The following is a 230,686-nucleotide window of genomic DNA, read 5'->3' on the forward strand; positions in this document are numbered from 1 at the left end:
TCATTATCGGCCTGAGCGGGTTTAACACCGCCTATGTGATCCAGGGCGCGGCGGTTGTGGCGTTGTTGGCTATTATCACCGATATGCTGTTCGAACGTTGGGTGCGTTATCTCACCGCCTGGCGTCAGCAGACGCTGGCGGCCACTCCGGCGGGGTAAGGGGGAAATGATGCAGGTGTCTCTACCGATGTACGGCGTTGGCCGGGAGCAGGCCGAATCCTTCTGGCAGGTGTTGCGCGACAAGCTGCTGCGGCTGGGGCTGCCGGCGGCGCCGGAACGGCTCAGCTGGCCGGACGATTTGGCGCAGCACTGGCGACGCGAGGATCTCTTGCTCAGCCAAACCTGCGGTTATCCGTTGGTCAGCAGCCTGCCGCAGGTGCAGCTGATCGGAACCTATCATTATCGGGTGGAAGGGTGCGACGGGCCGAATTACCGCAGCTGGCTGGTGGTGCGCGCGGACGATCCCGGCGAGCGGCTGGCGGATTTTCGCGGCCGGACGGCGGCGTATAACAGCACCGATTCCCAGTCCGGCTACAACGGCCTGCGCGCGCTGATCGCGCCGCTGGCGCAGGACGGGAAATTCTTCGGTGCGGCTATCGCCTCCGGCGCGCATTACCAGTCGCTGAAACTGATCCGCAGCGGGCAGGCGGATATCGCCGCCATCGATTCGATCAGCATGGAACTGCTGCGCCGCGCGCAACCGCAGGCGCTGGAGGGGTTAAAAATCATCGGCCGCACGGCGGCGGTGCCGGGCCTGCCGTTGATCACCGCAGCCGGCACGCCGCCGGAACAGGTGGAAATCCTGCGCGCCGGCGCCCGAGCGATGCTGGATGAGGCGGTCAGCGACCGCCTGCTGATCGGCGATTTTAGCCTGGTGCCGCGTTCGGCCTACCAGATTATCACCGTGCTGGAACAGCAGGCCGCCGCGCAGGGCGTGACGGCGCTCTAGCCGCCGTTACAGCAGGCCGCCGCCGTCGATGTCGATCACGCTGCCGGTGACGAAGCCGTTCTCCATCGCCAGCAGATAACCCGCCGCGACGTCGGCCGCCTGCCCGACCCTGCCGACCGGCAGGCTGACGCTAACCCGTTCGAACAGCGCCTGACGCTGTGCGGCGCTCATGCCGTCGTAGGCTTCGGTGGCGGTGATACCGGGGCTGACCACGTTCACCCGCCGCGGCGCCAGCTCCTTCGCCAGCTGTTTGCCGACCGCTTCCAGCGCGGCGTTGATGGCGGTTTTGACCAACTGACCGTTGAGGTATTTACGCGACAGCTGGCCGGAGGTCAGGGTGATCGAGCCCTGCGGCGCCAGCGTCGGCAGTGCTGCCTGCACCGCGCGCAAACTTCCCCAGAATTTGACGTTGAAGTCGGCCTGCGCCTGTTCAAGGGCGGTCTCCGCCAGCGGCTTCGCGTCCACCAACGGCCCGGCGGTGATCACCAAATGGTCGAAAGCGCCGACGGCGGCGAACAGCGCGCGCAGCGACGCGTCATCGGTCAGATCGGCCTGCATCAGGCGCAGCGCGTCGTTTTTCTCCCCGGCGTGGGGAAGGCGGCGCGAAGCCAGCACCACTTCAGCGCCGCGCGCCGCCGCTGCGTAGGCCACCGCGGCGCCAATGCCGCTGGTGCCGCCCAGGATCACCAGCTTTTGTCGTTTCAGGGGGGAGTCAGGAATCGTCATGTTAAGGCCTCTTTTTAGGTAAGTTTCAACGGGATCTATCTTTCCTGATTGAAAATGAGGAAAAAAGCCCGCCTAATAGCAAACACTTGTAAATTAATATTAATAATTGATTGGGCTAAAAAGAGAGGGAGCAGATGACCTCATTTGTCGATCTCGAGGTGTTTGTCCGCACGGTGGACGGCGGCAGTTTTTCCGCCGCGGCGCGCGCGCTGGATATCACTCCGGCGGCGGCCAGCATTGCGGTGAAAAGGCTGGAGCAGCAGTTGGGCGCGCGGCTGCTGGTGCGCTCCACCCGCAGCCTGAGGTTAACGGAGGAGGGGGCGCGCTATCTCGACAGCGCGCGCCTGGCGCTGGGGGCGTTGGCCGAAGGAGAGCAGGCGATCCGCGAGAAGCATCAGGGGCTGTCCGGAGTGCTGCAGATTTCCGCGCCGTCGGATTTCGGCCGCAATCTGCTGCTCGGCTGGCTGGATGAGTTCCGCCTGCAGCATCCCCACATTCAGCTGCAGCTTCTGATCAACGATCGGCAGGCGGATCTGTTCCGCGAACCGGTGGATGTGGCGTTGCGCTTCGGGCCGCTGGCCGACTCTTCGCTGGTGGCGCTGCCGATCCTGCCGCAGCATCGGCGGCTGATCTGCGCCAGCCCGGATTATCTGCGGCGGCATGGCGCGCCGCAAGCGCCGGCCGATCTGGTTCGGCACAGCATTCTGGTGTATCAGCCCAGCGGCAAACGGCAGGTGGAATGGCGGCTGTGGCGCGGTGAGGAGCTGGTCGAGCTGCCGCTGAACGGCAGCTATTTTACCGATGACGGTGAGGTCGCGCGGCGCTGGGCGCTGGCCGGGCACGGCGTGGTGCGCAAGTCGGCGATCGACGTGGCGGCGGATATTCGCGCCGGGCGGTTGGTGCAGCTGTTGCCGGAATGGCGCAGCGACGCGGTGCCGATCAATTTGGTCTGCCCGCATCGTTCGCAGGTGTCGGAGCGCGTCAGGCAACTGCAGCGCTTTTTACAGCAGCGCTGCCAGCGCTGGATGGACGATCACTTGGCCTGAAGGGTTTCGGTTTGCGCCGGCGTAGCGGCGGTATCCCCGGCAGGCGCGCTTTCTTCGTGCGGGGTGGTGGAACGGGTGTAGATGTTCAGCCCGGCGAGGAATACGCCGCCCAGAGAACCGAAGGCGCACAGGGCGATGACGATGACGAACGCTTTTTTCAGCATAGGAATAATTTCGCAGGTTGCTTGGAACAGCGGGAATTATAGCCCCTTCGCCGGGTGAAACAAGAATCGTTTTTAACGGCGGCCCGCAGACCGCCCTTTGTGATCATCGCCGTTCGCAGTCGATGGCCTGCACGTTGGCCGGGCGGGCGAACAGGTATTTTCCCAGCGTCACCAGCACCACCGCCGCCACGATGATCACCAGCGCCAGCCACTCGCGCGGCGCCAGCGATTCGCCGGCAAAACCGATGCCGAGCAGCACCGCCACCACCGGATTGACGTAGGCGTAACTGGTGGCGACCGCCGGGCGCACGTTCTTCAACAAGAACATATAGGCGCTGATCGCCAGCATCGAACCGAAGACGATCAGATAGCCCAGCGCCAGAAAGCCGCCGGTGCTCGGCATCTGAGTGAGGCGCTCGCCGCTCAGCTGGCTGGCTGCCAATAACACCACGCCGGCGACCAGCATCTCCGCCGCGCCGGCCATCGGCCCGGCCGGCAGCGAGATGCGCGATCCCAACACCGATCCGAAGGCCCAGCTGGCCGAAGCCAGCAAAATCAGCAGCGCGCCGGTCGGGTTGCCCACCAGGTTGTTGCCGGTGTTGAGCAGCACGATGCCCACCAACCCGAGCGCGATGCCGGCCCATTCCAGTTTGGTGTTGCGCATGCCCCACAGCAGGCTGAAGCAGAGGGTGAACAGCGGCACCGTCGCCACCATCACCGCGGCAATGCCGGAGGGCACATGTTGGTGTTCCGCCACCGTCACCAGGCCGTTGCCCACCGCCAGCAGCAGAATGCCGATGGCGCCGGCGGCCAGCCACTGCTTCAGCGTCGGCAGGGCGTGGCCGCGCCAGGCCAGGAAACTGAACAGCACGATACCGGCTGTCAGAAAGCGAATGCCGGCCATCATCAGCGGCGGCCACTGCGCGACGCCGAGGCGAATGACGAAATAGGTGGAACCCCAAACGATATATAACGTGAACAACGCCCCGATCAACGGCAGGACGCTACGGCTTTGTTGGCTAAGCATAGGATTGTATTTTGCGGGAATGATTATTATTAGAACGCTCAGTAAACCCGATCGGGCAACCGATAAGCAATGGCCTGCGGCATTATTTTTCCGGCGGCTGAAAGCCGTTCAATGGCCTTGCTGTTTCCACTGCAGCCAGCTGACGGCCGGCAGGTAAATCGACCAGCCGACGGCCAGCAGCAGCAGCATGAACTCGGGCGGCACGCCGGGCAGCAGGGCGTCCAGCTTCCAGGACACGGCGTAGGCGAAGGGGCCGACGGCGGCGCCCAACACCGCCAGCGGCCAGGGGGCCGCTCTGACCACGTCCAGCAACCAATACCACCAGCAGCCGAAGCCGATCCACAGCGCGATGGTCCAGAGCGGCAGGCCGTGTTGCCCGCTGTAGTGCAGCACGCCGCTGTAGCTCCACAGCCCATCCATGCCGATACCGCCCAGGGCGGCCAGGGCCGCGCCTTTGCGGCGGGCTGCAGGGGTAAAGATCAGCGCCAGCGCCGCGCCGGCCAGCAGTATGCCGTTGAGCCGATCGCGAGTCAGCAGCGCCAGCAGCCAGCAAACGCCCAGTCCCAGCGTCGCCAGCCAGAATCCGGCATGCGGCTTCTTCATCGTTCAACTCCCGTGGGGTTACTCTGCCGCTGCGCCAAGCGCCGACGGATTTGCCAGAGCGGGCGCGAGGCCCGCTGTTTGCCTGAATGTTCGTTAGTTCAACCTTAGAAGGGAAGGTGCGGGGTGCACAAGCAGAATAATCTGTACCGGTTGAAAACGTGGGCAAAAACCGGTGTTACAGGCGGGAAATCCGGTAGGCGCAGCGGCGCGAGCCGGCCAGAATGTGTTCGGCGCGCTCCACCTGCGCCTGCAGCACTTCGGTGAAGATGCTTAATTCCGCCCGGCAGAAGCCCTGGCAGACGGTGGCGGCGGCGCAGATCGGGCAGTGGTTTTCCACCAGCAGATAGGAACCGTCCTCCTCCTGGCGCCATTCGGCCATATACCCTTCGCGGCAGCGGATCTCGGTCAGGCGCGCCACGCGTTCGCGCAGCTCGGTGGCGCCGATCATCGCCTGCTTGTAGTTGATGCGGTTTTCCTGCTCGCGGGTCTCGATCAGCACGTCGATCGCTTGTTCGCCCAACTTGTCGCGCACGGTGCGCAGCAGCTGCACCGTCAGATCCGCATGGGTATCGGGAAAGCGCGCGTTCCCGGCAGAGGTCAAATGCCACAGCTGCACCGGGCGGCCCACGCCGCGCGTTTCCGCCACCGCTTCGACTAACCCCTCTTTCGCCAGCTTGACGAACTGCTGGCGGGCCGCCTCACCGGTGGTGCCGAGCACTTTTCCTGCGTCAGAAGCTAGCTGCGGGCCGCGGGTTTTCAATAACGTCAGCAAGCGGTCACTGACCGATTGTGCGGTGCCGCCGCTATTTTCCAAGTTTATTCTTGACATATTTCTCCGCCTCGCCCTAACTTATTCCAAGATAACTCTTGTTAAATTTAACGCAATCTTATGACCAACTCAATGCCATTCCTCTGAAAACAGGACGACAACCGTGATAACCCATGACGACAGCCGCTGGAGCGACCTTTTCTCCGGCAAAAATGCGGCCAGTGCGATCGCGCTTTCGCTCGGCGTGGCGCTGCATGCCATCAATATTCTGGTCGCCACCACCATTCTGCCCTCGGTGGTGCAGGATATCGGCGGGCTGGATCTCTATGCCTGGAACACTACGCTGTTCGTGGTGGCGTCGATCCTCGGCTCCGCGTTGTCTGCCCGCTTGCTCAGCGGTTACGGCGCGCGTAGCGCCTATCTGGTGGCTTCGCTGTTCTTTATCGTCGGGGCGGCGCTGTGCGCGCTGGCGCCGAGCATGCCGGTGATGCTGATCGGCCGCACGGTGCAGGGCTTCGGCGGCGGGCTGATCTTTGCGCTCTCCTACGCGATGATCAACCTGGTGTTCGAGCAGCGATTGTGGCCGCGCGCCATGGCGCTTATCTCGGCGATGTGGGGCATCGCCACCCTGGTGGGGCCGGCAGTGGGCGGCATTTTTGCCGAGCTGCACGCCTGGCGTTGGGCCTTCGGCATTCTGCTGCCGATCATGGCGCTGTACGCTGCGTTTACCTTCCTGATCCTGCCCAAAGGCAAGGCGCAGCAGGCGGCCGCGCCGTTGCCGACTGCGCAACTGCTGTTGCTGACCGTGGCGGTGCTGGTGGTGTCCGCCGGCAGCCTGGCGCACAGCGTCTGGATCAATCTGGCGGGCATCGCGCTTTCGCTGGTGCTGATGGCCTGGCTGATGAAGCGCGAGGCGCACGCACGCGCGCGCCTGTTGCCGCATGGCTCGCTGCGGCGCGGCTCATCGCTGGCGGCGCTCTATATTACGGTCTCGTTGCTGGTGATCGGCATGACCAGCGAAATCTTCGTGCCCTATTTCCTGCAGCTGTTGCACGGCCAGTCGCCGCTGATCTCCGGCTATATCGCCGCCACCATGGCCGCCGGTTGGACGTTGTCCGAAATCCTCAGCTCCGGCTGGCGCGGGGCGGGCATTCGCCGGGCGATCGTCAGCGGGCCGCTGTTCGTGCTGGTGGGCCTGCTGGCGCTGGCGATCCTGATGCCGACGCCCTCCGGCGGTGACTGGCAGGCGCTGACGCCGATCGTTATCGCATTGTCGCTGGTAGGGTTCGGCATCGGCTTCGGTTGGCCGCATCTGCTGACGCGCATTTTGCAGGTGGCGCCTGAAGCGGACAAAGATATCGCCGGCGCTTCAATTACCACGGTGCAGCTGTTCGCCACCGCATTCGGCGCGGCGCTGGCCGGGATGATCGCCAATCTGGCGGGGCTGAACGATCCGGGCGGCGCGGCGGGCGCGGCATCGGCGGCGCGTTGGCTGTTCCTGGCGTTCGCGCTGGCGCCGCTGCTGGCGGTATTCAGCGCCTGGCGCTGCGCCGCGATCGCGCCGCCGGTCGCAGAGACGGGCAATTTTGTACAAACTCCGCCCTCGCGCGAGTGCTAGAACGCTTCTCCTCATTCGGCGATGTTTGCGGTGATCCTGGCGTTCTTCCTGCGCGATATTTTTTAAAATCCGCTTGCTATATCTCTAATTTGAGATTATTTCTCTTATATGGGATTTTCAAGCGGAGTGTGAGCGGTGGATAACGGTTTGGAGACTGCCGACCTGAGGTTGGCGCAGCGGCTGGCGGATTTGCGCCAGCAGCGGGCGTGGTCGCTGGAGGAATTGGCGCAGCGCACCGGTCTTAGCCGGGCGACGCTCTCGCGGGTGGAGCGTGCCGAGACCAGCCCGACGGCGTCGTTGCTGAACCGGCTGTGCGCCGCCTACGGGTTGACCATGTCGCGCCTGTTGAGCGAAATCGAAGACGAGCCGCCGGAGCTGCTGCGGCCGCAGCAGCAACCGGTTTGGGTCGATCGCGCCAGCGGTTTTCACCGTCGCTCCGTTTCCCCACCCGCCGCGCTGTATAAGGCCGAGTTTATCGAAGCCCGGCTTGATGCCGGCGCGCAGATCGATTACGACCTGCCGTCGATTCCGGCGCTGGAACATCACCTCTGGTTGCTGTCCGGGCAGTTGGAATTGACCCTGGAAGGGCGCGTTTTCCGGCTGTCGGCCGGCGACTGCCTGCGCTACCGCCTGTTCGGCGCCTCCCGTTTCCATGTCCCCGGCGATGAGCCGGCTCATTACACGCTCGTTATCTGTAGGCCATAGCCATGATTGAATTGCAACAGTGGGATGCCGCTGCGGCGCAAAGCGCCATTGCCGACTTGGCCGAGATGCTGCACGCCAGCGTGGCGCACGGCGCCAGCATCGGTTTTGTCATGCCCTTTACGCAGGAACAGGCGCAGGCATTTTGGCAGGGGGTGCTGCCGGCTCTGGCGCGGGGAGAGCGTGCGATGCTGGTGGCGCTCGCGAACGGCCGACCGGTCGGCACCGTGCAACTGCTGCTGGCGATGCCGGACAACGGCCGCCACCGCGCGGAAGTGGTCAAGCTGATGGTGCACCCGCAGGCGCGGCGGCAGGGCGTTGCCCGGCTGTTGATGCAGGAAGTGCAGGCGCTGGCGGCGCGTCATCGCCGCAGCCTGTTGGTGCTGGACACCCTGAGCGGCAGCGCGGCGCAGGGGCTGTACCGCCAATTGGGGTTCGAGGCGGCGGGCGACATCCCGCAATACGCCCGCGCCAGCGACGGCGGGGCGTTGGAGGCCACCTGCTATATGTACAAACTGCTGTGAGGCTTAGCGCCCGCGCCAGGCCTTGAGCGCCTGTTGGCGCACCTGCAGCTTCTGTTGCGGCGTCAGCTTGTTGTAGTCGCGAGCCAGGCCGCTCTCCCAATCGCCGTACAGCGGGTTGGGCAGCACGATGAATTCGGTGCCGAATTTGTTCTGGTTCTCGCTGACAAACGCTCGGCGCTGCGCATTATCCTGGTGGTAGGTCGCGGCGCCGAAGTCGTTCAGGTTGTCGCCCGCGTACACCACGATGTCATAGCCGGCTTGTTTGATGGCGTCGAAGCGCGCCTGCTTATTGGACGTGTCGGTACTGAGCAAGACGGTTTTTTCCGACATGCCGGTGAAACCGAGCTTCTGCATGTTGGCCACCGTGGCGGCGTATTCGCTCTGCTTGCGGTTCGAGACGTAGAACATCGTCCCCTGGTGGGCGTTAACGTAGCGGGCGAACGACACTGCCCCCGGCACCGCGCCGGCCTGTTCGGCCTGCGTCCATTGGGCCCAGGTGGCGCTATCATACGGCTGGCCCTGCTGCGCCTGCCAGGCGGAGTAGGCACTGTTGTCCAGCATGGTTTCATCCAGATCGACCACCACCGCCTTTTTGCGGCCCGGCGCGGCCCTGGCCCGATCGAAGGCGCGTTGCGCGCTGTTGAACGCTTGGTGGGCCAGCGCCTGGTATTCACCGGACTGTTGGAACCAGTTCACCGCCAGCACCGACTGATCCGCCAGCCGCTGCTGGGCCTGGGCGTCGGTGTGCGGCGGCTGCGCGCAACCGGCCAACGCCAGCAGCGCGACGCCAACCGCCGCGCCGAGGGTGAGTTTCCTTGCCTGTTTTCCTGCCATCGTTATCTCTCTCGGTTTTATTTTTGTGGGCTGTCCAGCAGCATATCCATCTCGAACTGGCGCAGGGGATCCTGCCGCCAGCCAAGATGCGTAAAGAAGGGGGCGGCCACCTCGGGCACAAAAACGTTGGCGGTCAGCGGCAAAGGGGCGAACTGCGCTTGCAGGGCGGCCAGCAAGGCGCGGGCATGCCCCTGGCCGCGGTGCTGCGGCGGCACGTAGATCAGGCGCAGCCAGCAGTGCTCGGCGCCGGGCATCACCACGGCGTAGGCCTGACGATTGAGCGTATAGGCTTGCGGTGTGCCTGGCAGCTTGAACAGCGATTCGGGAGCGATCAACCAGGGCAGATCGGTGGCGCCTTCCGCCGTCAGGCGATGGCTGACGGTCAGCGGATCGACCGCCTGCAGCGCCGCCGTGCCTGGCGGCACTTCCGCCGGCGCCTGATGGCCGGTCAGGGTGCGCACGATGCGCAGCCCGGCGCGGTGGTACAGCGCCAGCGCGGCGTCGTTGCCTTCGATCACCTCCAGCGACAGCCGCCGATCGCCGCGCTGGCGGGCATCCGCCACCAGCCGCTGCATCAGCGCCTTGCCCAGCCCCTGGCCGCGCATCTCCGGGCGCACGGAAAAGGCCGCCACCCGGCTGTGCCGGCCGCGGCGGGCGATCAGCGCCACCGCCACCGGTTCATGGCGGTGGGTGACGATCAGGCTGTCGTTCAGGCTGAGGTCTTCGGCGCTGAAGCGGGCGGCGAAGGTCGGCCCGTCGAGCACGAAACGCACGATGTAGTTTTCAAAACAGTGGTTGAGGATGTTGGCCAGTTCGTCGCTGCTGTAGCGCAAGGCGTTGTGGTAGTCGAAGCGTCCGTCGTTATGCATGGCTGATTCCGCTCGGGGGAAAGCTATACATGTAGACCCGTTTGTTTTGCAAGGCAAGCGGAGGGATTCGCCGGCGGGGAAAATAAAAACAAAAAAGCCGGACGCAGCCGCCCGGCGAAATAAAACTCTGGGTATCAAGTGACGCTAAAGTTTGCAGTGGTGGTTATTCATTCATCACATCAGAACTGGTAGGTCAGGGCGACAACAACGACGTCGTCGTTTTTCAGACCCAGCTTGTTGTCGTCATCAAGCTGGTTGATTTTATATTCGACATAAGTGGACATGTTTTTGTTGAAGTAATAGGTCGCCGCTACGTCGAAATATTTCACCAGATCGACGTCGCCGATGCCTTCAATATCTTTGCCTTTCTGCTGAACGTAACCCAGCGATGGGCGCAGACCGAAGTCGAATTGATATTGCGCGACCAATTCAATCCCTTCCGCTTTATTGGCGAAGCCGCTAACGGAGGTCGAGTTATTATTGATGGTAGCGGTGCCGGAAATAGGCGCGATATTGCGGCTCTGCGAATAAGTCGCGGCCAGGTAGACATTGTTGTTGTCGTATTTCAGACCGCCGGCCCAGATATCGGCCTTGTCGCCTTTACCGAAGGTGCCCGCCTTTTGCGTGGCGGTGCGGTTGGAAGAGGCATAGGCGGCGCCCACGCTCAGGCCGTCGATGATTTCATAGCTGGAGGAAAGACCCCAGCCGTCGCCGTTCGCCTTGCTGGCGGAGCGGCCGTCGTTTTCGTTCTTGCCCTGGTACTGCACGGCAAATTTCAGGCCGTCAACCAGACCGAAGAAGTTGTTATTACGGTAGGTGGCGACGCCATTGGTACGGCCGTTCATAAAGTTGTCGGTCTTGATATAAGCATCGTCGCCGAATTCAGGGATCATATCCGTCCAGGCGCCAACGTCGTAAATGATACCGTAGTTGCGACCGTAGTCGAAGGAGCCGAGGTCCTTATATTTCAGACCGGCGAAGCCCAGACGCGTTTTGGTGTCTTTGGTGCCGTCGGATTCAGAATGGTTGGCGGCGATCTGATATTCCCACTGGCCATAGCCGGTCAGCATATCGTTAATCTGAGTCGCGCCTTTAAAGCCGATACGGACGTAAGTTTTATCACCATCATTGCCGGCATCATCAGAGAAATAATGCAGGGCTTTCACACGGCCGTAAAAATCGAGTTTGTTGCCGTCTTTATTGTAGATTTCTGCTGCCTGTGCCGCTTGCGCAAGTAAAAGTGCCGGAATAATAACGGCCAGAAGATTACGTTTCATGGGTTACCCTGCTTTATTCGATTGAAAGACGCTTATCATCAGTTGCATTGCTGTTTTACTGTGCCGCCTGATTGTTGGCGGCGGAGAATTTTTACCGTAGTAATGTGATCTATTTATGACAAAAAATTCATTTTCATGTCGAACGATTAAAAAAGTCGCGCAAAGGGTGAATTTTTTCTTCAGCCGATGGTCTGCGGCTGGTCTACAGTTACCGATACCTTGTTCCGCTGCGGGAGGAATCATGCACGATACTTATACTTTGTTCGGTACGCAGGGCTGCGGTTCGACCATCGTGGCCGCCGCGTTGGCGTTGACTGCTTTCCCCTGGGGCTATGAGGAGGTGGATTACACGCAGGACGGCCCGGAACGCGATCGCCTGTTGGCGCTGAACCCGCTGGGTCAGGTGCCCACCTTAGTGCTGCCCAATGACGAAGTGATGACGGAGAGTGCGGCGATTATCCTGCTGCTGCACGATCGCGCGCCGCATGCCGAGCTGGCGCCGCCCGGCGGTTCGCCGCTGTTGCCGCGTTTTCTGCGCTGGCTGCTGTTCATCAACGCGGAGATTTACCCCACCTTCACCTATGCCGACCATCCGCAGCGCTGGCAGCCGCAGGCGGCAGGGGCGGAACAGCTGAAAAACGCGGTAATGGATTATCGTGAGCGTTTATTGCGGCAGTTGAACGCCGCCGCAGGGGCGTCTGGCCCGTGGTTTCTCGGCAAGAGCTTCAGCGCGTTGGATCTGTACGTGGCGGTAATGTGCAACTGGCGGCCGGGCCGCGCGTGGTTCCGGCAACACTGCCCGCGGCTTTACGCCATTGCCGAACGGGTGGAGCGGCGGCCGGAGCTGAATGCGCTGCTGAGCGCCCATTTCGACGGCGTTGCCTCGCTGGAACCGTGAAATCGCCCCGCCGCCTGGCGGGGAACCCTCCCGTTTTTCTGAACCGAGAGTGCCGAAAATCCCGATTTTCACTCGCCTCGGCGGCGGGTAGCGTAAGGCTATCCGCAACTGACAGGAGAGTGTGATGCCATCAAAATCCCAGGCCGGGCAACAGGCGTTCGGCGAGATCGCCCCCAAGCTGGCGCAGCTCAGCGACAGCGTCTTGTTTGACGATGTCTGGCAGCGGCCAGAGCTGAGCCCGCGCGAGCGCAGCCTGATCACCGTCGCCGCGCTGGTGGCGCTCAACCGCCTGGAGCAACTGCCGTTTCATCTGCAGCTGGCGCAGCGCAACGGTGTCGATCGCCCGCAATTGGCGGAGCTCATCACCCACCTGGCGTTTTACGCCGGCTGGCCCGCGGCGGCGTCGGCCGTGGCGCGCCTGCGCGAGCTGGAACCGGAGGCGCCCCATGCCGTTTAGCCGCATCGCCCTGCATCAGGGCAAGTCCGCCGACTATCTGCAAACCTTGTCCGACAGCCTGCATCAGGCGCTGGTGGAGGCCTTCGAGGTGCCGCCGGCGGACAGGTTTCAGGCGATCGATCAATACCGCCCCGGTGAGCTTATCTACGATCGCGACTATCTCGGCGGGCCGCGCAGCGCGGATTTCGTGCTGTTTTACATCACCGCCGGGCGGCCGCGCGACAGCGACACCAAGCGGCGCTTCTACGGGCGGCTGGCGGCGCTGCTGGCGGAAAACCTGCGGCTGAACCCCGAGGATGTGATGGTGGTGATCGCCACCACCCAGTTGGACGAGTGGTCATTCGGCGGCGGGCGCGCCTCAATGATCGATCCGCAGACGTAACTCGGGCTGACGTCGTCGGCGGTCTGTGGGACAATAGCGCCATCATTTCGTTTAGATAAGAGTTGAATGGCGCTCTCCTCCGCAGTTAAAGATCAGATTGGCCAGTGGTACAAAGCCCTGCAGCAGCAAATACCGGATTTTATTTCCCGCGCGCCCCAGCGCCAGATGATCGCCGAGGTGGCCAAGACGCTGGCCGGCGACTACCCGCGCCATCTGGCGATCGAGGCGCCGACCGGCGTCGGCAAAACGCTGTCTTACCTGATCCCGGGCATCGCCGTCGGGCGGGCGGAGAGCAAGCCGCTGGTGGTGAGCACCGCCAACGTGGCGCTGCAGGATCAGATTTACAGCAAGGATTTGCCGCTGCTGAAGAAGATTATCCCCGATCTGAAATTTACCGGCGCCTTTGGCCGCGGGCGTTACGTCTGCCCGCGCAACCTGGCGGCGATGAGCACCGACGTCAGTCAACAGGGCGATCTGACGCTGTTCCTCGACGACGAGCTGGCGCCGTCCAGCGGCGAAGAGCAGGCGCTGTGCCAGAAACTGACCAAGGCGCTGGCCCGCTTTGAGTGGGATGGGCTGCGCGATCACTATCAGCAGAGCATCGACGATCCGCTGTGGGCCAAGCTGAGCACCGACAAGGCCAACTGCCTGGGGCGCAACTGTCACTACATTCGCGAATGCCCGTTCTATATCGCCCGCAAAGAGATCGAGAGCGCCGACGTGGTGGTGGCCAACCACGCGCTGGTGATGGCGGCGCTGGAGACGGAATCGGTGCTGCCGAACCCGAAAGAGTTGCTGCTGGTGCTGGACGAAGGCCACCATTTGCCGGAGGTGGCGCGCGACGCGCTGGAGATCGACGGCGAAATCACTGCGCTGTCGACCAACCTGCAGCTGGACATGATCGTGCGCCAGGTCGAACAGTGCATGACGCAGTACCGGCCGAAGAATCCGCCGGGGCTGGCCAACAGCGAACGGCTGAAAAACCATTGCGAGGAGCTGCGCGAACTGGTGCAGATCTTCGAGCATCAGGTCAGCGCCTACCTGCCCGGCGACAGCGTGGCCGCCGAGCACCGTTTTGAAATGGGCGAGCTGCCGGCGGAGATGGTGGAGAGCTGCGCGCGGCTGTTTAAACTGACCGATGCATTGCGCGGGCTGGCGGAGTTCGTGCTTAACGATCTTACTGAGCAGACCGGCAAGCACGACATCATGCGCCTGCACCGCGCCATCCTGCAGATGAGCCGCACGCTGGGCTATCTGGAAGCGATGAGCAAGCTGTGGCGGCTGGCGGCGCTCGACAAGTCGTCCAACGCGCCGATCTCCAAATGGGTCACGCGCGAACTGCGCGATAACGTCACCCATCTGTATTTGCACTGCGTCGGCATCCGCGTCAGCGATCAGCTGGAGAAGCTGCTGTGGCGCAAGGTGCCGCACGTGGTGGTCACCTCGGCCACGCTGCGTTCACTGAACAGCTTCGCGCGTTTGCAGGAGATGAGCGGGCTGAGCGAGAAGGCCGGCGATCGCTTCGAAACGCTCTCTTCGCCGTTCAATCACGTCGAACAGGGCAAGATTGTTATTCCGCAGATGCGCTATGAACCGGCGCTCGCCAATGAGGCGGAGCACCTCGAGGAGATGGCGCGGTTTTTCCGCGCCGAGCAGGCGAGCGGCAAGCACAAAGGCATGCTGATCCTGTTCAGCAGCCATCGGGCGATGCAGACTTTCCTCAGCTACGTGACCGATCTGCGGCTGATGCTGCTGGTGCAGGGTGACCAGCCGCGCTACCGGCTGGTGGAAGAGCACCGCAAGCGGGTGGAGAAGGGCGTCGCCAGCGTGCTGGTGGGGCTGCAATCGTTCGCCGAAGGGCTGGATTTGAAAGGCGAACTGTTGACCCAGGTGCATATTCACAAAATCGCGTTCCCGCCGATCGACAGCCCGGTGATCATCACCGAAGGCGAGTGGCTGAAATCGCTGAAGCGCTATCCGTTCGAAGTGCAGAGCCTGCCGAGCGCCTCGTTCAATCTGATCCAGCAGGTCGGCCGTCTGATCCGCAGCAACCAATGCTACGGCGAGATCGTGATCTACGATCGCCGGTTGCTGACCAAAAATTACGGTTCGCGGCTGTTGGCGTCGCTGCCGGTGTTCCCGATCGAGCAGCGCACGGTGCCGGAGGCCGACAAGGCGCATCTGGCGGCGCTGAAATCCGCCGCCGACGCGGCCAAAAAAGAGAAGAAGCGCGGCAACCCGTTCGCCCGCAAGCGGCGGCGTTAATCAGAGCAGCGGCGGCAGGCGGCGCTTGACCGGCGTGGTTTTCACGATCGAGGTGTTGCTCTGCGCATGCTCGGCCAGCCGATCGAGGGTGTGGTCGAGCTGTTCCATCGAGTGCGCCACCAGCCGCACGATAAAGCAGTCTTCGCCGGTCACCTTATCGCATTCGACCACTTCCGGGATCGCCTGAATCAGCTGCTCGACCTTCTTCAGCATGCCCGGCAGCGGCTTGATGCGCACCAGCGACTCGAAGGCGTAGCCCACCGCCTGCAGATTGACGTTCAGGGTATAGCCCTGGATCACGCCGCTTTCCTCCAGCCGCCGCAGTCTTTCCGACGTGCTCGGCGACGACAGGCCCACCTGCGCGCTCAGCGTCTTCAACGATGCGCGCGCATCGTCCGCCAGAATGGTCAGGATTTGGCGATCGATATCATCCATAACGCCTCCGTTAGGTATTTTATTTATTATAGCTGCGAGAAAAAGGCAGTTAAGCATATCTGCCTTTTTTATGCTATGGAAAGCCGCCCAGCGAAGCCGCAAGCTATGTCTCTGGGCAAGCTTCGAGGAACGCAGAATGAATGCAGAGATAAAACGCGGATCGCTGGAGATGGCGGCGGCGATGTTGATTTCCGGCTCCATCGGCTGGTTTGTGTTGATGTCCGGCCAGCCGGTTATCAACGTGGTGTTTTGGCGCTGCGCGGTAGGCGCGCTGGTGCTGCTGGCGGTGTGCGGCGTATTGGGGCAGCTGCGGCGCGATGCGCTGACGCGCGCCACGCTGCTGCTGGCGATCGCCGGCGGCGTCGCGCTGGTGATCAACTGGCTGCTGCTGTTCGCCGCCTATTCCTATGCGTCTATCTCCATCGCCACCGCGGTGTACAATACCCAGCCGTTTATGCTGGTGGGGCTGGGGGCGCTGTTTCTGGGGGAACGGCTGACCGCCCGCAAGCTGCTGTGGCTGGGGCTGGCGTTCGGCGGCATGATGCTGGTGGTGCTGGCGCAGCCGCGGCAGGCGGGGGAGCAGAGTCATTATCTGGCGGGCATCGCGCTGGCGCTCGGCGCGGCGTTTTTCTACGCCCTGATGGCGCTGGCGGCCAAGCGGCTGAAGGGCACGCCGCCGCATCTTATTGCGCTGATCCAGGTGACGGTGGGGGCGGTGATGCTGTTGCCGCTGGTGGATTTCCACGTTTCGGCCAGCGTGGGGCAGTGGGGGATGCTGGCGACGCTCGGCGTGCTGCACACCGGCCTGATGTACGTGTTGATGTACGGCGCCCTGCAGAAGCTGCCCACCAATCTGATCGGCTCGCTGTCGTTCATCTACCCGATCGCCGCTATGCTGGTGGATCGCCTGGCGTTTGGCCACCGGCTGTCTGTGTGGCAGCTGCTGGGCGCGGCGATCATCCTGCTGGCGGCGGCGGGCATGAACCTGCTGGGCGAGCGGCGAGCGCGGCTGCTGCCGGCCTCGGACGGCCGGCGCGCCGGCTGATGCTCAGCGCGGTTTTTTCAGCCGGCGCCATAAAGTGGTGCGGCTGATCCCGAGCAACCGGGCGGCAGCGGCGTGGTCGCCTCCGCACCGCGCCAGGGCTTCGTGGGCGGAGACGGGCGCCGCCGGCGTCTCGGGCGGCGGCGCCACCGCCAGCTCCGGCAGCAGCCACTGCAGGGTCTCGCCGCTCGGCGCAGCGCCGGTGCTCAGCATCAGCGCCACCCGCTCCATCATGTTGCGCAGCTCGCGCAGGTTGCCGGGCCAGGCGTAATGACTCAGCGCGGCGTAACAGCCGGCCAGGGTGGCGCGCAGCGGCTCCGTCAGCGGCACGTCGAGCGCCGCCAGCGACTGTTTCAGAAAGTGTTCCGCCAGCATCGCAATATCGTCGCCGCGCGCCCGCAACGGCGGCAGCTGCAGCCGCAGGGCGCTCAGGCGGTAGAACAGATCGGCGCGAAAATCGCCCTGTTGAATCGCCTGCTCCAGGCGATTGTGGGTGGCGCTGATAACGCGAAAATCGACCGCCACCGGCTGTTGCCCGCCGACCCGGGTGATGGTTTTCTCTTCCAGCGCCCGCAGCAGCCGGGTTTGCAGGTGCAGCGGCATTTCGCCTATCTCATCCAGAAACAGGGTGCCGCCGTTGGCGGTTTCCAGCAGCCCGCGTCGGCCGCCGCGCCGTGAACCGGTGAAGGCGCCTTCCTCATAACCGAACAGTTCCGCCTCCAGCAGCGATTCGGCGATGGCGCCGCAGTTGATGGCGACGAACGGCGGTGTCGCGCCCCTGGACGGCGCGCCGCGCCGGGAAAAGTATTCGCGGTGGATCGCCTGCGCCGCCAGCTCTTTGCCGGTGCCGGTTTCGCCTTCGATCAACACCGCCGCCGGCGATCGGGCGTACAGCATGATGGTGCGCCGCGTCTGCTCCATCTGCGGGGAATCGCCCTGTAAATCGCTCAGCCCATAGCGCGGCTGCAGGGTATTGCGCGCGGCGTAGTCACCGCCACGTTTGGCGCCGCCCAGCATCAGGCGCGTCACGTCCAGCGCGTCGCTGAAGGCGGCGCGCAGGGTGGCGGCGGAATAGAGAAAAATGGCGGTGAGCCCGGCCTCTTCCGCCAGATCGCTGATGAGGCCGGCGCCGACCACCGCCTGAATGCCGGCGGCTTTCAGCTCGGCGATCTGGCCGCGCGCGTCCTCTTCGGTGACGTAGCTGCGCTGCTCCAGCGGCAGATCGAAGGTTTGCTGGAACTCCAGCAGCGCGGGCAGCGGCGTTTTGTAGGTGATGACGCCGATTCGATCGGCGGTTCTGCGCGCCTTGCTCAGCGCCTGCAGCAGGTCGAAGCCGCCGGGTTTGACCAAAATGACCGGCACCGACAGGCGGCTTTTCAGGTAGGCGCCGTTGGAGCCGGCGGCGATGATGGCGTCGCAAGGCTCGGTCGCCAGGCGATCGCGAATATGCTGCACCGCCTCCTCGAAGCCGAGACGGATCGGGGTGATGGTCGCCAGATGGTCGAACTCGAGACTGATATCCCGGAACAAATCGAACAGGCGGGTGATGGAGACGGTCCAGATCACCGGTTTGTCCGGCGTGCGGGACGGCGTGATGTGATCGCTCATGGTGGGTTACCGAATGAAAGTGGCTGCATTAGGTGTAGCCTTGTTTCAGTCATGTTTCAAATATGCCGAATGAAACCGCGATTGAAACGTTAACTGAAACGTTTTTTATCGCTTGGTTTGCCCAATGGCGACGCGAATTTTATAACTCACTTATTTTTATCGCTTTTAATTTTTTCCTCGCCAAAGTGCAACCTGGCCCGCCCCTTGCTCTGTCTGTTCCATCTAGCTAATCGGAGAGAACGTCATGACGCTGCGCTCACCCGGGCTCGCCTTTCGTCAGGCCCTGAGTAAAGAGAAACCCCTGCAAATCGCCGGCGCGATCAACGCCAACCATGCCCTGCTGGCCCAGCGGGCGGGGTTCCAGGCCATCTATCTTTCCGGCGGCGGCGTGGCGGCCGGTTCGCTGGGGCTGCCGGATCTGGGCATTTCGACGCTGGACGATGTGTTGACCGATATTCGCCGCATCACCGACGTCTGCCCGCTGCCGCTGCTGGTGGATGTCGACAGCGGTTTCGGCGCATCGGCGTTCAACGTCGCCCGCACGGTGCGCGCGGTGAGCAAGGCCGGGGCGGCGGCGCTGCATATCGAAGATCAGGTTGGCGCCAAGCGCTGCGGCCATCGGCCCAATAAGGCCATCGTCTCCACCGAAGAGATGGTGGATCGCATCAAGGCGGCGGTGGATGCGCGCAGCGATCCGGACTTCGTGATCATGGCGCGCACCGATGCGCTGGCGGTGGAGGGGCTGGAGGCGGCCATCGAGCGCGCTCAGGCTTACGTGGCGGCCGGGGCCGACATGCTGTTTCCGGAGGCGATCACCGAGCTGGGCATGTACCGCCGCTTCGCCGAAGCGACGCAGGTGCCGATCCTCGCCAACATCACCGAATTCGGCGCGACGCCGCTGTTCACCACCGACGAGCTGCGCAGCGCCCGGGTGGATATGGCGCTGTATCCGCTGTCGGCCTTTCGGGCGATGAACCGGGCGGCGGAGCGGGTGTACCGCGCCCTGCGCGAGGAGGGCACGCAGAAAAGCGTCATCGACACCATGCAGACCCGCAACGAGCTGTACGAAAGCATCAACTACTATTTGTTCGAAGAGAAACTCGACGCTCTGTTCGCTCGCCAGCGCGACGAATAAGCGCCATTCACGCAGAAGCCAAATGAGGACAGTATGAGCCAAGCGATCCCCCCGCAAAGCCCGACTGGCGTTAAGCCGAAAAAATCCGTGGCGTTATCCGGCGTGCCCGCCGGGAATACCGCGCTGTGTTCCGTAGGACGCAGCGGCAACGATCTGCACTATCGCGGTTACGACATTCTCGATCTCGCGCGCCACTGCGAGTTTGAAGAGGTCGCCCATCTGCTGATCCACGGCAAGTTGCCCAACCGCGACGAGCTGCAGGCCTATAAACACCGTCTCAAAGCGCTGCGCGGCCTGCCCGCCAGCGTGCGCACGGTGCTGGAGGCGCTGCCGGCGGCGTCTCACCCGATGGACGTGATGCGCACCGGCGTTTCGGCCCTCGGCTGCACCCTGCCGGAAAAAGAACAGCACGGCGCAGCCGGCGCGCGCGACATCGCCGATCGGCTGCTGGCGTCGTTGGGATCGATGCTGCTCTATTGGTATCACTACAGCCACAACGGCGAGCGCATTCAGCCGGAGACCGACGACGATTCCATCGGCGGCCACTTCCTGCACCTGCTGCACGGCGCAGCGCCTTCCGCCAGCTGGGAGCAGGCCATGCATGCGTCACTGATCCTGTACGCCGAGCATGAGTTCAACGCCTCGACCTTCGCCGGCCGGGTGATCGCCGGCACCGGATCCGACGTCTATTCGGCGATCGTCGGCGCCATTGGCGCGCTGCGCGGGCCGAAGCACGGCGGCGCCAACGAGGTGTCGCTGGAGATCCAGCAACGCTATGAAACGCCGGACGAAGCGGAAGCCGACATTCGCCGCCGCATCGACAACAAAGAGGTGGTGATCGGCTTCGGGCACCCGGTGTACACCGTCTCCGATCCGCGCCATCAGGTGATCAAAGAGATCGCGCTGCGCCTGTCGCAGGAAGCGGGCGCGATGAAGCTGTATGACATCGCCGACCGGCTGGAAAGCGTGATGCGCGACACCAAAAACATGTTCCCCAACCTCGACTGGTTCTCGGCGGTGTCTTACCACCAGCTGGGGGTGCCTACCGAAATGTTCACGCCGCTGTTTGTCATGGCGCGGGTGAGCGGCTGGTCGGCGCACATCATCGAGCAACGGCAGGACAACAAAATCATTCGCCCGTCCGCCAACTATACCGGGCCGGAAGCGCGGGCGTTCGTACCGCTGGATCAGCGCTGAGCGCCGATCGTTATCGTGTCGTTTTCACTATGGAGCCTTTGGGGATCATGATGCTTGAGTCTGCCAACACCGGCCGTCCGCCGTTCGATCGCGAGATGGTCGATATCGTCGATTATGTGATGAAAGAGGCCGTCGATACCCCGGCGGCGTACCGCACCGCCCACTATTGCCTGCTCGATACCCTCGGCTGCGGGCTGGAGGCGCTGAGCTACCCGGCCTGCAAGAAACTGATGGGGCCGGTGGTGCCGGGCGCCGAGGTGCTGAACGGCAGTCGGGTGCCGGGCACCCGTTTCCAGCTGGATCCGGTTCAGGCGGCGTTCAATATCGGCGCCATGATCCGCTGGCTCGATTTCAACGACACCTGGCTGGCGGCGGAGTGGGGCCACCCGTCGGACAACCTGGGCGGGATCCTGGCGGTGGCCGACTGGCTCTCGCGTCAGGCGGTGGCGGCGGGCAAAGCGCCGCTGACCATGCGGCAGGTGCTGATCGCCATGATTAAGGCGCACGAGATCCAGGGCTGCCTGGCGCTGGAAAACGCCTTCAACCGGGTGGGGTTGGATCACGTGCTGCTGGTTAAGGTGGCGTCCACCGCGGTGGTGGCGCAGCTGCTCGGCCTGAGCCGCGAGGCGATCCTGAACGCGGTGTCGCTGGCGTGGGTGGACGGGCAGTCGCTGCGCACTTATCGCCATGCGCCGAACGCCGGCACCCGCAAATCCTGGGCGGCGGGGGATGCGACCGCGCGCGCAGTGCGGCTGGCGCTGATGGCCGCCACCGGCGAGATGGGCTATCCCTCGGCGCTCACGGCGCCGACCTGGGGGTTCTACGACGTCTCGTTCAACGGCGAACCTTTCCGCTTCCAGCGGCCGTACGGCGCGTATGTGATGGAGAATGTGCTGTTTAAAATTTCGTTCCCGGCGGAGTTCCATGCCCAGACCGCCGTGGAGGCGGCCATGACGCTGCACCGCCAGATGCAGGCCGCCGGCAAAACCGCCTCCGATATCGCCAGGGTGAGCATCCGCACCCACGAGGCCTGCCTGCGCATTATCGACAAGCAAGGGCCGCTGGATAACCCGGCGGATCGCGATCACTGCATTCAGTATATGGTGGCGATCCCGCTGCTGTTCGGCCGGCTGACGGCGGCCGATTACGAGGATCGGGTGGCCGAGGATCCGCGCATCGACGCATTGCGCGGCAAGATCCACTGCCATGAAGATCCCGCCTTCACGCGCGATTATCACGATCCGGAAAAACGCTCGATCGCCAATGCGCTGACGGTGGAGTTCGCCGACGGCAGCCGTCTGGATGAGGTGGCGGTGGAGTATCCTATCGGCCATGCGCGGCGGCGCGAAGAGGGCATCCCGCTGCTGATCGAGAAGTTCAAAACCAACCTGGCGCGCCAGTTCCCGGCCCTGCAGCAGCAGCGCATTCTCGAGGTGTCGCTGGATCGGCAGCGGCTGGCGCAGATGCCGGTCAATGAGTACCTCGATTTGTGGGTGATCTGACGCGAGCGGCGCTGACAAGCCACGTCGGCGTCGCTATGATGGAGGCTCCATCCCCGTCCGTCTTCTTATCAGGTGATTCATGATTGATGCCGCAACGCTGTTGTTGTTTTCCGGCGCCTGCGTGGCGCTGGCGCTGACCCCCGGCCCGGATATGCTGCTGATCGCTTCGCGCAGCGTCAGCCAGGGGCGGCGCGCCGGTTTCGCTTCGCTGGCGGGCATCCAGCTCGGCACGTACTGCCACGCGCTGGCGGCGGCGCTGGGGTTGTCGCAACTGTTCGTCGCCGTACCCCTGGCTTACGACGCGGTGAGAATGTTGGGCGCGGCCTATCTGCTCTATCTGGCGTGGAAAACGCTGCGATCCGGCAGCAGTCTGCAGGCTTCCGCCGGGTTGCAGGCGGTGCCGACGGCGCGCATTTTCCGTCAGGGATTGTTCACCAACATCCTCAACCCGAAGATGGCGCTGTTCGTGCTGGCGCTGTTCCCGCAGTTTATCGATCCGCGCGCCGGCTCGGTGGTGGTGCAGATGCTGGCGCTGGCGACGGTGCTGAATCTGGTCGGCTTGCTGATTAACGGCGGGGTGATCCTGGCGGTCAGCGGCATGAAAAGCCGTTTTGTCGGCCGTCGCTTCAGCGCCCGCTGGCCGAACTATCTGCTGAGCGGCGTGTTCGCCGGGCTGGCCTGCAAACTCATTTTCGACAGCCGTCGTTAATCTTCGCGCAGCAGCGCTTCAAACGCCGCGCTGGCCGGTTCGTCCGGCAGCGCGCTGTACATCACCAGCCGCAGGTGGTTCTCTTCGTCGACGATGAAAGAGGCGTGGTCAAAGGTGACCGGGCCGATCTCCGGGAGGGTGAAGCTGCGCCGCCCCTGGCAACGTCCGTGAATATCATGCTGCCGCCAGAGCTGGCGGAACTGCGGCGATACCTGCTCCAGCGCCTGTACCCGTTGGCGCATCACCTCATCCTCCGGCGCACGGGCGTAGTCGCGGCGGAAGCTGGCCAGGATTTGCGGCGCCTGCGCCCGCCACTCCAGCAGGCGCGCATTGAGCTGCGGATCGGCAAACAGCATCCACAACATGTTGCGCTCTTGCGCCGGGCGCTCGCCGATGGCGAACAGCCGCTGCGCCGCCGGATTCCAGGCGATGATGTCCCAACTGAGGTTCATGACGTAGGCCGGCCGCAGCGTCAGGTCGTCCAGCAGGCGCCGCACCAACGGCGAAACCTGGCACCACTGATGGCCGACCGGCACCGGCGGGCGCTGATGCGCCAATAAAAACAGGTGGTAGCGGCCGGCGGCATCGAGCTGCAGCACCCGCGCCAGATTTTCCAAAAACGTCACCGACGCATTGATTTCCCTGCCTTGCTCCAGCCAGGTGTACCAGGTGAGGCCGACGCCGGCCAGCGCCGCCACCTCCTCGCGCCGCAAGCCCGGCGTGCGGCGGCGGCTGCCGCTCGGCAAGCCGACTGCCTCCGGCGACAGTTGTTCTCGCTTTTGCCGCAGAAAATCCCCCAGTTCGTGGCGGGTGCGTTCGAGGGTGCGTGGGGGCATGTCGGCCGTCCTGTTGCTGTCAGTAATAGTATAAATGGCTATATAGTAACAGTTTAAACTCTATTCCATACTGCGACCATCATAATCTCTGGAGGTGGTATGGAACATTCATTATCTGTTGAACGGCGAGGATTGCCCGGCCTGCCGGTGCTGCTGTTGGGCGGTTTCGTCACGGTGTTCGATCTGTTTGTGGTCAACGTGGCGGCGCCGGTGATCCAGCAACAGTTCGCCGCCGATTTCGCCGGGGTCGGTTTGATCGTCGCCGGTTATGAACTGGCGTTTGGGGTGCTGTTGATCGCCGGTGGGCGTCTGGGCGATCGCTTCGGGCGTCGGCGTCTGTTCAGCCTCGGCATGCTGGGATTCACGCTGAGTTCCCTGTTGTGCGGACTGGCGGGATCGCTCAGCCTGCTGATCGCCGCGCGTATCCTGCAGGGGGCGGCGGCGGCGCTGTTGTTCCCGCAAATTTACGCCTTGATGCGGGTGCTGTACGCGCCGCAACAGCGGCGGCGCGCTTTCGCCTGGCTGGGCATGACACTGGGGTTGGCGGCAATCTTCGGCCAGATCCTCGGCGGATTTATCATTGAGGCCAACCTGTTCGGCAGCGGCTGGCGCATGATCTTTTTGATCAATTTGCCTATCGGCGCGCTGGCGCTGTGGGCGGCGCGGCGCATTCCCGAATCGCGGGTGGCGCAGGCGCAGCGGCTGGACGGCGTCGGCCTGTGGCTGGCGGCGGCTGGCCTGTCGCTGTTGCTGCTGCCGTTGCTGGAAGGCCCGGCGCGCGGTTGGCCGTGGTGGATCGCGCCGATGTTGGCATTGGCGCTGCTGACGCTGTGGGGCTTCCTGCGTTGGGAACGCCGCCTGGCGCAGCGCGGTGATGATGCGGTGCTCGATCCGGCGCTGTTCCGCCAGGCGGGCTTCGCGCCGGGTATGGCGGTGGTGCTGGCGATTTATGCCACCGCTTCCTCGTTTTTCTTGTGCTTCGCGCTGCTGCTGCAGGCGGGGGCGGGGCTGACGCCTTTTCAGGCGGGCAGCCTGTTCGCCCCGGCCAGCGCGGCCTTTATGCTGGCCTCGATGCTGGCGCCCCGGCTGACGCTGCGTTGGGGCAACGGCGTGCTGAGCGTGGGCGTGGCGATTTACGCCGCCGGGTTGGCGCTATTGATGGCGCAGGCGCTGTGGGGGGAGGCGCTGGCGCATCCGCTGCGGCTGCTGCCGGGGTTGGTGGTGTTGGGATTCGGCCAGGCGCTGAGCATGACGCCGCTGCTGAATCTGGTGCTGGGTTTGGCGCAGGAGCGGCAGGCGGGCATGGCGGCGGGTCTGGTGGCCACCGTGCAGCAGGTGGGGGGCGCGCTGGGTATCGTGGTCAGCGGCGTCGGTTTTGTGCCGCTGTTGGCGAGCGGCGGCGCGGCGGAACGCTATGCCCAGACCTTTGCCGGTGCGATGCTCTGTAATTTGGTGGCGATGGGCGTCGCCCTGATCTTGTTAAACCGGATCACTCGAAATACTCAGAAAGCGGATCTTAAGTAGGCCGCCGGCGGGTGCTTTACTGTCGTCATCATGAGAGCGCGATAAGGAGCCACACTGATGTTTCAACCCGCCGCATTTCGCGAAGACGATCTGGATGCCCAACTGGCGTTGGTGCGCGCCCACCCGCTGGGGCTGTTGGTCAGCCACGGCGAGCAGGGATTGACGGCCGATCCGTTGCCGTTTCTGGCCGATGTCGAACAGGGGCAGATCCGGCTGCGGGCGCACCTGTCGCGCGCCAACGAGCACTGGCGACGTTTGCAACAGGCGGCGGAATGTCTGGTGATTTTTCAGGGCCAGGAGGGCTATGTGTCGCCCGGCTGGTACCCGAGCAAGCGCCAGACCGGCAAGGTGGTGCCGACCTGGAATTACAGCGTGGTGCAACTGCATGGCGTGCCGACGGTGACGGACGACCCGGCCTGGCTGCGCCGCCAACTGATCGATCTCACCGCGCAGCAGGAAGGGCGGCGTCCTGAACCCTGGCGGCTCGAGGATGCGCCGGCCAACTACATCGCCGCACAGCTTAAAGGCATCGTCGGTATTGAGATCGCCGTCACCCGGCGCGAAGGCAAATGGAAAATGAGCCAAAACCGCAGCGTCGAGGATGCCGGCGGGGTGATCGCCGGGCTGCGCGATGGCGATGAAGCGCAGCGGCGACTGGCGGCGGAGGTTGAGCGGCGGCGCGGATAGGGTATGCTAACCGAAGAGTGGGCTGAGGGAACCTTCGGATGGATTACACCAAAATTATCAAAGAAATAGGCCGCGGCAAAAACCATGCGCGCGATCTGGATCGACAGACCGCCTTTGAGCTGTATCAGGCGATGCTGGCCGGGGAGGTCCCCGAACTTGAGCTGGGCGGCATTCTGATCGCGCTGCGCATCAAGGGCGAAGCCGAAGAGGAGATGCTGGGGTTCTACCAGGCGATGCAGCAGCAGGTATTGTCGCTGCAGGCGCCGCAGGGGAGGCCATTGCCGGTGGTGCTGCCGAGCTACAACGGCGCGCGCAAGCAGGCCAACCTGACGCCGCTGCTGGCGCTGCTGCTGGCGAAAGTGGGCCTGCCGGTGGTGGTGCACGGCGTGCTGGACGACAGCACCCGCGTGACCAGCGCCGAGATTTTCCGCGCGCTTGGGCTGCCGTGGTCGGAACAGGCAGCTCACGCCCAACAGCGTCTCGATAACGGCGAGGCGGTATTCATGCCGGTTTCCACGCTGTCGGCGCCGCTGGCGCGGCAGCTCGGGTTGCGTTGGCGCATGGGGGTGCGCAACAGCGCCCATACGCTGGCCAAGCTGGCGACGCCGTTCGGCGAACAGGATGCGCTGCGCCTCGCCAGCGTTTCACACCCGGAGTATGTCGGCCGGGTGGCGTCGTTTTTCCGCCAGATCGGCGCCCGCGGGCTGCTGATGCACGGCACGGAAGGCGAAGCTTACGCCAACCCGCTGCGCTGCCCGCAAATTCACCACATCGTCGGCGGCGAACAGCGCATCTTGCTGGAGCGCACCTTGCCGGATGAAACGCCGGCATTGCCGGCGGCGAAAGACGCGGAAACCACCGCGCGCTGGACTGAACGCTGTCTGGCGGGCGAGGTGGCGATACCGCAGGCCATCCAGCGGCAGGTTGCCTGTTGCCTGGTGGCCGCCGGCGAGAGCGAGACGCTGGAGCAGGGGCTGAAACGCCTGCATCAGGCCTAAGCGCGACTATACTGGGATATTTCCTCATCGGCTGAGAAGGACGGTTATGCAACAGGCTCTCGATTACTTCAATCAATTGAACCAGGATTACCTCGACGTACACCGCGCCAAAGAAGAGCTGTTCTGGCAAAACTACATGGGCACCGGCGGTGAAGACGTCTCGGCGCGCTTTTCCGCCGCGGAAAGCGCCTATAAGCGCTTTATCGCCGAACCGCGCCGGCTGGCGGAGATCCGCACTCTGCTGGCCGGATTGGAAGCGTTGCCGCAGGAGGCGCAGCGCGATGCGCTGATCCACGGCCTGCAGGGTTGGCTGCGCTTTTTCGACTGCAACGCCATCGAAGATCCGCAGGCGCAGGCGCTGTTGGATCAGATCATCCACGCCGAATCCGATCTCTACTCGCGCCGCAAGGGCTATCAGGTCACCCATCTGAACGCCGACGGCCAGCGCGTGGCGGCTTCGCTCGGCGAGCTGTTGACCAACCAGGCGACCAACCCGAACGAAGACTACCGCCGCAGCTCGCAGCAGGCGCTGCGCGATCTGGAGCAATGGCTGCTGCATAACGGCCTGCCGGAGCTGATCGGCCTGCGCAACCGCTTTGCGCGCCAGATGGGCTATCGCAACTATTTCGACTACAAGGTGAACAAAACCGAGCGCATGACGCCGGAGCAGCTGTTCGCCATTCTGGATCGCTTCGAGCGGGAAACCCGCGAGGCCAACGCGCGCAGCCTGCAGCAGCTGGCGGCCGACAAGGGCGACCAGGCGCTGGAGCCATGGAACGTGCGCTTCGCCAGCGCCGGCGACGTCACCCGCCAACTGGATCCTTATTTCCCGTTTTCCCGTTCGCTGGAACGCTGGGTCGACAGCTTCAAACGCCTGCACATCGGTTTTGGCGGCGCGGAGATGAACCTCGATCTGCTGGTGCGTAAAGGCAAGTATGAGAACGGCTTCATGCACGGCCCGGTGCCGCCGTTTGTGCGCCAGGGGGAATGGGTGCCGGCGCGCATCAACTTCACCAGCCTGGCGCAGCCGGGGCAGGTGGGCAGCGGCGCTTACGGGCTCAACACCCTGTTCCACGAGGGCGGCCACGCGGCGCACTTCGCCAATATTCGCCAGAATGCGCCGTGCTTCTCGCAGGAGTTCCCGCCGACCTCGATGGCCTATGCCGAAACCCAGTCGATGTTCTGCGATAGCCTGCTGGACGATGCCGACTGGTTGAAGCGCTATGCGAAAAACGCCGCCGGCGAAGCGGTGCCCGATGCGCTGATTGAGGCCGGCATCGCGGCGCGCCAGCCGATGCGCGCGTTCAACGAACGCCATATCCTGCTGGTGCCGTACTTCGAGTGGGCGTTGTATCAGTGGGATGACGAGCAGCGCACGCCGGAAGCCATCACCGCGCTGGCGCGCGAGGTCGAGCAGAAGATCCTCGGCATCAGCGGCAGCCCGCGCCCGACGCTGGCGATCCCGCATCTGCTGTCGCTGGAGTCCGCCTGTTCTTATCAGGGCTACCTGCTGGCGATGATGGCGGTGGAACAAACCCGCCACTTCTTCCTGCAGCGCGACGGTTACCTGACGGACAACCCGGCCATCGGCCCGGATCTGGCGCAACACTACTGGTTGCCGGGCAACAGCGTCAGCCATGACGACACGCTGCGCAGCCTGACCGGCGAAGGGTTTAATCCGGACTATCTGGCGCAGGCCTGCAACCAGACGGTGGCGCAGGCGTGGCATGAGGCGCAGCAGACGATGGCCGCCGCCGCCGCCCGCCCGCAGCCGCCGGCGGATTTCGATTTGCAGGCGCATATTCGGGTGGTGGATGGCGAGACGGTATTGGCAGACAATGCCGACGGTGACGAACGGATGTGCCGCGACTTCGCTGCGGCGATAGAGGCGCGTTTGGTTTAAGGCTGACAATAAAATCCACGCGGAAGCGTGGATTTTATTTAATGGTTAAAACCAGGCGTGATTTTATTCGAAATAGACGTCGGGATTATCGGCCAGAGACACGAAGCTCTTGGTGTTTCTATCCAGCGTGCGAATTTCGCCGCTTTCGATGTCGTACACCCAGCCGTGCAGGCGCAGCCCGCTGTTGCGCAGACCCACCGCCACAGAAGGATGGGTTTTGATATTATTTAGCTGAGCAATAACGTTCTCTTCCACCATAGCGTTAACTTTGTCTGTTTCGCTATTCCAGGTTTTCTTCTCGACCACCGCTTTTGCCGCATCGGCATAGTGCAGCCAGTGAGCTACCGCAGGCATAGGGTCGAGGCACTGGCAAGACGCGATAGCCTTCATGGCGCCGCAGTTCGAGTGGCCACAAATCACGATATCGGTAACTCCCAACGCCACCACTGCATACTCGATGGTCGCAGAAACCCCGCCCGGCTCCGGGCCGAAGGAAGGGACGATGTTGCCGGCGTTACGGATAACGAAAAGCTGCCCAGGTTCTTGCTGTGTGACCAGCTCAGGCACTAAACGGCTGTCAGAGCATGAGATAAACAGCGCTTTGGGATTTTGGCTGGAGGCAAGGCTGCGGAACAGTTCCTTGCGCTGCGGGAAAATCTCTTTCTGGAAACTGAGGAAACCTTCAATGATATGTTGCATACAACGCTCTCTGCATCTGTAGTCTGCGTAACATGATAATCATCCTCTCCCGTTAGTCCAGCCATGGGCAGGTAAAAAAATGTGTGTGCAAGCCCCCCGCAAACCCCATTGAATACAGGGCTTCTGCCTGTTGGCGACAGAATTTTCCGGCTTGTTGGCGCGTGGATTGCTGACAAAGCGGACGGCAAGAAATTCGCTGTTATGCCCATTCAGCGCTGACGTACGCGAACATAAAAAAAGCCCGCCGGGGTGATAGCCGGCGGGCTTTTTGACGTCTGGGGCGGCGATTATTTGTAGATAACCGCGGTGGCGTGCATCAGGTTATTGCCGCTGGTGGAGGTGATGGTGAAAGCCTTGGCGCCCGCCGCATCGGCTTTGGCGGCCAGCTGAGACTTCAGGCTGCTCAGGTCGGTTGCGCCGCTGGCGACGATCACGCCGGCTTTTTCGAATTGGGCGGCATCCTGCGCGCTGACGTGTTCAGCGGCGAAAGTGGTGAAAGAAACGGTAGCCAGGGCGATAGCGGCAGCAAAAGTTTTGATGGTTTTCATGTGGGTCATTCCTGTCAAAGTGAATTAGGGAGAAAGGGGTTTGCCTTTCGATGGGAGGATTATTGCGCAGTGACAGGCGGGATGAAATCGGAGAGTGTTGACAGTTTTGTTCAGATTTTTTGATTTTTAATTCCCCCGTTCATCTTCTGCATAAACAGGGGGAGACGATCAGCGCGTTGGGCGCGCCAGATCGAAACGGTGCTGTTCGGAAATGCCATAGTAGGCGGTTGGGCCGCCGGCGCGCAGGATAGGTTCGGCAGCGGCGGTCTGGTAGACGCCGTGTTCGTCCAGCAGCGCCGGATCGAGGTGCACCGCCACCACTTCGCCCAATATCAGCCAGGTCTCCACCTGTTCGCCGGCGGCGGTTTGCAGCTGAATGCACTGGGTCAGGCGGCATTCGAAGTTCACCGGGCTTTCGGCCACGCGCTCGGCTTTGACCCGGCGTCCGGGCAGCGGCGTGACGCCGGCGAAGGCGAATTCATCTTCGCCGCGCGGCAGGTTGATTGCACTGTGGTTCATCGCTTCCGCCAGCGGGCGTGTCGCCAGGTTCCAGACGAACTCACCGGTTTCCACGATATTCGCCACGCTGTCTTTCCAACCGGTGCTGGCGAAACCGATGATCGGCGGGCGATAGTTGAAGCAGTTGAAAAAGCTGTAGGGCGCCAGATTACGCAAGCCGGCGGCGCTGCGGGAAGAGATCCAGCCGATGGGGCGCGGGCCGACGATGGCGTTCAGCGGATCGTGCGGCAGGCCGTGGCCGGCGGCGGGTTCATAATAATAACGAGATTCACGGTTCATGGGAGACCCTGCGGCAATCGATGAAGCTTTCATTGTGCCGGGTTTCCCGCCGCTGCGCCATTGCGGGCCGGATGTGTTATCTTACGCGCCGGAAATCCCTTCAAGAGAGCCCGTCACGGTGGAAAAAAAGAAAACCTTCCCGCAGCAGAAAAGCGGCCTGCATCCGCGCAACCGTCATCGTTCGCGCTACGACTTCCCGGCGCTGATCGCCAGTTGCCCGGCGCTGGCGCCGTTCGTAAAACCGAACGCCTGGGGCGATGTCTCGGTGGACTTCGCCGATCCGGTGGCGGTGAAAATGCTCAACCGTGCGTTGCTGCAACACTTTTACGGCATCGAACACTGGGATATTCCGGCTGATTATCTGTGCCCGCCGATCCCCGGCCGCGCCGACTATCTGCATCACCTGGCGGATCTGCTGGCGACCAGCAACGGCGGCGAGATCCCGCGCGGCAAGGGCGTGGCGATCCTCGACGTCGGCGTCGGCGCCAACTGCATTTACCCGATCGTCGGCCTGCGCGAATACGGTTGGCGTTTCACCGGCTCCGAAATCGATCCGGTGTCGCTCAACTCGGCCAAGATGATCGTCGAGATGAACCCGACGCTGCGCAACAGCGTGCGCCTGCGGCTGCAAAAACAGCCTGAGCTGATTTTCAGCGGCATTATCGGCGCGGCCGAGAAATTCGACGCCACCCTGTGCAACCCGCCGTTCCACGCGTCCGAGCAGGAAGCGCGCGCCAGCACCCGGCGCAAGCTGCATAAACTGGGCAAAGGGGAAGTGGCCGACAAGCCGGTGCAAAACTTCGGCGGCAAGAACAACGAGCTGTGGTGCGAAGGCGGCGAAGAAGCCTTTGTGCGCAAGATGGTGGCAGAGAGCGTCGGCAAGGCCAACAACTGCCTGTGGTTCACCTCGCTCATCTCGAAAAACACCACGTTGCCGGCCATCTACCATGCGTTGAAAGTGGCGGGGGCGGCCGAGGTGCGCACCATCGAGATGGCGCAAGGGCAGAAGATCAGCCGCTTCGTCGCCTGGACCTTCCATAACGCCGAGCAACAGGCCGCCTGGGCAGCCGAACGCTGGCGCTAATCTCCCCGGCGCCGGTTATCCTGCCGGCGCCGACAAAAATCCGCATTTTACCTTTCAATTTTCATCACTTACGTTATTCTCATTACGCATTTAATAATAAAAATCTTAGGTTGTTGGTTTATTTAAATTCGAATAATTACTTTACTGAATAAATAAATTTAATCCGGTTAATAGCAATAACCAGAAGGTTCGGCGCTGCCCGTTCCTTCCGCGATGGCACGTCTGCGTGTGGGCGCGGCATGTGGCCAGACAAAATAAGAAAAGCGCCATCATCTGCCACAAGGACTACACCTTATGCTGTTACGATTCAGTCAGTTAACTACCCACAAAGGCGCCGAGCTGGGCGCGATAGAACACGCCGTTCCCATGATCGTATTCTCGCCCGACGGCACGGTCTTGCGCGCCAACGATCTCTTCCTCAACACGCTGGGATTTCAACGCGATGACGTGATTGGCCGGCATCACCGTATTTTCTGCGATCCGAACTATGTCGCCAGCCCGTTGTACCGCAAGCATTGGGAGACGCTGAATAAGGGGCAACCCATCACGGACACCCTAAAACGCATCGCGAAAAACGGCGAGACGGTATGGCTGCAGGGCACCTACGCGCCGGTGCTGAATAAACAGGGTAAGGTGGTGGAAATCGTCAAGATCGCCAGCGAAGTGACCGAGCGAGTGACCCAGGCGCAGGAACACCGCAGCCTGCTGGCGGCGCTGAATCGATCGATGGCGATGATTTCTTTCACGCCGCAGGGCACCATTGTCAGCGCCAACGACAATATGCTGGCGCTGATGGGCTATCGGCTGGATGAGGCGTGCGGGCAGTCGCATGCGGTGCTGTGCCCGCCGGCGTTCGCCGCTTCCGACGACTATCGGCGGCACTGGCAGCGCCTGGCGCGCGGCGAGTTTATCACCGGGCGTTTTGAGCGCGTCAACCGGCGCGGCGAACGGGTATGGCTGGAGGCCAGTTACAACCCGATCCTCGACAATGAAGGCCAGGTGGTGAAAGTGGTGAAAATTGCCCAGGACATCACCCGATTGATGCAACAGCAGCAGCACGAAGAAGAGATGGTGCGCAACGCGCATCATCTGTCGCTGGATACTGACCGGCAGGCGGCGCAGGGCGCGGTCATCGTGCAGCAGGCGGTGAAGGGCATGCAGCAGGTCGAAGCGGCGGCGCGCGAAACCTCGGACGTGGTCACCGAGCTCGGCAAGTGCTCTCAGCAGATCGGCACCATCGTCGAAGCCATTCGTAAAATCGCCTCCCAAACCAACCTGCTGGCGATTAACGCCTCCATCGAAGCTGCCCACGCCGGTGAGCACGGGCGCGGTTTTGCGGTGGTGGCCAACGAGGTGCGCACGCTGGCGGAACAGTCGCGCAAGGCGGCGACCGAGATCGAACGCATGACCAAGTCTATCCAGCAAGGCGTGGCGGCGGCGATCGCCGGCATGGCGACCTGCGTGGAACAGGCCGGCGGCGGTGTGGCATTGACCCATGACGCCGGAGAAGTGATTAACCAGGTCAATATCGGCATGCATGACGTCGTGAAGCTGATGCAGGCCTTTACCTCGGTGAAGCAGGGCGATGCGCTGCACTGAGTCTGCCGGACGCCGCCTCTGAAAACGAGGCGGCGTTTGCCTCCCCTCACCGATTCCTGCGCCGTTGAGCTGCGGTTCAATTTTACCGGTCTATGCTAGACTTGATGTGAACGAACGTTCGTTCATTAATATCAATTTATGGCGCCAGGCGCCCCCTTCACCGTTTCGGGAACTGACGATGGGAAACCGAGAAAAGATTGTCGAGGCCGCGCTGCACAGCTTTACCCATCAGGGATTTCACCAGACCAGCATGCGGGATATCGCGCAGGCGGCGGGCGTCAGCGTGGGCAACCTCTATAACCATTTTTCCGGCAAGGAGGCGCTGATCGGCGAGATCGCGCTGCTGGAAAACGGCGTATTCGCCGAGTTCGCCGCCGGATTATTGGCCGACAGAAAGCGGCCGAAACAGGCGCTGTCGATTTTTTTCACCGCCTATCATGCCTTTGTCGCCGAACCGGCCAATGTTCAGCTGTCGGCGGAGATCGTGGCGGAGGTGGCGCGCAACCCGGCGTTGGCCGAGCCGTTCAGCGCCAACCAGCGGCAGTTGATTGAGGCGCTGGCGACGGTGATCGCCGAGGCTCAGCAAACCGGTGAAATCGCGGCGGCGATAGCGCCGTTACCGCTCGCGCAGCTGGTGCTGGACGTGATCGAAAGCCAGGCCTGGCGGCAGGCGATCTTTGCGTCGCCTGCACCGGAGGAGACCACGCCGGTGCGGCTGTTGGAACAACTGCTCTACCGGCATCCCTAATCGAGGTGGATATGCTGCACATTGAGCCTTATCGCGACGCTGACCGCCTGCAAACGGCGGCGCTGATCTACGCCGCGTTCTGCGACAAGTTCCAGCGCGCGCGCCGTTTGAGCGCCCGCCGGCAGTGGCGTCTGTTTTATCGGCTGTGGAGTTGGCAGCAAAGCGGCAGCCGGGAGCGTAGCTTCGTGGTGAAACAGGATGAGCAGGTGGTGGCGGCTTTTGCCCTCAATGCGGCCGAGGCAGAGGGCGACGGCGGGCTGCGCCCGCGCGCCTTGCCGATTTGGCGGCTATGCCGCCGCTACGGTTGGCTGAACGTTTGGCGCATGTATCTGCAAATTGTGGTATTGCAGCATACTCCGGCGGCCGATGAGCTGTATCTTTCCTACCTGGCGGTGGCGGAGAGTCAGCGCGGTAAAGGGGTAGGCAGGCGGCTGTTGCAGTGGATGAACGACTACGCCGCCGAACAGGGCGCAGGCCGGCGCCTGAGTCTGCACGTCAGCCGGCGCAACGTCGATGCGCAGCGCCTGTACCGGCGCTGCGGTTTTCTGGTACGGCGCGAAGAGCACTACGCCTTGCTGGGGGTGCTGTTCGGCCAGGCCGATTGGGTATTGATGGAGAAACGCAACGGGGAGGCGATGTGCGCAAAATAGGGCTGTGCCTCGTGGCGCTGGTTTTGGCGGCGCTTGGCTGGGTGATTTACGTCAACGACTTTCGCTTTGTCACCGAACCGGTCACGGTGACCGCCGGCGGCAACCGGCTGAGCGGCACGCTGGTGCTGCCGGAGCATGCGCCGGTCAAACCCGGCGTGGTGGTGTTCATACACGGCGATGGGCCGGCCAACGCCAGCCGCGACGAAGGCTATTACGGCATTTGGGAGGCGATAGCGCAGCAGGGCTATGCGGTTTTATCCTTCGACAAGCCGGGCGTAGGCGGTTCCAGCGGCAACTGGCTGCATCAGACCATGGCGGATCGCGCGCGGGAAACCGCTGATATCATCGACTGGGCCAGACGGGACGGGCGCTTCGATGCGCGCTGCGTGGGGCTGTGGGGCGCTAGCCAGGCGGGATGGGTGATGCCGGAGGTGGCGCGTTTACGGCCTGACATTGCTTTCACTCTTGCACTCTCGCCGGCGATCAACTGGCTGCGGCAAGGGCGCTATAACACCCGGGCGGCGATGGCGGCGGCAGGGGACGATGAAGCGCAGATCCTGGCGCGCGAGGCGCATTGGCGCCATATCCAGACCCTGCTCGAGCAACCGGACGGCTACGCGCAGTACCGTCGCGAGTCTGGCGCCGCCGCATTGAGCGCCGACCGCTGGCGTTTTATCCGCGCCAACATGGCCAGCGACGCGACGGCGGGATTGCGGCATTTCGCCACGCCGGTGCACCTGATCCTGGGCGGGCGCGACGTCAACGTGGACGCGGACGAAACCGAGCGCGTGTATCGGCAAACGATCCCGGCCTCGCTGCTGACGGTGACGCGCATCGACGAGGCCGATCATGTGATGGTCAAGCCGCTGTTCGCCCGCCATCCGTGGCTGATCAACGTGGTGGGCCTGTTTGCCCCGCGCTCGGTGCAATACGACGCCTACCGGCGGGACGTGGCGGCCTTCCTGGCCGCCCATCCTTGCGGCCAGGGGCGTTAGCCTCAGCTCGCGGCAGGCGGCGGCTCTTCATGCGGCTGCGGCGCGCGGGAGATCTGCATCGCCTGCTGCGGCATGCCGATGCCGGCCCGATCGAAATGGATTTTCACCAGCCGATCGAGGGCGTATTGCACCACCCACTGTTTCAGCGCCTGTGTGCGCACCGTCACGCGGGTGGTGAACGAGCGGTCTCCCAGCGCCACCACGCCGTTGAAGACCGGCTCGCCAATCAGGAAATGCTTCACCTGTTCATCTTGCTTCAGCGCCGCGACGGCCTGATGCAGCACCTCATTGACCCGATCGATGTCCTCGTCGCGGCTGACGGTGTAGTTGGCGCGGTATACCCCGAACTCACGCGCATAGTTGGCCAGCGTGGTGATCGAGGAGTACGGCACGATGTGGTAGACGCCGTAGTCGTCGCGCAGGCCGATCGATCGGATGGTCATGCGCTCCACGGTGCCGGTGATGCCGCTGACGGTGACGTACTCGCCGGTGTTCATGCCGTTTTCGAACTGGATGAACACGCCGGTAATCACGTCTTTCACCAGCGTCTGGGCGCCGAAGCTGATGGCCAGCCCCAGCGCGCCGGCGCCCGCCAGCAGCGGCGCGATGTTCAATCCCACCTGCGACAGCACGATCATCACGGTAATGGTGCTGATAACGATAGCCAGCACGTTGCGAAACAGCGTCAGCAGCGTGCGTTCGCGCGCGCTCGGCCGCACGCCGTTGCTCAGCTCCAGCGCCAGACGGTGCTCGATGATGCTGGCCATCAGCGTCCAGCTGAACACGGCGATCAACAGGATCAGCAGGATATGCACCAGCCCGCCGAGCGTCCGCTGGCCATTTTCGCTGCCCGCCCACTGGTACAGGTTGATCAGGTGCCAGGCATCGAGCAGGAACAGCGTCACCGCCAGCACCACCATCACCCGCAGTATCTTCAGCCCGTTGGGGATGTAGGAGTTGATGCGCCGCTCGAGCATCGGGTAGCGCAGATTGACGTCGGTCGGCAGTGAAATGCGGCGGAAAATCCAGCGGGTCAGCATGCCGGACAGCAGCGCGCCGACGCCGACCACCAACAGGCTTTTCACCGTGGCGCTCATCATAAAGCGCAGGCTGTTGCCGATGTCGAACTGGGACAGCACGAACAACACCAGAAAATAGGCGATCGCCAACAGATGCCAGATATGCCCCAGGCCGCGCAGGATCACGCTGAAAAACGCCATCGACCGTTCGGCCAGCAGGTTGATCTGTTGCTGTATCGGCTTGCGGTTGTGCAGGATCAGCCAAATGGCGTACAGCGTCAGCGCCAGCATCACCACCAGGTTGACGGTGGCGGCGGCCGGGTAGCTTATCTGGACCGCCACCACCGGCACCACCACCATCAGGCCGTAGCCGATCAGGCCGCTGAGCCAGGCGAGGCGCGTGTTCCAGTAGTGCGCGCTCCGGTCGCTGAAGGGGAAGGGGCGCAGATAGTCGAAGCGGGGGGCGAAAATCAGCCGCAGCACCGCCTTGAAAAATTCAATCACCGCGAAGGCGCTGAGAAACAGGGTCTGCAGCCGCAGAATGGTGGCGCTGTCGGCGTGGACGTGGCGGGCGAACAGATTGCCCGCCGCCAGCGCCAGCAGCAGTACCAGCAGATCGATGGCGAAAGCGCCGAGAATGGCGGCGGGGCGTTTATACCACGGGCCGCGCTGTAGCCGCGCATTGTGTCCCCAACTGCCCATGCGTTTGTACAGCGGCGCGATCAGCCGCCGGATCAGGTGGAACAGCGCAAAGGTGACCGCCACCGTCAGCAGAAAGTAGCCCAGCGCGCGGAAAAAGCCGGCAGGATTGAAAACGCGCTTCGGGCCGGAGTCGATCAGCTTTTGCAGCGCGCCGAGCTTTTGGTTAAAGGTGCCGATGCCTTCCTGCGCCAGCGAGTTCAGGCTGTCGCTCAGCGTAGCGGGCGTCGATTCCTCCGGCGTTGCCGGCGCGGCGGCGGGGGCGTCGCCGGCGGTCTGTTTCAGGTGGTTGATGAGTTCCGCGCGCGCTTTGTCGTCTTGCAGCAGCTCAGCCAGCGCGGCGTAGGCGGCTTTCTGCTGCTCGCTCTTGTCGGCGGGCGCGGGCGGCGCATTTTGCGCCAGGGCCGGTGGTGCGAAGACGTTCAGGGTCAGCAACAGCAGCAGGAAAAGCAGGTGTTCTCGCAGATGAGAACCTCGTCGGGAGTCTGCGTTTGGCGGCATGGTTCCTCTCTTTGGCGTTCTGTGATCGGCGGATGTAAAAGCAATACGATGAAAAACAATGAATATAGTAGGAAAGGTGGCGCGACGGGGCGTGGGAGAGCGTGCGGAATGAAAGCGGCGGGCGCGTGGTGCGCCCGCCGTTAAACCGCCAGGATCAGGACACGTGCTGCAGGAACTCCTGCAGACGCGGGCTTGGCGGATGATTGATCAGATCGTGCGGGTTGCCGTCTTCGGCAATCCGGCCCTTGTCGATAAAGATCAGGCGCGACGCCACTTTTTCGGCAAAGCCGACTTCATGGGTAACGATGACCATCGTCATGCCTTCCTCGGCCAGATCCTGCATCACCTTCAGCACTTCATGGCGCAGCTCCGGATCGAGCGCGGAGGTCGGCTCGTCGAACAGCATCATTTTCGGCTTCACCGCCAGCGCGCGCGCGATCGCCACGCGCTGCTGCTGGCCGCCCGACAGTTCGGACGGGTAATGGTGGGCGCGCTCCGCCAGACCGACCTTGGCCAGCAGTTCGCGCGCCAGCTTTTCCGCATCGGACTTCTTCGCGCCGCGCACGCGGATCGGGCCGAAGGCGACGTTTTCCAGCGCCGTCAGGTGCGGGAACAGATAGAACTGCTGGAACACCATGCCGGCTTCCTGGCGGATCAGCCGATCGTCCACTTTCGGATCGTTGGCTTTCAGGCCGTCGACGATCAGATCGCCGCTGGTGACTTCTTCCAGCTTGTTGATGCAGCGCAGCAGGGTGGATTTGCCGGAGCCGGACGGCCCAATGATCACCACCACTTCGCCTTTGTCGATCTTCAAATCGATGTTGTGCAGCACCTGGGTTTGGCCAAAATGCTTGGAGACGTTTTTAAATTCAATCACAGGATTTTCATCCTTCTTTCCAGACGACGCAGCACGAAGCTCAGCACCAGGGTAATAATCAGATAGATAACCGCCACGGCGCTCCAGATTTCCAGCGCGCGGAAGTTACCGGCAATAATTTCCTGACCCTGACGGGTCAGCTCCGCCACGCCGATCACGATGAACAGCGAGGTGTCTTTGATGCTGATGATCCACTGGTTGCCCAGCGGCGGCAGCATGCGGCGCAGCGCCAGCGGCATAATGACGTAGCGGATGGTTTCGCGGCGCGACAGGCCGAGCGCCAGGCCGGCCTCGCGGAAACCGTTATGGATAGACAGCACCGCGCCGCGGGTGATTTCCGCGATGTAGGCGCCGGAGTTGATCATGATGGTCACCACCGCCGCGGTGAAAGGATCGATGCGCAAATCGGTGAACGCCATCGGCAAGGCGAAGTAGATGAACATCACCTGCACCACGATCGGCGTGCCGCGGATCACTTCGATAAACACCAACGCGATGTGGTTGGCGATCCAACCGCCGTAGGTGCGGGCAAAGCCGGCGACGAGGCCGATGATCAGGCCGCCAATCAGACCGAGGACCGAAATCCACAGGGTCATTTTGGCGCCCTCTAACAAGATAGGAATGGCGGGCCAGATGGCGCTCCAGTCGAACTGCATGATATTTCTCCCGGTGATCCCAAACGTGGGTATCAGATACAACAAAGCGCAGGGGGTTAAGCGCCCCCTGTGCTTAAGTTAATCGCTTGCCAAATTCACAGCTTACTTAGGTTCGGTGCCGAACCACTTCTTGTAAATCTCGTTATAGGTGCCGTTCTCGCGCAGCGTTTTCAGCGCGCCGTTCACCTTCTCGCGCAGCTCGTCGCTGCCTTTAGGGAAGGCGATGCCATACTGCTGCGCTTCCAGCGAATCGCCGACGGTTTTGAACTTGCCGGCGCCGGCCGTCTTAATGAAGTATAGGATGTTTGGCGTGTCGTGCAGCACCGCGTCGGCGCGCTTGGTGCCCAGTTCCATGTAGGCGTTGTCGATGTTAGGGAACTGACGCAGATCCTTGGTTTTGATGTGCTGCTTGGCGTAATCCACCGAGCCGGTGCCGCTCTTCACCGCCACCACTTTGCCGTTCAGATCGTCGATGCTTTTCACGCTGTTGTTGTCGGCGTTGACCATCACCAGCAGGCCGCTCTTGTAGTAGCCGTCGGAGAAATCGATGGCTTTCTTGCGCTCATCGGTGATGGTGATGCCGGCCAGCGCCAGATCGACGTTTTTGGTCTGCAGCGCCGGAATGATGCCGCCGAAGTCCATCGGTTTCAGGGTGTAGTCCAACTTCAGCTCTTTGGCGACCGCGGCCCACAGGTCGATGTCGAAGCCGACGTATTTGTCGCCTTGCTTGAACTCAAAAGGAACGAAAGCGGTGTCGGTGGCGACCACCAGTTTGTCTGCTGCGTGGGAACTTACGGCAAAGGCCAGAGAGAGTGCGGCCAGGGAGACTTTAAAAATCGACTTCATGAGAGGAATTCCTGTACAGGTTGCGGATTACCCATTTTTTATATTGCAGTTGGTGCCATGAAAAAATCGTGCCATGTTTTCAACTAATATAAAAACAAAGAGTTACTGCGTGATGTTGTGCCGTGACGGCGAATAGTTATGGTTATGCACCACAATGAGGCACCGAAATGGTGCGTAAGAATTATCTTGGTGCACGGGGCTATCATTAACCAAATTTTGGCTGTGAAACAACCGTTCTTTAACGTTTTTGCTTCAATATTGATAACTAACTCTAACTTTCATGATCCATTGACGGTGCAAGGGTGACTGCGAGAGGGGCAAAAGGGGAGCAGATAATGCTAACGCAACTGGCTGTCTTTGCTGCCGCGCCGGTTGTACAGGCTGGTGGCCGCGTGTTTTTTGTCTTGTTCGGCCTGGCAGGCGACGCAAAAACGCACGCCCTTCAGCGCCTTGCGGCGCGCCTCGGGGATCGGTTCTCCGCATTCCTGGCAATAGCGTTCGCTCTCGCCGTGCCCGAGCGCTTCACGCGCGCGCTGCACCGCATCGTCGACGGTGGAATCAATCTGATCTTGTACGGCGCCGTCCGCCGCCCAGCCGCTGGCCATCATCACCTCCTGACAAGGAAACCCTACCGTTTAATATGGGCCGTTTTTTGTACAATGCAACGGTCGCGCAAAAGAAAACAGGCCGGGCAAAGCCCAGCCTGCGCTGCCCGGAACGACGGGCGATCTGCAACGCTTTCGTGTTATTCGATATTGGATTCGATGAACCACAGGAATTTGTCCAGATCGCGCGAGGCGGCGGTGAACATATCGGCGGTGTCTTCGTCTTCCACTTCGGTAATGGCTTTGCGGATGTCATTCGCGACCGCGCCGTAGCGATCGGCCAGCGCTTTCAGGTGCTCTTGCACGCTGTGGATATTGGTCGGGTAGCTTTTCAGCGGCGTGCGATCGTTGACCACCTGTACGGTGCCCAGCGCCACGCCTCCCAGCTGCACCACGCGCTCGGCGAAGGTGTCCTGATGCTCGATGATGGCGGTGCGGAAGCCGTCCAGCATTTCATGCACCGCGATGAAGTTCGCGCCGCGCATGTTCCAGTGCGCCTGTTTGGTGATCAACGAAAGATCGATGAATTGCACGACCTGATGGTTCAGCGCCTTGATGGCGGCCAGTTTAACTTTTTCGTCCAGATCGTTACGGGTATACAGCAGATCAGAAGATTTCGTTTTCACCAGTTTAGCGGTACTCATATCAGATATCCTCTTGATTAGTCGTTGTCCTATTTCGTTACGGGATTAATTATAGCAGGGATGTTTATTTTTGCCGCACGAAAATGGCTATTGCACAAATAGGGGTGGCCTAATGACAATATTTTTATTTGGTTTTTGTCTATTGTGTAATTTTATGAATTTTATTGTTATTTTGTTTTTTATTATTATTTTTTTCAGTGACAATTTATCCCCGTTATCTTATTTTCTGCGGGCGCGCAGGTTTGGTTAAATATCCACTTTGTTATCGTGGTGTTAATGCCAAGCCTATTCAGATTGATAGGCGTAATTGATACGGCTAAAGTATGGAAATTATCCCAGTCTTTATTGGCGAGTGATGAAAATTAACGTCGTCGGCACCAGCGGCAGCGGTAAAAGCACCCTGGCGCGTCAACTGGCGGAACGTCTTGACGTTCCCTATATCGAGATGGACAGACTCTATTGGCGGCCCGAGTGGCAGGGGACGCCCGATGGCGCGTTTCTGGCGCGGCTTGAGCAGACGCTGGCCGAAGCGGGAGGAGGCTGGGTGCTGGACGGCAACTACAGCCGCACGCAACCGATCAAGTGGCGCGAGGTCGATTATATCCTGTGGCTGGACTACGGTTTCTGCCGCACGCTGTGGCAGGCCGTGCGCCGCGCGTGCCGACGCGCGGCCGGCAAAAGCGAGCTGTGGCCGGGCACCGGCAATCGGGAAAGTTTCCGCCGTTCTTTCTTTAGCCGCGAGTCGATCGTGCTGTGGACGATCCGCACTTACTCGAAGAACCGGCGAAAATACCTGGCGGAGATGGCCCGTACCGATATAGGGGGCCGTTTCAAGCGCTTGCGCTCTCCCCGCCAGGCCGCCGATTTTCTACGGACGCTGCCGCAGGCTCACAGCAGCAGGCGGTGATGGATCCTCACCACCGCTTTCTTGATGTGCTGCGGCCGCTGCCACAGGCAGCCGGTCTTATGCGGTTCCATCTGGAAAAAGATCGCGAACATGCCGTGCGTCATGTGAAGGGTTTGCGGGTGGCGTTTGATGTCCAGCAGCAGCAGATCGCTATTTTCTGCATGCGGATGTTCGCGATGCCCGTCGCCCGCCAGGCCGTATTCGATGCGTTCTTCGCCGCTGATCAGCAGATGCAGCGCGATGTACTCCTGATGCATTTCGGCGCGCTTCTCCGCCGCCGGCGCGGTGGTCAGCGTCATCACGTCCATAAAGATGTTGTCGCCGTCGATCGGGTGATGGCCCAGCGCCAGTTCGGGCAGGTCGCATCGGCGCAACTCGGTCAGGGTTGAAACCAGCGCCGGCGCGAGTCCGCGGCCGAAGCGTGGGTTGAACAGGCTGTTGTGAATCACTGTTATTCTCCATGTGAGCGAAAGTCCAAAGAGCCTGCGATACAGGCTAAGGGGAAGTATGCCGATTTGTCACGAGGAAAACAGTTAACCCGCCTGCATTCCGGCGTTGCGGACGGCAGGCGAGTCAGGCGATCAAGAAAGGCTTTCGAGGCGCGGTTTGGGGCGAATGGTCAGGGCGGAACCCATGGAGGCGGCGATAATCGCCGCCAGCGCCAACCATTGCACGCCGCTCAGGTGTTCGCCGAGGAACAGCATGCCGGACAGCGCCGCCATCGCCGGCTCCAGGCTCATTAAGGTGCCGAAAGTGCGCGCCGGAATTTTGGGCAGCGCGATGATCTCCAGCGAATAAGGCAGTGCGGTGGAGAGGATCGCCACCGCCAGCGCCACCGGCAGAATATCGAGGTTGAACAGCACGCTGCCGGTTTGCCAGGCGCCGATCGGGCAGAACACCAGCGCAGCGATCAACGAACCGAGCGCCACCGTGCCGGGGCCGTGATCGCCGCCGGCCTTTTGGCCGAAAATGATATAGACCGCCCAGCAGGCGCCGGCGCCGAGCGCACAGGCGGCGCCGAACGGATCGATCCCGCCTACGCCGTGGCCGAGCGGCAACAGGAACCACAACCCGGCGATCGCCAGCGCCACCCAGAGAAAGTCGATCGGCCGCCGCGACGAGAACATGGCCACCGCCAACGGGCCGGTAAACTCCAGCGCCACGGCGATGCCGAGCGGCACGGTGCGCAGCGAAAGGTAGAACAGGTAGTTCATCGCGCCGAGCGACAGGCCGTAAATCAGCAGTGGCAAGCGGCTGCCGGCGACGATGCGCATACGCCACGGGCGGAAGATAATGAACAGAATCAGGGTGCCGATGAAAAGACGCAGCGTCGTAATGCCTTCCGCGCCCACGATCGGGAACAGGCTTTTGGCCAACGAGGCACCGCTTTGGATAGACACCATGGCGATGATTAACAGACAGATGGGCAGCAGCGCGGAGGGCGCTCTGCCGGAAGTAGATAACGACATCCTTAACGGGCCTTTTTTGCGCCGTTCCTCAGCCTTGAGAAAACGGTCGAAACGGGGATGCGAGCAGTGTAAATGAAATGGCGAAAATCTGTCTGAGAAAAGCGCGCATCGCGGTGAAATCCGCCGATCCTCGGATGAGATGTGGCGGATTTGGTCAAAAAGTGCGCTTTTTCTTAAGAATTATCTGGATATTAAATTGGTGATTTTTGTCACAGAAAGCCGTAGAATACGGCCGAAAATAGAGCGAAAAGAAGCAGATACACTGTTCTTGAAATCTTCTGTTACACGATATAAAGCATTAGACACTCATTTCAAGGCAGAGTTTCACGCTAATTTTTGTTATATTTTCAAAGCATGAACAAATGGATGTACTTAATAATAAAACGCGTTTGAGGTGGTTATGAAAAAAATTGCATGTCTTTCCGCAGTAGCAGCTTGCGTATTAGCAGTTAGCGCAGGTACCGCATTCGCTGGTCAGAGCACCGTATCCGCTGGCTATGCGCAGGGTGATCTCCAAGGCGTTGCTAACAAGGCCAACGGTTTCAACCTGAAATACCGTTACGAGTTCGACAACAACCCACTGGGTGTGATCGGCTCCTTCACCCACCTGGAAAAAAATCGTTCTGAAAGCGGTTTCTACAAGAAATCTCAGTACGATTCCATCACCGCAGGTCCAGCTTACCGCTTCAACGACTGGGCGAGCATCTACGGTGTGATCGGTGTTGGCTACGGCAAAAACATCGACAACGCCCAGGCTGGCGGTAACAAAGGTGGCAACAGCGACTACGGCTTCACCTACGGTGCAGGTCTGCAGTTCAACCCAATCGAAAACGTTGCCCTGGACGTTGGCTACGAGCAGAGCCGCATCCGCAGCGTGGACGTTGGCAGCTGGAACGTTGGCGTAGGCTACCGCTTCTAAGATTTCTTCATGCCTGCGGGCGTGAATGCGCGGCACAGGTTGCCGCGCGGATAAAAAATCCGCCTTCGGGCGGATTTTTTTTATCTGTCATTAGCCGCTGCGCCCCGTAGGCTGCGTCGAAAAGCGCGCGCTGCGGGCATCGCGCTCATAGCCTTGCGGTTCGGTCAGTAAACCGTACAGCTCGGGGCGGCGTCCGTAAATCCAGCGGCGTCCGGTACTGAGCGGGATCAGCGTCAGATCGAGATCGGCACTGACCAGCCGGTCTTCCGCCGCCCAGGTCTCCGCTACGATGCGGCCGTAGGGATCGAGGATCATCGCATTGCCGGTGCGTACCTCATCGTCATCGCGGCCCACGCCGTTGCTGAATAACAAAAACAGCCCGTTGTCATGAGCGCGCGAGGGCAGCCAGCGCATCAGCCAGCCGCGGCCGTGTTCGCCGCGAAAGGCGGCCTCTATCGCCTGCGGATCTTCCGCTCGCCGCTGCCACAGCGCCTGTGGGATCGGCTTCATGCCGTGCGGGCTGCGCGAATGGGTGCCGCCGGTCTGGTGCGGGGCCATCAACACCTCCGCGCCCAGCAGCGCCGTCGCGCGCACATTCTCCACCAGATTGTTGTCCCAACAGATCAATACGCCCACGCGCACGCCCCAGGGAGTGTCGAACACCGTATAGCGATCGCCGCTGGCGATAGCCGGGTGTTCGAAGGCGTGCAGTTTACGGTGCACATGCAGCGCGCCGTCCGGCAGGCATACGGCGTAGGCGTTGTAGCAACGGCCGTCGTCGCCCAGTTCGATCAGCCCGACGCCGATCGCCATATTGTAACGCTCAGCCAGCGGGCGAATGCGCGCCAGCGAAGGGCTGGACGCGATCGGTTCCGCCAGCGCCCGCACTTCGGCGGCGGACAGATGGCGCACGTGCCAATAGCCGGTGATACACATTTCCGGGAAGGCCAGCAGCTGTACCTGCTGCTCGGCCGCCTGAGCGATAAAGCGCTCGATAGTCGACAGGTTGTAATTCTTATCGTTGGCGCGATGCTGGAATTGCACCGTGGCGGCGCGTAATGAGATGGTCATGGTGTCTCTCCGATTAGGGTCTGCGTTGATTACAGCAGGTGGTTTGATTACTGTATAATCAATTAAATTCCCTATTCGATAACCTAATGGAATGGATATAAAACAACTGCGCGCCCTGGTGGCGCTGGCTGAACAGGGCAACTATCGGCAGGCGGCGAGCCGGCTATGCATCAGCCAACCGGCGCTGAGCAAGCAAATTCAGGCGCTGGAAACCCAGCTCGGCGTTCGAGTGTTCGAGCGTGGCCGACAGGGGGCGGTGCTCACCGCCGGCGGGCAGCGGCTCTACCCGGAAGCGCAGGCGCTGGTGGAGCAGTACCAGCAGTTTCAGCGGCGCGCGCGGCGGGTGGCGCTCGGGGAAGCGGGGCGGCTGGCGCTGGGGTTTGGCCTTTCCAGCTTTCATCTGGCGCCGCAGCTGGTGGCAGCCTTTCGCCAACGGTTTCCCGAGGTGGCGATCGGCCTGGAGGACTTGCCGTCGGAACGCCAGTATCAGCTGTTGCTGCAGGGAGAGTTGCAGGCGGGGTTCGTGCGCTTGCCGGTCAATACGCCGCTGTGCGGCGTGGCATTGCTGAGCGATCGGTTGGTGCTGGCCGCGCCGGGCGCGCTGGCGCTGCGCGCCGACGATCTGATGGCGCGTTTCAATCAGCTGCCGCTGTTGCAGTTGACTCCTAAACGCGGGCGCGGGCTCAGCGATCAGTCGCTGCGGTTTATCGCCGCCCACCGGTTGACGCCGAACGTGGTGCAGCAGGCCGGCGATATCCAGACGTTGCTGGCGCTGGTTGCCGCCGGCGTCGGTGTCGCGCTGCTGCCGCACAGCATCACGCATATCGCGCCGGCCGGCATCGACATTTTACCGCTGAGCGGCGAGGAGACGGAGTGGCAGGTCGGTATCGCCTGGGATCCGCAGCGCGCCGATGCGCTGCGGGACAACTTCATTCAGACGGCGTTGGCGGCGCAACGCACTTAGGCATTCAAAGCGGGCAATGCATCACGACGATCGGGCTCTGGTGATACTCGCTGCGGTGGCTTTCGCTAAAGCCGACTTTTTTCGCCAGCGCCAGCGAAGCCTGGTTTTCCGGTGAGATGATGCAGACGGTTTGCTTGCCAGGCAGGTGCGTTTTACCCCAGGCCAGCGCCGCCCGCAGCGCCTCGGTGGCGTAGCCTTTGCCGTGCGCCGAGCTCACCAGCGTCCAGCCCATTTCCGGCGCGTCGAGCGCCGGGGTGATGTCGCGCAGGAAGTTGGAGAAGCCGATGCTGCCGAGATACTCGCCGCTCTGTTTGTCACGCACCGCCCAATACCCGTATCCCAACAGCGCCCAGTGGCCGACGTAGCGCATCAGGCGCCCCCAGGAGTCTTCCCGGTCGCGCGGCGTGCCGCCGATATAGCGCACCACCAGCGGATCGGCCCACAGAGCGGCCAGCGAGTCGAAGTCGTCCAGCGTGTGCGCGTCCAGCCGCAGGCGTTCGGTGATAAGCGTTGGCGCGGTGTTGATTACGGTCATGTTGCTGCTCCTGCACAGGGTGAAAGGCGATGAAAAACAACGGCGTTCAGTATGCCAGAGAAATCACACCACCAGCCACAACAGCCAGGTGAACAGAAAGCCGCTCAGGCCGAGCAGGGTGGTCAGCACCGTCCAGGTCTTCAGGCCGTCGGCCACCGACAGCCCCAGATAGCGCGTGACGATCCAAAAACCGGAGTCGTTGACGTGGGAAAGCCCCAGCCCGCCAAAACAGGTCGCCAGCGTCACCAGCACCAGCTGCAGCTGATTCAACCCGCTGACCGCTTCCGACAACAGGCCGCCGGTGGTCAGGATCGCCACGGTGGCGGAACCCTGCGAAGCGCGCAGCGCCAGCGAAATGATAAACGCGGCGGGCACCAGCGGCAGGCCGATGGCCGTCAGCACTTCGGCCAGCGCCTTGCCGACGCCGGATTCCACCAGCACCTTGCCGAACACGCCGCCCGCGCCGGTCACCAGGATCACCACCGCGGCGGTTGGCAGCGCGGCGCCCATCACGTCACCGGCGTGTTGCAGGCTCCAGCCGCGGCGCAGCGCCAGGAAGTAGAAGGCCAGCAGCAGGGCTATCATCAGCGCCACCGCTGGCGACCCCAGCAACGACAGCGCATCGCGCAGCGCCGAGCCTGCCGGCAACAGCGTGGCGGAGACGGTGCCGAGCATGATGATGGCGATCGGGATGACGATCAGCGCCGCCACCAGGCCAGCGCCGGGCGGGTTGATGCGATCGCTGAGCGGCGCTCGCCCTTCCGGCCGCGGCTCCGGCGCCGCCAGCTGCAGCTGTTCCAGCACCTCTATCGATAACGGATAGGTTTTGCGGTTGAGGTAGTTGGCGGCGAAATAGCCGATCGCGCCGACCGGAATACAGATCGCGAGGCCGATGATGGTCAGCCAACCGATGTCGGCGTTGAGCAGGCCGGCGGCGGCGACCGGGCCGGGGTGCGGCGGCAGCGCGACGTGTACCGTTAACATCACGCCGGCCATCGGCAGGCCGAACTTCAGCGGCGACACTTTGGCGACCTTGGCGAAGCCGTAAATAATCGGCGCCAGAATGATAAAGCCGACATCGAAGAATACCGGAATGCCGAGGATAAATGCGGCGAGGGTCAGCGCGGCGACGGTATGTTTCGGCCCCAGCCCCTGGCTGAAACGTTGCGCCAGCGACTCGGCGCCGCCCGAGTGTTCGATCATGCGCCCGAGCATCGCCCCCAGACCGATGATGATGGTTACCGAGCCGAGCACGCCGCCCATCCCGGCAGTCATCACTTTCATCACTTCACCGGTCGGAATGCCGCTGGCCAACGCCACCAGCAGACTGACCACCAACAGCGCGACAAAGGGTTGCACCTTCGCCTTAATCACCATCAATAACAGCAGCACCACGCCGAGTACGGCAATCAGCAACAGCAGAGAGGTAGACATGAAAAAAGCCTTTCGTTGGGTAAGCGTTGGGCACCGCGATCGCCGCGTGGCGATACGGGTGCGTTTCATTGTTATAAAATCGTTTTCCTGGTGTCGGCGTGCGACGTTAGCGGTAAGGCTTCAGCCAGCCGAGCCCGGCGGCGGTGTCGCCGCGCGGCCGATATTCGCAACCGATCCAGCCCTGATAGCCGAGCGCATCCAGCCTGTCGAACAGCCATGGGTAATTCAGTTCGCCCTCGTCCGGTTCGTGACGATCCGGCACTGAGGCTATCTGGATATGCGCGTAGCGCCCGGCCAGCGTCTCCAGCAGCCCGCTGATATTGCCGTCCACTAACTGCGCGTGGAAAAAGTCGAACTGAATGAACACGTTCGGTCTCTCGATCGCCGTCACCACCTCCGCCGCCTGATGTTGACTGGCGAACAGGTAGTCGGGCTTGACCGGTGGGCTGAGCGCTTCGATCAGCACCTTGACGCCGTGCGGGGCGAAGGCGTCGGCGGCATAGCGCGCATTGGCGATAAAGGTGTCGAGATAACGTTGCCGATCCGCGCCCGCGGGCACCACGCCGGCCATCAGGTGCACGCAGGGACAGGAAAGGGCGATGGCGTAGGCCAGCGCGCGATCGATATCAGCGCGCGCATCTTGCTCGCGGCCCGGCAGCGCCGCCAGCCCCCATTCGCCGGCGGCGACATCGCCGGGCGCGGTATTGAACAGCACCTGTTGCAGGCCGTGTTCGCGCAGCTTTTCGGCCAACAGCTCGGCGGGATGCTCGTAAGGGAACAGGAATTCCACCGCGCTGAAGCCCTGTGCGGCAGCGGCAGCGAAGCGCTCTAGGAACGGCACTTCGTTAAACATCATCGATAAATTGGCGGCAAATTTAGGCATGGGTCAGCTCCGTAATTCGGCAATTTCATCATCGGTCAAATAGCGGATCGGACGATCGCCGAGGGTGAAGATCAGCCGCGCCGCATCTTCCATCTCTTCGGTATTGTCCGCCGCCGCTCGCAGGTCTTTACCGGTCACCACCGGCCCGTGGTTGGCCAGTAAAAAGGCGCGGTGGGCCGGCGCCAGGCGCGCCAGATCCTGCGCCAGCCTTTCGTCGCCAGGGCGATAGTAGGGCACCACCGGCACCTTGCCGACGCGCATCACCACATAGGGGGTGAACGGTTTGATGGCGTTGTCGACGTCCAGCCCTTGCAGGCAAGAGAGCGCCGTGAGGTAGGTGCAATGCAGGTGCACCACCGCTTTGCATTCCGGATTGTTCAGATACAGCGCTCGGTGAAAGCTGATCTCTTTCGACGGCTTGTCGCCGGACAGCCAATCGCCGTTCAGGCTCACTTTAGACAGGCGATCGGCCTGCAGCTCGCCCAGGCAAGAGCCGGTCGGCGTCGCCAGCAGCGCGCCGTCCGGCAGCAACAGCGAGAGGTTGCCGGCGGAACCGGTGGCGTAGCCGCGTTGGAAAAACGAGGCGCCGAGACGCACCATCTCTTCGCGCGCTTGCTGTTCGGTCGTCATGCTCATACTGGAAACTCCGTTTGCGCGCGTGAGAAGAAGGCTTCATCGCCAAAATTGCCTGATTTCAGCGCCAGGGAAATCGCCCGATCGCTGGCGCGCACCCAGGGAACGCCGGGAGAAATGCTGGGGCCAATATGGAAGCCGCGAATGCCCAGCGCCTGCGTGACCACGCCGGAGGTTTCGCCGCCGGCGACGATAAAGCGGCTGAATCCCAACTGGCGCAGTTGCACCACCAATTCGGCGAACAGCGCTTCCACCGCTTCGCTGGCGGCGGCGCCGTGCTGCCGTTGCGTTTGCTGCAGCGCTTCCGGCGGCGCAGTGGCGTAGATCAGCGGGGCAAGCGCCTCCCCGGCGTGATGCTGCGCCCAGTGCGCCAACTCGGCGGCGTAGGCGGCGCGTGCCTGTGGTTCGAGGCAACGGCCGATATCGATGGCCTGCGCCGAAGCGCGCTCGCGGTAGTGCGCCACCTGCCGGTTAGTCATCACAGAACACGAGCCCGACAGCACTGCTGCCTTTTCCCCCTGCGGCGCGCCGGCTGCCTCTGCCGCACGATCGCCGCTTTGCGCCCATTGCCGCGCCAGGCCGATCGCCAGACCCGAACCGCCGGTCACCAGCTTCATCGTTTTCAACGCTTCACCCTGAATGAGCAGATGCCGCTCGTTGAGCGTATCCAGCACCGCGTAGCGCACGCCTTCCTGCGCCAGTTGGCGCAGCTTCTCGCTGACCGCCTCGGCGCCGCGATCCATTTCCGCCGCCGTCACCAGCCCGCAACGCCCGGCGGCCTGGGATTCCATCAGGCGCAGCAGGTTGCTGTCGGTCATCGGCGTGACCGGGTGATGACGCATGCCGGACTCAGACAGCAGCTGTTCCCCGACGAACAGGTGGCCCTGATAGACCGTGCGGCCGTTTACCGGCAGCGCCGGTGAGACAACCGTGAAATTTTCCCCCAGCGCGGTGAGCAGGGCGTCGGTCACCGGGCCGATATTGCCCTGTGCGGTGCTGTCGAAAGTGGAGCAGTATTTGAAGTAGAACTGGCGGCAGCCCTGTTTTTGCAACCAGGCCAGCGCCTGCAACGACAGTTCGACCGCCTGTTCTGCCGGGCAGGAACGCGATTTCAGGCTGATGACCGCCGCCTGTGCGTTTACCTGCGTTTCGTCCTGCGGCACGCCGTTCAGCTGCACCGTCGGCAGGCCGTTTTGCACCAGAAAACTGGCGATGTCGGTCGCGCCGGTAAAGTCATCCGCGATTACGCCAAGCAGCATCAGAGCGCCTCCTTTTTTTGCGGCAGATCGATGCCGGCAAAGATTTTGATTACCGCACTGTCGTCTTCTTTACCGTAACCGGCGTTGCTGGCGGCGGTAAACATGGTGAAAGCGGTGGAGGCCAGCGGCAGCGGGAAGTGCAGCGCCCTGGCGGTATCCGCCACCAGCCCCAGATCCTTGACGAAGATATCCACCGCCGATTTGGGCGTATAGTCGCCGTCGACCACGTGGCGCATGCGATTTTCGAACATCCAGGAGTTGCCGGCGGCGTGGGTGACCACGTCGTACATCACGTCCAGCGGGATGCCGGCGCGGGCGGCCAGCGCCATGGCTTCCGCTCCGGCGGCGATGTGCACGCCGGCCAACAGCTGGTGGATGATTTTTACCGTCGCGCCCAGACCGATGGTCTCGCCGATGCGGTAAACCTTGCCGGCGATGGCGTTCAGCACGGGTTGCAGACGCTCGAAGGTGGCGTCGGCGCCGGCGGCCATCACCGTCATCTGGCCTTCCTCCGCCTTGGCCGCCCCGCCGGAAACCGGCGCGTCCAGCATCGCCAGGCCGTAGTCCAGCAGCCGTTGCTCGATCTGTTTGGCGTCATCGGCGGAAATGGTCGAAGACACCATCACCGCCGTGCCCGGCTTGAGCTGTGGCGCCAGGCCTTGCTCGCCGAACAGGATTTGCTTCACCTGCGCGGCGTTCACCACCAGCAGCAGCACGGCGTCCAGCTCGGCGGCGAAGTCGCGCGCGCTGGTAGACGCTTGTTGCGCGCCGGCCTGTTGCAGCGCCGCCAGCGCCTGCGGATTGAGATCGGCGCCGTAGGTGGTCAATCCGGCGCGGAGGCATGAACGCGCGGCGCCCATGCCCATCGCCCCCAGCCCGATGACGCAAACGGCATAATTCCCTGGGTGTGTCATACTGCACTCCTGTTAATTTTAGTGATAATTTGTTTTGTTGTGTTAAATGTAAGCGCTTGTCGGCCGATTATCCGCGATCGTTATCACAATAATTAACAATGTGTGAAACGGATTTTTCGTCTGATTTCTGGCCTGAATCAACATTACTATTATGTTTTTAAATAAGTTTATGTTTACCTGGCCTAACTGCGTGCGCCGTCACGCCGCGAAAATTTAGGGCTATCGGCGAACGAAAATTGACGTAAAATCACAATTATTATCACCGCAGCAACGAGAGGGAACCGTGATACCTGTAGAACGCCATCAACAAATTCTTGCGCTGGTATCCGAACGCGGCGTCGTCAGCATTGCCGAGCTGACCGAACGGCTGGGGGTGTCGCACATGACGATCCGCCGTGATTTGCAAAAACTGGAGGAACAGGGCGCGGTGCAGTCGGTCTCGGGCGGCGTACAGGCGCCCGAGCGGGTGGCGAGCGAACCTTCGCACCAGGCCAAAGAGGGGATGTTCAGCCGGCAGAAAATCGCCATTGGCCGGCTGGCGGCGCGACAAATTCCCGCCAACAGCTGTATCTATCTGGATGCTGGCACCACCACGCTGGCGCTGGCGAAACAGATCGGTGAACGTGACGATTTGACGGTGGTGACCAACGACTTTGTCATCGCCGGCTTCCTGATCGAACACAGCCAGTGCCGAATCATCCACACCGGCGGCACCGTGTGCCGGGAAAACCGCTCCTGCGTCGGCGAAGCGGCGGCGCAGGCGCTGCGCGGTCTGTTTATCGATCTGGCGTTCATCTCCGCCTCTTCGTGGAGCATGCGCGGCCTGTCGACGCCGAACGAAGACAAGGTGATGGTGAAGAAGGCCATCGTCGAGGCCAGCCGCCGCCGCATTCTGCTCAGCGATACGTCCAAATACGGCAAAGTCGCCACCTATCTGGCGCTGCCGATCGCCGCCTTTGACGCCATCATTACCGATGAGGGGTTGCCCGCCGCCGCGCGGGAGGCCATTGAGCAAGCGGGGATTGCTTTGCTGACGGCGGAAGAAGAAGAATAAGAATAAGAACGAACCTGCATTAGGATGACAGTTCGGTATCGATACCAAGTGCGGGCGGTTCACTGGCTTCAACGCCGCCGCGTTCACGCCATTCGCGGCGCCTTTGTTCCCACCACTCTTCGTGGAAAGCTTGCATCTCTTTCAGGCGCTGTTCCTTAACGTGCTGCTGGTAAGTGTGGGATGCTATGGGGGTTACGCGGGATTTCGATGACATAGAGGCCGTCCTTTATAAACTCTATTTTGTATAAATAATGCCCTTTGTGGGCGTATTTTTTCAACAATAAATCATAAATTTTAGCTAATGCTGGCCTTAACGGTGCGCTTAAGATGAGCCTGGCATGATACTGATAGGCAAACTTGAGAAGGGTTTCCCCGATGCCAACTACGAATAAGCGTTCGCGTTGGAAAAGGGTATAACGCATTGCGGTATAGGTATCGAAAGCTGAGCGCCGATGCCTGTTTGCGTCGCTCAACGCCTTAACATCATAAAACTCCAGAGAGAAAGCATTATTGAGGAGAGCAGTGTCCACATACACTGGGGCAAACCAATGGTGCATGTTTTGCCCAATTTTCTTGAAATCCAAATGATAGATGGCCGTTTTACCATCATCTTTACTTACTGCAATCTGATACCTGTATGTGTCTGCTACCCCTGTGTGTGACTCCCTCACATCAATCTCCATGATAAAATCCTTTTTACTATTATTTTTCCTATAGTTATCCCCTTTGTGACAAACAGATTATTAACCGCGACGGAGAGGCTCCTCCAGCCGCCGATGAGGCTTATGCGCAGCGCCGCGCAAAACTAAATGCCGCTGAACCAGTTGTAGCCCTGATCTTCCCAGTAGCCGCCCGGATTGACGTCACTGACGAAGATCGCGGCGATATGTTTGGCGTTTTTGAACCCCAACTTGGTTGGCACGCGCAGCCGCAGCGGGTAGCCATAGTCCGCCGGCAGCGCCTTGCCGCCGAAGTCCAGCGCCAGGATGGTCTGCGGGTGCAGCGCGGTGGCCATGTCGAGGCTGGAGTAGTAACGATCGGCGCATTTGAAGCCGACATAACCGGCATTCAGATCCGCGCCGACATGCTGCAGAAAGGTGCGCAGCGGCACGCCGCCCCATTGGCCAATGGCGCTCCACCCCTCAATGCAGATCAGGCGCGTGATTTGGCTTTGCTGCGGCAGCCGCTGCAGCTGTTCCAGCGTCCAGGGTGCTTTTTTCTCCACTTTCCCCGCGACCTCAAGCCGATAGCCGGCGAGATCGATCTCGGGGACGTTATATTCCGGGTAAAACGCGTTGAAGGGGAAAGGGTGGGTAATCTGATCCGGCCGGTAAGTTTGCGCCAACCGCTGGCCGCTGAACAGCCAGGCCTGCACCCGGTCGTTCCAGCGCGACATGGCCCACAGCACCTTATCCACCCGATCGCCGTCTTGCAGGTTGCAACCGGTAAGCATGGCGATGCCGCCCAGCGTCAGGCCGGAACGCAGCATCAGGCGGCGCTGCAGATTGACCAGCTGCTTTTTTTGGTCCGGTTCCAGCGTCGGCGCGGTTGCCCGCTGTTTTTTCTCATTCATGTTTGCCACCCGTTATCATCGCCCACAGGGTTTTGGGCACGACAGCCACCATAAAGACGTGGATCGCCACAAACAGGCCGATGCCGGCCATGGCGAAGAAATGCACGTAGCGCGCGAAGTCGAAGCCGCCAAACAGCGCGACCAATCCCTGCAGCTGAACCGGCTTCCAAATCGCCAGGCCGGACAGCACCAGTAATAGCCCCAGCGCCAGTACGCCGAGGTACATCAGTTTCTGAATGGCGTTATAGTGGCCATGCCGGTGGCGCAGGCGCAGCGTCAACGCCAGCCAGATATCCTGCCGCAGCGCGCCGATGCGAAGCGGCAACAGATCGCGGCGAAAATGACCGCTGAACAGGCTCCACAGCAGATAGCAGACGGCGTTGAGCGCCAATAGCCACATCACCGCCAAATGCCAACCAATCGCGCCGCCCAGCCAACCGCCCAGCGTCATCTGCGGCGGAAAGCGGAAATCGAACAGCGGCGAGGCGTTGTAGATTTCCCAACCGCTCATGAACATGCACACCATGGCGAACAGGTTGATCCAATGAGTGATGCGAACCGGCCAGCGATGCACCGGCGGCGACGCGTTGGTCTTCATGGCATTCCTCCGGTTACATCGGCGGCACGGTGCCGTCTTTGCCGGCGGAAATGCGGGTGGCGACGCGCTCGCCCTTTTCGTTGGCGGCGGAGAACAGCACGATGTGCACGCCCGGTTTCAGCAGGCTCAGATCGCCCGGATCCAGCGTCACGATCGGCACGTCTTCCGGCACGACGACGGTTTTCTGCTGGTTGCCGTAGGTGACGGTCAGGGTACGGCCGTTGGATTTCACCAGTTTGCCGACGGTGCCGTTGGTCATGGTGTCCACTTTGCCGTCGGCGGATTCCCAGGCCGAGTGCCCTTCGCCGGTGCCGCGCAGGCTGGCGGCGAACACATGCACCTCCAACGCTTTGAGCGTGCCGTCCGGCTGCGGCACGGCGGCGGTGCCGATAAAGCTGTCCGGTTTGATGTCGTCCAGCGTGGCTTTGGAGACGCTGAGCACTTTGGTCTGATCGTTCAGCTTGACGCTGAGGGTCTCGCCCTTGCGATCGGTCAGCTGCAGATTGCCGTCGGCAACCTGGCTGATGGTGCCGCGCAGCGGCGCAATCACCTTGCCCGGCGGTTGGGCGGCGGCGGCCAAGCCGCTGGACAGCAGCAAGGTGGATAACAGTAAACCGGCTATACGATGACGGGTAATCATAACGTTCTCCTGAAATGAGTTTGCCGGTTAAGCATGGTTGACCTACTGGGTCAGCGCCATGGCCGTTTGATGACATTAATGTCATCAAGTTTGTCCGCCGAAGCTGCTAGTATTTTTGCAGACGTAACGAGGTGGCGAGCATGCGAATACTGGTAGTTGAAGACGATATCGGCACAGGGGATTACCTGAAGAAAGGGCTGGGGGAAGCGGGCTACGGCGTCGATTTGGCGCGCACCGGCACCGACGGGCTGTTTCGCGCGTTGGAGCAGGATTATGATGCGATCGTGCTCGACGTGATGCTGCCGGGGCTGGACGGCTGGCAGATCATCGAGGTGTTGCGCAAGAAAAGCGACGTGCCGATCCTGTTTCTCACCGCCCGCGACGGCGTACAGGATCGCATCCACGGTCTGGAGCTGGGCGCGGACGACTATCTTATCAAACCCTTTTCCTTTACCGAGCTGGTGCTGCGTTTGCGCACCTTGCTGCGCCGCGGGCCGGCGCGCGAAGCCGATCATTACGCCATCGCCGATCTGCAGTTGGACGTGCTGCGCCGCCGGGCGGTGCGCCAGGATCAGGTGATCCCGTTGACCAATAAAGAATTCATGTTGCTGCATCTGCTGGTGCGGCGCGAAGGTGAAGTGCTGTCGCGCACGCAGATCGCCTCCCAGGTGTGGGACATGAATTTCGACAGCGACACCAATGTGGTTGACGTGGCGATCAAACGCCTGCGCGCCAAAATCGACCGGCCGTTCGACGTCAAGCTGATCCACAGCGTGCGCGGCATCGGCTATGTTTGCGAGCCGCGCTCGTGAACGCCCGCGCTTCACGTCGGCCGGTGTCGCTGACGCTGCGCACCGCCATGCTGTTCGCGCTGGTGGCCGCCTGCGTGGTGAGCGGGGCGGGCTGGTATCTGTTCGGCGCCATGCGTCAGGAAATGACGCTCCGCAGCGATCTGCAGGTGACCGGGCGCGTAGAGTATTTCCGCCATTTACTGGGGCAGCGCTTTCCTTTGGCGCGCCTGACGGCTAATAACGGCCTGTTCGAAAATATGCTGGGCAATGAACAGGATGTGTTGATTTTCCAAATTCCGGGGCAAAAACCGCTCATCAATGTGAATCCGGCCAGGGTGGCCCTGCCGCCGATCGCGCCGACGCTGCCCGAACAGGCGCAGACGCTGGCCGCCGTGCGCGGCGGGGAAACGGCGCAGGGGGTGCCGCTGCGCGCGGCGTCGGCAATGGTGCGCCTGGAAGACGGCAGTTTGCTGCAGATTTCCGCCGCGCACGTGATGGTCAACGAACAGAAAATGCTGGCGCGCTACCTGTGGCGCATTGTCGCGGCGGTCGTTGTGGCTTTCCTGCTGATTGCGCTGCTGGGCTATGGGGTCATGCGCCGCGGATTGCGGCCGCTATGGCGCATGGCGGCGCAGGCGTCGGAGATCGCGCCCAATACATTGTCGACGCGCCTCAGTGAACAGGGGGCGCCGAAGGAGTTACAGCAATTGACCCGGGCGTTTAATGCGATGCTCGATCGGTTGAATGAAGGCTATCAGCGGCTGACGCAGTTTTCCGCCGATCTGGCCCATGAGATCCGCACCCCGGTGGGCGCGTTGATGGGCCAGTGTCAGGTGGCGCTGTATCAACCCCGCAGCGTGGAGGAGTACGAAACCCTATTGTCGAACAATATGGATGAGCTGGAGCGTATTTCGCGCATGGTGGAAAACATCCTGTTTCTGGCGCGCGCCGGTGAGGCGCAGTCCGCGCTGAACTACAGTCGTCTGGATGTGGCGGCCGAGCTGCGGCGGGTGGCGGATTACTTCGAAGGGCTGGCGGAAGAACGCGGCATCGCGCTGAACTGCGAAGGGGAAGGCGAGCTGAAGGCGGACGCGATGTTGTTCCAGCGGGCGCTGAGCAATCTGGTGGCCAACGCGGTGCGCTATGCCGATGAAAACAGCCTGATCGTATTGCGGGCTGAACGGCGCGCCGATGCCTGGTGGGTGCAGGTCATCAATCAGGGGCCGCCGATCGCGCCGGCACAGCTGGAAAAACTGTTCGATCGTTTCTACCGCGCCGATCCCGCGCGCAGCGCCGGCAGCCATGCCAGCGGTCTCGGGCTGTCTATCGTACGCGCCATCATGACGCTGCACGGCGGTGAGGCGCGCGCCGAATGTACCGGGCGCGCGTCTGCCGCCAGCCTCATTTTCAGCCTGCGGTTCCCGTTAGCGCAATAACCGTTAAGCCGGATTAACGCGGCGGAATGGCAAAGCGGAAGCAGGCGCCGCTTTGCGGTTGTTCGATCAGCTGAATATCGCTGTCGTGCAGCTGCAGAATGCGCCGCACGATCATTAACCCCAGCCCGCCCGCAGGGCGCCGGGCGCCGCTCAGGACAGACGGCCGCACGAACAGATCGGCGCGCAGCGTCTGCGGAATGCCGGGGCCGCTGTCGCTGACCTGCACCATCACCCGATCTTCCTGCCGCCACAGCCGCACGCCGATGTCGCCGCCGGGCGGCGTATGGCGAATGGCGTTGTCCAGCAGGTTGGTCAGCACCCGCTCAATCATGCTGAGATCGGCGAACACCGGCGGTACGCCGGGGGCGATGTCGGCATGCAGCCGCTGATTACGCGCCTCCGCCGCCAGCTCGAACTTTTGGAACACGTCCTGCAACAGCTCGCTGAGGGAGAAGGGCTCTTTCTGCGGTTTCACCACGCCGTACTCCAGCCGCGCCAGCTCGAACAGCTCCTGCGCCAGCTTGCCCACTTTGCGGCTCTGCGCCAGGGCGATCTCCAGATAGCGCCGCCGATCGGCGTCGCTCAGGGTGGCGGCCTTGACCGACAGCGTTTCCAGATAGCCGTGCAGCGAGGTGAGCGGGGTGCGCAGATCGTGCGAGACGTTGGCGATGAATTCGCGCCGCAGCCGATCCTGCTGCGCCAGCGTTTGCCACTGTTCGGCGAGGCGCTGCGCCATGCGGTGAAAGGCCTGTTGCAGCTGGCTGACCTCGTCGCGCCCGGCCGGCGCCGCCGGCCGCGCCGCGTAGGCCTGCACCGCCTCGATGCCGCCGCTGTCCAGCGCATTGACCTGACGGGTCAGGCGCCGGATGGGGCGAGTGACCCAGTAGAACGCGAAACCGCCGGCCAGCAGGCTGAACAGCACCATCACCCCGGAGGTCCACAGCGCCATCCTGGCCGCCGAGTTGAACTGGGCGTTGCTGGCCAGCGCCGTGTACTCTTCACCGAGCAAGACCACATACAGATAGCCCTCGACCCGGCCGTCGACCTTCAGCGGCGCAACGCTGAACACCTTGCGCCCGTCCGCGCTGCGCGGATCGTCGCCGTACACCGGCATCTGCGCACCATCGAGCAGCGCCTGCAGCGGCGCCAGCGCGACCCGCTGCCGCTTCAGATGCCCGGCCGGCGCGGCGTTGCCGATAATCGTGCCCTGTTTGTCGAGCAGGTAAACCTCAACGCTGGGATTCACCGCCATCAGTTGGTCGAACAGGGTATGCACCGCCTGCGGCTCCGGCCCGTTCACCCCCAGCAGCGGATTGCTGTCGGCGATATGCTGCGCCAGGTTGCCGGACAGGCGCTGGATCACCGCCTGGCTGTACTGAGTATTGCTGCGCACCTGCATCCAACCGGAAAAGGCGCAGCCGATGACGATCAGCAGCGCGAAGATAATCGTGAGGCGTTGCGCTAACGTAAGGTTTTTCATGGCTCACTCTTGCGGCGCGGCCGCGAATTTATAGCCCATGCCCCACACCGTGAGGATGCGCTCGGGTTCCGCCGGATTGCGCTCAATCTTGATGCGCAGCCGGTTGATATGGGTGTTGACGGTGTGCTCATACCCTTCGTGCTGATAGCCCCAGACCTGATTCAACAGGCTGAGGCGCGAGAATACCTGGCCCGGGTGGCGGGCGAAAAAGTACAGCAGGTCGAATTCGCGCGGCGTCAGCTCGATCGGCTGTTGGTGCAGGCGCACCTCGCGGGCGATAGGATCGATGGTCAGATCGTTGAAGCTGAGCGCGCCGGCGTCCAGACGCAGGTTGCGGCTCATCGCCTCCTGGCGGCGAAACAGCGCCTTGACCCGCGCCACCAGCTCCAGCATGGAAAAAGGTTTGGCCAGATAGTCGTCAGCGCCCAGCTCCAGCCCCAGCACGCGGTGCACCTCGCTGGAGCGCGCGCTGGTGATGATGATCGGCGTGTAGCGCGTCATGGTGCGCGCCCGGCGGCAAATCTCCAATCCGTCGACGCCCGGCAACATCAGATCGAGGATGAGGGCGTCCCAGCCGCCCTGTTCCAGCATCGCCATGCCCTGATTGCCGTCGGCGGCGTGGCTGATGGCGTAACCCTCGTCACGCAGATGCAGCTGCAGCAGATCGGCGATGTCGCCGTCGTCCTCGACGATCAAAATTCGTTTTGGCTTGTCCATTCTCATTACCGCTGATTGCCCGATTCTCTCTGAAGTCTACACAACCGCCACCGGCGGAGTTATCACATTTTATTTAACTTTGCGTGAGGTCTTGGGGAACAAATCCGGGGAATACTGGGCTCATCGCATCGTTAGCTGGCAGGAATCGCTATGAGCTTCACCCTCACCCCGGAACAACGACAGACGGTACATCCTCTCTGGCTGCGGTTGACGCATTGGCTGAATGCGCTGGCGATGCTGATCATGGTCACCAGCGGCTGGCGCATCTATAACGCCTCGCCGCTGTTCAACTTCAGTTTTCTCAACGAGCTGACGCTTGGCGGCTGGCTGGGCGGCGCGCTGCAGTGGCACTTCGCCGGCATGTGGCTGTTTGGCGTCAACGGGTTGTGTTACCTGCTGCTGAACCTCGCCAGCGGGCGCTTCAAACGCAAATATTGGCCGCTCAGCCCGAAGCAGTTTCTCGCCGATGTCGGCGCGGCGCTGCGCGGCAGGCTGCAGCACGCCGACCTGCGCCACTACAACATGGTGCAGCGCGTGGCCTATCTGTCGGTGATGCTCCTCGGCGTGATAAGCGCGCTGTCCGGACTGGTGCTGTGGAAATCGGTGCAGTTTCCGCTGCTGCGCACGCTGCTTGGCGGCTATGAGGCGGCGCGATATATCCACTTTTTCGCCATGTCGGCGCTGGTGGCCTTCGTCGCGATCCATCTGGTGATGGTGGCGCTGGTGCCCCGCACGCTGCTGGCCATGCTGCGCGGACGTTAAGGAGTTCACGATGAAAAAGGATAAACCGATCATGACGATCGTTGAAGGGCAGGCGATCGTCAAAGAAGCGCAGCGCTTGTTGACCGCGTCGTCCCGCCGCCGCTTTCTGCGCAACGGCCTGACGCTGGGCGGCATCGCCATGCTCACCGGCTGCGATCTCAGCGGCAACGCCAACGTTGAACAGGCGCTGAGCCGCATTTCGCGCCTCAACGATCGGGTGCAGGGCTGGCTGTTCAACGGCGATCGCCTGGCGCCGGTCTACCCGGAATCGATGATCACCCGGCCATTCCCGTTCAACGCCTTTTACGCCGAGGAGGACGCGCCCGACATCAACGGCGACGACTATCGGCTGGAGGTGGCGGGGCTGGTGCAGGACAAGCGCGCCTGGAGCCTGCCGCAGCTGCATCGGATGGCGCAGGTCAGCCAGGTGACGCGTCATATTTGCGTCGAGGGTTGGAGCGCCATCGGCAAGTGGGGCGGCGTGCCGTTCGCCACCTTTCTTAAGGTAATCGGCGCGGATCTGAGCGCCCGCTACGTCAGCTTCAAATGCGCCGACGACTACTACACCAGCATCGATATGGCCACCGCGCTGCATCCGCAGACGATTATCGCGCTGACCTACGACGGCCAGATCTTGCCGCGCAAGTACGGCTACCCGATGAAGCTGCGCATGCCGACCAAGCTGGGCTACAAGAATCCGAAACACATTCAGGTGATCGAGGTCACCAACCGCTTCCCGGGCGGTTACTGGGAAGACCAGGGCTACAACTGGTTTGGCGGCAGCTGAGGCGGCCGCCGGCCATTCTCCGGCACTCCGGTGCCTTTGACATGACGGAAGGAAATACCATGAAAAAGTTATTCGCAATGATGATGTGCAGCGCGCTGATGCTGGGCGTGGCCGGCGCCAACGCCGCGGACGGCATGAGTAAAGACGCGATGAAAAAGGACGGCATGAGCCAGATGTCGCACGACGGCATGGCGAAAGATGGGATGAAGAAAGAGTGCATGGGCAAGGACTGCATGAAGAAAGACAAAATGGGCAAAGACGCCATGAAAAAGGATGGCATGGCGAAAGACAGTATGGCCAAAGACGGCATGAAGAAAGACGAGATGAAAAAGGATGCGATGGGGCACTAAGCCGCCTCACCCCGCGGCCGCAAGCGGCAAACCGCGGCGGCTGCGGGCAGCATAAGGAGAGAGGATGATGTTGGCGACATGGCTGCGGCGCTTTCAGCGCTCGAACGGGGACGTTATCTTTATGCGCGCGGCGTTGGTGGTGATTTTCGCCGCCTTCGGCTACGCCAAATGGTTTGATTACGAGGCGCAGGGGCTGGTGCCGCTGATCGGCAACAGCCCGCTGCTGAGCTGGATGCATCAGGCGTTCGGCATTCGCGGCGCCAGTTATGCATTAGGCGTCGCTGAATGGAGCTTCGGTTTGCTGCTGCTGGCGGGATTCTGGTCGCGGCGGTTGGGGTTGCTGGGGGCGATCGGATCGACGGTGACCTACCTGACCACGCTGACGCTGATCTTTTCCACGCCGGGCGCCTGGGAGCCCTCCGCCGGCGGTTTTCCCGCCATGGCCGGGGCCACCAGCTTTTTAATCAAGGATCTGGTGTTGCTGGCCGGCTCCCTGGTGCTGCTGAAAGCCGACTTGCCGGCCGAGCAGTGACCAATACTAATATGGTTGACACAATTTAGCCCTAAAAAGCCCGATGTACTCATCGGGCTTTTACATTTTAGCGACAGAATGGTTACTGCATGTTTGTATTTTAACTAATCCCTTTTTTTATTAATAATATAGTTGTGATGCAAGGAGTTCAGTATCTGGCTGTCCGGATATTTTTATTAATGCATCTGAGTTATCAAATATTTTGTTATTATTAAGATCCACCACGATATACGTATCTTTTTTCAAATTACTGTCCAGAGTGGAAACGACACCAGCCTTCCCTTTAAATTGCAATGGGTTTTCTGGGTCTGAAATGAACTCTATATATCCATAGTTGTCCAAGCTACTCCCTCCACTAACGTTATCTACGAAAGGTATTTTCTCCCCTTTTTTTCTTCCTGAAATATAAAAATTATCATCACTGAGAGCGATAATATCTTCTCGTGCATTAAAATCATAAAGAGTACTGGTGTTTTTAGCGATTGACATAATATTAAACATGTCCGCCCCTTTTCCTCCAATGGCCGTTACGATATCACTCACGTCAAAATAATCGTCCCCATCGCCGCCGATGAGTTTTATAGTGCTTGATACCTCTCGGTATATTGAATTCGAGAGTGCAAATTTATTGCCTTGCGAACCGCCAAAAATGACGATGTTCTTACTTATTGTTGTAAATAAATCAGGTTCAATCGAAAGATCTACACCAGAGTTTTTTGAAGCATCAATAGTAAATTCAGTAGTATTGTTATCTCCTCCAAGAATAGTATTCAATTTTATTTTGTGTGTGCCTTCAATAGTTATTTTTTCAACATGTGACTTGGTTAATTTTAACGTCAAACCATTTTTGTCATTTGATTCCCCTACGGTTTTTATATTAACATTCCTCAGGTTTTCCCCTATTAACTCAAATGCTCCTGCATAAATAACGCTTTTAGTGCCAGATGATTCTACCGATTTGGTTAATGTGTCTTCACCATTTTTTTGATTGGTAAGGAAGTTTAATTCTGTTACATCATTCTTAAATTTCAGTGAGTAATTTACATTACTCACAGAGTAAGGTCCGTCACTGCGGTTTCCAATATAAAAATTTGCCGCCTCTTTAGGTATGTTGATGACGGAAACTATATCTGCAGTGGCAGGTTTTGATTGATTCGCTGTGTTTATAAATGAGAACCCTGCTTTGCCAATTTGATTAATATTCCCTCCACTAATGATGTTGGTGTTTTCAATAAATATATCATAATCTAAAGTGTTGCTGATTACTGATGATGTTCTGGATATAGTACCATCTACATTTTTTGTATAAGTTAATGTTGATATTTGACCTGTATATTTATATAAGTCGATAAGCGAGAAGTTTTTAAACTGGTCGAGATTGCTTGTATATTGGATGCTCTTTGTGTCTGGAGCACCATTAATACCTTTGGTGATTGTTATTTCAGATCGAGTATTGATAAAGTTCGCAGATATTGAGTTGACTCCGTTACCGCCATCTGCCGTAAACAAAGTGTTTATTTTATTTCCGGATTTGTTACTATTATTTCCTGTCCATCCAAGAAAATCGTTACCGATACCAAAATTAAAATGAGTTGGCGCTGTGGTGATATCAGCTGACTGTGTTAACATTAATAATGTGTTTGCTTTTTTAGACGTTAACTCTGAAATGCTTCCGTTCATATAAGCGAAAATGAAATCATTAACACTATTATCGGGCAAAGATATTTTCACAGGTTGGTTTCCGCTAATGCTTATTTGCTTAATGTTTGCTGCCTGATTAAGGTTAATATTGCTTTTTGTTGCAAGATTGATATCTATTTTTTCTAATTTTGACATTTCTATTTTACTGATATTATGTAGCAACCCAGAATTAACACTACTAGAAAGATAGTTATCTGAATTGTTTGTCAATGTTGCATAGGTTTTATAATTCAGGCTGTCTGCAACTCTAAATATGAATTGGAACTTCTCATGAAATTCATTTGTTGTGCCCGCGGTTGTATTTAGTGCGCTGTTTATTACACTTTTAATTATCTCACCTTTATCGGATAGGGTAACAAGTTGCTGTATTGTGGCGCTATCTGCATCATGCCCATAAACAAAATTATACACTTTTTGCGCGTATGCGGTAATTTCTAAATATGTTGATATGCGAGTGAACTCAGAAGTATTGAGTAAAATATCTACCATTTTGTCGTAGCTGGTACCTGAGGCCATTTTTTGGCTCCAGCCAAATAGTGCTTCAGAGTTTAGATTTCTTCCCGCGCCAGCTAAATAAAGTTCGGCGATAAACTCCTGATACTCTAAAGGAGGCAGTTCTCCTGCTTTATAAACATATGAAGCGCCTTTTAAATGTTCCCTTGCAACGTGATCTTGTTCATTGTTACTTTCTTTTAATGTATTCATTAATTTTATTGCAATCTCTCCACGAGATATTCCCGTTGATAATAGATTGACATAAAAGTTCAATTCATTATCAGATGCTGAACGCTCATAACCATTCTCGAATAACTTTTGTATAAATGTCTTATTAGTTACTTTACTTAGATATGGACGATCATTAATAAATTTTTCTGTGGCTTGAAGTAATGTTCTTTCATGGTTATTGATTAATGGAGCCCAATACTCAATCACATCACGGGTGATTCCTGCCCCTAAGATATGAAAAACGCCTTGAATATCAGCTGTGCTATCAGTTTCATTCGTTGATGATGGGGAGGGAGAGCCAGGATAAAGAGCCTGATTTCCGTTGTCTACAAAATGCTCCCTATCTATCTGACGTTGTACCGGGTAATTATATTCATAACTATTATTTATACTCCAGTCGTCGTTCAATTGAGGCCATGGTGCCGTATTAGTTACAAGTTCCTTAGTAATTTTGAAGAGATTATTATTGAGATTAGGGTTGATATATGACTCGTTTGACCAGAGCTTAAACTCTATTTCTCCCATGGTTCTACCGTGAATGGTGTTAAAAAAGAAAAACATGATCTCAAAGTTATTATGATATCCACCATATATTTCTTTTGCTTCAGGCGTCTTCATTAGCCTTGTGATTAAATCCTCTAAACCCGCAGGTCCATTTTTCTGTAAATTTTCACTAAGTGATTTTAAATCTTTTTCAGGTGGGCTTTTCCGAGTGATTGCATAATAAATGCTGGCAATCTGTTTTTCGTATTTTATCTCAGCCATAATTTAATTCCTCATTGTGATAATGTTTTTTACTAATGACTTGCAGTTCTCTTTTAAAGGCTAAGTAATTATAGGAAAGAATTGAAAGTCTGGCTGAGGAAATTTCTGATATTGGATGCATGGTCATCATTTTATCGATGCTGGAAAGGTATAAATGATGTTTTTTGTTTATGTAAAATAAAGTAACTATTTGTAGTTTATAGGGTTTTAATTGTCTTGGAGTGTCTTTTAATCTTCAAAAAAGATACTTATGATGTTTTTTGATGAGGTTTAGAATAAATATGTATTGAATTTTTGGGGGGGATATTCCCACCAACTAATAGGCTGGTGGGAATGGCATTATTTTAATCAGGATAGGTCAGGGTGCCCCCCGGCGCTTCGCGATGAATGTGCAGGAAGTTCAGGTGCTTCTCGTACTGGTCGAGAATATCGCCAATCACCTGTTCCTTGCTGTAGTCCATCAGGTCGTTGCCCTGGGTGCCTTCCATCAGGAAGGTTTCCAGCCGGTAGTAGTGCGACTTGCCGGAGCGGGCGCGGTAGGTGAAGCCCGGCACCGAGTAGCGCATCGGCCAGATCTGATAGATGAAGTTCTGTTCCTCGCCCAGGTGTACCAGCAGCTCCAGGTGGTTCAGGCGTTCGTCTTCGGTCGGCGGCACTTCGCTGAACTCCACTTTCGCGCCGCGCAACTCCAGCTCGCGCGCCACGTCCTGCATCGCCGGGCGGCAAACCTTATCCAACATTTTCTGCGTGTACTGCGTGCCCGGGTAGTTCATCACCCGCGACAGGCGCTGTTTCCAGTTGAGCACGTCGTGGCTGGAGACCGGCACCGGCGCCAGGGTGCTGAGCGCGCTGGCCTTGCGGTAGTCTTCTACCCGCAGCGATTTATACAGCCCGGCCATCACGAAGAAGATCACGAAGCTGAACGGCAGGCCCATGATCACCGTGGTTTTCTGCAGCGCCGGCACGCCGTCGGTCATCAGCATGCCGATGGTCAGCAGGCCGATGGCCACCGACCAGAAAATCCGCAGCCAGTTCGGCGCATCATTATTGATGTCGGCCAGGCGCGAGGTGAAGTTACCCAGCACCAGCGAGCCGGAGTCCGCCGAGGTGACGTAGAACAGCAGGCCGGTGATGGTGGCCACCGAGGCGCTGAAGGTGAAGCCGGGGTATTGCGCCAGCAGGCTGTAGAAGCCGCGCTCCGGGAACTGCATCACTTCCTGAGCAAACTCGGCGTTGCCGTGAATGATCTGATACAGCGCGCTGTTGCCGAAGATAGACAGCCACAGCAGGGTGAACACGAACGGTATGATCAGCGTGCCGACCACGAACTGACGAATGGTGCGCCCGCGCGAGATGCGCGCCAGGAACAGGCCGACGAACGGCGACCAAGCCACCCACCAGGCCCAGAAGAACAGCGTCCAGTTGTTCATCCACTCCACCGGCCGATCGAAGGCGAAGCTGTTGAGCGTCATGCCCATAAAGCGGTTGACGTAATCGCCGACGTTAAGCACCAGCGCGTTGAGCAGGAACTCGGTGTCGCCGAAGAACAGCACGAACAGGATCAGGCCCAGCGCCAGCAGCACGTTCAGCTCGGACAGGATGCGGATGCCCTTGTTGACCCCCGAGGTGACCGAGATGGTGGCCATGATCACCGACAGCAGGATCAGCGAGCCCTGCACCGTCAGGTTTTCCGGGATCTCGAACAGCACCTTGAGGCCGTAGTTGAGCTGCACCACGCCGATGCCCAGCGTGGTGGCGATGCCGAAGATGGTGCCGAGCACCGCGGCGATGTCCACGCTGTGGCCGATCGGGCCGTTGATGCGTTTACCGAAGATTGGGTACAGCGCCGAGCGGATGGTCAGCGGCAGATTGTAGCGATAGCTGAAGTAGCCGAGGGCGATGCCCATCAGCGCATACATTGACCAGCCGGTCAGGCCGTAGTGGAACAGCGTCCAGACCATTGCCTGGCGCGCGGCCTCCAGCGTTTGCGCGTCGCCTTCCGGCGGCATCATGTACTGGGTCACCGGCTCGGCGACCGAAAAGAACATCAGGTCGATGCCGATGCCGGCGGCGAACAGCATCGCCGCCCAGCTCATCAGGCTGAACTCCGGCTTGGACTGCTCTGGCCCGAGCTTGATGGAACCGAAGCGCGAGGCGGCGATAAACACCACGAACACGATGTACAGCGTCGCCGCCAGCAGGTAGTACCAACCGAAGGTGGTCGACACCCAATTCAGCGTGCGGGTGATCCACTGCCCGGAGAAGTCGGTGAAAAAGATGGTCATCAGCGAGAAGGCCAGGATCAGCCCCGCCGAGGTGAAGAAAACCACAGGGTTGAGGCGGTCCTGCTGCGGTTTGGAGGAGGTTTCGCGTGTTGTCATCGTCATCCTCTGAACTGAGTAAAATCGTGCCGCTCCGCATTTCGGGGCGCGTTGGCGCCGCCGGAAAACGGGCGAATGAAGGCGGCGACCATCCCCATGGGAATGGCCTGAGTAACGCCGCTTTCGCCTGTTGCCGAAGCACCGGAGCGCTTCGCGGTGGGAACCGCTTACAGCCACTGATTTTGGTCAGATTCGTTAATTACCTCACAAAAATCAGCCAGTTCCACAACCAGATAGTACAAATTTTTAACCAGGCGGCAATAAAATATATGCAATTTTTATTGAACGTTCAATCAAAAAAAAGTTTAATAGTCCGCATGATGACCTGAATCACGGGCGAAACGGCAGTGAAATTTGCCCGCTGAGATAAGGCCGAAGTCGGTTTTGTGAGAGTCGAAATATGCCAAAGGTAGGAATGCAGCCAATCAGAAGGCAGCAGTTGATTGATGCCACGCTCGCCGCGGTAAACGAAGTGGGAATGCATGACGCCACCATCGCGCAGATCGCGCGGCGCGCCGGCGTTTCCAACGGCATCATCAGCCATTATTTCAAGGACAAGAACGGCCTGCTGGAAGCCACGATGCGCTATCTGATCAGCCACCTGGGCGAGGCGGTGAAGCTGCGGCTGCAGGCGCTGACCGATAACAGCCCGGCGGCGCGGCTGCAGGCGATCGTCGCCGGCAACTTCGACGACAGCCAGATCAACAGCGCGGCGATGAAGACCTGGCTGGCCTTTTGGGCCAGCAGCCTGCACCAGCCGCAGCTCAACCGGCTGCAACAGGTGAACGGCCGCCGGCTTTATTCCAACCTGTGCGCCGAGTTTCGCCGCGTCATGCCGCAGCCGCAGGCGCGGTTGGCGGCCAAGGGGCTGGCGGCGCTGATCGATGGGCTGTGGCTGCGCAGCGCGCTGCGCGGCTCCGCGTTCAATCAGGCGCAGGCGCTGGCGCTCACGACCGAATACATCACGTTCCAACTCCGGGGGCAGACGCCGCCCGGAGGATAACTCAAGGAGATCCTATGTCCCGTTTTGGCTTGCAGAAGCTCTATATTCATGGCGCCTATGTAGACAGCACCGCTGGAAAAACCTTCAACGCCATTAACCCGGCGAACGGCGAAATTCTGGCTGAAGTCCAGTCCGCCGGCGCTGAAGACGTCGATCGTGCGGTGGCCAGCGCGGCCAGCGGGCAGAAGGTGTGGGCGGCGATGACGGCGATGGCACGTTCGCGCATCCTGCGTCGCGCGGTGGATATTCTGCGCGAGCGCAACGATGAGCTGGCGGCGCTGGAAACGCTGGATACTGGCAAAGCGATGTCGGAAACCACCGCGGTGGACATCGTCACCGGCGCCGACGTGCTGGAGTATTACGCCGGCCTGATCCCGGCCATTGAAGGCGAACAGATCCCGCTGCGCGATACCTCGTTCGTCTACACCCGCCGCGAACCGCTGGGCGTGGTGGCCGGCATCGGCGCCTGGAACTACCCGATTCAGATCGCGCTGTGGAAGTCCGCGCCGGCGCTGGCGGCGGGCAACGCGATGATCTTCAAGCCAAGCGAAGTCACGTCATTGACGGCGCTGAAGCTGGCGGAAATCTACACCGAAGCCGGCCTGCCGGACGGCGTGTTCAACGTGGTGACCGGCAGCGGGGCGGAAGTGGGGCAATACCTGACCGACCATCCGGGCATTGCCAAAGTCTCTTTCACCGGCGGGGTGAAAACCGGCAAGAAGGTGATGGCCAACGCGTCGGGTTCGACGCTGAAGGAAGTCACCATGGAACTGGGCGGCAAGTCGCCGCTGATTATCTTCGACGACGCCGATCTGGATCGCGCCGCCGATATCGCCATGATGGCCAACTTCTACAGTTCCGGCCAGGTGTGCACCAACGGCACCCGCGTCTTTGTGCCGGCGGCGCTGCAGGCGCAGTTTGAGGCGAAAATTCTCGAGCGCGTGAAGCGCATTCGCCTCGGCGATCCGACCGATCCGCAAACCAACTTCGGGCCGCTGGTCAGCTTTGCGCACATGGAATCGGTGCTGCGCTTTATCGAGAGCGGCAAGAACAGCGGCGCGCGCCTGCTGTGCGGCGGCGAACGCGTCACCCACGGTGAGTTCGGCAAGGGCGCTTACGTGGCGCCGACGGTATTCAGCGACTGCCGCGACGACATGGAAATCGTGCGCGAAGAGATCTTCGGGCCGGTGATGAGCATTCTCAGCTACCAGAGCGAAGAGGAAGTGGTGCGCCGTGCCAACGACACCACCTTCGGCCTGGCCGCGGGCGTGGTGACCCACGATCTGGCCCGCGCGCACCGCGTGATCCACCAGCTGGAAGCTGGCATTTGCTGGATCAACACCTGGGGCGAGTCGGCGGCGGAAATGCCGGTCGGTGGCTACAAGCAGTCCGGCGTCGGCCGCGAAAACGGCCTGACCACGCTGGAGCACTACACCCAGATCAAATCGGTGCAGGTTGAGCTGGGCGATTACGCCTCGGTATTTTAACTATCCCCGTCGTCTTTCGAGCCGCAGCCGGGTTGGCTGCGGCCGACACTCCCCGAGAGCCAAATACACCGCCTGTTGCGGATCCGCGTTTCGCGTTTTCGTCTCATGCAGGCCAATAAAGTAAGGAGATAATGAATGGAATTTGACTACATCATTATCGGTGCCGGTTCCGCCGGCAACGTGTTAGCCACCCGATTGACCGAAGACGCCGACGTCAGCGTCCTGCTGCTGGAAGCCGGCGGCCCGGATTACCGGATGGATTTCCGTACCCAGATGCCGGCCGCGCTGGCGTTTCCGCTGCAGGGCCGCCGCTATAACTGGGCGTATGAAACCGATCCTGAGCCGCACATGAACAACCGCCGGATGGAATGCGGCCGCGGCAAAGGGCTGGGCGGTTCATCCCTGATCAACGGCATGTGTTACATTCGCGGCAACGCGATGGATTTCGACAACTGGGCCAAGGCGCCGGGTCTGGAAGACTGGACCTATCTGGACTGCCTGCCGTATTTCCGTAAGGCGGAAACGCGCGATATCGGCCCGAACGATTACCACGGTGGTGAGGGCCCGGTGAGCGTCACCACGCCGAAGGCCGGTAACAACGAACTGTTCCACGCCATGGTGGAAGCCGGCGTGCAGGCGGGTTACCCGCGCACTGACGATCTGAACGGTTACCAACAAGAAGGCTTCGGCCCGATGGATCGCACCGTGACGCCGAAGGGACGCCGCGCCAGCACCGCCCGCGGTTATCTGGATCAGGCGCGTTCCCGGCCGAACCTGAAGATCGTCACCCATGCGCTGACCGACCATATCGTGTTCGACGGCAAGCGCGCAGTGGGCGTCAACTATCTGCAGGGCGACAGCAATCAGCTGACCCATGCCAAAGCGCGCCGCGAAGTGCTGCTGTGCGCCGGCGCCATCGCCTCGCCGCAAATTCTGCAGCGTTCGGGCGTCGGCCCGGCGGCGCTGCTGAAAAGTCTGGACATCAACGTGGTGCACGATCTGCCGGGGGTAGGGGAAAACCTGCAGGACCACCTGGAGATGTACCTGCAGTACGCCTGCAAGAAACCGGTGTCGCTGTACCCGGCGTTGCAATGGTTCAATCAGCCGAAGATCGGCGCGGAATGGCTGTTCAACGGCACCGGCGTCGGCGCCAGCAACCAGTTCGAGGCCGGCGGTTTCATCCGCAGCCGCGCAGAGTTCGCCTGGCCGAACATTCAGTATCACTTCCTGCCGGTGGCGATTAACTATAACGGCAGCAACGCGGTGAAAGAGCATGGCTTCCAGGCCCACGTCGGTTCGATGCGTTCGCCGAGCCGCGGCCGGGTGCAGGTGAAGTCGAAGGATCCGCGCCAGCACCCGAGCATTCTGTTCAACTACATGTCGACCGAACAGGATTGGCAGGAGTTCCGCGACGCTATCCGCATCACGCGCGAAATCATGGCGCAGCCGGCCCTGGACGAATACCGCGGCCGCGAGATCAGCCCAGGGCCGGAGGTGCAGACCGACGAGCAGCTGGACGCCTTCGTGCGCGAGCACGCCGAAACCGCCTTCCACCCGTCCTGCTCGTGCAAGATGGGCGAAGACGAGATGGCGGTGGTTGACGGCCAGGGCCGGGTGCACGGCATGGAAGGATTGCGGGTGGTGGATGCGTCGATTATGCCGCTGATCATCACCGGCAACCTGAACGCCACCACCATCATGATCGCCGAAAAGATCGCCGACCGCATTCGCCAGCGCGCGCCGCTGCCGCGCAGCACCGCCGACTACTACGTCGCCGGCGATGCGCCGGTGCGCAAGCAGTAACCGACACGCCCTCTCGCCGTTGAGGGGGAGGGCCGCCGTAGCAAGCAACCCCTCTCCATATGCTCTTCCCCAAGGCGAGGGGGCAACTCTCTTTTATCCCTTATCCCATCATGCCGCCGGCAGCGAGATCGCCTGATCGAAACTGGTGGGCGTCGCCATGCGCCACATGCGGGCGTAGAACTCGCTTTTGATCTCCGGCTGCAGCAGCGCGCCCGGCTCCAGATAGTAATAGATATCGGCGTACACCTTGATCTCGGTCGGCGTGATGCGGCGCAGCATATGGTGCGAGGTCAGCTGCTCCGGGCGGCTGACGCCGGCCGCCGCCAGCATGTCTGCCAGCGCTTTCACCGTATTCTGATGGAAGTGGTAGACGCGTTCCGCCTTGTTCGGTACCACCAGCGCCTTTTGCCGCAGCGGATCTTGCGTCGCTACGCCGGTCGGGCAGTGGTTGGTGTGGCAGCTTTGCGACTGGATGCAGCCGACGGCGAACATAAAGCCGCGCGCCGAATTCACCCAGTCGGCGCCGAGCACCAGCACGCTGGCGATGTCAAAGGCGCTGATGATCTTGCCGCTGGCGCCAATCTTGATTTGGTCGCGCAGGCCGCAGCCCACCAGCGTGTTATGCACGAACAGCAGCCCTTCGCGCAGCGGCATGCCCATATAGTTGGAGAGTTCGAGCGGCGCGGCGCCGGTGCCGCCCTCCTTGCCGTCCACCACGATGAAGTCCGGCAGAATGCGGGTGTGCAGCATCGCCTTGACGATGGCGACGAACTCCCACGGGTGGCCGATGCACAGCTTGAAACCGACCGGTTTGCCGCCTGACAGCTCGCGCAGCTGTTGGATGAACTGCATCATTTCCAGCGGGGTGGTGAAGGCGCTGTGCGAGGCCGGCGAGATGCAATCCACGCCTTCCGGCACGCCGCGGGTGGCGGCGATTTCCGCATCTACCTTCTTCGCCGGCAGAATGCCGCCGTGGCCCGGCTTGGCGCCCTGGCTGAGCTTGATTTCAATCATTTTCACCTGCGGGCTTTGCGCCTGTTCGGCAAAGCGGCGCGGATCGAAATGGCCGTCGGCGGTGCGACAGCCGAAATAGCCGCTGCCCAGCTCCCACACCAGGTCGCCGTTGTTTTCGCGGTGATAGCGGCTGATGCTGCCCTCACCGGTGTCGTGGTAGAAGTTACCCTTGGCCGCGCCGAGGTTGAGCGCGCGGATGGCGTTGGCGGAGAGTGCGCCGAAGCTCATGGCCGAAATGTTGAAGATCGACGCGGAGTAGGGCTGGCGGCAGTCGGCGCCGCCGATGGTGATGCGGAAACTGGTTGGGTCGGCGGCTTCCACCGGCCGCATGGAGTGGCCGATGCACTCATAGCCGGTTTGATACACGTCCAGCAGGGTGCCGAACGGTTTGTCACCCATCTCGTTTTTCGCCCGGCGATACACCAGCGTGCGCTGGGTGCGCGAAAACGGGATCTCTTCATTATCCTGCTCGAGGAAATACTGGCGCAGTTCCGGACGGATGAACTCGAAGAAGAAGCGCAGGCGGCCGATGATCGGGTAGTTGCGGCAGATGGCGTGGCGCTGCTGCGTGAGATCGTAGATACCCAGCACCATCAGGCAACCGCAGGCCAGGGCCGGCAGCCAGAACCAGGGATGGTTGTGCATCATGATCAAGAAAACCAGGGTGAGCAAGATGCTCAGCACAAAGCAGGTATAGCGGCTGAATAAGGACGACTTCATAACATCTCCTGATGTTTATTTTAATCCACACGACATGACTCACGGATAATCCGTGTGCAAATCGTAACCAACAGGAGAGGATGTTGTGTGTCTGTTGCTGCTTTGTCGCCGGTTGTTACATTAATTTAACCTGGCGGAAGGGAGGGGTTGCCGCGCGGCGTGCCGCGCAACAAGCCAAGATGTTTATTTGCCGGCGACGAAGATGGTGCTCATGCTGCGCAGCCGCAGCTTTTTCATCGCGCTGTATTTTTGCGAGAAGATGGTTTTCGGGTGCGTGCCGCGTTTTTCCGCGATATGCAGCAGGCTGTCGCCGCGCAGCAGATTGAAGATCACGTCGCTTTCCGCCGGGCTGAGCTCGCGGGTTTTCTGCACCCGGATACCGCCCGGTTCTTTGCTTTCCAGCAGCCGCTGGATTTTTTCCTGCAGCGAATAAAGCGGAATGCGGGTAGAGACCAATTCAACGGAAATCCCCAGGATCGACAGCAGTTTCACTACGCGCTCGTCGTCATAGAACACCAGCAGGCGCGTCTTGCTGTTGTACTGCTGGTGCAGGGACACCAGGCTTTCGATCACGTTGACGCTCTGTTCCAGGTTTTGCGAGGTGAAAATCAGCGCGATATCGTGCTTGGTGATCTTTTCCGCTTTGGCGCCGCCGTGCATGAAATCGGAAAACAGGCGGATATCGTACGCGCCGTAATGTTTCTTCAGCAGCACCGACAGGCCAACATAGCTGTACTTACACTCACTAATCACAAGAACGTTGTTTTTAGACATAGGGCAAACACCAATACCGAGTTAAAAGTATTCAGCTGTAAGAAGCGAGTTCAAATCCTTGATGCTGGATTCCTTCCACAGCTTTCCCTGCAGTGCGTAATATGGCATTTCATCCAGCCATTTCTTGTGTTCGGGAGTTTCAACTCCTTCGATAATTACCTTGTAATGATTAAGGTAAAAGAAGCGCAGTAACGCGCGCATCAAGCCCTCGCCGCCGGACTTTTTCATAAAGTCCCAGAGCAGAAAACGATCGAGCTTAACGAAGCGGAACTGGCTGTTGTACAACGCGGAAAAACCCGCATAGCCAGAACCAAAATCATCGAGCCAAAATGAATAACTATTCAATGACGGATCGCCGTGCACGCGATCTTTCACCAGCCGGGTTGAATTCTCGCTGATCTCAAAATGAATACAGCGCAGGGCATTAATTCTCTCGGCAAAGTGACTATTCGCCAGCGATTGCAGGGAATAATCGTCAACATTCAAAGTGGCTATCACTTGGTTTTCATGAAACCAGTGTTTGTATTTATCGATCAGATTGATCTGATCCATCAAAATCTCAATCCGGGTGGCGCTGTCGGCGTGACGAAAGAACTGTTCAGGAGAAAAATGGGCATATTCGCTATTAAACGTAAAGCGAGACAGACATTCAACGGCCAGCAATTGTCCCGACTTCGCGAACATTGGCTGAAAAACATAATTAATGCCGTTATTTTTCTCTCTGAAAGAACCGCTCATTTCCCAATCCTTGGATTGATATTTAACTTGTTGATTTTAAATGATTAAAAAGAAAGTTACTCCAGGTTTATTGGTAAATTTCTTATTTAAAGCGTCAGGATGGCCGAAACGTGTCGACAGACCATTAAACGCGTAATTCGTGCCAAAGTCCAAACGTCGCAATCTGTTACTAAATGTAAATATTCGGGATAATATTCTGATTTTCAGGCCTTAACGCAAAATCTTGAACTCTGCAGCTTTCCCAAACACAGATTATTCCTATTCATATGAATCGTCAACATCGATCGATAGGTATCCGCCGATAGTTTATTCCTATCAAGAGGGGGCTTATGAATGTTTTAAACGATTTAACATTAAGAATATGCTTAGTCTATATTTCGTCCGGCAATGAGTTCATCGAGGCAACGCTCCTTTTCAGCAAGGGAGTGCTATCGCTGAGTGTATGCTCAGTGGCGGCAATATATATATAAGCCCGCCACTGAATCGATTATTTTATTGTTCTATGGAGCTGGAAATGAAAAAAGTATTATTGCCTTTGGCTGCCCTGGTATTGTCTGCAACTGCTTCCAACGCAATGGCAGCAAACGGCAACGTTAAATTCACCGGTGAAATTGTACAGTCCACCTGTAAAGTTGTTGATAAAGACCAGAATAAAGAAGTTTACCTGGGTAAATATCCTACCACCGCTTTCCCAACTGCCGGTTCTACCAGCGGTGCTAAAGCTTTCGATATCAGCCTGGAGAAATGTGAAGCGGGTAACTACACCCTGCGTTTCGACGGTAACACCCCAGCTGGCCACCCAGAGCTGTTGGCTGTAACTGGCGGCGCGACTGGCGTTGGCGTTGAAATTCTGGATAACAACGGTTCTACTCTGCCAATCTCTCAGGAAGTGGCTACCCCAGCTACCGTAACTGTTGCTGCTGATGGCGATAACCCAGGTGCTGCGACTTTCAACCTGCGCGCTCGTTACAAATCCTTCCAGGATCTGGTAACTGCCGGTCAGGCAAACTCTAACGCTACCTTCACCATCGAATACAAATAATTCGCTGGCAGGATAGATAGAGTTATTGGCCAAGGATGGCTAAATTTTGAGAGTTGAGACATTCCGATGAAAAAAATTCTGACTGGTATTTTATTCGCATTCTCTGTTAATGCCTTTGCCGGCATTCAGGTTGATGCGACGCGTGTCATCTATAACAGCGCAAGTAAATCCGCATCGCTCTCAATCAGCAATGACAGCGACGATACCTACATGGTGCAAACCTGGCTGGATACTGGCGATGCAAGCCAGATGCCTAAGAATTTGCCGATCGTGGTGACGCCACCCATTTTGAAGCTGGCTGCCAAGAAAGACGCCATTTTGCGTTTTATCTATTCCGGCAGCGGTTTGCCGCAGGACAGAGAATCTCTGCTCTGGGTCAACGTACAGGAAATTCCGCCAACGCCTAAGCAAGATAACGTGCTGCAGGTGGCGATCCGTACTCGTATCAAACTGTTCTATCGCCCGGATTCGTTGAAAACCAACCTGCAACAGCAGGCGGAAGCGCTGAAGTGGAAGCGCCAGGGCGGCAATTTAGTCGTGACTAACGATGGCCCGCTGTTTGTCACGCTGGGCGTGTTGAACCTGAAGAGCGGCGGCAAGAGCTGGAAAGTGAACGCCGACATGGTCAAGCCACACGACAGCCTGCGTATTTCCCTGCCTCAGGGGGCGCAATCAGCCAACAATATGTCGTTTACCTATATCAACGACTATGGCGGTCACACCGAGATTAAAAACGTCGCACTGAATTGATTTGAAGCACTTCAAGGAATGAAAGAAATGGCACACAAAAGAATAACAACCCTCGCGCCAAAACGTTTGGTGAAGCTGATTAATGGTGTAATTTATTTTTCTGCTGTGCCTTTTTCATTCTCACATATGGCCATGGCGGAGGAGCAGTTCAACACCTCCTTCATCCATGGCGATGACAATATCGCCCAGGTGGCGTCGTTGGCCAGCGGGGATGACATTCTGCCGGGTAAATATCCGTTTGATATCTATCTCAACGGGCAGCGTATCGATCACCGCGAAATCGAGTTCAAGAAAGAATCCAAAGACTCTCCGGTAGCGCCGTGCCTGACGGCCGCGGACTATCAGGATTACGGCGTAAAGCTGCCCGGCGATCTGACCACCGCCGGTGCCGCGCAATGCTACGCATTGCCACAACAGATCTCCGGCGCCAAGCTGAGCTATGACGCCGCCGTACAGCGTATGGATCTGGAAGTGCCGCAGGTGTTTCTGATCCCACGCCCGCAAGGTGCCATTTCGCCGAAAGTTTACGATCGCGGCATCAATGCCGGCTTTGTTAACTATAACTTTAGCGGCACTCATAACCGCTACGGCAACAATCAGAACGACAAGACTTCCGACTATTACTTCCTGAGCCTTAACAATGGCCTCAATATTGGCGATTGGCGCCTGCGCAACAACTCGACGTTGAACCAACAGTCGGGCGCCGGTACGCATTGGAAGAACATTTCCAGCTGGGCGGAAACGGACATCGTTTCTCTGCGCAGCCGTCTGGTGATCGGCCAGACCAACACCAATAACAATGTTTTCGACAGCATTCAGTTCCGCGGTGTGCAGATGTCCAGCGCCGACGACATGCTGCCGGAAAGCCAGCGCGGCTATGCGCCGGTGGTGCGCGGTGTGGCGACGACCAACGCGCGCGTTGAAGTGCGTCAGAACGGCTATACCATTTACAGCACCAACGTGCCGCCAGGGCCGTTTGCACTGACGGACATTTTCCCAAGCACCCTGAGTGGTAACCTGGACGTGACGGTGATCGAAGCCAACGGTTCGAGAACCTCTTTCGTCGTGCCGTTCTCCTCGGTGCCGAACATGCTGCGCGAAGGGATTTGGAACTATCAGCTGACCGCCGGTAAATACCACGACGGCACCAGCCGCTATCAGCCCAAGTTTGTCCAAGGCACCTTGTCGCACGGTATGGCGTATGACATCACTCCTTACGGTGGCGTGCTGGTGGCGGAAAACTACCGTTCAGCGGTCGTAGGCCTCGGTAAAAACCTGGGGAACTGGGGGGCTGTCTCTTTTGATATGTCCTATTCCGACACCAACCTGGTGAACGGCGATGACAAGCAGGGGGAGAGTTTCCGTTTCCTGTATTCCAAGTCGCTCAACGATTGGGGGACGGAATTCCGCATTGCCGGTTACCGTTACTCGACCTCCGGCTATTATGATTTCTCCGATGCGGTTGCCGAGCGCGAACGCTATGAGAACGGTTATTACCGTAACGATTACTACGATCAAAACGATCGCAACCTGGGCGTGCCGGACTGGGCGGAATCTCGCCGTCGCAGCTATTACACCAGCCGTTTCAACAACAAACGCCAGCGCGTTGAGCTGTCTGTCAACCAGCGCATCGCCGGTAATTCGACGCTGTACGCCAACCTCAGCAACCAGTCTTACTGGGGCGGATCCGGTGAAGACCGTACCGTACAAACCGGTTTTAACAGCAGCTATAAAAATATCAGCTATGGCGTCTTTTATCAGGACAGCCGCAGCAACTACGGCTATAAAGACCGCAGCGTCAACCTGACCGTATCGATTCCGTTCAGCTTCTTCAGCAAGGATTCGTCGGACATGACCGCCAGCTTCAACGCCGGCCACAGCAAGCAGAGCGGCAACACCTACAGCGCCGGCCTGAGTGGCACCGCGCTGGATGACAACCGCTTGAACTATGCGGTGCAAAGCGGTCATGATCGTTATTCGGGCCAAACCAGCTCGGCCAACGTCGGTTATCAGGGCAGCATGGGGACCATCAATGCCGGTTATAGCTACAGCAAAGATTATCAGCAGTCTTCGTTGGGCGTGGCGGGTGGTATCGTCGCACACTCCGGCGGCGTGACGTTGACCCAGCCGCTGCAGAATACGTTTGTGCTGGTGGAAGCCAAAGACGCCAAGGGCGTTCGTATCGAAAACCAACCGGGCGTCGCCATCGACCGCTTCGGTTACGCGGTGATGACCTCTGCGTCGCCATACCGCCATAACCGTGTGGCGCTGCGCACCGAAGATATCGGCAACGGCCTGGATATCCCGATGGCGGCAAGAGACGTGGTGCCGACTTACGGCGCAATCACCCGCGTGAAGTTTGAAACGCACACGGGCCAAAGCCTGTTGGTACACAGCAAGATGGCCGACGGCAGCGTACCGCCGATTGGCGCCAACGTCTTCAGTGCGGACGGCAAGAACAACGGTACTGTCGGTACCAACGGCGATATTTATATCTCAGGTGCCTCCGCAGGGGATCGTCTGCTGGTGAAATGGGGCAACGACGCGGGCGAAAGCTGCTCACTGGTGGTGCCGGAATTGAAAGCGGCGACCGAACAGTTGATGGGTTATCAGGAACTTTCGCTGACCTGCGGAAAACCGTAAAAGGAAAGGATATGTCTTCTTTGTTAAAGCATAAGAATCTCGGGTTGGCGGCTGGGCTGCTGGTCACGCTGGGCGCGTTTTCGCAGAGCAGCTATGCGTTGTCGTGTAAGCAGAACGGCAGCATTCGCCAGGATATCGTGCTGGATAAAGCCATCAAGGTGTCGACCGCCAATACCGCGCCGGGCGCGTTGCTGTGGCGTTCGCAGACCTTTACTTCCGTTTTTCAGTGCTCGGATACGGATGGTATGCCGCAAGGTGAAAACGCCTACTTATATTGGGATCCTCAGGCTCGCATGAGTCAGATCCATAACTCGATCGAAGTGGGTGTCACTTATCAGGGGATCGATGTTAAACCGACTAAGGGCGCACGCCAGGACGTGGGGCCCGGCACGGAATGCCGTCGTTCGGGCAGCCGCTGCCTGTCTCCGGCCAGACCGCTGACGGTTACCGTGTCGTATGCTGTCTATATCAAAGCGACCGGCAAGGCGCCGCCGGCCGGCGGCAAGATCAACGATAACAACTCGTACTCGGTGTTCCAGGTTGATGGCGTCGGCGGCTTGAACAGCCGTCCGAACAGCAACTTTAACGCCTACATTTCCGGGCTGGGCAATATTCAGTTTATTTCCTGCAACCCGAAAATCACCGTGGTGGCCAACAACGGTTCGACGGTGAATTTCGGCACTATCCCGCGTCAGAATGCGGTGGTGGGCAAAATCGAGAAACAGGTGCCATTCTCGGTTGCCGCCAATATGTCCGATCCGACGACCGGACAGGACTGCCAGGGGGAGACGCTGCAGGCCAGCTTCAGCAGCACTTATCCGCTGCAGGATAACAGCGTGATCCTGCCGACCAGCGACAGCGGCTTCGGTATTTTGATCTCGCAGGCGGCGACGCCAAATACGCCGATCATGATGAACAGCCCGGTCGATCTGGGCCTGGTCAACGGCACCATCGTTGAAAAGAACTTTATGGCCAGCCTGAAATGGTTGAGCACCAACCCGAAGGTAGGGCCGTTCAGCGCATCGGCGAATATTGACGTCACCTTCAAATAATTCGGTGTCTCGTCAATAGAGAAAGGGTTCAGTTCTCGCGAACTGAACCCTTTTTTGTGCCTTATACCGCGCTGATTAACGCAGCCCCATCCAGCTGGTGCAAACGCCTTCCGGCGGCTTGCCGGCGTACCAGCGGGGCAGCGTGGGGGCATCGTGGCGCGGTTCGGCCTGCATTTCTATCGGCTGCGCCGGCCATTCTGCGACGTCCCAGCGGGTGGTGCGGCGATAGACCGCCGGGGTTTTGCCGAACTGTTTCTTGAAGGCACGCGAGAACGAAGGCTGAGAGTCGAAATGGTATTGCAGGGCGATATCCAGGATCGGTCGTGGAGTGGAGCGCAGCGCCTGCGCCGCCTGCGAAAGACGCCGCTCGCGGATATAGCTGCCGAGCGCGTGGCCGGTGGTGCTGCGGAACATGCGCTGCAGGTGCCATTTGGAGTAGCCCGACTTGGCGGCGACGTTGTCCAGCAGCAGCGGCTGATCCAGATGAGTTTCAATCCAGTCTAGTAAATCGTGAATGATATTGACGCGATCCATGGTTTTAGTTCTCCCGCAAAAACGACATTCAGGTCACAGTGACTTAGCTTAATTATCCAAGAATATGCTTTGATAATAGGCGTGACTACGCCGTTACGCAAGGGTAAGCCGGGGATAAAAAGGTGGCCAAAAATGCTCTTTGAACGGCAGGGGAATAAAAGAAAGGCCGCATAAAGCGGCCTTTTCAGTAGGAAGTGACGGAAAATCAGTTAGTTTCCGGTTTCACTTCAATGTAGTTCAGACCCAGCACGCTGCTGGTGTAACCGCGGATCTTGTTGGTCATCTCGATATCGCCGTTCAGCTTGTGGCCGTAGGACGGGATGATCTCTTTCAGCTTGCTCTGCCATTCCGGCGTCGCCACTTTGTCTTTGAACACGGTTTCCATCAGGTGCAGCATGATTGGCGCAGCGGTGGAAGCGCCCGGCGAAGCGCCCAGCAGAGCGGCGATGCTGCCGTCTTCAGAGCTGACGACTTCGGTGCCGAACTGCAGCACGCCGCCTTTATCCGCGTCTTTCTTGATGATCTGTACGCGCTGGCCTGCGGTCCACAGCTTCCAGTCTTCCTGCTTGGCGTCCGGGAAGTACTCTTTCAATGCGGCGAAGCGATCGTCGTCGTTCATCATCAGCTGGCCGACCAGGTATTTCACCAGATCGAAGTTATCCAGACCGACGTGGGTCATCGGCATCAGGTTCGAGGTGCTCAGCGAGTGCAGCAGATCAAACAGCGAACCGTTCTTCAGGAACTTGCTGGAGAAGGTGGCGAACGGCCCGAACAGCAGCACGCGCTTGCCGTCCAGCATGCGGGTATCCAGGTGAGGCACGGACATCGGCGGCGAACCTACGCTGGCCAGGCCATACACTTTGGCCAGGTGCTGGTTGGCGATCTCCGGGTTGGTCGTGACCAAGAACTGGCCGCCGACCGGGAAGCCGCCGTAACCGTCGGCCTCAGGGATGCCGGATTTCTGCAGCAGGGTCAGGGACGCGCCGCCTGCGCCGATGAACACGAACTTGGCGTTAACGGTGGTTTCTTTACCGTCGCGGTTCAGATCGGCAACGGTTACGCTCCAGGTCTGGTCGGCGTTGCGCTTGATGTCGCGCACTTCGTGGCTCAGGTTCAGCTTGAACTTGTCGCTGGCGCTCAGTGCGTCAACCAGCTGGTGGGTGATCACGCCGAAGTTAACGTCGGTGCCCAGCGGCATGCGGGTCGCGGCGATTTTCTGCGCCGGATCGCGGCCGTTCATCACCAGTGGCGCCCACTGTTTGATTTGCGCAGGGTCTTCGGAGTATTCCATGCCGCGGAACAGGGTGCTGTGCTGCAGCGCCGCGTAGCGTTTACGCAGGAAGTTGACGTTGTCGTCGCCCCACACGAAGCTCATGTGCGGCACGCTGTTAATGAAAGATTTCGGATCTTTCAGGACATTGTTTTTCACCTGATAAGACCAGAACTGACGGGAGATTTCGAAAGACTCGTTGACCTTCACCGCCTTGCTGATGTCGATGGTGCCATCGGCTTTTTCCGGCGTGTAGTTCATTTCGCTGAAGGCGGAGTGGCCGGTACCGGCGTTGTTCCAGCCGTTGGAGCTCTCTTCCGCCACGCCGTTCATGCGCTCGTACATGTCGATGGTCCAGGTCGGCTCCAGCTCATGCAGATAGGTACCCAAGGTGGCGCTCATGATGCCGCCGCCGATCAACACCACGTCGACGGTTTTATTCTTCTCTTCAGCCGCCGCCTGTTGCGTAACGCCAAACAGGCTGAGACTGAAAATCAGGACGAGTAATTTTCTCATTGAATTAAATCTCTTGTGTGTAAATTCTACTCATTGCAGGTGAAAGAATTTAGCGGGAGTTACCCTGGAAATAATGAAGCCGACCGCCCGGCGTGAGCCGATAGGCAGCAATAATGCCTTTTTGTTAATAGGGTTTTTAACGAAAAGTGAACTATTGCAGGCCGTCCGGGTGCAAATTGATCGGTTCACGTTACTGGCGGGGTATTATTGTTTGCGAGAATGTTAAAAACTACTTTTGTAACTAAAAAAAATGAATATAAGCAAAAATAGGCCGGTTGCTGTCGTAGTAATAAACAAAGAGGGAAGAAAGGTCGTATAACCGCGTTATTTTCGGGGGTTAATTGTCGCGCAATTAAACGTTATTTCGTTATCACACAATAATTGCGGTTAAATTGCAAATACCTATCGGTAACCAATAATAAATGGCCGCCGTTGCGGGCGGCCATCGTGCAGAAGGCGGTTACTTGATGCCCATCGCATCGCGCATGGTGAAGAACAGATCGGTCTGATCGGTCAATCCCACCACGTTGGCGGCGTGCGGGCCGTAGGCCGCGACGCGCAATTGGGTGCCGGTGTGCCCCTGCGACTCTTCTTCCGAGTTGCCGTAGCTGAGGGTCATCGGCGCGCCGTCTTTGGTGGTCAGCATCTGGGTCAGGCCCGGCGCTTTGGCGTCGGCGGCGACGATCTGGCTGGAGTGTGCATGGTCGGCGGTGACGATCACCAGCGTGTTGCCGTCGGCGCGGGCGAAGGCCAGCGCTTTTTGCACCGCTTCGTCCAGATCGACGGTTTCACCAATCTGCCCGCACGGGTTAGCGGCGTGATCCTGCTTATCGATCGACGCGCCCTCTACCTGCAGGAAGAAGCCGTTCGGGTTATCTTTCAACAGTGCGATCGCTTTTTCGGTCATCGCCGCCAGCGTTGGCGTGGCCGCGGTGCGCGCCGGGTTGTTTTCGCAGGTTACCGCCGGCTTGTCGAGGTTGCCGTGATAGCTGGCTTTCGGCCCCAGCCAGCGCACCGGCATGTTGCCGTCGGCGAACAGACCCAGCAGCGGTTTTTGCTGGTTGGCCAGCGTAACGGCCTGCAGCTCATCCGCGTTGCTCACCCACTGGTAACCTTGCGCCGCCGCCTGATCTTTCAGCGATTTTCCTCGCCATTCGCCGCTTTTCGCCAGCTGGTTGAAGGACTTCGCGCCGCCGCCCAGCGTGACGTCGGCGCGGGTTTTCAGCAACTGCTCGGTGATGGAGCCGCGGCCGCCGTTTTCCAGCGCGTTAGCGGCGCATTTCTCGCTGGTTTCCTCCGGGCCGTAGCATTTGCGCGAGGTGACGTGCGACACCAGCGCCGCCGGCGTAGCGTCTTGCAACTCGGCAGTGGAGACGTTGCCGGTGGCCTTGCCGGCCGCCTTGGCGATCTCCAGCAGCGTCGGCTGATCTTTGCCGTTCACGTCCACGCCGAGCGCGCCGTTATAGGTTTTCACCCCGGTGGTCCAGGCGGTGGCGGAGGCGGCGGAATCGGTCACGTAATCCGGCTTGTGGGTTTTCTTGTCCAGCGAGTAGTGGGTGTATTGCCCGGTCAGCGGCAGGGCGTCGATGCCCTTGAAGTAACCGCCTGCGCCTTCAGCGTAGTTGCGCGCGGCGGTGATCTCGGAATCCCCCATGCCGTCGCCGATCAGCAGAATCACGTTTTTCGCTGTTTTGTCCGACAGCGACGCCTTCAGCGCGGCGGTCTGATCGCCGGCCAGACGACGGGCGCCGCCCGGTTCGGCGAGGTTGCCGCGCGCGGCGCGTTCGGTCAGGCCATCGGCATTGGCCGAGGTTTCCGCCGCGATGGCGGAGGAACAGAGCAGGGCGGACAGCACGGCGCCGGCGATCAGGGATACAGCAGGTTGCATGGGGTAAGCTCCTTGTCGTAATACAACAATGTAAATAACATCAAATTGTTACGAAAGGAGAGTAGAGCAGAGGGATGACAATTTTATGACAATGAAAGACGGGATGGCCCGGCGGCCACCCCGTTTGACAATCAGGCCGCGCGCGCCGGAATAGCCAGCCCGCGCTGCACCGCCGGCCGCGCCAGACCGCGCTCCAGCCACTGCGCGACGCGCGGGAAACTGTCGAACGCCACCAGTTCGCGCGCCTCATAGAAGCCGATCAGGTTACGCACCCAGCCCAGCAGCGAAATATCGGCGATGGTGTAGTCCGCACCCATGATCCAGTCGCGGCCTTCAAGGCGCGTTTCCAATACGCCGAGCAGGCGTTTCGATTCGTTTTTGTAACGCTCCAGCGGCCGCTTGTCTTCATATTCGCGCCCGGCAAACTTGTGGAAGAAACCGAGCTGGCCGAACATTGGGCCGACGGCGGCCATCTGGAAGAACACCCACTGAATGGTTTCGTAACGCTGCGCCGGATCCTGCGGCAGGAAACGGCCGCTCTTTTCCGCCAGGTAGAGCAGAATGGCGCCGGATTCGAACAGCGGCAGCGGCCGGCCGCCGGGGCCGTCGGGATCGATGATCGCCGGGATCTTGCCGTTCGGGTTCAGCGCCAGGAATTCCGGCGTCCAGGTCTCGTTGTTGCCGATGTCGATCAGGTGCGCTTCATAAGGCAGGCCGATCTCTTCCAGCATGATGGACACTTTGACGCCGTTCGGCGTCGGCAGAGAGTAGAGCTGCAGCCGTTCCGGGTGCTGAGCCGGCCAGCGTTTGACGATCGGGAATTGGGTGGAATCGAGCATGGAAACTCCTCGGGTTGGCGGGGTTGCTTAAGCGTACCCCTTGAGTATTGCAGTAAAACTACCCCGCCGCCGGGTTACACCGTGAGGTCAAAATGTGCGGCCAGCGCTTTTTTACCGGCGGGGGGCAGCTGCAGTTCGCGGCTGTCGAGCCGGCGGACGATCCAGCCGCGTTGGATAAAGGCGGCTAACAGCGCGGCGCCCAGCGCGCCACCGAGGTGAGAGCGGCGTTCGCTCCAGTCCAGGCAGCCGCAGGCGAAGCGGCGGCGGGTGGGAGCGGGGGAGCAATCGACGCCCAGCCGCGCCAGCGCGGCCTGACCGATGTCGCTTAACCGGTAGTCTTCCTCGCCGGTCAGCCAGTTCAGCGCATGCAGCCGATCGTGCAGCTTCACCGCCACCTCGCCCGCCATATGGTCGTAACAGGTGCGAGCATATTGCAGCGAGGTGGGCGTGCTGCTTTTCACCGACGGGCGCGGCACGCCCGCCAGCGCCATCAGACCCTCCAGCGCTGCGGCCACCGGTTGCCCGGCCAGCCGAAAATAGCGATAGCGCCCCTGTTTGACGCAGGCAATCAGCCGCTGCTCCAGCAGCTTCGCCAGATGTGCGCTGGCGGTAGACGGGGCGACCTCGACCGCCGCGCTGAGCTCGGTGGCGGTGTAGGCGCGCCCATCCATCAACAGGCACAGCATGCGCGCCCGGGTGCGGTCGGCGATGGCGGCGCTCAGCGCCGCTAAACGATCTTCTATCTCGATGTTATGCATACTTCGAGGTTAGACGAAGTATGACGGCGCGTCCATCGCTAGCCTGTAGCTATCGCAGTCTGGTGCTGTGCGTCCGTGTCCGCTGGATATTGATGAGCGGGCGTTGAAATCGGTGCAGTGGCGCCGTTCACTGAATGCGCGCGTGCCGGAATTTTACCGTTGAGAGGAGACGAGGATGATTGCCGTGATTTTTGAACTGCAGGCCGCCGACGGGCTGCGCGATACCTACCTGACGTTGGCGGCGGAGCTGAAGCCGCTGCTGGCGCAGATCGATGGATTCATTTCCATCGAGCGGTTTCAAAGCCTGGCCGATCCTGCGCGCCTGCTGTCGCTCTCCTTCTGGCGCGACGAGGCGGCGGTGCAGCAGTGGCGCAATCTCGAGCAGCACCGGGCGGCGCAGGCGCGCGGCCGTGGCGAAGTGCTGGCGCAGTATCGGCTGCGGGTGGCGGAGGTGGTGCGGGACTACGGGCTGGAAAGTCGCGACCAGGTGCCGCAGGATAGCCGTTGTTATCACCGTACCTGAGAAAAAGCCCGCCGCCGGCGGGCTTTCACCCGCTATTTCGCCTCGCTGCCCACCTTCATCGCCCCGGCGTAGCTGGCGCCCATCCCCCAGGCGGCGCCGTGGTCGCGAGCGATCTGCAATACGCCCCCCGCCGTGGCTTTACGGCTCCAGTCCTGCTGCCATTCCAGCATCAACGCTACCCAGTTGATGGGCGTGGCGCCCGCCTGAACCAGACGCTGCATGGCGTTGTTTTGGCTGTCTGGCGTAATGTCGCCGGTGACGTCCGACAGGATATAAACCTCATAACCCTCGCCCAGGGCGGACAGCGCCGGCAGCATCACGCAGCTGGCGGTCCACAGCCCGCCGATGATGATTTTCTTGCGGCCGGATTGTTTGATCAGATCCACCACGCGCCGATCCTGCCAGACGTTGATGGCGGTGCGGTCGTACACCTGCAGGTCCGGGCGCGCCTGCGTCACCTGCTGGAATACCGGCCCGGCGAAGCTTTTGGCGTTGGCCGAGGCCAGAATGGTCGGCACGTTGAACACTTTGGCGGCCTTGGCGATGCCGGCGGCGTTATTCACCAGATTGGTTTGATCGATAGAGGAAATGGTCATGCCGAACATGTCCTGCAGATCGACCAACAGCAACAGGCTGTTGTCGGCGGTCAGCGGCTGCACATAACCCGCCTGGCGGCTATCGGCGGCGGGGGATTGCGCCAGCGCGGCGACGGGGGCGGTGGCGGCGCTCAGGCCGAGCATCAGGGCGAACAGGGTCTTTTTCATTATTAACTCCATTATTATCAGTAGATTAAATTCACTTACCACTCAGGGAAGCGGTTGGATAAAGTCTACTTAGGTTGTTGGGGTTAATAATCTGTGTTTTATTGAATTTATAATTAACTATCAGGACATAATATGGACGTGCTACTGACGATGCGCGCCTTTCGCCGCGTGGTTGAGCGCAACAGTTTCTATAAGGCGGCGGAGGATCTGGCGATCACGCCGGCGGCGTTGAGCAAGCAGATTAAGCAGTTGGAAAGTCGGTTGGGGACGCTGTTGCTCGTGCGCACCACCCGCAGCATGAGCCTGACCGAAGCCGGGCAGATCTATTACCAGGAAGCCTGTCGGTTGCTCGGCGAGTTCGACGCGCTGGAACAGACGGTTGCCGCCAGCGCGCAGCAGGTCTCCGGCACGCTGCGGGTCAATGCGCCGCTCTCATTCGGCCTGACGGTGCTGTCGCCGCTGTTGCCGCTGTTTATGCAACGTTACCCGCAGTTGCAGGTGGAACTGACGCTGGACGACAGGGTATTGGACGTAGTGGCGGCTGGTTTCGATATTTCCTTGCGCATTCGCCGACGGCTGCCGGACTCTTCCCTCAGCGCCCGGGCGCTGGGTGAAGTGCACCAGCGAATTTGCGCCGCGCCCGGCTATTTGGCGCAGCACGGCATGCCGCAAACGCCGAATGAATTACAGCGACACAGCTGTCTGGCCTATTCCCTGGCGGAAAGGCCGGGGCAGTGGCAGTTCACCGCCGGCGAGGAGAGCCTGAGCGTGGCGTTCACGCCCCGGTTGATCGCCAACAACAGCCTGATGCTGCGGGATATGTTGGTGGCGGGATTGGGCATCGGTTCGCTGCCGTCGTTCGTGGCGGATCCCGAGATCGCCGCCGGCAGGCTGGTGCGGCTGTTCCCTGAACAGATTGCCGAAGTGCATCAGGTCTTCGCGGTTTACCCGACGCGCCGGCATGTGCAGCAGAAAGTGAGTTTATTCACCGAGTTTGTGCGAGAGCATGGATTGATGACGGCGAATTGACAACGGCGTACGGTTGTCATATTCATTAGCTATGAAAAAATCCTACCGCCTATTCGCGCAAATTATTATCACCCTTCTCCAGAGGGTGGGGTAGCGCGTGTGTCGCCAATAAAAACCCGCCGGCAGGCGGGTTTTTTTATCCCCTTCCGGCAACGACCGGAGAACGTTATGCAAACCCATCCTGCAACCCGTTTGCACTGAGCGAGGCGGAGTTTGAGCACCTGGCGCAGTATTTTGTTCCCCCGGCGGAAGAGGAAGGGATGACTATCTTGCGTTATGGCGAGCGGGACTGAAAACCGGCGCCATGACGGCGCCGGCAACAGGGTTAGGCTTCGGCGTTAAACGCGTTGTGGAAGGTGACCTCCGCGCACGGCAGCGCGCCCTGGAAGGCGACGGCGCGGAAGTAGTCTTGCGGCACGCCCGGCAGGGTCAGCGCGCTCTGCGCCTGGAAGCCGAAACGGCCGTAATAGCTCGGATCGCCCAGCACCACGCAGCCTGCGGCGCCACGCTCCTGCAGCTCGGCCAGCAGCCGGCGAATAAGCCGGCTGCCGATCCCCTGGTTCTGACAGGCCGGCAGCACCGATACCGGCGCCAGCCCGTACCAACCGACGGCGCCGGTGCTGAGTGCGACCGGCGAGACGGACGCGTGCCCGATCGGTGTGCCATTGCGTTCGGCGACCAGCGACAGGGTGAGGGCTCCCGCCGCGCGCAGCGCATTGACGATAAACTGCTCGGTGTGGCTGCTGTGTTCGGCGTGCAGGAATGCGGCGGCGGTCAGGGTGGCGATGGTGCCGACGTCGGCCGGCGTTTCGTGGCGTAACGTGATGTTCATGGTTGTATCCTGATTCAATAACGCTGTGCCGACCGGGCTGCCTGCCCGGCCGGTATCGATGATTAACGGTTATCCAGCTGCGCCCGCACGGCCTTGAGCCCGGCGAAGGTGACGCGATAAGGGCGCCCCTGGCGAGAGAGGATCAGGCGTTTGGTTTTGAGCTTGGTGAAAACGGCCAGCGAGCAGTCGGCCAGGCCGAGCCCTTCGCGGGTGTAGCATTCGACGTGGGTGACGCGACCGGCGTCGTTGCGGGTGAAGGCGATATAGCCGCCTTTGGCCAACACGTGCAGCACGCGTTGTTCCGCTTTGGAAATGTTCATGTTGGGAGATCCTGTAATAACCCCAGATACGCGCATCCCCGCGCAAACGCGCGTCGGATACGTCAGAGTCCCTCGCCATGCGGCAAGGAAGCGACTATCGGGTGGTTACAATCTCCAACATACAGGCCTCGGGCAGTGAAAAACGCCAGGACGGCGTTTAAGCGCAGTTAATGTAGCCAATGGCCGGTTGGCTGTCAATTTGCCGGCGACGCGGGCCGCCGGCGCAAGGCCAATCAGAAAGGTTTGGTCGGCAGGTATTTGCCGTCCAGGGTGATTACCGCACGTTCGCCGCCGTCCGGATCGGCGACCTTCTTGATATCCAGCTTGAAGTTGATGGCGCTGATGATGCCGTCGCCAAACTGCTCGTGCACCAGCGCTTTCAGCGTGGAGCCGTAGACCTGCAGCATTTCATAGAAACGATAAATGGTCGGGTCGGTCGGCACGCCGCCGGGAATGCTGCCGCGCAGCGGGATGGTTTGCAGCAACTGCACCGCTTCTTCATCCAGCCCCAGCTTGGCCGCCACGGTGCGCGCTGCCGGTTCCGGCAGCGCATGCTGCCCGAGCAGGGCGGCGGTGATAAACGCCAGGCTGAGGCCGGTGCCCTCGGCCAGCGCTTCGAACGTCAGGTTATGGCGGATCTTGGCGGCCATGATGGTGTCGGTGAGCGCTTCGCGCGGGGCGGCGTTATGCAGAGAGTGTGTCATGTTGGCTCCTTTTGTTGGCTTAAAAACGGGCGATCGCCGGCGTGGCGGTCACCTCGGGATGGGTGGCGAGCGATACGAAGCGGCGGGTTTCGCCGTCCAGCGCCTCGATAGCGCCGCTGGCGATGTCATAGACCCAGCCGTGCAGCGTCAGGCGGCCCTGATCCAGCGCCAGGGCGACGGAAGGGTGCGTTTTGATGTTGTTGAGTTGGGCGATGACGTTCTCGCGCACCATCGACGCGACCCGGGCCTCGTCGGAGACATGCGGATAAGCCTGATTGACCGCCTTGGCGGAATCGGCGTAACGCAGCCAGCCGGCGACCATCGGCAGGTGATCCAGACACTGACAGGTGGCGATGGCGGTCATTGCGCCGCAGTCGGAATGGCCGCAGATCACGATATCTTCCACGCCCAGCGCGGCGACCGCGTACTCGACCGAGGCGGTCACCCCGCCGGGTTCGGGGCCGAAAGAAGGCACGATGTTACCGGCATTGCGGATAACGAACAGATCGCCCGGCTCACGCTGGGTGACCAGCTCGGGCACCAGGCGGCTGTCGGAACACGAGATAAACAGCGTACGCGGATTTTGGCGGGTCGCCAGCCGCTGAAACAGCGCCGTGCGTTCAACAAAGGCTTCGCGCTGGAACTTCAGGAAGCCCTCAATCACCTCTTTCATTGTTTTTCTCCCTGGGGGGTAAGCGATGACGGCATGATGAACGCTTCTGGCTATAGGGTCTAAGACCCATTTATAATGATGGCTATAGGTATTACTAATAGTTGGGGCGCTATGCTGCTGCGACATATCCGTTATTTTCTGGCCGTGGCCGAACAGGGCAATTTCACCCGAGCCGCCGAAGCGCTGCACGTCTCGCAACCGACCTTGTCGCAGCAGATCAAACAGCTGGAGGATGCGCTGGGAGCGCCGCTGTTCGATCGCAGCGGCAGAAGGGTGCAGCTGACCGACGCCGGTGAGGCCTGGATGCGCTATGCGCGCCTGGCGCTGCAGGATCTGGACGCCGGCGCGCGGGCGATCCATGACGTGGCGACGCTGGCGCGCGGCCATCTGCGGCTGGCGATGACGCCAACCTTCACCGCCTATCTGGTGGGGCCGACGATCGATGCGTTCTACCGCCGCTACCCGGGGATTACGCTGAGCATTGAGGAGATGGCGCAAGAGCGGATTGAGGCGCTGCTGGCGCAGGATCGGCTGGATCTGGGCATCGCCTTTGAGATGGCGCAGTCGGTGGAGGTGGAAGCGACGCCGTTGTTCAGTGAGACGCTGGAGCTGATGGTCGGCGCCGAACATCCCCTGGCGGCGCGGCGCCGGCCGCTGACGCTGGCGGAATGGCGGCATCTGCCGCTGGCCTTGCTGAGCGGCGATTTCGCCACGCGCCAGTTTATCGATCGCTACTGCACGCAGCTCGGTTTCCGGCCGCTGGTGGCGGTGGAGGCCAATGCGTTGGGCGCTATCGTCGAGATCGTGCGGCGCGGGCAGCTCGCCACGCTGTTGCCGGCCGCCATTGCACGCGAGAACCGGCAGTTGAAAAAAGTGGCGCTGGACAACGCCATGCCGGCTCGGCAGGCGGTGTTGCTGCAGCGCCAAGGCGCTTACCGCAGCGCCGCCGCACAGGCATTTATCGCCGTTTTGCAGCAACAGGGCGTTACGCCAACGCCCCCCAGCGCTGCGTCATCCCCAGCAGATGCACCAGCCCGAAGCCGAGGCAAATCAGCGAGCTGACGATGATAAAGCGTTGGCTGCGGCCGGTGTCGCGCAGGGCGAAAGGGCCGGCGACGCCGCGCAGCAGGTAGATAAAGGTGATGATAAACAGCGCGGGCCGCAGCAGCGGCAGCGGCGCGATCAGGCCCGCGCCGGACAGCGCATACAGCGCCCAAATAAACAGCACCAGCGCGATACCGGCGGTGACGACGGCCGGGAACTTTTTACCCGCTTCCGCCGCCTTAATGAAGCGATCGCCGGCGCCGCACAGCCGATAGCCGCGCGGCCCGGCGGTGATCACCCAAATATGCAGCAGGGCGGCGATGGCGCTCAGCGCAGCGCCGATCAGCAGCGCGGTGTTATAGAGGTGTGGCATGGTTCAGCATCCTTGTCATCAACATGTCTGGCATCAAGCGTAGACCAGAATGGGTAAGTCAGGCCGGGGGGAGCTCAACGGCCGACATTTGCAGCGCTTCTTCAGGCACCACGCGGGCCTGCGCATCGATAAATGCCAGCTGCACCGGCAGCCCGCTGTGTTTATCCACCAGTTGAACGTGGGGGGTGTCATGCAGAATATGCCGGTGGCCCCATGCCATCAGCGCAACCAGGATGGGCCCCAGGCTGCGCCCCTTGTCCGTCAAGACATATTCATGTCGCTCACGCTCGCCCGGCTCCCGGTAAGCGCGTTTGGCCAACAGTTCTTGTTCTACCATGGCATTCAGACGGTTGCTCAGCGCCTGGCGCGAAGCGCCGATATTCTCGCGCAGCTCTTCAAAACGGCGAACGCCGTAGAATGATTCGCGCAGGATCAGCAACGTCCAGCGATCGCCAAGCAGGTCCGCGGCCTGCGCCAGCCCGCACAGGGCAAGAGAAACGGTAGGGAGATCGGGAGATTTTGACATGGGCATTTTCCTTCGCTAGTCTAAGTCTTATTTTTAGACTTATCTATATTCAAGGAGAGTATAATGCCATTTGTTAATGTGCAAACGGTGAAAGGCATGCTGGATGAACGGCAAAAAAGCGAATTGCTGTCCCGCATTACCGATCTGTTGGTGGAGATAGAAGGGCGAGGCGATCCGGCGTTCAGACAGTCGGTTTGGGTCAGAATCGATGAACATGCGCCCGAACAATGGAGCCTGGGCGGTGTGCAGCCGACGGCGGCGATGATTGCCGCGAAGTTCCCGCCGCGTTAATTCAACTATGCCGCCTGCGAAAAGGATAGGATGCCGCAGGCGCTCAAAAAGTCACCGAAACTTCCCGCGATCTCTGCACCCCGTTGTGGCATAATGCGCGCCAAATCACATTCCCTATGTATAAAGAGCGAGCGCTGTGTTAAGCACTAACAACATCACCATGCAGTTCGGCAGCAAGCCGTTGTTTGAAAACATCTCTGTCAAATTCGGCGGCGGCAACCGTTACGGCCTGATCGGCGCCAACGGCTGCGGCAAGTCCACCTTTATGAAAATCCTCGGCGGCGATCTGGCGCCGAGCGGCGGCAACGTGTTCCTCGATCCGAACGAGCGCCTGGGTAAACTGCGTCAGGATCAGTTCGCCTTCGAGCAGTACAGCGTGCTGGATACCGTGATCATGGGCCACACCGAACTGTGGGCGGTGAAGGAAGAGCGCGACCGCATCTACGCATTGGCGGAGATGAGCGAAGAAGACGGCTATAAAGTGGCCGATCTGGAAGTGGCCTACGGCGAAATGGACGGCTACAGCGCCGAAGCGCGCGCCGGCGAACTGTTGCTCGGCGTGGGTATTCCGGTGGAGCAGCACTACGGCCCGATGAGCGAAATCGCGCCAGGCTGGAAACTGCGCGTGTTGCTGGCGCAGGCGCTGTTCTCCGATCCGGAAATCCTGCTGCTCGACGAACCGACCAACAACCTGGACATCGACACCATTCGCTGGCTGGAAAACGTGCTCAACGAGCGCAACAGCACCATGATCATCATTTCGCACGACCGTCACTTCCTGAACATGGTCTGCACCCACATGGCGGATCTGGACTACGGCGAACTGCGCGTTTATCCGGGCAATTACGACGAATACATGACAGCCGCCACCCAGGCGCGCGAGCGTCTGCTGGCGGACAACGCCAAGAAGAAGGCGCAGATCAGCGAGCTGCAATCGTTCGTCAGCCGCTTCAGCGCCAACGCCTCCAAATCCAAGCAGGCCACCTCCCGCGCCCGCCAGATCGACAAGATCCAGCTGGAAGAGGTGAAAGCCTCCAGCCGCCAGAACCCGTTCATCCGTTTCGAACAGGACAAGAAGCTGTTCCGTAACGCGCTGGAAGTGGAAGCGCTCACCAAGGGCTTCGACGAAGGCCCGTTGTTCAGCAAGCTGAACCTGATGGTGGAAGTGGGCGAGAAGGTCGCGGTGCTGGGCGCCAACGGCATCGGTAAAACCACCCTGCTGAAAACGCTGGTGGGCGACGCGCAGCCGGACAGCGGTACCGTGAAGTGGTCGGAAAACGCCCGTATCGGTTACTACGCGCAGGATCACGAATACGAGTTCGACGACACCCTGAGCGTGTTCGACTGGATGAGCCAGTGGAAGCAGGAAAAAGACGACGAGCAGGCGGTGCGCAGCGTGCTGGGCCGTCTGCTGTTCAGCCAGGACGACATCAAGAAGAAAGTGAAGGTGCTGTCCGGTGGCGAGAAGGGCCGCATGCTGTTCGGCAAGCTGATGATGCAACGCCCGAATATTCTGGTGATGGACGAACCGACCAACCACCTGGATATGGAATCCATCGAATCGCTGAACATGGCGCTGGAGATGTACGAAGGCACGCTGATCTTCGTCTCCCACGACCGTGAGTTCGTCAGCTCGCTGGCGACGCGCATTCTGGAAATCACCCCGAACAAGGTGATCGACTTTACCGGCAACTACGAAGACTATCTGCGCAGCCAGGGCATCGTGTAACCCTCGCGGCAACGCATCAGGGCGGGAATTATCCCGCCCTTTTTTTATCCGTCATTCCCCGCCGCACACCTCGCAGTGCGGATCCTTCGGTAGTTTCATCTCGCGGAACTGCATGCTCATCGCATCGAACATCAACAGCTTGCCGCGCAGCGGTTGACTGTACATTTTTCATAGTAAGCTAAGTGCCTCAGTCCCCTTGGCGTTATACAAAGGATTTACGTAAGGCAATGTTTTACAAACTTTGCGCTTTTGCGATAAGACGCTCAGATGTAGCCTGCACGTTCAAACAGCCGGCTAGATCAGCTCTTCTGAGATCAATATGCAATCGCCATAGCAATTAAATTTATCGAAGTCCTGTAATCCAAGATAGGTGTTGAAACTTAATCCCTCCCCATGTTTGGCTGCCTGTTGAGATGTAATGCTGCAAGCCAGCGATAATGCCAGCAGAGTTTCATTCCAGTATGGCCGTTTCATGCCATGTCGCGAAATATGCGATGCGGAGCGAACACGCGACAAGCGTTGAGGCCGCAAAATGCATGATTTATGGACTTCAACATCATCCGAGTCGTCAACCAACAGGATCCGATAAACCTGTGTTTGAGACAACTTTTTGATGATGGTCGATGCAAAATCACTGAAGCCAATGATAATAAACGTATCCCCTTTTTCGGCCCGCCCAGGCAGCTCCCGGATGACCTGAATATCGGCCAAGAGAGGGAAGTGGTCTATCATCCGGTTGGCATAAGCATTATTCTGTACCACCGCATAAACATTTCCACCCTGACAATTAATAATGCTGTCATCAATGCAATAGGCCATCAAGGCGGCATCATCTTTCTGATATTTCATTACCTCGACTCGGTTAACTTTGTTAGATTCGCCAAACTCACACGCTGTCGAGGCCGGTAATATCAGGGGTATGGATTGTCGGAGATATAACGGTAATGCCGCCAACGCGGCAAAACTGGAAAAATGGCCGACAACCACGTCTGCGCCCCATTCAATTAGCTCAATAGCGGCACGCTCTCCTCCTGCCGACGATTTTTCGTCGTTGACAATTTTCAACGTGTTTTTTTTGAACTCAGGAAAATGCTTGAGGCTATAATTAATAGCCTCAATAAAGGTTCGTGTATGGCTGTTGGCGTCTTTCCCTAACGCTATCGCCAGTCCGATCTTTTTCATCGTGTCGTCACAATCACCTGTTGGCTGTAGTTCATCGCTTTCTGTTCTGTCTCCTGGCGACTGTCGCCCTTAACGCCCAGGAAACCGATAATATCGTTCCCCAACGGCGGCCGTTTGATGACGCTGCCGAGTGGTGAAATGATTTTCAGCATGAAGGTGTTCGGATCCTGCGTAATGTGTTCAGGGACACTGATGATGTCGATCCGCCCAGGCGAGGAGATCAGGCAAAGCGCAAACGTGTGTTTACCGGTTGGCGAATAACACAGGTAGTCCGGTTTCTGCCCAATCGCCATATCAATGACCGCTTTGATAGGGCAATAGCCGGCGGAGATGCGGGCCATAAAATCGAGGCCGCCGCCGCCAGGCCGGGCGGCAATCTCAACGATGTAGGGTTTACCCTGATGGAACCGGATCTCTGCGTGCATCACGCTGCGCGTCAGCCCCTGCGCCACGGCACCGGCATGCACCACGTCATGCACGCGTTGCAGATCCAGACCATCAAGATCGGTCGGCGTGTGATGGACATCATCATCAAACGAGTTCCCTTCCAGGGTGACACGATCGACGATGGAGCCCAGCACCGTGACGCCGTCCCAGGAATAGGCCTCGATCAGAAATTCACGTCCATCCAGATACGACTCGACCAGCAGCGAGTTGGGGCCCAGTACGTCAGTGATCCCTTCATTTTTGAACTGGCTCATTTCTGATATGCCGATCAGGGCTTTAGGGAAGAACTCCGCCATTTGTTCAGGCGTGTCGACGCGGTAGACAAACTGGCTGGCCGAACCCAGTGTGGGTTTGAGGATCACCGGATAACCGAGGGTCGCCGCCGCCTCCAGCGCTTCAGGCAGCGTCGGTGTCAGCCGAAATTCCGGGTGAGGTGCCTGACCGGCGCGGTGGGCTTCACGCATGGCAAGTTTGTTGCGGCTTTTTACCGCCGCCTCAACCGGGATGCTCGGCAGCTGCAGGGCGTCGGCGATCATGGCCGTGGCGATCACGCTGTTCTCCGCGAAGGTGAACACCCCGTCAAAGTGAAAATCCCGATGCAGCTGTATGGCCAGCGTGGTCAAATCGTTGATATCCATACTGTCGGAAACGAAGAATCGCCCGGCATGCCAGTGATCGCTATCAGCCAGCCCGGACAGGACATACAGCTCAATACCGTGCTGTTCCACCTGTTGGTAGCGCGAATTGTAGTAATCGCCAAATTGCCCGACTTCAATCGCCAATAATTTCATTTTGTTTTTCCTTTAAAGACCAGGGTTGATGCCAAAAGCGCCAGGAAGACCACAGCCAGCGCCAACGCCACATATCCGGCCAGGACAGTGGTGCTATCGACCAGCTCGCCAATGGCGTAGGTCAGTACGACGGCTGACGTCAGCCCAATTGCGTTGCTGAAGCCGAAGAAACGGCCGGTGTAATGGGAAGGAATGGTGTTGAACATCAGCGTGCGGCACGAGATACGCGCCAGGCCAAAACACACGGCACCAAGCGGGAAGAAGACCATCAGCCACGGCAACGTAAATTGCGGCTGCAGGGCAATAAATGCCGCATTCGCCACGTAGCCGAACATGACAATCGTCAGTAAGGAAAAACGCTTCTGCAGGAACGGTGTCATGGCGGCGGCGATGGCTACCCCTACGCCGGCCAGTGCATCAACCACACCCAGAACGCCGGCGCCGGAGGCAAAATGTTTGGTGACCAACAGCACCAACAGCATATTGCTGACCGTCACGATGATGTTGCCGACGCCATACAGCAGCATCAGCCAGGGTTTTCTCACGGCGGGCAAGGTAGTTGCCGGCACTGGTTCGGAGGCGGTGTCGCCTTCGGGCACTTCATCTGATCCCTGTACACGCGGCGTCAGCATGAAAAACAGCGCCGCACTGGCGATGAAGGTGATGGCGTTCAGCACAAACACGAAATCCACACCAATCAGCTGGATCAGAAACCCGCCGATCGCCACCGATGTCAAAGCACCAATTTGCACTGCCATTTCGAGTTTGGCATTGAATGCAGCCATTCTGCCCGACTCTACCGAATCCTTGATGATGGCGTTATTGGCCGGGAAGAACATAGCCATGGTCATGGACAGCATAAAGCTGCAGACAAAGATGACCATCGAGGGATCGGTGAATGTATTGATACCGGCCAAAACGCCAATGACGATAGCCGCGTTGACCACGTTGGTAATGATGCAGATCTTCTTTCTGTCGTAGGTATCGGACAACTTGCCGAACAACACCGAGAAAAAGGCTTGCGGCAGCGCGATCAGAATGAACAGTGTGCCCACGGCTTTCGCCGTTCCCATGCTCTGTGAAATGATCAGCGCGTTGGCGATGGTGAGTATACCGCTCCCCAGAGTGGAAACCAGCGACGCGGCAAGGATTAGATTTTCGTTTCTTTTGCTGATCTGGCGGGTTGTCACGTTCAGCAAAATGGTTTCATTACTCATTCGTTAACTCCGTGAATGGCATACTGGCTGATCTGCTCGGACAGCGCCGGGGCGATCTTAAAAATAGAGGCATCGCACGCTTCAACGGCGATGCATCCGGTGACATCGTGCCGGCCCCAGTAAGCAGTGCCTTGCCGTTTTTCAGCCGGCAATTCAAAGTAGGGCGACACGACGACATCCACCTGGTCATATTTAACGCGTAGTCGGTCAAGTAAATACCGCTTACACACCTGCAGGTCGTGACTGTCTGGCGGCATCGAGTAGGAAAATCGACTGGCGCTCACTTTAAGCACCCGACGTTCCGGCGACGGTACACACCATGATCGCTGTTCATCTCCCATCGTCAGCACCGGCTTTAACAAACACGCACGGGGATCGTTGAGGTGCACGTCAAGGTGAACCTGATATTGCGGCGCCGGAGCGACGCCTGACCGGCCAATGTGTCGGGTGAGAGGGCGGCTCGCCGTGCAAATCACCGCCGTGTAGCTTTTACGCTCACCGTTAACGCTAAAATGCCTCCCCTCCCGAATGGTGCCGAGATCTACGCGCGTATGCGGTTTCAACGCGATGCTGCCCGTGTTTGCCAGCGCTTGGCACAAATGTGCATATACCTTTTGTGCATCGAGAAGAATGGCGTCATGGCCGACGAAGAGCCGTCGATTAGAACTGTGCATGCGCAACAGGCTGCTCTGTGTCGACAACACGGGATCCTGGATGTCATAACCTATCGCCAGCGCGTCATACAGCTGCGCCAAACGACGACAATCGGCGTCATCCACCACACGAATGGATTGCGTCTGACAACCGACTGCATCGCTGCCTGCGCCGATGAGTTGGCGCCAGAAAGCAAGCGAGTGCGCAGCCAGCGGTTGCAACGCGGCATTGTTTTCGTGCGCGTGTTTCCACAGACGGCCATGTGCCCACGACAGATTGGCAGCGTTCGGAATGGCGGCGGCGTCATACAGCTCAACGCTTGCGCCCTTACGGGCGCAAGCCAGCGCAGTCATGACGCCGGTAATGCCGGCTCCGATGATGGCGATGTTAGGACGCATATGACCCACTGTTGGTGAATGTGGCGATCGGCGGCAGTTCAGGCAAGGCCCATTGTTCACTGCCGTTCAGCGGATTGGCATTCACGATAGCGTGGTGAAGGTCAATCATAATCAACCCCAAGCCGTCGACGAGGACCCGTAACTGTTGATTAATTGCCTTCAGGCTGATATCGCTTTCTTCCGCAACCAGCTCCTGCAAGCGCCCAATATGGTGCAGGCACCAGTCAGCCAATCGGCTTTGACTGAACGTCTCGAGACGACAGGGCAGAGCCAGGCGCTGACGCATGGTGTCGACCAGCAGAGGAGTATTGGCCTCATCGTCATTCTGGCGCAATTCCCAGCGTTGCGTGGCGTATGCACGGGCAAGCGCATTCCAGGCGGAAATCAGTCGTTCGTTAAGGATTTGACTGAGGGCATCTCGGCTGAAATTGTTCCGGTTGTGTTCCGGACTGGTCAGGCAAAGATAGAAACGGGCATAGTCGCGAGGCAGGGTTTTTACCAGATCGCGGGCCCAGATCAAATGGCCGCGGCTGGTCGAGAACTTGGCGTTTTCCAGCTCGTAAAACTCATTGGGCACGATGGTGTCAGGCAACAGGTACTTACCCTCATGCGCCATCAGCAAGGCAAGATGCGTCACTCCCCAAAAATAGGAGTTGTCGAAGCCGAGGAAATACGCCAGGCGATTACCTGTTTCAGCACGCCAGGTTGCATCCGTCGGCGCCGCGTTGTTTTCGCCACAGGCGTTGCAGTACATCGATGCCGGCATCCCCTCCGCCCAGGCGTTGAGCACTTGCCCCTCCGTGCCGGGAAAATGCGATGGCAATCCCCAGGCAATGGGGTAAGTGATAGGGAAATCGATCAGCTCTCGGTTGAACAGTTCCGTCATTAGCTGAAGAATGTGCGGGCGCCAGCTGCCTTTTTTCGCGGCGTAATAACGCTCCAGCTCGGCCCTGTATGCTTCTACCGGGAACACCAGGATCTCCGTTTCTCTGTACTCCAGTGATTCGTAGGGGGGCAATGTCGCCACCGGGTTTTTTAATCCATCAAAGTTGTTGGGGTGTCCGCAACTTTCACACAATCCACCGCGGGACTGCGCCAGACAGGTCGGGCATTCACCGGACACGAACGACTCCACCATAAACGTATTGCGGTGTGTCGAGTACGGCAGCCTGACGGTTTTGAGCCGGAACTTGCCCTGCTCATGTAGGGGAGACAAAAAGGCGTACACCATTTCTTTATAACCGTCGTCGAACGGGGCATAACCATCCAGCTCGACTCCCCAGTCATTCAGGCTTTGCCTGATGTCGTCGGCAGCCTGACGGCATAAATTTTCTGGAGATGTGCCCAGTTTGTAGGCGCTGGTGACAACATAGGTTTGGCTGTCATCAGTGCCGGTCGCGTAGTTGACGCGTTCTCCGGTCAGGCGCAGGTAGCGGGCGTAAATATCGCCGGCCAAGTAAGGCCCGGCCATGTGGCCAACGTGCAGATCGCCATTGGGCGTGGGCGGTGGGGCAATAACGAGCGTTTTAGACATGGTCTGACACCTGATTTTTTTGTTGATGACGTTGAGCAAAACGTGAGGACATCTCCTCATCCCACCAAATGCTGTACATTTCGAACGGCTCGGGGCTTTCATTGAGCACGCAATGCCGGGTGAATGGCGGGAATTGAACGGTGTCGCCGGCTTTAAAGCGCGTTTTTTCACCTTCGCACACAATAAATGCCTCACCTTTAATGGCGACGAATATTTCGTATTCGTGGTGTTCATGCGGAGTCGAAGACGCGCCGGGTGCAATAACGCACCATGAACTTTCAAACGGTGCGTTCAGCTCGGGCCACGGCATCAAACGCTGGGCGTGCAGATTGTTCTCGAATCGCATAGAAGTGCGATCAAGTGGTTTAAAGGAATGCATTTTTTTCCCTAAAATCAGGCCGTGATATCGTCAATAATTTCTTTTGAACGGAATGCCAGTACACTCAACAATGAATCTGCAATGCCATGCGTGCTTTCATTAACCCCCTGCAGATGCAGAGAAACGCCGGGGGCATAAGGCAAAACGGCGCGATAATTGCGGTCGACGCGGATTTTTTCGATATCAAGATGATTTGACAAACTGTCGAAGAGTGTCGGCGTTTTATTCTTATATCCTGTACCCAGCAACACTACGTCAAAACGCGCAGAGTGTGAGTGGCCTGACTTGTTATCTTTCCAGGTGATCAGCACACCGCCGTCATCATCTACCGCATGTAAAATATCGCACTGTGTCAGCATTACCGCCCGATTTTCACCACGCAACTCCTGCAAATAATGGAAACGATAAAGCCCTGACAAAGTTGATGGGGCCACGCCGGAATAGTTGGTGGTATGCATCGCCGCCAGGGTCTTTTCACGGGTTGCATTGTCACAATTGAAATACGTGTTGATGTAGTCATTCTGAAATAACGTATTGGTGAATTGACTGCCTTCATAATTCACCAGCCCGATGGAGCGCATGATCATGGTGATATTGGCCGTGGGGAAATGCTCAAGGCAGGATTGATACATTTCGGCACTGCTTTGCGCGCCGCCAATTACCGCGATACGGTTAACTCTACCGCACTTCATTTGTTCGAGAGCCGTCAGGAAATTGGCACTATGGATCACATTATCCGGTGAGACATGCTCAAACACAGCCGGGATATTGAGGTCGCGGCCAGCCCCAAAAATCAGACGGCGGGCGCGGTAACTGTCGCCATTTTCAACGGTTACGTGCCAGCCAGTAATTTGCCCTTCCGATGCAAGTTCCGGTCTGACTGCCACTACTTTGCTGTTGTAAATAACCTGTGTTTTCTCCAGGCCACCCGCTACCCACTGCAAATAATCCGAAATCTCTTTACGGTAGGGGTTAAACGTCTGCAGGTTGACAAAACTGTCCAGGCGGTTGGTTTTATGCAAAAAATTGAGAAAGCTGAACCGGCTGGTCGGATCACGCTGCGTGACCAGATCCTTCAGAAAGGAAACCTGAGACTGCGCTTCAGGAAATAACATTCCCCTATGCCAACAAACAGAAGTGTCTTTTTCCAGAATGAGAGAAGAGTTGATGTTGTGAACTTCAGCACATTCTTCAAGTGCGACACCTACTGCGAGGTTTGATGGGCCGCAGCCAATCATTAATAGATCGGTGTGTTGCATTAATTTTTTCCTAAATCCATTTTGTGTATAGCAAACTCCGCATTATTGATTGCGAATGATTGCCACCTGTCATTTCCCTGGAATAAAGATTTTGACGCTAATTATATTATTTATAACGACCACACTTTTTGTGTGTGGAAAGAAACTAGCACTCCGTAAAATGACAAACAATACACATAAAGCTACAAACGTTAACTTCAGAGTAACATTTTGGAATGTGCTTTAGCGGCAGGATGATCCGTATGTATGAACAGTATTTCTTAGGGTTGTTTAAAAACTAAGTAGTAGAATTAATTCATGGTGCTATAAATTTAATGAATGTTTACTATTTTTTTATAATTATAACTGATCATGTAGTGAAAGAGGTTTTGCTGTATAGTAATGCCTTAGAAGGAGTAACCCCATCATATCGACAGGCTTGATATACTAATCAGATCATGATAGAGAAAAGAGATAATGAGGTGGTAAACCGTATGACAACAGTGATCGAAGTGCTCCAATACACGTTAAAACCCGGCACAGGCGCTGCATTTCACGATATTATGAAAGAACAGAGTGTACCTCTGCACCTGAAAATTGGGGTGAAAGTATTACGCTTTGGTAATTCACTCCATGATCCTGATAATTATTATCTGGTGCGGTCATTTCTAAACGAGTCAGAAATGGAAAGTCAGCTTACTCAATTTTATGCTGATGCTCGCTGGCGTGAAGGCCCACGCAGTGCGATCGTTAATATGATCAGCGGCAGCCATCGTGTGGTCATGCCGGCTGATCCGTTGATCTATTACGCACTCGGTGATAATGAGAGCGGCAACCCATTTTCATTCCGGTGAGCTTGTTGCCGACTCTAATATCTTTTCGTCTTATATTGCAATAAAGCGGGTAGCTTCAATTTCTGCCAGAGGCATTTTACTTTCACAAACGTATTGGAAAATATATTGTGCCACGATTTTCCAACACCGACCTCTCAAGCTACTAATGACGAAGCCGTCACGCCCCGCCGCACACCTCGCAGTGCGGATCCTTCGGCAGCTTTATCTCGCGGAACTGCATGCTCATCGCATCGAACATCAACAGTTTGCCGCGCAGCGGCTGACCGTAGTCGGCCAGCAGCTTGATGGCTTCCATCGCCTGCAGAGTGCCGATGGTGCCGACCAGCGGCGCCATCACGCCCGCCTCGACGCAGGTGAGGGCGCTGTCGCCGAACAGCCGGCTCAGGCAGCGGTAGCAGGGCTCGCCCGGCTGATAGGTGAACACGCTGAGCTGGCCTTCCATGCGGATCGCCGCGCCGGAAACCAGCGGTTTGCGCAGTGCGTGGCACAGGCGGTTCAGGGCGTCGCGCGCCGCCACGTTGTCGGTGCAGTCCAGCACCAGATCGCAGGCGGCGATCTCTGCCGCGACCGCGTCATCTTCCAGACGACCGTCGATGGCATCGATGCGGATATGCGGATTGATGGCGCTCAGCTCCTGTCTGGCGGAGGCGACTTTGCTCTGGCCGATGCGATCGTCGCGGTGCAGGATCTGGCGCTGCAGATTGGAGAGCGAGACGGTGTCGAAATCCACCAGTACCAGATGGCCGACGCCGGCCGCCGCCAGATAAGGCGCGGCGGCGCAGCCCAGCCCGCCCAGCCCGGCGATCAGCACGCGGGCGGCCTTCAGCTTCTCCTGGCCGTCGAAGTCAAAGCCGCGCAGGACGATCTGGCGGTTGTAGCGCAGCGCTTCGGCGTCGGTCAATTCCGGCAACATGTTCAGCTCCTCAGCAGGGCGTTGAACGGCTCGATCTCCACCGTTTCACCCGCCGCCACCGAACCGCGTTCGCGCTCCAGCACGATGAAACAGTTGCCCTGGCTGTAGGAGCTGAAGACGTGCGAGCCCTGGTGGCCGGTGGTGCTGACCTCCAGTTCGCCCGCGGCGTTGCTGCTGAACACGCCGCGCTGAAAATCGAGGCGCCCCGGCGATTTCTTCAGCGGCGTCAGCGCGCGGGCGTGCAGGCGCGGCGGCAGGCGCCAGTCGCTGTGGCCGGCCAGCTTCGCCAGCAGCGGTTGCACCAGCTGGTAGAAGGTCAGGGCGGCGGAAACCGGGTTGCCCGGCAGGCCGCAGAACCAGGCGTGGCCCAGTTTGCCGAAGGCGAACGGTTTGCCGGGTTTGATCGCCAGCTTCCAGAAGCTGACCTGGCCCAGTTCGTCGAGCATCTGTTTGGTGTAGTCGGCTTCGCCGACCGAGACGCCGCCGCTGCTGATCACCACATCGGCCTGGCTGTCCGCTTGTTCGAAGGCGGCGCGCAGCGCATCGCGATCGTCGCGGATAATGCCGAGATCGAGCACTTCGCAGCCCAGCTGCTCCAGCATCAGGCGCACTGCGAAACGATTGGTGTCGTAGATCTGGCCTGCCTGCAGCGGCTGGCCGACCGGCTGCAGTTCGTCGCCGGTGGAGAACACCGCCACCTTCAGCTTACGCATCACCTGCACTTCGGCGACCCCGAGCGAAGCCAGCAGCGGCAGCTGCGCGGCGCCCAGCCTCACGCCGGCCGGCAACACGCTGGCGCCTTGGCGAATGTCTTCACCCGCCAGACGGATATTCTGGCCGGCTTCTACCGGGGCGGTAAAACGCACGCCCTGGTCGCTCACTTCGGCCTGCTCTTGCATAACAACCGCTACCGCCCCGGCCGGGATCGGCGCGCCGGTCATGATGCGCACGCAGCTGTTGGCCGGCCATTGGCCGTCGAACGGCGCGCCGGCGAAGGCTTTCCCGGCGACCGGCAATGGAGCATTGGCCGCCAGATCGGCGAGGCGTACCGCATAGCCGTCCATCGCCGAGTTGGCGAACGGCGGCACGTCGAGCGGTGAGACCACCGGCGCGGCGGTGATGCGGCCGGCGGCGGCGGTCAGCGCGACGGATTCGGTTTGTTGCAGCGGTGCGATCTGCCCGAGCATTTTTTCCAGCGCTTGCTCCAGGGAGATGAGATCGGAAGTATGGCAATGATCCATAAGGGGAACTCCGTAATCAGGGTGCGCAATGATAGCGACAAAGTGCGGCTATTATGGCAGAGAACGCCGGGGGGGAGAACGGGTTATGCCCGCCATCTTTCGCACTGCGCCGGAAGCGCGAACGGGTATAAACTGCCTAAAACACAGGAGGATCATGATGCATAAACAGGTTATCGAGTTCTGGTTCGACGAGATCGAACCGGTGATGTGGTTCAAAAAGGACGATGATTTCGATCGTCTGCTGCATAGCCGCTTCGGCGAAATCTGGCGGGCGGCGGCGGCGGGGGAACTGGCGCACTGGCGCGACACCATCGAAGGGCGCCTGGCGGAGGTGATCGTGCTCGATCAGTTCAGCCGCAACCTGTTTCGCGGCACGCCGCAGTCGTTCGCCTGCGACGGCATGGCGCTGGTCCTGGCGCAGGAGGCGATCCGCAGCGGCGAGTGCGAACGGCTGAGCCGTGAGCAGCGCGGCTTCCTTTATCTGCCGTTCATGCATTCGGAATCGCCGCTGATCCACCAGCAGGCGCTGGTGTTATATACCGAGCTTAATAACGGCGACCAGCTGGAGTTCGAGCTACGGCATAAGGCGATCATCGATCGTTTCGGCCGCTACCCGCATCGCAACGCAATATTGGGGCGCATCAGCACGCCGGAAGAAGAGGCCTTTTTACGGCAGCCCGGCTCGGGTTTTTAATCGTCGGATCATCTGCGCCCGGCCGGGGGAAAAACAGCAGGCCGGGCGCCACAATAAGCGTGACTCAGCGCGAACGTTTATTTCATTACGCCATGCCGCTATTTCCTCTCGCGAAATTACCAATAATCCCAGCCGCACTGTCAGCGGTTTGCCGCTTTTTATAACCTGCTGTTTTTATTCCAATAAGCTATTTCAAGGTGCGAAATGGTCTAAGCGCGCTACGCTAAAAGCGGGACGTGGACGTTATGCTGTACTTCCACTGTAGGACTAAATAGAGTCGAAAAAGACTGAATAATAATGATACCGCGCTCAGCTTATTCGCTGCGCAACGGCGGGATTAACACAGGGTGTCAGGCAAATGAGCAAACCAGTGATTGCCATTCATGGCGGCGCGGGCGCAATTACCCGGGCGGCGTTGAGTGCGGAAAAAGAACGGCAGTATATCCAGGCGCTGTCCGAGATCGTGGCCGCCGGGCAGGCGGTACTGGCGCAGGGCGGCAGCGCGCTGGACGCGGTGACCGAAGCGGTGCGGCTGCTGGAGGAATGCCCGCTGTTCAACGCCGGCAAAGGCTCGGTGTTTACCCATCAGGGCACCCACGAACTGGACGCCTGCGTGATGGACGGCCGCACCTGCGACGCCGGCGCTGTCGCCGGCGTCAGCCATATCCGCAACCCGGTGCTGGCGGCGCGCGCGGTGCTGGAAAACAGTGAGCACGTGCTGTTTGCCGCCGAAGGCGCCGAGAAGTTTGCCGCCGCCCACGGCCTGGAAATGGTTACTCCCGACTTCTTCTTTACCCAGGAACGCTTTGATCAGTTGCACCGCGCCCAGGCGGAGCAGGGGCGGGTCTTGCTTGATCACGACGGCGCGGCGCAGGCCGGCGATCCGCTCGATCCCGATCGCAAATTCGGCACCGTCGGCGCGGTGGCACTGGATGCGCTGGGCAACCTCGCCGCCGCCACTTCCACCGGCGGCATGACCAACAAGCAGGCCGGGCGGGTAGGCGACACGCCGATCATCGGCGCCGGTTGCTATGCCAATAACGCCACGGTGGCGGTCTCCAGCACCGGCACCGGCGAAATCTTCATGCGCGGCGTGGCGGCCTATGACGTCTCCGCCCTGATCGAATACGGCGGCCTCAGCCTGCAAGAGGCCAGCGATCGGGTGGTGATGGAGAAGCTGCCGGCGCTGGGCGGCAGCGGCGGCATGATCGCCGTCGATCGCCACGGCAATATCGCGCTGCCGTTCAACAGCGAGGGGATGTACCGCGGTTTTGGCTATGTCGGCGATGCGCCGTCCGTCGGGATTTATCGCTAAGCGTTCACCGGGAGGGTGTATGACCGACGTTTCATTCCGGCCCGCCGGCGACGGGCTGCCATTGCCGCCGCAGCGTGTGCTGTCGGTGCGCGATCTGAGCATCAGCTTTCCTCAATCCGAAGGCGCCGTGGAAGCGGTGCGCAACCTGTCGTTCGAGCTCGATCGCGGCGAGACGCTGGCGATCGTCGGTGAGTCCGGTTCCGGCAAATCGGTGACTTCACTGGGGCTGATGCGGCTGGTGGAGCAGGGCGGCGGGCGCATCGTCGGCGGCGCCATGACGCTGCGCCGGCGCGACGGCGCGCTGCTCGATCTGGCGCGCGCCTCGCAGAGCACGCTGCGCACGGTGCGTGGCGCCGATATGGCGATGATCTTCCAGGAGCCGATGACCTCGCTCAACCCGGTGTTTCCGGTCGGCGAGCAGATCGCCGAATCGCTGCGTTTGCATCAGGGCATGGATCACCGCAGCGCGCGCCAGGAGGCGCTGCGCATGCTCGATCTGGTGCGTATTCCGGAGGCTAAAGAGGTGCTGGGGCGCTACCCGCACCAGCTTTCCGGCGGCATGCGCCAGCGGGTGATGATCGCCATGGCGCTCTCCTGCAAGCCGGCGCTGTTGATCGCCGATGAGCCCACCACCGCCCTCGACGTCACCATTCAGGCGCAGATCCTGCAGCTGATCCGCGTGCTGCAACAGGAGATGCAGATGGGGGTGATTTTCATCACTCACGACATGGGGGTGGTGGCGGAGATTGCTGACCGGGTGCTGGTGATGCGCCGCGGTGAGCAGGTGGAGCAAAATCGGGTGCGCGAGCTGTTCGCCACGCCGCAGCAGGCCTATACCCGGGCGCTGCTGGCGGCGGTGCCGAAGCTGGGGGCGATGGCCGATCGGCCGCTGCCGGCGAAGTTTCCGCTGCCGGGAGGCGAGGAGGATGAAGCGCCGCAGGATACCGTGCCGCCAGGCGCCGCGCCGATCCTGCGGGTGGATCATCTGGTCACGCGTTTTGATCTGCGCGGCGGGCTGTTCAATCGGGTCACTCGCCGGGTGCACGCGGTGGAAAACGTCAGTTTCGATCTTTACCCCGGCGAGACGCTGGGGCTGGTGGGCGAGTCCGGCTGCGGCAAGTCCACCACCGGGCGTTCTTTGCTGAAACTGGTGGACAGCCAGAGCGGCACCATCACCTTCGCCGGGCGGCGAATCGATCGGTTGAAGGGGCCGGCGCTGCAGCACCTGCGGCGCGATATTCAGTTCATCTTTCAAGATCCTTACGCTTCGCTCGATCCGCGCCTGACGGTCGGTTTTTCCATCATGGAGCCGCTGCTGGTGCACAACGTGATGCGCGGCCGGGAGGCGGAACGGCGGGTAGCCTGGCTGTTGGAACGCGTCGGCCTGTTGCCGGAACACGCGCGCCGCTACCCGCACGAATTTTCCGGCGGCCAGCGCCAGCGTATCTGCATCGCACGCGCGTTGGCGTTGAACCCGAAAGTGGTGATCGCCGACGAGGCGGTTTCGGCGCTGGACGTGTCGATTCAGGCGCAGATCGTCAATCTGCTGCTCGATCTGCAGCGCGAGTTCGGCATCGCTTTTCTGTTTATTTCACACGACATGGCGGTGGTGGAGCGGATCAGCCACCGGGTGGCGGTGATGTACCTCGGGCAGATCGTCGAGATCGGCCCGCGGCAGGCGGTGTTCGACAATCCGCAGCATCCCTACACCCGCAAGCTGATGGCGGCGGTGCCGGTGGCCGATCCCGCTCACGCCCACAAACGGCAGCCGCTGCCGGCCGATGAGATCCCGAGCCCGGTGCGCGCGCTGGGCGATGAACCCGTTACCGCACCGCTGGTGCAGGTTGGCGCCGGGCACTTTGTCGCCCGCCACCCGATCGCCGGTGCTTTTTAAAGACCTCAGGAGAGACAAGCGACATGAAGCACACATTCAAACGCAATGCGCTGTTGGCCGCCGTACTGCTGGCGGCGGGAACCGGCCCGGTCTGGGCGGCGAAGGACGCGGTGATCGCCGTGGCCTCCAACTTCACCACCCTCGATCCTTACGACGCCAACGACACGCTGTCGCAGGCGGTGGCCAAGTCTTTCTATCAGGGGCTGTTCGGCTTTGATAAGGACATGAAGCTGGTGAACGTGCTTGCGGACAGCTATGAGGTCAGCAAAGACGGCCTGACCTACACCGTCAAACTGCGCCAGGGCATTAAATTCCACGACGGCACCGCGTTCAACGCCGAGGCGGTGAAGGTCAACCTCGATCGCGCCAGCAACCCGGACAGCCACCTCAAGCGCTACAACCTGTTCAAGATGATCGACAAAACCGAAGCGGTGGACGCCAATACGGTGAAGATCGTGCTGAAGGCGCCGTTCTCGGCGTTCGTCAACAATCTGGCGCACCCGGCGGCGGCGATCATCTCGCCGGCGGCGCTGAAGCAATACGGCAAGGAGATCGGTTTCCACCCGGTCGGCACCGGGCCGTATCAGTTCGTGACCTGGAACCAGACCGATTTCGTCAAGGTGAAGAAGTTCGACGGCTACTGGCAGCCGGGGCTGCCGAAGCTCGACAGCATCACCTGGCGCCCGGTGGTGGATAACAACACCCGCGCGGCGATGCTGCAGACCGGCGAGGCGACCTTCGCCTTCCCGATCCCTTACGAGCAGGCCAAGGTGCTGGAAGGCAACGCCAAGCTGGACGTGGTGGCCGCGCCGTCGATCTTGCAGCGTTACATCAGCATGAACGTCACCCAAAAGCCGTTCGACAACCCGAAGGTGCGCCAGGCGCTGAACTACGCCATCAACAAGGACGCGCTGATCAAGGTGGCGTTCGCCGGTTACGCGGTGCCGGCGGAAGGGCCGGTGCCGCCGGCCATCGATTTCGCCGCCCGCTATAAGCCGTGGCCGTACGATCCGGCCAAGGCGCGCGAGCTGCTGAAAGAGGCCGGCTACCCGAACGGCTTCACCACCACGCTGTGGTCTTCCCACAACCACAGCACCGCGCAGAAAGTGCTGCAGTTCACCCAACAGCAGCTGGCGCAGGTGGGGGTGAAAGTGACGGTGACGGCGATGGATGCTGGGCAGCGCGCGGCGCAGGTGGAGAGCGTCGGGGTGAAAGACACCGGCGTGCGGCTGTTCTACACCGGCTGGTCGGCCTCGACCGGGGAAGCGGACTGGGCGCTGTCGCCGCTGTTCTCCACCCAGGCGGCGCCGCCGAAGCAGTTCAACACCGCGTTCTACAGCAATCCGCAGGTGGACAAGGATCTGACCGACGCGCTGGCGACCACCGATCGCGCCGAGAAGCAGAAACTGTATCAGGACGCGCAGGATCGTATCTGGGCCGACGCGCCCTGGATCTTCCTGGCGACCGAACGCTTGCTGTCGGCCAACAGCAAACAGCTGAGCGGTTTCTACGTGATGCCGGATACCTCGTTCAACTTTGATAACGCCGATCTGAAATAAGGCGCCCATCCCCGCCTGCGGCCAGACGGCGGCGGGCGGGGGAAGGAATGAGATGCTCAATTATTTTCTGAAACGACTGCTGGGCCTGATCCCGACGCTGCTGATCGTGGCGGTGCTGGTGTTCCTGTTCGTCCACCTGCTGCCGGGCGATCCGGCGCGGCTGGCGGCGGGGCCGGAGGCCGACGAGGCGGTGGTGCAGCTGGTGCGCAAGGATTTGGGGCTGGATAAGCCGCTGCCGCAGCAGTTCGCGCACTTTTTCGTTAACGCGCTGCGGGGTGACTTCGGCATCTCGATGGTGTCCAAGCGCCCGGTGAGCGAAGAGATCGCCTCGCGCTTTCTGCCGACCTTCTGGCTGACCGTCACCAGCATGCTGTGGGCGGTGGCGTTCGGCCTGGCGATCGGCGTGGTGTCTGCGGTGTGGCGCAATCGCTGGCCGGATCGCCTCGGCATGACGCTGGCGGTGTCGGGGATCTCGTTCCCGGCCTTTGCGCTCGGCATGCTGCTGATGCAGGTGTTCTCGGTCGAGCTGGGGTGGCTGCCGACGGTGGGCGCCGACAGCTGGCGGCACTACATTCTGCCTTCGGTAACCCTGGGGGCGGCGGTGGCGGCGGTGATGGCGCGCTTCACCCGCGCTTCGTTCGTCGAGGTGCTGCAGGAAGACTACATGCGCACCGCCCGAGCCAAGGGCGTGAGAGAAAGCGTGGTGGTGATGAAACACGGCCTGCGCAATGCGATGATCCCGGTGGTGACCATGATGGGGCTGCAGTTCGGCTTCCTGCTCGGCGGTTCGATCGTGGTGGAGAAGGTGTTCAACTGGCCGGGGCTGGGGCGCTTGCTGGTGGACTCGGTGGAAATGCGCGATTACCCGGTGATCCAGGCCGAGGTGCTGCTGTTCTCGCTGGAGTTCATCCTGATCAACCTGCTGGTGGATATGCTGTACGCGGCGATCAACCCGGCGATTCGTTACCAATGAGGACGCGGCATGATTAAGCATTGGCGGCGCAGCGCCGCATTGAAGGCGATGCCGCTTATTGACCCCAACGTGGTACGCACGCCGTGGGGCGAATTTTGGCGGCGTTTTCGCCGCCAGCGGGCGGCGCTGGTCGCCGGTCTGTTGGTGCTGCTGCTGATTGCGGCGGCGCTGCTGGCGCCTTATCTGGCGCCGTTCGATGCGGAAAATTACTTCGATTACGACCGGCTGAACGAAGGGCCTTCGCTGATGCACTGGCTGGGGGTGGATTCCCTCGGGCGCGATATCTTCAGCCGCATCCTGATGGGCACGCGCATTTCGCTGGCGGCCGGGGTGTTCTCGGTGCTGGCGGGTGGGGCGATCGGCACCTTGCTGGGGCTGCTGGCCGGTTACTATGAGGGCTGGTGGGATCGCCTCACCATGCGCGTCTGCGACGTGCTGTTCGCGTTTCCCGGCATCCTGCTGGCGATCGGCGTGGTGGCGATCATGGGCAGCGGCATGGCCAACGTGATCGTCGCGGTGGCGATCTTCAGCATTCCGGCCTTTGCCCGCCTGGTGCGCGGCAACACGCTGGTGCTGAAGCACCTGACCTATATCGAGTCGGCGCGCAGCATCGGCGCCTCGGACTGGACCATCATTCTGCGGCACATTCTGCCGGGCACGCTGTCGTCGATCGTAGTCTATTTCACCCTGCGCATCGGCACCTCGATCATCTCCGCCGCCAGCCTGTCGTTTTTGGGACTGGGCGCCCAGCCACCGACGCCGGAGTGGGGGGCGATGCTCAATGAGGCACGCGCCGATATGGTGATCGCGCCGCACGTGGCGATCTTCCCCAGCCTGGCGATATTCATCACCGTGCTGGCGTTCAACCTGTTGGGGGACGGATTGCGCGACGCGCTGGATCCGAAGCTGAAGGGGGGAGGGTATCGCTGAATTGGCATACCCCTGTTTTACGAGTATAATTGATGAAAATTTGACCCGTGTATGTTACAGGGATGAGGAATGGATATGGCAAATAACAATGTGACGAAAAAGACAGTCAACGTAACCATCGATCGCGATCTTTTCCAGCGTGCAAAATCCCTGGGCGTTAATGTGTCATCCGTATTGACAGACGCATTGAGCGTCCGTGTCAGGGATATTGAGATTCAACAGTGGCGCGAGCAAAATCGCGCGGCGTTAGAAGAACTTAATCGCATCACTGAAGAAAATGGTTTGTTGTCTGATGAATATCGGACATTTTGAATATGCAGTTTACCGTATATGACAATACGTATCCGGCATCAGCCTATCCCTACTTACTGGACGTTCAAAGCGATCTTATTGATGCCCTCTCGACCCGGTTAATGATCCCTCTTTATGCTTTGGATAACGTCAGAGTTAAAATTTCTGCACGCCTGTGCCCGGAGATTGAGGTAAACGGCGAAAAGTTTCTCGTTATGACCCATGAGATGGCTGCCGTACGTATTTCACAGATCGGGAAGGCCGTTGGTAATGCCAATGAGCACAGGAATCAAATTAAAGCTGCCATCGATTTTCTGATTGATGGCTTTTGAAGAAATCCGGGCGGTTTAACCGCCCGGATTTTTTTATCAGCGGAACAGGTGCTCGGCGTGGAAACGCAGGTGATCTTCCACGAAGGTGGCGATGGTGAAGTAGCTGTGATCGTACCCCGGCTGAATGCGCAGCGTCAGCGGCCAGTCGCGCTGGCGCGCCAGTTCGGCTAGCCGCGCCGGCTGCAGCTGATCGGCCAGGAACTGGTCGTCGTCGCCCTGATCGATAAGGACCGGCATTTTCTCCGCGCCGCTGGCCAGCAGATGGCAGCTGTCGTACTGCAGCCACTGGCTCTCGTCGCTGCCCAGATAGGCGGTGAAGGCTTTGCGGCCCCACGGCACCTGGCACGGATTGACGATCGGCGCGAAGGCCGATACCGAGCGGAAGCGCTGCGGATTGCGAAACGCCATCATCAGCGCGCCGTGGCCGCCCATCGAGTGGCCGAAGATTGACTGACGATCGCTGACGCTGAAGTGCTGTTCGATCAGCGCCGGCAGTTCGGCGCTGATGTAGTCGTACATGCGGAAGTGACGATCCCACGGCGCCTGGGTGGCGTTCAGGTAGAATCCGGCGCCCTGGCCCAGATCGTAGCCTTCGTCGTTCGGCACTTCGTCGCCGCGCGGGCTGGTGTCCGGCATCACCAGCACCAGGCCCAGCTCGGCGGCGATGCGCTGCGCGCCGGCTTTCAACGTAAAGTTCTCGTCGTTGCAGGTCAGCCCCGACAGCCAGTACAGCACCGGCGGCGGGTTGTCATCGCGCGGCGGCGGCAGGTAGATGCTGAATGTCATGTTGCAATTCAGGCTCTGCGCCGCGTGGCGATAGCGCTGTTGCCAGCCGCCGAACATGCGGTGCTCTTCGAGAAGTTCCAATGACAACGTCATCTCTGCCTCCTGGCTTATTTGTCGAAGTGGATGACGGAACGGATCGATTTGCCTTCGTGCATCAAATCGAACGCTTCGTTGATCTGCTCCAGCCCCATGGTGTGGGTGATAAAGTCGTTCAGCGCGAATTCGCCGTCCAGATAACGCTCGACGATGCCAGGCAGCTGCGAACGGCCCTTGACGCCGCCGAATGCCGAGCCGCGCCAGACGCGGCCGGTGACCAGCTGGAATGGCCGGGTCGAGATCTCTTCGCCGGCGCCCGCGACGCCGATGATCACCGATTCCCCCCAGCCCTTGTGGCAGCATTCCAGCGCGGAACGCATCACGTTGACGTTGCCGATGCACTCGAAGGAGAAGTCGACACCGCCGTCGGTCAGCTCGACGATCACCTCCTGAATCGGTTTGTCATAGTCTTTCGGGTTGATCAGATCGGTAGCGCCCAGCTTGCGCGCCAGATCGAACTTGCTGGTGTTGATGTCGATGCCGATGATGCGGCCCGCGCCGGCCATCTGCGCGCCGATGATCGCCGACAGGCCGATGCCGCCCAGGCCGAAGATCGCCACGGTGTCGCCCGGTTGCACTTTGGCGGTGTTGATCACCGCGCCCATGCCGGTAGTGACGCCGCAGCCCAGCAGGCACACTTCCTCCAACGGCGCTTCCTTGTTGATTTTCGCCAGTGAAATTTCCGGCACCACGGTGTATTCGGAGAAGGTGGAGGTGCCCATGTAGTGGAAGATCGGTTTGCCGTCCTTGAAGAAGCGGGTGGTGCCGTCCGGCATCAGGCCTTTGCCCTGAGTGGCGCGGATCGCCTGGCACAGGTTGGTCTTGCCGGATTTACAGAATTTGCACTCGCCGCACTCCGGGGTGTAGAGCGGGATCACGTGGTCGCCGACCGCCACGCTGGTGACGCCTTCACCGACCGCTTCCACCACGCCGCCGCCCTCATGGCCGAGGATCGCCGGGAACACGCCTTCCGGATCTTTGCCGGACAGGGTGTAGGCGTCGGTATGGCAGACGCCGGTAGCGACGATCCGCACCAGCACTTCGCCTTTTTGCGGTGGCATCAGATCGACTTCTTCGATCTTCAGCGGCTGGTTCGGGCCCCAGGCAACGGCGGCGCGGGTTTTGATCATCTCCATCATAGTCTCCTCAGTGGTTTTCTTTTAAATCAGGCGATATCGCTAACGTCTGATAAATCGTTGGGGGTGCTTTCATCAACAGCGGCGGTTTCCGTCTGTTCAATAATCAATTCTTTCAGCGCGCGCACGTTCGGCCCGAACGCGTCGCGGCGCCACAGCAGCCAGGTGGCGGTGTCGGCCACGTCCGGCGGCAGGGTATGAACCCGAACCCGCTCATGGCCCGGCAGCAGGCTGAGCACCGAATGCGGGATCATCGCCAGCCCGGCGCCGCTGGCGACGCAGGCCAGCATGGCGTGATAGGACTGGATCTCCATGATCTGCCCCGGCCGCGCGCCTTCGCGCTTGAACCAGGCCTCCAGCCGCAGGCGGTAAGAGCAGCTGGCGCGAAAGGCGAACAGCGTCTCGCCGTTGGCGTCTTTGGCGCTGTGGATCGGCGCGTGATCGAGACAGGAGATCACCACCATATGTTCAGGATAGGCGATACAGCCGTTCAACTCGTCATAAGGCACCGGGCCGTCGACCAGCGCCGCCGCCAGCGTGCCGGCGCGCACCCGATCGGCGATTTCGCCGGAGGTGCCGGTGGTCAGCGACAGTGAAACCTGCGAGAAGCGCTGGTGATAAGCCGCCAACAGCGAGGGCAGGCGGGTCGCGGCGGTGCTCTCCATCGAGCCGAGGGCGAAGTTGCCCGCCGGTTCGCCGGCGTGGGTGATGCTCATCGCCTCGTCGCTCAGCGCCAGGATGCGGTTGGCGTAGCACAGAAAATTATGGCCCATCGGCGACAGGCGCAGGCGCTGTTTTTCGCGGATAAACAGATCGGCGCCCAGCTCCTGCTCGAGCTGGCGCAGCCGGGTGGTCAGATTCGACGGCACGCGGTGCAGCTGCTCGGCGGCGCGGGCGACCGAGCCGGTTTCCGCTACGCAGCAGAACATGCGAAGCTGGGTCAGATCCATAATGTTCTCGTTTCGTGATGAACTTGATTAGTATTATTCAGTTTTTGTGAGTTTAATACTGCGGCATGATACTGGCAACTTTCTTTTAACCTTTTGGATGCCGATATGGCTTTACGTATTGCCTTGAGCGGGTTTGCCGCGCTGATCGTGGCGATGGGCATTGGCCGCTTCGCTTTCACCCCTCAGGTGCCGCTGATGATCGCGGAACATCAGTTCAGCCTGACCGGTGCTGGGCTGGTGGCGGCGATCAACTATTTGGGCTACCTGTGCGGCGCCTACGACGCGATGCGCGCCACGCGCCACGTCGAGCGGCGCCTGTGGCTGGGCGTATGGGGCGCGATGGCGCTGACGCTACTGTCGGCGCTGGCGCAGGATGAATGGACGCACGGCGCGCTGCGCTTCGTCATCGGCTGGGCCAGCGGCTGGGCGATGGTGCTGGTGGCGGCCTGGACCAACGAGCGGTTGGCACACTACGGCCGGCCGGCGCTGAGCGCAGCGGTGTTCGCCGGGCCGGGCGCCGGCATCTTCCTCAGCGGCATGCTGGCGGTGGGCATCAACGCGCTGGGGCTGACGGCGGCGCAGGCCTGGTTGGTGTATGGCGGGCTGGCGCTGGTGCTGGTCGGGGGGATTAGCGCCTTTCTGCCGCGCAGCGGCGAGCTGCATCGCCCGGACGTGGCCCCGGAGCCGCTGCTGCTGACGCCGGCGCTCAAACGCCTGGTGTGGAGCTACAGCCTGGCCGGCTTTGGCTACATCCTGCCGGCGACCTTCTTGTCGCAGATGGCGGCGGCGCGCTTTCCCGCCAGCCTGTTCGCGCAGTTCGTCTGGCCGGTGTTCGGCGGCGCGGCGGTGCTGGGGATTGTCATCGGCATTCTGACCCGCCATCGGCTGACCACCCAGACCCGGCTGGCGATCACGCTGTGGATACAGGCGCTCGGCGTACTGAGCGCCGAAGTGGTGCCGGGCGTGGCCGGCCTGGCGCTCGGGGCGTTGCTGACCGGCGGCGGTTTCCTTTGCGTGGTGCAGCTTGCTCTTCAACACGGCCGTGAGCTGGCGCCGCGTCATGCGCGTTACATGGCCGGATTGCTGACCACCGGTTATGCGATCGGCCAACTGGTCGGGCCGATGCTGTCGGCGCTGTCGACCGCCTTGACCCATCGGCTGGAGCCGGCGCTGTATGTGGCGGTGGCGGCGCTGTTGGCGGCCGGAGGGCTGGTGGTGAATACCCCGGCGCGGCGGTTGGCGCAAAAAACGGCGACCCGGTGATTAAAATCCATACAAAAAGCGTGGAGACCCGCAGCCGGCCTGATTGTGCTAAATGCGAATATTTCACCTGCGGATGAAGTACTATCACTGGATAATCGCCGCGCTCTCATCTACAGTGGGGGCAAAATCTTGACCGGGTTCACGTTATCCACCACGAAAACTCTGCCGTCACGAGAGCAAGCAATTCGCCGGCCGCACGCCCTATCGGGCCGCCGGCGGGTTCCGTCCGCAGGAGAACAAATACATGACATCATTAAGTAAAGAAGCCGCGCTGGTGCATGCGGCACTGGAAGAGCGTGGTCTGGAGACACCGCTGCGCGGGGAAGTGCTGGATCGCGAAACGCGCAAGCGTCGCATCAAAGAGCACATGACCGAAATCATGCAGCTGCTGAATCTCGATCTGTCCGATGACAGCCTGGCGGAAACGCCGCATCGCATCGCCAAAATGTATGTCGACGAGATCTTCTCCGGGCTGGACTACGCCAACTTCCCGAAAATCACCGTCATCGAGAACAAGATGAAGGTGGATGAGATGGTGACGGTGCGCGATATCACGCTGACCAGCACCTGTGAACACCACTTCGTGACCATCGACGGCAAGGCTACCGTGGCCTATATCCCGAAAGACTCGGTGATCGGCCTGTCGAAGATCAACCGCATCGTGCAGTTCTTCTCCCAGCGTCCGCAGGTGCAAGAGCGCCTGACCCAGCAGATCCTGGTGGCGCTGCAGACCCTGCTCGGCACCAATAACGTGGCGGTATCGATCGATGCGGTCCATTATTGTGTCAAGGCGCGCGGTATCCGCGACGCGACCAGCGCCACCACCACTACCTCGCTGGGGGGGCTGTTCAAGTCCAGCCAGAATACCCGCCAGGAGTTCCTGCGTGCGGTGCGTCACCACCAGGGGTGATGGCGTTGCGGGGCGACCCGCAAGACGACAACAGGCGCCTGCGGGCGCCTTTTTCATGAGCGGAAGACAGCGATAAAAAATGAACAGTCATCCTCTGCCGCGCATTGCCACGCTGGACTGCGTGCGCGGCATCGCCATCCTCGGCATTTTATTGCTGAACATCAGCGCCTTCGGCTTGCCGAAGGCCGCCTACCTCAATCCGGCCTATCTGGGGATGCCGTCATCGCGCGATGCCTGGACCTGGGCGCTGCTGGATCTCTTCGCCCAGGCCAAGTTCCTGGCGATGTTCGCGCTGCTGTTCGGTGCCGGGCTGCAAATGCTGCTGCGGCGCGGCAAAAGCTGGATCCGCGCGCGGCTGTCGTGGCTGGTGTTGTTCGGCCTCGCGCACGCCATCTTCCTGTGGGACGGTGACATTCTGCTGGCCTACGGGCTGATCGGCCTGGTGTGCTGGCGCATGATCCGCGAGGCCAAAGAAACCTTCCAACTGCTGAAAACCGGCGTCGTGCTGTACCTGATCGGCGTGGCGGTGCTGCTGCTGCTCGGTTTTGTCTCGCACGGTGAGCCGGGCAGCTTCTGGCAGCCGGGCGTGGCGGAGTTGCAGTACGAGAAGTTTTGGAAGCTGCAGGGCGGTTTCGAAGCCTGGCGCAGCCGCGCCGATCTGCTCTCGTCCAGCCTGCTGGCCATCGGCGCGCAGTATGGCTGGGAGCTGGCGGGGCTGATGCTGTTCGGCGCCGGGCTGATGCGCAGCGGCTGGCTGCGCGGCAGCTATTCCTCCGGCTATTACCTGCGGCAGGCGGCGTGGCTGTTGCCGCTGTCCGTGCTGATCCAACTGCCGGCGGTGGCGCTGCAATGGCAGGTGCACTGGGACTATCGCTGGAGCGGTTTCCTGCTGCAGGTGCCGCGCGAGCTGGGCGCGCCGCTGCAGGCGATGGGCTATCTGGCGCTGTGTTACGGTTTCTGGCCCGCGCTGTCGCGCCTGCGCATCGCCCGCTGGCTGAGCCAGGTGGGGCGTATGGCGTTAAGCAACTACCTGCTGCAAACGCTGATCTGCACCACGCTGTTTTATCGCTTTGGCCTCTATGAGCAGTTTGACCGGCTGCAGCTGTTGGCGTTTGTGCCGCTGGTCTGGTTGGTCAACCTGGTCTTTTCCGCACTGTGGCTGCGTTACTTCGAACAGGGGCCGATGGAATGGCTGTGGCGCAAATTGACGCAGATGGCCGCCGGCGAAGCGGAATCCAAAGCGCTGAAGTGAGCGCCCGTCGGCAGGTTAAAAAAATGTATGTAAACGTTTTCTTTCCTGTGACGTAATTCACGCAGAGCAGCGGGCCAATCGGGGTAGGATAGCGCCACCGGCCACTACCCCGATTTCAGGATCCCGCATGCCTCCAGTTCATCCGATCACTATTCGCGACGTTGCGAAACGCGCCGGGGTCTCCGTAGCGACCGTCTCCCGCGTGCTGAACCACAGCGCGCTGACCAGCAAAGAGACGCGCGAGCAGGTGCTGCAGGCGGTGGCGGATCTGGGCTATCGCCCCAATGCCAACGCGCAGGCGTTGGCGACCCAAAGCAGCGATACGTTGGGCGTGGTGGTGATGGACGTGTCCGATCCGTTCTTCGGCGCGCTGGTGAAAGCGGTAGACACGGTGGCGCAGAAACACCACAAGTATCTGCTGATCGGCAACAGCTATCATCAGGCGGACAAAGAGCGCCACGCGATCGAAGTGCTGATCCGCCAGCGCTGTAACGCCCTGATTGTTCACGCCAAAGCCCTGAGCGACGCCGAGCTGATCGGTTTTCTGGAGCAGGTGCCGGGCATGGTGCTGATCAACCGGATTATCCCCGGCTATGAGCCGCGCTGCGTCGGGCTGGATAACGTCTGCGGCGCAGAAATGGCGATGCGTCTTTTGCTGTCGCAGGGCCACCGGCGCATCGGCTATCTGGGCTCCAATCACCCGATCGAAGACGGGCCGCTGCGCCAGCAGGGCTATGCGCAGGCGATGGCCGCCGCCGGGCTGGCCACGCCCGACAACTGGCGTGCCTACGGTTCGCCGGATCTGCAGGGCGGCGAGGCGGCGATGGTCGAGCTGCTGGGGCGCAACTTACAGCTGAGCGCGGTGTTCGCCTACAACGACGCCATGGCCGCCGGCGCCATGGCGGTGCTGAAAGAAAACGGTATCACGGTGCCGCAGCATTTCTCGCTGATCGGCTTCGACGACATTCCCATCGCGCGCTACACCAGCCCCAAACTCACCACGGTGCGTTACCCGATCGTTTCGATGGCCACGTTGGCGACCGAGCTGGCATTGCAGGGCGCAGCAGGCCTGGCGGAGCCGCAGGCCGCTCATCTGTTCATGCCGACGCTGGTGCGGCGCCATTCTGTCGCCCCCTGGCAAAGTGAGGCGACGGTCACTCTCTGACGATTTAATCTTGTGTAACCGTTTTCAATCTGTGAGAAAATTCACAGAATATTAACATCGCGCCGTCTATGCTCTAGGCGTTTTCCGGCGCAAAGGCCCTTGCCGCTGCAACCTTTATCTCGCGCTGACACAGCATTTCTCGGAAATAACAAGATCCACGGACGACAGGTGTTGAGTGGAAATCGCCAGGCCTGGGGTGTACGCACTGCCGGTGACCATTGGCTCAAAGACGAGTAATACCCTACACAGAACCGGAGACTGACAATGAATAAGAAGGTTTTCACCCTGGCCGCCATGGCCGCAGCCATGATGTTTGGCGCCGCAGCCCATGCTGATACCCGTATTGGCGTCACGATTTACAAATACGACGACAACTTCATGTCGGTGGTGCGTAAGGCGATCGAGAAAGACGCCAAGGCTTCACCGGACGTTACCCTGTTGATGAATGACTCGCAGAACGACCAGTCCAAGCAGAACGATCAGATCGACGTGCTGCTGGCCAAGGGCGTGAAAGCGCTGGCGATCAACCTGGTCGACCCGGCCGCTGCGCCGGTGGTCATCGATAAGGCGCGCGCAAACGATATCCCGGTGGTGTTCTACAACAAAGAACCTTCCCGCAAGGCGCTGGACAGCTATGACAAGGCATATTACGTCGGCACCGACTCCAAAGAATCCGGCGTGATCCAGGGTGAACTGATCGCCAAACACTGGCAAGCCAACCCGGCCTGGGATCTGAATAAAGACGGCCAGATCCAGTTCGTGCTGCTGAAGGGCGAGCCGGGCCACCCGGACGCCGAAGCGCGCACCACCTACGTGGTGAAAACGCTGAACGAAAAAGGCATCAAGACCCAGCAGCTGCAGATGGATACCGCGATGTGGGATACCGCGCAGGCGAAAGACAAGATGGATGCCTGGCTCTCCGGCCCGAACGCCAACAAGATCGAAGTGGTGATCGCCAACAACGACGCCATGGCGATGGGCGCGGTGGAAGCGCTGAAAGCGCACAACAAGACCAGTATTCCGGTGTTCGGCGTCGATGCGTTGCCTGAAGCGCTGGCGCTGGTGAAATCCGGCGCGATGGCGGGCACGGTGCTGAACGACGCCGACAACCAGGCGAAGGCCACCTTCGAGCTGGCGAAAAACCTGGCGGCGGGCAAGCCGGCCACCGAAGGCACCCAATATAAAATCGAAAATAAAGTCGTGCGTATTCCTTACGTCGGCGTAGATAAAGACAACCTGTCTCAGTTTGTTAAATAAGAATTGAGATCCCGCTAAGACCCCGCCTGCGGCGCCAACACCAGGGATACCGCCGGCGGGGATGTTTACGACTGCAAGATCGTTAAGCCAGGTGTATTTATGGCCGATAGCTCACGCGAATTTTTGCTGGAAATGACGGATATCTGTAAGTCATTTCCCGGCGTCAAAGCCTTGGACAATGTCAATTTACGCGTCCGTCCGCACTCGATTCACGCCCTGATGGGGGAGAACGGCGCGGGGAAATCGACGTTGTTGAAATGCCTGTTCGGCATTTACAAAAAAGACAGCGGCAGCATTGTATTTCAGGGCCGGGAAATCGATTTCAAGAGCTCGAAGGAAGCGCTGGAACACGGCGTTTCGATGGTGCATCAGGAGCTGAACCTGGTGCTGCAACGCACCGTGATGGACAACATGTGGCTGGGGCGCTACCCGACCAAAGGCCTGTTCGTCGATCAGGACAAGATGTTCAAAGACACTCAGGCGATCTTCGACGAGCTGGATATTGACATCAACCCGCGCGAAAAGGTGGGCAACCTGTCGGTGTCGCAGATGCAGATGATCGAGATTGCCAAGGCGTTCTCCTATGACGCCAAGATCGTCATCATGGATGAACCGACCTCTTCGCTGACGGAGAAAGAGGTCAATCACCTGTTCACCATCATCCGCAAGCTGAAAGAGCGCGGCTGCGGCATCGTCTATATCTCGCACAAGATGGAGGAGATCTTCCAGCTGTGCGACGAGATAACGGTGCTGCGCGACGGCCAGTGGATCGCCACCCAGCCGCTGGAAGGGCTGGATATGGACAAGATCATCGCCATGATGGTCGGCCGCTCGCTGAGCCAGCGTTTCCCCGACAGGCAGAATACGCCGGGTGAGGTGATCCTCGAGGTGAAGAACCTGACATCGCTGCGCCAGCCTTCGATCCGCGATGTGTCCTTCGATCTGCATCAGGGCGAGATCCTCGGCATCGCCGGGCTGGTGGGCGCCAAACGCACCGATATCGTCGAGACGCTGTTCGGCATTCGCGAGAAGGTGGCGGGCACCATCAAGCTGCACGGCAAGGCGATCGACAACCACAGCGCCAACGAAGCGATCAACCACGGCTTTGCGCTGGTGACCGAAGAGCGGCGATCCACCGGGATTTACGCCTACCTCGACGTGGGTTTCAACTCGTTGATCTCCAATATCCGCAATTATAAAAACAAGCTCGGCCTGCTGGATAACGCGCGGATGAAGAGCGACACCCAATGGGTGATCGACGCCATGCGGGTGAAAACGCCGGGGCATCACACCCATATCGGCTCGCTGTCCGGCGGCAATCAGCAGAAGGTGATCATCGGCCGCTGGCTGCTGACGCAGCCGGAGATCCTGATGCTGGATGAACCGACGCGCGGCATCGACGTGGGCGCCAAGTTCGAGATCTATCAGCTGATGACCGAGCTGGCGAAGAAGGGCAAGGGGATCATTATCGTCTCGTCCGAAATGCCGGAGCTGTTGGGGATTACCGACCGTATTTTGGTGATGAGCAATGGTCAGGTTGCGGGCATCGTTAACACCAAACAGACCTCGCAAAATGAAATCTTACGTCTCGCCTCCCTGCACCTTTAAGGATCGGAATTATGAACGCGCTAAATAAAAAAACCTTATTTACCTATTTCAAGGAAGGCGGCATTTACGTGGTGTTGCTGGTGCTGTTGGCCATCATCATCATTCAGGATCCTACCTTCCTCAGCCTGATGAACCTGAGCAACATCCTGACGCAGTCTTCGGTACGCATCATCATCGCGCTGGGCGTGGCGGGGCTGATCGTCACCCAGGGTACCGACCTGTCCGCCGGGCGGCAGGTGGGGTTGGCGGCGGTGGTGGCGGCCACGCTGCTGCAATCGATGGATAACGTCAACAAGGTGTTCCCTCACATGGAAACCTGGTCGATTCCCCTGGTCATCCTGCTGGTGTGTGCGGTCGGCGCGGTGATCGGCCTGGTTAACGGCCTGATTATTGCCTATCTCAACGTGACGCCGTTCATCACCACCTTGGGCACCATGATCATCGTCTACGGCATCAACTCGCTGTATTACGATTCGGTCGGCGCGTCGCCGGTCGCGGGCTTTGATCCGAAGTTTTCCACCTTTGCCCAAGGCTTCTTGCGCTTCGGCGATTTTAAGCTGTCGTATATTACCTTCTACGCGCTGATTGCCATCATTTTCGTCTGGATCCTGTGGACCAAGACCCGCTTCGGCAAGAACATCTTCGCCATCGGCGGCAACCCGGAAGCGGCCAAGGTCTCCGGCGTTAACGTACCGCTGAACCTGATCATGATCTATGCGCTGTCCGGCGTGTTTTATGCCTTCGGCGGCCTGCTGGAAGCGGGGCGTATCGGCAGCGCCACCAATAACCTTGGCTTTATGTATGAGCTGGACGCCATCGCCGCCTGCGTGGTGGGGGGCGTCTCCTTCGCCGGCGGCGTGGGTACGGTGTGGGGCGTGGTGACCGGGGTGATCATCTTCACCGTCATCAACTACGGCCTGACCTATATCGGCATCAACCCGTACTGGCAGTACATCATCAAGGGCAGCATCATCATCTTCGCCGTGGCGCTGGATTCGTTGAAATACGCCAAGAAGAAGTAGAGCTACCGCAGCACAGACGACAAGGCCGGTAAAATATGCCGGCCTTTCTTTTTGGGGCATTACCCGTCAGGGCTGTTTGGCTTTCTGCTTCTCTTCTTTCAGCTTGTGCTCCAGTTCCACCAACTGCTCCGGCGAGACGGCGGGATAGCCCTGGGCGTCTTCCGGCACGGTGTGCATGGCGGAGATCGGGATCAGCGGGCCGAGGAAGCGCGGTTCACGCTTGAGGATATACAGATCGGTCAGTGCGCCCAGGCGGGCGAAGATCTCGCGGGCGCGCACCGTCATCATGTCTTTCGGCGACGGCACCGCGTAACACTGCGCCTGAATGCCCATGTGCAGGGCGATGAACAGCGCGCGCTCGCAGTGGAAGCGCTGGGTGATGATGATGAAATCGTTGGTGTCGAACACCTTGCGGGTGCGCACAATGGAATCCAGGGTGCGGAAGCCGGCGTAGTCCAGCACGATATCGCTCGGCGCCACGCCGGCGGCGATCAGATCGCGGCGCATGGTCATCGGTTCGTTATAGCTTTGCTGGGCGTTGTCGCCGCTCAGCAGCAGGTATTTCACCTTGCCGCTGTTATAGGCGTTGATCGCTCCCTGAATGCGGTAACGGTAATACTGGTTGATCACGCCGGTGCGGTAATACTTGGCGGTGCCGAGCACCACGCCGACCTGGCGATGCGGCAATTCCTGCAGTTCGTCGTAGACGTAAGGCGCGGTTTTCCAGCTGATCCAGCGATCGAGCGCAATAGCCGAACCCATCAACACCGCAATGATGATGAACAGGCTGATGATCAGGCGTTTCCACATGTTGTTGCCTTACGCGCGCCGGGCTGAAAAAGATGGATCAAGGCTACTTTACCTGACCGACCGACGCAAGACGCGAACCGCCTGAAGCACGCGCGCCGCCGCATTTTTCGGCGGTTTTGCCGCACAAAAAAGCCCGGCGGAGCCGGGCTGGGTCATTTCAGCTCACCATTCAGAACGAGGTGCGCTTGTAGCTGCGGTACTGCGGCCGCCAGAAGTTGTGCTCGATAGCTTTCGACAGCGCATCTTCGGAGGTGACGATCGCCACGCCCTGCAGCTGGGCGGCTTTACCCACTTCCATGGCGATGCACTTCGACACGCCCTGAATATCGTCGATATTCGGCAGCAGCGCGCCGTGGCCGTCGGTAGCCAGCGGCGAACAGTCCGCCAGTGCGCGGCTGGCGGCCATCAGCATGGCGTCGGTGACGCGAGTGGCGCCGGAGGCCAGCACGCCCAGACCGATCCCCGGGAAGATGTAGGAGTTATTGCACTGGGCGATCGGGTACAGCTGCTCTTTGTAGCTTACCGGCGCGAACGGGCTGCCGGTCGCCACCAGGGCGGCGCCGTCGGTCCAGTTGATGATGTCTTCCGGACGGGCTTCCACGCGCGAGGTCGGGTTGGACAGCGGCATCACGATAGGGCGTTCGCAGTGCTTGTGCATCTCGCGGATCAGCTCTTCGGTAAACAGCCCCGGCTGGCCGGACACGCCGATCAGAATGGTCGGCTTGGCGTTGCGCACCACGTCCAGCAGCGAGATGGCGTCGCTGGCGGTTTCCCAGCCGGCCAGGTTGTCGCTCTTCTGCACCAGCTTGCTCTGGAAGTCGAGCAGGTTCGGCAGTTTGTCGGTCAACAGGCCGAAGCGGTCAACCATGAATACGCGGGCGCGCGCTTCGTCTTCGCTCAACCCCTCGGACTTCATCTGCGCGATGATCTGCTCGGCGATGCCGCAGCCGGCGGAACCGGCGCCGAGGAAGGTGACGGTTTGATCGCGCAGCTGGCTGCCTGCGGCGCGGCTGGCGGCGATCAGGCTGCCGAGGGTGACCGCGGCGGTGCCCTGAATGTCATCGTTGAAGCAGCAGATCTCGTCGCGGTAGCGGTTCAGCAGCGGGGTGGCGTTGTTCTGCGCGAAGTCTTCGAACTGCAGCAGCACGTTTGGCCAGCGGCGTTTGACCGCCTGAATAAACTCTTCGACGAAGGCGTGGTACTCCTCGCCGGAGATGCGCGGATGGCGCCAGCCCATGTACAGCGGATCGTTGAGGCGCTGCGGGTTGTTGGTGCCGACGTCCAGCACCACCGGCAGCGTGTAGGCCGGGCTGATGCCGCCGCAGGCGGTGTACAGCGACAGCTTGCCAATTGGAATCCCCATGCCGCCGATGCCCTGATCGCCCAGGCCGAGAATGCGCTCGCCGTCGGTGACCACGATCACCTTGACGTTCTGCTTGGTGGCGTTTTGCAGCATGTCATCGATGCGATCGCGGTTCGGGTAGGAGATGAACAGCCCGCGCGCGCGGCGGTAGATATCGGAGAAGTGTTCGCAGGCCTCGCCGACGGTCGGGGTGTAGATGATCGGCATCATCTCGCTCAGGTGCGAGTCCAGCAGGCGATAGAACAGGGTTTCGTTGGTGTCCTGGATGTTGCGCAGATAGATGTGCTTATCGTTATCGTTCTTGAAATCCTGATACTGACGGTAGGCGCGTTCCACCTGTTCTTCGATGGTCTCCACCGCTTCCGGCAGCAGACCGTGCAGGTTGAAGTGGCTACGTTCTTCCTCGGTGAAAGCGCTGCCTTTGTTCAGCAGCGGAAATTCCAGCAGAATCGGGCCGGCGTAAGGGATGTAGAGCGGGCGTTTGCTTTCGTATTCTAGTTCCATCAGTTTTACTCTTCACGTATCAGATAACTGTATTGCCGACGATCCTAAGAGATAAAGAGAAGATGTACAGCATTTGTTGCCCGATGATGAACCAGGTTGGCGTAATTATCGACAATCAAATGATTTTTTAACTAAAGAAAGTGTCTCTGGCGGCGTCGGGGCATTGTATTTGGCGGGCGGTGCTGTTAACGGCGGAACCGGATGGCCCCGCCGTCGTGCGCTTAGAAGGCGGCGCGGCTGACGTTTTGGCAACCCAGCGCCGCCAGGGTGACGCGGGTGGCATCCCATTGGCTGATGCTCGCGTCCTGCGGTTCGGCCAGCACAGCGCGGCGAATGTTCTGGCAGTCGCCGCCGGAGAGGTTCAGCAGGATCAGCGCGGCCTGCAGCGGTGGCAGGCTCGGGTTGAAAGCGGCGTTTTCCGCATAGCGGCCGGCGTAGAGGCTGCCGTCCTGCGTTTCCAGCGCTACGCCGCTGTGGGCGTTGCTGTACGGAGCATGGCTCTGATTGGCCGCCGCCAGCGCCGCCTGCGCCAGCGCATCGTCCAGCGCCAGCCGGTGGCCGTGATCGACCTTGTCCATCAGCAGCGAAGCGATATCCAGATCTTTCGGGCCGAAGGCGTCCGGCAGATAGTCCGCCAGCGTGGCCGGCGCGCGGCCCGGCAGACGGATCTGCAGCTCGCCACCGCTGTTCAGTTCATTCATAAACTGGCGGCAATGGCCGCACGGCGTGTAGTTGACGGTGACCGAGGCCAGCGCCGGCTCGCCGCGCAGCCAGGCATGGGTAACCGCGCACTGCTCTGCATGCACGGTTTGCTGCAGCGGCGCGCCGCTGAACTCCATATTGGCGCCGAAATAGAGGTTGCCGCTTTGCCCGCGCGCGATGGCGCCGACGTGAAAGTGCGATATCGGGGTTAACGAGCAGGCCGCCGCCAGCGGCAGCAGCGCGAATGCCAGCGCATCATCGTCCAACCCGCAGCCTGTGCGGATCGCCGCCGCTTGCTCGGCCGTGAACATCGCCGGAAAGTCTGGCGCGTCCAGATAAGGCCGCAGGGCGGATTGCAGTGTCGCGGGCAGTGCGCTGAAAGCGGTGTGAAAACGCGGATGCATAGAAAGTCTCTCTACGGGTTAACGGGATAACATTCTAGGCAGGCCAGAGACATTAAAGTGTGATTTATGTCTCTTAATTGATGAAATTAATGCAATGAAATACATAAATGCGAGATGTATCGCAAGTTTCACCCTGTTCAGCCGAACAGGCGCAGCAGCACCGGGAACAGGAACGGTGCCAGCAGTGAGGTGATGATGCCGCAGATCACCAACGCCAGCGAGCCGAAAGCGCCTTCCTGGTAGTCCATCTCGGCGCAGCGTGCGGTGCCCAGCGCGTGGGATGCCGTGCCCATCGCCAGGCCGCGCGCCGAGTGGGTGGTGATTTTCAACAGGTTGAATAACGTATGGCCGAACACGGCGCCGAGGATACCGACGAAAATGACGCAGACTGCGCTGATCGCCGGAATGCCGCCGAGCGAGTCCGCGACGGCCATGGCGATCGGCGTAGTGACCGATTTCGGCAGGATAGAGGCGGCGATTTCCGGCGTGGCGCCCAGCCACAGGGCGATGGCGCCGCCGCTGATCATGGCGGTCAGGCTGCCGATGAAGCACACCGCGATAATCGACTTCCAGCGCGCGCGGATCTGGTGCAGCTGCTCATAGAGCGGGAAGGCCAGCGCGACGACCGCCGGCTGCAGCAGATCGTTGAGGATTTTGCTGCCCTGAAAGTAGCGTTCATAGGGAATACCGGTGAGCAGCAGCAGCGGGATGATCACCGCCATGGACACCAGCAGCGGGTTGAGCAGCGGCATATTCAGCCTGCGCGCCAGCCAGCGCGCGGCGAAATAGACCGCCAGCGTCAGCGGCAACGACCACCAGATTTCATGGATCATGAATTGCCCTCCGTGTCGTCGGGCTTGCCGGCGATGCGGCGCTCGCGATGAAAATAGTGTGAGGTATAGCCGACCACCACCAACACCATCAGCGTGCTGATGAGGCAAGAGATAACCAGCGGGCCCAGATGCGCGACGATCTGGTCGTAGTATTTCATCACCCCGACGCCGATCGGCACGAACAGCAGCACCATATAGCGGATCAGCAAATGGCAGCCGGGTTTAACCCATTTGGCCGGCATAATCTGGGTAGAGAGCAGGGCGAACAGCAGCAGCATGCCAATGATGCTGCCGGGAATGGCGAACGGCAGCAGCGCCGCCACCGCGTTGCCGACGAACAGACACAGGTAGATAAGGAGCAGGGCCCTCAGGTATTTCCAGCACAGTGTGAGCACGTTGGCCATTGTCTTTTCCCGTTTAACTGATGTATTCATCATACAATTAAACTGTGAGCCATGCCACAGATCGCACCATGAATTCTCGCTATGGGTGCTATGCCCGAGCGGCGGGTTGACAGCCCGTATAGGCCGCTGCCTGCGGGATCAGCGCGCGTCTTCGGCCGTTGCCGCAGAACGTTCCGCCAGCCGGTGGCCGAGGAAGAAAAATAGCAGGCTGAGCAGGGCGGCGACGATCAGCATCACGAACATCAACGGCGGCGCGGCATAGCTGAGCAGCACCCCGCACAGCACCGGGTTGATGGCGCCGCCCAGCGCGCTGAGGTTTTGTACTCCATAGTAACTGCCTTTCAGGTGCGGCGGCGCAATAAAGTCGATGAACATGTATTCCACCGGGATAACGATGATCTCGCCTAAGGTAAACACCGCCATCGCCGCCAGCCACAGCCAGACCGCCTGGCCGGCCGCCATGAAACCGAGCAGCCCGACGATGAAAAACAGCGTGCCCAGCACCAGCCAGCGCAGCATGTTTTCCTGGCGCATGCCGCGGCTGAGCAGGTATTGCAGGGCGATGACGATGCCGGCGTTGACGATCATCACCAACCCAATGATTTTGTAGGCGAACTCGGCGCTGGAGACGGTGATCAGATACTGCGACAGATAGCCGGTGAACTGACCGAACACCACGGCGCCCAGGGTGTTGCCGAGGGTGAAGTAGATAAGCCGCCGATCGTTTCGCAAGATGGTCAGCGTCTGACGGAAGTTGGGGAGTGCCGCCGGTGCGGCGGCGGTTGTTGTCGGGCGCTGTTCCCGGCCGCGCAAGCGCAGGCTTAGCGCCGTCACCGTCGCCAGCGCCAATCCCCCCGACAGGTAAAACGGCAGCAGCGGGCTAAGCCCGGCCACCAGAACGCCGAGCGCAGAGCCGATCGCCCAGCCGACGTTGACCAGCGTGTAGTTGATTGAGAAAGCCTTGATGCGCTGCTCGACCGGCAGCCAGTCGGCGAAGCAGGCCTTTATGGTGATGCTTAACACCGAATAACAGGTATGCAGGATCGCCAGCACCACGATCACGCCGCCGGGGCGCGGGATCCAGGGAATGGCGAAGAAACTCAGCGCGAACAATAAAATCGACAGCAGGATCAGGCGGTTTTTGCTGAATTTGTCCACCAGATAGCCGCCGTACAGGCTGGCAAGGATGCCGAGGGTCAGGCTGACGCCCAGGATCACGCCCACGCTCTTCGGCAGCAGATGGAAATGTTCGGTGAGGTAGATGGTGATGAACGGCAGCGTAACGCCGCGGCCGATGGTCAACACCAGCGAACTGGCCAGCAGTACGTTGATCAGCGAGGGGAATCCCTTCATTTGAGGCCTGTTTATGCATACAGTTATTGGGCGATGCAGATAACATAGCGCATTTTGGCGGGGACGGAAGGGGAAAGCCGATAATTAGTTTAAAAACAGAGGCTGCGTCGGCAGCCTCGTCAAAAACAGCATTATTTACCGTGTTCGGCCTGCAGCGTGGCGAACCATGGCTGAACGAAATCGCTGCTGGTGCCCCAGCCGGGGATGATCTTCGCCAGCCCGGCGACGTTGACCGGCCCCGGCTGCGCCAGCAGCAGCGCCTGCGGAATGACCGCTGCTTTGAACTGATAGCTGTCCGGCGTGCTTTCCCCGGCGATCTTGTTGGCCACCAGGCGCAGGTTGACCGCGCCGATCAGCTTCGGATCCACCGCCACGCTGACTTGCCATGGGCTGCCGGCCTCGCGCATCAGCTGCAAATCCTGGTTGGAGATATCGATGCTGTACAGTTTGATTTCGGTGCGGCCGTTCTCTTTCAACGCCTTGTAAGCGCCCTGGGTGAAAGCGTCCCAGGTGCCCCAGATGGCGTCAATCTTGCCTTTCGGGTATTTCGCCAGCACCGCACCCACTTTATTGGCGGTATCTCCCTGCACGTCGGATGAAACCGCGCCAATCGATTCCAGCTCATGAATGCCCGGATGCTGTTTCAGCAACTGCTGGTAAGCGGCCTGGCGGCGCTCCATCGGGGGGAAGCCTGCCACCCAGAGTTTGATGATGTTGGCCTGGCCGTTGAAATCCTTCACCAACTGGCCGAACGAGGCGTTGGCCAGCGAAGCGTCGTCCTGCTGCGAGACGGTGACGCCGGGAACGCGGCCGCTGACGTCGGTATCGAAAGCCGCGACGGCGATGCCAGCCGCCGCGAGGCGTTTGACCAGATCGGTGGAATAGGGGGCTCGCCCCTGCGAGAGAATGACGCCGTCATATTTCTGGCTGATGGCCTGGTTGACGAAGTCCTGAAAACGCGCGTCGTCGCCGTTGCTGAGGAAGGTGTCCACCTTGAAGCCCAGCTTGCGCCCTTCCTGAATGGCGCCCGCCAAAAATTGCGTGGTGTTGTCGTCGGATCCGAGGTTGCGGATCACCGCGATGCGCACCGGCCCCTGATGTTGAGCGATGGCGGCCGGCACGGCGGCGTTTTCCGCCGCCTGCAGCGGCAGGGCAGCCAGCAGACTGAGGGCGAGCAGCGAAGTCTTGAGGTTTTTCATTATTATAGGCTCCAAAAAAAGCAGGGAAACGATCCCGGTGAAGGTCTGTTATAGCAGTCTTTCTGTCTGGACGTCTATTTTGGGTTTCGGAGCATCATAGCCGGATGCGGCGGGCAGGGGAATCAGGGCGGTTATGACTTTTTCTTCATGCTTATAACGTGGGGGTTGGGGCAATAAAAAAGGGCCGAGCAAGCTCGACCCTCCCTATGCCACGCATCTGCGCGATTACTTGACCTGCATGCCAGGCTGCGCGCCGCTGTCCGGGCTCAGCAGGAAGATCTCTTTCCCGCCGGGGCCCGCCGCCATCACCATGCCTTCTGACACGCCGAAGCGCATTTTACGCGGCGCCAGGTTGGCGACCATGATGGTCAGACGGCCTTCCAGCGCTTTCGGATCCGGGTAAGCGGAGCGAATGCCGGAGAAGATTTGGCGCGATTCGCCGCCCAGATCCAGCTGCAGCTTCAGCAGCTTGTCGGAGCCCTCGACAAAGTCGGCGCTCTTGATCAGGGCGATACGCATGTCGACCTTGGCGAAGTCGTCGAAGGTGATGGTTTCCTGGATCGGATCGTCAGCCAGCGGGCCGGTCACCGGCTTGGCGGCGGCCATGTCTTCCTTCGAGGCATTGACCATCTCGTTGACCTTGTCCAGATCGATGCGGTTGAACAGCGCTTTGAACGCGTTCACCTGATGGCCCAGCAGCGGCTGCGGGATCGCGTCCCAGCTCAGCTCGGCATTGAGGAACACTTCGGCGCGCTCGGTCAGCGAAGGCAGCACCGGCTTCAGGTAAGTCATCAGCACGCGGAACAGGTTGATGCCCATTGAACAGATGGCCTGCAGATCGGCGTCGCGGCCTTCTTCCTTCGCCACTACCCACGGTGCCTGCTCATCCACATAACGGTTGGCCAGATCGGCCAGCGCCATGATTTCGCGGATCGCGCGGCTGAACTCGCGGCCGGCGTAGGCTTCGGCGATGCTCTGCGCCGCGTCGACGAAGGTCTGGTACAGCGCCGGATCGGCCAGGCTGTCGGCCAGCTTGCCGCCGAAGCGCTTGTTGATAAAGCCGGCGTTGCGTGACGCCAGGTTCACCACCTTGTTGACGATGTCGGCGTTCACGCGCTGCACGAAGTCTTCCAGATTGAGATCGATGTCATCAATGCGTGAAGAGAGCTTGGCGGCGTAGTAATAACGCAGGCAGTCGGCGTCCAGATGCTGCAGGTAGGTGCCGGCCTTGATGAAGGTGCCGCGCGATTTTGACATCTTGGCGCCGTTCACCGTCACGTAGCCGTGCACGAACAGGTTGGTCGGTTTGCGGAAGTTGCTGCCTTCCAGCATCGCCGGCCAGAACAGGCTGTGGAAGTAGACGATGTCCTTGCCGATAAAGTGGTACAGCTCGGTGGTGGAGTCTTTGCGCCAGAACTCGTCGAAGTTCAGATCGCCGCGCTTGTCGCACAGGTTCTTGAAGGAGCCCATGTAGCCGATCGGCGCGTCCAGCCAGACGTAGAAGTATTTGCCCGGCGCATCCGGGATTTCGAAGCCGAAGTAAGGCGCATCGCGGGAGATGTCCCACTGCTGCAGACCGGATTCGAACCACTCCTGCATCTTGTTCGCCACCTGCTCTTGCAGCGCGCCGGAGCGCGTCCACGCCTGCAGCATTTCGCTGAAGGCCGGCAGATCGAAGAAGAAGTGCTCCGAGTCGCGCATCACCGGCGTCGCGCCGGAAACGACAGACTTCGGATCGATCAGTTCCGTCGGGCTGTAGGTGGCGCCGCACACTTCGCAGTTGTCGCCGTACTGATCCGGTGATTTGCATTTCGGGCAGGTGCCTTTCACGAAACGGTCCGGCAGGAACATGCCTTTCTCCGGATCGTACAGCTGAGAAATGGTGCGGTTCTTGATAAACCCGTTTTCTTTCAAGCGGCTGTAAATCAGGGTGGACAGCTCACGGTTTTCATCGCTATGGGTCGAATGATAGTTGTCATAGCTGATGCCAAAGCCGGCGAAATCCTGTTGGTGCTCCTGGCTCATCTCCGCGATCATTTCTTCCGGTTTAACGCCCAGTTGCTGCGCTTTCAGCATGATCGGCGTGCCGTGCGCGTCGTCCGCGCAGATGAAATGCACTTCGTGGCCGCGCATTCGTTGGTAACGCACCCAGATATCCGCCTGGATGTGCTCGAGCATGTGGCCGAGATGGATGGAACCATTTGCGTACGGTAGCGCGCACGTCACCAATAATTTTTTCGCGACTTGAGCCATAGTGAGAACTTGCTTTCTGTAATGAATAAAAGGGCCTTCGATGTTAACCGATCGCGCCCTTCGCTGCTAGGGCGGTTTCTTACAGGTTATACGCGCCAGCCGCCGCGCAGTTCTGGTATGCTTAGCCGGAAGCTACCCATTCAAAATCAAGGAGCCGGGATGAACGCAAAATCCCCTGAGCAGACCAACCCCGAAGTTCTGCGCGCCCTGGTGACCGGTGTACTGGCCGCCTTTGAACACCCGACGTTGAAAAACAACCTGACTGCGCTGAAGGCTATTCATCACTGCGCATTATTGGACGACGTACTGCATATCGAACTGACGATGCCGTTTGCCTGGCAGAGCGGTTTTGAAGCGCTGCAGGCGAGCGTCGGCCCTGAGCTGTTGCGCGTGACCGGCGCCGCCGCCATCGACTGGAAGCTGAAACACGATATCACGACGCTGAAACGCGCCAACGGCCAAGCCGGGATCAAAGGCGTGCGCAACATCATCGCCGTCAGCTCCGGCAAAGGCGGGGTGGGGAAATCCAGCACCGCCGTCAATCTGGCGCTGGCGCTGGCCGCCGAAGGCGCCAAGGTCGGTATTCTGGACGCCGACATTTACGGCCCGTCGATCCCCAATATGCTGGGCACCGAACATGAGCGGCCGACTTCGCCGGATGGGCAGCACATGGCGCCGATCATGGCGCACGGCCTGGCGACCAACTCCATCGGTTATCTGGTGACCGACGACAACGCCATGGTGTGGCGCGGCCCGATGGCCAGCAAGGCGCTGATGCAGCTGCTGCAGGATACTCTGTGGCCGGATCTGGATTACCTGGTGCTGGACATGCCGCCGGGCACCGGCGACATCCAGCTGACGCTGTCGCAGAACATTCCGGTGACCGGTGCGCTGGTAGTCACCACGCCACAGGATATCGCCCTGCTGGATGCCGCCAAGGGCATCGTGATGTTCGAGAAAGTGCATGTGCCGGTGCTGGGCATCGTGGAAAACATGAGCGTGCACATCTGCAGTAACTGCGGCCACCATGAACCGATCTTTGGCACCGGCGGCGCCGAGAAGTTGGTGCAGAAATATAACAGCCGTCTGCTGGGGCAGATGCCGCTGCATATCTCGCTGCGCGAAGATCTGGATCGCGGTACGCCGACGGTGATCAGCCGTCCGGAGAGCGAATTCGCCGACATGTATCGTCAACTGGCCGGCCGTGTGGCGGCGCAGATGTATTGGCAGGGCGAAGCGATCCCGACGGAGATTGCCTTCCGCGCGCTGTAATCTGTTTGCGGCAGTGAAAGAACCCGGCTTAAGCGCCGGGTTTTTTTATCGGATAGGGGTAGGCTTGTGCAGGTCGGCACGGGTATAAGGGCGTTCGATCTGCGCCAGCGTTTTGGCGATATGCTCCAGCAATCCCTGGGTGGGGGCCGGCTGCCGCTGCCCCATCAGCGCCAACGGCAAGGCCAGCGCGATGGCGAAGTGTGGCCAGGAGAGATGCGGGCGCGTTTTGTTCCGCTGCAACCGCAGGAACAGGGCGCTGGCCAGGTAGCCTAAAATCAGCCCGCTGATCACCTCGGATACCGAGTGCACGCGAATTACCAGCCGCGAAACGCCGATGGCGAAAGGCAATATCCACCCGGTCAGCAAAGCGATGCTACGTATCGGGTGGGAAAATCGGCCGGTCAACGTCCAGAGCAGTGGCGGCCAGATGCAGGCCGCGAGGGCGGAATGACCGCTGAATCCGGTGAAATCATAGCGCTCGCTGCCGATGCCCCAGCCCATAAAGGCCAGTTTGGACAGGCAGACCACCCCGCCGGTGAACCCGAAGATCAGCGCCCACTGCCAACCCGCCGCGCGGGTGGCGGGAGACATGAGCAGCAATAAAAACAGAATCAGCGCGCAGGGCAGCAGCAACATGCTGTCGCCGAAAAAAGTCAGAAAATACCAATCCAGCACATCAATCTCCGATGAAAGGGGGCGGGGAGCAAAAGTCAGCGCCGGGGAGTGTAACCCGTTACGGTGCGTTGCCCTAGCTGCGAGATTCTTAAAATGCCGCGTGGCCGTGGTGTGGCAGCCCGAATTCGCCCGCCGCCGCGCAATATCAATATACAGTGGCGCAATCCCCGGCGACTCCCTATAATTGTCGCGTTTTAGTTCCCCCCCTTCACACTATGAAATCAGGTCTTTAATTTTATGACTGACAATCCGCATCAGTGCGTCATTATTGGTATAGCTGGCGCATCTGCCTCCGGAAAAAGCCTTATCGCCAGCACGTTGTACCGCGAACTCCGCGAGCAAGTCGGCGATGAGCACATCGGCGTTATTCCAGAAGACAGTTACTATAAAGACCAGACTCACCTGACCATGGAAGAACGGGTCAAAACCAACTATGACCACCCGAGCGCCATGGATCACAACCTGCTGTTCCAGCATCTGCAGATGCTGAAGGCCGGTAAGGCGATCGAGCTGCCGCTGTACAGCTACACCGAACACACGCGCAAGAAAGAAACCGTCCACCTGGAACCTAAAAAAGTGATCATTCTGGAAGGGATCTTGCTGCTGACGGATATCCGTTTGCGCCAGGAGATGAACTTCTCGATCTTCGTCGACACGCCGCTGGATATCTGCCTGATGCGCCGCATGAAGCGCGACGTCAACGAGCGCGGCCGCTCGATGGATTCGGTGATGGCGCAATACCAGAAGACCGTGCGCCCGATGTTCCTGCAGTTTATCGAACCTTCCAAACAATACGCCGATATCATCGTTCCGCGCGGCGGCAAAAACCGCATCGCGATCGATATTCTGAAAGCCAAAATCAGCCAATTCTTTGAATAATGCCGCTTAATGGCCGGAAATGCGCATTTCCGGCCGACGGCCAACTATTTGCACCCCGGCGTAGACCTTTCGCCCGTTGTGTGGCAATTTTTGTTTAGTTACGCGTTTTGATGGAGAAGAAAGACATGAGACTGTGCGACCGCGATATAGAAGCCTGGCTGGATAGCGAGAAACTGGTGATTTCGCCGCGCCCGCCGCTCGAACGCATCAACGGGGCCACAGTAGATGTCCGTTTGGGCAATCAGTTCCGCGTGTTCCGCGGCCATACCGCGCCGTTTATCGATCTCAGCGGGCCGAAAGATGAAGTCAGCGCCGCGCTGGATCGCGTGATGAGCGACGAGATTGTCCTGCCGGAAGGCGAGGCGTTCTTCCTTCATCCCGGCGAACTGGCCCTGGCGGTGACGTTCGAATCCGTGACGCTGCCGAACGATCTCGTGGGTTGGCTCGACGGCCGTTCTTCTCTGGCGCGTCTGGGGCTGATGGTGCACGTGACCGCGCACCGGATCGATCCGGGCTGGCACGGGCGCATCGTGCTGGAGTTTTACAACTCCGGCAAGCTGCCGCTGGCGCTGCGGCCGGGGATGCTGATTGGCGCCTTGAGCTTTGAGCCGTTGTCCGGCCCGGCGGCCCGGCCATATAACAGCCGGCAGGACGCAAAATATCGCGATCAGCAGGGCGCAGTAGCCAGTCGAATCGACAAGGACTAACGGCGCGAGATGCACCGTCGGTGTGGCGCTGACAAGAGGGTGGCATGAGAAGATTACTGACGACATTGGCGATTTTACTGGTGGTCGTGGTGGCGGGAATGTCCGCGCTGGTACTGCTGGTCAATCCGAATGATTTTCGCGGTTACATGGTCAAAAAGGTCGAGCAGAAGAGCGGCTACCAGCTAACGCTTGAAGGCGACCTGCGTTGGCATATCTGGCCGCAGCTCAGTATTTTGGCCGGGCGCATGACGCTGACCGCGCCGGGCGCCAAGACGCCGGTGGTGAGCGCGGAAAACATGCGCCTTGACGTCAAACTGTTGCCGCTGCTGTCGCATCAGCTGTTTGTGAAACAGGTGATGTTGAAAAATGCCGTCATTCGCCTCACGCCCGACAGTGAAGAGCACTCGCAAGTGGACGCCCCGATTGCGCCGGCCGGCAGCGGCGCTGATGCGGCAGACACGGCCTGGAAGTTCGACATCGATAACTTGCGCGTCGTGGACAGCTTGCTGATTTGGCAGCGCGCCGACAACGCGCAAATCAATGTCCGGGACATCAATCTTACCCTGCAGCAAACGGAGAAACGGCAGGCGCAGCTGGACATTTCCAGCCGGGTCAACCGCGATCAGCGCGACCTGGCCTTCAGCATGGCGGCCGATATCGATCTGCAGCAGTTCCCGCACCAGATCGGCGCCAAGGTGACCCAGTTCAATTACCAATTGGTGGGAGCAGATATTCCGAACGGCGGTATTCAAGGCGAGGGGAATGCTCAGGTGGTCTATCAACAGACGCCGGCGCACATTGCCGTCACCCAGCTGAACGTCAGCGCCAATAACAGCCAGTTGACCGGCGATATCAGCGCCAGCCTGGGAGCGGTGCCCGGCTATGTGGTGAACCTGAATTCGGCTAATCTCGATCTCGACGCGCTTTCCGGTTGGCAATCCAGCACCAATACCGCCGAACAGCCCGCCGTGACCGCCGCGCCGGTGATCGCCAGCCAGGTCGACGATCGGCAGCAGAACCTGGAAGCGCTGCGCGATTTCAATGCACAGTTGAATCTGCAGGCGGCGCAGTTGACCTACCGCGGTATGAACGTTACCCAGTTAGCCGTCGCGGCAGATAATCAACGCGGCCTGCTGACGCTGCATAAACTTGCCGGGCAATTGGCCGGCGGTGATTTCTCTTTGCCGGGATCGCTCGACGCACGCGGCAATAAACCGGTGATAAACGTGCAGCCGACCCTGAACCAGGTTGAGCTCGGCGCGGTGCTCAAAGCCTTCGAGATGCCGCAGATGCTGACCGGAAAATTCAGCATGAAAGGGGATTTGACCGGCGATCGTCTTTCTTCAGAGTCATTTGAGCACCGTTGGAGCGGTACGGCGCAGCTGGCGATGCAGGATGCGCAGCTGCACGGCCTGAACATTCAGCAATTGATCCAACAGGCGGTGGCGCGTAACGATAACAGCGTGCGCGGGCAAGACAGCTATCAGCGCTATACCGAAGTCAAAAGCGTCTCGGCGCGGGCCAGCCTGAGCCAAGGCACTGTCAAGCTCAGCAGCCTGACGGCGGATTCGCCGTTGCTGGCGCTGACCGGCGCCGGCAGTATCGATATGCCGGGAAAACAGTGCGATATGGCGCTTAATGTGCGCGTCACTGGCGGTTGGCAAGGGCGCGGCGAACTGATCGAGCAACTGCAAAAAACGCCGATTCCGCTGCGGGTCTATGGGCCTTGGCAACAGCTGAATTACCAACTGCAGGTCGATCAGGTGCTGCGTAAAACGCTGCACGATCGGGCCAAAGATGCGCTGAACAAATGGGCTGAAAAGAACAAGGATTCACGCGAGGGTCAGGATCTGAAAAAGCTGCTCGACAAGCTGTAATCCCTCCTGACGCGGGCCGTCTTGCGGCCCGCGTCAGTATCGACGTTTCCCGCGATAATTTCCCTCCGTTACCTTGATGAAGGTCATGAAGACCCGCGCTCAATTTGTGCAGAGTAAGGGCGCATTCTGCTATGACTATGCGCCTGAGCGCGAAAAAATGACGAGTTGAGGAAACATGATAGAGCTTCTTATTGGCGCGGCGGTGGCGGCGGGCGTGGGCCGTTACATCATCAAAGGGTATTCCGCCACGGGCGTCTTGATGGTGGGAGGGCTGCTGCTGCTAGGCATCAGCGCCCTGATGGGAAAAACGCTGTTGCCGTCCGGCGCCGCATCTACCGGCTGGCGCGCGACCGATATGATCGAGTACGTCAAGATTTTGCTGATGAGCCGCGGCGGCGATCTGGGCATGATGATCATGATGCTGTGCGGTTTCGCCGCCTATATGACGCATATCGGCGCCAACGACGTGGTCGTCAAGCTGGCCTCGCGCCCATTGCAGATGATCAATTCGCCTTATCTGCTGATGGTGGCGGCCTATTTTGTCGCTTGTCTGATGTCATTGGCTGTCTCTTCCGCTACCGGGCTCGGCGTATTGCTGATGGCGACGCTGTTCCCATTGATGGTGAACGTTGGCATTAGCCGCGGCGCCGCGGCGGCCATTTGCGCTTCGCCGGCGGCGATTATCCTGGCGCCGACTTCCGGCGACGTGGTACTGGCAGCCAAGGCGGCGGAAATGCCGCTGGTGGACTTCGCGTTCAAAACCACGCTGCCTATCTCGATTGCCGCCATCGTCTGCATGGCCGTGGCGCACTTTTTCTGGCAGCGTTATCTCGATAAGAAGAGTGATGAACAGCACCACATTATGGACGTCAGCGAGATCAAAACCCATGCGCCGGGGTTCTACGCGATATTGCCGTTTACGCCGATCCTCGGCGTGCTGATCTTCGACGGCAAATGGGGCCCGGAGCTGCACATTATTACCGTGCTGGTAGGGTGCATACTGTTGGCGGCAGCGATCGAGTTTGTGCGCAGCTTCAGCGCCAAACAGGTATTCAGCGGCCTGGAAGTGGCGTATCGCGGTATGGCGGACGCTTTCGCCAGCGTGGTGATGCTGTTGGTGGCCGCGGGTGTCTTCGCGCAAGGGTTGAGCACCGTCGGCTTTATCAGCGGCTTGATCGGGTTGGCGCAGTCGTTCGGTACCGGCGGTTTGATCATGATGCTGGTGTTGGTGGTGATCACCATGCTGGCGGCCATGACCACCGGCTCCGGCAATGCGCCGTTCTATGCGTTTGTCGAACTGATCCCGAAACTGGCGGCACAGATGGGCGTGAATCCTGCCTATCTGGTGATCCCGATGCTGCAGGCCTCGAATCTCGGCCGCACGCTGTCGCCGGTCTCCGGCGTGGTGGTGGCGGTCTCCGGTATGGCGAAAATCTCGCCGTTTGATGTGGTGAAGCGTACTTCAGTGCCGGTAATTGTCGGGTTGGTGGTGGTGATCGTGGCGACGGAGCTGCTGGTTCCCCAGTAAAAGGAAGGCCGGGCGATGCCCGGCCTCGATGTTAAACCTCGTACTCCTCCGGTGGAGGAGGCGGGGTGATCTTCACTTTCAGGATGCGGTGGCTGTTGACCTCCAATGGTTCGAACAGGTAGTCACCGATCTTGATCTGTTCTCCTTCTTGCGGCACGCGCTGACTGTGTTCCATCAACAGCCCCGCCAGCGTGTGGTATTCGCGCTTGTCTTCCAGCGGCATCGGCAGGTACAGCACCAGATCTTCCAGCGGCATATAGCCGTTGGCGATCCAGCTGCCGTCTTCGTTTTGCTGAATGTCATGGCGTGCGTCCACCTCTTCGCCGGCCTCCGGCAGGTTGCCGGCGATAGTTTCCATCACGTCCGTCAGGGTGACGACGCCTTCGACGGAGCCGAACTCATCGACCACGAAGGCGAAGTGCGTCTGCGCCTGGCGGAATTGCTCCAGGGCGCTTAACAGCGTGAGCTGCTCCGGGAAGATCAACGGTTGGCGTATCAGCGCACGCAGATCCAGCGGCGCCTGCGCCAGTTGCTGTTTGAGAACGTCGATGGTGTGGATCACGCCCAGCGGTTCGTCGCTGGCGCTGCTTTCCACCACCACGATGCGCGTGTGCTGATTACGTTCCAGCAACTGCGTCAGCTTTTCCTGCGGATCGTTCAGCTCAAGGTATTCGACGTCGTGACGCGAGGTCATGATGCTACTGACCGTGCGCTGCGCCATGCCGAGTACGCGTTCGATCATGCGCCGCTCTTGCTGATTGAAGATCTCGCCGTTTTCGCTGTCGCTGTCCGCCAGCAGGTTGGCGGAATGGCTGTCGACTTCCGCTTCTTCATGTTTGCCGCTCAGCATGCGCAGCACCGCTTCGGCGGTGCGTTCACGTAGTGGCCGCACCTTCGACAGAAAGCGACGGCGGTTGAACTGCGCCAGCTGGTTCAGCGCTTCGATCATGACCGAGAAGCCGATCGCCGCGTAGAGGTAGCCTTTAGGAATGTGATAGCCGAAGCCCTCCGCCACCAGGCTAAAGCCAATCATCAGCAGGAAGCTCAGGCACAGGATAACGATAGTCGGGTGCGCGTTGACGAAGCGCGTCAGCGGTTTGCTGGCCAGCAGCATCAGGCCGATGGCGATACAGACCGCGATCATCATCACCGCCAGGTGATCGACCATCCCCACCGCGGTGATCACCGAGTCGAGCGAGAAAACGGCGTCCAGCACCACGATCTGCGCCACGACCGGCCAGAAACGTGCGCCTTTGCGCGCGCCGTGCTGCTCTTCGTCCTTGCCTTCCAGCCGCTCATTGAGCTCCATGGTGGCTTTGAACAGCAGGAATATCCCGCCGACCAACATGATCAGATCGCGGCCGCTGAAGGGGTGCTCCGCGACGATGAACATCGGTTTGGTCAGCGTCGCCAGCCACGAGATGGAGGCGAGCAGCGCCAGACGCATGACCAGCGCCAGCAACAAACCGACGACACGGGCCTTATCTCTTTGTTGTTTTGGTAATTTGTCCGCCAGAATGGCGATGAAGACAAGGTTGTCTATACCCAGCACGATTTCCAGCACGACCAAAGTGGCCAGGCCGGCCCAAATTGTTGGATCAGCGATCCATTCCATACGCCCAATTTCACCTGTAAGTTCTACGGCTTATGCCGCACGGGAATGATGGGCGTTGAGGCGGCAAAATTCAACTTTAATCGGGAGGATGTGGTTCAGAACAGGAGGATTGCCGTAAACATCGATCGGCGCCGAGCGGCCAAAGGAATCAAGGGCCTGGGGAGCAAATATCTACCGGGATGCCATACGCTCAGAAAAGAAACGCCTTATTAAATTTATTTAAATCAAAACATTAAAACAATTTTCTTTGGCTATGATTCTTATCGGTATGTGGCACGAGTAGTCTTATTCTGAAAACGGCTGACTGGGGGGATCTAAGGCTTGTATCACTTAGACATTAGTATAAGAATCTTAGTCATATAACGGCAGTAACTAACATTGTTTGGTTATAAAGGCACCGTTTTTTTTATTTTTTTGTGAACAGCATGACAGTTCAAACGAAGAATGAGTGCCGCTTTGCATAAAAATTGCCTGGCTCATGCAATGACGTGGGGGGATACGCCATTAACAGTACTTTGGTAGCTGCAAGCCAAGGGCGGTAGCGTGCCCGATTGAATCCCCTTGTTCACGCTGCACAGATGAATGCAGCGCTACGATGAATTGGAATGAAAATGCAAACAAGACTTAAGGCAGTGATCCCCGTTGCGGGCCTGGGAACCCGTATGTTGCCGGCGACCAAGGCTATCCCTAAAGAAATGTTGCCCGTGGTCGATAAGCCCTTAATCCAGTATATTGTTGCTGAATGCGTGGCGGCAGGGATTAAAGATATCGTATTGGTCACGCATTCATCAAAGAATGCGATTGAAAACCATTTTGACACTTCGTTTGAGCTGGAGGCGATGCTTGAAGCGCGCGTGAAGCGCCAGCTCCTGGCTGAAGTGCAAAGCATTTGTCCGCCGGATGTCACCGTGATGCAGGTGCGTCAAGGACAGGCGAAAGGGCTGGGGCATGCGGTGCTTTGCGCCAAACCAATGGTGGGTGATTCTCCTTTCGTGGTGCTGCTTCCGGATGTTTTGCTGGATGATGCAACGGCGGATTTACGCACAGAAAATCTGGCCAAGATGCTTCAGCGTTTCGACGAGACGGGATACAGTCAGATTATGGTTGAACCTGTGCCGGAACAAGATGTGTCCAAATACGGTGTGGTAGATTGCGCAGGCGCGACGATCGCAGCGGGAGAAAGCGCACCGATGACGGCGGTGGTTGAGAAGCCGGCCCGCGAGGATGCCCCTTCCAACCTGGCCGTCGTCGGCCGGTATGTGCTTGCCGCCGATATTTGGCCGCTACTTGAGAAAACCCCTCCCGGCGCGGGTGATGAGATTCAACTGACCGATGCGATTGCGATGCTGATGGATGAACAAACGGTGGAAGCGTTCCATATGAGCGGTAAGTCCCATGATTGCGGTGACAAGCTTGGCTATATGAAGGCGTTTGTGCAGTATGGGGTGCGTCACGGTTCCGAAGGCGAAAACTTCACCCGCTGGTTGAAGCAGACGTTGGGAAAGTAACAGGCTGTCGCCACTGCGGCTGAAAGCGATCACGAGATTGAATGAGGTCTACCATGACGAAGTTGAAAGCGGTTATTCCCGTTGCCGGATTGGGCATGCGTATGCTGCCGGCGACCAAAGCGATTCCGAAAGAGATGTTGCCAATCGTTGATAAACCGTTGATTCAATACATTGTCAACGAATGCGTCGCGGCGGGGATTAAAGAGATCATCCTGGTGACGCATTCTTCCAAGAACGCCATTGAAAACCATTTCGATACCTCATTCGAGCTGGAGGCGATGCTGGAGGCACGCGTGAAACGGCAACTGCTGGATGAGGTACAGTCGATAACGCCAAAAGGCGTAACGCTGATGCACATTCGCCAGGGGCAACCAAAAGGACTGGGACATGCCGTTCTCTGCGCTAAACCGTTGGTCGGTGATTCTCCGTTTGTCGTTCTGTTGCCGGACATCTTGCTGGATGATGCAAAAGCCGATTTGAAGAAAGACAACCTGTCACACATGATTGCGCGCTTTGAGCAGACCGGTCTGAGCCAGGTTTTGGTGCAAAAGGCAGACGAACACGTGCTGCATGATTATTCCGTGGTTGAGTGTGAGGCCAGCAACCTGAAACCTGGCGAAAGTGCCCGTATCACATCGATTATTGAAAAACCGGCGCCGGAAACCAAGTTGGAATCCAACTACTCTGCGGTAGGGCGCTATGTCTTGTCCGCCGATATTTGGCCGCTGCTGGAGACCACGGAACCGGGAGCCTGGGGGCGTATTCAACTGACCGATGCGATTGCAGAATTGTTGAAACGCAAACCGGTAGAGGCGACAGAGCTGGTGGGTGAATCGTTCAACTGCGGTGAAAAACTGGGCTACCTTCGCGCTTTTGTCACTTATGGGTTGCGTCACCCAACCCAAGGCAAAGCTTTCCGTGAATGGGCTGAACGGCTAGCGTTTTGAACAAGACTGGATGGTTTCCCACCGGCCCGAACACGGCGAGTAAGTCAGGATAGTGGTTGAATTTTGGGGAATTTCACTGTCTCATTTTTTATATTAGTATACATTCAATAGCGGGTTGCTGAGTTGCCTTGGCGAGTGATTTTTGTTCGAGCTTGCCAAGCTGCTCTGCAACATACTGTTATTAATACAAATTAAAGCCCTAATCGGCCCCGGTATCGATTTTTCGCCAATGCGAGGCTTCTCAGCTTATTTATCTTACCAATAATAGCTTTGCTCTTATCAACGGCAGATAAACGTTATGGAAAATTGCAACAGGGCGCTTATTGAGAGACGACGCAGCAAGTGTCAGGCATTTTGATAAGGTTACAGCGACGCAGCCACGGTTGGCTAGCATTGTAGCTTTGCAGATACATTTACTTGAAAGTGATGATAATTTGATGGCAAAACGACAATTGAAAGTGATATCGCTATTGATATCAATCAGCGTAATCAGTGGATGCACGGTGTTTCCTGGTCAACATTTGAACACTGTGGGGAAAAATACTGTAAAACAGGAAGATAGCGACTTCAATATTGATGACTTGGTTAATGTTTATCCTGTTACACCCAAGTTAATCCAGAAATTACGTCCTACCAAAGTGGTTGCTCAGCCCAATTCATCGCTGGAAGCCTCCTTGCGCAATTACGAGTATCGAATTGGCGTTGGCGATGTATTAAACGTTACTGTTTGGGACCACCCTGAACTGACTACGCCGGCAGGGCAGTATCGCAGCGCCAGTGATACCGGTAACTGGGTTCAATCTGATGGCACTATTTTTTACCCATATATAGGCAAAGTGAAAGTTGTCGGCAAAACAGTTGGCCAGGTACGTTCGGAAATAAGCGGCCGCTTGGCGCAGTATATCGAAAGTCCTCAGGTTGACGTCAATATCGCGGCTTTCCGTTCACAGAAAACGTATGTGACCGGGGAAGTCAAGACATCGGGGCAACAACCGATCACTAACGTGCCATTAACTGTTCTGGATGCCATTAACGCTGCAGGAGGGCTCAGTGAGAACGCGGATTGGCGTAATATCGTTCTGACGCATGATGGCAAAGAGCAGCGTCTCTCCTTACAGCAACTGATGCAGAACGGTGACTTGACCCAGAATAGGTTGTTGTATCCAGGCGATATTCTTTACGTGCCACGGAATGATGACCTAAAAGTATTCGTCATGGGGGAAGTTAAAACCCCTTCAACGCTGAAAATGGATCGTAGTGGTATGACGCTGACCGAGGCCTTAGGGAATACTGAGGGGATCAGCCAAACCGCTGCTGACGCGACGGGGGTATTCGTTATTCGCCCTCTTCACGGTTCCCAAGGCAACAAGCTGGCGGATATATATCAGTTGAATATGGCTGATGCGACAGCGATGGTTATGGGGTCAGAGTTCCACCTACAACCTTACGATATTGTTTATGTCACTGCGGCACCTATCGTTCGCTGGAATCGCGTAATGAGCCAACTGGCCCCGACGATAGCCAGCTTCAATGATCTTACAGAAGGCGCGCTGCGCGTTCGTAATTGGCCATAGGAATGAACGATGTTTGATTCAATCTTGGTTGTTTGCGTAGGTAATATTTGCCGTTCTCCAACGGGAGAGCGATTATTGCAGCGATTGGCGCATGGAAAAAAAATAGCCTCAGCAGGAATTGGAGCTCTTGTCGGTAAACCTGCTGATTCTGTAGCTGTTGAAGTGGCTAATCAGCATAATTTATCGCTTGACGGCCATATTGCTACACAATTAACCAAAGAAATGTGCCGAGAATATTCGCTTATATTAGTTATGGAAAAAGGGCATATTGATGCTGTATGTCGTTTGGCTCCCGAAGTAAGGGGTAAAACGATGCTGTTTGCCCATTGGCTTGGGCAGCGGGAAATTCCAGATCCGTATGGTAAAAGCCATGAGGCTTTTGAATTTGTATACCGCTTACTTGCTGATGGCGCTGAAAAATGGGCGCAGGCATTAAATCGTTAATCAGAGATTACAATGACTGAAAATACAAAGATGAATACTGCTGCAAATAATAGCAATGATGAGATCGATTTAGGTCGATTGTTAGGTACATTATTAGATCATCGTTGGTTGATTATTGGTGTAACTGCATTGTTTGCGGTAGTCGGGGTTGTGTATTCTCTATTTGCGACCCCGGTATATCAATCTGACGCGTTAGTCCAAGTAGAACAGAACGCTGGTAATTCGTTACTCAACAATCTTACAGAAATGTTACCTTCCAGCCAACCAGGTTCCTCGACAGAAATCGAACTGATTCAGTCGAGATTGGTGACGGGTAAGACAATTGATGATTTGAATCTAGATACGGTTATTGAACAAAAGTATTTTCCAGTTTTCGGCCAGGGTTGGGCCCGTTTGATGGGAGAGGTACCTGGAGAAATAGCCTTATCACGCCTTACGATACCTGAGTCATGGAAAAGTATCCCATTAGACCTTAAAGTCACTAGTGATAACACTTATAGCTTAAGTAATGATGGGGTTGAAATATTAAAAGGAAAAGTTGGTGAGCTTGCAAGTGGTAATGGCGTATCCCTGCTAATTAGTGGGCTTGGTGCCAAGATTGGCACTGAGTTTACAATTGTACAGCAACCAAAGTTGGTTGCTATTAATGATTTGCTCGCGGTTCTGTCGGTCCAGGATAAAGGAAAAGATACGGGGGTATTGGCACTTAGTTTGACTGGGGCCGACCCAATATTGGTGCGTAAAACCCTCGATAGCATCACTCGCAATTATTTACTGCAAAACGTTGAGCGTAAGTCGGAAGAAGCAGCAAAAAGCTTAGAGTTTTTAAAAGAACAACTCCCTGAAGTTCGTGGAGCATTAGATCTTGCAGAGGATAAGCTCAATCGTTTTAGGCAGCAAAATGATTCTGTCGACTTATCGCTTGAAGCTAAATCTGTGCTGGACAGTATTGTTGCGGTAGAAGCACAATTAAACGAGTTAACTTTTCGTGAAGCAGAAATTTCAAAGCTGTATACCCGTGAACACCCTGCCTACCGGGCTTTGATGGAAAAACGCGCTACGCTTGAGCAAGAGAAAAATCGTCTAAATAAGCGTGTAGGAGGTATGCCAAAAACGCAGCAAGAAATCATTCGTTTAACTAGAGATGTAGATGCTGGCAAAGAAATTTACATGCAATTACTGAATAAACAGCAGGAGTTAAGCATTACCAAAGCAAGTACTGTAGGTAATGTCCGTATTGTGGATCCTGCGGTTACACAGCCAAAGCCCGTTAAACCCAGAAAATTGCTTATTATTTTGTTGGCGACGTTCTTGGGGGGAATGATTTCAGTTGCTATTGTCTTGTTGAAGACAATGTTGCACAAAGGAATTGAAACTCCAGAGCAGCTAGAGCAAGATGGAATTAACGTATATGCGAGCATTCCTCTTTCAGAATGGCAACAGAAAAAAGATCGGGAGACGTTGTTATCTTCAAAACGTAAATCAAATACACGTTCTAATAGTCTCTTAGCTGTAGGCAATCCGGCCGACTTGGCTATTGAGGCTATCCGAAGCTTGAGAACCAGTTTGCACTTTGCCATGTTAGAGTCAAAAAATAATGTACTAATGATTTCTGGTGCAAGTCCGAATATTGGTAAAACTTTTGTCAGTATAAATTTAGCTGCTGTTATTGCACAGGCCGGACAGCGTGTATTAGTAATTGATGCTGATATGCGTAAAGGCTATTCACACACCTTGTTAGGCGTAGGTTGGCAGAATGGTCTGTCAGACATATTGTCGCAGCAGACAACATTCGAGGAATCGATTCGTAAAACAGAAATTGAAGGTATGGACTTTATCCCTCGTGGGCAGGTTCCACCCAATCCTTCTGAGCTATTAATGCGAATTCGTCTCAAAGAGTTAATTGACTGGGCAAGCAAGAAATATGATATCGTATTAGTCGATACACCACCAATCTTGGCGGTAACTGATGCTGCTATTATTGGCCACCATGCAGGAACCGCTCTCATGATTGCTCGCTTCAGCATGAATACTGTGAAAGAAATAGAGATCAGTATGCGGCGCTTTGAACAGAATGGCATTGATATTAAAGGTGTTATACTGAATGCGGTGGAGCGCAGAGCGAGTAGCTATTATGGCGGATATGGCTACTATCAATATGAGTACCGCTCGAATGATAAGGCATAGTCAGCACCATATATAATCATGATGTCAGGTGGGATTAAGTCCCACCTGATATTTTTTTAGGAAAAAATAAATCGTTATCTATAGATTAGTTATCTTGTAAAGAATATTAAATACGGGTGATTAGATTATATTTTTTCATGAAAAGGTATTTCGATAATATAAATAATGCTCTTGTAATGCTTTATAAAACGTAAACTCTTCCCAAATGAAAATTTACAAGTACACTTTATTTTTGGTCAAAAAATAATGAAAATACTAATAGTCAATACAATATATGCACCATTTAAAGTCGGTGGAGCCGAGGTTTCTGTACAACTATTAGCCGAGGAGTTGGTGAAAAATGGACATTCAGTACTTGTAGTGACTTTGCATGATAAGGCGAATAAAGAGAAGGCGACTATAAATGGTGTGAATGTTCATTACTTGCCACTTAAAAATATTTATTGGCCATTTTCCAACGATGGTGAGAAAAGGAAGAAGTGGGAAAAAATCGCTTGGCATATTATCGATAATTATAATTTCAAAATGGCAAGATTATTTTCTGAGGAGCTTGACAGTTTTAAACCCGATATAGTTCACACTAATAATATTTGTGGTTTTTCAGTTTCAATTTGGAAAGAGATCAAAAAAAGAGATATTAAACTTATCCATACTTCTCGAGATTATTATCTTTTTCATCCAAGTTCTACATTATATTCCAGAAATAAAAATATAAATGTCAATGCACTATCTGTTAAGTTGTGGTCCTTTTTTAAACGTTCAGCCAGCCACAGAGTTGATACCTATGTTGGCATAAGTGATTTTATTAAAACGTTTCACATCAACAATGGTTTCTTCAAAAGAGATAGCGCTTTTTATATCTATAACGCGGTGAATAGACCTGACTATCAATCGGACAAAGGGAATAAGACTCGTTTTGGATTCATCGGTCGATTGACAAGAGATAAAGGGTTTGATGACTACTGCGAGTTTGCGAGTAACAACCCCGATGCTGTTTACTATGCAGCTGGTCGCTTTCCGAGTGGCAAAGAAGGGGATGAACTAAAAAGATTGGCAGAGAAAAGTAATATTAAATTAATGGGTTTTATATCTATTGATGAGTTTTTCTCTCAGGTTGATGTGGCCTTTTTACCAGTAAAATGGCGAGAGCCGTTTGGAAGGGTGGTAGTTGAATGTGTATTTGCTAACAAAATAGTGTTGACAAATGCGGTTGGTGGTATTTCTGAATTGGCTATGCTTCTCCCAAACATTTACTTTATTGATAAAGGAAAGGATGTGATTGCAGGGTGTGCTGTGAATGAAGTTACGAACGAGCAACTTACGATGTTCAGTCAGGATAAAATAACCTTAGAGTATCTTTCAGTTTATCTTCACACCATAAGAAATGGTTCTGTTAATTAGTGATGAAACTTATCGCTACCAATTTTTGAAATATATTGGGGTGCTAGATGGACTTTCTTATATTACAAGATTCAATAGTTTTCTTTTTATTCCTAGCTATTGCGCTTATATATTTTCTCATTGTTGCCAAAAAAAATGGCTTCAATATATATACAATAATTTTATTTTCTATTTATATAATATGCTCTTACTCATCATATAATATTATGGTGAAACCGATACATGACTTCAACATAGCGATACCACGAACGGGGATTTATCATTTCAAAGTTATCGGGCCATTAGCTCCGATTGATATTATATTCTTGCTGCTTTTTGCTTTCGTTTTTATGAAAAAAATAATGACAAAAAGCTTGTTTAGTTATCAGATTGTAAAAAACTCGGCGGTAATATCAAAATATATAACTCTCCAGGGCGTTCTGTTGGCTATAATTTCCAGCATGGGATTTGTTGCCTATATTAAAAATGGAGGGCAAGGTGAGGTAAACGATCAACTAATTTATTGTAGAGGGGTCATATATTTTCTGGTTTCAATATTTTTATTTCAAAAATCATGTGAAAATTTGAAAGGTTTTGATTTTTATAAATTGTTCAAAATCTTTTGTGTCATTGATGTGCTTAATTTAATGTCCGGTTTTATTTCCAGCATAATTTTTCATGACTATGTATGGGAACGGTATGGTGTAAAAATAACAATTATTGATCAAGATAAGGCCACAGCATATTTTGTTATCTACGCATTGCTTATAACTTCACTTTTATTCACCAGGCCATTAAAAAACAAAGTGATTTACATATCGACCCTGCTTATTGGCATTTTTATGTTTTACAATATGTACAAATTTGTTTTCTCCTTGGCATTTCTCTATATTATTTATGAATTCTTCATCAACGCAATTCGAGGTCGAATAGCGGTGGTGAAAATGTCGCTACTAACAGTAGGCCTAGTTGCAGTAATGTCTACAGTATTGATGCTTTCAAATAGTAAGGCAATGAATACGCGTTCAACACAATTTGGTGACTACTGGGAGTATACAGGTAGTAAATTTCCTGCTATTGCATTGGGAATTGGCTTTGGTGGGCAATACTATTCGCCATCAGATACTGATGATCAGGGGGAGATAAAGCAAATCGACGTTGAGAATGGAACTGCTAACTACCGTAAAAGCATACAAACTCCGTTCTTGAATCAAATCAAAAATGCGGGCTTGATAGGTTTCTTCATAACTATTTTCTTTGCTATCTTTGCTGTCATATATATGGCTAAGATTAATATCTCCTTACCTGTTAATATTCTTTATAACGCTATATGCTTTAATATAATGTGGTTTATGTGTAGTGGCAGCATTATGCTTCAACCGACACCAATAGCAATAGTTACTGTCTCCAAGTTATTATTGTTGTTCTACTTGTTGCGAGAAAGAGAAAAAAACAATAATGCCACAGTTAAAGTTTAGCCATTATTACAAATGGGGTTTTTATGCTTTACATAAATGGTAGGTTCTTGACTCAAGAAATGACTGGTGTGCAGCGTTTTGCTGAGGAAATAACTCGCCAGTTGAATAAAGTAAGAGATGATGTGGTGGTTCTAGCGCCAGAAGGCGTTTTGAATAAGTCATTATTTAGTGAGTTTAATATTGAGGTTGTACAAGGAAAAAAAGGTCATTACTGGGAGCAAATCGATCTCCCTCGAGCTCTAAGGAAAAAAGGTGGGCCCTTATTATTGAATTTGTGCAGTACCGCCCCCGCTTTTTATAAGAATCAAATTGTCACTCATCATGATGTGACATACAAACGCTACCCTGATAGTTTTTCTAAGAAATTTAGATTTGTATATGGTCTTCTTGTTCCGATAATGTTGAAGAATAGTCGACATTTGCTTACTGTCAGTGAGTTTTCTAAGAGGGAAATTCATGATTTCTTTGGCTACCCTACGGAGAATATCTCAGTTATTTATAATGCGGTAAATAACTCATTTTCAAAGACAGAAGAGAAAGATATAACGAGGGGTGATTACTTGCTTGCTGTCTCCTCTCCTAATTACCATAAAAATTTCCATGGTATGCTATCGGCATTTGAATCTGTATCAGAGAAGTATGAAATATCACTTAAAATAATTGGGAAAACGGCGGTGAGCTTTTCTCAACAGGATTTCTCAAAACTGATATCCAATACTGATAAAGTGGAATTTATGGGGAGGGTCGACGATAAAACCCTTATACAGCTTTATCAAAATGCGGTGGCTTTTGTTTTTCCATCATATTATGAAGGGTTTGGAATTCCACCGTTAGAGGCTCAATCTTGTGGTTGTCCAGTTATATCATCAAATGCTGCATCTATGCCTGAAGTTTTGCAGGATAGCGTGATATATTTCGATCCGAATAATACGGAAGCGATTTCTGATGCCATGATAAAAATAATCACTGACAATAAATTGAGGGCTGAGCTCTCGCGAAAAGGTAATGATAACGTGAAACGTTTTTCTTGGCATTCCTCGGCGGAGAAGATTAGTAAAATAGTTGATGATTTTCAAAATGACGGGTTGTCATCTAAATGAAAGTATTACATGCAGCGGAAACAATAAAAGGTGGCGTTGCCACTGTAATGCGCCAACTTGTGGCAGGGCAGATTAACGACGAATCTATTGATGTTAGATGCATTGTTCCTTCTGAGCAAGTGTCTGAATTGGGTGTAGGTAAAGAAAATATCATCGTTTTCTCTCGCTCTGGCAGAGATATTTATTCATTTTTTATTTTCTTCCTTACATTCACTAAAACTATTATTTCGTTTAAACCGGACTTGGTACATCTTCATAGTACATTCTCTGGTTTTATGGGGAGGGTTGCGCTTTATTTATTGTGGCCATTTTACCGACCCAAAGTAATTTATTGCCCTCATGCTTTTTCATTTATGATGAAGGGTGGGGCAAAAAAATTAAAACTGTATGCAGCACTTGAGCGTGCTCTTTCGCCTATCACAGATGTCATTATTTGTGTGAGCCAGTATGAGAAAAGCTGCGCAATTGAATACGGCTTATCAGAAAGAAAACTGAAAGTTGTTCATAATGGTGTTCCGGATAAACTACCATCTGGACCAACTGCTAATCCCTTTGAGCCTGATGTGATTAATGCTATTTTCGTTGGAAGGTTTGATTATCAGAAGGGGTTCGATATTTTGCTTGACGCCATGACCAGAGTTAAGGGGGAAGCAATTTTTTTGACTGCCATCGGTAGTGCTGTTCATGGCAAGGATAATCCAAGAGAAATGATGCAAACATCATATACGGGATGGCTCAGCAGTGATGAGTTAGCACCGTATCTTATTAATGCAGATGTATTAGTAATGCCTAGTCGCTGGGAGGGCTTCGCTATGGTAGCGTTAGAAGCAATGAGCTATGGCCTGCCTGTGTTAGCGAGCAATTGTAGTTCATTTCCTGAAATGATTGAAGATGGCCATACTGGAATTCTATTCGAGGCTGAAAACTCAAAAGATTTGGCTAATTATCTTAGGAATACATCTAAAGATCAGTGGGCTAAAATGGGAGAGAATGCTAGAAAGGTTTTTCTTAAAAACTATACCTCAGTGAAAATGTGTAGAGATACGCTATCTATTTACAACTCTTTGGCTGCTGAGACGCAGCGATAAATGTTCTATTGGATATGATTTATTTATTTTTCTGTGTGAGTAAAAGTATAAGTCAACTCTATGCTAATTACTTTTTTGGTGTGCTGACACTTTTAAAATGTTATGGATGTCAACTTCATGAAAGAAAATTATAACTCTTCGCTATTTCATAAAATAATATTCCTTGGGCGAATCTCATGAGTATGGAAAAAGGGTCTATGGCAAATTATATTACTAAGTTATCTTTGGCATTGTCTGATATTTTTTTATTTAATGTTTCAGTATATCTTTCCTACCTTATTATTTATAATGTTTTTGGTGGCATAGAGGAGTTCATTCCGAAAGATGAATTTGCTGTTAGGGCTGCAGCTCAATTTATTCTTTCTGTTTTGTGTGTTATTTGGTTTTGGACTAGACTCCGTCATTATACATATAGAAAACCATTTTGGTTTGAGCTAAAAGAAATCGTCAGAACACTCATTATTTTTGCTATTTTAGATTTGGCGCTAGTTGCTTTCTCAAAATGGAATTTCTCACGTTATGTATGGATTATATCTTGGGCGTTGATTATTTTTCTTGTTCCTTTAGGCAGATCATTAACAAAAAGAATGCTTAACAAGTTCAACCTCTGGAAGAAGCACACAATAATAATCGGTACTGGAAAAAACGCATTTGAAGCTTACGCTGCACTACAAAGTGAAGAGGTTCTCGGGTTCGAGGTTGCAGCCTTTGTATGCTCAGATGACTCTTGTGCTGAAAACAAATTTAACATTCCTATTATTAGGGATGAGCGAGAGCTATGGAAGTGTTCTGATGTTGAGAGCACTCAATTCATTATTGCGCTTGAATTTGAGCAGCATGCATTACGGGATTGGTGGTTAAAGAATTTGGTGAAACATAATTGCCGTTCAGTTTCTGTCATTCCAACACTACGAGGTGTTCCATTATATGGGACTGATATGTCATTCATCTTTAGCCATGAAGTGATGATCTTGCGTGTCAGTAATAATCTTGCTAAGCGTTCATCAAGGTTGTTAAAGAGGGTGTTTGATATAGTAGGATCTCTTTCTATTATCGTTGCCTTAATGCCTATATTGATTTTTTTGGCTTACAAAGTATCGCGAGACGGTGGGAAGGCAATCTATGGACATGAGCGCATTGGATATAATGGAAAGAAGTTTAAGTGCTTAAAATTTCGTTCAATGGTAACTAACTCACAAGAGGTCCTCAGTGAGTTACTTGAAAGAGATCCAGCGGCTCGCGAGGAGTGGAACAAGGATTTTAAACTCAAAAATGATCCTCGAATTACTAAAATTGGTGCGTTTATACGTAAAACTAGCCTTGATGAATTACCACAACTCTGGAATGTCTTAGTAGGTGAAATGAGCTTGGTTGGCCCAAGACCTGTTGTAGAGGCTGAGCTTGAACGATATGCAGGTGATGTTGACTATTATCTTATGGCTAAGCCTGGCATGACGGGATTATGGCAAGTCAGTGGGCGCAATGATATTGATTATGATACTCGTGTTTATTTTGATGCTTGGTATGTAAAAAATTGGGCTCTATGGAACGATATCGCTATCTTGTTTAAAACTATTTCAGTTGTTTTGAAACGGGATGGAGCTTATTAACTTTTGAGTGTTGGATGATAAGGGGGGAGGATGGAGAGGCGAGAACTTGTAAAAAGCATGCTGCTTGCGGCGGCTGGTGCTTCTGTAGCTGGTATATCTTCAAGTGCTGAAAGCAGTGGTGAGGCCACTTCTAACTCTGTAGGTTTTGATAAGCTGCGCCCTGGCTCATTTAAGAATGATGGGGCTAAAACGATAAAGTTAAGCCCCGAAATGTTTTTTAATGGGAGGAGTTTGGATAGCACCAATCAATCGCTGACAGAAGTTAATATGCAGATACAGCGAGATAGCTATGATAGTTTTGATAAAATGCTACAGCAAGCTAGAGTTCTCTCATCGAATAATATCGTTGAAATTACATTGGGAGGGTATTATAGAGTAAGTAAAGGTAACTTCGAGTTGCCATCCAATTGTCATATTATCGGAGGAGGGACAGTATTTTTAGATAATGAGGAAAGTGATCAGGCTGTTTTTAAGGTTGAGAATAAACAGAACTTTATTTTAAAGGACATCACAATATCTTCATCAAAAACCACCGATTTGTGGGGGAAAACATGCAATGGCATTGAAATTAGAGGGTGTTCAAATTTTGAACTTAGCGGTTTAAACATAAGCTACCGTACAGATGCAATATCAATATCAGATTCATCTCATTTTAGAGTGGAGAATTGTCTTGTTCATAAGTTAGGCGAAGAGGGAATTGCTATTCGTGCCTGCTTCTCATGGCTTGTTTTTAACAATGACATATATGAGCATAATGGTGACGGTATCCTTCTGAAAACAAGTGGGTCCCCATCATATGATGGGAAAATCATTTGTAATAGGATATTTTCCGCTACAGATGCCTTTGGTTTAAAAGGAACTCTGGGGGGAGGTATTACTCTTAACGATGAGAAAACTGGATCCAGTACTACTTTTAGCAATCTTTTAGTGAGCGGTAACTCTATTAGTAATACCTCTTATGGTATTGCTTTTACTAATATTCAAAATCTGAAAGTAGTTGCAAATGATATTGATACGGTAGTTCGATTTGGCATTATCGTCGATAATGCCCTTCACAATAACCCACAGCAATACCCAATTAAAAAAACGATTGTCTCTGGCAATACGGTGAAAAATACGGGCCAAGCCGGGGTGGCATTCTTTAGTGCAAATGGTATCGATGTTCAGAATACCATTATATCTGATAATATTTTAGAAAGGTGTGGGTTGCAAGAGAGTGGAGATTATCCAGCTATTTCTTCTACTAATGCGACAATATCAGCTAATCGTATTAGCGATAGCCGTACTTTACTTAACGCTATGGATAGCATCATTAATGCTAACTTTTTTGGAAGCAGTTTAAAAAAAACAGCAGGTGAAAACATTGCTGATTTTAAGCTCGGAGGCTCCATAAATTTTATAGGTAATATCATTGAAAATAAAGGGATGGGGCATATTCGGCTTTTAGATATTTCCAATCTGGTTTTTATTGGAAATCAAGTAGAGCTAAGCTCGTCATTCTCTGTTTTCCATCTGGCATCGGCACCTTCAGGAGCAGTATTGATTAAAAATAATCATATTCAATCACCCGCTACGAATGTTTTCACTGGTATGATGACAGCAGCACATATGGTTGATACGGATTTTTCTTCGTTTGGAAATAAAGTGTGTTTATTTGGTGTTCCCAAATATGGTGAGTTTAAAGCCGGTGATAGAGCCATACAGCGCTGTCCTGAACCAGGTATGCCCTCTGAATGGGTATGCATTGAAAGTGGTTCACCGGGTATTTGGAGTATTGAGAAGTTTGCCAACATAAGTTGTCGCAGTACTCCTCAAAAAATCAATTTGGCTCCTAGTGAAAAAGCAATCATCAAAAGTGTCGCTTTAGGTGCTAAGTCTGGGTGGGCGATCAATTCGTTAGGGTGTTCACTACCTCTGATGCAAGCCTCGCTGAATGCTTCTTTAGATGAAGATGGTGTTGTTACCATTACAGTAAGAAATATTGGTGATGCTCACTTGAATGTAGAAAAAGTCATTTTCAATGTTGTGATCAATAGGGGGTATTAGTCGTGGTGAGTTCTTGTTTTTATGAACTGAAGACACTTAGCCCATTTTACTTTCGCTTTACTTCTCCTTTGGTGTCTGTATTTTTCTGCATTCCTTCTACTTGCATTTCTATCTTTATTTCATAGTAATTACTCTTTTTATTCCATGATCTATTGGAGTTTCCTGGTTGATTTTTTGTATGAGCATATTTAGGGATGCACACATATATATCTTGGTAAACCGTACCATGCATATTTAGATGTCTTCCGACATGCTGATTATGTCCCTTGAGGAGTTCACCATGCTTACCCCTCCGATACGTCGAACACAAGAGCATCGCCGTTTTTTATTCTATCAGACCCGGTATTTCTGCACTCAGTTATTACAAGCTGAAAGCTAAGTTCGTCGGTATCGAATCCTTTGATATCAAAAATATGAAAGATATCTAGGGCGAAAACCGTCAGTTGAAACAGATGTTTTCGAACCTGAGCTTCGAGAACCTCATACTGAAAATGTATTATTTGTTAAAAACGTTGAAATAAGTGATAAAGCGTGGATTTTAAAATTTTTCAGGTGATTAGCATGCCGAGGTGTCCCTGGAACCATGGAAGCGTTCATCATATCTACCATCTACCATCTACCATCTACCATCTACCATCTACCATCTACCATCTACCATCTACCATCTACCATCTACCATCTACCATCTACCATCTACCATCTACCATCTACCATCTACCATCTACCATCTCCCATCTCCCATCTCCCATCTGCCATCTGCTTAAGCTCTATTTTTGCCTCATTGGTAAACAACATCTACCGGTGCGTAATTCCGTACTGCACGCGACCTTTCATCATCGAACCAGACCTGTCCCATCGATTTTATGCATGATGTGCTGACCGCGGCAGACGATTCCGGACTTTCGACGTGATGGATAGTTTTAACCGTGAAGTACTGGCAATAGAAATTCTCCTGAATGGTCCGAAAACGAGGCAAGTAGCCGCGAATAGCGATACTTGTTCATGACTCTGAGTGAAGCACGCTAATCACAACGCGCTGGTTTACGAAATAAAACACTGAGCAGCCTCATTAATCCCTGAGTAACCCGGCATAGGAAAAGTACTGGCTGATGGTGAAAAGTCCGTAAATTACAAAAAGTTCGTAAAACTAAACCGGTATGTTTACTTACTTGCTTAATGCACTTAACAATAGTTTCGGGTTTTGTGAGAGCCAACACCATGTTACGTATTTAAACTAAAATCAACTGTGCAAGTGATATCCGTTCAGGTTTCTTACTCGAGGCTCAATGATAACCTTGGCTCCAGAGTGGGTATGTTATGGCTTAATTGTATGATGTTTAAAGGAAGTCCTATTTTATTTGCTTTTGTATTTAATTATATATTTGTTTTTTATGTGATTTTAATTTGGTTCTGACCTTCCCTTTGATTTTCTTGTGTAAGTGGCCTGACTTGGTGATTTTGGGTGGTTTTTAATTTTAATTTTTAAAATCCATTAAAATTCAACCTGATGTGATTTTTTTATATTTAAATAAAAAAAATCCTACTCCTTGACAAGGGTCTGTTTATGGCCTTTCTTTAGTATGTGTCGCTATGGTTCTGTACGGTTAGGGGGTAAAGCAATCTTTAAGTTAGTTAGAGTATTAGTAGTTATGAGGTTCTTATAACTTCCTGTTTCCCTCATCTTCTTGATTAATAAAGGGACAGGTTTTGCTTAATCAAAAATCTACCTCGAAGGAGGTTTTTATGGCTTCTCTGGCGTTTCAAAAAGAGGCGGCTGCAGTTATGTATGCCGTTCTGGGGCAAAGTGCGTCAAGTTCAACTTATGATAGTGTTGGCGCACAGTTAGAAACAGGCAGCCTTTCAGCTGGCAGTTATGTAACAAGTTTGCTGACCTCCTCTGCTGGTGTGGCGTTATATGCGGGCAAAACGGATTTAGATATTCTGCAGGCGGTGTACACTAAAGCGTATGGAAGTGCGGCTCCAGTTGCAACACTTCAGGCTTTGCTGGCATCTTCTACGCTTGCCGACTCGATTTCTACAGTGGTTTTAAATATCATTAATTATCATGGATTTGACTCCGCAACAACGACATCGCAGCTTAACTTCGATTCACAAATTAATAAAATTTTATATCCAGCAACCAGTCCGGCAGCGGCTGCTGGTCCGGGTGCATCGGATGTTCAGGCCATATATCATGTATTGGGTCTGATATCTCAATCGAGCAATGTTAATTTATTCGGTTCACTTATCAACTCAGGGACCAAAACGCTTGTTCAGGTTGCTGATAAATTCGTAGCTGATCGCTCCTATTTGACGTCTTTGAATAACAATGACTTCTTGGTTCGCGTCTTCGCAGCTAGTTATGAGCGTGCACCATCCTCGACCGAGCTTTCGCACTATTTAGGGGAACTGACTGGTGGAAGTTCTCGAGGTCAAATTGTTGCGGAAATCATCACTGCGCTTCGTGGGTCGGTCGCTCCTACAGATTCTGTTGCGCAGCAGCATTTTAATGATGCGACGGTTATCTATGCGCAAGGTCAAATCGGTGGTCTTGCAGCTCAGGAACAGGCTGCAGCAGTATATTTGGCAGTTCCTGAGCGCGGTATTGATGCCGGTGCGTTGGATAATTGGAGTAAATACCTTTCATTAAGCACGACGACATACAAAGGGTTTATAAGTAATCTACTGACGTCTGATGAGTTTCAACGTAAAGGTGCACAGCTGACTGGTGATAACTTTATCCAACATGTTTACACCGCTGTTCACGGTACTGCAGCTACGGCTGCTCAGCTGGCGCTTTACAGTGCTTTGGGGACTGATAAATCGGTTATTACCCAGGCCATCATTAATGACCTGCGGACTTCAACGGCTACTGACGCGGTTACCGTCACTCAGCAGCACGCATTTGAGTTTGATATCGGTACCAGCCTGTTGTACAAAACCGCGGCTAGCCTGACGACTACAGCCGCCGGCGGTAACGCAACCGGCACCGTCAACACCGGCGCGTCCCACCAAATTAGTAATGCCGAAACGGCAGTTTTAACGGATGTCCAACTGAACGCCAATGCCGCCAGCACCGTGAACCTGAAGTTCGCCGACCATCTGGCGAATCTGACTATCAACGGCACCAGCGCAGCAACGGTCAACCTGTCTGACAACGGCGTTAATCCAGGCGTAGATATTACCGTCAATAACGGCAACGTCATCCTGAATGCCAGTTCGGGTGCGGATGACGTAGTCGTCACATCGACGGCAAACATTGCGGCCGGCACGGCGCAGTTTAACCTTGGTGCCGGCAATGATAGCCTGCACTGGGCAGGGAACGGCGTTTCCGGCGGAGCTAACACTGTCGCCAACACCGTCAAGGCTGACGGCGGCACGGGGACGGACTCCATTTCCGCCAACTTCATCACCAAAACCGTGGTGACCAACCAAAACGCCCTGGGCGTTCGCACCAGTACTGTGACCAGCAACGCCAATAACTTCTCGAATTTCGAGAAGATCGACCTGACCGGCTATATCGGCAAGTCTGTTGGTACGCTGATTACGACTCCGCTGATCGGTTCACCGACCACCACCAGCGTCACAACACCGACCCACACCTTTGACTTTGGCCTGACCAACGGTACATCCACGGTTGAAGGCACCACGGGCGGCACGGTTACGCAGAACGCAGCTGCCACCAATCTGGGCACGCAAGGATTTGTGATCTCCGGTTTGGCTAACGTCAACGTCATCAACGCCGCCGGCGGCAACGCCGCGCAGCTGGAAGTGAAAGGGGACGCGACCTCCGCCAGTACGCTGAACTTCACCTTCGTGCAGAACGCTACCGATCACTTCAATATCAATTTCGATGCGGTGAGTTCCGCCAATGTGAATGCCGGTGCCATCACCCTGAACAGCAGCAGCAGCGCCCTGTTGGGTACCGCGCTGAGCACGGTGAACGTGGCCTCAGGCGGTACTGGCAGCTTTGATAACATTCTGTCATTGGCTGGCACCAATGCGCAGGTTCAGACCATCAACGTGACCGGTGATCACGCGCTGGATCTGACCCTGGGCAGCGGTTTCAGCAACGTGCGTGATATCAATGCGTCCACCAATACCGCTGGTCTGAATCTCGACTCCAGCCATGGCGGTACCGGTGACGGTATCATCGTTCAGTTGCTGAACATTCTGCCGCTGAGCGTCGTCACCACCAACCTGTTGGCGCCAGTGTTGACGGCGTTGGGCCTGAACGGTTACCAAATGACCGTGGAAGGTTCCAGTGCTGCCGATACCCTGGGCGTGATTGGCAACACCACGCTGACCGGTGGCGCAGGTGCCAACATCTATGACATCAAGGCGAGTAACACGCAGGCGGGTGTGACCATCAAGGACTTTAGCAGTCTCAAAGACAAGATTGTCGATGTTAACCATGGCGGCCTGACTATCTCCAATGACGCCAGCGGCACGGCGGTTGCGGACTACGGCACACGTTCCGCAGACACATTGGATGCGCTGTTGGGGACTCTGGTGGGCGGTTTGACCAACGGCGTTATCGGCCTGCTGGGCGGCATTCTCGGTCTGGACAGCAGCAACTCGTTGACGTCGAAAGTGGGTGTGGCATCCGTAGTATTCAGCGGTGGCGGTAATACTGCCAGCTCTTATGTGATTATCGACAACAACGATAACCATGCGCTGGATCTCAACGATACCGTGGTATACCTGACCGGGCAGAATCACCAGCAATTGGTGGATACTTTGCACTACGCGTAAGTAGGGGTTCCAGTGGGAAATAATTCCCATTGAAACTGTTAGTCAATAAATAATACGGGGTGTGTGAACACCCCGTATTCTTTGAATTTTGTGAACCACGTCATTATCTCTGATTTATTCCCTTTCGTACTAAACTCGCTTTGCCCTGTCTACTATTTACCCTACTGTTTTCATTTGTTTTTTTCTGTGGTTCGTGAGGCGATTTTTTTTGCTTACGGCCTTGCTGATATCCGCTTTCTCTACCTATAGTTAGAAAAAGTATCTGCAGTCTCGAGCATGTCTGGGGTGGGGGTTCTTTAGGATTTATTTTACTTTTTTCCTTTTTAGGATTTTCCTTATAAGAGTCCAATGCGGATTTTGACTGACAGTGCACATGATGTAAGGGCAGAAAGTGAATCAATTTATACCGCGCAATGAAATTGCGGATGTTATACGGACTCGCAGTAAGGTTTTTTGGACCGTTGGCATATTTACCGCATTTATTAATTTATTAATGCTAGTTCCTTCTATCTATATGCTCCAGGTTTATGACCGGGTGCTTCCTTCGCGTAATGAAATCACGCTGTTAATGCTGACGCTGATCATGCTGGGCATGTTCGGCATGATGTCGCTGTTGGAATACGTGCGCAGCATGGTGGTGATCCGTATCGGCAGTCAGCTGGATATGCGTCTCAACACGCGAGTCTACACTGCGGCCTACGAGGCGAATCTGAAAAACGGTTCGTCTGACGCCGGCCAGATGCTGAGCGACTTGACCAATCTGCGCCAATTCCTTACCGGCAGCGCGCTGTTCGCCTTCTTTGATGCGCCGTGGTTTCCGATCTATCTGTTGGTGATATTCCTCTTTAACCCTTGGTTGGGGCTTTTCGCCCTGGTCGGTGCGCTGTTGCTGATCGCATTGGCGGTGATCAACGAAATGGTGTCGAAAAAGCCGCTGGCGGAGGCCAGCAAGCTGTCGATTATGTCCGGTACGCTGGCCAGCACCAATCTGCGAAATGCCGAAGTGATCGAGGCTTTGGGGATGTTGCCTAACCTGAAACGCCGGTGGTTCGGTCTGCACCAGCGGTTTTTGAACAGTCAGCGCATCGCCAGCGAACGCGCATCGCGGGTCACATCGATCACCAAGTTTGTGCGCATGTCGCTGCAATCGCTGGTGCTGGGGCTCGGGGGCTGGCTGGCGATCGATGGGCACATTACGCCCGGTATGATGATCGCCGGCTCCATTCTGATGGGGCGAACGCTGGCGCCGATTGAGCAGGTTATTAACGTCTGGAAGAGCTACAGCGCGGCGAAGCTTTCTTATGGCCGGTTGGTCAAGCTGCTGGAAACGCACCCGCAACGTGGTACCGGTATGTCCTTACCTCGTCCGGAAGGGGTACTCGCAGTAGAAGGCGTCACCGCCACGCCGCCGGGCTCCAAAGGCGATGCGGTATTGCATAACGTGAGTTTTGCCATCCAGCCCGGTGACGTGCTGGGGATCATTGGCCCGAGCGCGTCGGGGAAATCGACGCTGGCGCGTTTGCTGGTCGGCATTTGGCCGGTCAGTGAAGGGATTGTTCGGTTGGATAATGCCGACATCTATCAGTGGAACAAGGATGAATTGGGGCCGTATATCGGTTATCTGCCGCAGGACATTGAGCTGTTTGCCGGGACTATCGCCGAGAATATCGCTCGCTTTAACGATATCGACTCAGAGAAAGTCATTGAAGCCGCTAAGCTGGCCGGCGTGCACGAACTGATCCTGCGTTTCCCTAACGGTTACGATTCGGTGCTCGGCAACGGCGGCGCTGGGTTGTCCGGTGGACAGAAACAGCGTATCGGCCTGGCGCGCGCCTTGTACGGCGATCCTTCGCTGGTGGTATTGGATGAGCCTAACTCCAATCTGGATGATGCGGGCGAGAAAGCGTTGAACCAGGCGATTATGTTCCTCAAGCAACGTAATAAAACGGTGGTTCTGATTACCCATCGCACCAATTTGCTGTCGATGACCAGCAAGTTGTTGCTGTTGGTGAATGGCAACGTCAACGCGTTCGGCCCGACTCAACAAGTGCTCCAGGCGTTGGCCAATGCGCAAAAAGCCCAGACGCAACAGCCTCAGCAAGCGGTGAGGGCGGTAAATTCTGAGCCGGATGAAGGCAACATCCCAAAAACGCAAATTAATTAAGCCGTGAATTGCCTGATGGCTTTATTGCCATCCGCAGTTTAAAGGAGTTGGTATGTCGACGCATATTGGCGAGCCGCAAGACTCGTATATTGAAGAGATCCCGCAGGACGAACGGCGGTTTACCCGGATGGGCTGGCTGGTAGTGGGAATTGGTCTGTTCGGATTTTTGGTCTGGGCAGCGTTCGCCCCTCTGGATAAAGGGGTGGCATCACCGGGATCGGTAACCGTTTCCGGCAACCGCAAAACGGTGCAGGCCCCGGCCAGCGGCATCATCAAGAATATCGCGGTGAAAGACGGCGACAAGGTGAAAGCTGGTGAGGTTCTGGTGCAATTGAGCCAGGTGCAGGCACAGGCTCAGGTTGATTCGCTGCGCGATCAGTACTACACCACGCTGGCCACCGAAGGGCGTTTACTGGCTGAACGCGATGGTCTGAGCAAGGTCACTTTTTCCCCTGTTTTCACCCAGGTTAAGGATCAGCCGCGCGTGGCCGAAATCATCGCGTTGCAAACGCAGCTGTTCGCCTCTCGCCGCCAGGGGCTGCAAAGTGAAATTGACGGTTATAAGCAGTCGATGGATGGGATCCGCTTCCAGTTGAAAGGCCTGCAGGATTCGCGCGCCAACAAGCAGATCCAACTTTCCAGCCTGCGTGAGCAGATGAACAGCATGAAGCAACTGGCGGCGGACGGTTATTTGCCGCGCAACCGTTATCTGGAAGTCCAGCGCCAGTTCGCTGAGGTGAACAGCAGCATCGATGAAACCATCGGGCGGATTGGTCAATTGCAAAAGCAGCTGCAGGAATCTCAGCAGCGTATCGATCAGCGCTTCGCCGACTATCAGCGCGAGGTCAGGACGCAACTGGCGCAAACCCAAATGGACGCCAGCGAGTTCCGCAACAAGCTGCAAATGGCCGACTTCGATCTGGGCAACACCGCCATCACCTCACCGGTGGATGGCACCGTGGTCGGATTGAATATTTTCACTCAGGGGGGCGTCGTGGGAGCGGGTGACCACCTGATGGACGTTGTACCCAGCCAGGCGACGCTGGTGGTGGATTCTCGCCTGAAAGTCGATTTGATCGACAAGGTGTACAACGGGTTGCCGGTGGATCTGATGTTTACCGCCTTCAACCAAAACAAAACCCCGAAAATTCCGGGGACGGTCACGTTGGTTTCCGCCGACCGCCTGGTCGACAAAGCCAATGGAGAACCTTACTACCAGATGCAGGTCACGGTCTCGCCGGAGGGCATGAAGATGCTCAGTGGCGAGGACATCAAGCCGGGGATGCCGGTCGAGGTGTTCGTGAAAACGGGCTCACGCTCGCTGCTGAGTTATCTGTTTAAACCTATTTTGGATCGCGCTCATACTTCATTAACCGAGGAATAATTTTGATTCAATCAAAACGACAGGCTGCCGGTCTGGTTATCGGCACCCTTTTGTTTGCGATATCTGCGCCGGTTTATTCGATAGGGATTTTAGACGCATATTCGCTGGCATTAGAAAAGGACCCGACCTACCGGGCGGCTATAAAAGAGAAAGAAGCGGGAGATGAGAACGAAAACATCGGCAGGGCGGGGCTGCTGCCGAAGGTATCGCTGAACTACCAGAATTCGCCGCGCAACTGGCAAACGCAGAAGTACCCGGCGAGTGACATTTTTGGAAATAGCCTTGGAGAGGCAACCAAGCGACAACAGTATCGCAGCCATTCCAGTTCGATCACGCTGACGCAGCCGCTATTCGACTATGAAGCGTACGCCCGCTACAAAGCCGGCGTGGCACAGACGATGATGTCGGACGAGCGCTATCGCGGCAAGTTGCTGGATCTCGCTGTTAGGGTGATTAACGCCTATGTTGAAGTCGCCTATTCCAAGGATCAAATCGCGTTGGCCGAAGCGCAAAAGGCGGCTTACAAGGAACAGCTGACCTTGAACGATCGCCTGATGAGCGCGGGTGAAGGCACCATTACCGACGTATCGGAAACCCAGGCGCGCTACAGCCTGGCCGAAGCGCAGGTAATTGAAGCGCGCGACGCGCTGGACGCCGCACAGCGCGAGCTGGAAGTGATTATCGGCATGCCGCTGAACCAACTGGATGAATTGCAGGCCCTGCGGCCGGGCAAGTTCAAGGTGGCACCGCTGATCCCGTCCAAGTTCGAAGATTGGCAGAAGATCGCGCTGGAGAACAACCCGGTGCTGGCCGCGTCGCGTCATGGCGTGGATGCCGCCAAGTATGATGTCGAAAGGAATCGTGCGGGCTTTATGCCGCAGGTGCAGCTGTATGCTTCGCATTCGGAAAACGATTCCAGCAGCGATAATACGGTTAACCAGAAATACCGTACCGACAGCATCGGCGTGCAGGTCAGCATGCCTATTTATTCCGGCGGCGGCGTTTCGGCGTCGACCCGGCAGGCGGCGGCGCGCTATGGCCAGGCGATGTATGAAATGGATGCACAGACGGGCACCACGCTCAACGATCTGCGCAAGCAATACAATTTGTGCATCAGCAGCCGCGCCAAGGTGGCGGCCTATGAGTTGGCGGTACAATCGGCTACTACACAGGTGACGGCGACTCGGCAGAGCGTGCTGGCCGGGCAACGCGTCAACGTCGATGTGCTCAACGCCGAACAGCAGCTCTATAGCGCCCAGCGCGATCTGGCTTCCGCCAAGTACGCCTACATCAAATCATGGATCACCTTGCTGAGCGACTCCGGTACGTTGGATGAAAAAGATGTTATGCGGGTCGCGCAGTATTTTGCCCGCAGTCGCTAGCAACATATTCACTATGAGCATTAATCTGAAAGAGCAGCGCTATGCTGCTCTTTTTTTGTTAATACGTTATGTTATCGGCAGGTTGTTCCTCCTGTGTTTTTACTCGTCGGGTTTATTTCTGAACATAATTCCTGGCAAAGGGCGGTAGGTTAGGGGAATTTATACTTTAGCAAAATGTAGCGATTGGTCGACGATCGTACGAATTTTAGAATGATGCTGCTGATGAGTGGCGTCGTCCTTATAAGAACGATGACTGAGTAAAGGGTAGATAATGTCCAAACTAATCCCTGTGGTTATGGCCGGCGGTACTGGGAGCCGTCTGTGGCCGATGTCGCGAGAATCGTTCCCTAAACAGTTTCTTTCTATTGATGACAGTGGGATGAGCCTGCTGCAACAGACGTTACAGCGCTTGTCGGGGCTGGGCGGTATTGAAATTGCCGCTCCTTTGGTCATTTGCAATGAGGAACATCGTTTTTTGGTTGCCGAGCAATTGCGTGAAATCGGACAATTAGCGACCAATATCATTTTAGAGCCCGTAGGGCGCAATACCGCGCCGGCAGTGGCGTTAGCCGCTCATCTGGCAGCGGAAGAAGACGAAGACAGCATGCTCTTGGTGCTGGCTGCAGATCATCTGATCACGAAGGTCGATAATTTTCACGCGGCGATCCAGACGGCTATCTCGTTTGCAGGCAATAACCATCTGGTCACGTTTGGCATTATTCCGGAACATCCGGAAACCGGGTACGGCTACATCAAACGCGGCAGTCACCTGTCCAATGATTGTTTCAAGGTTGATTCATTCGTGGAAAAACCACGTTTGGAGAAAGCGATCGAATACCTCGCCAGCGGAGATTATAGCTGGAACAGCGGTATGTTCATGTTTAAGACCGCCAAGTTCTTACAGGAATTGCGGCAGTTCAGTCCCGACATCTTTAGCACAACCCAGCAGTCTGTGGGTAAGAGCCAACGCGACATGAATTTTATCCGGGTTGAGCAAGACATCTTCAAACACTGTCCAAGTGATTCCATCGACTATGCGGTGATGGAAAAAACGCGTGATGCCGTAGTGATTCCCATTGATGCCGGCTGGAGCGACGTCGGCTCCTGGTCTTCACTGTGGAACGTTTCCGAAAAAGATCCGTTGGGCAATGTCAACGTGGGTGACGTTATTTCGATCGACTCCAGTGACAATTACATTTCGTCGGAGTCTGCGTTGGTGGCAACCATTGGGTTGGAAAATCTTATCGTGGTCAACACCACTGACGCCTTGCTGATCGCTCACAAGGATAAAGTACAGGATGTAAAGAAAGTGGTTGATGAGCTTAAAAAGCGCAATCTTCATCACTTTCGCCAACATTCCACCGCCTACCGGCCCTGGGGCAAGATTTGCGACATCGACAGCGGCACGCACTTCCAGGTGAAGAAAATCATTGTGCGGCCAGGGGAGGGATTGTCGGTGCAACGCCATCTCCACCGTGCCGAACATTGGATCGTTGTGAGTGGGACAGCAAGAGTTAACGTTGATGATCAAGAGTTCTTCTTGTCGGAAAATCAGTCTACCTTCATTCCTGCGGGCAGTGTCCATACGCTAGAAAACCCGGGAAAAATCGATTTGGAAATGATCGAGGTCAGGTCGGGGCGCTATCTGGAAGAAGATGATATTGAGCGTTTGCAAGATCGCTATGGCAGAATTTAACAGGGTTTGGTAATGCAAAAATTGACGTGTTTTAAAGCTTATGACATCCGGGGAAAGCTGGGTGAAGAGCTGAATGAGGACATCGCGTATCGTATTGGACGTGCCTATGGCGAGTTTTTGAAGCCCAAACGGATCGTGTTGGGCTGCGATGTGCGGTTGACCAGTGAAAGCCTGAAACTGGCGCTGGCGAAAGGGTTACAGGATTCAGGCACTGATGTGATAGACATCGGTTTAACCGGTACCGAAGAAATCTATTTCGCCACAACCTATTTAAAAGCCGATGGTGGCGTGGAAGTGACCGCCAGCCATAATCCTATCGATTACAACGGCATGAAGTTAGTGCGCGAAGGCTCTCGCCCAATCAGCGGCGATACCGGGCTACGAGCGATTCAAGAACTGGCGGAGAAAAATCACTTTCAGGCGCCGGCAGCAACGCGCGGTAGCTATGTCCGCCAGGACGTATTGGGGGCTTATGTAGAGCACATACTGTCTTACGTCGACGTGAAAAACTTCAAGCCGTTGAAGCTGGTGCTCAACTCGGGCAACGGTGCGGCAGGGCATGTGATTGATGCCATCGAGGCGCAACTCAAGGCGCGGGGCGTGCCGTTGGAATTTATCAAGGTGCATCACCAGCCGGACGGGGCTTTCCCTAACGGTATTCCCAACCCTTTGCTGCCTGAATGTCGCGCGGATACCGCCGATGCGGTGCGTGAGCATGGCGCTGATATGGGGATCGCGTTCGACGGCGATTTCGATCGCTGCTTCCTGTTCGATGAAAAAGGCGATTTCATTGAGGGTTATTACATCGTCGGCTTGCTGGCGGAAGCCTTCCTGCAGAAACAGCCGGGAGCGAAGATCATCCACGATCCGCGTCTGAGTTGGAATACCGTCGATGTGGTCACCGATGCGGGTGGCGTGCCCGTGATGTCGAAAACCGGCCATGCTTTCATTAAGGAACGCATGCGTGCAGAAGACGCCATTTATGGCGGTGAGATGAGCGCCCACCACTATTTCCGTGATTTTGCTTATTGTGACAGCGGCATGATCCCGTGGCTGTTGGTTGCCGAACTGGTCAGTGTGAAAGGACAAACTTTGGGGCAACTGGTACAGGATCGCATTGCCGCCTACCCGTCTTCCGGTGAGATCAATATCAAACTGGCACAGCCGGCCGTGTCCATTGAAAGCGTCAAGCAATACTATTTGGCTCAAGCGGATGAGGTAGACTATACCGATGGCATCAGCATGTCGTTCGCAAACTGGCGTTTCAACCTGCGTTCCTCCAATACGGAACCTGTGGTGCGTCTTAATGTCGAATCGCGAGCCGATGTTGCGCTGATGCAAGCGAAGACCGACGAGATTTTGGCGTTGCTCGGTGCACAAATTTAACGCTTAATACATTGAATAGTCTAGGATGAGAGCGGTTTTACCGCTCTCTCTTCATGGTACGCCCAGAAGGTTGTATGATGCGCTCAGTATCGATGAGGGCGTTTTTTGTCGAATCAAGAATGTTGCGAAGTATAAGGGGGGGATATGGCAATTTTAGTTACCGGTGGTGCTGGTTACATCGGATCGCACACCGTGCTATCGCTCCTGGAGCGTGGCGAGGACGTCGTGGTGTTGGATAATTTGTCCAACTCATCTGCGGAGTCATTGCAGCGGGTGGAGAAACTGTCGGGGAAAGCCGCAGAGTTCCATCAGGGAGACGTTCAGGATGCCGAATGCCTGCAGCGCATCTTTGGCGCTCATGAGATCACTGCCGTGATCCATTTCGCCGGTCTTAAGGCGGTAGGGGAGTCAACGCGCAAGCCGCTGGAGTATTATCAGAATAACGTTACCGGCACGCTGGTGTTGTTGGATGCTATGCGTCGTGCCGGCGTGCACGACTTTATCTTTAGCTCTTCTGCCACTGTCTATGGTGCCAATTCGCCGGTACCTTATGTAGAGACGACACCGATCGGCGGGACAACCAGCCCTTATGGGACATCAAAGTTGATGGTGGAGCAGATCCTGCAAGATTTCGCTAAAGCAGAGCCTCAGTTCTCGATTATCGCCTTGCGTTATTTTAATCCGGTAGGTGCTCACGAGTCCGGTTTGATTGGTGAAGATCCCAATGGCATTCCCAATAACCTGCTGCCGTACATCTCACAAGTGGCTATCGGCAAGCTGGAGAAGCTGGGTATTTTCGGTGGGGATTATCCGACAAACGATGGAACGGGAGAACGCGATTACATCCATGTCATGGATCTGGCCGAAGGCCACCTGAAGGCGATGGATCATCTGCCAAAGATCAATGGATTTAAGGCCTACAACCTTGGGGCTGGCGTAGGGCATTCGGTGCTGGCGATGGTTCAGGCGTTTGAGAAAGCGTCAGGCGTAACGATCCCTTATCAGATCTTGCCACGTCGCGATGGCGACCTGCCTGCTTTCTGGGCCAATGCCGATCTGGCTTATCAGGAGCTGGGATGGAAAGTCAGCCGAGGCATTGATGATATGATGCGCGATACTTGGAATTGGCAGCGCACTAATCCACAAGGTTACCAAAAGTAATACCTTACAGATAAGCTCCCTCTCTTTGTTAGATCATGATTGCGGTTTGCGATCGCAATCATGCATCCCACCAGGATACACATTCTTTAAATATTATAACGTATTTAACAATGCGATCGCGATTGTTACACGGGTTAAGCCCTTTTCGGGCGCTGAGTGAGCGTTCATCTCAGATAAGCCTGAAAAAGCGGATAATCTACAGGTGTTTTGATGGCTAAGGTGGTAGCATACGCAGCAAAAATATTTATTATATCCGTCCCCTATACCTGACAGGGGGGGACACGAGTATGGCTTTTCGTGCCATATGCGAGGTACAACAGTGTGGCGAGTTTTGGCCATGGATAAAATTCAAAAGCAAGATCAGTCGGTTGGTAGCTGTTGAGCCAAGGGCGGTAGCGTGATTTTTGCAGGCCTTCATCACCGTGAGAGGTTGAGTAATCTCCTGTATTATCACTGCCAGCGAAATGCCCTTCGTTGCTGTTTGGCCTTCATCTAAGCACTGCATAAGGCAACAGTAAGCGCGATAATTGAACGTTATGTATTGGTGTGACCTAACTTAACATATTGTATTTAAAGCTTTATATATTTTTAGCGTCATAAGGACAAAAAATGTTATTACCTGTAATTATGGCAGGCGGTACTGGTAGCCGTTTATGGCCGATGTCACGAGAACTCCACCCTAAGCAGTTTTTGCGCTTGCACAGCGTAAATTCAATGCTTCAGGAAACGTTGAAACGACTCGATGGCGTGGAGATCGGTGAGCCTGTTGTAATCTGCAACGAAGACCACCGTTTTATGGTGGCTGAACAGCTGCGTCAAATTGATATGTTGTCACACAACATTATCCTGGAGCCCATTGGCAGAAATACTGCGCCAGCGATTGCTTTGGCTGCATTGAATGCTACCGCAGCAGGTAACGATCCTATCATGCTGGTATTGGCAGCAGACCATATCATCAAGGATGTTAATGTTTTCCACCAGGCGATCGAAGCAGCATTGCCTTACGCAGCGGAAAAAAGCCTGGTTACGTTTGGTATTGTGCCGACAGGTCCAGAAACTGGTTATGGTTACATCCAGCGTGGAGAGTGCTGCGATGATAAAGCGGTGGCCGCTAACGTAAAACGTTTTGTTGAGAAACCTGATCTCGCAACCGCTCAGGCCTATGTCGACTCCGGTGAATATTTTTGGAACAGTGGTATGTTCATGTTCCGTGCCAAGCGTTACCTGGAGGAACTGGAGGCATTCCGTCCCGATATCCTGGCTGCCTGTCGCCGCTCGCTGGATGATACCGAATGTGACAAAAACTTTATCAATGTCAATCGCGACGCCTTTGCGAGTTGCCCAGACGAGTCGGTCGATTATGCGGTAATGGAAAAAACACAAGATGCGGTCATGATCCCGCTGGATGCCGGTTGGAGTGATGTCGGCTCATGGTCTGCATTATGGGAAGTCAGCCAGAAAGATGGGGCTGGTAATGCATTGACCGGCGACACTTTCCTGCATAATACCCGTGATTGCTATATCAATACTGATGAAAAATTAGTTGCGGCTGTTGGCGTAGATAATCTGGTTATTGTTAACACTAAAGATGCCGTTCTCGTGGTTGATAAGTCGAAAGTTCAGGACGTTAAAAAAGTTGTTGAGTATCTGAAAAAACATAAGCGGAGTGAATATCGAAGACACCGCGAGGTTTATCGACCATGGGGTATTTGCGATATTTTGGTTGCTGAAAAGCGTTTTAATGTCAATCGTATCACCGTTAATCCCGGGGAAGCATTTTCTCTGCAAATGCACCATCACCGCACGGAACACTGGGTGGTTCTTTCTGGTACGGCTAAAGTAACAACGGGGGATAAAACGTTCTTACTTACCGAAAATCAGTCGACATTCATTCCAATTGGGGTTGTCCACCGTTTAGAAAATCCCGGAAATATTCCTTTGGAGCTGATTGAGATTCAGTCAGGCTCTTATTTAGGTGATGATGACATTATCCGTATTAAAGATCATTACGGTCGTTGCTAATTTTTGAGGTTTTAATGAGTGCCTTAACTTGTTTTAAAGCGTATGATATCCGTGGTCAACTAGGTGAAGAGCTGAATGAGGATATTGCCTATCGTATCGGCCGAGCTTATGGCGAATACCTGAAACCTCAGCGCGTTATCGTAGGTGGCGATGTACGGCTGACCAGCGAGTCTCTTAAAGTGGCTCTCGCCAACGGATTGCAGGATGCTGGTGTTGACGTATATGACATTGGTATGAGTGGCACTGAAGAAGTCTATTTTGCCACTTTCCATTTGAATATGGATGGCGGCATTGAAGTTACTGCTAGCCACAATCCAATGAATTATAATGGTATGAAACTGGTTAAGGCAAATGCTCAGCCGATTAGTGGTGATACCGGTTTATTTGCGATTAAAAAATTAGCGGAAGAAAATACGTTTCCTGCGGTAGTGAAGGATAAACGTGGTAGTTATCAACAAATATCCATTCTCACCGATTATGTAGATCATTTGCTGAAGTATATTGATGCAACAGCATTGAAGCCAATGAAATTGGTCATTAACTCTGGAAATGGTGCTGCAGGCCATGTTATCGACGAAATAGAGCGACGTTTCCAGCAAGAAAATATTCCCGTTACCTTTGTAAAGGTTCATCATCAACCTGATGGGAATTTCCCTAACGGTATCCCTAACCCGTTATTACCTGAATGTCGGGATGACACAGCAAAAGCCGTGCTTGAGCATCAGGCGGATATGGGAATTGCTTTTGACGGTGATTTCGATCGTTGTTTCCTGTTTGATGAGAAGGGCGCTTTCATCGAGGGCTACTATATCGTTGGCCTATTGGCAGAAGCTTTCCTGCAAGCCAACCCTGGCTCCAAGATTATTCATGATCCTCGTCTGTCATGGAATACCATCGATATCGTTACCCAAGCTGGTGGCATCCCTGTTATGTCCAAAACGGGGCATGCCTTTATCAAGGAGCGCATGCGCAAAGAAGATGCTATCTATGGTGGCGAGATGAGTGCGCACCATTACTTCCGTGATTTCGCTTATTGTGACAGCGGTATGATTCCATGGCTATTGGTAGCGGGTTTACTTTCAGTTAAAGGCAGTGTGTTGAGTCAGCTAGTGAAGGATCGTATGGAAGCGTATCCAGCATCTGGTGAGATTAATCGCAAATTGCCTGATGCTAAAGCTGCCATTGAGCGTGTTTTAGGCGTTTACAAAGATGATGCCGTGGCTTTTGACATGACAGATGGTATCAGCCTTGAATTCAATGAATGGCGTTTTAATCTGCGGACATCGAATACTGAACCTGTTGTACGTTTGAATGTTGAGTCAAAAGGGGATGTTGAATTGATGCAGAAAAAAACTAAAGAGATTCTGGCGCTCTTAGGCGGAGAATAACGATGAAAGAAATGTTATTAGCCATCTATGGTTACCGGGGTTTTATTTGGAGCAGTATTAAGCGGGACTTTCAGTCCCGTTACCAAACCAGCATGTTGGGAGCTTTATGGCTGGTATTGCAGCCGTTAGCGATGATTTTGGTATATACACTGGTATTCTCAGAAGTGATGAAGGCACGGATGCCTGATAATTCAGGCCCTTTTGCCTATAGTATTTATCTTTGCTCTGGGGTGCTGACGTGGGGATTATTTACTGAAATTCTTGATAAAAGCCAAAGTGTCTTCATTACTAATGCTAACTTAATAAAAAAGCTCAGCTTCCCAAAAATTTGCTTACCGGTCATTGTGACCGCGTCTGCGATTTTAAACTTCGCCATTATATTTAGCCTGTTTTTAATTTTTCTTGTTTTTACCGGAAACTTTCCCGGGGTTTTATTCTTCTCCGTCTTACCCGTTTTGGCTCTGCAAGTTCTGTTCACCGTCGGTCTGGGTATGACATTGGGCGTGATGAACGTTTTCTTCCGGGACGTTGGGCAGTTTGTTGGCGTATTATTGCAATTCTGGTTCTGGTTCACACCCATCGTTTATGTATTAAATTCGCTGCCTGAATGGGCCAGAACATCGCTGATGTACAATCCAATGGCCCGAGTTATGCAAGCATACCAGTCAATATTTGCATACCAACAGCAACCTAACTGGTACTCATTATGGCCAGTATTGGTTCTGGCCATAATTTTCTGTGCGTTTGGTATGAGATTGTTCAGGAAACACGCTGCAGATATGGTGGACGAGTTATAATGAGTTACATAAAAGTACATAATGTTGGCAAGGCATACAAACAGTATGCCTCTAAGACAGGGCGTCTGCTTGAGTGGATTTCGCCATTTAACACCGTCAAACATAAACTAAAATGGATCCTGCAGAACATCAGTTTTCATGTTGAGCCTGGTGAGGCGTTAGGCATTATTGGTATTAACGGTGCCGGTAAAAGTACATTACTGAAATTGATTACTGGCACAGCGAAACCAACCTGCGGCGAAATTGCTCTCGACGGTCGAGTTGCGGCATTATTGGAGCTCGGCATGGGCTTTCACTCGGATTTTACCGGGCGCCAAAACGTTTATATGTCAGGGCAACTGCTGGGTATGTCCGTCGAAAAAATTACGGAACTTATGCCGGAAATCGAGGCGTTCGCTGAGATCGGTGATTATATCGATCAACCGGTTCGTGTTTACTCAAGCGGTATGCAAGTTCGATTGGCATTTAGCGTTGCAACAGCGATTCGCCCGGATATTTTGATTGTTGATGAGGCCTTATCTGTTGGTGACGCTTATTTTCAGCATAAGAGTTTCGAGCGGATACGTGAGTTTCGCAAGCTAGGAACCACCCTCTTGCTCGTGTCACATGACAAACAAGCGATCCAAAGCATATGTGATAGAGCTATTTTGCTTAACAAAGGCAGAGTAGAAATGGAGGGTGAGCCTGAAGCAGTAATGGATTACTATAATGCCCTACTCGCTGATAAGCAAAATGTGTCGATTCGTCAGGTTGAAAATAATGGAAAATTGCAGACGCTCTCTGGCTCAGGCGAGGCAACTATTACCGATATTAGTCTTCTTAGTACCGAAGGTGAAAGTATTGAGGTGGTAGCGGTAGGGCAACCTGTCAACCTTCAGGTGAAGGTGCATGTCAATGAGGCTGTTCCTGAACTTGTCGTGGGATATTTGATTAAAGACCGATTGGGACAGCCGGTTTTTGGTACCAATACTCATCATCTGAAACAGCCATTATTCGATTTGAAAGAGAATGAATCGAGAACCTTTTCATTTGCGTTCTCTGCCAATTTGGGGGTTGGGTCTTACTCGGTTGCCGTAGCGTTACATACGGCAGGAACTCATGTTGGAAAAAATTACGAATGGCGCGATCTGGCGGTTGTTTTCAACGTTGTTAATTCAAACGAGAAAGATTTTATTGGAGTAGCTTGGTTGCCCCCTAAGTTGGAGATTTTTGAATGAGTGGTAATTTTTATCGCGTTTTTGAGGAAAAACATCGGGGGAGCGTACAAGATATCAAACAACGCTTATCTGTATATCTTCCTTTTATTATGGCGTTGGCAAAAATTTACCCTTCAGCTGAAGTTGTCGATGTTGGCTGTGGGCGTGGAGAATGGCTCGAGATCTTACGAGATAATGCTATTCCTGCCATGGGGGTTGATCTCGATGATGGTATGCTCGAACGTGCTTTGCAGGTCGGGCTGAACGTGAAGAAAATGGACTGCCTGGATTTCCTCCAGCAGCAGGAGGACTGCAGTCTACTGGCCATCACCGGTTTTCATATCGCAGAACATCTGCCCTTCGAGTTTTTACAGTCTTTGGTGAAAGAGGCATTGCGGGTGCTTAAACCCGGTGGTTTGCTGATTCTGGAGACGCCAAACCCCGAAAATGTAAGCGTTGGAACCTGTTCTTTTTATATGGATCCGACGCACAACCATCCGCTGCCTCCAGCGTTGCTCGAATTCATTCCGAACTATTACGGTTTTCTGAGAACTAAAATACTGCGTTTGCAGGAAAAAGCGGCACTGAGAGACGAAGAGACATCGGTATATTTGGTCGATGTGTTGAAAGGTGTCAGCCCAGACTATAGCATGATTGCCCAAAAAGAGGGTGAGGCATCGATTGTCGGTGAGTTGGACGCCTATTTTGATAAAGAATATGGGGTTACTCTCGACGGCTTAAGCGATCGCTATGACCTACGCTTGAATAACGAGTTTAAGCGAATGAACACGGCGTTGCGTGCGCAGACAGTGAAGTTCCACGAAGTGAGTAACCAATTGGAGCGTTTTCAGCACCAATTGGACAAGTCACATCAAGAGCTGATGGCTGTACATGCTAATAATCAAAGCCTACAGCAGCAGCTCATTGACGTGCATGCTAACAATCAGAGTCTGCAACAACAGCTTTTTGATGCGCATACCAGCAATTCCTGGCGTGTGACCTCCCCATTGCGTTGGGTTTCATATCAATTTAAAGCGGTACGTGAGCAAGGCGTTAAAACTCGAGCTCGCAAAGCAGCCAAAAAGGTTTTGAGAAAGGGAATAAATACGGCTCTGGCTTTATTTCATGAACATCCTAAATTCAAAACATTCATTCTTTCCAGCGCTAGAAAGCTGGGTGCTTACCGATTTCTGCAATCTGTTTTCAGACGGGTTTTAATTTCCGCACCTGACTATCACGCCGATCTTATGGTGAATGAACGTCATGTTGTGTATAAGGAAAATATGACGAGCAGAGCTATCGATATATATGAGCAGCTAAAGAGAATAAATAATAAGAAACACGGGGATTCATAATGCGTATTGTTATTGACCTGCAAGGAGCACAAACGGAAAGCCGTTTTCGGGGTATTGGCCGTTATACTCTTTCGATTGCAAAGGCAATCATCCGTAATAACAGTCAACACGAAATTTTTATTGCTTTGTCTGCGCTGTTTCCCGAAACCATCGCTGAACTTAAAGCGCAATTTGCTCGCTTAGTGCCGGCCGAAAATATCGTTATCTGGTATGCGCCTGGCCCTGTCAGAGCGATGGATAGAAACAATGCTTGGCGCAGTGAGTGTGCAGAATATGTGCGTGAAGCCTTCTTACATAATCTTAAACCTGATGTCGTTTTTATAACCAGTTTGTTCGAAGGGCATGTAGATAATGCGGTGACGTCGATCGCTAAATTAACGCCAAAAACTAAAGTGGCGGTGTTGCATCACGATCTAATCCCTTTGGTACAAGCGGATGTTTACCTGCAAGATGACGTTTATAAAGATTATTATTTAAAGAAAATCAATTGGTTGAAGAACGCGGATCTGCTGCTGACCAACTCGGACTATACTTCTTCGGAGGTGATTGAGTGGTTGGATATTCCCGAAAGCAAAGTGTGCACGATTTCGGCGGCGACCGAAGAACATTTTGATATCAGCGAGATTTCCGCTAATAATTTTTCTGAATTAAAAGAGAAATATGGCATTACCCGTGATGTCGTACTTTATGCTCCTGGCGGTTTTGACTCCCGTAAAAACTTCAAGAGGTTGATTGAGGCTTACAGCAAATTAACGCCTGAATTGCGTGAAAAAAATCAACTGGTTATCGTTAGTAAGCTATCGGACAGCGATCGCAGTTATCTGCATTCCATCGCGCGTAATCAACAACTGCGTGATGACGAGATGGTTCTGACTGGATATGTATCGGAACAGGATCTGGTCGTGTTTTATCAGTTGGCCAAGTTGTTTGTCTTTGCTTCGTTGCATGAAGGCTTTGGATTACCGATTCTGGAGGCCATGACGTGCGGTGCGGCGACAATCGGTTCTAACGTCACCAGTATCCCGGAAGTGATCGGTTATGCCGATGCGCTGTTTGATCCCTATTCTGTTGAGTCAATAAGCGACAAGCTTCAACAGGCTTTAAGCGATGACGTTTTCCTCGCTCAATTAAAGAAACACGCTTTGGAGCAATCCGCCAAGTTTTCGTGGGATAAGGCGGGAACTATCGCCTTGTCTCGTTTTGAGCGGTTAGTTGCTGAGGCCGGAGATGTGGAGTTTGAATCGGTAACGTCATCGCAATTGATCTCCGCCGTTTCCTCGATCAAATGTCGTGAAGAGCCTTCGGATAACGATCTGCGGTCAACCGCTGAGGCGATGGATAGAAATGCCAAAAGACTCGAGTTGCAAGGCATTGCGCTAGAGTCTCTCTCTTGGCGCGTTGAAGGACCTTTTGACAGCTCCTATAGCCTGGCTTTGGTAAATCGAGAATTCGCGCGAGCACTCAGTCGCGACAATGTTGACGTTCTGCTGCATTCAACGGAAGGGCCTGGCGACTTTGCTCCAAATGAAACCTTCCTAAGTGATGAAAGTAATGCGGATTTGAAGGCATTCCATTCGCGTTTGCAGCAGCGGAGTGAGCAGCAGGTTAATGTATTGAGCCGCAATATCTATCCGCCACGCGTCAGCAACATGGCTGCGGATGTGAAGCTTTTGCATTGCTATGCATGGGAAGAAAGTGGCTTTCCACAAGGTTGGATCAATAATTTCAACCGTGAATTGGATGCGATCCTTTGCACTTCAGAACATGTGCGCAAAGTATTGATTGATAATGGTACTAAAGTTCCCGTTTTTAATGTCGGGAATGGTTGCGAGCACTGGGAGCGGATTCAGTCAGCCAATCCTCCGCAACTGAACGCCAAAGCATTCAAATTCCTGCATGTTTCTTCGTGCTTCCCGCGGAAGGGGGTTCAGGCGATGCTGGCGGCCTATGGCGCCGCTTTTACCGGAGAGGATGATGTTTCCCTGGTCATCAAAACTTTCCCTAACCCGCACAATGAAATTCAGGCATGGCTTACGCAAGCTCAGAAGCGGCACGTCAATTATCCCCATGTCATTATTATCGAGCAGGATATGCCGGAACAAGAGCTGAAAGCGCTCTATGAACAGTGTGATGTCTTGGTGGCGGCAAGCTGTGCTGAAGGATTTGGTTTGCCGATTGCGGAGGCGATGTTGAGCGGTTTACCCGCTATCACCACTGGTTGGAGCGGGCAGCTTGATTTTTGCACGCAGGAAAATTCATGGCTGGTTGATTATCGTTTTGAACGCGCGAAGACCCATTTTGGCCTGTTTTCTTCATCATGGGTGCATGCCGATATTGATAAACTGGCCGAGGCGATGGCGCAGGCGGCGGCGACTGACAAAAAGCAACTATCGGCAATGGCAGCAAAAGGGCGTGAACTGATACTTAGTCAGTTTACCTGGAGCTCGGTTGCGCAGCGATCAAAGGCTGCGGTAGGCGAATTGCGTAAGCATTTTGACGTCGCTCAAGTGGAACCCCGGATTGGCTGGCTCTCGACGTGGAATACCAAATGCGGCATCGCCACCTATTCCCAACATTTGGTAGCTGACATGCCCAGCGACCAAATTGTGATTTTTGCACCGACAGCAAATGATCTGGTACATGCGGACGAAGGTAACGTTCTGAGGAGTTGGGTTGTTGGAAAAGAAGACAACTACCTTGATGCTTTAGATACTCAAATTGAAACCCTGAATCTGAATACCTTGGTCATCCAGTTTAACTATGGATTCTTTAACCACCGCGAGTTATCTGCCTTTATCAAAAGGCATCACCAGGCGGGACGGGTTATCGTTATGGCCATGCATTCGACGGTTGATCCGATCGAAAAAGAGCCGTATTGGAATTTCCGTTTATCAGAAATGACTGACGCGTTGAAAATGTGTGACCGTTTGCTGGTTCATTCTATTGCTGATATCAACCGCCTGAAGTTGCTTGGACTAGTCAATAATGTCACTCTGTTCCCACATGGCGTGATTAACTATCCCGCTCTGGCATCGACTGCTCATCGTAATCTGCCGCCTTTGGTTGCAAGCTATGGTTTTTGCCTGCCGCATAAAGGGTTGAAGGAACTTATCGAAGCCGTGGCCTATTTGAAAAAAGCGGGGAACCCTATTCGACTAAGGTTGGTCAATGCGGAATACCCCGTCAGTGAATCCACCGCTTTGGTTCGTGAGCTTAAAGAGACTGCGGCTAATTTGAAGGTTGAAGATCTGGTTGAGATGCATAACGATTTTCTTGATGATAAAGAAAGCTTACGTCTGCTCTCTGACGCCGATCTGCTGGTTTTCGCGTATCAAAATACCGGCGAATCGGCCAGTGGTGCCGTTCGCTACGGCATGGCGACGCATAAACCTGTGGCAGTGACGCCGCTCGCTATTTTTGATGATCTTGGTGACGCTGTCTTCAAATTGAAGGGAACCTCCGTAGTGGATGTTGCTGAAGGTATTGCAGATATTATTTCTGAGATTGTTAAAAACTCTTCGAGTGCAGTTGAAACGCAACGACGTGCTGATGCGTGGTGCGAGCAGCATGATTATCATGCCGTTGCCAGACGGCTAGAAAACATGTGTGCGGGCTTGTTAAGAGCAAAACATTTCAAATAACCTCCTCTAGCTATAGCCTTATTCAATGCAGTAGGTGTGATTTCTACTACTGCATTGAATCTACTATGTTGAAAGCATAGATATTCTATGGAATGTGACTTTAGATGAAAATAATTCTTTCCGTTGAGCCTATCAAGTTCCCGTTGACTGGCATAGGGCGTTATACCTATGAGTTGGCAAAAGGCTTGCAAAGCCACAACGAAATTGAAGAACTAAATTTTTTCTCCGGTACCCGTTTTTTATCTAACATACCTACGGCAAAAAATACATCTGATAGTAGTCACTGGTTGAAAAAAATTGTGCAGAGCAATTCATTGGCTATTGAGACCTACAGATTGCTTATGCCACAACTAAAAAAGAAGGCGCTGCGTGGCTACGAACGTTGCCTTTTTCATGGACCTAATTATTTCCTCCCTCCTTTTGACGGCCCTGCAGTGGCAACGTTTCATGATCTTTCTCCTTTTAAATGGGAGCACTGTTTCGATCCTAAAAGGAATCGTTATACCAAGAAAGAAATGATGAAAGCATTATCGAGGGCGAATGGTCTCATCACGGTCTCGAACTATATTCGTAAAGAGATTCATGAATATTTCGATTATCCAATTGAGAAAATCCACACGGTTCATCTGGCAAGCTCGCCTGATTTTTACCCTCGTCAGGTAGAAAACGTATCTGGAGTTTTAAAAAAATTTGATTTAAGCTATAAAGCCTTCACCTTATTCGTTGGTACCATTGAGCCGAGGAAGAATATTCTTTCCCTTATTCATGCTTATAGAAAACTGCCTGACGGATTGCGTGCCCGTTATCCATTAGTCCTCTCCGGCTATAAGGGATGGCGCAATGATGACATTATGCAGGAAATAGAGCGAGGACAGCGTGAGGGATGGCTCAAGTATCTGGGATTTGCGGCTGCAGAAGAATTGCCATTATTGTACTCTGCAGCCAGGCTGTTTGTTTTCCCATCACACTATGAAGGCTTTGGGCTTCCGGTATTGGAAGCGATGAGCTCGGGAACTCCGGTGATTTGTTCCAACAGTTCATCTTTGCCGGAAATCGCAGGTGATGCGGCATTAACTCACTCTCCTGAGGATGTCAGCTTATTAACGCAGCTTATTATCAGAGGGCTGACAGATGAAGCGTGGAGAAAGGATGCAATTGCATTAGGTTTGTCACATGCAGCAACGTTTTCCTGGAAAAATTGCACTAGCCAAACTTTAAACGTTTATCAAAAATTGACTAATAATGATTAAAGTACTCCATTTTTATAAAACCTATTATCCTGACTCATTTGGCGGCATTGAGCAAGTGATATACCAACTCGCTGAAGGTGGGGTAGAGAAGGGTATATCGACGGATGTTTTGTCCGTAACGCCTGCAGATAAGGATAGTTGCGAAACTATTTCACAGCATACAGCTCATAAAGTCAGACAAGATTTCAGCATTGCATCTAACCCATTTTCATTTCGTGTCATAAAGAAATTTAAAGAGCTCAGCGAGCAAGCGGATATCATCCACTATCATTTCCCATGGCCATACATGGATCTTGTACACTTCCTCTCGGGAGTGAATAAGCCGACAGTAGTTAGTTATCACTCTGACATTATCAGGCAAAAAAACCTTCTTAGGTTATATAAGCCACTGATGCACCTGTTCTTGCGTAAAATAGATTGCATCGTAGCAACATCACCGAACTATGTGGCCACCAGTGACGTATTGGAAACGTTCAAAAATAAAGTCTCTGTGATTCCGATAGGTCTGGATAAAGAGACATATCCGGTGCCAGAGCCGAGCCGCTTGGAAAAATGGCAGCGTCAGCTCGGCCAACCATTTTTCTTATTTATTGGCACGTTACGCTATTATAAAGGGTTACATATACTGCTAGAGGCGGCTATCGGTGCAAACTATCCTATCGTGATCGTAGGGGCCGGGCCGATCGAAAGTGAATTGCGTGAGCAGGCTCAGAACTTGGGACTGAAAAACGTTCATTTTCTTGGCGCATTGCCGGATGAGGATAAATCGGCACTACTGACGCTGAGCTATGGTATTGTATTTCCGTCACATTTACGCTCGGAAGCGTTTGGCATTTCGCTACTGGAAGGTGCCATGTACCGAAAACCCATGATTTCAAGTGAAATAGGGACAGGAACTACCTTTATCAACGTCAATGATCAGACGGGACTGGTGATCCCTCCATCGGATCCTTCGGCATTGAGAAAGGCAATGGATAAGCTTTGGGAGAACCCCAAGTTGGCGGAGACATTCGGTAATAAGGCGTATGAACGCTACGAAGAGATGTTCACCTCCAAACAAATGGTCGAGGCATACGCGAAAATCTACGAATCCCTGCTGGGAAGGCATAATAAGCCCGATTGAATGGTCTGGCAGGTTACTGAAAATTTAGACGAGTTATGTGACCTATCGCACCAATCACTACCCACCCGGCTCAATCCTGAGTTAACATGTGTGCCACATCACAAAACCTGCTGGCCGACGTTGCCGGCAGGGTCATCCTCAGACAGGAGTTCCTAAATGTCCAAGCAACAAATCGGCGTTGTCGGCATGGCGGTAATGGGCCGCAACCTCGCGCTGAACATCGAGAGCCGTGGTTACACCGTTTCCATTTTCAACCGTTCTGGCGACAAAACTGACGAAGTGATCGCTGAGAACCCGGGCAAGAATCTGGCGCCGTATTACACCGTTGAAGAGTTTGTCGAATCACTGGAAAAACCGCGCCGCATCCTGCTGATGGTGAAAGCGGGCGAAGCAACGGATAAAACCATTGCCTCGCTGACTCCGCACCTGGACAAGGGCGATATCCTGATCGACGGCGGCAACACCTACTATCAGGACACCATCCGTCGTAACCGCGAACTGTCCGACCAGGGCTTCAACTTCATCGGCACCGGCGTTTCCGGCGGTGAAGAGGGCGCGCTGAAAGGGCCTTCCATCATGCCTGGCGGCCAGAAAGAAGCTTACGAGCTGGTGGCGCCAATCCTGGAGAAAATCGCTGCGGTTGCGGAAGGCGAGCCTTGCGTGACCTACATCGGCGCAGACGGCGCCGGCCACTATGTGAAGATGGTGCACAACGGCATCGAATACGGCGACATGCAACTGATTGCCGAAGCCTATTCTCTGCTGAAACAGGCGTTGAATCTGAGCAACGAGCAGCTGGCCGAAACCTTCGCCGAGTGGAACAAGGGTGAACTGAACAGCTACCTGATCGACATCACCAAAGACATCTTCACCAAGAAAGACGAAGAAGGTAAATACCTGGTCGATGTGATCCTGGACGAAGCCGCCAACAAAGGCACCGGCAAATGGACCAGCCAGAGCTCGCTGGATCTGGGCGAACCGCTGTCGCTGATCACCGAATCGGTATTCGCACGCTACCTGTCCTCGCTGAAAGATCAGCGCGTTGCCGCGTCTAAAGTGCTGACCGGCCCGAAAGTGGCGCCGTTCACTGGCGACAAAGCTGAATTCATCGAGAAAGTGCGTCGCGCGCTGTATCTGGGCAAAATCGTGTCCTACGCGCAGGGCTTCTCTCAGCTGAAAGCCGCGTCTAAAGAAAACAACTGGGATCTGCACTACGGCGAAATCGCCAAGATCTTCCGTGCCGGCTGTATCATCCGCGCCCAGTTCCTGCAGAAGATCACCGACGCTTACGCAGCGGACGCCGATATCGCCAACCTGCTGCTGGCGCCATACTTCAAGCAAATCGCCGACGAGTACCAGCAGGCGCTGCGTGACGTAGTGGCCTACGCCGTGCAGAACGGTATCCCTACGCCAACCTTCTCCGCCGCGATCGCCTACTACGACAGCTACCGTTCAGCGGTGCTTCCGGCGAACCTGATCCAGGCGCAGCGCGACTACTTCGGCGCGCACACCTACAAACGCACCGACAAGGAAGGCGTGTTCCATACCGAATGGATGGAATAACCCCGCCCGTTGAGCGATAAAAAAAGCCGCCGAGGTTAACGCCCGGCGGCTTTTTTATTGCGTGCGAGTTAACGTCATGCTTTTTTCTGATGCCGCTCGCGCAGCCGGCCGATCACCGCGCTCAGATCCAGATCCTGGTCCTGCAGCAGCACCAGCAGGTGATAGATCAGGTCCGAAGCTTCGTTGGTCAGCTCTTCGCGATCGTTGACCGTGGCGGCCAGCGCGGTTTCCACGCCTTCTTCCCCGACCTTCTGCGCGATGCGCTTGGTGCCGCTGGCGTACAGGCTGGCGGTGTACGAGCTGTCCGGGCTGGCGTGCTTGCGCTCCGCCAACAGCTGTTCCAACTGATAGAGGAACGTCCAGTCGCTGGCGGCCGGATGGAAGCAGCTGCTGTTGCCCAGGTGGCAGGTCGGGCCGATCGGGTTGGCCAATACCAACAGCGTGTCGTTATCGCAGTCCGGCGTGATGCTGACCACCTTGAGGAAGTGGCCGGAACTTTCGCCTTTGGTCCACAGGCGTTGCTTGGTGCGCGAGAAGAAGGTGACGTTGCCGCTCTGCTCGGTGGTCGCCAGCGCTTCCGGCGTCATGTAACCCAGCATCAGCACTTCGCCGGAAACGGCGTGCTGCACGATGGCCGGCATCAGGCCGTCGGTTTTCTCCCAGTCCAGCTGGTTTCTCTGTTGTTCTGTCAGCACACGCGAATCTCCACGCCTTGTTCGACCAGGAACCTTTTCAGTTCGCCGATATTGATGATTTGTTTGTGGAACACCGATGCCGCCAGGGCGCCGTCGACGTCCGCATCGCGGAACGCTTCCAGGAAGTGCTCCATCGTGCCCGCGCCGCCGGAGGCGATCAGCGGCACTTTGCAGACCTCGCGCACCTGGCGCAGCTGCTGCAGATCGTAACCGTTGCGCACGCCGTCCTGGTTCATCATGTTCAGCACGATCTCACCGGCGCCGCGGCGCTGCACTTCCTGCACCCAGTCGAGGGTTTCCCACTGGGTGACGCGGGTGCGGCTCTCGTCGCCGGTATATTGATTGACGTGATACTTGCCGGTTTCACTGTCGAACCAGGTGTCGATGCCCACCACGATGCACTGCACGCCAAAGCGATCCGCCAGGCGGCTAATCAGATCGGGATCGGCCAGCGCCGGCGAGTTGATCGAAATCTTGTCGGCGCCGAAAGACAGGATCTGGCTGGCGTCCTCGGCGCTTTTAATGCCGCCGGCGACGCAGAACGGAATATCAATCACCTCCGCCACGCGCGACACCCAGCTTTTGTCCACCACCCGGCCGTCGCTCGAGGCGGTGATATCGTAAAATACCAGCTCGTCCGCGCCTTCTTGCGCATAGCGCTGCGCCAGCGGCACGATGTCGCCGATGATTTCGTGGTTGCGGAACTGCACGCCTTTCACCACTTGCCCGTCTTTAACATCCAGGCACGGGATTATCCGTTTTGCCAGCATGCGATCGCCTCCTCAACGCTAAATTTACCTTCCAGCAGGGCGCGCCCCACGATCACGCCGGCAACGCCGCTGCCGCGCAGCTGGGCGATGTCGTCCAGATTGCCGATGCCGCCCGAGGCCTGGAAGGCCACCTGCGGATAACGGCGGCTGATTTCCTGATACAGCGCCACGTTGGAACCGGCCAGCGTGCCGTCGCGCGAAATATCGGTGCACAGCACGTGTTTCAGCCCGTAGGGCAGGAACTGTTCCACCACCTGTTCAAGCGTGGCGTCGGAGTCTTCCTGCCAGCCGCTGATGGCCACGCGCTTCACGCCCTGCGCGTCGATGCGCACATCCAACGCCAGTACCAGCGCGTCGGCGCCGTAGCGTTCGAACCAGCTTTGCACCAACTGCGGCTGTTTCACCGCGGTGGAGCCGATCACCACGCGCGTGGCGCCGGCCTCCAGCAGGGCGCTGACGTCTTGTTCGTTGCGGATGCCGCCGCCGACCTGCACCGGCACCTCAACTCCCGCCAGCAGCTTGCGCAGCAGCGGGATCTGGCGCGCCGCCGGATCCTTGGCGCCGGTCAAATCGACCAGATGCAGCACCTGGGCGCCCTGTTGTTGATAGTCCTGCAGGCGCAGCAGCGGATCGTTGCCGTAGTCGCGCTGTTGGCCGTAATCGCCCTGATGCAAACGCACCACGTTGCCGTCGATCAAATCCAAAGCCGGAATAATCATGCTGCCTACATCTCCAGAAAGTTTTTCAACAGTTGCGCGCCGGCCGCTCCAGATCGTTCTGGATGAAACTGCACGCCGAAGAAGTTGTCTTTTTGCACGGCGGCGGTGAAGGGCTCGCCGTAATTCGCCTGGGCGATGGTGCTGGGGCATATCGGCATCGCATAGCTGTGAACGAAATAGAAGTAGGCGCCGTCATCGATGCCGCGAAACAGATGGTGACCCGCTTGCGCGGATACCTGGTTCCAGCCCATGTGCGGCAGCGGCAGGCCGAAGTCGGTCATCTGCTTGACCGGCGTATCGATAAGGCCGAGCGTGGTCACGCCGCCGTTCTCTTCGCTGCTGGCCGCCAGCAGCTGCATGCCGAGGCAAATGCCCAGCACCGGCTGCGTGCAGGCCCTGATCAGTTCGATCAAATCGCGCTCGCGCAGCTGATCCATCGCCGCCTGCGCAGTGCCGACGCCCGGCAGGAACAGCTTGTCGGCGCGCAGCACGATCTCCGGATCGCGGCTCACCTCCGGCTGATAACCCAGGCGCCGCACCGCGTAGGTGACGGAGGCCAGGTTGGCGCAGCCGGTATCCAAAATCACCACGTTCATCACAGCACTCCTTTCGAACTCGGCAGGGTATTGCCCTCGACGCGGATCGCCTGGCGCAGCGTGCGGCCAAACACTTTGAACAGGCTTTCGACCCGGTGGTGGTCATTTTTGCCTTTGGTCTTCAGGTGCAGCGTGCAACCCATGGTGTAGGAGAGCGAGCGGAAGAAGTGCTCGACCATTTCGGTGCTGAGATCGCCGACGCGTTGATAGTTGAACTCGGCCTTGTACTCCAGGTGCGGGCGGCCGGAGATATCCAGCGCGCAGCGCGCCAGACACTCGTCCATCGGCAGCACGAAGCCGAAGCGGGCGATGCCGCGCTTGTCGCCGAGCGCCTTGTTCAGCGCTTCACCCAACGCCAGGCCGGTGTCCTCTACCGTGTGGTGATCGTCGATATACAGGTCGCCTTTGACGTCGATCTCCATGCGGAAGCCGCCGTGGGTGGCGATCTGATCCAGCATGTGGTCGAAGAAGCCGACGCCGGTTTTGATTTTGCTGCCGCCTTCGCGATCCAGCCAGACGTTGACATCGATCTGCGTCTCTTTGGTCACGCGGTTAACCCGCGCATGACGGTCGCGCAGGGTCAGCTGGCGCACGATCTCTTTCCAGCCCAGCACGCCGCGTTGGTAGCGCAGCCCCTGAATGCCCATGTTTTCCGCCAGCTGCACATCGGTCGGCCGATCGCCGATCACGTAGCTGTGGGCGGTATCGAGCACGCCGGGTTCGAGGTAACCCTTCACCAGCGCGGTCTTCGGCTTGCGGCAGTCGCAGTTGTCCGCCGGCAGGTGCGGGCAGATCAACACATCGGCGAACTGAATGCCCTGCGAGCTGAGGATCTGCATCATCAGGTTGTGCGGCGGATCGAAGGTTTCCTGCGGGAAACTGGCGGTGCCGAGCCCATCCTGATTGGTGATCATCACCAGCTGATATCCCGCCTGTTGCAGCGCCAGCAGGGAAGGGATCACGTCCGGCTCGAGCGCCAGCTTGTCCAGGCGATCGACCTGGAAATCTTCCGGTGGCTCGGCGATCAGCGTGCCGTCACGATCGATAAAGAGGATTTTTTGGCTCACATTGGCTCCTGGCGAGTCTGGTTGGCGCCGGGCAGGGCGGACAAGGCGTCCACCACGCGTTGACATTCGTCGCGGGTGCCTATGGTGATGCGCAGGCAGCCGGACAACCCGGGCTGTTTGTTTTGGTCTCGTAAGATAATGCCCTGATCCCACAAGCTTTTAAACACATTACTTGAGGCGGTGAAGCGGGCCAGCAGGTAATTGCTGTCGCTGGCGAAAACCTGCTCGACGCAGGCGCATTTTTCCAGCTGTTGCTGCAGCCAGCTGCGGGTGGCTGCGATGTCGGTGACGCGCTGGCGCATGGTGCGAATACCTTCTTCGCTCAGCGCCTGCGCGGCGATATCCGCCACCGGCGTCGAGAGCGGGTAAGGCGCGATCACCTTCAGCAGCAGGGCAATCAGATCTTCATTGGCGAGCGTAAAGCCGCAGCGCAGGCCGGCCAGCGCAAAGGCCTTCGACAGCGTGCGCAGGATAGCCAGGTGCGGATAGTCGCTCAGCCACCCGGCCACCGAGGCCTGCGGGCAAAACTCGATATAGGCTTCGTCCACCGCGACGATCGCTTTGCCTTTGGCCATCTCCAGCAGGCTGCGCAGAGAGTCCGGGTCAATCAGGTTACCGGTCGGGTTGTTCGGGCTGCAGACGTAGATCAGCTTCACGTTGTCCAGGCTGTCCGCGATGGCCGGCAGATCCAACTGCCAGTCCTCTTTGGCGGCCACGGTGCGGCGCTCCACGCCAAAGGTTTCGGCGCTGACGGCGTACATGCCGTAGGTCGGCGGGCAGAACAGAATGGCGTCTTTGCCCGGCTCGCAGAAGGCGCGGATCAGCAGCTCGATGCCTTCATCGGCGCCGCGGCTGACCAGCACCTGCTCTTTCTTCACCCCGGCATAGGCGGCGTAGCGTTCGATCACCTGCGCCGGCTGGCACTCCGGATAGCGGTTGAAGGTTTGCGCGGTCAGCTGGAATTCCGGGGCGATCGGGTATTCGTTGGCGTTCAGCCATACGTCGCCCTTGCCGCCGAGGCGGCGCGCCGATTGATAAGGGGTCAGCTCGCGAACGTTGGCGCGCGCCAGTTTTTCGATGCTCATGCTTGCTCCTTCAGGGCGGCGACGCGCAGGGTCACGGCGTTCTTGTGGGCGATCAGCTGCTCGGCGGCAGCCAGCGTCTCGATGGTGGCGGCCAGGTTGCTGAAGCCCTGCGGCGTCAGCTCCTGCACCGTCATGCGTTTTTGAAAGTCGGCCAGCCCAAGGCTTGAGCAGGTGGCGGTGTAGCCGTAGGTCGGCAGCACGTGGTTGGTGCCGGAGGCGTAATCGCCGGCGGACTCCGGCGACCAGTCGCCGAGGAACACCGAACCGGCGCTGGTGATGCCGTCCACCAGTTCGCGCGCATTGCGGGTCTGAATAATCAGGTGCTCCGGGCCGTAGCGGTTGCTGATCGCCACGCACTCAGCCAGATCGCGCGCTACGATCAGGCGGCTGCTCGCCAGCGCCTGACGGGCGGTCTCGGCACGCGGCAGCTCGGCCAGCTGGCTTTCCACCGCTTCGGCCACCGCCTGCGCCATTGCCGCGTCCGGCGTCAGCAGGATCACCTGCGAATCCGGGCCGTGTTCGGCCTGCGACAGCAGATCGGAAGCGACGAACGCCGGAGTGGCGCCGGCATCGGCGATCACCAGCACCTCCGAAGGGCCGGCCGGCATGTCGATGGCCGCGCCATCAAGGCGCTGACTGACCTGCCGCTTGGCTTCGGTCACGAAGGCGTTGCCCGGCCCGAAGATCTTCGCCACGCGCGGCACGCTCTCGGTGCCGAACGCCAGGGCGGCGATCGCCTGCGCGCCCCCGACCTGAAACACTTCCTGCACGCCGCACAGCTGCGCCGCATACAGGATCTCATCGGCGATCGGCGGCGGCGAGCACAGCACCACCCGGCGGCAGCCGGCGATGCGTGCCGGCGTCGCCAGCATCAGCACGGTGGAGAACAGCGGCGCCGATCCGCCGGGAATATACAGGCCGACCGAGTCGATGGGGCGGGTCACCTGTTGGCAGCGCACGCCCGGCTGCGTTTCGACGTCCACCGGCGGCAGCCGCTGCGCGTTGTGGAAGGTTTCCACGTTGGCGACGGCCACCGCCATCGCCTGTTTGATGTCGTCGCCCAACCGCGCGGCGGCGGCGGCGATCTGCTCGGCGCTGATGCGCAGCGCCGAGACTTCCGCCTTGTCGAAACGGGCGCTGTAGTCGCGCAGCGCCCGATCGCCGTTGGCCTTCACGTTGTCGAGGATCTCGCTCACCGTGCGGGTGATGCTGTCGGAGGCGGCGATGGCCGGGCGCATCAGCAGCTCGGCCTGGCGTTCGGCGCTGCTGGTCGCCCAATCGATCGGCGTGTTGAAGGTCGACATGGCGTTACTCCATCATCTTTTCAATCGGCAGCACCAGAATCGAGCTGGCGCCGAGCGCTTTCAGTTTTTCCATGGTTTCCCAGAACAGGGTTTCGCTGCTCACCATGTGCATCGCCACGCGGTTCTGCGCGCCGGCCAGCGGCAGAATGGTCGGGCGCTCGGCGCCCGGCAACAGCGCGACGATCTCGTCCAGTTTCTCGCTCGGCGCGTGCAGCATGATGTATTTGGATTCACGCGCCTGGATCACGCCCTGAATGCGGGTCATCAGGCGATCGATCAGCTGCTGTTTGGCTTCCGGCATTTCGCCGTCGCGCTGGATCAGGCAAGCCTTGGAGCGGTAGATCACTTCGACTTCACGCAGGCCGTTGGCCTCCAGCGTGGCGCCGGTTGAGACCAGATCGCAGATGGCGTCGGCCAGACCGGCGCGCGGCGCCACTTCCACCGAGCCGTTCAGCAGGCAAGATTTGAAGCGCACGCCCTGCTTGTCGAGGTATTGCTTCAGCAGGTGCGGGTAAGAGGTGGCGATGCGGGCGTCCTGCAGGCTTTGCGGGCCGGCGTATTCGGCATCGAGCGGGGTGGCCAGCGACAGGCGGCAGCCGCCGAAATCGAGGCGGCGCAGCGTGAAGTAACGCGGGTCTTCGCCCTGGGCGCGGCGGCTGAGCAGCTCTTCTTCCAGCACGTTTTCGCCGATGATGCCGAGATCGACCACGCCGTCCATCACCAGGCCCGGAATATCGTCGTCGCGCACGCGCAGGATATCGATCGGCATGTTCTCGGCGAAGGCGATCAGACGCTGCTGCTGCAGGTTGATCTTGATGCCGCAGCGCGCCAGCAGTTCCTGGGATTCATCGCTCAGGCGGCCCGACTTCTGCATTGCGATCCGTAAACGTGTCTTGTCCAGCATGGTAACCTCTGTTTAATCTGTAATCTTTATGAATTTATTGTAAAAACTATTCTTTCTGTCTGTCCGGAGCCAAAAAAAAACCCTCGGAAGAAATCTTCCGAGGGCTCTCTCTTGCGTTCTGCGCGCCACTGGAAGATTAACAAACCGTCTTCCAGCACTCATCGCCTGAAAGACTAGTCAGGGTGATGGTGATGATGGTGGTTGAACTGAACGCGTGTCATGGTGTTTTTCTCTAATCAAAAGCCGGTAAAAACCGTATACCAATTAAGCTAAACTATCCGCTGTCCACCGCGCAACCCTTTTTTAACGTCATAAATTTAATTTATTGAAACAGGTTAGGTTATTAGCCACAGACAGCTTTACCTGACCTTAAGCCGGGCAGATTGTATCGCCGTGCGCAGTGGCGTAGCCTTAGGGGTAGGGCGCTGCGATCTTCAGGAGAGGAAGAGGATGAAAAAGGTAGCCATTATTGGTTTGGGTTGGCTGGGCATGCCGTTGGCGCTGTCGCTGATGGGGCGCGGGTATGACGTGGTCGGTAGCAAAACCACGCCGGACGGCGTCGAGGCCGCGCGCATGAGCGGCATCGAATGCTACCAACTGGAACTGACGCCGGAGCTGGTGTGCGATCCGGACGATCTGGAATCGCTGCTGCGCGTGGATGCGTTGGTGGTGACACTGCCCGCTCGCCGCACCGTCGAAGGCAGCGAAAACTATTTCAATGCGGTGCGTATGCTGGTGGACAGCGCGATGGCCTTTGGCGTGCCGCGGGTGATCTTCACCAGTTCCACCTCGGTGTACGGCGAAACCGCAGGCACGCTGCGCGAAGAGTCGCCGTTGCGGCCGGTCTCGCCGTCAGGGCGGGTGTTGGCCGAGCTGGAGCGTTGGCTGCATGAATTGCCGAACACCTCGGTGGACATTCTGCGCCTGGCGGGGCTGGTGGGCGCCGATCGTCACCCCGGCCGCTTCCTGGCGGGCAAGCTCGACGTGAAGGGCGGTTCGCAGGGGGTGAATCTGGTGCACCAGGACGACGTCATCGCCGCCATCCAACTGTTGCTGAAGCTGCCGAAGGGCGGCCACGTGTACAACCTGTGCGCGCCGCGTCATCCGGCCAAGCGCGAATTTTATCCGGCGCTGGCCGAGCAGTTGCATCTGGAGCCGCCGCAGTTCGCCGACGAGGCGGAGCAGGATGAGCGGCTGGTGGACGGCAACCGCATCTGCAACGAGCTGGGTTTTGAGTATCAGTATCCCGATCCGGCGCGCATGCCGGTCAGTTAACGTCCGTCAGGCCCCGCGCATGCGGGGCTTTTTTTCGCCGGCGCGCGCCAAATCCTCCAGCAGCGCGTTCAACGCCTCGTTGGGCTGGACGGGGCGGCTGACCAGGCTAAGCGTGGCGCGATAAGAGAGCGCCGTGCCGCCCAACTGCCGCAGCAGCCCCTGTTCCACCCAGCGCGCCGCGTAGTGGGTGGGCAGATAGCCAAGACAGGTACCGCTCAGCACCAGATGGGCGACGCTTTCCATATGGTGAGCCACCGCCGCCAAGTGAGGCGGCGCGATCGGGCACAGCTGCTGCGCCAGCAGGTAGCCGCGCTTGACCCAGCGCGCGTTTTCAATCTGCTCGCGCTCGGGGTCTTCCACCGCGAACAGCGGGTGATCCGTGCTGCAGTAGATCGCCTGTATTTCCTCCAGCCACGGCTGATAACGTAACTCCTCCAGCTGTTGGCCGAAGTAACCGATGCCCAGATCGAGCTGCTGGTGCAGCAGCCCTTGCTCAATCTCGTTCGGCGAACAGATGCGGCACTGCAATTGCACGTCCTGATGGCGCCGCTGAAAGTGCTTGATGGCCTGGCTGAACGGATTGCCCGGCAGCGAAACCAGATTGTCCACCAGACCGATTTGCAGATCGCCGGTCAGCAGGCCGTTCAGCGACTGGCTGACCCGGGTGAAGTCGCGGGCGGCGTTGAACAGCGAACGGCAGGCGATCAGCATGCGTTCGCCCTTGGGCGTCAGCCGGAAGCCGGAGCGCCCGCGTTGGCACAGGCGAAAACCCAGTCTGGTTTCCAACGAGGCCAGATGGGTGCTGATGGTGGATTGGTTCATCAGCAGCGCTTCCTGCGCGGCGCTGACGCCCTGGGCTTCCGCTACCGCGACGAACACCCGCAGCAGTTTCAGATCGATATCGCTTAGGTTGGTGAGCATTCCCCCTCCGCAGAACGTCGGCCGGTTAACCCATTTTTAACATCGAAGAAATAGGTGCGGCGCTGAAGATATGGCCTTTCTTATGGCATGAAGTTGAAATAAAAATCAATACTTCAATAGGTTAGTTGCATCGCGTTTTCCGATGTTTACATGCAAAAGCGGGAATGGTAGCCGAGGTGGCCACCGGGGTAGCCTGCGAATGTTGCTCAAATGTTTCAATCCATCGCAGATAACGACAAGGAAACGCCATGCTGAACCAACCCCAAAGCGGTAACGATATGCCGCGCTTTGCCGGCCTCCCCACCATGATGCGCCTGCCCGCGGCAGAACAGGCGCGCGGTCTGGACGCCGCCTTTGTCGGCATTCCGCTCGATATCGGCACCTCCAACCGCAGCGGCACTCGCTATGGCCCGCGCCAGATCCGCCAGGAATCGGTGATGATCCGTCCTTACAACATGGGCACCGGCTCTGCGCCGTTTGAACGGCTGCAGGTGGCCGATCTGGGGGATGTCGCCATCAACCCCTACAGCCTGGCGGACAGCGTGCAGCGCATCGAGGCGGCTTACCACGAGATCCTGGCGCACGGCTGCACGCCGTTGACGCTCGGCGGCGATCACACCCTGACGCTGCCGGTGCTGCGCGCCGTCGCCCGTCGTCATGGCCCGGTCGGGCTGATCCACGTCGATGCGCATTCCGATACCAACGAGGAGATGTTCGGCGAACAGCTGGCGCACGGCACCACCTTCCGCCGCGCGTTTGAGGAGGGGCTGCTGGCGCCGGAAAAAGTGGTGCAGATTGGCCTGCGCGGCAGCGGCTATGCGGCGGATGACTTCGACTGGTCACGCCGCCAGGGCTTTCGTGTGGTGCCGGCTGAGGCCTGCTGGCACCGGTCGCTGACGCCGCTGATGGCGGAGATCCGCGAACAGATGGGCGAAGCGCCGGTTTATCTCAGCTTCGATATCGACGGGCTGGATCCGGCCTTCGCACCGGGCACCGGCACGCCGGAGGTCGGCGGGCTGTCGGTCTGGCAAGGGCTGGAGATCGTGCGCGGCTGTCATCGGCTGAACCTGGTCGGCGGCGACGTGGTGGAGGTGTCGCCGCCTTACGATCGTTCCGGCAATACGGCGCTGCTGGCGGCCAACCTGCTGTTTGAAATGCTGTGCGTGCTGCCGGCCCGCTGAGGCCGGCGTACTGACCCTGCCGGCGGAGCGGTTGCGTCGGGCCCCCTGATAACAATAACAACGGAGTGGAGGTACCCATGAATCTCGATCTGCTGGTTGTGGTGATTTACTTTCTGGTGATAGGCGCGGTGGGGTGGATGGGCATTCGCCGCGCCAACTCCAAAGAGGCGTATCTGGTGGCCGGGCGCAACCTGGGGCCGGGGCTGTATCTGGGCACGCTGTCGGCGGTGGTGCTTGGCGGCGCGTCGACCATCGGCAGCGTCAAGCTCGGCTACACCTACGGCATCTCCGGCGTCTGGCTGTGCGGCGCGCTCGGGCTGGGCATTGTGGTGCTGAGTCTGGTGCTGGCCAAGCCGCTGCTCAAACTGAAGCTGTATACCGTCAGCCAGGTGCTGTCGCGGCGGTATCACCCGGCGGCGCGGGTCACCAGCGGCGCGATCATGCTGGCGTATGACCTGATGGTGGCGGTGACCTCGATCATCGCCATCGGCAGCGTAATGCAGGTGATGTTCGGCCTGTCGTTCAGCGCGTCTATCCTGCTCGGCGGCGGGCTGGTGGTGCTGTATTCGACGCTGGGCGGCATGTGGTCGCTGACGCTGACCGACATCATTCAGTTCATCATCATGACCGTCGGCATGATGCTGGTGCTGATGCCGATGAGCATCGTCAAGGCCGGCGGCTGGGAGGCGTTCACCAGCCTGCTGCCCGCCGGTTACTACCAGCTGTCGTCGATCGGGCTGGACACCATTCTGGTGTTCTTCCTGATCTACTTCTTCGGCATTCTGATCGGCCAGGACATCTGGCAGCGGGTGTTCAGCGCCCGCAGCGCCAATGTGGCGCGCTTCGCCGGGCTGGGGGCGGGCGTCTATTGCGTGCTGTACGGCGTGACCGGCGCGCTGATAGGCATGGCCGGCAAGATCGTGCTGCCGTCGCTCAGCAACACCGACGGCGCCTTCGCCGCCATCGCGCAGGCGGTGTTGCCGGTTGGCGTCAGCGGGCTGGTGGCCGCCGCGGCCCTGGCGGCGCTGATGTCCACTGCCAGCGCCTGCCTGTTGGCGTCTTCGACCATCGCGTTGGAGGACGTGCTGCCGGCCATCCGCCGTAAACCTTCCGGCGGGCTGGCCGCCGGGCGCTTCACCACGCTGTTCATGGGCGCGGTCATGCTGGGGCTGGCGTTTGTGGTGCGCGACGTACTGGCGGCGCTGACGCTGGCTTACAACCTGTTGGTGGGCGGCATGCTGATCCCGCTGGTGGGGGCGATCTTCTGGCCGCGCGCCACCAGCGTTGGGGCCATCGCCAGCATGCTGACCGGCAGCCTGTGCGTGGTGGGGCTGATGATCTGGCACGGCATCGACGCCAACAGCCCGATCTACGGCGGTCTGCTGGGCGGCGGCGTCGCCTTCGTGCTGGGCAGCCTGCTGAGCCGCCCGACGCCGCAGCTGCAGGCTCAAACTGAACGCTGAGGCGCGATCCGGGCTTTTATCACGGCGCCTTTACTGATTTACTGAGGAGCAGGGCGCATCGCCGCCCTGTCGGTTTAACGGTGAGGGTAAGGAGAAGGTGAGCCATGGGTAAAATCAGCGTCGCATGCTGCCAGTTAGCGCTGCGGGTAGGGGAAGCAGAGCATAATCGGGCGCAGTCCGCTCAGGCGATCCGTCATGCGGCGCAGCGCGGCGCCAACGTCATCGTGTTGCCGGAGTTGGTGAACAGCGGCTATGTGTTGCGCGATAAGGCGGAGGCGCGGGCGTTGGCCGAGAGCGAAGACGGGCCCAGCCTCAGCCTGTGGGGGGCCCTGGCGCGTGAGTTGGATGTGGCGATCGTCGCCGGTTTCTGCGAGCGGCTGCCCGATGGCGGGGTGGCCAACAGCGCGGCATTGATCGATGCGCAGGGGGTCAGGGCGATTTATCGCAAGGCCCACCTGTGGCATGAGGAGAGCACGATCTTTACCCCCGGCGATCGGCCGCCACCGGTCGTCGAGACCCGCTTTGGCCGATTGGCGGTGATGATCTGCTACGATCTTGAATTCCCGGAGTGGGTGCGGCTGCCGGCGCTGGCCGGCGCTCAGCTGCTGTGCGCGCCGGTCAACTGGCCGCAGGCGCCGCGTCCGCAGGGCGAACGGCCGGCGGAGATGGTGAAGGCGCAGGCCAACGCCGCCGTCAATCGGCTGTTCATCGCGGTGTGCGATCGCTGCGAAACGGAGCGCGGCGTTGCGTGGATCGGCGGTTCGGTGATCGTCGATGCCGATGGCTACCCGTTGACGCAGAGCCTGGCTGGCGAAGGCATGGCGCTGGCGGAAATGGATATCAGTACGGCCGATGACAAGCGCATCGGCCGCTACAATCATGTGCATCGCGATCGGCGGCCGATGCTGTATTGAAGCTGCGGGGCAGTCGGCGGATCCGGCTGCCCCGCCGATCGTTTCTCCGGCGGGAAAATCCGCCGTTTTGGCGCTTACAGCCAGCCTGACTTCTTCAACTTCTGATACAGGAAAATACAGCCGACGGCGGTCGCCCCCAGCGTGGCGTGATAGGCCCACGGGAATTTCAACTCCGGCATGTCGGCGAAGTTCATCCCGTACAGGCTGAAGATCACCGTCGGGATAGCCAAAATCGCCCCCCACCCCGCCAGCCGTTTCACCACTTCGTTTTGTTTGACCGTCACCAGCGCCAGATTGACGTGCATGGCGTTGGTCAGCATTTCGCGCATGTCGTCGATGTTGCTGACCACCTGATGCGCGTGATCCTGCACGTCGCGCACGTAGGCGCGCAGCTCTTTCGGGATCACTTCTTCGTGCAGACGGATCAGCTGGTTGCAGATTTCATCCATCGGCAGCGCGGCGTTGCGCAGCGCCAGCAGGTGGCGGCGCAGAGTATAGACGTTCTCGATCGCCGCCTGATCGAACTCCGACTGAAACATGTTGGCTTCGATGTTCTCGATGGTGCTCTCGAAGCGCGTTACCACGCTGCGGTAGTTATCCACCACGAAGTCCAACACCGAATAGAGGGCGAAGCCCGGCCCGCGGCACATCTGCTTGTGGTTCTCTTCCGCCTTGGCGCGGATCGGCGCGTAGCTGGGCGAGGCGCCGTGGCGCACCGTCACCAGAAAGTTTTTGCCGACGAAGAAGTGGGTTTCGCCGTATTCGATTTCGTCGTGCTCGCCCCACTGCGCGGTTTTCACCACGATGAACAGCGAGTCGCCGTAGGTCTCCAGCTTCGGCCGCTGGTGCGCACACAGCGCGTCTTCGATCGCCAAATCGTGCAGGCCGAACTCCTCCTGCACCTTGCGCATAAACGCCGGTTCCGGCTGCCGCAACCCCAGCCAGACGAAGGTGTCCGGTTGTTTGACCACCTCGCTGATATCGTCGATGGTCACTTCGCCCAGCCGTTGGCCGGCTTTGTACGCCACACAGTTCACCACCATGCTTTTGCTGTCCATCTGTCCATCCATCAATCAGTCAGGGTTTTGGTAAGAAAATAGCACTCATGTTCCACCGGATACTCTTTCAGCGTCATTTGCAGCTGATAGCCGAGCTTTTCGTAGAACGGCCGCGCCTGGAAGCTGAAGGTGTCGAGACGGGCGTAGCGGCAGCCGCGCGCCTGCGCCTCGTGCTCGGCGGCGCGCATCAGCCGGCCGCCGAGGCCGCTGCCGCGCTGGGTATCCGCCACCCACAGCCACTCGACGCTCAGCCAGTTGCCCCAGGTTTCGGCGGTCAGCCCGCCGATCACCGTGCCGGCCTCGTCGCGCGCATAGACGCTGAGCGGCTTGCGGTGGCTGGCGTCGATATGCGGCAGGTTGTAAGCGCGCAGGCCTTGCCTGATCGCATCGAGGGTATGTTCGTCAATCGCGTCGGTAACGGTAATGTCCATTTTTCCTCCTGGGTTATGGATTAACTTAAGCACACTGCGGCTAAAAGACAACCCGTTGAAATGTAATGTAAACACCCATTACGACGGGCTGGGCTACACTAAACGGGTCATTTCATCTTCAGGAGGACGCCATGCCCCGATTGACTCTGCTGGCCGGTTTGCTGCTGTGCAGCGGCCTGCTGCACGCCGCGCCGACGATCAGCCAATTGCAGGACGGCCTGGAACACCCATGGTCGCTGGCCTTCTTGCCGGCGGAACAAGGCTTGCTTATCACCGAACGGCCCGGACGGCTGCGGCTGTGGCTGCAGGGCAAGGGCCTGTCGCCGCCGATCGCCGGCGTGCCGCAGGTCTACGCCGAGGGGCAGGGCGGCCTGCTGGAGGTGTTGCCGGCCCCCGACTTCAGCGCCAGTCGCCGGGTATATCTCAGCTTCGCCGAACCGGGCGAGGGCGGCAAAGCCGGCACGGCGGTCGGCTATGGCCGCCTGAGCGACGATAGCGCGCGGTTGGAAAACTTTAAGGTGATCTTCCGTCAGCAGCCCAAGCTGTCGGTCGGCAATCACTTTGGCGGCAAGCTGGCGTTCGATCGGCAGGGCTACCTGTTTATCGCGCTGGGTGAAAACAACCAGCGGCCGACGGCGCAGGAGACCGACAAACTGCAGGGCAAGCTGGTGCGGCTGACCGCCGAGGGCGCGGTACCGCCGGACAACCCCTGGGTCGGCCAGGCAGGTAAACGCCCGGAGGTTTGGTCCTACGGCCACCGCAATCCGCAAGGGTTGGCGCTGAATCCGTGGAGCGGCGCGATCTGGGAGCATGAACACGGTCCGCGCGGCGGCGATGAGCTCAATATCCCGCTGCCGGGTAAAAACTACGGCTGGCCGCTGGCCACCTATGGCATCAACTATTCCGGCCAACCGATACCGGAGGCCAAAGGGGAACGGGTGCCCGGCACCGAACAGCCGCTGCACTATTGGCGGGTTTCGCCCGGCCTCAGCGGCATGGCGTTTTATGACGGGCAGCGTTTCCCCGCCTGGCGGCATTCGCTGTTCATCGGCGCACTGGCGCAAAAGGAACTGATTCGCCTGACGCTGGAGGGCGACAAAGTGGTGGCGGAAGAGCGGCTGTTGGGCGATCGCGGCGAACGCATCCGCGAGGTGCGCAGCGGGCCGGATGGCTACCTGTATCTGCTGACGGACGAACGGGACGGCAAGCTGCTGAAGGTCGGGGCGTCGTAACGCCCCGCACGCGTCAGGTGAGTGCGCTCATCACGCCGCGCTGGTAGGCCGGGCGTGCGCGCAGCTGCTGATACCAGCGCTCCATGTTCGGCCGTGGGCGGCGGGCGATCGGCATTTCGAACCAGGCGTAGGCGAAGCTGCCGAGCGGGATATCGCCGAAACCGAACGCGCCGCCGGAGAGGTAAGGCTGGTGCGCCAGCGTCTGTTCGATGACGTCGAAGTGTTTTTCCAGCGTGGCGATCGCCGTTTCGATTTTCGCCATGTCGCGCAGCTCCGGCGCGGTGCGGATCAGGCCCCAAAAGACGATGGTGAAGGCCGGGACAATCGTCGAGGTGGTCCAGTCCATCCATTTCTCGGCGGCGGCGCGCGCCTGCAGATCCTGCGGATAGAACGTCGCATCGCCGAATTTCGCCGCCAGGTAGCGCACGATGGTGTTGGACTCCCACAGCACGAAGTCATCGTCCTGCAGCAGCGGCACCAGGCCGTTCGGGTTCAGCGCGCGGTAACTCTCTTCGTTGACCTTGCCGAACGCCCCGCCGGCGTTGATGTGGGTGTAGCTGAGCCCCAGTTCGGCGGCGCACCACAGCACCTTCCTGACGTTGTTCGAATTCTCACGACCCCAAATGGTCAGCATGGGATAACTCCGTTAGCGGATTAAAGACCCTTAATACCTACGCCACAATGCGCTTTTTGTCACACCGCAGGGCATTTTTTGTCTGCCGCTCAACGCTCCCAGCGGCACACTTCCCAGCCGTGCTCCGCCGCCAGCGCGCTCAGTTCGCTGTCGGGATTGATCACCGTGGCGCTGTCGACGAATTGCAGCATCGCCTTGTCATTGAGAGAGTCGCTGTAGCCGTGGCTGTGCTCGAACTTCAGGTGCGGGTGCTGCGCCAGCCAGTGCTGCAGGCGGATCACCTTGCCCTGTTGATAGGTCATGGTGCCGTAGGTGTTGCCGGTGAAGCGGCCGTCGCTGATTTCCACGCCGATCGCCAGCGCGTCGTCGGCGCCGAGCTGTTCGGCGATCGGCGCCACCAGGTGTTCGCCGGTGGCGGAGATCACCAGAATGCAGTCGCCGCGCTCGCGGTGCCACTGCAGGCGTTCACGGGCGGCGGGATAGACGCGCGGCAGGATGTCGCGCCGGATGTAGCGTTGCACCCAGCCGGCCACGGTTTGCACGCTCAGGCCGGTCAGCGGCGCCAGCGTGGCCTGCATGTAGTCCTCCATCGACAGCTTGCCCTGATAATAGAGCTGCATCAGCTGCTGCTCCTGCAGTTCCAGCTCCGCCGGCGCGAACCCCTGGCCGACCAGCCAGCGGATCCACAGGCTGGCGCTGTCATCGTCAATCAGGGTTTCATCCAGGTCGAATAAGGCTAAATCCATCAGTATTTCTCCGGCAGGCAGGGTATGAGGTCGTTTACAGGATAGCGGATAGCGCACGTCGCCAGCCAGCGGCGTCGGCGAAATTGCGCAGAGCATAAGAAACATTGATGACGGTTTTGCGACAGTTTGTTGAACGTTTGCATAACTTAGAACGCAACAATATTGGCCGCCCCGGCGAGCGCGGTGGTAACTATGGGGCAAATGCAGCCACCCGCTGGGGAGGGGCAATGTTGATTATTCGCCTGTACGGCAGCCCGATCGTAATCGGGGAAGAAGAGGAACCGCATGATGACGCATCTGACGACGCTGAAGACGTTGCCGCTGCTGGATCTTTCGCAGCTTGACGGTGATGCGCGCCGGCGGCGCGCTTTTCTTGACGATTTGCGCACGGCGGCGCGCGACGTCGGTTTCTTCTATCTGCGCGGTCACGGCGTGGACGGCGCGTTGAATGCGCGGTTGCAGCACGCCGCGCGACAATTTTTCGCCCTGCCGGAAGCCGACAAGCTGGCGGTGCAGATGGTGCATTCGCCGCACTTTCGCGGTTACAACCGGGCGGCGGCGGAACTCACGCGCGGGCAGCCTGACTGGCGCGAGCAGTTCGATATCGGCGCTGAACGCCCGGCGCTGACGCTGGCTGACGACACGCCGCGCTGGGCGCGTCTGCAGGGGCCAAACCAGTGGCCGGCGGCGCTGCCGGCGCTGAAACCGCTGCTGCTGGAGTGGCAACAGGCGATGACCGCCATGTCGCTGCGGCTGCTGCGCGCTTTCGCGTTGGCACTTTCGCTGCCGGAGCAGGCTTTCGATCGCTTATACGGCGAGAAGCCCAACGAGCACATCAAACTGATCCGCTACCCGGGGCGGGACGCCACCGCCAGCGCACAGGGCGTCGGCGCGCACAAGGACTCCGGTTTTCTCAGCTTCCTGCTGCAGGACGCGCAAAAAGGGCTGCAGGTGGAGGTCAGCGAGGGGCAATGGATAGACGCGCAGCCGCGTGAAGATACCTTCGTAGTGAACATCGGCGAGCTGCTGGAGCTGGCGACCAACGGCTATCTGCGCGCCACGGTGCACCGGGTGGAAACGCCGCCGGCGGGGAGTGACAGATTATCGATTGCGTTCTTCCTCGGCGCGCGTCTGGACGCGGTGGTGCCGCTGTACCAACTGCCGCCGCAGCTGGCGGCGCAGGCGCGCGGCCCGGCCAGCGATCCGCTCAATCCGCTGCTGCGCGATGTGGGGTATAACTACCTGAAAGGCCGCATCCGCTCTCACCCCGATGTGGCACACCGTTTTTATCAGGACGTCATCGGCCTCTGAACGCCGGGCGTAAAAAAGCCCGGCGCGTCGGCCGGGCTGATCGAGCGCTGATGCGGCGATTATTCCGCCAGCGCCTGCTGCAGATCGGCGATCAGATCTTCCACATCCTCAATCCCCACCGACAGGCGCACCAGCTGCGGCGTGATGCCGGTTGCCAGGCGCTGTTCCAGCGGAATGGAGGCGTGCGTCATGCTGAACGGCTGGCTGATCAGGCTTTCCACGCCGCCCAGGCTTTCCGCCAGGGTGAACAGGCGCGAACGCTGGATGACCCGGCGCGCATAGGCATCGTCGCCTTTCAGCCGTACCGAGATCATGCCGCCGAAGCGCGTCATCTGGCGCGCCGCCAGCTCGTGCTGCGGGTGGCTCGGCAGGCCGGGATAGTAGACGTTTTCCACCTGCGGCTGGCTCTCCAGCCACTGGGCGATGCGCAGCGCGCTGTCGCTGTGACGCTGCATGCGCAGCGCCAGGGTGCGGACGCCGCGCAGCGTCAGGAAGCTGCTGAACGGATCGAGAATGCCGCCGACCGCGTTTTGCAGGAAACCGAGCTGTTCCGCCAGCGCCGGGTTATCGCCCACCGCCGCGACGCCGGCCACCACGTCGGAGTGGCCGTTGAGGTATTTGGTGGCGGAGTGCACCACCACGTCAAAGCCCAGATCCAGCGGGCGTTGCAGATACGGCGAGGCGAAGGTGTTGTCCGCCACGCTGATGAGCTGGTGCTTTTTGGCGATCGCGGCGATGGCGCTCAGATCCGCCAGCTTGAGCAGCGGGTTGGTCGGCGTTTCGACCCAGATCATTTTAGTGTCCGGCTCGATCGCCTGTTCCAGCCCGGCGAGATCCGCCGGCGCCACGTAGGTGACGCGCAGGCCGGCGGTGCGGCTGCGCACTTTTTCCAGCAGGCGATAGGTGCCGCCGTACAGGTCGTCTACCGCGATCAGGTGGCTGTCTTTATCGAGCAGCTCCAGCACCGTGGAGCAGGCCGCCAGGCCGGAGGCGAAGGCGTAACCGCGGCTGCCGCCTTCCAGTTCGGCGATGGCGCTTTCCAGCGCGGTGCGCGTCGGGTTGGCGCTGCGGGAATACTCATAGCCGGTATGCTCGCCCGGCGCCGGTTGGGCGTAGGTAGAGGTGGCGTAAATCGCCGGCATCACTGCGCCGGTCGCATCCGGGGTGTAACCGGCGTGAACGGTCAACGTATCAAACTTGGCCATAATGGGTCCTTATTAACGTAATTTTTGGCGCCAGGCGTTAAGCACGTCTGTGCGGGTAATCAGGCCGAGGAAGCGCTCGCCGTCGAGCACCACCGCGACGTGGCCATGGTTGAAGGTGGCCTGTAATTCCTCGTAGCCGGCTTCCTTTTGCAGCGTATGAACCTGTTTGGTCATCGCGCTGCCGGCCGGCAGGCTGAAGTGGGCGGCGTCGGCCTGGACGGCGTTCAGCAGATCCCACTCATCGATCAAACCGACCACCCGATCGCCTTCCAGCACCGGCAGCTGCGAGATGTCGTACAGCCGCATGCGGGCGTGCACGATCGCCAACGTGTCGTCCGGCGCGGCGGAAACGGCGGCGCCCTCGTCGTGGCGGTAGGCGATCAGATCGCGCAGATCGCCGTGCTGTGGCTTGCTCAGCAGGCCCTGTTCCAGCATCCAGTGATCGTTATACATTTTAGACAGGTATTTGTTGCCGCTGTCGCAGACGAAGGTCACTACCCGCTTGGGTTCGGTCTGTGCGCGGCAGTAACGCAATGCGGCGGCCAGCAGGGTGCCGGTGGACGATCCCGCCAGCACGCCTTCCTTGCGCAGCAGCTCGCGCGCGGTGGTGAAGGCTTCGGCGTCGCCGATGCGGTAAGCGTTGCGCACCTGGTCAAAGTCGCTGAGCGGCGGGACGAAGTCTTCGCCGATGCCTTCCACCAGCCAACTGCCGGCTTCGCCGATTTGGCCGTGGTCGAGATAGTCCGCCAGAATAGAGCCGGCAGGGTCAGCCAGCACGAATTCCGTCTGCGGCGAAACCTCGGCGAAATAGCGGCTCAGCCCGCCCAGCGTGCCGCCGGAACCGACGCCGACCACGATGGCGTCCACGTCATGCTCCATCTGCCGCCACAGTTCGGGCGCCGTGGTGGTGGTATGGGCCGCCGGGTTGGCCGGATTATTGAACTGGTCGATATAAAAAGCGCCGGGGATCTCTTCCGCCAGGCGTTTGGCGTAATCCTGGTAGTAAGCTGGATGCCCTTTGCCGACGTCCGAACGGGTCAGCAGCACTTCCACCCCCAGCGCGCGCAGGTGGAAGATCTTCTCGCGGCTCATCTTGTCCGGCACTACCAGCAGCAGCTTATAGCCTTTCAGCGCCGCCACCAGCGCCAATCCCAGGCCGGTATTGCCGGCGGTGGCTTCGATGATGGTGCCGCCCGGCTGCAGTTTGCCGTCGCGCTCGGCCTGTTCGATCATCGACAGCGCCACGCGGTCTTTGATCGAACCGCCGGGGTTTTGGTTCTCCAGCTTGACGAACAGCCGGCACGGGCCGATATCAAACTGGGTCAGTTCCAACATCGGGGTATTGCCAATCATCTCGATGACGGAATGGGGGATCGCCATGACTCATCTCCAGGATTATTCGGTATAAAAGTCGTTGTGCGGATGATAGCGCTGAGGATAAGCGCTTTAAAAAGAACAAATAGCGGTTCTATATGCCATTATGGAATATATTAATCTTTTTTGGACGTATGGATGCGCAGATGTTTAGCGGTGCAGATGCTTGGCCGTGTAGCCGTGGGTAGATGCGAAAATGCGCGTCGCGATGCTTTTTTGAACGATAAGTGCGTGCCTGCGTACAGTTATGTAAAAATGCTGAAAATTCACGCTAAACCCTGCAAAAATAAGATAAATCACATAAACTCACAGCAAGGGCATTTTCGGTGCGTTGCGTTACCCATTACGGGCGCCGCAAGGGGTTGCGGCCGGCACGCGCGCACCGGGCCACTCTCGCTGGTTGGCTTAAAACGTGAACATGTTTGAAAGTTAACGCTATTTCAATGGTTTTGAATGGACACTCTGGCGACGTCATGATGAAAAAAAACTTATCCACTTCCCTGAAAAAACTGACCTTCAGCGTAGGCATCCTGTTGCTGGCCGCCCCGGCCGTGCACGCGGCCGAGCCGCCGGCGCCGCCGCAGGTAGACGCCAAGGCCTTCATTCTGATGGATTACAACAGCGGTAAGGTGCTGACCGAAGGCAATGCCGATACGCGTCTCGATCCCGCCAGCCTGACCAAGATCATGTCCAGCTACGTGATCGGCCAGGCGATCAAGGCCGGCAAGATCAAGCCGGAAGACATGGTCACCGTCGGCAAAGACGCCTGGGCGCCCGGTAACCCGGCGCTGCGCGGCTCTTCGCTGATGTTCATCAAGCCGGGCGATCAGGTGCCGGTGCTGGAACTGAATAAGGGCATCGTGATCCAGTCCGGCAACGACGCCAGCATCGTGCTGGCGGACTACGTGGCGGGCAGCCAGGATTCGTTCGTTGGCCTGATGAACAACTACGCCAAATCTCTGGGGCTGCAGAATACCCACTTCCTGACGGTGCATGGTCTGGATGCGGAAGGGCAGTACAGCACCGCGCGCGACATGGCGCTGCTGAGCCAGGCGTTGATCCGCGACGTGCCGGACGAATACGCGCTGCATAAAGAGAAAGAGTTCACCTTTAACAAGATCCGCCAGATTAACCGCAACCGTCTGCTGTGGAGCAGCAACCTGAACGTCGACGGCATCAAGACCGGTTACACCAGCGGCGCCGGCCACAACCTGGTGGCGTCCGCCACCGACGGCCCGATGCGTCTGATCTCGGTGGTTTTAGGCGCGCCGAGCGATCGCGTGCGCTTTAGCGAAAGCGAAAAGCTGCTGACCTGGGGCTTCCGTTTCTATGAAACCGCGACGCCGATCAAGGCCGATAAGCCGTTCGTCACCCAGAAAGTGTGGTTCGGCGACGTCAGCGAAGTGCCGCTCGGCGTGGCGAAAGACGCCTCGGTCACCATTCCGAAAGGGCAGATGAAAAACCTGAAGGCCAGCTACAAGCTGACCCAACCGACGCTGGAAGCGCCGCTGGCGAAAAACCAGGTGGTCGGCACCATCGATTTCCAGCTGGACGGCAAAACCATCGAGCAGCACCCGCTGGTGGCGATGCAAGAGGTGAAAGAGGGCAACTTCTTCAGCCGCATCTGGGATATGGTGATGATGAAGCTGAGCCAGTGGTTCGGCGGGATCTTCGGCTGAATGCCCTGACACCGCTGCCGCATCGTCGCGTGCGGTTCCTGAAAAAGCCGCAACCTTCCGTTGCGGCTTTTTCATTTTCAGCATCCGTGGCGTTTCAGAAATAGTCCACCAGCATGGTGGCTCCGCTGGAGAAGTCACCTTCCGCCAGGGTGACGGCGCTGTTTTTCACCGGCACCGCATCAAGCGTCGGCGGATTGGCGTAATCGATGTTCAGCGGCGTATTGATGGCGAAAGCCTTGCCGTTGGCCAGCAGTTTGATGCCCAGCCCATTGACGCTGCTGTTCAACACGCTGCTGTCAAAGGCCGCCGCGCTGCCCATGATCTTCATTTTCAGCTGGCGGCTGTTATCCAGAAACTCACACTTGATGCTGTAATCGATGCGTTGCATATAGCGATTACCGTCGATACGTTTGATGCCGACCTTGCCAAAGTCGATATCGATGGTGCGCCCGTCGTTGATCACGCAAGGCGGAGGCGCCACCACGGTGGCGGTGATACTGACCTTGGTGCCCTGGTCGGCGGCCTGGGGGGCGGCGCTGATCACACCCAGCGTAAACAGCAGAGCGCAACGCGTTTTCCTCGTCATGTTCATTCTGGCTCCCGTCTCAAGGTGCGCTGAAGATCAGCGTGGCCGAGCCTGACATCGGACCGGTGGCGATGCTGGTGTAAGGCACATTGTTCTTCACTGGCACAAAGGTGACGGTGTCGTTGCCCAGCCCGTTGACGATGCGCGTTCTGAACGTATTGTTGGGTTTCACCACCGCGCCATTGTGCACCATGGCTACGCCGACATTAGGATTGGAGGTCTTGATGAAATCGCTGGAGAAGCCGCTGGCATCGCTGACCATGCGAACCAAAATGTCTTGTGTCGCGCTCTGATCGTCACACCGGTAGCTGAGCGCCTTGTCCTGTTTGATTTGGGCGTCGATGGCGCTCTGCGTGAGAAAGTCCTGGCGGATCTGACCGAAGTCGACGTTAATCTGCTGGCCGTTGTTGATAGTGCAACTGGTGGTGACGAAGTAGGCGTCGTTGTCGGCGATCAGGCGCCACCGGTAAGGCCCACATTTTGGGCAACCTGACTGGTCATTTTTTTGTTCAAAGTTGATTTGGCCGATGACGTCGCCCTTGTTCACCTTGATATCCTGCGTCGGCGAACGGTTGAGCACGATGTAAACCCTGATGGAAATGCTGGCACTGTTTAGGCCGGTAATCGTCATCACCTGGATACCTGATTGGATCGGGGATAAGTAGTCGGTGCCGTTGATTGTCATACCGTTGGCAAGCGTACCGAAAATGGCGGTGTTCATCGTCAACGCCGGGCTGCCGGTGAGTAAAATATCTTTCCAGTTGGCGACGTCGTTTTTACAGGTCACCTGGCTGACGTTGACGATTTCATTTTTCCCGATGGACAATTCAGGGCCTATCTTTACCCTGACGTCGACCGGCGTCATTGAACCACCCTGACCAATGTTCCCGCCGTCGGAGGTTTTACAGGTAAATGCATTGGCGTTACCAATGAGGACGAAAAAAGATAATGCCAGGCAGTGTTGTAAAAATAGGATGGTTGTTTTTCTCACAATAATATCCCGATTATATAGTGTCATTTGGCTAGGTGCCGCCACGAAATAAGGCTAATTAGGCTGACTGTGCCGGCGTTATTCCGTTAAATGAGAATAAGGCGCATCTATTCCTGGTATTTCCTTGTTGTCAGCTGGCAGTAGGGCGGTGGGGTACCACCTCAACGAGTTGTTGATGGAGCCGTCCGTTACGAGCACTTCTTGTTTGGCGACGAGTTCCAACAGCAGTAGCCGGGCGCGGTAAACGCCGACGTTGACGGCGTTGGCCAGTTGCCGGGTAGACAACCACAGATGCTGAGGTGGCAGTCCGGTGTCGGGACATTGACGGGGCGACTGCGCGAATAATGTTTGCAGCAGATCGTGCTGCAATTGCCGTATTTCCTTTTGTTTTGGAGATAACGCTTCCATAGCACTTCCTCTGTATTTCGATTGCTGTATTCCTAAGAAAAAACAAAGTTTCACTGCCTACCAATAACGAGGTAAATCGCGAATCAAGAAAAATCCTATCTATTTATCAGGATTGAAAAAAAGGGGTTTCCCACTCCGTTTCTACCTGTTTGCAGGCTGGGGGAGTGTCACGCAGAAACCTAAAGTTTTGGTTTATTATATTCACAAAGAGCGGCTTTGCGATCTGATTAATTGTGAAACAGAGAAAAACAGGATATTGCACTATAAAAGTATTTTTTACGATCTATGAGCCTAAAAATAACACTAAATTAACTTTAATTAGGAAATAAATTGCGAATGTTCGTCTTGATCAAAAAAAGACTTTTTTTGCTGGTGGGCATTTGCCAGAATATTCACCGCCAGACAAGAAGGGCGGATTAGAAAGTATTGGTCTCTGCTTGTTGTGATTTCGTTTATTTTTATATGACGGATTCATTAATGGGTAGACCGCTGCAGACTTGCCGTTATCGACGTATCTATTGTCGGTTTCTTTGGTTTTGGCAGTTAACCAACCAGCAAGATGCTAAAGAATCAGGGCTGCGCATATATAAGCGCGAGCAGATTTCCTGTTGCTCTTTTTCTTGATTGGAATATGCATTTTTTCTTATAAGGAATATAGGTTCTATGAAACTTAACAAAATCATGATGGCTGCAGTGATTGCATTTGGCGCAAGTTCTTTTGCACAAGCAGCCGATCAGGGACACGGTAAAGTGACCTTCACGGGTTCTATTATTGATGCGCCATGCTCTATTGCACCCGAGTCGATCGATCAGACCGTAGATCTGGGCCAGGTTTCTAACGTGGCGTTGAAAAACGGCGGCAAATCCAACCCGCGTCCGTTTGAAATCAAGCTGGAGCAGTGTGATACCACTACGCTGAAAACCGTTAAAACCACCTTCAGCGGCATTGCGTCGTCAACCAACAAAGATCTGTTGGGTATCGCGGGGACCGCCAGCGGCGCCGGCGTAGCAATCACTTATGGCGGCCAGCCGATCAAACTGGGTCAGGCGACTGCAGCACAGACGCTGAATACTGGCAACAACAGCCTGAACTTCGCCGCTTACCTGCAGGGTGAAGGCGCTTCCGCAGCCATCGTTCCGGGCGATTTCACCGCCGTAGCCGACTTCACTCTGGCTTATCAGTAAGTGAGACCGCAGGCCTAATCAACCAGGCATGGGGCACGCCGCATGCCTGGTGACTCTCTGTGTCAAAGGAATGTCGCGATGTTTTTTTCAAGGAATCGGGCGAGTGCCGTTCTTTTGGCGTCGTTGGCGTTTGCGCCCGGCAGTGCAATTTCCGCCGCACAGGGGTGGGGCAAAGTCAGTATGCACGGCGCCATTATCGACACTGCCTGCGCCATTGCCGCCGGCAGCCGCGATCAGACAATCGATATGGACACGCTTCCTATCGGACAGATCATTCGTGACGGCCAGGGAATGACTAAACCTTTCAGTATTGAATTGGTTAATTGCATTTTGGAACGTCCGGAAAACAAGCCTGATTGGAAATTCTTTCAGGTCACGTTTGATGGTTTGGCGGAAGGCGCTTTGTTTGGCGTACAGGGCGATGCGCGCGGCATCGCATTGAAGATAAAAGACAGCCGCGGCAGGCCGGTTATTCCAGGGGAGCCGTTGCCGATGGAGGGAATAATACCGGGCAACCGAGTGCTGAATTATTCCATGACGTTAATGCCGAATCACCAGCCGTTGAAGGTGGGAGCGTATTTTTCCACAGTGCGTTTTAAGCTGGATTATTTTTGATTTTTTTTCGTACTGACGGTTAATTCGTTATTGAAAGGACTTTATTATGCTTTCACCGGCAGGGAAGTTATTTCGTCTTCAGGCCTTGGGGCTCTGTGTCGCCCTTTCTCTGGGAAATCCGATCGCGTTGGTTTATGCCGCCGACGTTATTCAATTCAATACTGACGTCTTGGACATCAACGATCGTAAAAATATCGATCTGAGCCAATTTACGCGCAGCGGCTACATCATGCCGGGCGTTTATACCATGGTGGTGCACGTCAATAAGAACGATCTGGCGGAACAGCCGGTGACGTTTATGGCGCCCGAGAACGATCCTAAAGGCAGCGAAGCCTGTCTTTCGCCGGAGTTGGTCAACCAACTGGGGCTGAAAGAAAAACTGTTAAGTACGCTGAACTGGACGCACGGCGGCCGTTGCCTTGACGCCTCCAGCCTGGCAGGGATGGAAGCCCGCGGCGATCTTGCCAGCTCCTCGCTGTACCTCAACATTCCTCAGGCCTATCTGGAATACAGCTCGGAAAACTGGGACCCGCCTTCGCGCTGGGATGACGGTATTCCCGGGCTGCTGTTTGACTATAACGTCAATGCTCAAACGCAAAAACATCAGAAAGGCGGCAGCAGTTACAGCCTGAGCGGCAACGGCACCGGCGGCGCCAATCTGGGCGCCTGGCGTCTACGCGCCGACTGGCAGGCTAATCTCAGCCATCAGACCGGTTCTTCTCAGTCGACCGACAAACAGTTCGACTGGAGCCGCTATTACGCCTACCGGGCTATTCCGGCGCTGCGCTCGCGGCTGACGATGGGGGAGGATTATCTGAACTCCGACATTTTCGACAGCCTGCGCTTTACCGGCGTCAGTCTGCGATCCGACGACAGCATGTTGCCGCCCAACCTGCGCGGCTATGCGCCGGAAGTGACGGGCGTGGCGAAAACCAACGCCAAGGTGGTGGTCAGCCAACAGGGGCGCGTGCTGTATGAGACGCAGGTGGCGGCGGGGCCATTCCGCATTCAGGACATCAACGACGCGGTTTCCGGCGAGCTGGACGTACGTGTCGAAGAGCAAGACGGCAGCGTGCAGGCGTTCAAGATGAATACCGCCAACATCCCTTATCTGACGCGACCGGGTACGGTGCGTTACAAGCTGGCGACGGGCAAGCCGTCGGAGTGGGGGCATCACCTGCGCGGGCCGATGTTCGGCACCGGTGAGTTCTCCTGGGGCATCAGCAACGGCTGGTCGCTGTACGGCGGGGGCATCGCCGGTGGCGATTACAACGCGCTGTCGCTGGGGATCGGGCGCGATCTGATGGCGCTGGGGGCGTTGTCGTTCGATGCCACGCAGTCGCGTGCGCGCTTGCCGCAGGAGGGCGCTCTGACCGGTGGTTCGTACCGGTTGAGCTATTCGAAGAACTTCGACCAGTACGACAGCCAGATCACCTTCGCCGGCTACCGCTTCTCCCAGGAGGACTTCATGAGCATGGGGGACTACCTCGATGCGCGTTACGAAGGGGGACGCAGCGGCAAGAGCAAGGAGATGTACACCATCACCTTCAACAAACAGTTCCGCGATCTGGGGCTCAGCACCTATCTCAACTACAGCCACCAAACCTATTGGGATCGGGCGCCGAACGATCGTTACAACCTGATGGTATCGCGCTACTTCGATATCGGCGATTTCAAGAACGTCAGCGTATCGCTGTCGGCCTATCGCAACCGTTACAACGAGCGCAATGACGACGGGATGTACCTGTCGCTGTCGCTGCCCTGGGGCAGCGCCGGGACGCTCAGTTACAACATGACGCTCGATCGCGAAGAGAACGCCCATCGGGTCGGTTACTACAACCGGGTCGATGAACACAACAACTATCAGATCAGCGCCGGCGCAGCGCGCAGCGGGGCGACGGCCAGCGGCTATTACAGCCATCAGGGCGATATGGCGCAGATCAACGCCAACGCCAGCTACCAGGCCGGCCGTTACAGCGCTGTCGGCATCGGCGCGCAGGGGGGGCTGACGATGGCGGCGGAAGGGGCGGTGCTGCACCGGGTCAATACGCCGGGCGGCACGCGCTTGCTGCTGGATACCGAAGGCGTCGCCGGCGTGCCGGTGCGCGGCTACGGCAGTACGGTGCTGACCAACCGTTACGGCAAAGCGGTGGTGGCGGATGTAAACAGCTACTACCGCAACAAGGCCAGCATCGATCTCAACAGCCTGAGCGACAACGTCGAGGCGACGCGTTCCGTGGTGCAGGCCACGTTGACCGAGGGGGCCATCGGCTACCGCAAGTTTGAGGTGATAGCCGGCGAGAAGGCGATGGCGATCGTCAAACTGGCGGACGGCAGCGAGCCGCCGTTCGGCGCCACGGTGCTGAATGCCCGCAAACAGGAGACCGGCATCATCAATGACGGCGGCAGCGTTTACCTGTCCGGCCTCAACCCCGGCGAGCGCATGCGCGTGCATTGGAACGGCGCGGCGCAGTGTGAAATCCAGTTGCCGGCGCCGCTGCCGGCCGAATTGCTGATGAACACGCTGCTGCTGCCTTGCCGTCCTCTTGCCGGCAACAAGCCGGCGGCTGACGCCAACTGACTTACACCCGGCGGAGTGCGCTCCGCCGCTAAACCGCCGGGGCGGGATTGCCCGCCTTCGGCCGACTGGAACCGTGAAGACATGATGAATCTGACTATGACCAGAAAGACCGTTTCCCTTGTGGGCCCGCTCGCCGCCGCATTGACGCTCGGCGCGGTCGGCCTGCCCGCTCATGCGGCTATCGCGCTGGATCGCACGCGCGTGATTTTCGACGGCGACCTGAAAACGGTCAGTCTCAACATCAGTAACCAGAACAAACAGTTGCCGTATCTGGCGCAGGGATGGATAGAAGACGATCGCGGCAACAAGATCCAAAGCCCCTTCACCGTGCTGCCGCCGGTGCAGCGGGTGGAGCCGGGCAAACCGAGCCAGGTGAAGATCCAGTCGCTGCCGGCGGCGCGTCAGCTGCCGCAGGACCGGGAGACGCTGTATTACTTCAACCTGCGGGAAATCCCGCCGCGCAGCAATAAGCCGAACACGCTGCAGATAGCGTTGCAGACCCGCATCAAAATGTTTTATCGCCCGGCGGCGCTCGCCCCGAAGAAGAACGCGGCGCCGTGGCAGGAGCAGCTGACGCTGACCCGGCAGGGTGACAAGTATGTGGTGAACAACCCGACCCCTTATTACGTGACGATCGTTGAGGCGAGTGCCGGCAAGGGCGGCAAAGGGGCGGCCGGCTTTGAACCGTTGATGGTGGCGCCGAAGGCCAGCGCCCCGCTGAACGTGCCCGCCGCGAGCCTCGGCAACGGTCCGTCGCTGGCGTACATCAACGATTACGGCGGGCGGCCGCAGTTGAACTTCCGCTGCGCCGGCAGTGCCTGCCAGGTCGTGCCGGTCGCCAAATGACGAGCCGCGCGCAAGCAGGGAAGACCGAGTCATGAACACAGCGGAGTGAACGAATCATGCAACGAAAGATCCCCATGCTGTTGGGAAAGGCCTATGAACGTCATCAGCGACGCACTATCGGCCTGACGGTGTTGGCCGCGCTGATGGTGCCGCTGACGGCGGGCACGATGCTGATGCTGATGCCGCCGGCCCGCGCGGTGGACAACTGGGACGTGGAGGGGGCGAACGGCACGCTCCACGTTTACGGCGCGTTGACGGAAAGCGCCTGCAGCCTGGAAATGACCACCGCTCGTCAGGAAGTGTGGTTGGGTGAGACGGGAACGGCGCACTTCCAGCGCCCGGGCGATCGCGGCACGCCGGTGGCGTTCGAGCTGACGCTGAAAGACTGTCTGCGGGCGCCGGCGAGCAGCCGCGACGCCTGGACCGGGGTGCTGGCCTGGAGCGGCAGCCAGCCTGCGGTGTCCGTGGCGTTTGCCGCGCCGACGGATGACGACGCGCCGGGGTTGGTCAGGGTTGCCGGCGTCACCGGGTTGGGGTTGCAGCTGACGGATGCCAGCGGCCTGCCTGTGCGCCTCGGCGCGCGTAACAAACCGGTATTGCTGACGCCGGGACAAAACACCCTGACGTATACGGTGACGCCGGTGCGCACCCCGGCGACGCTGAGCGCCGGCGCTTACCGTGCGGCGATCGATTTCCGGCTTTACTACGACTAATACGCCGCTTGCGCCCGGTCGGCGCAAGCACAACCAAAGGGAGTGGCGTCATGCGCGCGACAGAGACGAACCGGCGCCGGAGCGCGCTGTTGGGGGCTGGCATGGTCATGGCGGCCGGCATAATGGCGCAGTCGGCGACTGCGGCGGAAAACATGCGCTTTCACGGCACGCTGGTGGCCGAGCCGTGCGTCATTCAGCCAGGGGATGAGGACATTCCGCTGGATTTCGGCACCATCGTCGACAAATACCTGTATCTGAACACCCGCTCCCACAGTCAAACCTTCGCATTGCACCTGACCGAGTGCGATCTCAGCCTGGGCAATACGGTGGCTATCACGTTTACCGGCACCGAGAACGCCAAACTGCCCGGCCTGTTGGCATTGGATGCCGGCAGCCTGGCGTCGGGGATCGGCATCGGGCTGGAAGACAGCAGCGGCAAGGCGCTGCCGCTCAATCGCGCCAGCGATAAATTCCGCCTGAGTGCCGGCAACACCACGCTTACGCTGCAGGCCTATGTGCAAGGGGAACCGGAGGCTATCCAGACGAAGTCCATCGGCCGCGGCACCTTCAGCGCGGTGGCCACTTTTACGTTGGAATACGAATAAGCGTCTACAAGGACAAGAAACGCAATGATGAGAAAGCACGTCAATCACGCCCTGCGCATGGGGCTGCTGTGCCTGTTGGCGTTGAGCGCCGCCGCTTGCCAAAGCCAAAAGTCGGGCAAGCCCGCCGTGAACACTAAAAATCAGGTTGTGCAACCACCGTCAGAAGAGGCTTTGCGCAAGCAGCGTGAGGCCGAACAGCTGCAGCAGTGCCAGCAGCAACTGGGCGCATTGCGCGCGATCGACGAGAAACAGTATCAGCGCTATAAACGGGCCTTCGACAGCCTGATGAGCGGCGCTTCGCAGTACGCCAGCCTGCGCGCCCGGGTAAACGGCGACACGCAGGAGACGGTGGATGCGCTGTATCGCTACAAGGTCAACTATCTGTGCGCCGGGGTGAATCAGGCGGTGTTGACCGGCTTGGCGGATCGTGGGGAGCAGATTAAATGAGGCTGCGCCTGCTGGGCTGCGTCGCTCTGCTGTTCTCCGGCGTCGCGCTGGCGGACGACGGCGTGCCGGCGCTGCTGCAGTTTGCCGAGCAGTATCAACGGCAAAACATCGTGCCGACGAACGAAAAAGCGGCGCCAGTCGAACGCGAGTCGGGGCAAAAAAAGCGTGAGCCCGCGAAGCGCTCGTCGGACAACAATAAGCCAGCCTCACCGGCCAAAGCTTTTACGCTGACCCAGGAATTATTGGCGCGTGACCAACAGCTGGCGCGCCAGCGAATGGAACTGACGATGTTGCGCCAGGAACTCGCCGCGTTGCGGGCGGAGAAAGCGACGCCATCCGTCGCGACGTTGCCCGATTCGTCAACGCTGCAAAAGTGGATCGCCGGGCTGGGCGCCGCCTGGCGCGGCTCGCCCGACGCGCAGCGCGCCGAGGCGCTGCTGCGTCAGGCGACGCAGGAAACCGCCCAAAGCAGAGCGACGGCGGCGCAGGCCGAACGGCGCGTCACCGAACTTGAGTCTGCCGCGCAGGCATCGGCACAGACGCTTGCACAACGCCAACGCGAGCACCAGGAGGCGTTGCACGCTCTGCGCGCCGCGTTGGAAGAAAGCGAGCAGAAGCGGGCCGGGGAGCAGAAGGCGACTCAGCAGGCGCGCGAAGACCTGCTGGCGTTGCGTAATCGGCTGCAATGGGTGATGACGCCGGAGCAGTTGAAGGATGATCGCAAGCGTCTGTCCTATGCGGCGGGCAGTGCGCTGGGGCGGGACATTCAGGGGGTAGTGGCGGAGCGTCAAAGTTGGGGCGTGCCGGTGGATCGCGACAGCCTGTTGGCGGGCGTCATCGATAGCGTCTCGGGGCGTTTGCGGTTGCCGCCGGATGAACTGAATGCGCTGACGGCGCAAGCGGATGCCAACGCCGTGGCCGCGCGTGAGAAACGCGTTAACGAACAGCGGCGGCGTGATGAAGATTACCTGACGCAGTTCAGTCAACAAAAGGACGTAAAGCAATCGGCGATGGGCTTCTGGTATCGGGTGGATTACGCCGGGGAGGGCGCGCTGGCGCCAACGACGGTGGTTGATGTGGTCGTGAAGGAGACGTTGACCGACGGTACGGTGATCCAGGATATGGAACTGAGCGGCAAGGTGCTGTCGCAACCGTTGTCCGAGTATCCGCCGCTGTTTCGGGAGGCGATAAGCCACCTGCACAACCACGGATCGCTGACGATGGTCGTGCCGCCAGCGCTGGCCTACGGCGAAACCGGCTATCCGCCGAAAGTGCCACCTAACGCCACCATGATTTATGAATTACGCATCGACAACAGTCAGGCGCCGACAAAGGGTGCCCAGGCGGTTAAACGGGAAGCCGGAACGGCGGGGAGGCAGGGATGAACACGATGATAAAAATCGCGCTATTTGATGAAAACCGTTACTTCAGCGCCGGTTGGCAGGAGGCCCTGGCGCTGCACTTCAGCACTTATGGCAAGCGCACGCTGTTACTGGATGCGCAGCAGGTTCACGAAGCCGATCTGGTGTTCTGCTATTTTCCCCCCGGCGTGCAAAGCTGTTTTTGTCACTTCTTTGAGGCGCAGACCGCAGGGCGCAAAACGCTGTATTTCTCGTTGCGAATGCCGGAGGGGCGGCATAAACGCACCGTCGGTAACCGCTGCGCGCTGGAGGCCGGCGTCATCTACCACGATATGCCGTTGGTTTCGGCGCTGTATCAGGTGAGCGCCGAGCTGGAGCGGCGCAGCAAATGGCCGAACCGGCCGGGTTGTGGCAGAAACTGCATATGCCAGCACCGCGGCCTGACGCTGCGCGAACAGGAGATCATGCGCTGTATGACGCGCGAGATGGGGGTGACGCAAATCGCCCGGATGCTGGACATCAGCGTGAAAACCGTCAGCAACCACAAGATGAGCGTGATGCGCAAAATGGGATTCCGGCGTAATGCCGAACTTTACGGTTGGCTGCGGCACAGCGCTCGTCCTGGGGCTGTGGGGGGGCGAGCCGGCATTCAGGTGGGCGTTGCGGCAGGGAAAGAGCGGCATTGAAACGGCGCCGGCCAAGTCAGACCGGCCGGCGCCTTTAGTGCCTCGCCGTGGCGATCAGTTACAGGCCACGACCTTGATCGCCAGCCCGCCCTGTGAGGTTTCGCGGTATTTGGCGTTCATGTCTTTGCCGGTTTCGTACATGGTTTCGATCACCTTATCCAGACAAACCCGCGGCTCGCTGGTGCGGCGCATCGCCATGCGCGCGGCGTTGACTGCCTTGACGGCGGAAATGGCGTTGCGTTCGATGCACGGCACCTGAACCTGGCCGGCGAGCGGATCGCAGGTCAGCCCCAAATGGTGCTCCATGGCGATCTCCGCCGCGATACACACCTGCGCCGGGCTGCCGCCCAGCAGCTCGGTCAACCCGGCCGCCGCCATTGAACAGGCCACGCCCACTTCCCCCTGGCAGCCCACTTCGGCGCCGGAGATCGAGGCGTTCATCTTGTACAGCGCACCAATCACCCCGGACGCCAGGAAATAGCGGGTGTAGGAGTTGGCATTCACCGGGCGGATGAACTTGTCGTAGTAGGCCAGTACCGCAGGGATGATGCCGCAGGCGCCGTTGGTCGGCGCGGTGACCACGCGGCCACCGGCGGCGTTCTCTTCGTTGACCGCCAGCGCGAACATGTTGATCCAATCGACCACGTTCATCGGGTCGATATTGTTCTTGTCTCCGGTCACCAGAATGCGGCGCAGCGCGGCGGCGCGGCGCGGCACCTTCATCGGGCCGGGCAGCAAGCCTTCGGTGTTGATGCCGCGCTCGATACCGGCGCTCATCACCTGCCAGACGTCGGCGAAGTGCGCGTCGATATCCGCTTTGCTGCGCAGCGCCAGTTCGTTCTGCATCACCAGGCCGGACAACGACAGCCCGGTCTCTTTGCAATGCTGCTGCAGATCGTGCGCCGATTTGAACGGGTAGGGCACCGGCGTGGCGCCCTCGGTGGATTGGCCGAAGTGCTCTTCGTCGACGATGAAACCGCCGCCGATCGAGTAATAGGTTTTGCTGTGCAGCAAGCGTTCACCGGCGAAGGCGCGGATGCGCATGCCGTTTTCGTGCAGCGGCAGGTTGTCGCTGTGGAAGTTCATGCCGCCGTGCAGCGGGAAATCCACCTCGTGATGGCCGTTGGCCAGCGGCAGGCGGCCGCGCTGTTCGACGTCGCGGATAAAGCCCGGAATGCTGTCGATGTCCACGTCGTGCGGCAGGTTGCCGGCCAAGCCCATGATGATGGCGATGTCGGTGTGGTGGCCTTTACCGGTCAACGACAGCGAACCGTACACGTCGACCACCACGCGGGTAGTGTCCTGCAGCTGCTGGTGGGCGATCAGATCGTCGACGAACTGTTTGCCGGCCTTCATCGGGCCAACGGTGTGGGAGCTGGATGGGCCGATGCCAATTTTGAAAATATCGAAAACGCTGACCATGGTCTCGCCTCCTTCTTCAGGTTTCAGGCGGTGAATACGGGAAATGGGGGCAGTGCGGGAGGGCCGGCGCGCAGCGGCGCCGGCCGGACGTGATTAGCCGAGCAGGCTGAACACGATAGCAGAGATGGCGATCAGACCCATCACAACCACAAACACGTTGCTGATGTGGCCGCTGTACTTGCGCATGGCAGGCACTTTACGGATGGCGTACATCGGCATCAGGAACAGCAGCATGGCGATGATTGGGCCACCCAGGGTTTCGATCATGCCCAGGATGCTCGGGTTCAGGGTGGCGACGATCCAGGTGGTCACCAGCATGAAGATAGCGGTCATGCGGTTCAGCTTGGCGGTGCTGACGGTTTTGCCGCGGCTCTTCATCGACTTGGCGACCAGGCCGTTGAAGCCTTCACGGGCGCCCAGGTAGTGGCCCAGGAACGATTTGGTGATGGCGACGAAGGCGATAACCGGCGCGATGTACTCGATCATCGGGTTGTTAAAGTGGTTAGCCAGGTAAGACAGAATCGAGATGTTCTGCGCCTTGGCTTCCGCCAGGTTTTCGGGCGTCAGGCTCAGCACGCAGCTGAACACGAAGAACATCACGGTCAGCACCATCATGATGTGTGCGTAAGCCAGAATGCGGGAGCATTTCTTCTCGGCGTCTGCGCCGTACTCTTCGCGTTTGGCGACGGCGAAGGCGGAGATGATCGGCGAGTGGTTGAAGGAGAACACCATCACCGGGATCGCCAGCCACAGGGTCATGATCAGGCCGTGACCCATGCCGGTACCGCTGCCGGACAGCGACACGTTTTCGAAGATGGCGCCGGTCCAGTTAGGGATCAGATACACCGCCAGCAGCATCAGCACTGCGACGAACGGGAAGACCAGGATGCTCATGGTTTTCACGATGGCCTGCTCACCGAAGCGCACGATGGTCATCAGGCCGACGATCAGGATCAGCGACAGAATGGCGCGCGGCGGCGATGTCATGCCCAACTGGTGGGTGATGAAGCTGTCGACGGTGTTGGTGATCGCCACGCTGTAAACCAACAGAATCGGGTAGATGGCGAAGAAGTACAGCAGGGTAATCAGTTTACCGGCGGTGATACCGAAGTGCTCTTCCACCACGGCGGTGATGTCTTCACCGGGATTTTTGCCGGACAGAACGAAACGGCACAGACCGCGGTGGGCAAAGAAGGTCATCGGGAAAGCGATGATGGCCATGATGATCAGAGGAATCAAACCGCCGATGCCGGCGTTGATGGGCAAGAACAGGACGCCTGCGCCGATGGCGGTGCCGTACAGGCCCAACATCCACATGGTATCCGTTTTACGCCAGGTACTGCTGGAGCCCGAGGCCGCAGAGGCAATTGTGCCGGTCTGTGTAGTGTCCATAAATATCTCCGAAGTGAACACGAATTTAAAATTAAAAGGCAAAACTTAAGGTTAAACCGTCAAACGTCCTATTCAGGCAACGCTTGCGGTAAGAATCAGGTGTTGCTTGCGGGGATGTTTTGGCGTCCCCCTGGTTGTTTATTGCGTTCATTACCAAGGCACAGCGCCGGGTAATTCACTAAAGACTTTTCACCGTCGCGGGCGATAAAAGTCGTTACCGCTGCCGACAGGTCTTTGCCTGTCGATTTTTGTTGGCGGCAAGATAACGATTTACAGTAGAAACAACCGTGATCCTGCTCTCAAATGCGCAATATGTGCAGTTATCAGCTTTTTTATCGATTTTTCGCGCATTTGTTGCACATTTGTGTAAGATTTTGTGCTGAGAACGCTCTCATGAAATTTTCTGCGATTATGCGGCTTGTACAATAATTAGCCGGATAAAGCGCTGTGCTCAGCAGCAAGCCGAGCAATATATTTTATGCGTGGTTTTGGATCTAGCGAAAAACCCGGATTAAGCAGTTTTAGTGATGTAGATCACATTATGTTTTTAAGGTAAATAACGTTTATCTTTTTGTTTTTATTTTTTTTTTTTTGAAAAACACCGCTAGTAACGAAGGGAAATTACTTACGTGGTTAGCGGATAAAAATGCGTAACCATTCATCATATAAATAACAGATACCTAACAGGTATTGGCGAGATTTGCTGCAATCGCGTAAACCGTCGTTTATTTAAACTTCCTGGCCTTTGGCTCGATTTATCATATAAAAGCCATAAATAGCCGTTAATTCACCCAACCGACCGCGTGGTTAGCCTGCGAAAAAATAATCACGCGGGTGAGCTGTTGCATTTTATTAACCTGATGTTGCGTGCGGATAAGCGAAAAACGCGAATTGATTGCGCATTATTTGTTCATTTTTCGGCGGGGAAAGAGGGATATCGAAGCGGTGCGCCGTCGGTTATGACGGCGCTGAAGGCGGACTAATAGCGGATAGCGATGGCGTTATCGTTGAAGAACGCCATGAAGTCGGCGTCCGGCTGGCGATCGGTGATCACCCGATCGAACTGCGTCAGCGGGCCGATGCAGGCCGGTTTGGTTTTGCCGAACTTGCTGTGATCTGCCACCAGGATCTTTTGCTGCGCCATCGCCATGGCGCGATGCTTCATCTCCAGCTCGTCGAAGTTGAAGCAGGTGGCGCCGTGCTGCAGGCTGAGGCCGGCGGCGGAGATAAAGGCGATGTTCGGGCAGATGTGATCGAGCTCGTTGCGGCCGCCGACGCTGGAAAAGATGTAGTTGTTCGGCTTGAACTCGCCGCCGCACAGCACCACCTTGCAGTTCGGTTTGTCCTGCAGCGCCAGGAAGGTGTTCAGCGAATGACACACGGCGGTGAAAGCCAGCTCGTCGGTGATGGCGTCGATGATCGCCGGCGTGGTGGTGCCGCAGTCGAAAAACACCGTGTCGTTTTCATTGATCAGCGGCGCCGCCAGCAGGCCGATGCGCCGTTTCTCCGTGACCTGTTTGGCTTTTTGATCGGAAACGAAGTAGTTGGTCACGCCGTTGCTGCGCGGATCGGTCACCACGTAGCCGCCGAGCAACACCACGGCCGCCGGTTCGGCGCTCAGATCGCGGCGAATGGTCATCTCCGAGACCCCCAGCAGCACGGCGGCTTCTTTCAGGTGGATCTTGTCAGCGCGTTTTAACGCCTGAACTAACCGGTTGATACGTTCTTCGCGCCGCGTTTCCATAGATCCGTCTTCCCACAGGTAGTAGAGATAAAAGGCGAGCCGGCATTTCCGGCGCTAAACAGAACGATGCGGGGCAATATCGGGCCGCATCAACCGCCCGTATTGTCCCGCATCGGAGTGTATTGGCTATGCCCCTCAGGGCATAGCGACGATCAGTAGCTGCCCGCTGCCGCCTGAGCGCCGGAGACGATGGCGACGCCGGAGCTGGTGCCGATACGCGTGGCGCCGGCGTTGATCATCTTCTCGGCGGTGGCGCGATCGCGCACGGCGCCGGAAGCTTTCACGCCCATTTCGCTGCCCACGGTCTCGCGCATCAGTTTGACGTGCTCTTCCCGAGCGCCGCCGGTGCTGAAGCCGGTGGAGGTTTTCACGAAGGCGACATCGAGTTCGCGACACATTTCACAAACCTGGACGATCTGCGCATCGCTGAGCAGGCAGGTTTCCAATATTACCTTCAACGGGATCGCCGCGCAAACCTCGCGCACGGCGGCGATGTCGGCTTTCACTTCGTCCAGCAGGCCGCTCTTCAGCCAGCCGACGTTGATCACCATGTCGATCTCTTGCGCGCCGGCGGCGATCGCCGCTTTGGCTTCAAAGGCTTTGGCGACGGTCAGGCCGGCGCCCAGCGGGAAACCGATCACCGAGCAGACTTTCACCGTGCTTTCCTGCAGCAGCTGGGCCGCCAGCGGCACGTAGCCGGAGTTGACGCATACCGCATAGAAGTTGTGCTGCTGCGCTTCTTCGCACAGTTTGGCGATCTGCATTTCGGTGGCGTCCATGGCCAGCAGGGTGTGGTCAACATAGCTGGCGTAATCGATGTTTTCGGTGGTCATCGCGGTTCCTTAGTGAAGTTGAGAAAAGAGCATGGATAGATAATGTGAAAATAATAACATTGCAATGTCGATAAACCTAGCGGGATTTGAAAAATGTCGACGAGATCATAGTTACTTCACTGTTATATGTATAACTTAGAGGAGGGTTTTTTGTTATTTAAATAACATTTTCAGTGGCCGCTCGCGGCCTGCGCGGGCGAAACGTCGAGGGAAAAAGATGAAGATCAACATCGACCTGGCTCCTGAAGCTTTCGGGACGTATCGGCAGGAACTGTTCCGCAACGCGGATTTCGCGGTGAGCGCGCATCGCTGCGCAGAACGCGGGCCGATGCTGACGCTGGCAAACTGCCGTGGCGCGCTGACGGTTTTGCCGTATCAGGGCCTCGCGATCTGGGACGCCGAGTTTGACGGACATTCGCTGAAATCGGGCCGCCGCAGCGTGCGGGGCGCCGGAAGAAAGCGCGCTGACGACGCCGCGTTCTGTCCCGCCTGGCCGAGCCACGACGGCGCGCCGCTCCAGATGCAACGCGTGTGGCTGCAGCTGGCGGGCGATGAGCTGACGTTGCACGGTGAAGGCGAGCGGTTGGGCGGGCGTTGGCGCATCGGCCCGGCGCTGCGTCTGGCGGCCCAGAGCGCGCAGTTCGCCATAGAGATGAAGGTTACCAACCTGGCCGATCGGCCGCAGCCGCTGCGCTATGTGTGCCGCCTCAACTACGATTGCATTCCCGACGCGGTGTTCCGCCAGAACCTGCCGACGCCGGCGCTGTTGGGAGAGGCGCTTGGGCAGGAACTGCTGTGCTCCGACGATCTGACGCGCTACGTGGATCAGGCCGAGTTCTTTATGCTGGCGCCGCAAGGCCGCCGCTATGTGACGCGTTTTGCCACCGGGCAATTCAACTATGGCCTGCGGCGCATCGCTGTCCAGGGCAACAGGCGGCTGCTTGCTTTTATCCAGCCGGCAAACTGCCGGCCGAACGCGCCGGAAGGGGAGGCGGGAGTGATGCTGGGAGCGGGAAAAACGCGGGCATTTTGCGTGACCACCGGCGTGGTGTGAAAGCAGGGGCGGTAACGCCCCTGTCATGTTATGCGGTTATTCTTTCACCCAGCCGCGGCGAATGGCGAAGGCAAACAGAAAGCGATACAGGCGCGACAGCCTGTCGGCGAGGACATCGCCGAACAGATTCCATACCAGCTGAGCGAACAGGCAGCCGACCAGGCCGAGCAGGAAACCGCCGACCATATCCAACGGCCAGTGCACGCCGAGGTAAACGCGTGACCAGGCGATGCCGACGGCGACAATCATCAGCAGCGCGCCGGACCAGACCCGGTGCCAGAACAGGAACGCCAGCGCAAAGGTAAAGATGGCGGTGCCGTGATCGCTGGGGAACGAACTGTCCGGCACGTGCGCCAGGAAGGTATAACCCACGCCGGCGACGAACGGGCGCTCATGCGGCAGCAGCGCGCCGATAGCGGAGGCGGCAAGCATGGCGAACAGCAGCGCGATCGTGGTTTTCGCCACCACTTCGCGCTGCGAAACCAGCTGGCTGCGCGGCCCCCACAGCCACAGGCCGACGATCAGCAGCGGCACGATAATGATAAGATCGCGCGCCAGAAAGGTGGCGAAATCGATCATCCATTCGGGAGATGCCGGGGTCGCATTGATCCAGGCGAAAAGAACATGGTTTAACTGCTCCATAACCGTTACCTCGTCTTGCGGCGCCAATAGCCGCTAACTATCCAATAAATTGCCAACTGGCTTAACCAAACCCACCAACCTGCCCACAGGTTATGGGTAAGAAAATGTGCGCCGCGCATGATCTGACCAAAGCCCATCAACATGCCGAGCGCAATACCGCCACACCAGCAGCACCAAGCCAGGCGCGGGCGCTGCGGATAAAACAGGAAAAACAACGCCATGACCGCGAAACCGCTCGAGGCGTGCCCGCCGGGGAAACAGCGACCGGGGCCCGGCAGCGCCGGTACCGCGCCGAACAACGGGAAGGACATCGCCTTGCCACCGTACTCGATCAGATCCCACGGACAGGAGTGCGCGCTGGTGGCCTTGAGAATGCCCACCACCAGCGGGCCGATGCCGAGAAGCAGCATGCTGACAATCAGGCGCGCGCTGCGGCGATAGATGCCCCAAAACAGCGTCAGCACCGCGCCCACGATCACTATCTGCTTCAACAGACGGTGATTGATCAGATCCAGCCAGTAATTGTTTTGCCACGGGAAATGACCGCTGGCGGCATCGTACCAATAGTTGCTGATCGCCCAGTCCAGCTGTTCGTTGCGGGAGAGCCACAGGAACACCAAACCGCTGATCAGCAGGCCAAAAACTTGCCAACGGTAAAAGGATGTCGGCAGGGAGTAAAGGGCGGTTGTCTTAATTTGCTGTGCCGTTGAGGATTGATTTAATGACGATTCTGGATTCACGCGCAGGCTCGGTGACAGTATTGAATAGCGCCACTGTAATAATTCTGTCTTAAGAAAACCTTAGTCCGCCGGTAAGAAAACCCTATCTGATACACCCGGTTGTGCGCAGATCATCACCTGTTTATCTCGTCTTAATCGGCGGTTTTTTCTGGGGTATTGCTCCGGCTAACGGGGAATGACAGGCGATTGTCACTATTTATCGCCTATTGTAAAGAAGATTAAACCTGTGGCGAGCTTGGCGGTAGTGTATTAGTTTATAGACGGATTATTTGACAAAAAGTGTAGGGATAAACATGAACAAGGCATCCGTTGTATTTTCCGGCCTGCTGATGGCCGTTTCCGCCAGCGCCATGGCGGCCACCTCTGGCGACGATGCGGATATCAGCAAACAGCCGCTGGAAAAGGTCGCGCCTT

213 protein-coding genes, 2 pseudogenes and 1 other annotated feature (2 of these 216 cut by a window edge) are annotated in these 230,686 nt (G+C 57.4%); of the genes and pseudogenes, 115 read left to right on the forward strand and 100 right to left on the reverse strand.

The window, feature by feature from the left end:
• Positions 1–158, forward strand: partial view of an ABC transporter permease gene (locus tag GT753_RS02815; protein ID WP_160125244.1) — the end only. It extends 616 nt beyond the left edge of the window; 158 of the gene's 774 nt are visible here — the last part of the coding sequence; its start codon lies off the left edge, out of view; its stop codon occupies positions 156–158.
• Between the two features lie 28 nt (positions 159–186).
• The gene (locus GT753_RS02820; protein WP_080497480.1) at positions 187–948 is read left to right on the forward strand and encodes a phosphate/phosphite/phosphonate ABC transporter substrate-binding protein; all 762 of its coding nucleotides are present in this window, start codon (positions 187–189) and stop codon (positions 946–948) included.
• A 6-nt stretch (positions 949–954) separates the two neighbouring features.
• On the opposite strand, the gene GT753_RS02825 is transcribed toward GT753_RS02820, so the two are convergent.
• Positions 955–1,674 carry an SDR family oxidoreductase gene (locus tag GT753_RS02825; protein WP_160125245.1) on the reverse strand — a complete coding sequence of 240 codons (720 nt, stop codon included), beginning with the start codon at positions 1,672–1,674 and terminating at the stop codon, positions 955–957.
• Positions 1,675–1,808: 134 nt separating this feature from the next.
• Between GT753_RS02825 and GT753_RS02830 the strand changes: the two genes are divergently transcribed.
• Positions 1,809–2,720: a LysR family transcriptional regulator gene (locus GT753_RS02830; RefSeq protein WP_160125246.1), complete on the forward strand. Its 912-nt coding sequence runs from the start codon at positions 1,809–1,811 to the stop codon at positions 2,718–2,720.
• On the opposite strand, the gene GT753_RS25670 is transcribed toward GT753_RS02830, so the two are convergent.
• The 4 genes from GT753_RS25670 to GT753_RS02845 form a co-directional block, all read right to left on the reverse strand.
• Positions 2,708–2,884 (reverse strand): hypothetical protein, encoded by a 177-nt coding sequence (locus GT753_RS25670; protein WP_004939348.1) that lies wholly within the window; start codon positions 2,882–2,884, stop codon positions 2,708–2,710. The genes GT753_RS02830 and GT753_RS25670 overlap by 13 nt on opposite strands.
• 103 nt (positions 2,885–2,987) lie before the next feature.
• On the reverse strand, positions 2,988–3,911 hold the full coding sequence (gene yedA / locus GT753_RS02835; protein ID WP_015377127.1) for a drug/metabolite exporter YedA: 924 nt from the start codon (positions 3,909–3,911) through the stop codon (positions 2,988–2,990).
• A gap of 108 nt (positions 3,912–4,019) precedes the next feature.
• Positions 4,020–4,514 (reverse strand): DUF2878 domain-containing protein, encoded by a 495-nt coding sequence (locus tag GT753_RS02840; protein ID WP_015377128.1) that lies wholly within the window; start codon positions 4,512–4,514, stop codon positions 4,020–4,022.
• A gap of 175 nt (positions 4,515–4,689) precedes the next feature.
• Positions 4,690–5,343 (reverse strand): metalloregulator ArsR/SmtB family transcription factor, encoded by a 654-nt coding sequence (locus tag GT753_RS02845; protein ID WP_160125247.1) that lies wholly within the window; start codon positions 5,341–5,343, stop codon positions 4,690–4,692.
• Between the two features lie 103 nt (positions 5,344–5,446).
• Here GT753_RS02845 and GT753_RS02850 point away from each other — a divergent pair, with 103 nt between their 5' ends.
• The 3 genes from GT753_RS02850 to GT753_RS02860 all read left to right on the forward strand — a co-directional run bounded on the left by GT753_RS02850 (position 5,447) and on the right by GT753_RS02860 (position 8,127).
• Positions 5,447–6,901 (forward strand): MFS transporter, encoded by a 1,455-nt coding sequence (locus tag GT753_RS02850; RefSeq protein WP_021503927.1) that lies wholly within the window; start codon positions 5,447–5,449, stop codon positions 6,899–6,901.
• A 135-nt stretch (positions 6,902–7,036) separates the two neighbouring features.
• Positions 7,037–7,606: a helix-turn-helix domain-containing protein gene (locus GT753_RS02855; protein ID WP_015377131.1), complete on the forward strand. Its 570-nt coding sequence runs from the start codon at positions 7,037–7,039 to the stop codon at positions 7,604–7,606.
• 2 nt (positions 7,607–7,608) lie between these two features.
• Positions 7,609–8,127 (forward strand): GNAT family N-acetyltransferase, encoded by a 519-nt coding sequence (locus GT753_RS02860; RefSeq protein ID WP_004939331.1) that lies wholly within the window; start codon positions 7,609–7,611, stop codon positions 8,125–8,127.
• Between the two features lie 3 nt (positions 8,128–8,130).
• Here GT753_RS02860 and GT753_RS02865 read toward each other — a convergent pair whose 3' ends face one another.
• The 3 genes from GT753_RS02865 to ompC all read right to left on the reverse strand — a co-directional run bounded on the left by GT753_RS02865 (position 8,131) and on the right by ompC (position 11,107).
• Positions 8,131–8,961 carry a 5'-nucleotidase, lipoprotein e(P4) family gene (locus GT753_RS02865; RefSeq protein WP_088381383.1) on the reverse strand — a complete coding sequence of 277 codons (831 nt, stop codon included), beginning with the start codon at positions 8,959–8,961 and terminating at the stop codon, positions 8,131–8,133.
• 17 nt (positions 8,962–8,978) lie between these two features.
• Positions 8,979–9,830: a GNAT family N-acetyltransferase gene (locus GT753_RS02870; RefSeq protein WP_021503925.1), complete on the reverse strand. Its 852-nt coding sequence runs from the start codon at positions 9,828–9,830 to the stop codon at positions 8,979–8,981.
• Between the two features lie 179 nt (positions 9,831–10,009).
• Positions 10,010–11,107: a porin OmpC gene (ompC, locus tag GT753_RS02875; RefSeq protein WP_004939326.1), complete on the reverse strand. Its 1,098-nt coding sequence runs from the start codon at positions 11,105–11,107 to the stop codon at positions 10,010–10,012.
• Positions 11,108–11,348: 241 nt separating this feature from the next.
• Here ompC and GT753_RS02880 point away from each other — a divergent pair, with 241 nt between their 5' ends.
• The 4 genes from GT753_RS02880 (at position 11,349) to dinG (ending at position 15,109) form a co-directional block, all read left to right on the forward strand.
• Positions 11,349–12,005 carry a glutathione S-transferase family protein gene (locus tag GT753_RS02880; RefSeq protein WP_015377134.1) on the forward strand — a complete coding sequence of 219 codons (657 nt, stop codon included), beginning with the start codon at positions 11,349–11,351 and terminating at the stop codon, positions 12,003–12,005.
• A 124-nt stretch (positions 12,006–12,129) separates the two neighbouring features.
• Positions 12,130–12,462 carry a carboxymuconolactone decarboxylase family protein gene (locus GT753_RS02885; protein WP_015377135.1) on the forward strand — a complete coding sequence of 111 codons (333 nt, stop codon included), beginning with the start codon at positions 12,130–12,132 and terminating at the stop codon, positions 12,460–12,462.
• Positions 12,452–12,844 carry a tautomerase family protein gene (locus tag GT753_RS02890; protein ID WP_015377136.1) on the forward strand — a complete coding sequence of 131 codons (393 nt, stop codon included), beginning with the start codon at positions 12,452–12,454 and terminating at the stop codon, positions 12,842–12,844. Before GT753_RS02885 ends, GT753_RS02890 begins: the two co-directional genes overlap by 11 nt.
• Before the next feature lie 66 nt (positions 12,845–12,910).
• Positions 12,911–15,109 carry an ATP-dependent DNA helicase DinG gene (dinG, locus tag GT753_RS02895; protein ID WP_160125248.1) on the forward strand — a complete coding sequence of 733 codons (2,199 nt, stop codon included), beginning with the start codon at positions 12,911–12,913 and terminating at the stop codon, positions 15,107–15,109.
• Here dinG and GT753_RS02900 read toward each other — a convergent pair whose 3' ends face one another.
• The gene (locus GT753_RS02900; RefSeq protein ID WP_004939311.1) at positions 15,110–15,544 is read right to left on the reverse strand and encodes an Lrp/AsnC family transcriptional regulator; all 435 of its coding nucleotides are present in this window, start codon (positions 15,542–15,544) and stop codon (positions 15,110–15,112) included. It lies immediately after the preceding gene.
• A 136-nt stretch (positions 15,545–15,680) separates the two neighbouring features.
• On the opposite strand from GT753_RS02900, the gene GT753_RS02905 reads away from it, so the two are divergent.
• Positions 15,681–16,589: a DMT family transporter gene (locus GT753_RS02905; protein ID WP_004939309.1), complete on the forward strand. Its 909-nt coding sequence runs from the start codon at positions 15,681–15,683 to the stop codon at positions 16,587–16,589.
• A 3-nt stretch (positions 16,590–16,592) separates the two neighbouring features.
• On the opposite strand, the gene prpR is transcribed toward GT753_RS02905, so the two are convergent.
• On the reverse strand, positions 16,593–18,194 hold the full coding sequence (prpR, locus tag GT753_RS02910; RefSeq protein WP_160125249.1) for a propionate catabolism operon regulatory protein PrpR: 1,602 nt from the start codon (positions 18,192–18,194) through the stop codon (positions 16,593–16,595).
• A gap of 244 nt (positions 18,195–18,438) precedes the next feature.
• Between prpR and prpB the strand changes: the two genes are divergently transcribed.
• The 4 genes from prpB to GT753_RS02930 all read left to right on the forward strand — a co-directional run bounded on the left by prpB (position 18,439) and on the right by GT753_RS02930 (position 22,737).
• Positions 18,439–19,329: a methylisocitrate lyase gene (prpB, locus tag GT753_RS02915; protein ID WP_015377140.1), complete on the forward strand. Its 891-nt coding sequence runs from the start codon at positions 18,439–18,441 to the stop codon at positions 19,327–19,329.
• Between the two features lie 33 nt (positions 19,330–19,362).
• Complete coding sequence (gene prpC / locus GT753_RS02920) at positions 19,363–20,526, forward strand: 2-methylcitrate synthase (protein ID WP_004939298.1); 1,164 nt, start codon at positions 19,363–19,365, stop codon at positions 20,524–20,526.
• A 50-nt stretch (positions 20,527–20,576) separates the two neighbouring features.
• Positions 20,577–22,028, forward strand: a complete 1,452-nt coding sequence (locus tag GT753_RS02925; RefSeq protein WP_160125465.1) for a bifunctional 2-methylcitrate dehydratase/aconitate hydratase — start codon at positions 20,577–20,579, stop codon at positions 22,026–22,028.
• 79 nt (positions 22,029–22,107) lie between these two features.
• Positions 22,108–22,737, forward strand: coding sequence for a LysE family translocator (locus tag GT753_RS02930; RefSeq protein WP_015377143.1), 630 nt, complete (start codon positions 22,108–22,110; stop codon positions 22,735–22,737).
• Here GT753_RS02930 and GT753_RS02935 read toward each other — a convergent pair.
• A complete protein-coding gene (locus GT753_RS02935; protein ID WP_004939285.1) occupies positions 22,734–23,573 on the reverse strand; it encodes a helix-turn-helix transcriptional regulator in 840 nt (279 codons plus the stop codon). The two genes, GT753_RS02930 and GT753_RS02935, sit on opposite strands and share 4 nt — an antisense overlap.
• A 99-nt stretch (positions 23,574–23,672) precedes the next feature.
• Here GT753_RS02935 and GT753_RS02940 point away from each other — a divergent pair, with 99 nt between their 5' ends.
• Genes GT753_RS02940 through GT753_RS02955 form a run of 4 tightly spaced genes read left to right on the forward strand, consistent with a single transcriptional unit; the run spans position 23,673 to position 28,685 of the window.
• Positions 23,673–25,097, forward strand: coding sequence for an MFS transporter (locus tag GT753_RS02940; RefSeq protein WP_160125250.1), 1,425 nt, complete (start codon positions 23,673–23,675; stop codon positions 25,095–25,097).
• 57 nt (positions 25,098–25,154) lie between these two features.
• On the forward strand, positions 25,155–25,784 hold the full coding sequence (locus tag GT753_RS02945; RefSeq protein WP_160125251.1) for an FMN-binding negative transcriptional regulator: 630 nt from the start codon (positions 25,155–25,157) through the stop codon (positions 25,782–25,784).
• A 38-nt stretch (positions 25,785–25,822) separates the two neighbouring features.
• Entirely contained in the window at positions 25,823–26,782 is a 960-nt protein-coding gene (gene ybiB, locus GT753_RS02950; protein ID WP_015377146.1) for a DNA-binding protein YbiB, read from the forward strand.
• Between the two features lie 46 nt (positions 26,783–26,828).
• A complete protein-coding gene (locus GT753_RS02955; RefSeq protein ID WP_015377147.1) occupies positions 26,829–28,685 on the forward strand; it encodes a M3 family metallopeptidase in 1,857 nt (618 codons plus the stop codon).
• 63 nt (positions 28,686–28,748) lie between these two features.
• Here GT753_RS02955 and GT753_RS02960 read toward each other — a convergent pair whose 3' ends face one another.
• The 3 genes from GT753_RS02960 to GT753_RS02970 form a co-directional block, all read right to left on the reverse strand.
• On the reverse strand, positions 28,749–29,384 hold the full coding sequence (locus tag GT753_RS02960) for a carbonic anhydrase (RefSeq protein WP_004939270.1): 636 nt from the start codon (positions 29,382–29,384) through the stop codon (positions 28,749–28,751).
• Positions 29,385–29,671: 287 nt separating this feature from the next.
• On the reverse strand, positions 29,672–29,932 hold the full coding sequence (locus GT753_RS02965; RefSeq protein ID WP_015377148.1) for a YdgH/BhsA/McbA-like domain containing protein: 261 nt from the start codon (positions 29,930–29,932) through the stop codon (positions 29,672–29,674).
• A 168-nt stretch (positions 29,933–30,100) separates the two neighbouring features.
• Positions 30,101–30,730 (reverse strand): flavin reductase family protein, encoded by a 630-nt coding sequence (locus GT753_RS02970; protein ID WP_015377149.1) that lies wholly within the window; start codon positions 30,728–30,730, stop codon positions 30,101–30,103.
• A gap of 118 nt (positions 30,731–30,848) precedes the next feature.
• Between GT753_RS02970 and rlmF the strand changes: the two genes are divergently transcribed.
• The 5 genes from rlmF (at position 30,849) to GT753_RS02995 (ending at position 35,806) form a co-directional block, all read left to right on the forward strand.
• Entirely contained in the window at positions 30,849–31,814 is a 966-nt protein-coding gene (gene rlmF / locus GT753_RS02975; protein ID WP_174242099.1) for a 23S rRNA (adenine(1618)-N(6))-methyltransferase RlmF, read from the forward strand.
• Between the two features lie 294 nt (positions 31,815–32,108).
• Positions 32,109–33,413 (forward strand): PAS domain-containing methyl-accepting chemotaxis protein, encoded by a 1,305-nt coding sequence (locus GT753_RS02980; RefSeq protein WP_015377151.1) that lies wholly within the window; start codon positions 32,109–32,111, stop codon positions 33,411–33,413.
• Positions 33,414–33,591: 178 nt separating this feature from the next.
• The gene (locus GT753_RS02985) at positions 33,592–34,161 is read left to right on the forward strand and encodes a TetR/AcrR family transcriptional regulator (protein ID WP_004939249.1); all 570 of its coding nucleotides are present in this window, start codon (positions 33,592–33,594) and stop codon (positions 34,159–34,161) included.
• 11 nt (positions 34,162–34,172) lie between these two features.
• The gene (locus GT753_RS02990) at positions 34,173–34,811 is read left to right on the forward strand and encodes a GNAT family N-acetyltransferase (protein ID WP_160125252.1); all 639 of its coding nucleotides are present in this window, start codon (positions 34,173–34,175) and stop codon (positions 34,809–34,811) included.
• A complete protein-coding gene (locus tag GT753_RS02995; protein WP_075686543.1) occupies positions 34,799–35,806 on the forward strand; it encodes a S9 family peptidase in 1,008 nt (335 codons plus the stop codon). The genes GT753_RS02990 and GT753_RS02995 overlap by 13 nt, the downstream gene beginning before the upstream one ends.
• Before the next feature lie 2 nt (positions 35,807–35,808).
• On the opposite strand, the gene ybiO is transcribed toward GT753_RS02995, so the two are convergent.
• From ybiO to dps, 6 genes are all read right to left on the reverse strand, one after another.
• A complete protein-coding gene (gene ybiO, locus GT753_RS03000) occupies positions 35,809–38,025 on the reverse strand; it encodes a mechanosensitive channel protein (protein ID WP_015377154.1) in 2,217 nt (738 codons plus the stop codon).
• Positions 38,026–38,179: 154 nt separating this feature from the next.
• The gene (glnQ, locus tag GT753_RS03005; protein WP_004939230.1) at positions 38,180–38,902 is read right to left on the reverse strand and encodes a glutamine ABC transporter ATP-binding protein GlnQ; all 723 of its coding nucleotides are present in this window, start codon (positions 38,900–38,902) and stop codon (positions 38,180–38,182) included.
• A complete protein-coding gene (gene glnP / locus GT753_RS03010; RefSeq protein ID WP_004939229.1) occupies positions 38,899–39,558 on the reverse strand; it encodes a glutamine ABC transporter permease GlnP in 660 nt (219 codons plus the stop codon). Before glnP ends, glnQ begins: the two co-directional genes overlap by 4 nt.
• 102 nt (positions 39,559–39,660) lie before the next feature.
• Positions 39,661–40,404 carry a glutamine ABC transporter substrate-binding protein GlnH gene (gene glnH, locus GT753_RS03015; protein ID WP_004939223.1) on the reverse strand — a complete coding sequence of 248 codons (744 nt, stop codon included), beginning with the start codon at positions 40,402–40,404 and terminating at the stop codon, positions 39,661–39,663.
• 338 nt (positions 40,405–40,742) lie between these two features.
• Complete coding sequence (locus GT753_RS03020) at positions 40,743–41,009, reverse strand: DksA/TraR family C4-type zinc finger protein (protein WP_015377155.1); 267 nt, start codon at positions 41,007–41,009, stop codon at positions 40,743–40,745.
• 140 nt (positions 41,010–41,149) lie between these two features.
• Complete coding sequence (gene dps, locus GT753_RS03025; protein ID WP_004939215.1) at positions 41,150–41,653, reverse strand: DNA starvation/stationary phase protection protein Dps; 504 nt, start codon at positions 41,651–41,653, stop codon at positions 41,150–41,152.
• A gap of 355 nt (positions 41,654–42,008) precedes the next feature.
• Between dps and GT753_RS03030 the strand changes: the two genes are divergently transcribed.
• A complete protein-coding gene (locus tag GT753_RS03030) occupies positions 42,009–42,560 on the forward strand; it encodes a shikimate kinase (protein ID WP_160125253.1) in 552 nt (183 codons plus the stop codon).
• On the opposite strand, the gene nanQ is transcribed toward GT753_RS03030, so the two are convergent.
• A complete protein-coding gene (gene nanQ, locus GT753_RS03035) occupies positions 42,542–43,009 on the reverse strand; it encodes an N-acetylneuraminate anomerase (protein WP_015377157.1) in 468 nt (155 codons plus the stop codon). The two genes, GT753_RS03030 and nanQ, sit on opposite strands and share 19 nt — an antisense overlap.
• Before the next feature lie 132 nt (positions 43,010–43,141).
• Positions 43,142–44,029, reverse strand: coding sequence for a threonine/homoserine exporter RhtA (gene rhtA / locus GT753_RS03040; protein ID WP_004939202.1), 888 nt, complete (start codon positions 44,027–44,029; stop codon positions 43,142–43,144).
• A gap of 400 nt (positions 44,030–44,429) precedes the next feature.
• Here rhtA and ompX point away from each other — a divergent pair, with 400 nt between their 5' ends.
• Positions 44,430–44,948: an outer membrane protein OmpX gene (gene ompX / locus GT753_RS03045; RefSeq protein WP_004939201.1), complete on the forward strand. Its 519-nt coding sequence runs from the start codon at positions 44,430–44,432 to the stop codon at positions 44,946–44,948.
• A 90-nt stretch (positions 44,949–45,038) separates the two neighbouring features.
• Here ompX and GT753_RS03050 read toward each other — a convergent pair whose 3' ends face one another.
• On the reverse strand, positions 45,039–46,019 hold the full coding sequence (locus GT753_RS03050; RefSeq protein ID WP_015377158.1) for a nitrilase family protein: 981 nt from the start codon (positions 46,017–46,019) through the stop codon (positions 45,039–45,041).
• Between the two features lie 91 nt (positions 46,020–46,110).
• Between GT753_RS03050 and GT753_RS03055 the strand changes: the two genes are divergently transcribed.
• Positions 46,111–46,983 carry a LysR family transcriptional regulator gene (locus GT753_RS03055; protein ID WP_021504266.1) on the forward strand — a complete coding sequence of 291 codons (873 nt, stop codon included), beginning with the start codon at positions 46,111–46,113 and terminating at the stop codon, positions 46,981–46,983.
• 4 nt (positions 46,984–46,987) lie between these two features.
• Here the strand turns inward: GT753_RS03055 and GT753_RS03060 are convergent, their stop codons facing one another.
• From GT753_RS03060 to ltnD, 6 genes are all read right to left on the reverse strand, one after another.
• Positions 46,988–47,518 (reverse strand): GNAT family N-acetyltransferase, encoded by a 531-nt coding sequence (locus GT753_RS03060; RefSeq protein WP_004939196.1) that lies wholly within the window; start codon positions 47,516–47,518, stop codon positions 46,988–46,990.
• A gap of 63 nt (positions 47,519–47,581) precedes the next feature.
• The gene (locus tag GT753_RS03065; RefSeq protein WP_160125254.1) at positions 47,582–48,952 is read right to left on the reverse strand and encodes a GntP family transporter; all 1,371 of its coding nucleotides are present in this window, start codon (positions 48,950–48,952) and stop codon (positions 47,582–47,584) included.
• Positions 48,953–49,058: 106 nt separating this feature from the next.
• Complete coding sequence (gene otnI, locus GT753_RS03070; RefSeq protein ID WP_075685813.1) at positions 49,059–49,835, reverse strand: 2-oxo-tetronate isomerase; 777 nt, start codon at positions 49,833–49,835, stop codon at positions 49,059–49,061.
• Positions 49,836–49,838: 3 nt separating this feature from the next.
• A complete protein-coding gene (locus tag GT753_RS03075; protein WP_015377162.1) occupies positions 49,839–50,471 on the reverse strand; it encodes an aldolase in 633 nt (210 codons plus the stop codon).
• Positions 50,468–51,727 carry a 3-oxo-tetronate kinase gene (gene otnK / locus GT753_RS03080; RefSeq protein ID WP_160125255.1) on the reverse strand — a complete coding sequence of 420 codons (1,260 nt, stop codon included), beginning with the start codon at positions 51,725–51,727 and terminating at the stop codon, positions 50,468–50,470. The genes GT753_RS03075 and otnK overlap by 4 nt, the downstream gene beginning before the upstream one ends.
• Entirely contained in the window at positions 51,727–52,641 is a 915-nt protein-coding gene (gene ltnD, locus GT753_RS03085) for an L-threonate dehydrogenase (protein WP_031299813.1), read from the reverse strand. Before ltnD ends, otnK begins: the two co-directional genes overlap by 1 nt.
• A 283-nt stretch (positions 52,642–52,924) precedes the next feature.
• On the opposite strand from ltnD, the gene ygbI reads away from it, so the two are divergent.
• Positions 52,925–53,695 (forward strand): DNA-binding transcriptional repressor YgbI, encoded by a 771-nt coding sequence (gene ygbI / locus GT753_RS03090; protein ID WP_076740430.1) that lies wholly within the window; start codon positions 52,925–52,927, stop codon positions 53,693–53,695.
• A 155-nt stretch (positions 53,696–53,850) separates the two neighbouring features.
• On the opposite strand, the gene GT753_RS03095 is transcribed toward ygbI, so the two are convergent.
• The 4 genes from GT753_RS03095 to GT753_RS03110 form a co-directional block, all read right to left on the reverse strand.
• On the reverse strand, positions 53,851–54,378 hold the full coding sequence (locus GT753_RS03095) for a hypothetical protein (RefSeq protein ID WP_021504270.1): 528 nt from the start codon (positions 54,376–54,378) through the stop codon (positions 53,851–53,853).
• Between the two features lie 122 nt (positions 54,379–54,500).
• Positions 54,501–55,268, reverse strand: a complete 768-nt coding sequence (locus GT753_RS03100) for a molybdopterin-dependent oxidoreductase (RefSeq protein ID WP_118892292.1) — start codon at positions 55,266–55,268, stop codon at positions 54,501–54,503.
• The gene (locus tag GT753_RS03105) at positions 55,261–55,866 is read right to left on the reverse strand and encodes a cytochrome b/b6 domain-containing protein (RefSeq protein WP_160125256.1); all 606 of its coding nucleotides are present in this window, start codon (positions 55,864–55,866) and stop codon (positions 55,261–55,263) included. The genes GT753_RS03100 and GT753_RS03105 overlap by 8 nt, the downstream gene beginning before the upstream one ends.
• Before the next feature lie 13 nt (positions 55,867–55,879).
• Positions 55,880–56,506 carry a hypothetical protein gene (locus GT753_RS03110; RefSeq protein ID WP_004939163.1) on the reverse strand — a complete coding sequence of 209 codons (627 nt, stop codon included), beginning with the start codon at positions 56,504–56,506 and terminating at the stop codon, positions 55,880–55,882.
• 140 nt (positions 56,507–56,646) lie between these two features.
• On the opposite strand from GT753_RS03110, the gene GT753_RS03115 reads away from it, so the two are divergent.
• Both GT753_RS03115 and GT753_RS03120 read left to right on the forward strand, forming a co-directional pair.
• Positions 56,647–57,318 (forward strand): heavy metal response regulator transcription factor, encoded by a 672-nt coding sequence (locus tag GT753_RS03115; RefSeq protein ID WP_021504273.1) that lies wholly within the window; start codon positions 56,647–56,649, stop codon positions 57,316–57,318.
• Positions 57,315–58,733 (forward strand): heavy metal sensor histidine kinase, encoded by a 1,419-nt coding sequence (locus tag GT753_RS03120; RefSeq protein ID WP_160125257.1) that lies wholly within the window; start codon positions 57,315–57,317, stop codon positions 58,731–58,733. The genes GT753_RS03115 and GT753_RS03120 overlap by 4 nt, the downstream gene beginning before the upstream one ends.
• Positions 58,734–58,746: 13 nt before the next feature.
• Here the strand turns inward: GT753_RS03120 and GT753_RS03125 are convergent, their stop codons facing one another.
• On the reverse strand, positions 58,747–60,213 hold the full coding sequence (locus tag GT753_RS03125) for an ATP-binding protein (protein WP_015377172.1): 1,467 nt from the start codon (positions 60,211–60,213) through the stop codon (positions 58,747–58,749).
• Positions 60,214–60,216: 3 nt separating this feature from the next.
• Positions 60,217–60,930: a response regulator transcription factor gene (locus GT753_RS03130; protein WP_021504276.1), complete on the reverse strand. Its 714-nt coding sequence runs from the start codon at positions 60,928–60,930 to the stop codon at positions 60,217–60,219.
• 150 nt (positions 60,931–61,080) lie between these two features.
• Here GT753_RS03130 and GT753_RS03135 point away from each other — a divergent pair, with 150 nt between their 5' ends.
• The 4 genes from GT753_RS03135 (at position 61,081) to GT753_RS03150 (ending at position 63,361) form a co-directional block, all read left to right on the forward strand.
• Positions 61,081–61,692: a cytochrome b/b6 domain-containing protein gene (locus GT753_RS03135; protein ID WP_033633742.1), complete on the forward strand. Its 612-nt coding sequence runs from the start codon at positions 61,081–61,083 to the stop codon at positions 61,690–61,692.
• 10 nt (positions 61,693–61,702) lie between these two features.
• Positions 61,703–62,479, forward strand: coding sequence for a molybdopterin-dependent oxidoreductase (locus tag GT753_RS03140; protein WP_015377175.1), 777 nt, complete (start codon positions 61,703–61,705; stop codon positions 62,477–62,479).
• Between the two features lie 59 nt (positions 62,480–62,538).
• The gene (locus GT753_RS03145) at positions 62,539–62,829 is read left to right on the forward strand and encodes a pentapeptide MXKDX repeat protein (protein WP_015377176.1); all 291 of its coding nucleotides are present in this window, start codon (positions 62,539–62,541) and stop codon (positions 62,827–62,829) included.
• A 64-nt stretch (positions 62,830–62,893) separates the two neighbouring features.
• On the forward strand, positions 62,894–63,361 hold the full coding sequence (locus GT753_RS03150) for a YkgB family protein (RefSeq protein ID WP_033640910.1): 468 nt from the start codon (positions 62,894–62,896) through the stop codon (positions 63,359–63,361).
• 120 nt (positions 63,362–63,481) lie between these two features.
• Here GT753_RS03150 and GT753_RS03155 read toward each other — a convergent pair whose 3' ends face one another.
• Both GT753_RS03155 and GT753_RS03160 read right to left on the reverse strand, forming a co-directional pair.
• On the reverse strand, positions 63,482–66,553 hold the full coding sequence (locus GT753_RS03155; RefSeq protein ID WP_160125258.1) for a DUF4214 domain-containing protein: 3,072 nt from the start codon (positions 66,551–66,553) through the stop codon (positions 63,482–63,484).
• A gap of 344 nt (positions 66,554–66,897) precedes the next feature.
• Positions 66,898–68,934, reverse strand: coding sequence for a choline transporter (locus GT753_RS03160; RefSeq protein ID WP_015377179.1), 2,037 nt, complete (start codon positions 68,932–68,934; stop codon positions 66,898–66,900).
• Here GT753_RS03160 and GT753_RS03165 point away from each other — a divergent pair.
• The 4 genes from GT753_RS03165 to betA all read left to right on the forward strand — a co-directional run bounded on the left by GT753_RS03165 (position 68,925) and on the right by betA (position 73,227).
• Complete coding sequence (locus GT753_RS03165; protein WP_154870601.1) at positions 68,925–69,263, forward strand: hypothetical protein; 339 nt, start codon at positions 68,925–68,927, stop codon at positions 69,261–69,263. The two genes, GT753_RS03160 and GT753_RS03165, sit on opposite strands and share 10 nt — an antisense overlap.
• A gap of 71 nt (positions 69,264–69,334) precedes the next feature.
• Positions 69,335–69,937, forward strand: coding sequence for a transcriptional regulator BetI (betI, locus tag GT753_RS03170; RefSeq protein WP_004939107.1), 603 nt, complete (start codon positions 69,335–69,337; stop codon positions 69,935–69,937).
• A 14-nt stretch (positions 69,938–69,951) separates the two neighbouring features.
• Positions 69,952–71,424 carry a betaine-aldehyde dehydrogenase gene (gene betB, locus GT753_RS03175; protein WP_021504279.1) on the forward strand — a complete coding sequence of 491 codons (1,473 nt, stop codon included), beginning with the start codon at positions 69,952–69,954 and terminating at the stop codon, positions 71,422–71,424.
• Between the two features lie 135 nt (positions 71,425–71,559).
• On the forward strand, positions 71,560–73,227 hold the full coding sequence (gene betA, locus GT753_RS03180; RefSeq protein WP_015377181.1) for a choline dehydrogenase: 1,668 nt from the start codon (positions 71,560–71,562) through the stop codon (positions 73,225–73,227).
• A 108-nt stretch (positions 73,228–73,335) separates the two neighbouring features.
• Here the strand turns inward: betA and GT753_RS03185 are convergent, their stop codons facing one another.
• The 3 genes from GT753_RS03185 to GT753_RS03195 form a co-directional block, all read right to left on the reverse strand.
• Positions 73,336–74,961: an FMN-binding glutamate synthase family protein gene (locus GT753_RS03185; RefSeq protein WP_015377182.1), complete on the reverse strand. Its 1,626-nt coding sequence runs from the start codon at positions 74,959–74,961 to the stop codon at positions 73,336–73,338.
• 183 nt (positions 74,962–75,144) lie between these two features.
• Positions 75,145–75,735, reverse strand: a complete 591-nt coding sequence (locus GT753_RS03190; protein ID WP_004939094.1) for a LuxR family transcriptional regulator — start codon at positions 75,733–75,735, stop codon at positions 75,145–75,147.
• A gap of 21 nt (positions 75,736–75,756) precedes the next feature.
• Positions 75,757–76,473, reverse strand: coding sequence for an EAL domain-containing protein (locus GT753_RS03195; RefSeq protein ID WP_004939091.1), 717 nt, complete (start codon positions 76,471–76,473; stop codon positions 75,757–75,759).
• A 514-nt stretch (positions 76,474–76,987) separates the two neighbouring features.
• On the opposite strand from GT753_RS03195, the gene GT753_RS03200 reads away from it, so the two are divergent.
• The 4 genes from GT753_RS03200 (at position 76,988) to GT753_RS03215 (ending at position 81,960) form a co-directional block, all read left to right on the forward strand.
• Positions 76,988–77,515 carry a fimbrial protein gene (locus GT753_RS03200; protein WP_004939088.1) on the forward strand — a complete coding sequence of 176 codons (528 nt, stop codon included), beginning with the start codon at positions 76,988–76,990 and terminating at the stop codon, positions 77,513–77,515.
• Between the two features lie 66 nt (positions 77,516–77,581).
• Complete coding sequence (locus tag GT753_RS03205; protein ID WP_004939085.1) at positions 77,582–78,265, forward strand: molecular chaperone; 684 nt, start codon at positions 77,582–77,584, stop codon at positions 78,263–78,265.
• Between the two features lie 27 nt (positions 78,266–78,292).
• Entirely contained in the window at positions 78,293–80,908 is a 2,616-nt protein-coding gene (locus GT753_RS03210; RefSeq protein ID WP_033633736.1) for a fimbria/pilus outer membrane usher protein, read from the forward strand.
• Positions 80,909–80,919: 11 nt separating this feature from the next.
• A complete protein-coding gene (locus GT753_RS03215) occupies positions 80,920–81,960 on the forward strand; it encodes a fimbrial protein (RefSeq protein ID WP_048322570.1) in 1,041 nt (346 codons plus the stop codon).
• Positions 81,961–82,035: 75 nt separating this feature from the next.
• Here GT753_RS03215 and GT753_RS03220 read toward each other — a convergent pair whose 3' ends face one another.
• The 5 genes from GT753_RS03220 to GT753_RS03240 form a co-directional block, all read right to left on the reverse strand.
• Positions 82,036–82,494: a helix-turn-helix domain-containing protein gene (locus tag GT753_RS03220; RefSeq protein ID WP_004939075.1), complete on the reverse strand. Its 459-nt coding sequence runs from the start codon at positions 82,492–82,494 to the stop codon at positions 82,036–82,038.
• A gap of 205 nt (positions 82,495–82,699) precedes the next feature.
• Positions 82,700–84,280 (reverse strand): malate:quinone oxidoreductase, encoded by a 1,581-nt coding sequence (locus GT753_RS03225; RefSeq protein WP_015377186.1) that lies wholly within the window; start codon positions 84,278–84,280, stop codon positions 82,700–82,702.
• 460 nt (positions 84,281–84,740) lie between these two features.
• Positions 84,741–86,168: an alkaline phosphatase gene (phoA, locus tag GT753_RS03230; protein ID WP_160125259.1), complete on the reverse strand. Its 1,428-nt coding sequence runs from the start codon at positions 86,166–86,168 to the stop codon at positions 84,741–84,743.
• 131 nt (positions 86,169–86,299) lie between these two features.
• Positions 86,300–87,007 (reverse strand): glutathione S-transferase N-terminal domain-containing protein, encoded by a 708-nt coding sequence (locus GT753_RS03235; protein WP_004939065.1) that lies wholly within the window; start codon positions 87,005–87,007, stop codon positions 86,300–86,302.
• A gap of 74 nt (positions 87,008–87,081) precedes the next feature.
• Positions 87,082–87,765, reverse strand: coding sequence for a helix-turn-helix transcriptional regulator (locus GT753_RS03240; RefSeq protein WP_015377188.1), 684 nt, complete (start codon positions 87,763–87,765; stop codon positions 87,082–87,084).
• A 175-nt stretch (positions 87,766–87,940) separates the two neighbouring features.
• On the opposite strand from GT753_RS03240, the gene GT753_RS03245 reads away from it, so the two are divergent.
• Positions 87,941–88,288, forward strand: a complete 348-nt coding sequence (locus tag GT753_RS03245) for an antibiotic biosynthesis monooxygenase (RefSeq protein WP_015377189.1) — start codon at positions 87,941–87,943, stop codon at positions 88,286–88,288.
• Between the two features lie 32 nt (positions 88,289–88,320).
• Here the strand turns inward: GT753_RS03245 and GT753_RS03250 are convergent, their stop codons facing one another.
• Positions 88,321–89,052, reverse strand: a complete 732-nt coding sequence (locus GT753_RS03250) for an isochorismatase family protein (protein ID WP_015377190.1) — start codon at positions 89,050–89,052, stop codon at positions 88,321–88,323.
• A gap of 132 nt (positions 89,053–89,184) precedes the next feature.
• Here GT753_RS03250 and GT753_RS03255 point away from each other — a divergent pair, with 132 nt between their 5' ends.
• A complete protein-coding gene (locus tag GT753_RS03255; RefSeq protein WP_075685593.1) occupies positions 89,185–90,081 on the forward strand; it encodes a LysR family transcriptional regulator in 897 nt (298 codons plus the stop codon).
• A gap of 325 nt (positions 90,082–90,406) precedes the next feature.
• Here GT753_RS03255 and GT753_RS03260 read toward each other — a convergent pair whose 3' ends face one another.
• The 4 genes from GT753_RS03260 to GT753_RS03275 all read right to left on the reverse strand — a co-directional run bounded on the left by GT753_RS03260 (position 90,407) and on the right by GT753_RS03275 (position 92,610).
• Positions 90,407–90,913 (reverse strand): GNAT family N-acetyltransferase, encoded by a 507-nt coding sequence (locus GT753_RS03260; RefSeq protein ID WP_021504284.1) that lies wholly within the window; start codon positions 90,911–90,913, stop codon positions 90,407–90,409.
• A 62-nt stretch (positions 90,914–90,975) separates the two neighbouring features.
• A complete protein-coding gene (locus tag GT753_RS03265) occupies positions 90,976–91,233 on the reverse strand; it encodes a YjhX family toxin (RefSeq protein ID WP_004939031.1) in 258 nt (85 codons plus the stop codon).
• Between the two features lie 233 nt (positions 91,234–91,466).
• Complete coding sequence (gene cynS, locus GT753_RS03270) at positions 91,467–91,937, reverse strand: cyanase (protein WP_075685597.1); 471 nt, start codon at positions 91,935–91,937, stop codon at positions 91,467–91,469.
• A 19-nt stretch (positions 91,938–91,956) separates the two neighbouring features.
• A complete protein-coding gene (locus tag GT753_RS03275) occupies positions 91,957–92,610 on the reverse strand; it encodes a carbonic anhydrase (RefSeq protein ID WP_160125260.1) in 654 nt (217 codons plus the stop codon).
• 111 nt (positions 92,611–92,721) lie between these two features.
• Between GT753_RS03275 and cynR the strand changes: the two genes are divergently transcribed.
• The gene (cynR, locus tag GT753_RS03280; protein ID WP_015377195.1) at positions 92,722–93,672 is read left to right on the forward strand and encodes a transcriptional regulator CynR; all 951 of its coding nucleotides are present in this window, start codon (positions 92,722–92,724) and stop codon (positions 93,670–93,672) included.
• Here cynR and GT753_RS03285 read toward each other — a convergent pair.
• Together GT753_RS03285 and GT753_RS03290 are read right to left on the reverse strand one after the other, a co-directional pair.
• Complete coding sequence (locus tag GT753_RS03285; RefSeq protein WP_015377196.1) at positions 93,596–94,027, reverse strand: hypothetical protein; 432 nt, start codon at positions 94,025–94,027, stop codon at positions 93,596–93,598. The genes cynR and GT753_RS03285 overlap by 77 nt on opposite strands.
• A gap of 58 nt (positions 94,028–94,085) precedes the next feature.
• Positions 94,086–94,553: a helix-turn-helix domain-containing protein gene (locus tag GT753_RS03290; protein WP_160125261.1), complete on the reverse strand. Its 468-nt coding sequence runs from the start codon at positions 94,551–94,553 to the stop codon at positions 94,086–94,088.
• 63 nt (positions 94,554–94,616) lie between these two features.
• On the opposite strand from GT753_RS03290, the gene GT753_RS03295 reads away from it, so the two are divergent.
• The gene (locus GT753_RS03295) at positions 94,617–94,844 is read left to right on the forward strand and encodes a tautomerase family protein (RefSeq protein ID WP_004939015.1); all 228 of its coding nucleotides are present in this window, start codon (positions 94,617–94,619) and stop codon (positions 94,842–94,844) included.
• Between the two features lie 136 nt (positions 94,845–94,980).
• Positions 94,981–96,573, forward strand: a complete 1,593-nt coding sequence (locus GT753_RS03300; protein WP_085336429.1) for an ABC-F family ATPase — start codon at positions 94,981–94,983, stop codon at positions 96,571–96,573.
• A gap of 51 nt (positions 96,574–96,624) precedes the next feature.
• On the opposite strand, the pseudogene GT753_RS03305 reads toward GT753_RS03300, so the two are convergent.
• The 8 genes and pseudogenes from GT753_RS03305 to GT753_RS03340 all read right to left on the reverse strand — a co-directional run.
• Positions 96,625–96,735 (reverse strand): annotated as a pseudogene (locus GT753_RS03305) (molybdopterin-synthase adenylyltransferase MoeB); the annotation flags it as partial.
• Positions 96,736–96,867: 132 nt separating this feature from the next.
• Positions 96,868–97,755 carry a hypothetical protein gene (locus GT753_RS03310; protein WP_160125262.1) on the reverse strand — a complete coding sequence of 296 codons (888 nt, stop codon included), beginning with the start codon at positions 97,753–97,755 and terminating at the stop codon, positions 96,868–96,870.
• The gene (locus GT753_RS03315; RefSeq protein ID WP_015377201.1) at positions 97,752–98,993 is read right to left on the reverse strand and encodes an ATP-grasp domain-containing protein; all 1,242 of its coding nucleotides are present in this window, start codon (positions 98,991–98,993) and stop codon (positions 97,752–97,754) included. The genes GT753_RS03310 and GT753_RS03315 overlap by 4 nt, the downstream gene beginning before the upstream one ends.
• Positions 98,990–100,210, reverse strand: coding sequence for an MFS transporter (locus GT753_RS03320; protein ID WP_075686600.1), 1,221 nt, complete (start codon positions 100,208–100,210; stop codon positions 98,990–98,992). The genes GT753_RS03315 and GT753_RS03320 overlap by 4 nt, the downstream gene beginning before the upstream one ends.
• Positions 100,207–101,262 carry an FAD-binding oxidoreductase gene (locus tag GT753_RS03325; RefSeq protein WP_015377203.1) on the reverse strand — a complete coding sequence of 352 codons (1,056 nt, stop codon included), beginning with the start codon at positions 101,260–101,262 and terminating at the stop codon, positions 100,207–100,209. The genes GT753_RS03320 and GT753_RS03325 overlap by 4 nt, the downstream gene beginning before the upstream one ends.
• Complete coding sequence (locus GT753_RS03330; RefSeq protein WP_160125263.1) at positions 101,252–102,796, reverse strand: class I tRNA ligase family protein; 1,545 nt, start codon at positions 102,794–102,796, stop codon at positions 101,252–101,254. The genes GT753_RS03325 and GT753_RS03330 overlap by 11 nt, the downstream gene beginning before the upstream one ends.
• Positions 102,789–103,175 (reverse strand): cupin domain-containing protein, encoded by a 387-nt coding sequence (locus GT753_RS03335; protein ID WP_160125264.1) that lies wholly within the window; start codon positions 103,173–103,175, stop codon positions 102,789–102,791. Before GT753_RS03335 ends, GT753_RS03330 begins: the two co-directional genes overlap by 8 nt.
• 14 nt (positions 103,176–103,189) lie before the next feature.
• A complete protein-coding gene (locus GT753_RS03340; protein WP_015377206.1) occupies positions 103,190–104,434 on the reverse strand; it encodes a SidA/IucD/PvdA family monooxygenase in 1,245 nt (414 codons plus the stop codon).
• 473 nt (positions 104,435–104,907) lie between these two features.
• Here GT753_RS03340 and GT753_RS03345 point away from each other — a divergent pair, with 473 nt between their 5' ends.
• Positions 104,908–105,267: a hypothetical protein gene (locus GT753_RS03345; protein WP_075685125.1), complete on the forward strand. Its 360-nt coding sequence runs from the start codon at positions 104,908–104,910 to the stop codon at positions 105,265–105,267.
• Between the two features lie 157 nt (positions 105,268–105,424).
• On the opposite strand, the gene moeB is transcribed toward GT753_RS03345, so the two are convergent.
• Positions 105,425–106,180 carry a molybdopterin-synthase adenylyltransferase MoeB gene (gene moeB, locus GT753_RS03350; protein WP_160125265.1) on the reverse strand — a complete coding sequence of 252 codons (756 nt, stop codon included), beginning with the start codon at positions 106,178–106,180 and terminating at the stop codon, positions 105,425–105,427.
• Positions 106,181–106,182: 2 nt separating this feature from the next.
• Positions 106,183–107,421 carry a molybdopterin molybdotransferase MoeA gene (gene moeA / locus GT753_RS03355; protein ID WP_160125266.1) on the reverse strand — a complete coding sequence of 413 codons (1,239 nt, stop codon included), beginning with the start codon at positions 107,419–107,421 and terminating at the stop codon, positions 106,183–106,185.
• 157 nt (positions 107,422–107,578) lie between these two features.
• Between moeA and GT753_RS03360 the strand changes: the two genes are divergently transcribed.
• The 8 genes from GT753_RS03360 (at position 107,579) to GT753_RS03395 (ending at position 115,409) form a co-directional block, all read left to right on the forward strand.
• Positions 107,579–108,115: a DUF924 family protein gene (locus tag GT753_RS03360; protein ID WP_004938999.1), complete on the forward strand. Its 537-nt coding sequence runs from the start codon at positions 107,579–107,581 to the stop codon at positions 108,113–108,115.
• Between the two features lie 358 nt (positions 108,116–108,473).
• Positions 108,474–109,430, forward strand: a complete 957-nt coding sequence (locus GT753_RS03365; protein WP_015377209.1) for an isoaspartyl peptidase/L-asparaginase family protein — start codon at positions 108,474–108,476, stop codon at positions 109,428–109,430.
• Positions 109,431–109,449: 19 nt separating this feature from the next.
• Positions 109,450–111,324, forward strand: a complete 1,875-nt coding sequence (locus GT753_RS03370; RefSeq protein WP_015377210.1) for a dipeptide ABC transporter ATP-binding protein — start codon at positions 109,450–109,452, stop codon at positions 111,322–111,324.
• Between the two features lie 23 nt (positions 111,325–111,347).
• The gene (gene gsiB / locus GT753_RS03375; protein ID WP_004938996.1) at positions 111,348–112,883 is read left to right on the forward strand and encodes a glutathione ABC transporter substrate-binding protein GsiB; all 1,536 of its coding nucleotides are present in this window, start codon (positions 111,348–111,350) and stop codon (positions 112,881–112,883) included.
• A 52-nt stretch (positions 112,884–112,935) separates the two neighbouring features.
• Positions 112,936–113,856 carry a glutathione ABC transporter permease GsiC gene (gene gsiC / locus GT753_RS03380; protein ID WP_004938995.1) on the forward strand — a complete coding sequence of 307 codons (921 nt, stop codon included), beginning with the start codon at positions 112,936–112,938 and terminating at the stop codon, positions 113,854–113,856.
• A gap of 9 nt (positions 113,857–113,865) precedes the next feature.
• A complete protein-coding gene (gsiD, locus tag GT753_RS03385; protein WP_174242101.1) occupies positions 113,866–114,786 on the forward strand; it encodes a glutathione ABC transporter permease GsiD in 921 nt (306 codons plus the stop codon).
• A gap of 69 nt (positions 114,787–114,855) precedes the next feature.
• Positions 114,856–115,098 carry a type II toxin-antitoxin system CcdA family antitoxin gene (locus tag GT753_RS03390; RefSeq protein ID WP_078061989.1) on the forward strand — a complete coding sequence of 81 codons (243 nt, stop codon included), beginning with the start codon at positions 114,856–114,858 and terminating at the stop codon, positions 115,096–115,098.
• Between the two features lie 2 nt (positions 115,099–115,100).
• On the forward strand, positions 115,101–115,409 hold the full coding sequence (locus tag GT753_RS03395; RefSeq protein WP_073528876.1) for a CcdB family protein: 309 nt from the start codon (positions 115,101–115,103) through the stop codon (positions 115,407–115,409).
• A 36-nt stretch (positions 115,410–115,445) separates the two neighbouring features.
• Here the strand turns inward: GT753_RS03395 and fghA are convergent, their stop codons facing one another.
• Genes fghA through GT753_RS03410 form a run of 3 tightly spaced genes read right to left on the reverse strand, consistent with a single transcriptional unit; the run spans position 115,446 to position 118,377 of the window.
• Positions 115,446–116,288: an S-formylglutathione hydrolase gene (gene fghA / locus GT753_RS03400; protein WP_015377214.1), complete on the reverse strand. Its 843-nt coding sequence runs from the start codon at positions 116,286–116,288 to the stop codon at positions 115,446–115,448.
• 14 nt (positions 116,289–116,302) lie between these two features.
• Entirely contained in the window at positions 116,303–117,427 is a 1,125-nt protein-coding gene (locus GT753_RS03405) for an S-(hydroxymethyl)glutathione dehydrogenase/class III alcohol dehydrogenase (protein WP_076740425.1), read from the reverse strand.
• Positions 117,428–117,456: 29 nt separating this feature from the next.
• Positions 117,457–118,377 carry a LysR family transcriptional regulator gene (locus GT753_RS03410; protein ID WP_004938975.1) on the reverse strand — a complete coding sequence of 307 codons (921 nt, stop codon included), beginning with the start codon at positions 118,375–118,377 and terminating at the stop codon, positions 117,457–117,459.
• A gap of 105 nt (positions 118,378–118,482) precedes the next feature.
• On the opposite strand from GT753_RS03410, the gene GT753_RS03415 reads away from it, so the two are divergent.
• From GT753_RS03415 to mglC, 7 genes are all read left to right on the forward strand, one after another.
• Entirely contained in the window at positions 118,483–119,640 is a 1,158-nt protein-coding gene (locus tag GT753_RS03415; protein WP_004938972.1) for a YbfB/YjiJ family MFS transporter, read from the forward strand.
• A 244-nt stretch (positions 119,641–119,884) separates the two neighbouring features.
• Positions 119,885–120,550: a GTP cyclohydrolase I FolE gene (gene folE, locus GT753_RS03420; RefSeq protein ID WP_004938969.1), complete on the forward strand. Its 666-nt coding sequence runs from the start codon at positions 119,885–119,887 to the stop codon at positions 120,548–120,550.
• A 79-nt stretch (positions 120,551–120,629) separates the two neighbouring features.
• Positions 120,630–121,802: a DUF418 domain-containing protein YeiB gene (gene yeiB / locus GT753_RS03425; RefSeq protein ID WP_004938966.1), complete on the forward strand. Its 1,173-nt coding sequence runs from the start codon at positions 120,630–120,632 to the stop codon at positions 121,800–121,802.
• Positions 121,803–121,929: 127 nt separating this feature from the next.
• On the forward strand, positions 121,930–122,967 hold the full coding sequence (galS, locus tag GT753_RS03430) for an HTH-type transcriptional regulator GalS (RefSeq protein ID WP_004938964.1): 1,038 nt from the start codon (positions 121,930–121,932) through the stop codon (positions 122,965–122,967).
• A 264-nt stretch (positions 122,968–123,231) separates the two neighbouring features.
• Complete coding sequence (mglB, locus tag GT753_RS03435) at positions 123,232–124,224, forward strand: galactose/glucose ABC transporter substrate-binding protein MglB (protein WP_004938962.1); 993 nt, start codon at positions 123,232–123,234, stop codon at positions 124,222–124,224.
• Between the two features lie 99 nt (positions 124,225–124,323).
• Positions 124,324–125,832: a galactose/methyl galactoside ABC transporter ATP-binding protein MglA gene (mglA, locus tag GT753_RS03440; protein ID WP_004938959.1), complete on the forward strand. Its 1,509-nt coding sequence runs from the start codon at positions 124,324–124,326 to the stop codon at positions 125,830–125,832.
• A gap of 11 nt (positions 125,833–125,843) precedes the next feature.
• Positions 125,844–126,854, forward strand: coding sequence for a galactose/methyl galactoside ABC transporter permease MglC (gene mglC, locus GT753_RS03445; RefSeq protein WP_004938953.1), 1,011 nt, complete (start codon positions 125,844–125,846; stop codon positions 126,852–126,854).
• Positions 126,855–126,920: 66 nt separating this feature from the next.
• Here the strand turns inward: mglC and sanA are convergent, their stop codons facing one another.
• The 8 genes from sanA to metG form a co-directional block, all read right to left on the reverse strand.
• Entirely contained in the window at positions 126,921–127,664 is a 744-nt protein-coding gene (sanA, locus tag GT753_RS03450) for an outer membrane permeability protein SanA (protein ID WP_004938948.1), read from the reverse strand.
• Positions 127,665–127,833: 169 nt separating this feature from the next.
• Entirely contained in the window at positions 127,834–129,531 is a 1,698-nt protein-coding gene (locus GT753_RS03455; protein WP_004938945.1) for an NAD-dependent malic enzyme, read from the reverse strand.
• 221 nt (positions 129,532–129,752) lie between these two features.
• Positions 129,753–130,637 (reverse strand): cytidine deaminase, encoded by an 885-nt coding sequence (gene cdd / locus GT753_RS03460; RefSeq protein WP_160125267.1) that lies wholly within the window; start codon positions 130,635–130,637, stop codon positions 129,753–129,755.
• A gap of 137 nt (positions 130,638–130,774) precedes the next feature.
• Positions 130,775–131,470: a CidB/LrgB family autolysis modulator gene (locus GT753_RS03465; protein WP_160125268.1), complete on the reverse strand. Its 696-nt coding sequence runs from the start codon at positions 131,468–131,470 to the stop codon at positions 130,775–130,777.
• On the reverse strand, positions 131,467–131,874 hold the full coding sequence (locus GT753_RS03470; RefSeq protein ID WP_004938939.1) for a CidA/LrgA family protein: 408 nt from the start codon (positions 131,872–131,874) through the stop codon (positions 131,467–131,469). Before GT753_RS03470 ends, GT753_RS03465 begins: the two co-directional genes overlap by 4 nt.
• Positions 131,875–132,012: 138 nt before the next feature.
• Positions 132,013–133,227, reverse strand: coding sequence for an MFS transporter (locus GT753_RS03475; RefSeq protein ID WP_160125269.1), 1,215 nt, complete (start codon positions 133,225–133,227; stop codon positions 132,013–132,015).
• Positions 133,228–133,358: 131 nt separating this feature from the next.
• Positions 133,359–134,426 (reverse strand): sugar ABC transporter substrate-binding protein, encoded by a 1,068-nt coding sequence (locus GT753_RS03480; protein WP_160125270.1) that lies wholly within the window; start codon positions 134,424–134,426, stop codon positions 133,359–133,361.
• Positions 134,427–134,651: 225 nt separating this feature from the next.
• A complete protein-coding gene (metG, locus tag GT753_RS03485) occupies positions 134,652–136,679 on the reverse strand; it encodes a methionine--tRNA ligase (RefSeq protein WP_076740420.1) in 2,028 nt (675 codons plus the stop codon).
• A 159-nt stretch (positions 136,680–136,838) separates the two neighbouring features.
• Between metG and apbC the strand changes: the two genes are divergently transcribed.
• A complete protein-coding gene (gene apbC / locus GT753_RS03490) occupies positions 136,839–137,951 on the forward strand; it encodes an iron-sulfur cluster carrier protein ApbC (protein ID WP_004938926.1) in 1,113 nt (370 codons plus the stop codon).
• Between the two features lie 45 nt (positions 137,952–137,996).
• On the opposite strand, the gene GT753_RS03495 is transcribed toward apbC, so the two are convergent.
• Positions 137,997–138,626: a phosphatase PAP2 family protein gene (locus GT753_RS03495; protein ID WP_015377220.1), complete on the reverse strand. Its 630-nt coding sequence runs from the start codon at positions 138,624–138,626 to the stop codon at positions 137,997–137,999.
• 237 nt (positions 138,627–138,863) lie between these two features.
• On the opposite strand from GT753_RS03495, the gene udk reads away from it, so the two are divergent.
• The 4 genes from udk (at position 138,864) to dcuC (ending at position 143,617) form a co-directional block, all read left to right on the forward strand.
• Entirely contained in the window at positions 138,864–139,505 is a 642-nt protein-coding gene (gene udk / locus GT753_RS03500; protein WP_004938922.1) for a uridine kinase, read from the forward strand.
• A 125-nt stretch (positions 139,506–139,630) separates the two neighbouring features.
• Positions 139,631–140,212 (forward strand): dCTP deaminase, encoded by a 582-nt coding sequence (gene dcd, locus GT753_RS03505; RefSeq protein ID WP_004938917.1) that lies wholly within the window; start codon positions 139,631–139,633, stop codon positions 140,210–140,212.
• A 44-nt stretch (positions 140,213–140,256) separates the two neighbouring features.
• Positions 140,257–142,089: an outer membrane assembly protein AsmA gene (gene asmA / locus GT753_RS03510; RefSeq protein WP_015377221.1), complete on the forward strand. Its 1,833-nt coding sequence runs from the start codon at positions 140,257–140,259 to the stop codon at positions 142,087–142,089.
• 175 nt (positions 142,090–142,264) lie between these two features.
• Complete coding sequence (gene dcuC / locus GT753_RS03515; protein WP_015377222.1) at positions 142,265–143,617, forward strand: anaerobic C4-dicarboxylate transporter DcuC; 1,353 nt, start codon at positions 142,265–142,267, stop codon at positions 143,615–143,617.
• Positions 143,618–143,648: 31 nt separating this feature from the next.
• Here dcuC and GT753_RS03520 read toward each other — a convergent pair whose 3' ends face one another.
• Complete coding sequence (locus GT753_RS03520) at positions 143,649–145,232, reverse strand: TerC family protein (RefSeq protein WP_015377223.1); 1,584 nt, start codon at positions 145,230–145,232, stop codon at positions 143,649–143,651.
• Positions 145,233–145,843: 611 nt separating this feature from the next.
• Here GT753_RS03520 and galU (GT753_RS03525) point away from each other — a divergent pair.
• The 28 genes and pseudogenes from galU (GT753_RS03525) (at position 145,844) to gndA (ending at position 188,857) form a co-directional block, all read left to right on the forward strand.
• On the forward strand, positions 145,844–146,740 hold the full coding sequence (galU, locus tag GT753_RS03525; protein WP_015377224.1) for a UTP--glucose-1-phosphate uridylyltransferase GalU: 897 nt from the start codon (positions 145,844–145,846) through the stop codon (positions 146,738–146,740).
• 53 nt (positions 146,741–146,793) lie between these two features.
• On the forward strand, positions 146,794–147,687 hold the full coding sequence (galU, locus tag GT753_RS03530; RefSeq protein ID WP_015377225.1) for a UTP--glucose-1-phosphate uridylyltransferase GalU: 894 nt from the start codon (positions 146,794–146,796) through the stop codon (positions 147,685–147,687).
• A 437-nt stretch (positions 147,688–148,124) separates the two neighbouring features.
• Positions 148,125–149,261 (forward strand): polysaccharide export protein, encoded by a 1,137-nt coding sequence (locus tag GT753_RS03535; RefSeq protein ID WP_015377226.1) that lies wholly within the window; start codon positions 148,125–148,127, stop codon positions 149,259–149,261.
• A 9-nt stretch (positions 149,262–149,270) separates the two neighbouring features.
• Entirely contained in the window at positions 149,271–149,705 is a 435-nt protein-coding gene (locus tag GT753_RS03540) for a protein tyrosine phosphatase (RefSeq protein WP_071796755.1), read from the forward strand.
• Positions 149,706–149,717: 12 nt separating this feature from the next.
• Positions 149,718–151,892 carry a tyrosine-protein kinase Wzc gene (gene wzc, locus GT753_RS03545; RefSeq protein ID WP_015377227.1) on the forward strand — a complete coding sequence of 725 codons (2,175 nt, stop codon included), beginning with the start codon at positions 149,718–149,720 and terminating at the stop codon, positions 151,890–151,892.
• A 246-nt stretch (positions 151,893–152,138) separates the two neighbouring features.
• Complete coding sequence (locus GT753_RS03550; RefSeq protein ID WP_031299829.1) at positions 152,139–153,293, forward strand: glycosyltransferase family 4 protein; 1,155 nt, start codon at positions 152,139–152,141, stop codon at positions 153,291–153,293.
• Positions 153,294–153,634: 341 nt separating this feature from the next.
• Positions 153,635–154,750: a hypothetical protein gene (locus GT753_RS03555; RefSeq protein ID WP_126181207.1), complete on the forward strand. Its 1,116-nt coding sequence runs from the start codon at positions 153,635–153,637 to the stop codon at positions 154,748–154,750.
• Positions 154,751–154,773: 23 nt separating this feature from the next.
• Complete coding sequence (locus tag GT753_RS03560) at positions 154,774–155,850, forward strand: glycosyltransferase family 1 protein (RefSeq protein ID WP_015377230.1); 1,077 nt, start codon at positions 154,774–154,776, stop codon at positions 155,848–155,850.
• Positions 155,847–156,938: a glycosyltransferase gene (locus GT753_RS03565; protein WP_015377231.1), complete on the forward strand. Its 1,092-nt coding sequence runs from the start codon at positions 155,847–155,849 to the stop codon at positions 156,936–156,938. The genes GT753_RS03560 and GT753_RS03565 overlap by 4 nt, the downstream gene beginning before the upstream one ends.
• Before the next feature lie 176 nt (positions 156,939–157,114).
• Positions 157,115–158,548, forward strand: a complete 1,434-nt coding sequence (wbaP, locus tag GT753_RS03570; protein WP_049810889.1) for an undecaprenyl-phosphate galactose phosphotransferase WbaP — start codon at positions 157,115–157,117, stop codon at positions 158,546–158,548.
• A gap of 30 nt (positions 158,549–158,578) precedes the next feature.
• Complete coding sequence (locus tag GT753_RS03575; protein ID WP_015377233.1) at positions 158,579–160,594, forward strand: right-handed parallel beta-helix repeat-containing protein; 2,016 nt, start codon at positions 158,579–158,581, stop codon at positions 160,592–160,594.
• A gap of 830 nt (positions 160,595–161,424) precedes the next feature.
• A pseudogene (locus GT753_RS25790) lies at positions 161,425–161,573 on the forward strand (IS3 family transposase); the annotation flags it as partial.
• A gap of 764 nt (positions 161,574–162,337) precedes the next feature.
• Positions 162,338–165,349, forward strand: coding sequence for a DUF4214 domain-containing protein (locus GT753_RS03580; RefSeq protein ID WP_118892272.1), 3,012 nt, complete (start codon positions 162,338–162,340; stop codon positions 165,347–165,349).
• A 391-nt stretch (positions 165,350–165,740) separates the two neighbouring features.
• Positions 165,741–167,513: a type I secretion system permease/ATPase gene (locus GT753_RS03585; protein ID WP_031299834.1), complete on the forward strand. Its 1,773-nt coding sequence runs from the start codon at positions 165,741–165,743 to the stop codon at positions 167,511–167,513.
• A gap of 52 nt (positions 167,514–167,565) precedes the next feature.
• Entirely contained in the window at positions 167,566–168,897 is a 1,332-nt protein-coding gene (locus GT753_RS03590) for an HlyD family type I secretion periplasmic adaptor subunit (protein ID WP_015377237.1), read from the forward strand.
• A 2-nt stretch (positions 168,898–168,899) separates the two neighbouring features.
• Complete coding sequence (locus tag GT753_RS03595; protein WP_160125271.1) at positions 168,900–170,279, forward strand: TolC family outer membrane protein; 1,380 nt, start codon at positions 168,900–168,902, stop codon at positions 170,277–170,279.
• A gap of 271 nt (positions 170,280–170,550) precedes the next feature.
• On the forward strand, positions 170,551–171,975 hold the full coding sequence (locus GT753_RS03600; RefSeq protein ID WP_015377239.1) for a mannose-1-phosphate guanylyltransferase/mannose-6-phosphate isomerase: 1,425 nt from the start codon (positions 170,551–170,553) through the stop codon (positions 171,973–171,975).
• 12 nt (positions 171,976–171,987) lie between these two features.
• Positions 171,988–173,361, forward strand: a complete 1,374-nt coding sequence (gene cpsG, locus GT753_RS03605) for a phosphomannomutase CpsG (protein ID WP_015377240.1) — start codon at positions 171,988–171,990, stop codon at positions 173,359–173,361.
• Positions 173,362–173,505: 144 nt separating this feature from the next.
• Complete coding sequence (gene galE / locus GT753_RS03610) at positions 173,506–174,522, forward strand: UDP-glucose 4-epimerase GalE (protein ID WP_015377241.1); 1,017 nt, start codon at positions 173,506–173,508, stop codon at positions 174,520–174,522.
• A 609-nt stretch (positions 174,523–175,131) separates the two neighbouring features.
• Entirely contained in the window at positions 175,132–176,544 is a 1,413-nt protein-coding gene (locus GT753_RS03615) for a mannose-1-phosphate guanylyltransferase/mannose-6-phosphate isomerase (RefSeq protein ID WP_015377242.1), read from the forward strand.
• Between the two features lie 14 nt (positions 176,545–176,558).
• Positions 176,559–177,932 (forward strand): phosphomannomutase CpsG, encoded by a 1,374-nt coding sequence (gene cpsG, locus GT753_RS03620; RefSeq protein ID WP_025302181.1) that lies wholly within the window; start codon positions 176,559–176,561, stop codon positions 177,930–177,932.
• Between the two features lie 11 nt (positions 177,933–177,943).
• Entirely contained in the window at positions 177,944–178,729 is a 786-nt protein-coding gene (locus GT753_RS03625; protein WP_033633692.1) for an ABC transporter permease, read from the forward strand.
• Positions 178,729–179,946: an ABC transporter ATP-binding protein gene (locus tag GT753_RS03630; RefSeq protein WP_015377245.1), complete on the forward strand. Its 1,218-nt coding sequence runs from the start codon at positions 178,729–178,731 to the stop codon at positions 179,944–179,946. The genes GT753_RS03625 and GT753_RS03630 overlap by 1 nt, the downstream gene beginning before the upstream one ends.
• A complete protein-coding gene (locus GT753_RS03635; RefSeq protein WP_160125272.1) occupies positions 179,943–181,280 on the forward strand; it encodes a bifunctional 2-polyprenyl-6-hydroxyphenol methylase/3-demethylubiquinol 3-O-methyltransferase UbiG in 1,338 nt (445 codons plus the stop codon). The genes GT753_RS03630 and GT753_RS03635 overlap by 4 nt, the downstream gene beginning before the upstream one ends.
• Positions 181,280–184,921 (forward strand): glycosyltransferase, encoded by a 3,642-nt coding sequence (locus tag GT753_RS03640; RefSeq protein WP_015377247.1) that lies wholly within the window; start codon positions 181,280–181,282, stop codon positions 184,919–184,921. Before GT753_RS03635 ends, GT753_RS03640 begins: the two co-directional genes overlap by 1 nt.
• Before the next feature lie 104 nt (positions 184,922–185,025).
• A complete protein-coding gene (locus GT753_RS03645) occupies positions 185,026–186,171 on the forward strand; it encodes a glycosyltransferase family 1 protein (protein WP_015377248.1) in 1,146 nt (381 codons plus the stop codon).
• A complete protein-coding gene (locus tag GT753_RS03650; RefSeq protein ID WP_021504313.1) occupies positions 186,164–187,294 on the forward strand; it encodes a glycosyltransferase family 4 protein in 1,131 nt (376 codons plus the stop codon). The genes GT753_RS03645 and GT753_RS03650 overlap by 8 nt, the downstream gene beginning before the upstream one ends.
• A gap of 156 nt (positions 187,295–187,450) precedes the next feature.
• Entirely contained in the window at positions 187,451–188,857 is a 1,407-nt protein-coding gene (gndA, locus tag GT753_RS03655; RefSeq protein WP_015377250.1) for an NADP-dependent phosphogluconate dehydrogenase, read from the forward strand.
• Positions 188,858–188,931: 74 nt separating this feature from the next.
• Here gndA and hisIE read toward each other — a convergent pair whose 3' ends face one another.
• From hisIE to hisL, 9 genes are all read right to left on the reverse strand, one after another.
• Positions 188,932–189,552: a bifunctional phosphoribosyl-AMP cyclohydrolase/phosphoribosyl-ATP diphosphatase HisIE gene (gene hisIE, locus GT753_RS03660; protein ID WP_015377251.1), complete on the reverse strand. Its 621-nt coding sequence runs from the start codon at positions 189,550–189,552 to the stop codon at positions 188,932–188,934.
• Entirely contained in the window at positions 189,546–190,322 is a 777-nt protein-coding gene (gene hisF / locus GT753_RS03665; RefSeq protein ID WP_015377252.1) for an imidazole glycerol phosphate synthase subunit HisF, read from the reverse strand. Before hisF ends, hisIE begins: the two co-directional genes overlap by 7 nt.
• Positions 190,304–191,041 (reverse strand): 1-(5-phosphoribosyl)-5-[(5-phosphoribosylamino)methylideneamino]imidazole-4-carboxamide isomerase, encoded by a 738-nt coding sequence (gene hisA, locus GT753_RS03670; protein ID WP_021504314.1) that lies wholly within the window; start codon positions 191,039–191,041, stop codon positions 190,304–190,306. Before hisA ends, hisF begins: the two co-directional genes overlap by 19 nt.
• Before the next feature lie 5 nt (positions 191,042–191,046).
• On the reverse strand, positions 191,047–191,637 hold the full coding sequence (gene hisH / locus GT753_RS03675) for an imidazole glycerol phosphate synthase subunit HisH (protein WP_004938803.1): 591 nt from the start codon (positions 191,635–191,637) through the stop codon (positions 191,047–191,049).
• A complete protein-coding gene (gene hisB, locus GT753_RS03680) occupies positions 191,637–192,704 on the reverse strand; it encodes a bifunctional histidinol-phosphatase/imidazoleglycerol-phosphate dehydratase HisB (RefSeq protein WP_015377254.1) in 1,068 nt (355 codons plus the stop codon). Before hisB ends, hisH begins: the two co-directional genes overlap by 1 nt.
• Positions 192,701–193,789: a histidinol-phosphate transaminase gene (gene hisC / locus GT753_RS03685; RefSeq protein WP_042784059.1), complete on the reverse strand. Its 1,089-nt coding sequence runs from the start codon at positions 193,787–193,789 to the stop codon at positions 192,701–192,703. Before hisC ends, hisB begins: the two co-directional genes overlap by 4 nt.
• Complete coding sequence (gene hisD, locus GT753_RS03690; protein WP_075684358.1) at positions 193,786–195,093, reverse strand: histidinol dehydrogenase; 1,308 nt, start codon at positions 195,091–195,093, stop codon at positions 193,786–193,788. Before hisD ends, hisC begins: the two co-directional genes overlap by 4 nt.
• A gap of 4 nt (positions 195,094–195,097) precedes the next feature.
• Positions 195,098–195,997, reverse strand: coding sequence for an ATP phosphoribosyltransferase (gene hisG, locus GT753_RS03695; protein ID WP_015377256.1), 900 nt, complete (start codon positions 195,995–195,997; stop codon positions 195,098–195,100).
• 71 nt (positions 195,998–196,068) lie between these two features.
• Positions 196,069–196,195, reverse strand: a sequence feature (His leader region).
• Positions 196,171–196,218, reverse strand: coding sequence for a his operon leader peptide (hisL, locus tag GT753_RS03700; protein ID WP_100396937.1), 48 nt, complete (start codon positions 196,216–196,218; stop codon positions 196,171–196,173). Its footprint overlaps the feature before it by 25 nt.
• A gap of 229 nt (positions 196,219–196,447) precedes the next feature.
• Between hisL and GT753_RS03705 the strand changes: the two genes are divergently transcribed.
• A complete protein-coding gene (locus GT753_RS03705) occupies positions 196,448–197,272 on the forward strand; it encodes an SDR family oxidoreductase (protein ID WP_015377257.1) in 825 nt (274 codons plus the stop codon).
• 6 nt (positions 197,273–197,278) lie between these two features.
• On the opposite strand, the gene GT753_RS03710 is transcribed toward GT753_RS03705, so the two are convergent.
• Positions 197,279–198,193: a LysR family transcriptional regulator gene (locus GT753_RS03710; RefSeq protein WP_015377258.1), complete on the reverse strand. Its 915-nt coding sequence runs from the start codon at positions 198,191–198,193 to the stop codon at positions 197,279–197,281.
• A 248-nt stretch (positions 198,194–198,441) separates the two neighbouring features.
• On the opposite strand from GT753_RS03710, the gene speB reads away from it, so the two are divergent.
• The 3 genes from speB to GT753_RS03725 all read left to right on the forward strand — a co-directional run bounded on the left by speB (position 198,442) and on the right by GT753_RS03725 (position 201,751).
• Positions 198,442–199,374, forward strand: a complete 933-nt coding sequence (speB, locus tag GT753_RS03715; RefSeq protein WP_004938781.1) for an agmatinase — start codon at positions 198,442–198,444, stop codon at positions 199,372–199,374.
• 77 nt (positions 199,375–199,451) lie between these two features.
• Positions 199,452–200,837, forward strand: coding sequence for a sodium:solute symporter (locus GT753_RS03720; protein ID WP_160125273.1), 1,386 nt, complete (start codon positions 199,452–199,454; stop codon positions 200,835–200,837).
• Positions 200,838–200,941: 104 nt separating this feature from the next.
• Entirely contained in the window at positions 200,942–201,751 is an 810-nt protein-coding gene (locus GT753_RS03725) for a nitrilase family protein (RefSeq protein WP_099982694.1), read from the forward strand.
• A 74-nt stretch (positions 201,752–201,825) separates the two neighbouring features.
• Here GT753_RS03725 and GT753_RS03730 read toward each other — a convergent pair whose 3' ends face one another.
• Complete coding sequence (locus GT753_RS03730) at positions 201,826–202,809, reverse strand: magnesium and cobalt transport protein CorA (protein WP_015377262.1); 984 nt, start codon at positions 202,807–202,809, stop codon at positions 201,826–201,828.
• A gap of 11 nt (positions 202,810–202,820) precedes the next feature.
• On the reverse strand, positions 202,821–203,240 hold the full coding sequence (locus GT753_RS03735; protein WP_016928392.1) for a GNAT family N-acetyltransferase: 420 nt from the start codon (positions 203,238–203,240) through the stop codon (positions 202,821–202,823).
• A 131-nt stretch (positions 203,241–203,371) separates the two neighbouring features.
• Between GT753_RS03735 and GT753_RS03740 the strand changes: the two genes are divergently transcribed.
• Positions 203,372–204,472 carry a PQQ-dependent sugar dehydrogenase gene (locus tag GT753_RS03740; protein ID WP_015377264.1) on the forward strand — a complete coding sequence of 367 codons (1,101 nt, stop codon included), beginning with the start codon at positions 203,372–203,374 and terminating at the stop codon, positions 204,470–204,472.
• 13 nt (positions 204,473–204,485) lie between these two features.
• On the opposite strand, the gene GT753_RS03745 is transcribed toward GT753_RS03740, so the two are convergent.
• Both GT753_RS03745 and GT753_RS03750 read right to left on the reverse strand, forming a co-directional pair.
• On the reverse strand, positions 204,486–205,106 hold the full coding sequence (locus GT753_RS03745) for a glutathione S-transferase family protein (protein WP_021504377.1): 621 nt from the start codon (positions 205,104–205,106) through the stop codon (positions 204,486–204,488).
• Positions 205,107–205,195: 89 nt separating this feature from the next.
• Positions 205,196–205,852 (reverse strand): HAD family phosphatase, encoded by a 657-nt coding sequence (locus GT753_RS03750; RefSeq protein ID WP_004938759.1) that lies wholly within the window; start codon positions 205,850–205,852, stop codon positions 205,196–205,198.
• A 107-nt stretch (positions 205,853–205,959) separates the two neighbouring features.
• On the opposite strand from GT753_RS03750, the gene GT753_RS03755 reads away from it, so the two are divergent.
• Together GT753_RS03755 and GT753_RS03760 are read left to right on the forward strand one after the other, a co-directional pair.
• A complete protein-coding gene (locus GT753_RS03755; RefSeq protein WP_160125274.1) occupies positions 205,960–206,196 on the forward strand; it encodes a hypothetical protein in 237 nt (78 codons plus the stop codon).
• The gene (locus GT753_RS03760; protein WP_160125468.1) at positions 206,141–207,163 is read left to right on the forward strand and encodes an isopenicillin N synthase family oxygenase; all 1,023 of its coding nucleotides are present in this window, start codon (positions 206,141–206,143) and stop codon (positions 207,161–207,163) included. The genes GT753_RS03755 and GT753_RS03760 overlap by 56 nt, the downstream gene beginning before the upstream one ends.
• Positions 207,164–207,222: 59 nt before the next feature.
• Here GT753_RS03760 and GT753_RS03765 read toward each other — a convergent pair whose 3' ends face one another.
• Positions 207,223–208,368, reverse strand: a complete 1,146-nt coding sequence (locus GT753_RS03765) for a PLP-dependent aspartate aminotransferase family protein (protein WP_015377268.1) — start codon at positions 208,366–208,368, stop codon at positions 207,223–207,225.
• 12 nt (positions 208,369–208,380) lie between these two features.
• On the reverse strand, positions 208,381–209,748 hold the full coding sequence (locus GT753_RS03770; protein WP_075684362.1) for a cystathionine beta-synthase: 1,368 nt from the start codon (positions 209,746–209,748) through the stop codon (positions 208,381–208,383).
• A 467-nt stretch (positions 209,749–210,215) separates the two neighbouring features.
• Here GT753_RS03770 and GT753_RS03775 point away from each other — a divergent pair, with 467 nt between their 5' ends.
• Positions 210,216–211,421: a serine hydrolase gene (locus GT753_RS03775; protein WP_174242103.1), complete on the forward strand. Its 1,206-nt coding sequence runs from the start codon at positions 210,216–210,218 to the stop codon at positions 211,419–211,421.
• Between the two features lie 94 nt (positions 211,422–211,515).
• Here the strand turns inward: GT753_RS03775 and GT753_RS03780 are convergent, their stop codons facing one another.
• The 3 genes from GT753_RS03780 to GT753_RS03790 form a co-directional block, all read right to left on the reverse strand.
• Positions 211,516–212,007 (reverse strand): fimbrial protein, encoded by a 492-nt coding sequence (locus GT753_RS03780; protein ID WP_226882947.1) that lies wholly within the window; start codon positions 212,005–212,007, stop codon positions 211,516–211,518.
• A gap of 19 nt (positions 212,008–212,026) precedes the next feature.
• Positions 212,027–212,833, reverse strand: coding sequence for a fimbrial protein (locus GT753_RS03785; protein WP_021504374.1), 807 nt, complete (start codon positions 212,831–212,833; stop codon positions 212,027–212,029).
• A 243-nt stretch (positions 212,834–213,076) separates the two neighbouring features.
• Positions 213,077–213,406: a hypothetical protein gene (locus GT753_RS03790; protein ID WP_004938734.1), complete on the reverse strand. Its 330-nt coding sequence runs from the start codon at positions 213,404–213,406 to the stop codon at positions 213,077–213,079.
• A gap of 663 nt (positions 213,407–214,069) precedes the next feature.
• Between GT753_RS03790 and GT753_RS03795 the strand changes: the two genes are divergently transcribed.
• From GT753_RS03795 to GT753_RS03835, 9 genes are all read left to right on the forward strand, one after another.
• Entirely contained in the window at positions 214,070–214,591 is a 522-nt protein-coding gene (locus GT753_RS03795) for a fimbrial protein (RefSeq protein ID WP_004938731.1), read from the forward strand.
• Between the two features lie 78 nt (positions 214,592–214,669).
• The gene (locus tag GT753_RS03800) at positions 214,670–215,206 is read left to right on the forward strand and encodes a fimbrial protein (protein ID WP_015377273.1); all 537 of its coding nucleotides are present in this window, start codon (positions 214,670–214,672) and stop codon (positions 215,204–215,206) included.
• Positions 215,207–215,252: 46 nt separating this feature from the next.
• Positions 215,253–217,787 carry an outer membrane usher protein gene (locus GT753_RS03805; RefSeq protein ID WP_076740410.1) on the forward strand — a complete coding sequence of 845 codons (2,535 nt, stop codon included), beginning with the start codon at positions 215,253–215,255 and terminating at the stop codon, positions 217,785–217,787.
• A gap of 81 nt (positions 217,788–217,868) precedes the next feature.
• Positions 217,869–218,633, forward strand: coding sequence for a fimbria/pilus periplasmic chaperone (locus GT753_RS03810; protein ID WP_015377275.1), 765 nt, complete (start codon positions 217,869–217,871; stop codon positions 218,631–218,633).
• 74 nt (positions 218,634–218,707) lie between these two features.
• Positions 218,708–219,346: a fimbrial protein gene (locus tag GT753_RS03815; protein ID WP_160125470.1), complete on the forward strand. Its 639-nt coding sequence runs from the start codon at positions 218,708–218,710 to the stop codon at positions 219,344–219,346.
• A gap of 50 nt (positions 219,347–219,396) precedes the next feature.
• Positions 219,397–219,951 carry a fimbrial protein gene (locus GT753_RS03820; RefSeq protein ID WP_004938719.1) on the forward strand — a complete coding sequence of 185 codons (555 nt, stop codon included), beginning with the start codon at positions 219,397–219,399 and terminating at the stop codon, positions 219,949–219,951.
• 24 nt (positions 219,952–219,975) lie between these two features.
• Positions 219,976–220,398, forward strand: coding sequence for a hypothetical protein (locus GT753_RS03825; protein ID WP_021504369.1), 423 nt, complete (start codon positions 219,976–219,978; stop codon positions 220,396–220,398).
• On the forward strand, positions 220,395–221,783 hold the full coding sequence (locus GT753_RS03830; protein WP_160125275.1) for an FKBP-type peptidyl-prolyl cis-trans isomerase N-terminal domain-containing protein: 1,389 nt from the start codon (positions 220,395–220,397) through the stop codon (positions 221,781–221,783). The genes GT753_RS03825 and GT753_RS03830 overlap by 4 nt, the downstream gene beginning before the upstream one ends.
• Positions 221,780–222,445, forward strand: a complete 666-nt coding sequence (locus GT753_RS03835; protein ID WP_015377280.1) for a helix-turn-helix transcriptional regulator — start codon at positions 221,780–221,782, stop codon at positions 222,443–222,445. The genes GT753_RS03830 and GT753_RS03835 overlap by 4 nt, the downstream gene beginning before the upstream one ends.
• Positions 222,446–222,499: 54 nt before the next feature.
• Here the strand turns inward: GT753_RS03835 and GT753_RS03840 are convergent, their stop codons facing one another.
• From GT753_RS03840 to deoC, 4 genes are all read right to left on the reverse strand, one after another.
• Positions 222,500–223,867 (reverse strand): L-serine ammonia-lyase, encoded by a 1,368-nt coding sequence (locus tag GT753_RS03840; protein WP_015377281.1) that lies wholly within the window; start codon positions 223,865–223,867, stop codon positions 222,500–222,502.
• A 93-nt stretch (positions 223,868–223,960) separates the two neighbouring features.
• Positions 223,961–225,259, reverse strand: a complete 1,299-nt coding sequence (locus GT753_RS03845) for an HAAAP family serine/threonine permease (RefSeq protein ID WP_004938697.1) — start codon at positions 225,257–225,259, stop codon at positions 223,961–223,963.
• Positions 225,260–226,238: 979 nt separating this feature from the next.
• On the reverse strand, positions 226,239–227,003 hold the full coding sequence (gene deoR, locus GT753_RS03850; RefSeq protein ID WP_015377282.1) for a DNA-binding transcriptional repressor DeoR: 765 nt from the start codon (positions 227,001–227,003) through the stop codon (positions 226,239–226,241).
• 152 nt (positions 227,004–227,155) lie between these two features.
• Complete coding sequence (gene deoC / locus GT753_RS03855; protein WP_004938693.1) at positions 227,156–227,836, reverse strand: deoxyribose-phosphate aldolase; 681 nt, start codon at positions 227,834–227,836, stop codon at positions 227,156–227,158.
• A gap of 217 nt (positions 227,837–228,053) precedes the next feature.
• Between deoC and GT753_RS03860 the strand changes: the two genes are divergently transcribed.
• Entirely contained in the window at positions 228,054–228,890 is an 837-nt protein-coding gene (locus GT753_RS03860) for a hypothetical protein (protein ID WP_015377284.1), read from the forward strand.
• Between the two features lie 36 nt (positions 228,891–228,926).
• Here the strand turns inward: GT753_RS03860 and ybjG are convergent, their stop codons facing one another.
• Together ybjG and GT753_RS03870 are read right to left on the reverse strand one after the other, a co-directional pair.
• Positions 228,927–229,532 (reverse strand): undecaprenyl-diphosphate phosphatase, encoded by a 606-nt coding sequence (gene ybjG, locus GT753_RS03865; RefSeq protein ID WP_015377285.1) that lies wholly within the window; start codon positions 229,530–229,532, stop codon positions 228,927–228,929.
• 5 nt (positions 229,533–229,537) lie between these two features.
• Entirely contained in the window at positions 229,538–230,272 is a 735-nt protein-coding gene (locus tag GT753_RS03870; RefSeq protein WP_015377286.1) for a phosphatase PAP2 family protein, read from the reverse strand.
• Positions 230,273–230,565: 293 nt separating this feature from the next.
• Between GT753_RS03870 and eco the strand changes: the two genes are divergently transcribed.
• Positions 230,566–230,686, forward strand: partial view of a serine protease inhibitor ecotin gene (gene eco / locus GT753_RS03875; RefSeq protein WP_015377287.1) — the 5' end (the start) only. It continues 392 nt past the right edge of the window; the window shows 121 of its 513 coding nt (coding positions 1–121); its start codon is at positions 230,566–230,568; the stop codon falls past the right edge of the window.

This window comes from Serratia sp. Z4 (genome assembly GCF_009900725.1).
GTDB classification, from domain to species: Bacteria; Pseudomonadota; Gammaproteobacteria; order Enterobacterales; family Enterobacteriaceae; genus Serratia; species Serratia nematodiphila.

Coding starts and splice junctions, on each gene's coding strand:
- GT753_RS02820 (WP_080497480.1), top strand. CDS start 187: ATGTACGGCGTTGGCCGGGAGCAGGCCGAATCCTTCTGGCAGGTGTTG.
- GT753_RS02825 (WP_160125245.1), bottom strand. CDS start 1,674: ATGACGATTCCTGACTCCCCCCTGAAACGACAAAAGCTGGTGATCCTG.
- GT753_RS02830 (WP_160125246.1), top strand. CDS start 1,809: ATGACCTCATTTGTCGATCTCGAGGTGTTTGTCCGCACGGTGGACGGC.
- GT753_RS25670 (WP_004939348.1), bottom strand. CDS start 2,884: ATGCTGAAAAAAGCGTTCGTCATCGTCATCGCCCTGTGCGCCTTCGGT.
- yedA (WP_015377127.1), bottom strand. CDS start 3,911: ATGCTTAGCCAACAAAGCCGTAGCGTCCTGCCGTTGATCGGGGCGTTG.
- GT753_RS02840 (WP_015377128.1), bottom strand. CDS start 4,514: ATGAAGAAGCCGCATGCCGGATTCTGGCTGGCGACGCTGGGACTGGGC.
- GT753_RS02845 (WP_160125247.1), bottom strand. CDS start 5,343: ATGTCAAGAATAAACTTGGAAAATAGCGGCGGCACCGCACAATCGGTC.
- GT753_RS02860 (WP_004939331.1), top strand. CDS start 7,609: ATGATTGAATTGCAACAGTGGGATGCCGCTGCGGCGCAAAGCGCCATT.
- GT753_RS02865 (WP_088381383.1), bottom strand. CDS start 8,961: ATGGCAGGAAAACAGGCAAGGAAACTCACCCTCGGCGCGGCGGTTGGC.
- GT753_RS02870 (WP_021503925.1), bottom strand. CDS start 9,830: ATGCATAACGACGGACGCTTCGACTACCACAACGCCTTGCGCTACAGC.
- ompC (WP_004939326.1), bottom strand. CDS start 11,107: ATGAAACGTAATCTTCTGGCCGTTATTATTCCGGCACTTTTACTTGCG.
- GT753_RS02880 (WP_015377134.1), top strand. CDS start 11,349: ATGCACGATACTTATACTTTGTTCGGTACGCAGGGCTGCGGTTCGACC.
- GT753_RS02885 (WP_015377135.1), top strand. CDS start 12,130: ATGCCATCAAAATCCCAGGCCGGGCAACAGGCGTTCGGCGAGATCGCC.
- GT753_RS02890 (WP_015377136.1), top strand. CDS start 12,452: ATGCCGTTTAGCCGCATCGCCCTGCATCAGGGCAAGTCCGCCGACTAT.
- dinG (WP_160125248.1), top strand. CDS start 12,911: ATGGCGCTCTCCTCCGCAGTTAAAGATCAGATTGGCCAGTGGTACAAA.
- GT753_RS02900 (WP_004939311.1), bottom strand. CDS start 15,544: ATGGATGATATCGATCGCCAAATCCTGACCATTCTGGCGGACGATGCG.
- GT753_RS02905 (WP_004939309.1), top strand. CDS start 15,681: ATGAATGCAGAGATAAAACGCGGATCGCTGGAGATGGCGGCGGCGATG.
- prpR (WP_160125249.1), bottom strand. CDS start 18,194: ATGAGCGATCACATCACGCCGTCCCGCACGCCGGACAAACCGGTGATC.
- prpB (WP_015377140.1), top strand. CDS start 18,439: ATGACGCTGCGCTCACCCGGGCTCGCCTTTCGTCAGGCCCTGAGTAAA.
- prpC (WP_004939298.1), top strand. CDS start 19,363: ATGAGCCAAGCGATCCCCCCGCAAAGCCCGACTGGCGTTAAGCCGAAA.
- GT753_RS02925 (WP_160125465.1), top strand. CDS start 20,577: ATGCTTGAGTCTGCCAACACCGGCCGTCCGCCGTTCGATCGCGAGATG.
- GT753_RS02930 (WP_015377143.1), top strand. CDS start 22,108: ATGATTGATGCCGCAACGCTGTTGTTGTTTTCCGGCGCCTGCGTGGCG.
- GT753_RS02935 (WP_004939285.1), bottom strand. CDS start 23,573: ATGCCCCCACGCACCCTCGAACGCACCCGCCACGAACTGGGGGATTTT.
- GT753_RS02940 (WP_160125250.1), top strand. CDS start 23,673: ATGGAACATTCATTATCTGTTGAACGGCGAGGATTGCCCGGCCTGCCG.
- GT753_RS02945 (WP_160125251.1), top strand. CDS start 25,155: ATGTTTCAACCCGCCGCATTTCGCGAAGACGATCTGGATGCCCAACTG.
- ybiB (WP_015377146.1), top strand. CDS start 25,823: ATGGATTACACCAAAATTATCAAAGAAATAGGCCGCGGCAAAAACCAT.
- GT753_RS02955 (WP_015377147.1), top strand. CDS start 26,829: ATGCAACAGGCTCTCGATTACTTCAATCAATTGAACCAGGATTACCTC.
- GT753_RS02960 (WP_004939270.1), bottom strand. CDS start 29,384: ATGCAACATATCATTGAAGGTTTCCTCAGTTTCCAGAAAGAGATTTTC.
- GT753_RS02965 (WP_015377148.1), bottom strand. CDS start 29,932: ATGAAAACCATCAAAACTTTTGCTGCCGCTATCGCCCTGGCTACCGTT.
- GT753_RS02970 (WP_015377149.1), bottom strand. CDS start 30,730: ATGAACCGTGAATCTCGTTATTATTATGAACCCGCCGCCGGCCACGGC.
- GT753_RS02980 (WP_015377151.1), top strand. CDS start 32,109: ATGCTGTTACGATTCAGTCAGTTAACTACCCACAAAGGCGCCGAGCTG.
- GT753_RS02985 (WP_004939249.1), top strand. CDS start 33,592: ATGGGAAACCGAGAAAAGATTGTCGAGGCCGCGCTGCACAGCTTTACC.
- GT753_RS02990 (WP_160125252.1), top strand. CDS start 34,173: ATGCTGCACATTGAGCCTTATCGCGACGCTGACCGCCTGCAAACGGCG.
- ybiO (WP_015377154.1), bottom strand. CDS start 38,025: ATGCCGCCAAACGCAGACTCCCGACGAGGTTCTCATCTGCGAGAACAC.
- glnP (WP_004939229.1), bottom strand. CDS start 39,558: ATGCAGTTCGACTGGAGCGCCATCTGGCCCGCCATTCCTATCTTGTTA.
- glnH (WP_004939223.1), bottom strand. CDS start 40,404: ATGAAGTCGATTTTTAAAGTCTCCCTGGCCGCACTCTCTCTGGCCTTT.
- GT753_RS03020 (WP_015377155.1), bottom strand. CDS start 41,009: ATGGCCAGCGGCTGGGCGGCGGACGGCGCCGTACAAGATCAGATTGAT.
- dps (WP_004939215.1), bottom strand. CDS start 41,653: ATGAGTACCGCTAAACTGGTGAAAACGAAATCTTCTGATCTGCTGTAT.
- GT753_RS03030 (WP_160125253.1), top strand. CDS start 42,009: ATGAAAATTAACGTCGTCGGCACCAGCGGCAGCGGTAAAAGCACCCTG.
- rhtA (WP_004939202.1), bottom strand. CDS start 44,029: ATGTCGTTATCTACTTCCGGCAGAGCGCCCTCCGCGCTGCTGCCCATC.
- ompX (WP_004939201.1), top strand. CDS start 44,430: ATGAAAAAAATTGCATGTCTTTCCGCAGTAGCAGCTTGCGTATTAGCA.
- GT753_RS03050 (WP_015377158.1), bottom strand. CDS start 46,019: ATGACCATCTCATTACGCGCCGCCACGGTGCAATTCCAGCATCGCGCC.
- GT753_RS03055 (WP_021504266.1), top strand. CDS start 46,111: ATGGATATAAAACAACTGCGCGCCCTGGTGGCGCTGGCTGAACAGGGC.
- GT753_RS03060 (WP_004939196.1), bottom strand. CDS start 47,518: ATGACCGTAATCAACACCGCGCCAACGCTTATCACCGAACGCCTGCGG.
- GT753_RS03065 (WP_160125254.1), bottom strand. CDS start 48,952: ATGTCTACCTCTCTGCTGTTGCTGATTGCCGTACTCGGCGTGGTGCTG.
- otnI (WP_075685813.1), bottom strand. CDS start 49,835: ATGCCTAAATTTGCCGCCAATTTATCGATGATGTTTAACGAAGTGCCG.
- GT753_RS03075 (WP_015377162.1), bottom strand. CDS start 50,471: ATGAGCATGACGACCGAACAGCAAGCGCGCGAAGAGATGGTGCGTCTC.
- otnK (WP_160125255.1), bottom strand. CDS start 51,727: ATGCTGCTTGGCGTAATCGCGGATGACTTTACCGGCGCGACCGACATC.
- ltnD (WP_031299813.1), bottom strand. CDS start 52,641: ATGACACACCCAGGGAATTATGCCGTTTGCGTCATCGGGCTGGGGGCG.
- GT753_RS03095 (WP_021504270.1), bottom strand. CDS start 54,378: ATGGAGATTGATGTGAGGGAGTCACACACAGGGGTAGCAGACACATAC.
- GT753_RS03100 (WP_118892292.1), bottom strand. CDS start 55,268: ATGAATGAGAAAAAACAGCGGGCAACCGCGCCGACGCTGGAACCGGAC.
- GT753_RS03105 (WP_160125256.1), bottom strand. CDS start 55,866: ATGAAGACCAACGCGTCGCCGCCGGTGCATCGCTGGCCGGTTCGCATC.
- GT753_RS03110 (WP_004939163.1), bottom strand. CDS start 56,506: ATGATTACCCGTCATCGTATAGCCGGTTTACTGTTATCCACCTTGCTG.
- GT753_RS03115 (WP_021504273.1), top strand. CDS start 56,647: ATGCGAATACTGGTAGTTGAAGACGATATCGGCACAGGGGATTACCTG.
- GT753_RS03125 (WP_015377172.1), bottom strand. CDS start 60,213: ATGAAAAACCTTACGTTAGCGCAACGCCTCACGATTATCTTCGCGCTG.
- GT753_RS03130 (WP_021504276.1), bottom strand. CDS start 60,930: ATGGACAAGCCAAAACGAATTTTGATCGTCGAGGACGACGGCGACATC.
- GT753_RS03135 (WP_033633742.1), top strand. CDS start 61,081: ATGAGCTTCACCCTCACCCCGGAACAACGACAGACGGTACATCCTCTC.
- GT753_RS03140 (WP_015377175.1), top strand. CDS start 61,703: ATGAAAAAGGATAAACCGATCATGACGATCGTTGAAGGGCAGGCGATC.
- GT753_RS03145 (WP_015377176.1), top strand. CDS start 62,539: ATGAAAAAGTTATTCGCAATGATGATGTGCAGCGCGCTGATGCTGGGC.
- GT753_RS03150 (WP_033640910.1), top strand. CDS start 62,894: ATGATGTTGGCGACATGGCTGCGGCGCTTTCAGCGCTCGAACGGGGAC.
- GT753_RS03155 (WP_160125258.1), bottom strand. CDS start 66,553: ATGGCTGAGATAAAATACGAAAAACAGATTGCCAGCATTTATTATGCA.
- GT753_RS03160 (WP_015377179.1), bottom strand. CDS start 68,934: ATGACAACACGCGAAACCTCCTCCAAACCGCAGCAGGACCGCCTCAAC.
- betI (WP_004939107.1), top strand. CDS start 69,335: ATGCCAAAGGTAGGAATGCAGCCAATCAGAAGGCAGCAGTTGATTGAT.
- betB (WP_021504279.1), top strand. CDS start 69,952: ATGTCCCGTTTTGGCTTGCAGAAGCTCTATATTCATGGCGCCTATGTA.
- betA (WP_015377181.1), top strand. CDS start 71,560: ATGGAATTTGACTACATCATTATCGGTGCCGGTTCCGCCGGCAACGTG.
- GT753_RS03185 (WP_015377182.1), bottom strand. CDS start 74,961: ATGAAGTCGTCCTTATTCAGCCGCTATACCTGCTTTGTGCTGAGCATC.
- GT753_RS03190 (WP_004939094.1), bottom strand. CDS start 75,735: ATGTCTAAAAACAACGTTCTTGTGATTAGTGAGTGTAAGTACAGCTAT.
- GT753_RS03195 (WP_004939091.1), bottom strand. CDS start 76,473: ATGAGCGGTTCTTTCAGAGAGAAAAATAACGGCATTAATTATGTTTTT.
- GT753_RS03200 (WP_004939088.1), top strand. CDS start 76,988: ATGAAAAAAGTATTATTGCCTTTGGCTGCCCTGGTATTGTCTGCAACT.
- GT753_RS03205 (WP_004939085.1), top strand. CDS start 77,582: ATGAAAAAAATTCTGACTGGTATTTTATTCGCATTCTCTGTTAATGCC.
- GT753_RS03210 (WP_033633736.1), top strand. CDS start 78,293: ATGGCACACAAAAGAATAACAACCCTCGCGCCAAAACGTTTGGTGAAG.
- GT753_RS03215 (WP_048322570.1), top strand. CDS start 80,920: ATGTCTTCTTTGTTAAAGCATAAGAATCTCGGGTTGGCGGCTGGGCTG.
- GT753_RS03220 (WP_004939075.1), bottom strand. CDS start 82,494: ATGGATCGCGTCAATATCATTCACGATTTACTAGACTGGATTGAAACT.
- GT753_RS03225 (WP_015377186.1), bottom strand. CDS start 84,280: ATGAGAAAATTACTCGTCCTGATTTTCAGTCTCAGCCTGTTTGGCGTT.
- phoA (WP_160125259.1), bottom strand. CDS start 86,168: ATGCAACCTGCTGTATCCCTGATCGCCGGCGCCGTGCTGTCCGCCCTG.
- GT753_RS03235 (WP_004939065.1), bottom strand. CDS start 87,007: ATGCTCGATTCCACCCAATTCCCGATCGTCAAACGCTGGCCGGCTCAG.
- GT753_RS03240 (WP_015377188.1), bottom strand. CDS start 87,765: ATGCATAACATCGAGATAGAAGATCGTTTAGCGGCGCTGAGCGCCGCC.
- GT753_RS03245 (WP_015377189.1), top strand. CDS start 87,941: ATGATTGCCGTGATTTTTGAACTGCAGGCCGCCGACGGGCTGCGCGAT.
- GT753_RS03250 (WP_015377190.1), bottom strand. CDS start 89,052: ATGAAAAAGACCCTGTTCGCCCTGATGCTCGGCCTGAGCGCCGCCACC.
- GT753_RS03255 (WP_075685593.1), top strand. CDS start 89,185: ATGGACGTGCTACTGACGATGCGCGCCTTTCGCCGCGTGGTTGAGCGC.
- GT753_RS03260 (WP_021504284.1), bottom strand. CDS start 90,913: ATGAACATCACGTTACGCCACGAAACGCCGGCCGACGTCGGCACCATC.
- GT753_RS03265 (WP_004939031.1), bottom strand. CDS start 91,233: ATGAACATTTCCAAAGCGGAACAACGCGTGCTGCACGTGTTGGCCAAA.
- cynS (WP_075685597.1), bottom strand. CDS start 91,937: ATGACACACTCTCTGCATAACGCCGCCCCGCGCGAAGCGCTCACCGAC.
- GT753_RS03275 (WP_160125260.1), bottom strand. CDS start 92,610: ATGAAAGAGGTGATTGAGGGCTTCCTGAAGTTCCAGCGCGAAGCCTTT.
- cynR (WP_015377195.1), top strand. CDS start 92,722: ATGCTGCTGCGACATATCCGTTATTTTCTGGCCGTGGCCGAACAGGGC.
- GT753_RS03285 (WP_015377196.1), bottom strand. CDS start 94,027: ATGCCACACCTCTATAACACCGCGCTGCTGATCGGCGCTGCGCTGAGC.
- GT753_RS03290 (WP_160125261.1), bottom strand. CDS start 94,553: ATGTCAAAATCTCCCGATCTCCCTACCGTTTCTCTTGCCCTGTGCGGG.
- GT753_RS03295 (WP_004939015.1), top strand. CDS start 94,617: ATGCCATTTGTTAATGTGCAAACGGTGAAAGGCATGCTGGATGAACGG.
- GT753_RS03310 (WP_160125262.1), bottom strand. CDS start 97,755: ATGAAAAAGATCGGACTGGCGATAGCGTTAGGGAAAGACGCCAACAGC.
- GT753_RS03315 (WP_015377201.1), bottom strand. CDS start 98,993: ATGAAATTATTGGCGATTGAAGTCGGGCAATTTGGCGATTACTACAAT.
- GT753_RS03320 (WP_075686600.1), bottom strand. CDS start 100,210: ATGAGTAATGAAACCATTTTGCTGAACGTGACAACCCGCCAGATCAGC.
- GT753_RS03325 (WP_015377203.1), bottom strand. CDS start 101,262: ATGCGTCCTAACATCGCCATCATCGGAGCCGGCATTACCGGCGTCATG.
- GT753_RS03330 (WP_160125263.1), bottom strand. CDS start 102,796: ATGTCTAAAACGCTCGTTATTGCCCCACCGCCCACGCCCAATGGCGAT.
- GT753_RS03335 (WP_160125264.1), bottom strand. CDS start 103,175: ATGCATTCCTTTAAACCACTTGATCGCACTTCTATGCGATTCGAGAAC.
- GT753_RS03340 (WP_015377206.1), bottom strand. CDS start 104,434: ATGCAACACACCGATCTATTAATGATTGGCTGCGGCCCATCAAACCTC.
- GT753_RS03345 (WP_075685125.1), top strand. CDS start 104,908: ATGACAACAGTGATCGAAGTGCTCCAATACACGTTAAAACCCGGCACA.
- moeB (WP_160125265.1), bottom strand. CDS start 106,180: ATGTTGCCGGAATTGACCGACGCCGAAGCGCTGCGCTACAACCGCCAG.
- moeA (WP_160125266.1), bottom strand. CDS start 107,421: ATGGATCATTGCCATACTTCCGATCTCATCTCCCTGGAGCAAGCGCTG.
- GT753_RS03360 (WP_004938999.1), top strand. CDS start 107,579: ATGCATAAACAGGTTATCGAGTTCTGGTTCGACGAGATCGAACCGGTG.
- GT753_RS03365 (WP_015377209.1), top strand. CDS start 108,474: ATGAGCAAACCAGTGATTGCCATTCATGGCGGCGCGGGCGCAATTACC.
- GT753_RS03370 (WP_015377210.1), top strand. CDS start 109,450: ATGACCGACGTTTCATTCCGGCCCGCCGGCGACGGGCTGCCATTGCCG.
- gsiB (WP_004938996.1), top strand. CDS start 111,348: ATGAAGCACACATTCAAACGCAATGCGCTGTTGGCCGCCGTACTGCTG.
- gsiC (WP_004938995.1), top strand. CDS start 112,936: ATGCTCAATTATTTTCTGAAACGACTGCTGGGCCTGATCCCGACGCTG.
- gsiD (WP_174242101.1), top strand. CDS start 113,866: ATGATTAAGCATTGGCGGCGCAGCGCCGCATTGAAGGCGATGCCGCTT.
- GT753_RS03390 (WP_078061989.1), top strand. CDS start 114,856: ATGGATATGGCAAATAACAATGTGACGAAAAAGACAGTCAACGTAACC.
- GT753_RS03395 (WP_073528876.1), top strand. CDS start 115,101: ATGCAGTTTACCGTATATGACAATACGTATCCGGCATCAGCCTATCCC.
- fghA (WP_015377214.1), bottom strand. CDS start 116,288: ATGACGTTGTCATTGGAACTTCTCGAAGAGCACCGCATGTTCGGCGGC.
- GT753_RS03405 (WP_076740425.1), bottom strand. CDS start 117,427: ATGGAGATGATCAAAACCCGCGCCGCCGTTGCCTGGGGCCCGAACCAG.
- GT753_RS03410 (WP_004938975.1), bottom strand. CDS start 118,377: ATGGATCTGACCCAGCTTCGCATGTTCTGCTGCGTAGCGGAAACCGGC.
- GT753_RS03415 (WP_004938972.1), top strand. CDS start 118,483: ATGGCTTTACGTATTGCCTTGAGCGGGTTTGCCGCGCTGATCGTGGCG.
- folE (WP_004938969.1), top strand. CDS start 119,885: ATGACATCATTAAGTAAAGAAGCCGCGCTGGTGCATGCGGCACTGGAA.
- yeiB (WP_004938966.1), top strand. CDS start 120,630: ATGAACAGTCATCCTCTGCCGCGCATTGCCACGCTGGACTGCGTGCGC.
- galS (WP_004938964.1), top strand. CDS start 121,930: ATGCCTCCAGTTCATCCGATCACTATTCGCGACGTTGCGAAACGCGCC.
- mglB (WP_004938962.1), top strand. CDS start 123,232: ATGAATAAGAAGGTTTTCACCCTGGCCGCCATGGCCGCAGCCATGATG.
- mglA (WP_004938959.1), top strand. CDS start 124,324: ATGGCCGATAGCTCACGCGAATTTTTGCTGGAAATGACGGATATCTGT.
- mglC (WP_004938953.1), top strand. CDS start 125,844: ATGAACGCGCTAAATAAAAAAACCTTATTTACCTATTTCAAGGAAGGC.
- sanA (WP_004938948.1), bottom strand. CDS start 127,664: ATGTGGAAACGCCTGATCATCAGCCTGTTCATCATCATTGCGGTGTTG.
- GT753_RS03455 (WP_004938945.1), bottom strand. CDS start 129,531: ATGGAACTAGAATACGAAAGCAAACGCCCGCTCTACATCCCTTACGCC.
- cdd (WP_160125267.1), bottom strand. CDS start 130,637: ATGCATCCGCGTTTTCACACCGCTTTCAGCGCACTGCCCGCGACACTG.
- GT753_RS03465 (WP_160125268.1), bottom strand. CDS start 131,470: ATGATCCATGAAATCTGGTGGTCGTTGCCGCTGACGCTGGCGGTCTAT.
- GT753_RS03470 (WP_004938939.1), bottom strand. CDS start 131,874: ATGGCCAACGTGCTCACACTGTGCTGGAAATACCTGAGGGCCCTGCTC.
- GT753_RS03475 (WP_160125269.1), bottom strand. CDS start 133,227: ATGAAGGGATTCCCCTCGCTGATCAACGTACTGCTGGCCAGTTCGCTG.
- GT753_RS03480 (WP_160125270.1), bottom strand. CDS start 134,426: ATGAAAAACCTCAAGACTTCGCTGCTCGCCCTCAGTCTGCTGGCTGCC.
- metG (WP_076740420.1), bottom strand. CDS start 136,679: ATGGCTCAAGTCGCGAAAAAATTATTGGTGACGTGCGCGCTACCGTAC.
- apbC (WP_004938926.1), top strand. CDS start 136,839: ATGAACGCAAAATCCCCTGAGCAGACCAACCCCGAAGTTCTGCGCGCC.
- udk (WP_004938922.1), top strand. CDS start 138,864: ATGACTGACAATCCGCATCAGTGCGTCATTATTGGTATAGCTGGCGCA.
- dcd (WP_004938917.1), top strand. CDS start 139,631: ATGAGACTGTGCGACCGCGATATAGAAGCCTGGCTGGATAGCGAGAAA.
- asmA (WP_015377221.1), top strand. CDS start 140,257: ATGAGAAGATTACTGACGACATTGGCGATTTTACTGGTGGTCGTGGTG.
- dcuC (WP_015377222.1), top strand. CDS start 142,265: ATGATAGAGCTTCTTATTGGCGCGGCGGTGGCGGCGGGCGTGGGCCGT.
- GT753_RS03520 (WP_015377223.1), bottom strand. CDS start 145,232: ATGGAATGGATCGCTGATCCAACAATTTGGGCCGGCCTGGCCACTTTG.
- galU (WP_015377224.1), top strand. CDS start 145,844: ATGCAAACAAGACTTAAGGCAGTGATCCCCGTTGCGGGCCTGGGAACC.
- galU (WP_015377225.1), top strand. CDS start 146,794: ATGACGAAGTTGAAAGCGGTTATTCCCGTTGCCGGATTGGGCATGCGT.
- GT753_RS03535 (WP_015377226.1), top strand. CDS start 148,125: ATGGCAAAACGACAATTGAAAGTGATATCGCTATTGATATCAATCAGC.
- GT753_RS03540 (WP_071796755.1), top strand. CDS start 149,271: ATGTTTGATTCAATCTTGGTTGTTTGCGTAGGTAATATTTGCCGTTCT.
- wzc (WP_015377227.1), top strand. CDS start 149,718: ATGACTGAAAATACAAAGATGAATACTGCTGCAAATAATAGCAATGAT.
- GT753_RS03550 (WP_031299829.1), top strand. CDS start 152,139: ATGAAAATACTAATAGTCAATACAATATATGCACCATTTAAAGTCGGT.
- GT753_RS03555 (WP_126181207.1), top strand. CDS start 153,635: ATGACAAAAAGCTTGTTTAGTTATCAGATTGTAAAAAACTCGGCGGTA.
- GT753_RS03560 (WP_015377230.1), top strand. CDS start 154,774: ATGCTTTACATAAATGGTAGGTTCTTGACTCAAGAAATGACTGGTGTG.
- GT753_RS03565 (WP_015377231.1), top strand. CDS start 155,847: ATGAAAGTATTACATGCAGCGGAAACAATAAAAGGTGGCGTTGCCACT.
- wbaP (WP_049810889.1), top strand. CDS start 157,115: ATGAGTATGGAAAAAGGGTCTATGGCAAATTATATTACTAAGTTATCT.
- GT753_RS03575 (WP_015377233.1), top strand. CDS start 158,579: ATGGAGAGGCGAGAACTTGTAAAAAGCATGCTGCTTGCGGCGGCTGGT.
- GT753_RS03580 (WP_118892272.1), top strand. CDS start 162,338: ATGGCTTCTCTGGCGTTTCAAAAAGAGGCGGCTGCAGTTATGTATGCC.
- GT753_RS03590 (WP_015377237.1), top strand. CDS start 167,566: ATGTCGACGCATATTGGCGAGCCGCAAGACTCGTATATTGAAGAGATC.
- GT753_RS03600 (WP_015377239.1), top strand. CDS start 170,551: ATGTCCAAACTAATCCCTGTGGTTATGGCCGGCGGTACTGGGAGCCGT.
- cpsG (WP_015377240.1), top strand. CDS start 171,988: ATGCAAAAATTGACGTGTTTTAAAGCTTATGACATCCGGGGAAAGCTG.
- galE (WP_015377241.1), top strand. CDS start 173,506: ATGGCAATTTTAGTTACCGGTGGTGCTGGTTACATCGGATCGCACACC.
- GT753_RS03615 (WP_015377242.1), top strand. CDS start 175,132: ATGTTATTACCTGTAATTATGGCAGGCGGTACTGGTAGCCGTTTATGG.
- cpsG (WP_025302181.1), top strand. CDS start 176,559: ATGAGTGCCTTAACTTGTTTTAAAGCGTATGATATCCGTGGTCAACTA.
- GT753_RS03625 (WP_033633692.1), top strand. CDS start 177,944: ATGTTATTAGCCATCTATGGTTACCGGGGTTTTATTTGGAGCAGTATT.
- GT753_RS03630 (WP_015377245.1), top strand. CDS start 178,729: ATGAGTTACATAAAAGTACATAATGTTGGCAAGGCATACAAACAGTAT.
- GT753_RS03635 (WP_160125272.1), top strand. CDS start 179,943: ATGAGTGGTAATTTTTATCGCGTTTTTGAGGAAAAACATCGGGGGAGC.
- GT753_RS03640 (WP_015377247.1), top strand. CDS start 181,280: ATGCGTATTGTTATTGACCTGCAAGGAGCACAAACGGAAAGCCGTTTT.
- GT753_RS03645 (WP_015377248.1), top strand. CDS start 185,026: ATGAAAATAATTCTTTCCGTTGAGCCTATCAAGTTCCCGTTGACTGGC.
- GT753_RS03650 (WP_021504313.1), top strand. CDS start 186,164: ATGATTAAAGTACTCCATTTTTATAAAACCTATTATCCTGACTCATTT.
- gndA (WP_015377250.1), top strand. CDS start 187,451: ATGTCCAAGCAACAAATCGGCGTTGTCGGCATGGCGGTAATGGGCCGC.
- hisF (WP_015377252.1), bottom strand. CDS start 190,322: ATGCTGGCAAAACGGATAATCCCGTGCCTGGATGTTAAAGACGGGCAA.
- hisA (WP_021504314.1), bottom strand. CDS start 191,041: ATGATTATTCCGGCTTTGGATTTGATCGACGGCAACGTGGTGCGTTTG.
- hisH (WP_004938803.1), bottom strand. CDS start 191,637: ATGAACGTGGTGATTTTGGATACCGGCTGCGCCAACCTGGCCTCCGTC.
- hisC (WP_042784059.1), bottom strand. CDS start 193,789: ATGAGCATCGAAAAACTGGCGCGCGCCAACGTTCGCGAGCTGACCCCT.
- hisD (WP_075684358.1), bottom strand. CDS start 195,093: ATGTCGACCTTCAACACGCCGATCGATTGGGCGACCAGCAGCGCCGAA.
- hisG (WP_015377256.1), bottom strand. CDS start 195,997: ATGCTGGACAAGACACGTTTACGGATCGCAATGCAGAAGTCGGGCCGC.
- GT753_RS03705 (WP_015377257.1), top strand. CDS start 196,448: ATGAAAAAGGTAGCCATTATTGGTTTGGGTTGGCTGGGCATGCCGTTG.
- GT753_RS03710 (WP_015377258.1), bottom strand. CDS start 198,193: ATGCTCACCAACCTAAGCGATATCGATCTGAAACTGCTGCGGGTGTTC.
- speB (WP_004938781.1), top strand. CDS start 198,442: ATGCTGAACCAACCCCAAAGCGGTAACGATATGCCGCGCTTTGCCGGC.
- GT753_RS03720 (WP_160125273.1), top strand. CDS start 199,452: ATGAATCTCGATCTGCTGGTTGTGGTGATTTACTTTCTGGTGATAGGC.
- GT753_RS03725 (WP_099982694.1), top strand. CDS start 200,942: ATGGGTAAAATCAGCGTCGCATGCTGCCAGTTAGCGCTGCGGGTAGGG.
- GT753_RS03730 (WP_015377262.1), bottom strand. CDS start 202,809: ATGGACAGCAAAAGCATGGTGGTGAACTGTGTGGCGTACAAAGCCGGC.
- GT753_RS03735 (WP_016928392.1), bottom strand. CDS start 203,240: ATGGACATTACCGTTACCGACGCGATTGACGAACATACCCTCGATGCG.
- GT753_RS03740 (WP_015377264.1), top strand. CDS start 203,372: ATGCCCCGATTGACTCTGCTGGCCGGTTTGCTGCTGTGCAGCGGCCTG.
- GT753_RS03745 (WP_021504377.1), bottom strand. CDS start 205,106: ATGCTGACCATTTGGGGTCGTGAGAATTCGAACAACGTCAGGAAGGTG.
- GT753_RS03750 (WP_004938759.1), bottom strand. CDS start 205,852: ATGGATTTAGCCTTATTCGACCTGGATGAAACCCTGATTGACGATGAC.
- GT753_RS03755 (WP_160125274.1), top strand. CDS start 205,960: ATGACGGTTTTGCGACAGTTTGTTGAACGTTTGCATAACTTAGAACGC.
- GT753_RS03760 (WP_160125468.1), top strand. CDS start 206,141: ATGACGCATCTGACGACGCTGAAGACGTTGCCGCTGCTGGATCTTTCG.
- GT753_RS03765 (WP_015377268.1), bottom strand. CDS start 208,368: ATGGCCAAGTTTGATACGTTGACCGTTCACGCCGGTTACACCCCGGAT.
- GT753_RS03770 (WP_075684362.1), bottom strand. CDS start 209,748: ATGGCGATCCCCCATTCCGTCATCGAGATGATTGGCAATACCCCGATG.
- GT753_RS03775 (WP_174242103.1), top strand. CDS start 210,216: ATGATGAAAAAAAACTTATCCACTTCCCTGAAAAAACTGACCTTCAGC.
- GT753_RS03780 (WP_226882947.1), bottom strand. CDS start 212,007: ATGACGAGGAAAACGCGTTGCGCTCTGCTGTTTACGCTGGGTGTGATC.
- GT753_RS03790 (WP_004938734.1), bottom strand. CDS start 213,406: ATGGAAGCGTTATCTCCAAAACAAAAGGAAATACGGCAATTGCAGCAC.
- GT753_RS03795 (WP_004938731.1), top strand. CDS start 214,070: ATGAAACTTAACAAAATCATGATGGCTGCAGTGATTGCATTTGGCGCA.
- GT753_RS03800 (WP_015377273.1), top strand. CDS start 214,670: ATGTTTTTTTCAAGGAATCGGGCGAGTGCCGTTCTTTTGGCGTCGTTG.
- GT753_RS03805 (WP_076740410.1), top strand. CDS start 215,253: ATGCTTTCACCGGCAGGGAAGTTATTTCGTCTTCAGGCCTTGGGGCTC.
- GT753_RS03810 (WP_015377275.1), top strand. CDS start 217,869: ATGATGAATCTGACTATGACCAGAAAGACCGTTTCCCTTGTGGGCCCG.
- GT753_RS03815 (WP_160125470.1), top strand. CDS start 218,708: ATGCTGTTGGGAAAGGCCTATGAACGTCATCAGCGACGCACTATCGGC.
- GT753_RS03820 (WP_004938719.1), top strand. CDS start 219,397: ATGCGCGCGACAGAGACGAACCGGCGCCGGAGCGCGCTGTTGGGGGCT.
- GT753_RS03825 (WP_021504369.1), top strand. CDS start 219,976: ATGATGAGAAAGCACGTCAATCACGCCCTGCGCATGGGGCTGCTGTGC.
- GT753_RS03830 (WP_160125275.1), top strand. CDS start 220,395: ATGAGGCTGCGCCTGCTGGGCTGCGTCGCTCTGCTGTTCTCCGGCGTC.
- GT753_RS03835 (WP_015377280.1), top strand. CDS start 221,780: ATGAACACGATGATAAAAATCGCGCTATTTGATGAAAACCGTTACTTC.
- GT753_RS03840 (WP_015377281.1), bottom strand. CDS start 223,867: ATGGTCAGCGTTTTCGATATTTTCAAAATTGGCATCGGCCCATCCAGC.
- GT753_RS03845 (WP_004938697.1), bottom strand. CDS start 225,259: ATGGACACTACACAGACCGGCACAATTGCCTCTGCGGCCTCGGGCTCC.
- deoR (WP_015377282.1), bottom strand. CDS start 227,003: ATGGAAACGCGGCGCGAAGAACGTATCAACCGGTTAGTTCAGGCGTTA.
- deoC (WP_004938693.1), bottom strand. CDS start 227,836: ATGACCACCGAAAACATCGATTACGCCAGCTATGTTGACCACACCCTG.
- GT753_RS03860 (WP_015377284.1), top strand. CDS start 228,054: ATGAAGATCAACATCGACCTGGCTCCTGAAGCTTTCGGGACGTATCGG.
- ybjG (WP_015377285.1), bottom strand. CDS start 229,532: ATGGAGCAGTTAAACCATGTTCTTTTCGCCTGGATCAATGCGACCCCG.